Origin of the sequence: Maribacter sp. Asnod2-G09, from assembly GCF_045063795.1 — a bacterium.
In the GTDB taxonomy this organism is placed as follows: Bacteria; Bacteroidota; Bacteroidia; order Flavobacteriales; family Flavobacteriaceae; genus Maribacter.
Map to the genome: position 1 here is coordinate 180515 of NZ_JBEFOA010000002.1, position 230686 is coordinate 411200.

Here is a 230686-nt window from a genome sequence, read left to right on the forward strand (position 1 = left end):
CGAAATGAGCATGGACTATTTGTTGTGGAAGGAAAAAAGACAGTGGAAGAAGTCGTGAATTCTGACATTAAAGTGTATAAACTATTTGCAGTAGAGCCTACCGGGTTAGATGTAAGTGGTGTGCAGGTAGCTGCAATATCAAATAAAGAATTAGGACAAATAAGTAGTCTAAAGAACCCTAATGGATATCTTGGAGTATTCCATATCCCTAAACAAACAGAGAATATTTTATCTGATTGGATTTTGGTGTTAGACGGAATTCAGGATCCAGGTAATTTAGGGACGATCATTAGACTTTGCGATTGGTTCGGTATTACTGATATTGTTTGTTCTACTACTACTGTAGATTGCTATAATGCTAAAGTATTACAAGCTACTATGGGTTCGATTACCAGAGTGAACATTCAATATACTGATCTAGAGGTGTTTTTGTCTGCAACAAAATTACCTGTGTATGGTACTTTTATGGAGGGGGTAAGTGTTAACGATTCTAAGTTACCGGAAAAAGGTATAATGATTATGGGTAATGAGGGAAAAGGAGTTTCTGACGCAGTAGCAAAACTTTGCACTGATAGATTAGCGATACCGCAATTTGGCGAAGCAACTACAGAAAGCCTAAATGTAGCTTCTGCAACTGCAATTTTACTTCATGAAATTAGAAGATAGTTAGGTGTTGGTAATCGAATAATTTAATTTTTGCTAATTGCTAATTGCTAATTGCTAATTGCTAATTGCTAATTGCTAATTGCTAATTGCTAATTGCTAATTGCTAATTGCTAATTGCTAATTGCTAATTGCTAATTGCTAATTGCTAATTGCTAATTGCTACTCAAAAGTGAAGTTGATGAAAATTCCGCGCGTTTTTAAGGACTCTATGTTTCCTGTCCAAGGGCTATTAGGGTCATTATCTGGAACTAATTCGTCGGTAATGGCAAAAACACCACGAATAGAAGGGGTGAATTTGAAGTACTCTAAGTAAAAATCAATACCGAAACCAAGTTCATAGTTGTAAACCCATTTTTTCATTCTAAAAGTACCAGAACTGTTGTCGTCAAGACTTTCTTCGTTACTACCTAGGTTAAGTCCGGTAGATACGCCACCTAAAAGAAACGGTTTAAAGTTTCCGTACCTTCTAGTACTCGCTTTTAATAGTAAAGGGAAATTAATATAAGTTGATTTTACCTCTCGAATAGCATCACGCTCATCTTCAAAGCCAGGGAAACCCATTAACCTTGATCCGTAGTGTAGTCCTGGTTCAAAACGTACATCTAAGAATTCGTTAAGTCGCACTTCGCCAATTAATCCAACATTAAAACCAAAGCTTTTGCTGACCAGTATATCTTGGGCATTTTCTTTGTATTCTATTTTAAAGTCATATTGATTTAACCCAAGGAAGTAACCCCAGTTTAAGAGTTTCTTATCTTCGTTTTGTTTATTCAATATGGGGCTTTCGTTGAATTGAGCACTTGTTATATTAACAAGCAACAACGTTAGGGGTATAAAAAACCACTTCTTCATATATCCTGGTTTACGATTGTAAAACGTCAAATATAAATTGTGAGTATGCTAAAATTATTTTTTAGCCTTCTTTGCAACATATATTGATGCAACCCCAAATGTTTGAGGTTTATTCGTTACATCTATAAACCCGATTTCGCGTAAAATATTGTTGAAGTTTTCACCATGTGGAAAAACAGAAGCAGATTCGCTTAAATAGCCATAAGCAGAATCATCTTTTGAGAATAATTTTCCAATTAATGGAAGTATGTTTTTGGTATAAAATCTATAGCCTTGTTTGTACGGAGTTTTGGTAGGTACAGAAGTTTCTAAGACAACCAACGTGCCATTTGGTTTTAAAACCCGCAATATTTCGGCCATGCCGGTATTCAGAGTTTCAAAATTTCTTACTCCGAAAGAAACTGTTACGGCGTCAAAAGAATTGTCATCGAACGTTAGTTTCTCACTATCGCCAACTACCATTTCAATAGTACTATCAAGTTTTTTATCGATCACTTTTTCTTTACCGACAGCTAGCATCCCTGGAGAAATATCTAGACCTACAATTTTATTTGCGCCAGTTTTAACAAGGGCAATAGCAAGGTCGCCGGTACCAGTAGCAATATCTAGAATAGATTGTGGTTTTTCTTTTTTTAATATTTCTACAACCTTTTTACGCCATTTAATATCTATTCCAAATGATATTACGCGGTTTAGTCCGTCATAATTTTTAGAAATAGTATCGAACATTTTAGTTACCTGTTCCTTTTTTCCCAGGTTAGAATCTTTGTATGGAGTAACTTTTTGGGGCATTTTATAGCTGTTTTTTTGGCAAATATACAATATAGCTAATGCTTTATTCCTTTTTAACGATTTAGGTTGGTCATTGATGGTTAAAGAATTGAAAATAAAGAATAAACTAATTTAATTATGTAATTTTGCCCCATAATAAATGCTATAGATTTCAAGACTACTTTTAAGTATATATGATAGTTAAGAGAAGAAAATTAGTGCTTGATAAATAGCGGTCTAATAAAATAAATGAAGATTATAATTGCTGGTGCTGGGGAAGTAGGCTTTCATTTAGCCAAGTTACTCTCCTATGAATCACAGGATATTACCTTAATCGATTCTAAAAAAGAAAGTCTTGCTTACGCAGATAATCATTTAGATATACGAGTTTTAAAAGGCGATGCAACTTCTATTGCGGTATTAAACGATGCTCAGGTAAAAGATTCAGATTTGGTTATTGCGGTAACTTCTTCGGAAACTACGAACTTAACACTTTGCATGCTTGCTAAGCAGTTAGGTTGTAAGCGAACTATTGCCAGAATATCGAATACCGAGTTTATTAAGAATAAAGATTTACTGAGATTTTCAGATTTAGGTATCGATGAGTTGATATCTCCAGAAGCTTTGGCAGCAACTGAAATTCAGATGCTTTTAAATAAATCGGCGTTTAATGATACTTATGAGTTTGAAGATGGAGAGTTGATCATGGTAGGTGTGTCATTACTTAAGTCGGCACCATTTGTAGGTAAGCAAGTAAAAGAAGCTGCAAAGATTTTTCCAGAATTACACTTCATGCCAATTGCATTACAGCGAACAGGTACGCAGTATACTGTAATACCTAGAGGTGATACTGTGTTTAAAGAAGGTGATCAAGTTTATTTTATCACTGTAAAAAAAGGTGTAGATGAACTTTATAAATTAACCGGAAAGAAAAAAGCAGAAATCAAGAATGTAATGATTCTTGGAGGAAGTAAAGTTGGTTACAAGACAGCTAGGGATCTGTGTGCCAACAAATTCAACGTAAAGTTGATAGAAAAAAATAAAGAGAAAGCTTTTGATTTAGCAGATGAGTTGCCAAATGCACTTGTAATTAATGGTGATGGTAGAAATGTTGAATTGTTAGATGAAGAGAGTTTAGAATCTATGGATGCCTTTATTGCGGTTACCGGAAATTCTGAAACGAATATTATGTCATGCTTGGTGGCAAAATCAAAGTATATAAAAAAGACGATAGCGTTAGTTGAGAATATGGATTATTTTCAGCTTTCTCATTCTATCGGTATTGATACTTTAATCAATAAAAAACTATTAGCAGCTAATAACATTTTTAGACACATACGTAAAGGAGAAGTAGTTGCCTTAATGCGTTTGAATAATTTAAATGCTGAGATTTTAGAGTTTATAGTGAAAAAGAATTCAAAAGTAACCGGAGCAACAATTAGGGAGCTAGATTTTCCGAAAGCAGCTACTATTGGCGGTGTTGTTAGAGATGGTGTAGGGCATATTGCACTTGGTGGATTTAAAATTCAAGAAGGAGATCGAGTTGTAGTTTGTTGTTTGCCGAACGAGATTCAAAAAATAGAACGAATGTTCCTGTAAGATGCGGCTTAATTTAAGAATCATAATTCATATAATGGGGCTTCTGTTGCTTTGCAATGGAGGCTTTATGCTTTTGGCTGCTGTTGTCAGTGGTGTATATCAAGACGGGGCTACTTTAAGTATAGCGTTGGCATCTATAAGCACTATGTTTGTAGGTGTTTTTATGATGTACTATACCAGAGGTCATAAAAAAGAAGTGAAGCAGAAAGAAGGCTATATTATTGTAACCTTCGGGTGGATAGTGATGTCTATTTCTGGTATGCTTCCTTATTTATTTTCAGGGGCAATACCAACAGTAACAAATGCTTTTTTTGAAACTATATCAGGTTACACAACTACAGGGGCTTCAATTATGGATGACATTGAAGCAATGCCAGAAGGTATTTTGTTTTGGAGAAGTTTAACCCACTGGATTGGTGGTATGGGTATTATCGTATTGGCGATTGCCATATTGCCTTTGTTGGGAATAGGAGGTATGCAGTTGTTTTCTGCGGAAGCACCAGGACCTACAGGAGATAAATTACACCCAAGAATTACAGATACGGCAAAACGCTTGTGGCTAATTTATTTCGGCTATACGGTAGCAGAAACCATTTTGCTTCAAGTAGCAGGAATGTCATTTTTTGATGCAATAAATCACGCTATGGCAACGCTATCTACTGGTGGTTTTTCTACAAAAAATGCAAGTGTAGCGCATTGGAATGATCAACCTGTTATTCAATATATCATCATATTCTTTATGTTTCTGGCAGGTAGTAATTTTGTATTGAGTTATTTCGCTTTTAAAGGAAAAGTTCAGAAAGTAATACAAGATGAAGAGTTTAAGTACTACGCCGGTTTTACCATTGTCTTTACCATAATAGTAGCCTTAGTAGTATATTATCAAGCAAATATTACAGATTTTACTCCTGGGTATCCTATGGTTTTAGGTAAGGCGGAAAGTGCATTCAGGCATTCGTTATTTCAAATAATTTCTGTGATTACAACAACAGGTTTTGTAAGTGCAGATTTTACACAGTGGACACCTTTCTTGACTGTGTTTTTCTTCGGATTATTTTTCTTAGGAGGTTCGGCAGGATCAACGGCAGGTGGTATAAAAGTAATGCGTCACTTGTTGATTATAAAGAATGGTGTATTAGAGTTTAAAAGAACATTGCATACTAATGCCATCATACCTGTACGATATAACAATAAGACTGTAAAAGAGAAAATAGTTTATAATATAATCGGATTCTTTGTGCTATACATGCTGCTCTTTATTATTGGGGCATTAGTGCTGGGCTTTTTGGGGTTAGATTTTGAATCTGCCATAGGTGGCGCAGCGTCATCTTTAGGTAATGTTGGTCCGGCTTTGGGGAGTTTAAATCCTGTAAGCAATTTCAATAGTTTACCTGATTTGGCAAAGTGGTGGTGCGGATTTTTAATGTTGGCAGGTAGGTTAGAACTTTTTACCGTTCTAATATTATTGACCCCATATTTTTGGAAAAGAACTTAAGTTTAGTAAAACTATAAAGCATAAAAAAGTCCCTTCGTTTGAAGGGACTTTTTATTTTTTATGAATAGCTGAGGTTTATTTCAGCGCTTCTTTTATTCTTGATATTGCTTCTTTGATTTCTTTTACCGACGCGGCATAAGAAATACGTATGCAATTGCCGTTTCCAAAAGCATCACCAGTAACGGTTGCAACATTGGCAGCTTCTAAAATATACATGGAGAAATCTGAAGCATTATTGATAGTTGTGCCATTGAATGTTTTACCAAAATAAGCGGTTACATCTGGGTATACATAAAAAGCACCTTCAGGTTCGTTGCATTTAAAACCTTCAATTTCGTTTAGTAGACCTAAAATAAGTTTACGTCTTTCCTTAAATTCATCTACCATGTATTTAATACGGTCTGGCGATTCTTCTAAAGCAGTAATTACAGCACGCTGAGCAATACAATTTGCGCCACTGGTAACTTGACCTTGTAACTTATTTGTTGCACGAGCAATGTAAGCAGGTGCACCAATATAGCCAATACGCCATCCAGTCATCGCAAATGCTTTTGCAACTCCGTTTACAGTAACGGTACGATCAAACATATCTTCAAATTCTGCCATTGAAGCATGTGCAGTAACTCCGTAATTGATGTGTTCGTATATTTCATCACTAACCACGATAATTTGCGGGTGATTTTTTAAAACATCTGCAAGAGCGCGTAATTCCTTTTTGCTATAAATAGATCCACTTGGGTTACAAGGAGAACTATACCATAACATTTTTGTTTTAGGTGTAATTGCAGCTTCTAACTGTTCAGGTGTCATTTTAAAATCGTTCTCTAAAGAAGTAGGTACTTCTACAGGTACGCCATCTGCCAGCTTTACAATATCACTATAACTAACCCAGTATGGGCAAGGTAAAATAACTTCATCACCTGGGTTTAAGACAACCTGCGCAACGTTATATAAAGATTGTTTAGCACCTGTTGAAACAACAATTTGTGGTAGTTCGTATGAAAGGTTGTTATCTCTTTTGAATTTAGTGATAATAGCCTTTTTTAGATCAACGTAACCATCTACGGGTGAGTAAGAGTTGTAGTCATCATTGATCGCTTGTATAGCTGCCTCTTTGATGTAATCAGGAGTATTAAAATCTGGTTCGCCTAAGCTTAAACCGATAATATCTTTGCCTTCTGCTCTTAATTCACGGGCCTTAGCGGCCATTTCCAAAGTAGCTGACGGTGTAACGCTGTTAATTCTGTCCGAAAGTTGATTGCTCATGGTTGCTCTTAATTTCTAGTATTGTAATGTAGGCTCTTTGCCTAATTCTTTTAAATGTTTAAAGTGCGAAATTATAGCTTTTCTAGTAGTTTTATACTCGTGATATGGTAAATTAAATTCCTGTGCCGTTTGTTTCACAATTTTCGAAATATTTGTGTAATGTACGTGACTTATGTTCGGGAATATATGGTGTTCAACTTGGTGATTTAATCCACCTGTAAACCAATTTACAATCTTGTTTTTGGTACCGAAGTTTACGGTTGTGAACAATTGGTGAATTGCCCATGTATTTTTCATAGTACCGGATTCATCAGGTAAAGGCGTGTCTGCATCATCGACAATATGTGCCAATTGAAATACAACACTTAATATAACTCCTGCAACATAGTGCATTAAAAAGAAACCGATCAAGATTTTCCACCATGCGATATCTAAAATCAACATAGGTAAAACAATCCATATAGTAATGTAAAGTAATTTTGTAATAATAAGGGTGCTCCAGTTCATAGTGGCGCTTGGTAGTTTGCCGTAAGATAATTTACGCTTCATGTACCTGTACATTTGCTGAAAATCGGTCGTAATCGCCCAGTTGAATGTTAATAGACCGTAAAGTAAAACGGAATAGAAATGTTGAAACTTGTGGTGTTTTTTCCATTCTGCATGTTTCGAGAAACGTAGAATTCTACCCGCTTCCATATCTTCATCATGCTCATGAATATTGGTGTATGTATGGTGAAGTACATTGTGTTGTACCTGCCAGTTGTATACATTGCCTGCAAGAATGTAGATGCTACTTCCCATTAATTTGTTCACCCATTTTTTATTAGAGTATGCGCCATGGTTGCCATCATGCATAACGTTCATGCCAACACCTGCCATACCAATACCCATAACGATGGTTAAGAGAATGTTGGCCCAGTTAGGTAAACCTAACGTTAGTATTAAAAAATATGGGGCAAGAAAGAGAGCGAACATAACTACAGTTTTTAAGTGTAATTTCCAGTTGCCTGTTTTCTTTAATTTATTTGTTTTAAAATAATCGTTAACTCTGCTGTTCAAAGTTTTAAAAAACTTCGCAGAATCTGTTCTTGGAAAACGAATGGTATTTTGTTCCATAATTCAGTAATCTTTTACTTAATATTTTGTAATTGAATCTATAATAGTTTGATAGCTTAATTAAAAGCTAAATCTTTGCATCAGTGAAAATACTAATATTATCTATTTACAAATATACGCATGACTGTTGAAATCATATTTGAAAATTTTCCCAATTTAACTGAAAATCAGAAACAGGAGTTTAGAAAATTAGAGGAATTGTATAAAGATTGGAATCAAAAAATTAATGTGGTGTCTCGAAAAGATATAGATGAACTCTATCTTAGGCATGTTTTGCATTCACTAGGTATCGCAAAATTCATACAATTTAAAGATGGCGCTTCAATACTTGATGTTGGAACAGGTGGTGGTTTTCCTGGTATACCATTGGCTATTTTGTTTCCTGAAGTACATTTTACGTTAGTGGACTCTATTGGTAAAAAAATAAAAGTAGTAAATGAGGTTGTTGAAGGTTTACAACTAACTAATGTAACTACCATAAACGCTAGGGTTGAAGAGATACCGGGTAAATTCGATTTTATCGTCAGTAGGGCAGTGGCAGCGATGCCAACTTTTGTACACTGGATAAAAGGAAAAATCAAAAAGGAATCTCAACACCCTATTCGCAATGGAATATTGTATTTGAAAGGTGGTGATTTAAACGAGGAATTGAAAGACTATAGAACGGCTGAAATTTATAATTTGACCGATTATTTTAAAGAAGATTTCTTTGAGACAAAGAAAATGGTCTATTTGCCGTTAAAGTATAAAGGGTAAGCGTAAAGTTTTACAGAAGAAAAGAACTGTAATAAGCCTTCTTGTATTTACGAGCAAACTCTTTTAAATAATTCCAAGAATGGATCTGAATGCATGTCATGTGTAATCTAATACTATCGATAGTCATAAGCAATTGATTTTTAGTGAGGTACAAATTTCGGAAAATTACCCTGAGTTTACAATTAATTAACGTTAAATTTACATTGATATTGTATTGAAGTGATGTTAATGTTTCTTAAATAGCAAAAAAAACGCCCATCAACTATTTGTCGATGGGCGTTTTAGTATTTGTAAAAATGATTATTCACTCCATGGTGGTACAACTCCGTTTGTTCTTGCATAAGCAATAAGTTGACCTTTATGTTCGCCGTTGTGTTCCATAATGGCTAGTAATCCGCCTAGTTTATTAGATTTCATAAAACCAAAATCAACTTCTTCGTTTAAAGATCCATCTTCAACATTGGTAATATTTTCTAGAACGAATTCGTTAGATTTTTTAAGAGCTGCAATGATGTTCTCTTTACCTGTAATTTTACCTAAGTTCATTACATCTACATCTTCTGGTGGAGCAAATCCTAATTTAGAGGCTAAAAAGTAATTGCCACCTGCAACGTGTAAAAGGGCTTCGCCAACAGAGCTGATACCTTCTGCTGGTCTCCAGTCATATTTTTCTTCAGGAAATGCTTCGGCAAGTTGTATCACTTGAGACTGGTTTCCGGTTAAAACGGCTTTAATTGTGTTCTGTGTTAATTCTTCTTGTGCGTAAGAAAAGCATCCTGTAAATAAGAATGCTGCGAGTAGTAACTTTTTCATAATTAGTGTATTAAGGTTGTTAAAAGTAAAATGCAATACCTGTAATGTAAGCTAAAAGAAGCGCTATGTCAAAAAAAAAAGGCTGAATTTACATTCAGCCTTTAAAGTTATTTTCATCCTAAAAACGGATACCTGTAATCAACAGGAGTAACAAAAGTCTCTTTTATTAATCTTGGAGAAACCCAGCGTAAAAGGTTTTGAGCTGATCCAGCCTTATCGTTTGTTCCAGAAGCTCTTGCTCCACCGAAAGGTTGTTGACCAACTACAGCACCTGTAGGTTTGTCGTTAATATAGAAGTTACCTGCACAGTTTTGTAATGCTTTGGTAGCTTCGTCAATAGCATATCTATCTTGTGAAAGTACAGCGCCAGTAAGTGCGTACTCAGAAGTGCCATCAATTAATTGTAATGTTTCGCTCCAATCTTTATCGTCGTAAACGTAAATAGTAACTACTGGTCCGAATAATTCAGTTTCCATAGTAGTGTATTTAGGGTCTGTGGTTAATATAACCGTTGGCTCGATAAAGTAGCCTTTAGATTTGTCAAAAGATCCACCAGCATATACTTCAGCATTTTTATCTTCTTTTGCTTGGGTAATATATTTCGCCAATTTGTCAAAGGAACCTTCGTGAATTACTGCAGTAATGAAATTGCTCATATCTTCAGGAGATCCAGGCTCGTTAAAAGAAGCTATATCAGCTTTAACATATTCTAAAATCTCTTTAGAAGTAGATTTTGGTAAATATACTCTTGAAGCAGCGCTACATTTTTGACCTTGAAATTCGAATGCCCCTCTTGAAATAGCAGTAGCTACTTGTTTAGGGTTAGCAGTTGGGTGTGCTAGAATAAAATCTTTACCACCAGTTTCACCAACTATTTTCGGGTATGTTTTATAGGTGTGAATATTATTTCCTATTTGCTTCCAAAGTTCTTTGAATACGTGCGTAGAACCTGTAAAGTGAATACCAGCAAAATCTGGGCTAGCCAATACTGTTTCGGTAATCATTACTGGGTCGCCATAAACAACATTGATAACTCCGTCAGGCAAACCGGCTTCTTTGAAAATATCTACAATAACTTTAGCAGAGAAAACCTGAGAGTCACTCGGTTTCCAAACAACAACGTTACCCATCATAGCTGCACTTGCAGGTAAGTTACCGGCAATAGCAGTAAAGTTGAAAGGGGTAATTGCGTAAATGAATCCTTCTAAAGGGCGATATTCTACTCTGTTCCAAATACCTTCGGCAGAATCTGGTTGCTCTGCATAAATTTGAGACATGTACTCTACGTTAAAACGTAAAAAGTCAATTAACTCGCAGGCAGCATCTATTTCTGCTTGGTGAATATTTTTAGATTGTGCGATCATGGTTGCCGCATTAATCTTAGCACGGTAAGGGCCGGCAATTAACTCTGCGGCTTTCAAGAAAATAGCTGCACGTTGCTCCCAAGTTAAGTTGGCCCATGCATCTCTAGATGATAAACAGTTATCGATCGCAGATTGAACGTTTTCCTTATTGGCAGTATGATAAGTACCTACAATGTGTTTGTGATCGTGTGGTGGCGACATTGGCTTGGTGTTGCCTGTGCGTACCTCTTCTGAACCAATATACATTGGTACATCAACCGTGTTGTTGAAATATGCTTTGTATTGTTCCAAAACTGCTTCTCTTTCTGGAGATCCAGGAGCATAGCTTTTAATTGGTTCATTAAATGCTGTAGGAACTTGAAAAAATCCTTTACCCATTGTTAATTTTTTTAAATTAAAAAGTTGAACAAAGGTACTAAAAGGGTGGTGGACTAAAAACTATAAAAAGACTTTAGTTAAGGGCGAAAGGTGCGCTAAATTTAAAAGTAGGAATGTAAACTCTAAACTTTTCGGCATTACTCATGATTACCATATTGTAATGACCTTTCATTGCGCCTATTGGCGAAGTTAAAAGACAGCCTGAATTGTAGGTGTGAGATTCCCCTGGCTGAATTACTGGTTTTTTACCAATAACACCTTCACCGTCTAGGGTTTCCATTTCGTTTAAAGAATCATATATTTTCCAATGACGAGAAGTTAACTGAACAACATCTTTACTCTGGTTCTCAATGGTAATAGTATACCCAAAAGCATAATGCATTTTATAGTTTTTAAAGAACGTGCCTTCAAAAGTTGTTTGAACCGAAATTTTAATGCCTTTAGTTACCTGTGTTATCATCATATTTAATATGTAAATACGCTTGCTGCGATTAATATGGTTATCGCTATACTCCCTAAGATAAAAAATAATGTATTTAGGAAAAAATATTTTATAACCGTTTTAACTCTTCCTTGCTGATAGAAATTTCGCATTGCTTTGTAAAGGTAAATAGCGAATATTAAAATAAACAATCCTTCGCTACTAATATTGAACACCGCGTTGATCAAATTGCTAACAATGAGCAAGATAAATAATAATGACTGATTGTGGAAACTAAAGATTAAATGATCGGTATAAGTGTATTTTTTTCTGATATAGACCATCCAAATGAAAATAGAAAAGAATGGAAGAAAGAAAAATGTGGTGAAAGGCAGTTTTGAAATTAAAGAATTTACGAACGTTCCGGGTCGTTTTTCAATATCAACCAAACTGCTGGCTAAGTTAAATGCCATTTCATTTTCTTTGTTTTCTGGTATTTCAAATTTAGTTAAGCCTTGTTCAAAATAATAAATGGTATCGTGCTTAATAATGGTGTTGAAGAAGTCAATTTTACCAAGAAAGCGCCGCGTTAGATCCTCAGTATTAATTTCTTTAAAATAAGACTTAGGATTTACTAAAATAGTAGAGTCTTTATCGCTCATTTGATTTTTGAAAAAGCTATTTATTTTAAGCGAATCCATTTGAATTAGGGCAAGCTGCCGTTCTTCTTCATTTTCAAATTCAATTTTATCAAATTCTGTTTGAAGGTCAATAATCGGTTCTCTTGTTTCGTAGCCAAATTTATTAAAAGACTCAAATTCGCTGCTAAAGCTGATAATTAGAAAATAAATAATAGATAAACTCAGTAGAAAGCGAAAAGGGTTGGTGTAAGACAGGCGTTTGCCACGAATATATTCTCGTGTTATTTTACCTGGTCTTAAGAGTAAGGCGGTTAAAGTTTTCCATAACTTAGAATCGTATGAGAAATAATTCGCAAGAAACTCTTCAAAAAAATCAAAAAGTGTGAGTTTTTTGGTACTATTGGCTTGAGAGCAATTAGGGCAATATTTATCACTTAAATCTAGAGGGTGCCCACAATTTAGACAATCTACGCCTCTATATTTTAGTTTGAATCTGCCTGATGGTTGAACGGCTGGTTTGTTCTCCATAAATCAATGAAAAACGTAAATATACAGTTAGTTGGTGATATTTCTAGAATTGGCAGAACCAATACCTATAATACTATCGTACATGTCGCCAAAGTTGCGGTAGTATACAAGTACTAGGTAATTGTTTTCGGTAAAATGGAAGTTGCCGCCAACCTCATTTAATTTAATTTTTTCGCCACCTTTAACCGCGTACTTGTAATTATAAAAACCCTGTTTCATTTTTAAGGTAGCTTCTAGCATACCGTTCTTTTCGTTGTAAACCATTTTGTTTTGGTCTGTGAGGGCGTAGTTATTGAATTTGCCGAAAATATAAACATCATCTAAGGCAATGTATTCGGTGTATGGTAAACTGAAATAAACGTTGGTGTACTCAGCTTCTTTAGAGGCATTGTCGCCTTGTAAAGTTCGAACGACAAAATCTCCATTTATATCAGGAAAATAGGTATATGGTTTGTCGTTTCTAAAATCATCAGCGAATAAATAATGATTATAAAGGTCTGTAAGATCAATGCTAGAAATTTGTGAACTTGGTGCCCTAAGGTCGCTAGTGTCGAACAATAGAAATTCATTACCACCATAAAAGGCGGTTTCTTGATCATATTTGTATACTAATTCGCTACCTAAAGTATATTGTGGGGCTATGTTGGTGATAGCGGTCGGCCAATAATGATTTTGAAGAATGGCAACTTTTACTTCTTTCTTCGGGTTTATAAGACGTAACGAACCAGAGGTAATGCTAAATTGAACGACTTGCTTTTCGTTGATATAATTAAAATCTCTAGAACGTTTAATAGCAGTAGAAACAGCAACAATGTCTTTGTATACTACAAATCTTCTTGAGAATTGTAGGTCGTTGTTGCTATTGTAAATTTCGATAAGATAATTGCCGCTAACTTTTAATCGAACATTATCGTTTGGTATGGTAAGTTGATAATTAGAATATGATTGTAGCGTACTATAACTGTTTTCGTAATCAGTAATTCTTTGATTATCGACACCGTCTAAGTATTGAGATTTTAATAAAGAAGAGGGTGTCCAATCGTAATCGCAATGAATTACCTTATAGTAGTAATCTTGTTCATTGGCTAAAATATCATCGAATTCTAGGTATAAAGGTTCTCCTATTTTGATAACGGGAAATTGATCTTCGGTGGGGCCTTTAAAAACTATAGATTTTATGTTCTCAGGCGGATTAAACTCTTCTTGAACTTGAGCAGCTAAATTTTGTAAAAATAATAGACAAATAAAGTGTTTGAAGAAAATGCGCATTATACCCCGTTTTTTTAAGTAAAGGTAAACAAAAAGGGTGCCTAAAAAATATACCTCGTTCTATTGTCTAATTTATGGGGCAATAATTATGAAAACGAAGTTTTTGTACTTAAATTTGCTCAAATTTTGATAACCTAAAGGTCTATACGCACATGTCAAAAGACATTCGAATTAAAAAAGGGCTCAACATTAATCTGGTGGGAACCGCAGAACAGACTACTTCAAAAGCTGTTTTAAGTAATGTTTACGCTATACAGTTAAGTGATTTTCACGAAATTACCCCAAAAATGATGGTAAAGCAAGGCGCCGAAGTAAAAGCGGGAGAGCCTTTGTTTTATAACAAAAACATGGAAAGCATGCTTTTTGTTTCGCCAGTAAGCGGTGAGCTTATTGAGATTGAAAGAGGGGATAGAAGACGTATTTTGACCTTAAAGATATTAGCAGACAAAACACAAGAGGCATTTTCGGGTGCTGCTTTAGATGTAAACAATACATCGAAAGAAGAGTTGAAAGCTGTTCTGTTGAAAAGTGGCTGTTGGCCATTTATTAAGCAGAGACCTTATGATGTAGTCGCTAATCCTGATACTACACCTAAATCTATTTTTATTTCTGGGTATTCAAGTGGGCCTTTACAGGCAGATTTGGATTATGTGTTACAGGGTAAGGAAAAAGAATTACAATCTGCAATTACTGCATTAACTAAATTAACGCCAGGTAAGGTTCATGTATCTGTAGGGTCTAGTAAATCACCATTGTCTTCAATGACGGGGGTAGAGTTGCACAATGTTACTGGTCCGCATCCTTCAGGTTTGGTAGGTACGCAAATCAATAAATTAGATCCTATTAATAAAGGTGAATTGGTTTGGACGGTTACTCCGCAAGATTTAATCATTATAGGTGAATATTTATTGACAGGTAAGTTCAATGCAGAGCGTGTTATAGCGCTTGCAGGTTCTTCTGTTAAAGCGCCTAAATATTATTCAACTAAAATAGGAGCTGAGATTTCTACGTTCTTGTATGCTAGTGGTGTAAATGAAGAAAATTTTAGAGTTATAAACGGTGACGTGCTTACAGGTTCTAAAAGTAGACCAGACGGTTACCTTGGGTATTATAATAATACAGTAACGGTTATTCCAGAAGGAGATGATTATGAATTGTTTGGATGGAACAAACCAGTTTTTAATAAAATTTCGGCTACAAGGGCATTAACGTTCTCTTGGATGCAGCCAAACAAAAAATATGATTTGGATACCAATACTAACGGAGAGCACAGGGCTTTCGTGGTAACGGGGCATTATGAAAAAGTTTTTCCGATGGATATTTTTCCAATGCAATTGTTAAAAGCTTGTATGGTAAAAGACTTGGATGAAATGGAGCAATTAGGTTTGTACGAGGTAGCTCCAGAAGATTTTTCGTTAACTGAGTTTATATGTATTTCTAAGCAACCACACCAGAAGATTATTCGTGAGGGGTTAGATTTATTGCAAAAAGAAATAGGATAAGAAATGAGTTTAAAAAGCAAATTACACGAACTTAAACTGAAGTATCAGGGTAAGAAAATGGCTCCTGCCTTTAATGCCTTTCATACTTTTTTGTTTTCGCCAGATGAGACTACTCATGCAGGTGGTACACACGTAAAATCGGCAGATGATTTAAAGCGAACAATGAACACGGTAATAATGGCACTGGTACCAGTGTTAATATTTTCTATGTTCAACGCAGGTTACCAACACTATTCTGCAATAAACGGATTTCCGGCAGATTTTTCTTTAATGAATGATTTCCTTACTTGGGACAATTTTTGGATTGGTATAATTAAGGTATTGCCATTAGTAGTTGTTTCTTATGGTGTTGGACTTATAGTAGAATTTATTTTTGCTGTTATAAAAGGTCACGAAGTAGAGGAAGGATATTTGGTTACCGGTATGTTAGTGCCGTTAATAGTTCCTATTGATACTCCGCTTTGGATGTTATCCGTTGCGGTAGTATTTGGTGTAGTGATAGGTAAAGAAGTATTTGGAGGAACGGGAATGAATATTCTTAATCCGGCATTAACAATTAGAGCATTCTTGTTCTTTGCTTATCCAACATGGATGAGTGGTGATAAGGTTTGGGTTTACGGAGCACGTGAACGTTCAGAAGAAATTTTAGCTGGCGCAAACGTTGATGCGATATCAGGTGAAACTATATTAGGGTATTTAGCTCAGAATAAGGGAGCTGAAATGACATATTCTGTTTCAGATATGTTCTTTGGTTTTATACCAGGTTCTGTGGGTGAAACATCGGCATTTCTAATTCTATTAGGAGGTTTGTTCCTGATTTTCACAAAAATTGCTAGCTGGAGAATAATGCTAAGCGCTGTTATAGGTTCACTGGTAATGGGCTTAATATTCAATCAGGTAGTAGATTTTGGTTGGGTAGGCGAATCAAGTAAGTTTTATGGTTTAATGAGTTTCGATTTCTGGAAACATTTAATCGTTGGTGGTTTGGCATTCGGTATTGTCTATATGGCTACTGATCCAGTTACTGGTTCACAAACAAATAAAGGGAAGTGGTATTATGGTTTCTTTATAGGATTTATTTCTGTAATGATTCGTGTGTTCAACCCTGCATACCCAGAAGGTGTTTTCTTGGCTATCCTTTTAATGAATGTATTTGCACCAACAATTGATCATTATGTTGTAAGGGGTAATATTAAAAGAAGAATGAACAGATTAAAAAATGCAACTATCTATCCAAAAGATTCAGATGGTAAGGCAGAAGAACTTAAAGCTGAAACAGTTTAATTATGGCACAAAAAACAGATAGTAACGTTTATACAGTAGTTTTTGCTGCTGTTATGGTTGTGGTAGTTGGGTCAATACTTGCATTTTTGGCTTCAGCATTACGCCCTAACATTAAAGAAAATGAGCGTTTTGAAAAACAGCAGAACATTCTTTATGCCATGGGTGTAAATGAAAATGGAGATGATGCTGGTAGTGTAAACTTTATACCTACAGATGTAGTAGAAGATGAGTTTTCAAGTTATATCAAAGAGCAATTGGTTATTCAAGGTGATAAGATTACTGAAGATAACGAAGCATATTTGATTGACTTAAAAAAGCAATTGGCTAATATTAAAAAAGGAGAGCCTTATAAATTGCCAGTTTTTATCGGTGAGAAAGATGGTAAGAAATTTTATATCATTCCTATGTACGGTAAAGGTCTTTGGGATGCTATTTGGGGTTTCATTGCCTTAGATGATACCATGACAGTACAAGGTGTATATTTTGATCATAAAGGTGAAACTCCTGGTTTAGGTGCTAACATTAAAATGCGTTATTTCATGGACGATTTTACTGGAGAGACTATTCTAAATGGTACTCAATATGCAGGTATAGCTGTTGCTAAAGGTAACAACGATCCTTTGAACAAAACAAAAGACGATAATGAAGTAGATGCCTTAGCCGGTGCTACTATTACGGGTAACGGTGTTTCTGCTATGATTAAGGAAACCGTTAAATTATATAAACCTTATTTAGAAACAATTAGAGCAAAGTAATATGGCACTACTATCAAAAAAAGATGCAAATCTTATTACGGATCCACTTGCAGACAATAACCCTATTACTATACAGGTATTAGGTATTTGTTCGGCATTGGCAATTACAGCAGAGCTAAAGGCGTCTTTGGTAATGGCTATTTCTGTAATGTTCGTATTAGGTGCAGGTAACGTAGTTATCTCATTGATGAGAAATATCATTCCGTCGAAAATTAGAATTATTGTTCAGTTAATTGTAGTTGCTACATTAGTAATTATTGTGGATCAAGTTCTTAAAGCATATGCATATGAGTTAAGTAAAACCTTAGCTGTATTCGTAGGTCTTATTATTACCAACTGTATAATTATGGGTCGTTTTGAGGCTTTTGCTTTGGCAAACGGACCATGGCGTTCATTTTTGGATGGTATAGGTAACTCTTTAGGTTACGGTGTTATTCTAATTATCGTTGGTTTCTTTAGAGAGTTATTGGGTTCAGGAACTTTATTTGGTTACCCTGTATTGGGAGATCCAATAATGAAAACAGGATTATATGCTACAGGGTATGAGAATAACGGATTCATGATTATTCCTCCAGCGGCATTAATTGTGGTTGGTATAATTATTTGGGTGCAACGTTCAAGAAATCCTGCGCTAGTAGAAGAGAATTAAACAGACATTTAAGTAGAAATTATGTTAGAACATGTAGAATTATTTTTTAAGTCCATCTTTATCGATAACATGGTGTTTGCCGTGTTCTTGGGGATGTGTTCTTATTTAGCGGTATCCAAAAAAGTGGCTACTGCGGTTGGTTTAGGTGCTGCTGTTATATTCGTATTAGCGGTTACTGTACCGATGAACTGGTTGTTAGATAAGTATTTATTACAAGACGGAGCCTTAGTTTGGTTAGGTCCTGAGTATGCAGATTACAACCTTAGCTTTTTATCTTTTATTCTATTCATTGCGACTATTGCTACAATGGTACAATTGGTAGAGATTGTAGTTGAGAAATTCTCACCTTCTTTGTATAACTCATTGGGTATATTTTTACCATTGATTGCAGTAAACTGTGCAATTCTTGGTGGATCTTTATTCATGCAAGCAAGAGAAATTGAAACATTGGGCTTAGCATTCAATTATGGTGTTAGTTCTGGTATTGGATGGTTCTTGGCAATTTTAGCGATTGCAGCTATTCGTGAGAAAATTAGATATAGTAATGTTCCTGCTCCTTTAAGAGGATTAGGTATTACGTTTATTATCACTGGTCTTATGGGTATTGGCTTTCAGAGTTTTGGTGGTATGTTAACTGGTGGCGGTGATGATGCTGAAGAAGCAAATGAGCAAGTTATTCAGTCTGTTAAGCCAGAGATGGTAACACCTATAGAGGAAGAAGTAGTAGTAGAAAAGAACGAAGAAATTGACGAAAAGGTAATTTCTTATAACGACGTAAATAAATAAACATGATTTTAGCTGCAAGTACAGGCGGAACTATTCTAATAACTGTTGTCGCATTTCTAATACTGTTGATGGCATTAGTAGCATTGCTTCTGTTTACGAAACAAAAACTATCTCCATCTGGTCCTGTGACCATTACAATTAACGGAGAAAAGAAAATTGAAGTTTCTTCAGGTGGATCATTATTGTCAACCTTAGGTAACCAAAAAGTATTTTTACCTTCTGCCTGTGGTGGTGGTGGAACATGTATTCAATGTGAATGTCACGTACTTTCTGGTGGTGGTGAAGCATTACCTACAGAAACTCCGCATTTCTCTAAAAAAGAATTAAACCATGGTGCACGTTTAGCTTGTCAAGTTAAGGTGAAACAAGACATGGAAATTACCATTCCAGAAGAGGTATTCGGTATTAAGAAATGGCCTGCAAAAGTGGTACGTAATTATAACGTAGCATCTTTTATTAAAGAATTTGTAGTTGAGATACCTGAGGATATGGGCTACAAAGCTGGGGGTTATATTCAGATTGAAATTCCTGAGTGTGAGGTTAAGTATGCTGATATTGATATTACAGCTCACCCTGAGGAACATGAGACTCCAGATAAATTCCAAGCAGAATGGGATAAATTCAACCTTTGGCCTTTAACAATGAAGAATCCAGAAACGGTTGAAAGAGCGTATTCAATGGCTTCTTTCCCTGCTGAAGGAAGAGAGATTATGTTGAATGTACGTATCGCTACTCCGCCATGGGATCGTGCTAAAAATGGTTGGATGGATGTTAACCCTGGAGTTGCTTCTTCTTACATTTTTAATTTGAAGCCAGGTGATGATTGTACTATTTCTGGACCTTACGGTGAATTCTTCATCAATGAGTCAGATTCAGAAATGTTATACGTAGGTGGTGGTGCAGGTATGGCACCAATGCGTTCTCACTTATATCACCTATTCAAAACATTAAGAACAAATAGAAAAGTATCATACTGGTACGGTGGTCGTTCTAAAAGAGAATTATTCTATTTAGATCACTTTTATAAATTGGAAGAAGAGTTTCCGAATTTCAAATTTTACTTAGCATTATCTGAACCACAAGAAGAGGATAATTGGAAGGTAAAAGAGAATATTGATGCTCCTGGTGATGGTTTCGTAGGTTTTATTCACAATTGTGTAATTGATAACTACTTAAGCCTTCATGAGTCTCCTGAAGATATTGAACTTTATTTCTGTGGACCTCCATTGATGAACAAAGCTGTTCAGAAAATGGGTGAAGACTTCGGTATCCCAGATGAACATATACGTTTTGATGATTTTGGTGGATAAGCCTAAAGTCTTTTAAATAATAAAAACTAACCGATATGTAATGTATCGGTTTTTTTATAAAACATAGTTTAGTATGCATGTATTAACAGAACAAGAACTTCATAATTTGGCAATGAATATTGTTGGCAAGCAATTAGAAGATGAAGGGTTTGAATTTTTAGCCGTAAACAGTGAGTTGCGAAAGAATCCGCAGTTTGTATGTACAAAAGAAAAGAAGATGCGCTTTGTTGTTGTAAAGGCGATTGAATATCCTGGTGACCCAAAGGATATGGATTTCTTTATGTCTGACCTTACTAAAATGAAAGAACATGCTATTAAGTTTGAAGCAACTACTTTTTATGCTGGTGTAGGTTTGGTTAACGCTACTGATCACAATTTACCTGTGTATTTAGATGAAGAGTATATTGTTGATTATGATGGTTTAGTAGAGTTATGAAGAACTATATTTTAATATTGGTCGCCGTAATAGGGTTGTTTCAATCTTGTAAGAAGAATAATGACACTAAATTTCGAAATGAAAATGTAGGTGGTGCTTTAGGTACATCTTATAGTATAATTTCTATCTCTAGCGAGAAATTAGATTTGCAAAAAGATATTGATTCCGTATTCGCAGTAATTAATCACTCGCTTTCCACTTATATTCCGGAGTCTGATATTTCTAGAATTAATAAAGGAGATAGTACTGTTGTTGTTGATAAGATGTTTCAAGAAGTATTTGAGTTATCTAAGTCAATACACGAAGAAACTAATGGCTTTTTTGATCCAACGGTAGGTACGCTTGTGAATGCATGGGGTTTCGGTCCTGAACGTCAAATTTCGATGGACAGTCTTAAAATTGATAGCTTATTGAGTTTTGTTGGATTGGATAAGATTACTTTGAATGATAGCAATCATATCGTTAAAACTAAGGCTAATATCTACTTGGATTTTAACGCTATTGCTAAAGGATATGCTATTGACAGACTTGCAGCCATGTTAGATGCTAAGGGTGTAGAGAACTATTTAATTGAAGTAGGAGGTGAGTTAGTAGCCAAAGGAAAAAATACAATTAAAGATAAACTTTGGGTAGTTGGCATTGATGATCCCGAAATGGAGATAAATAGAGCTACCAAAATATTAATTCATTTAAACGATAGGGCGTTAGCTTCTTCGGGTAATTATCGAAAGTTTAGAATAGATGAAGAAACCGGTAAAAAGTTTGTGCATACTGTAAATCCTAAAACCGGTTATACCCAAGTATCTAATACACTTGCCGTAACTATATTGGCAGATAACTGTGCTACTGCAGATGCTTATGCAACAGCATTAATGGCAATGAATATAGAGGATGCTTTTGAGCTCGTTGAAGAAAATAAAAGACTAGAGGCTTATATTATTTATCTAGATGAGAATGGAGAGACAAAAGAGTTTTCGACTAAAGGATTTAAAGCGCTTGTAGTGAAATAACTATTTTTTTACGAACGGAATTATCTCGCCAGGTGCTAAGCGATACCTGTTGATATTTTCTTGGCTCATGAGCTTGGTAAAATCTATTTCTTCTACGGTAAAACCTATCCCTCTTAATTTATCAAAGTAATCTCTTCCGTAAATTCGAACGTGGTCATATTGACCAAATATTTTAGCACGTTCAACTTTGTCGGTTATAGTATCGTCTTCGAAAGTTTCTTCTCTGCTCAAATCTTGCGGAATTTGAAAAATACCCCAACCACCAGGTTTTAGAATTCTATATAACTCAGACATTGCTTTCGTGTCATCTGGTATATGTTCTAGTACATGATTGCATAGAATTACATCGAACATATTATCTTCAAACGGAAGGTTGCAGATATCTGCCTTAACGTCTGCTAAAGGAGAATTTAAATCTGTAGTAACATAATTTAGATTCTTAAGTTTTCTAAATCTTTTATAGAAAGCTTGTTCAGGGGCAAAATGCAAAACATGTAACGGAGCAGTGAAAAAGTCGGTCTCCTCTTTTAAAAATAACCACAGTAGGCGATGGCGCTCTAATGATAGGGTGGAAGGTGAAAGCACGTTCTCACGTGGTTTTTCATATCCGTAAGGTAAAAAGCTACGAAAAGTATTGCCGTCAATAGGATCTTCATAGGTGTTGCCACGATAGTAAGCCTTAAAAAAAGGCTTTACTATATAGCTCAAAGAAATTAATACAGGCCTTGGAACAAGGTTAAGAAAAAATTTGAAAATTTTCTTCATCCTTATTTTCTAACTTTTTACGGTAGATTTTGTGAACTCATCTTCTTCATCACTTACAATACCTAAAGCTTCATAAATATATTTGAAGGTAGAAAGTAATTCAGGTTTTCCGTTGACTATGGCAACATCATGTTCAAAATGAGCGCTTGGTTTACCATCAGCAGTAAGTATTGTCCAGCCGTCTTTGAGTTGTTTGATATTCTTTGTGCCCATATTGGTCATTGGTTCGATAGCAACCGTCATGCCTTCAACAAATTTCTTGCCTCTACCACGTCTGCCGTAATTAGGCATTTCAGGCCCTTCATGCATCTTTTTACCAAGACCGTGACCAACCAATTCACGAACTACACCATAACCATGGTCTTCTGTAAATTTTTGAATCGCATACCCCACATCACCAACACGATTACCAACTTTAAATTCTCGAATACCAACGTATAACGATTTTTTGGTAACCTCTAACAGTTTCTTGATTTCTGGGCTAACCTCTCCCACTTCAAAAGTATAAGCATGGTCACCGTAAAATTCATTTTTCAAAGCACCGCAGTCAATCGAAATAATATCCCCTTCAACTAAAGGGGTATTATTTGGAATACCATGCACTACTTGAGCATTTGGACTCATGCATAATGAGTTCGGAAAATCGTAAAGACCTAAGAAACCAGGTACTGCACCATGGTCACGAATAAAAGTCTCGGCCATAGCGTCTAATTGAAGAGTAGTAACTCCTGGTTTTACCTCAGAGGCTATCATTCCTAAAGTTTTAGAAACAATAAGCGCACTTTCGCGCATTAACTCAATCTCTTCGGCTGTTTTTAATTTAATCATAAAATAAAATACTTTCGGTTGTACCTAAATTTATACCAATGAATTTTGGGTCATAAATTTCGATTTTTCTACACCCATCATTTTTAAGATGGTAGGTGCGATATCTCCTAATACACCATCTTTGATATGGTGAATATCTTTGTCTACTAAAATTAGTGGAACAGGGTTAGTGGTATGTGCAGTATTAGGGCTACCATCTTCATTTACCATAGTTTCACAATTACCGTGATCGGCAATAACAATTACAGAGTAATCTTTTTCGATAGCTGCTGTAATAACATCTTTTGTACATTCATCTACCGTTTCACAAGCTTTAACTGCAGCTTCCATAACACCAGTATGACCTACCATGTCAGGGTTGGCAAAGTTTAAGCAAATAAAATCAACATCTCCTTTTTTAATTTCAGGTATGATTTTATCCCTAATTTCATAAGCACTCATCTCTGGTTGAAGGTCATATGTAGCCACTTTTGGGGACGGACATAAAATACGCGATTCGCCATCAAAAGGAACTTCTCTACCACCATTGAAAAAGAAAGTAACGTGTGGGTACTTTTCGGTTTCTGCAATACGTATTTGCTTTTTACCTGCGTTAGCTAATACCTCGCCTAAAGTTTCAACGATATTATCTTTATTATAGACCACATGAACCTTTTCATAAGATTCATCATAATTAGTAAGCGTAACATAGTATAAGTTAAGCTTGTGCATGTTTTGCTCATGCATATCTATCTGACTTAAAACCTGAGTTAATTCTCGACCACGATCAGTTCTAAAGTTGAAAAATATAACGACATCATCTTCTTTTACAGAAGCAACAGGGGTACCATCTGTACTGGTCATTACGATAGGTTTTATAAACTCATCGGTAATGTCATTGTCATAGCTTTTTTGAATGGTTTTCCCAATGTCAGTCGATTTTTCACCTTCTGCATTTACAATAACATCATAAGCTTCTTTAACTCGCTCCCATCGCTTGTCACGATCCATAGCGTAATACCTACCAATAACGGTAGCCAGTTTCGTGTTTTTGTCAGCGCCAAAATGAACGATATCTTCTAAAAAACCTTTTCCACTTTTTGGATCTACATCCCTACCATCGGTAAAAGCATGTAAATACATATTTTCAACTCCAGATTCTTTACCGGCGGCAATAAGTCCTTTAATATGATTGGTATGACTGTGTACGCCACCATCACTTAAAAGCCCTAAAAAATGAACATCTTTATTATTCTTTTTTGCGTATTCGAAAGCACTTTTTAAAACCGGCTCAGAGCTTAAGGTATTTTCTTTAACTGCCTTATTGATTTTAGCCAAATCTTGATAAACAATACGGCCAGCCCCTAAATTCATATGACCTACTTCGCTATTACCCATTTGACCTTCAGGTAGGCCAACGTTCATACCATCTGTAAGAAGATTAGAATTAGCATATTTGGTATATAAACTATCTATAAAAGGAGTATTGGCTTTATCTACTGCAGATACAGATGGGTCAGGAGATTTACCCCATCCATCTAATATCATTAAGATTACTTTTTTGTTCATCTTCATAAGGTTTTAGGAGTACAAAAATACTATGTTCTGCCAAGTTAAGCTACTAGATTACCGACCTTTTTCATTTTGGTGGTGTATCGCAACATATTTTCAGTTTGGGTGAAGATTTGTTTGTTAAAGTTTCGTTATAACAATGTTAAAGGATGAAACAATTAATGATAACTGGCGTCTTTTAAATGTACACTATTGTACTCATCAATTAAAAATCAATCATCATGAAAAAAGTAATCCTTACATTATCTATGGTAGCTCTTACCATAGGAACAACTGTTTTAGCTGCTGAAAATGAAACTTTAGCACCAACGAATAACATTGACCTTGTGTCAAGAGTAGATATTAGCTCTTTTTGTAAAGCTGTTATACAGGGCGATTTAGAGACTGTAAAACGGTTGATCGATTTAGGCGAAGATGTAAATCAGAAATCTTTAGGTATGACGCCTGCCATGTTTGCCGCTCGTTATAATAAAGTAGCCGTGTTGGAAATGCTTATTGATAACGGAGCCGATCTTAAAATGCAGAGTAGCCAAGGGCATACAGCAAAACGTTATGCCGAATTATCTAATGCAACAGAGGCTCTCGAATTAATAGAAACTGCTGTAAGCAGTTAAGTCCATTTTAAACCATTTCTACTTGTAAATTTAAATCCCTATGATCCAATTTTGAAATAAATTGGATCATAGGGATTTCTTAGTATCTGTTAATTGTTAAATATTTACTATATCTTTCTTAAAGTTACGTTATTAATATAATTATATACCTAATTTTAAGTTATTAATAATAATATTAATCAAAACCACGTAAATATTATGAAAAAATCAATCTCAATTTTGTTGTTCGTTAGTGTGTTTACATTAACAGGAGTTTATGCAAATAATAGTGACTATATCAATTTAAACGAAGCAATAGCTGTTTCTGTAAATGACGAAATTAGTTCGCTATGTAAAGCTGTTATAAAAGGTGATGTAGATCAAGTAAGAAGTTTATTGGCTTTAGGTGAAAAGTCTAATGAGAAGTCTTTAGGTTTAACACCGGCAATGTATGCTGCTAGATATAATAAAGCAGAAGTACTTAAAGTTTTATTATTAAATGGCGCAAACCTTAACATTAAAAGCGATCAAGGTTATACGGCAAAAGATTATGCGAAAATGTCTAATGCTAAAGATGTGTTAGATGTAATTAAGCAAGATTCATAGTTTTATCTTTATGAAAATAAAAAGGGCTCATTGAAATTTCAATGAGCCCTTTTTTAATTCTACGTTATTCTACTTCAAATAGTGTTCAGGTAAAAGAGTAAAACGCGTTAAAAATCAAATCCATTTGCTGCTCTCACAACAAAAGCATACAGTGCCGAAAATATCATTAGGGCACAAAATACTGAGTAGACCTTTAAAAATGTAACCAAAACTATTGGTTTACAGTTCTCAAACGCCTGCACGTATAAGTTTTTGAAATGTGTAATTGTTCCCATTATAGTGTTCTTCTATGATTAAATCATAGCTATAAAGGCAATTCATAAATGGCAAAATAAGCTTGGGACTTCCTCAAATCTACAAAAATATTAGCACTGAGTATTGTCCTCTAGATGAAGTGTACAAAAAAACCGATTAACCTTGGTTTTTGTATTTGTCTATGGCTTCTCTGATTTTTTCTATCCTATTTTCAGGGTCAGGGTGGGTGCTTTGAAATTCAGGAGTACGATCTGGACCGCCAGCGGCTTTCAAAATTTCCATCACCTTAATCATTTCATAAGGATCATAACCAGATTGAATCATAAATAGAACTCCTAGTTCATCACTTTCCAATTCATCGCCACGACCATTCTTTAGCAGTGTATTCTGACCAATGCTCCCTAAAATACTACCCATATCGCCAGCACCAACGGTAGCACCCATAGTTGCTGTCTGCCATGTTTGGCTATCGGCTATTCTTTCAGCAGAATGTCTACCGATTACATGACCAATTTCATGACCTAAAACACCGGCTAATTGTGCTTCATTAAGTTGAGAGAATAGGGCGTAAGTAATAAAACACTGCCCGCCAGGTAAAGCAAAGGCATTTATGGTTTGGTCATCTGCCAATAAATGAAAATCATATTGGTACGGAGTCTCTTTTGCAATACTATTCTGAACCAGTTTATTACCGACAGATTCAACAAAAGCCTGTAAACTTTGGTCAGGGTAAAGACCGCCATGTTGTTGTGCCATTTCTGGGGCGCTCTGTAAACCAATAGCTATTTCTTGTTCAGAAGACATGGTAATATGTTGGGATCGACCGGTATAAGGGTTTTCTTCAGTGTTGCTACATTTTTGTATAAATGCAAAGGCAACAATAGCCAAACCGATAAATATTCTAATTTTCCAACTTCCTCTTCTCATGGTAATGTGTTATAGTACAGGCTCTAATGTACGAAATGCTTATAATAAGTTTCTATTGATATCTAATATATTATTTTGAATGTATGATTTTAAAAAGTTCATAGTAAAATGTTCTGCCCCATAATAATCTTCTCTAATTATAATTGAAGCGACATTTTTACTTCTAAATTGTTCAAGCATCGGTATCGATAATGGAGCGTAACTATAATGCCATGGCTCGTATTTAAAACCTCTTCTTTTTGCTTCGTCAGTATACACTAAGAAAAATCCGTAGGTCTCAGAATTTTCATCCATCCATTTTTTAAAGTCAACATAAGGTCCTTCACCTTCATACTTGTGTGGTACCAAAACATCACCATCTACTTTTCTATACCCGTCGACAACATCAATATCTGTACCCCAATGATGTCTACTTGTACCAGGTATGGTAGAGTATTCTATAATTTTGTCAATAGCATCTGTAGGGTTCATGCCATCATCGTCGGTATATTTTAAAAATTTACGTTCAAAAATTGCCTCTTGCCTATCATAACTTCTAAAGCTTGAAACAATTTTTAAATCGATACCATCTTTATATGCGGCCTTCTTCATTTCGAGAAAAGCATCATGAGCTTCTTTTCGAAGGTTGATGTCTTTACCGTATAACTTGATATCTTCTTTACCCATGAGTTCTAAAATACCGTACTCGGTTTCTTCTTGTATAAAGAAATTAGGTGCAAGGGCAAGAGCTAAAGCTGCCGAACTACTTCTATTGATAAATGTTCTTCTCTGCATAATTGTATGTTGTGTTATGTATTGCAAAAGATTTGCCAAACTATACCAAAAGAGAAAAACTTTTGAAAGTTGTAAATCATGCAATCATAAAGTAAAAGTAATGAATCTTAATCTTAATAGAATTAATGATTAATTTTCTTCGTAGGTCGTAAGGTATAAGTACCCTTGATGTTTATAGTTTAAATCTTTCAGGTTTACAATATAGAAATAGATACCTGAGGGCAGACCAGTATTTCTAGAAACTACCCCATTTACATTAGATATACCTGTAAACTCCTCACTATAATTATCTAAAGAGAATACCAGCCTTCCATATCTATTATAGATTTGTAAAGTATTATTAGGTGAATTTTCAATGCCTTCAATCTCTAAAAAGTCATTGATGCCATCACCGTTAGGGGTCATGTAATAATTATCTAAAGTAATGTTATCTAGTGTTTCAATAATGTCAGCATTACCGCCAATAGTAATGATCTCATAATCACTAGGTATAAACTCTTCAGAAGTTACCGAACCATAAGCAAAATTACCATCAACATTTGTATTGCCTAAATCGACCCAAATTTTATCATCTACACTCCAGCCTACAACTCTAATATTTTCAATGACTTCTCCGAACAAATAAGCATTACTCTCTTCGTCCCAAGTTAAAGTCACTTTTGAAGGTATGGTACTTTCTAAATGCCAAAACTCATATTCGCTAATAGATAGGGCTTCGTTCTCTTTAATAAATGTGCTAAAACTTGTACTAAATACACTCGGAGTATTAGGATCTTCATAGTAATAAGCAGATTTCGCATAATCGTTAGAACCGATTGATTCAATGGTTAAAGGACGTATTTTATCAAAGTGCCCTATAGGAAACGTAAATTCAGACTTCTTGCTTATGCCAGTGTAACCATCAGCCTTTGTAAAATTTGCCTCCCCTGTATAAAATGAATTATTTATAAAATTGATGTTTACTTCGGATGCTACTCTTGATGTAACTATATCACCAGCAATAAAGTTTGCGTTATTTTGAATGCCGACCGTATTATCAATATAAAGGTCATTATCTACTGCAACCTCAAAATCATAAAATACCGGATTAGATCCACCAGATATTGTTAAAGCTTTGTCGAAAGAATAAAAACCTACTAAACCTTTGTTCTGATTAAAAGCTCCGTTATTAATTACATCCATATGAAAACCAACCAAACCATCATCATGAATTTGAATATTACCATAATTATGCACAGCATCTTGCGCTACAATGGTATGTTGTAGTAGTAAGAAGCCAAGTATGATTTTAAATATTTTCATGATTTAATAGGTCATTGATATATTAGAAATTGATGCATCTACACCGTGATACGAAGAATCAAAATACAAAGGGTTAGTTGCTTTTTTAGATGAAGAGTATATAACAATGTCATTCTTCAAATAGGTTACATTACCTAGGCAATCAATATTTATAGTTAACCTATCTCCGGCAGAATAACCACTTACGTAACCTAAACTAGCTCCGTTTTCACGAATCTGAATATTACTGTTAGTTACCATATACATGGCATAATCTAAATTAGTATACGATGCGCTACTAGATGGTGTCGTACTTAAGCCGATCATAACATATTTGTTAGATTGATCTGCAACCCAGTCTAAATGCCCGCCTTTGGTAGCACTGATGCCATTGGTTGTTGAATACCCTTGAGCGTTCCAACCTGCAGTGGCAGTTTTTTTAAGCTGCATACCATTATAGGTCATTGACCCTGTTAATATCATATCTGCAATAGCAATACCACTAGTTGTCAATGTTGAAGATGCCTGAAGAACAAAACCTCCGGTTAAAGTACTTGCACCTGCATTATTTGTTACTGAGATATCATAATTGCCATAACTTGAACCTGATGTGACATTTGCAGTTATTTGAGAAGAACTGTTAATAACTACTGAATTTACGGTTTGTCCTGTAATGGCAACTGTCGATGCGCCATCAAAGTAGGCACCTTGAATAATTACATTTCTTGTTTCATTTAATCCGAATTGAGAGCAATTTCCTGTACCCGCATCAGAATTTGAAACGATAGGGGAGTTGCCAGGTACCGTGGGTAAAAAGTTTACATCTGGATCAACACCATTAGAAAAGGTAAAAGACCCATCAGGGTTTGTTGTGAACGTAGGTTTGATCGAAGAAACAATATAGGGATCTGCCGATGTACCTGTACCTACTATATTGACATTTCCGTCAGATATTATTTTTGTTTCATTGCCCTCTGGGGTAAGCTTTTGCCATGCACTACCTGTAAACTGATACAGAAAACTGTCATCAGAATTGTAGATTAACGATCCTTCATGCGGACTAACAATTGCATTTATTTCAGCTAAAGTAGCTGAATGAATTGCTACAAGATCACCTGCAGTAGGTGCTTGCGAATAGCAAAAGCTAATGCTTGAAATTAGTATTAAAGTAAATAGTTTCTTTATCATTTGAAAGCTTCAAAAATTACTACTATGCCATCAGCAAAACTATCGGTGTTTAAACTGAATCCGTCGGTATTAAAACTGGTCACCGTTGCTGAGGTTACCCCTAAATTATCTCCATTCTGGTTTGCGTAACGTAAGCCTATGCTATGGGAACTAGAGGCATATCTAGAAATGTCGTTTATAGAGTTACCGCTACCACCATTGAAAATTACTTGTTCTGTAATGGTACCGTTATCATCTCTGGCAAATCCTTTCATGCTACCATAGGCATTTGGTAGACCTGTTTCATTATTTCTGGTTTCGTTATCTGCATTAATATCAAAATCTTCAATATTAGCGTATGCCACAAACGAAACTGATGAAGGTTGAAAAGGAATTCCGGCTACGGAAACGGCACCTGCACCTGAAATTCTAAACGTGCCAGTATACATTTCTTTTGGTCCCATTTGGTTCCATGAGGTCCCATCAAAAACATAAACTTGATTTGTATCTGTATTAAAGACCAAAGCACCTTGTGCTGCATCGGTTGTTGCATTAATATCACTGGTAGTTCCAGTAGTTAAACCAACAAGTAGTCCGCTTTCTAATTGAGCGTTAACTAGAATACTAGTAAAAAGCATCACAAAAATTAATATGTTAAGTCTTGTGTTCATTATTAAAGGTCTAAAATGGTAAACATAAATTCAGAATCGAAACGACTTCTATCAGTACCACCATTATCATTATCACCAATAATCACCTCAAAGCTAGTTGCGGTTTGGTTAGAGTAGGAGATACCAGGGTCGTCGTTACCAGCACCATTTCTGCCAGGTTGCGATAATTGTATAATGTAATCTGCATCAGATACAGAACCTGCAGGTAAAGTAACTCGGTAGTAACCAACACTAATTCTAGTAACAGTAACTCCAGCTGTTGCCTTAGTTATTGAACCAGTTGAGCTGATTTTACCAATAGCTTTTACAGGGTTGTAATTATCTACCCATTCTGTGCCTGTTGCGGTAGCGCTAAGCACTTGCCCGGCAGTACCGGCAGAATCATTCTCATCTAATACCGCACCTTCTAATTCTAAAGTTTCGTTTACAATTACAGAAGTTTTATTTGATGTTTCTTCAACTTTTAAAGCTTCTAAACCACCCACGACCAGACCTATTTCATCTGCCGCAGGACTGTAAGTACCTGTGTCAGAATCATCAGAAAATCTATATGAAGGAAGGGTTAAAGTACCGTCAGAGTTATTTAATCCACTAGTTCTTGTAGCCCCATTAACGGTTAGTTTATTTGTGCCGGCCAATGGATTTCCTATACTTAACCTATTGTTAGTTGCGTCCCAGAATAATTGACTGTTATTTTCAGTTGGGGTACCGTCTGCTCCTGCAAAGAAAACAGAACCTGTAGTACCTGTATGTGATAAGTCCGAAAGCGGTACATCTAAGTCTCCGTTAGAATCTGATATTCTTAAGTAGTCTGTGCCGGCAACATCAACAGTAGAAAAACTAGTGTTGGTTTCATTGGTTACACTACCATCAATCTCTGTGAAAACATTAGTAATCGTATATGGTAAAGAGCTAGAACCATCCCCTAATATTTCAATGCCAGTACCTGCTGTAATTTCAGTTTCAGTTCCATCTGCATATAAAGAAGATAAATTTGCTACCTGAGTTGTAGGGTCATCTTCAATTTTTAATAATAGTTCAAATGTAGAACCATTAAAAGCGAACATTTCAACTGTTTGATCATCCGTAGAAACAGTACTCAAATCAACTTGGTTCGTACCCGTTGCAGGATTCGTTAAGGTAAGAATGTTGGTAGCACTCAAGCTCAGATCCGAAAGTTCGTTCGTTTCATCTTTATCCAGATCAAGAGCTTCAGAAGCAGTGATAGCATCTGAAAGTTCAGTATCCGTAGCGAAAGTATTTCCTAAGTCGATTGTTTTATCGGCTTCCCCGTCATCTTCATTGGAAACTGCAATTGTAGTTCCCGTAAGAGAGAAAGTATCTATTTTTTGATCATCCGTAGAAACAGTACTCAAATCAACTTGGTTCGTACCCGTTGCAGGATTCGTTAAGGTAAGAATGTTGGTAGCACTCAAGCTCAGATCCGAAAGTTCGTTCGTTTCATCTTTATCCAGATCAAGAGCTTCAGAAGCGGTAATGGCATCTGAAAGTTCAGTATCCGTAGCGAAAGTATTTCCTAGATCAACACCCGTTGCACCGGCAGCAGGATTGGTCAATGTTACGGTTGTACCTGCGATTGCGATATCAGAAAGTTCGTTTGTTGCAGAAACATCTTCGTCGGCAAGAATGTGATCGTCAATTTTTGTATCCACGGCTGCGATAGCGTTATCGGCATCCACTTCGTTCTGGTCAACATCCGCTCTTATTGCAGTGTCGTCATATGCAAGTCCGCTAATATTAGTACTAACATCCCCACCTGCATCCGTAACTGTTAAGTTTGTTCCGTCAAAAGAGATTCCTGTATTGAAATCATCTGTAGCATCTGTGTCTAAATTTGCAGGTAGGTCACTTAAATCGTTGAAACTTCCTGAGAAATCATCCGCAGCATTTTGATCAAATGCTGATAAATCAACAGTTGTTGTATTTGGGTCATTAGATAAGGTAAGTACCCCCGAGGTATAATCTAAAGTCTGAATTTCGTTTTGGTCATCTGCATCTGCATCGTCTACATTGATTGCAATTGCATTACCATTGTCAATACTAATATTCCCAGGTGTATTGTCGGTTTGTAAATTTTGATTGTCAGTACTAACGATAGAGATAATTGTATCTATTCCGTTTTCGTTGGTATAAGTGTATGTGCCATCGCCATTGTCTGCAAGTGTAGATATGGTTTGTGATGCCCCATTAAAGGTTACGTTATTTCCGTTTCCGTCAGAAAGTGTAATGGTGCCATCGCCATTATCTACAAAAGAAAATGATGATGAAGAATTACCATCGCAAAGGTTGGTCCACATCAATCCGTTATAATAATGCACGCATTGTGTGTCGGTATTATAGACCACTGCACCGTTTAGCGGAGTAATTGCTTGCATTTGTGCCGTAGTAAGTCTGGTAAGTACAAAAGCTTTGTCTGTACTTTCTAGCTCGACAATGGAAGCGGAATCTATGGTGTTAGGATTCTGACCTATTTTCACCTGTGCATTTGCACAGAATGAAATGAAAACGAAGAATAATAGAAATTTAATTTTTGTAGACATCTAAATATTGGGGAATATGTTAACATCTGTAAAAATAAAACCGTCTATGTAGGAAAAATATAATATGTTGTGAACCTAGGGGAATATGTTGGGAAACCCTATAAACCTTTGATTACAACGTTGAAATATGCGTTTAATCTGAGTATTAAAGAATATAAATATGTAAGAAGTTGATTTTAAGGTAAGATATTTCTTTCAAGATGATTAATGCGGAAACAAATAAATAGCTGAATTGTCTATCTAGTCAAGTATAAGAAACCTTGATAATTTAAATCGTCTTCAGGAATGTAAATGGTATAAAAATAAACACCTGTAGGTAGACCTTCCGCTTCTCCAAATGGTACATTGTCTAGATTAGAGAATCCTACAAAATCATTTAAGTAATCTGTCTTTTCGAATACTTTTAGTCCGTAGCGATCGTAGATTTGAAGAAAGTTACTGTCGTATTCTTCTAATTCTTCAATGTAAAAATTGTCATTAATACCATCGCCATTTACAGAAACAAAGAAATTATCTATAAAAAGCACATCTCTAGATAACGGTTCGAACGGACTTTCAGACGAGCCCAGTGTTATAACTTCGTAATCGTCTGGGGTAAAAGATTCTGTAGTTACAAACCCTTCGGTTAAAGTACCTACAGGAACACTACCGATTAAATTCACCCAACTTTGAGAGGCTTTGCTCCACCCAACAGGTATCACTTCATCAACGTTATCGGTTAAACTTTCTATGCTACTACGTATATTCCAACTTAGGGTTACGGTAGAAGGTATAGAACCTTCTAATCTCCAGAATTCAAATGTATTTACCGATTCAACATCTAGGGCAGTTGTTGCCGTGTTATAACTATCTAAAGGAGTTGGTGCATTATTCGGATTTTCAAAATAATAGGCACATTTAGCAAATAAGTTTACGCTTTCAGAATTTATGATCAATGGTCTTAAATACTGCACATCACCAACTGGGAAACCAAAATTTTGTTGATTGGTAATTGCTGCATACCCATCAACTTTACTAAAGTCATTTTCGCCACTGTAGAATGAATTATCTACGAAATTGTAGAAAATATCTGGTTGCGCTGTAGGGGTGAGGATGCTACCAAAAATAAAATTGGTGTTATTGGTATTATCCATACCAAGGTTCAGCTGCATATTGTTCTCTAAAGCAATTTCCATATCATAGAACTGCGGAGTAACATTGCCCGAAACGGTCAATAGCTCAGATCCATAAAAACCTGCCAAACCAAGATTATTATCTAATGGCGATTCATTAATAAGGTTGGTATGAAAACCAATTTGCCCACCTTCATGAATACGTAAGTTGCCGTTATTGTATAATGCTGTTTGGGCAGAAATAGTTGCCGCAAATAGAAAGAAAAGTATGTGTATGTATTTTTTCATTAGTCGTTCTGCTTTTCTAATAACATGATTTTAATCTCTGCCATTTGAGCTTTTAAAGCCTCTAATTCTGTACTCATGTTAGTATTGGCACTTTGTAATTCTTTAATTTTCTTTTCTTGCTCAATGGTGTGCAAAAATAGTTCTTCTATTTTTTCTAGGTTTACTCTAGAAGATTCACTCACATTCCAAAAACCTTGCTCTTTTACTGCTTGTGCAGATTGTATACCTGGCAAGTGATTGTTTTCTTTTACAAACGCTTCTATTTCAGCTAAATCATTAAACTCATAGTTAGGGTTTAAAATGGAACTTCCTAAAAAGTATTTTTGGAAAACGTAGTCTGGCACTATATTAATTGCTGTAGCGAAAATCTCTCCTTCTGCTCTAATATCTCCAGCAACGTGTAGTTTTGAGGTTGGTGCAATTAAACCTATTCCGACATTTCCATTGTCTATAATTCTTAAGGCTTCGTTTCCTCCAGTTGAAAATGCTAGTTCATCCTCATTTGGTTGAAACATACCATCATTTTTAGTTACGCTGTTAAATCGATAGGTAGGTAAATCTTCTGATCCACCATTGGCAGGTCCTGAAAAAGATCCCGCTCTAATTTGATTAGCAACTTGGAGTTGAGCAGTTGGTGTTGATACGCCGATACCCATTCTACTTCCATCCCAATTTAAATCATCATTGTTTTCTGCTATTCCTCCAACACCATCTGAAAATAATATTGATCCTGTATTTGCTGGGTTAGTTAGGTCTTGCCATTCTACGTTTGTTCCGTTAGTAGCAAGAAATTGACCTGTGGTTGCACTAGGTTCTATTTTTTCTGGTGTAACAGCTTCTGCCGCAAGTTCAGCTGTATTGATTCCTAATGCGGATACGTCCAAAGTTAATGGGTCGGCATTAGTCCCTGTCCCAGTAAGTAAAAGAGTTGCGTCAGCTACAGCTGAAACTTCGTTTCCGACAATTCCATCAATTTCTGTAACTGTAGCGGTAATATCAGCCTCTAAAATATAAACCCAATCAGTCCCATCCCATTGTAGAAGTTGCCCAGCTGCCGTTCCATCTGCCATTTTAGGTAATGTTACTGCACCTGCGGCAAGTTCAGCTGTATCGATTCCCAATGCGGATACGTCCAAAGTTAATGGGTCTGCATTAGTTCCTGTTCCCGTAAGTTCAAGAGTTGCGTCAGCTACAGCAGAAACTTCGTTACCGACAATTCCATCAATTTCTGTAACTGTTGCTGTGATATCTGCTTCTTGAATATATACCCATTCAGTCCCGTCCCATTGAAGAAGTTGTCCGGCTGCCGTTCCATCTGCCAATTTAGGCAAAGTCACCGCTCCAGCTGCAAGTTCGTCTGTGTCAATTCCAAGTGCAGCAACGTCTAATGTCAAAGGGTCTGCTGATGTTCCTGTTCCTGAAAGTTCTAGAGTTGCATCCGTTGCAGCTGTAACCTCGTTTCCGATAATTCCATCAATTTCTGTTATTCCTGCAAGTTCATCAAGTGCAGCTTGCGTAGTGGTTGCTGTTAGACCTGAAGCAGTGCCATCGTAAGGTACTTCGCTAGCATCTTGTTCATCAGTATCCACAAGTCCGTTATCAACTAATTCATCAATAGCAGCCTGTGTTGTAGTGGCTGTCAAGCCAGAAGTTGTATTATCGTAGTCAACTTCGCTAGCATCTTGGTCGGTACCACCACCACCACCAGTAGGGAAATCTGCCCATTCGACAACTCCGGCAACAGTTGTGATTAAAACTTGGTCTTCCGTCAATACGCCAGTTGCAGGTTCAATTTTTATAGGCGTTACTGCTTCATCTTCAATGGCGAATTGACCAATATTATTCATGGTAACATCACCACCTACGGCAACAGGTGTTGGCTCGCTTGCGGCGTTACCAACGAAAATGAATCCATCGTCTAAACTTAGATTTCCTTCTGGTATATCTACAAAGCCACCATCGGTTAACGAAATACGGTTTCCTACTATAGATAATTGTTGCTCATCTGTATCGACTGTTCCGGCGGGTATGTCTACCCATGCCACGACCCCAGTTGTACTTGTTGTTAAAATTTGTGTATTTGCTGGTGCAGCATCAGACGGTGCAATATCCACAGGCAATATGGTGCCGTTTAAAATATCTGCCGTTCTAACAGCATTATTTGCTATTTTTCCGGTTGTGACAGAATTGTTAGCTAATTCTGCAGTGTCTATGCCACCTACTTCAACATCAATTGTATATGGGTTGGCGTTTGTGCCATCGCCATTACGAACAAGAGTAGCGTCCGTAACATCTAAAATTTCATTTCCAACAATACCATCAACCTCTACTGCCGCCGCAGGTAATGATATTGTATTACCATTACTTAATGCAATTTCGTTTGTGGCAGGGTCAATACTTAAGGTTTGAAAATAAGTAGATAAATCAATTGTATTCGGGTCATTCTCAATACTAAGAATATTATTTGTAAGATCTAATTGCTGATCATCAGAACCTATTAAGGCACCTAAGCTAATAGTAGAAACTCCGGCAATGGTAGATCTAGCAATTGTTAGTGTAGTATCTAATTTATTGAACGTTAGATCGAAAAGTCCGTCAGAGTCTTCCCATTGTACAATTCCGTTTTCATCTGTAGTCAATACTTGACCTGGTACAAAATTTGCCATATCTGCCGGTGCAATACTGGCATCTCTAATTTCTTCTGATCCAACTGAGTTTTGTCTCAATTCACTAGAACCTACAGATTCGGCTGCTAGTTTGTCTTGGGTAATTGAATTATCTTGAATATCATCTGGTCCTATACCACCATCAATAATATTATCGCCCAAAATACTGTTCTTGGCAACTTCTAAATTAATATTTCCTACAGCTTCGGTAATTTCAATAGTACTTCTACCATTTATAATAGGGTCATTGGTGATAGAAAAGTTTACGGCGTCGCATAAATTAACCCATTGTGTACCGTCGAAATAATTAATACACTCGGTATCGGTATTGTAGACCATACCACCACGTTGCGGAGTAATAGCCTCCATCTCTAAAGTGGTTACACGGGTTATTACCAATACTTTAGAGGTGCTTTCAAGTTCTAAAACCGATGAAGCATCAATGTTTTGTGGGTTGTCTCCTATTTTAATTTGTGCGAATGCGGTAGGTGCTGCTAGTACTGTAAATAAAATAAAGAAAATTATTGCTTTCATACTTAGTGTCTTAAGACGAGAAAATAGTGATAAACAAAAATAGAATTATCTTCTTAATCCGCTTTATTTATAAGTTGAAATAATAGGGTAATGGGTTAAAGAACATCTAATGTCGTTGAACGGGGTAGTTTTTATATCGAATTTAGGGTTTTATTAGCCCCGGTAATTATTATCTGCTATGAAGAAATTAACAAAAATTTATTGGCGGGTTTTTTTTTATGAAGATTACAAATCTTTTCTTTATCTTTTGATAGCCCTACGCTTAGGGTATTATCAGTTTTAATAAACACTAAATGACCAAAAAAATACTTTTTTTACTCGTATTATTTACAACAATATCAGGCTTTTCGCAAGATGATACCAGACGACCTTTAAGCGGTTCGGTAATCTATATGAATATTGGTGTACCCAATGAAAATGTGATCAATGTCACTGCTGAACATGCTACGATAACCAATGATCAAGGTTTGTTTCGAATTAATGTAAAGGTGGGTGACCAAATTGCTTTTTCCGCCGTTAACTACAATATTAAAGTGGTTACGATTACCGAAGAAATTTTAGCCAACAATCGTTTGGTGGTAGAGGTCAACGAAAAAGTGACGGAGTTAGACGAGGTAGTAATTACCCCAGAACAGCAAGAACGTTTTTTAGCAGTAAAGAACCAAGAATTTAAGGAATATGAATACGAAATTGATCGTGGCACAGAGGTAGATAATATAGCCATGTCTGATTCAGAGAAAGGAATGCAAGACGGATTAAATTTTGTAAATATTTTTAGGGCCATATTTAAAGCGCAAGATGAGAAGGCTGAAGAAGGGCCTAAATTAAAAGTTAGCGAAGTACTACGTCAAGTATATGACGATTCTTTCTTCGTAGTAGATTTGCAAATACCTCAAGATAAAATAAATGAGTTCTTATTCTATTGTGATGATCAAATGCCAACGAGATCTTTGTTGAAAAAGGAAAATGAATTTCAGTTGATCGACTCTTTAGTAAATCACAGTAAGACATTTCTTAAAGATTTAAATGAGGAGTAGACTCCTACTATTTTTTCTTTTTTCTAGTGCATTCGTATTTGCACAAATAGGTGATTCTAAAAGATTAGAAGGTAGAGTGTATAGCGATGACGGTGACGTTGCCGCGACACATGTATTGAACTTAACTTCTCAAAGAGCTACTATTGCAGATGAATACGGGTATTTTTCAATACCTGTAAGTGTTTTAGATACCTTAGAATTTTCTGCTATTCAATACAAAAAGAAAATTGTAGTGGTCAGCACGGCAATTTTTGAAAGTAAGTTGATTTCCGTAGGGTTAGAAGATGCTTTGACAGAATTAGATGAAGTTACCGTAACACCATATAATCTTAGTGGTAATTTGTTGGCTGATCTGCCAACTTTAGATTTAGATCCCATAGTTACTGCATCTACTTTGGGGCTGCCCAATGCATATGTAAAAATACCGACCAAAGCAGAGAGAGAGCTTGAAGCGGCCACCGGAAACCCAATTATGAGTTTTGATCCCTTAATAAATGCAATTTCGGGCCGTACCAAAATGTTGAAGAAACGGGTAGAGCGAAATAAACTTTATGATCGTACAGAACGCGTAAGGGACTTTTATGAGGATAGTGTTTATGTAAAGCAACTATCGATACCTGAAGATAAAATAGACGATTTTCTATATTACTGCGAAGTAGATCCAAGATTTCAACAGATAGTAGATACCCATAGCGAATTAGAGATTTGGGAGTATCTGCGACAGAAAAGTTTACTATACAGAGAAAATAACGCTTTAGATTAAGCATCTTATCTTTGGCATATGGTTTGTAAAGATGCTATTAAACAATACAATATGAAACTTATTAGAACAGCATTCTTGTTGTTAATACTTCCCCTTTTTGCATTTACGGCAGCTCATAAATTTTACATCAGTGTAACCAACGTTGATTACTCAGAAAAAGATCAAGCTGTACAGATAATTACACGTGTTTTTATTGATGATATGAATGCGGTACTAAAAGAAAGGTATGAATTTGCTTCGTCATTGGGTACAGACAAAGAATCATCTGTTGATAAGGAGTATTTAGAAAGATACTTACGTACTAAATTCTTGGTAGAGATAAATGGCGAAACAGTAAAGTATGATTTCATAGGTCATAAATACGATTCAGATATGGTCATTTGTTACTTAGAAGTGCCAAATATTCCGCTTGAAACTTTAAAGCAAATTGGCATAACCAATGAGGTGCTGACAGATATATATGATGATCAGCAGAATGTGGTGCACATGAAGGTAAATGGAAAGAAAAAGAGCCATGTACTCGTAAAATCACGTATTAAAGGAATGTTAAATTTGTAACAAAGATTAAGATATCCCTATAAAAACTTTAATTTTCCCACACTAAATAACTAAGAAATGATAAGAGTAAAGTACGCATTCGCGTCTATTTTATTCCTTTTTGCCGCTGTAACTTTTGCACAAGAGGCGGTTACCAAAGAAAAGGAAGCTGGGCACACCAACCAGAGTAAGTTTAAACAATTATATGAAGAGTTCGCTACGCCAAATACCTACAGGTCGGCTTCGGGTGCTCCTGGTCCTGATTATTATCAGCAGCAGGCAGATTATGTAATGGATATTCGTTTAGATGATAAAGATGCCAAAATATTCGGTACAGAAACCATTACGTATACTAATAATTCGCCAGATGATTTAGAGTACTTATGGGTGCAGTTAGATCAGAATGTTAGAACAAAAGATTCAAAAGCAGCCTTAAAGAATGGAAGCGGAGTTTCTCTTGGCGATTCACCTGAGAAATTTGTTGGTAATTACATGACTGAGTCTTTTGATGGTGGTTTTAATATCGATTACGTAAAAGATAATTCAGGTAAAGCATTACCATTTACAGTGAATTTCACGATGATGCGTGTAGATTTACCTACGCCGCTTAAAAGTGGAGATAAGTATTCTTTTGATATAAAGTGGAATTATAACATACCTGATCATACAGTAAATAGAGCTAGATCTGGATATGAGTTTTTTGAAGAAGACGGAAACAGAGCGTATGTAATAGCGCAGTTTTTTCCAAGAATGGCAGTTTATAATGATGTAGAAGGATGGCAGAACCACCAGTTTTGGGGTAATGGCGAATTTGCATTGCCATTTGGTGACTATGAAGTGAATATTACGGTACCTGCAGATCATATCTTAGACGGTACAGGTGTACTTCAGAACAGAAAAGAAGTATATACTAAAGCAATGATGAGTCGTTATGAGCAGGCGAAAAAGTCGTATGACAAACCTGTTATCATTGTAACGCAGGCAGAAGCTGAAGCAGCTGAAAAAGGATTTTCAGAGAAAACAAAAACATGGAAGCTTAAGGCGGAAAATGTTCGTGATTTCGGTTTTGCAACATCTAGAAAGTTCATTTGGGACATGCAAGCCGTTAAATTAGGTAACAGAGATATCATGGCTGTATCTATGTACCCTAAAGAAGGTAACCCATTATGGGAAGAGTATTCTACTAAAGCGGTTGCACATACTTTAAAGTCTTACTCGTCGCATACTTTTGACTACCCTTACCCTAAAGCAATATCTGTACATGCTAAGCAGCAAGGTATGGAGTACCCAATGATCTGTTGGAACTATGGTAGACCAAATAAAGATGGTAGCTACTCTGACAGAACTAAATACGGAATGATCAGTGTAATTATTCATGAAGTAGGTCATAACTTTTTTCCAATGATCGTAAACTCAGACGAACGTCAGTGGGGATGGATGGATGAAGGTTTAGATACTTTTATGCAGTTTATGGCAGAACAAGAATTCGGTGAAGCATACCCAACTGCAATAGCACCAAATGATAAGTACCCATCTAGAAGAGGTGATCCTGCGAAGATCGTACCTTACATGAGCGGAGATCAAAGTACAATTTCTCCAATTATGTCTAATCCAGAAAATGTATTTCAATTAGGTCCCAATGCATATGGTAAACCGGCAACAGCTTTAAATATTTTGAGAGAAACAGTAATGGGGCGTGAGTTGTTTGACCATGCTTTTAAAACGTATTCTCACCGTTGGAAGTTTAAGCACCCAACCCCAGAAGATTTCTTTAGAACAATGGAAGATGCTTCTGCTGTAGATTTAGATTGGTACTGGAGAGGTTGGTTCTATACTACTGATTATGTAGATATGGCCGTAAAGGATATCAAGAAATATTATGTTAGCGACAAGCCTAATAAAAAAATGAAAGCTTATTTGGCTGAACGTGGTATTCCAGAATCTAATTTAAGACCAATGGTTTACTTAGAGGAGTTCGATGATGCAAATATGGTAGCTCCTGAATTAAAGGATAATTTACCGTCAGAAACGTCTAAAACTTTAAAAGAGTTTATGATGGATAACATGACTGCAGCAGAAAGAGCAGCGGTTAAAGAGCCAAAGTATTTTTACGAAGTAACATATAACAGTCCGGGTGGTTTACCAATGCCATTGATTGTAGAATATACATATGCAGATGGTTCAGTAGAGAATGTAACCTATCCTCCAGAAATATGGAGAAAGAATAGCAAAGAGGTAAGTATGGTAATTTCATCTACTTCTGAGTTAAAAGGTGTAAACATCGATCCTAAAATGGAAACGGCAGATATTGATACTACAAACAATAGCTGGCCGAAGAAAGAGCAAGAGAGCGATTTTGATAAAATGAAGGATGGAATTAAAGGAGAATAATTAACAAAATAATTATTGAAAAAAGCCTCGTAGTTATACGGGGCTTTTTTAATTTCGATACTAAACTTGTTTATATTTGTAGTATGATTGCTATGTATTCATTATTTATTAGTGGCGCAGAAATTTTCTTCATTATGTTTATCGTAGTGATGGTTTTTGGTGCCGACAAAATTCCTGATATTGCTAAGGGGTTGGGTAAAGGTATGCGTCAACTTAAAGATGCGACCGAAGATATTAAACAAGAAATTCAAAAGAGTGCTGACAAGCAGGGTATTGATACAAGCTTTGTTACCGATATCAAAAAAGATATCGATGACATGAAAAAAGATATCAGTTCTGGCTTGGGTAATGACGTCAAGAAGCAAATTAGTGACGTTAGCAAGAACATCAATGATGTAACCGGCAGTATCAAGAGAAAGTAATCTTCTATTCTATGTTAGATAAGATTTTACAATGGGATCGAGATGCCTTTGTCTATCTTAACAGTCTTGGTATTGAGCAGTATGATATATTTTGGTCTACAGTTACCAAATTTCCACCTTGGCTTCCTTTATTCGCATTTATTATAATTTTATTCTTTGTAAAGTTTTCAAAACGAGAAGCTATAGCTATGATTTTGACTTTGTTGGTCATGGTTGTATTTGTAGGTACATTAACAGATTTAACCAAAAATGTAGTTGCCAGATTAAGACCAAACAATGACGAAGAATTAAATACGTTGATTCGAATATTAAGAAGTCCATCAGGCTTCAGTTTTTTCTCAGGTCACGCTTCATCCTCCTTTTCAGTAATAACCTTAACAGTTCTTTTTTTAAGACGGAAATTTAAATGGGTCTACCTGTTTTATATCTGGCCTATTTTATTTGCGATGAGTAGAGTATACGTAGGGGTGCATTTTCCTATAGATTTAATAGTTGGTGCCTTGGTAGGTATTGTGTCGGCTTGGTTGTTCTATAGATTATATTGGGTACTTATTTCACCCTACTTAAAGTTAAACCATCGCGTATAGGTAGTAGTACCGTTTCTAAAAGCGGATGCTCACTGAGTTTCTTGTTGTAGTCTAACAACACTTTAGTAGTAACATCTTTAGGGTCTAAGGGCTCAACCACTTTACCAGACCACAATACATTGTCGGAAAGTATTACAGAACCAGATTTGGTTTTAGGTAGTACAGCCTCTAGATATTTATCATATTGTTTTTTTTCTGCATCAATAAAAATAAGGTCGAAAGTAATATCCATTTTTGGGATAATATCTAGTGCATTGCCCGCGTGCTGAACAATTTGAGAACCATAATCACTTCGATCAAAAAAGGAACGTTGAATTTGTTCTAGCTCTGCATTGACATCTATAGTGTGTAATTGTCCATTTTTCGGTAACCCTTCTGCAAGACATAAAGCAGAATACCCAGTGTAAGTGCCAATTTCAAGAATATTGGTGGGATTCATCAATTTAGAAAGCAAGCTCAAAACACGACCTTGAAAATGCCCTGTAAGCATACGTGGTTGTATGACCTTCAAGTGCGTTTCTCGCGTAAGCTCCTGTAATAATTTAGGTTCAGCTTGTGAATTATCGGCTAAATAGCTTTCTAAAAGAGGTGATAGAAAATGCATGCGTTTCTTTTTGCAAAAATAGGGTTTTAAGCCTTAATTTAAAGGATTGAAAAGAGTACAGCGATGAATAATGAAATTACGATTAGAGAAGCGGTAAAAAGTGATATACCCGTTTTGTTGCAGCATGAGCAGGAAGTAGTGAAGGCAGAACGCCCGATGGACCCAACAATTAGAAGTAGCGGGGTTAATTATTATGATTTAGACGCATTGATGGAAAATCCTAGAGCTATTGTTATGGTTGCTTGTGACGGAGATAAAATTGTAGCGACCGGTTATGCCTTAGAAAAACCGGCTAGACCTTATCTAGATCATAAGACTTTTGCTTACTTAGGTTTTATGTACACCGATCCAGAATATAGAGGTAAGGGTATAAATGGTAAAATTGTAAGTGCTTTACAAGATTGGTGTACAAACGCAGGTTTAATTGAAATACGATTGCATGTATATGATGAAAACGATCCTGCCATAAGAGCTTACGAGAAAAAAGGATTTAAAAGGCATATGATAGAAATGCGTTTAAGAACAGAATTGTAGTACCCATTTATTGAATAGAGTCTATAGAATTATAGGCTTATGATTACTTTTATATAAAACTAGTTATGGAATTTAAAAATACGTTGGCGTTTGCACAGTCGTTAGATGCGCAAGACAACTTAAAAGCATATAGAGATGAGTTCATTTTTCCTAAAATCAAAGGGGAAGAAGTTATCTATTTTACAGGGAACTCTTTAGGTCTGCAACCAAAACGAACCAAAGCTTTCGTTGATGAGGTGATGAAAGATTGGGGAGAATTAGCTGTAGAAGGTCATTTTTATGCTGAAAAACCTTGGTGGGATTATCATGAACGATTAGCAGCACCTTTGGCAAAAGTTGTTGGTGCATTACCAGAAGAAGTATCGGTGATGAATACCTTGACCGTAAACCTTCATTTATTAATGGTTTCTTTTTACAACCCTACAAAAAATAGGTTTAAGATTCTGTGTGAAGAAAAGGCTTTTCCTAGCGATCAGTATATGTTTCAAAGTCAGGTTCGCTTTCATGGTCTTGATCCGGATGAAACGATTATTGAAATTAAAAAGCGTGATGGGGAGCATCATTGGAGAACTGAAGATATACTTGAGAAAATTGAAGAGTTAGGTGATGAGTTGGCACTTGTTTTAATAGGTGGCGTAAATTATTACAACGGTCAGGTGATGGATATGGAAACCATTACAAAAGCTGGAAAAGCCGTGGGAGCCAACGTTGGTTGGGATTTAGCTCACGCAGTAGGTAATGTTGAATTGAAACTACATGAATGGGATGCCGATTTTGCGTCTTGGTGTAGTTATAAGTACATGAATAGTGGTCCGGGGAATGCATCTGGAATTTTCGTAAATAAAAAACATTTGAATAAAAAGGATATTCAAAGGTTTGAAGGTTGGTGGGGAACGAAGAAGGAAACTCGTTTTCTTATGAAGCCAGAATTCGAACCCATGGAAAATGCAGATGCCTGGCAAATAAGTAATGTGCCTATTTTATCTGTTGCACCATATCTAGCATCATTGACCATGTTTGAAGAAGTGGGCATGCAAAAGTTGATAGAAAAAAGAAAGTTAATTGTTTCGTACTTGGAGTATATTCTACATGAAATAGATAAAGAAGTAGATAGTACTTTTGAAATTATCACTCCCGAAGATAGAGGTTGTCAGTTGTCGGTCTTCTTACACGGACAAGGAAAATCTCTGTTCAATTATTTAATGGAAAACGGAGTAGTAACTGATTGGCGAGAACCAAACGTAATTCGTTTGGCACCGGCACCTTTTTATTCTACCTATGAAGATATGTACCGTTTTGGGCAAATTTTAAAAGCAGGGGTACTTGCAAGTTAAAATTTTGTAGAATTTAGAGAATAGAAAATAGAAAATAGAAAGGTATTTTTTGAATTTTAACCAACAACCAACAACCAACAACCAACAACCAACAACCAACAACCAACAACCAACAACCAATTCTAGATGAAATCATTACGATTAATTTTAGGGAATGCTAGATACTTCGGTCCTTCTTGGGTTTTCGCTAGTATCAATATTCTATTTGGTACATGGGCAATCTATATACCTGCGGTAAAAGATGCTTTGGAAATCAGTAAATCTGAATTAGGTATAGCCATATTCTTCTTGGCATTAGGGGTATTTACCGTTTTTCCATTTGCTTCTGGTATTGTCAATAAATTTGGAGTAGGTAAGGTCACTTTTTACGGCGTAATGATGAGCTGTACTGCGGCTATGTTGCCGTTATTAGCGTCTAATTATTATGTGTTGATGGTGGCATTATTTCTTTTTGGAGCGGCAAACGGTATTACCGATATCGCTATGAATACTTTGGTAACCGAGATCGAAAAAAAAGACAAAGTAAAGTTTATGGCAGCTTCACATGGTTTTTTTAGTCTTGGCGGAGTATTGGCAGGTTTGGGTAGTTTTTTAATTGGTCCGTTATCAAATCCGGTATTACACATGTCACTTGCCGTCTTGTTGGTAGTATTGGTCAATTTGAAATTTAGGAGTCAATATTTTTCAGAAATAGCAGAGGAAATTGAAAACGAACCATTTAGCTTAGGGCTTTTAAAGCCACTATTGTTGCTAGGTCTTATTTCATTTATAGCAATGGGTAGCGAAGGAGCTATAGTGGATTGGAGCGGATTGTATCTTAAGGAAGTAGCCTTAGCTCCGGAAGCTTTATGGGGAATCGGATTTTTGGGTTTTCAAATTACCATGACTTTAGGTAGATTTTTAGGTGATGGTATCAGCGATAAAATAGGTTCGGTTAAAATAGTGACTTTGGGAGCTGTTTTTGCGATACTAGGTTATTTTTTAGTGCTTTCAGCTGACATTACTTTAAGTATTATAGGTTTCACTTTGAACGGATTGGGTTTTTCTGTAATGGTGCCTGAAGTTTTTAGAATAGGAGGGAATGTAAAAGGAATTGAATCCTCTAAAGGCATTGCATTTATAGCAGGTACGGGTTATGCGGGGTTTTTATGTGCGCCACCGATTTTGGGTTTTTTAGCGGAAAATTACAGTTTAACTAGAAGCTTTGTGGTATTGCTTGTTTGTGCATTTCTCATACTACTATTTACACTTTTGTTAAAACGAAAAACGGCTTAGTTTTTCCTAATTTTTAATATTGCTCTTGATTTTAAATTCGCTGTTGGGATCTTGTATTTTTTCAATAAAATCTAACATCTCATCAGTTAATAGCAATTGGTTTTGTGCATTCCAGTAACTCTGGTCGTAAGGGTAGTTTATTTTAAATAAATCTTTTGAGGTACTCACATTTTTCTTTACCTCAAAATCGCCTTCATTATCTGAAGTAGTTAGAATAAAAGAAACATCGTAGTATGAGGTATATGAATTTTGCTCATCGGTCAATTCAACCTTGACGTCATATTTTGCTGACGATATGTAGTATTTATTAGTGTTCAATGATTTATTAAGTGACATTTCTTTTTTTACTGAGACAGTTCTGTATCTAGTTTTACCATCTTCCTTGTATGGATTGTTCTTAAAATCAATTTCCATTAAAATTCGCTCTATGGCGTGGTCTTCATTGTTAATTATATAGTAACCAACAACTTTTTCATTGTCAAACTCAGGCTTGGTGTGAAAACTTAGATTTATTTTTTTGCCATTGTTAAAAGTTGATTCGGTCAAATCAAAAGCATCTCCTGTTGCATTCATCGGAGTGAAGTTCATGAATAGTTGGTAAAAAGTTTCGAAGATGAAATACACTTGTTTTTCATCTTTTACAAGACCAACTTTACGCATATTAGTCAACTCTACTTTAAAGTCTTTTTTATCGGGATCTATCTCTTTAGTGTATAGAAGTGTTCTCCTTTCCAACTTTCCTTGTAAGTCTTGAATACGGGTAATTTCACCATTATACCGTAGTACGCCTCTTAACAAAAATTTCTCTTTATAAGGATAAATAGGGTAGTTTGATCTCACAGAATCCCCAACCTTTTGCCATAGCGTTTTTTCGTTAGTAACGGTGACTTCGTTTAATTCTAATACACTTTTGTTGAGGTAGATGGTGTCCTTTACTTTTTGAGAAGTGGTTATAAGTTTATCATAGCCAACTCTGTAAACGATAATAGAATCTGAGCTAGAAGAGAACTGAAACCTTCCATCAGCATTGGTCATCGTATGGTTTTTACTATTGTAAATACCAACAAATTCTAATGGAGAATTGTCGGCACGATCCAATACAATAGCACTAGTGCTATTTTGGGCATAGCTAAAAAAAGAAAAAAGGAGTATTGTGAAAAGTGGAAATTTCATAATTGGTTAGTTGTTTGTGAACAATATCAAACTCCGTACCAATTTACCCGACATCAGCTCTTGTATGAAAAGAGGGAAATGAACATTCTAATCTTGGGCTTTATCTTAATTCTTGAGATTACTACTAACTTTGAAATCGTTTTGTGGGTCTTGTACTTTTTCAATGAAGGCTGTCATTTCATCAGTTAGTAGCAATTGATTTTGTACATCCCAATAGTTAGGATTGTACGGGTAGTCTAATTTAAAAAGGTCTTTGGTAACATTTGCATTCTTAGTAACTTGAAATTTTCCAAAATTATCTGAGGTCATTAATACAAGATTTAGGCTGTGATTTGCCTGATATGATTTCTCTTTATCTGTAATTATAACATTAAAATCTATACTTCCAGAAGTAACATGGTAAAGGTTTTTGTTTCTATCTTTTTTAAAAAAAACGTGCTGTTTTGTATAGTTGGTTCTGTAAAGTGCAGATTTATTAGTATTAAAATGCCCTAATTTATTTAAGATTTCACACTTAAATTCTGTGATTGCCAGATTGTTAGTTTCTAAAATATAATATCCTGTAATTTCTGTTGAGTCAGAGAGTTTAGAAAACTCGACTTTTATATTTTCACCATTATTAAATTCGTTTTCAGAAATATCATATTTAGATTCGGTTATTTTAATATCAGTAAGCGAGTTGTAAATTGATTTCAATGACGGAAAAATTAGATAGATATCTTTGGCATCATTTTTTAGACCTAATTTTCTCATATTGGTCAATTCGACAAGAAAGTCTTTTTTTGATTCTTTGGTAGAATCATCCTTAAACATGTTTTTGATAGATAGTTTGCCGGTTATATCTTCAATTCTATGCATCTCGCCATTATACTTATTTATTGCGCGGAGCATAAATTTCTCTTTATAGGGTTCAGAGCTGTAGTTTGAGTTCAGCGATTCATATACTTCTTGTAGAATTGATTTTTGATTTGTAACCACTACCTCATCTAATTCTAAAATGCTCTTTTCTAGAAATATCGTGTCTTTTAAGTGGTTAAAACTAGCTTTGATTGTTTGATACCCAGGTCTGTAAATAACAACAGAATCTATAGTTGAGGTAAACTGAAAACGCCCATCAGCATTCGTCATTGTATGATCTTTACTATTGTAAATACCGACAAATTCTAAAGGAGAATTGTCCGCACTATCCAAAACAATAGCGCTGGTGCTGTATTGGGCATAGCCAAAAAAAGAAAAAAGGAGTAATGTGAATAGGGAGAGTTTCATAATTGGTTAGTCGTTTGTGAATAATATCAAACTCCGTACCGAATTATTTCACCTCTACACCTGTAAAGAAAAGAGAGAAATCAGCATCTGGTCTTTTATGCATCATGCTAATGTTCAATCCATTTAGCATTTTATAGTTTTCCCAAGTTGTAGTCATATTAGGTTCTGACTGATTTTCTTTTCGGTATACCCATTCTTTGATGATAAAATCATCACCAAAATAATAATCGTAGGCATCACCGGGCGTATAACCGCCATCGTTTGAATATACCGTGGTCAATTTATGCATGGTAGCTTTACTGATCGGAGCTTCTACACCTTCGGTATGTTTATAAGTAAAACTTTTTTGATCCCATACCAATTGGTAAGGAGCTAGTAGCCAGAATTTATCATTCACAAATCCGCCATCGGTTGCCATCATAGTACTATCTACTGCTTTTCTGTTATAGGTAATAGTATCTTGTCTGGTCATCATGGTAACTTCGTTAGACGATGTTTTCCATAGCCAAGTACGTTCAAAGTGCTCATCTTCACGGTCTACATTAAAGGTAAATTTGATACTTTGTACATCTTTCCAGTTTCCAAATCCGTTTGCATTTGCGATTTTTTCAAGAACTGTCAATTGCGTATCTTCGGCAACAGCAATTTTAGGCTTTTTTTGGTCGGTTTTACATGCTGTAAAAACACTTGATATAAGAATGGAAAGAATAATTATTTTTTTCATTTTCAGCAGATTTTCAAGTAAATATATCAATTACAGTATCTTTAACCTACTTTTATTTTTTGTAAACCATCTATCAAAGTGACATTTCTTAAAAAGCTATGTTTTATTATTATTGGAAACCAATTCAATGAGAAAACGGTTTCTAGTGGTAAAAACGAAGAATATACCGATTTAGAGTTAGTAGAACGCATTGTTGCTAACAATGACTCTATGCTCTTTGGTGTGCTCTATGATAGGTACTCGAAATTGGTTTACAATAAGTGTTTGGGTTTTGCTAAGTCTAATAAAGAGGCAGAAGACTTGACCCAAGATATTTTTCTAATGCTTTATGTAAAATTGGGTTCGTTTAAAGGAAATTCAAAATTTTCTACCTGGTTATATTCGTTTACCTATAATTTCTGTGTTAATTATGTAAATAGAAATAAGGAGAGAAAAATAAATGATAATTCAGTTAAGTTTGAAACACATGAAGATGTACCGGTAGAGGTAACAGATAATTTGTTACTAGAAATGCAAGTCGATAAACTTAAGAAAGCCTTGGAGCTTATAGCACCTGAAGATAAATCGATATTGTTATTGAAATATCAAGATGGAGCATCAATAAAAGAACTAGAAGATATATTAGAACTTAAAGCAAGCGCTATTAAGATGAGACTGAAAAGGGCAAAAGCCAAGGTTACTGAAATGTATAAAACCCTAAATTAATGTTAGAACAGAACCAAAATCCATTTAAGAATTTAGACGGGGACCTAAAAGACGTTCCGCCAGAACTACGTAAAAAAGTTATGGACGACGTTGCTACGGCTAAATTGATTATGGAGTTATCGGGACTGTTTACAGGTAGTTTTGCCTCGATAATAGAAGGTATGTTACAGACGAAATCTAAAAGCAAATAAAATTAAAGTAGAATAAGTTATATGGATACAGTTGATAAGTGGAAAGACCTCACCTTCCAATCGTTAAGTAATATTTTCAAAGATATTGCCTCTGCATTACCGGGAATTTTCGGAGCATTCATCGTTATTATTTTTGGTTGGATCATCATTAAGGTGGTCACTTTTGTTTTAAAACGAATATTTAAAGCAATCAAATTAGATAAAGCTTCTGAAAAAATTAATGAAGCAAAATTATTTGGAGATGCCGATATAAAAATAGATTTACCAAAAATCATTGTCACTTTTATCAAGGTATTATTGTGGTTAGTATTTATAATTGTTGCCTCAGATATTATGGGCTTAACCATTATATCGACCGAAATTGCAAACCTATTAAGATACTTGCCAATATTATTGTCGGCAATGATCATTTTTATGATTGGGCTGTTTTTAGCAAAAACCATAAAAGAAACTATTGTAAAAGTATTTGATTCGATTGGTCTTAGTGGTGGTAAACTTTTAGGTAATGTTTTATTCTATCTAATTATCATATTTGTAAGTATTACTGCATTGAACCAAGCAGGTATAGATACACAGATTATCACTAATAACTTTACAATTGTACTAGGTGCATTCTTATTGGCAATCGCATTGGCATTGGGCTTAGGGTCTAGAGAGATTGTAGGTGACCTATTAAGAACATTCTACTCAAGAAAGATTTATGAGGTAGGGGATAAGGTTAAAATAGGAGATTTACAGGGTACAGTAATCGGTATTGATAATATTTCAATGATACTGAAAACGAAATCTGGTAAGGTTGTTATTCCTATTAAAAAGGTAGTAGAGAAAACAGTTACGGTAGAAGAACAATCCTAATCGAAAATTAACGTTTTTCATTTATAAAGAACAGATATGGTAATAATTCAAAATGTTATTGCTACGTATGTTTATGAATTAATTCATTAATTTTGTTAGAGATAAATAAACTTAAAATATGAGTGCTAAAAAAGGAAAAATTCAGGAAGCCATAGATGAGAAAATGCTGGAGGAAAGAAAAGTCTTTCTTTGGGGTATGGTTGATGACGATTCTGCAAAACATGTAATTGACAGGTTGTTATATCTAGATATGCAGAGCGATAAAGAAATTCAATTATATATTAATAGTCCGGGTGGTTATGTTACTTCTGGTTTTGCAATGTATGATACTATAAAAGCATTAAAGAGTCCGGTTTCAACTATCTGTACAGGTTTGGCGGCATCAATGGGTTCTATCTTATTATCAGTAGGTAAAAAGGGAAGAAGATTTATTCAGCCACATGCACAGGTAATGATTCACCAACCAAGTGGTGGTGCAAGAGGTCAAGCTTCTAATATTGAAATACAAGCTAGAGAAATTATAAAGACCAAAGAGTTAAGTGCACAAATTTTAGCAGATAACTGTGGTCAAGATTTTGATAAGGTTTTGAAGGATTTCGATAGAGATTATTGGATGAATGCAGAAGAGTCTATTAAATATGGTATCGTTGACGGTATTATGGAATAGGTTACAGCAGCTATAAAAATTAAAAAGTCCTTTACCAGATTGGTAAAGGACTTTTTTTTGGTTGGTAATTAACTTTTGGAAAACAAAATGTTATCCGGTCTTATCTTAAAGCGATAAGGTTGTTGTTGAATTTATGAGGTATTCTTAAAAAATTATTTAGATGCCAATACACCTTTTTTGATTTGCATAATCGGGAATTCTGTTCTTCTGTTTAGCTCTAATTCTTCAGCAGTACAATCTTCTTTGCTAGTACATTTATTAATAGGTACACGTTTACCAAAGCCTTTGTAAGAAACAATTCTATCTTGTGATACGCCGTTTTCAATAAGGTACTCATACGTAGACTTCGCCCTTCTTTCAGAAAGGTCATCATTGTATTCGTGACTACCTACGGGGTCGGTATGTGCTTCTAGCTTAATAATCATATCTGGGTAGGTGTTATTCATAACACGAACTACTTTATCTAATTCTCTCGCAGCATCTGGTCTTATATCACTTTTATTAAAATCGAAATATATTTTATTAAGTCCCGCTAATAATTTTAAATCCATAACAGGTTCAAGAACAATATCTTGCCTCATTATTTTTTGAGCCTTTGGTGTTTTTGACGTGTTGAAGTAAACGTTTTTATGAGGGTGGGTTTTTCTAACCGCCTCTATCATATAATTTGTTTTTCTATTAACGGGGAATCTATAGTACCCATTTTCATCTGTAGTGGTCTGTGCAACCATTGTATTGGTAACTTGATCAAATAATTTAATTTGAACACTATCAAGCATTTGGTTGTTTACGCCATCTACCACATAACCTTCAACATCTAATGCAGGTGTAAATTTAAATTTATAGATGTCATCACTACCTACTCCACCTTCTCGGTTAGAACTTACGTAGCCGTCTAGTCCGTTTGGTAAACCATAATACGCAAAATCGTCACTAGAACTATTGATAGGCGTACCTAAATTTATAATGTCAATAACCTCATCTTCTTCATTAGAAATGGTTGAGAAAACGTCTAATTGACCAAACCCAACATGACCATCAGAACTAAAGAATAGTTTTCCTTCTTCGTTTATAAAAGGGAACATTTCATTGCCTTCCGTGTTTACAATAGGTCCGGCATTAATAGGTTCTTGTACACCACCACGTTCATGAATTTCAGCATAGTATATATCGGTGCCACCATAACCACCAGGTCTATCCGATGCAAAATAAATGCGTGTTCTCGCAAGATTTACAGACGGATGCCCGGTGGAATAATAGTCACTATTAACCCTAAGGTTACTATTTTCTTCCCATTTGTTATCAACTAGTTTAGCCGTGTATATTTTTAAATTTATTTCATTAGATACTCCGTACCCAGCTTTCTTGTCATAGAAGTTATTTCGAGTAAAATACATGATAGTATCATTCTTATAATCCGTAGAAAATGCTACAGAACTTTCATGATATTTTGTATTGATATTTCCTTTTACGCGTTTAGGTTCAGAGAGTGGATTATCCTCTTGAACTACAAAAAGATCTAACCAAGGCTCATCGTTCCAGCCATAACTTTCACCTGTTACAGCATCTCTTCTTGAAGAACCAAAATACAAGTTGCCCATAAATCGATACACACCAAAATCGCTGTCGGTAGAATTGAAGGCGACCGGTTCAACTTCGTAACGTTGTCTACTGTTGAATACAACAGAAGCTAGGTTACCGTCTTGTAAAAATCGCTTAACACGAGAATCGTTCTTATTGTATTTTTTATATTTTTTCAACCAAATTTCAGACTCCTCCATATCGCCATTGGCGTATAAAGCCATGGCATATTTAAAATAGTAATCTGTAGGTAGGGTGGCATTATTTATTACAGCGCTAAAATGAGGAATAGATTTTTTATAGTCGCGTATTAGTAAATAACATTCTGCTAATTGCTGATGTGCATATTCTGCGTTGAAATCTGTTTCTACCATTCGTTCATACTCAGGTATCGCTAAAGAGTATGAGAATTTACTGAAATAGTAATCAGCCTTTTTTTGTGATGCTACCTGTGCAATAGATAATTGAACTACTAGTAAAAGCAGCATTATTACTACAATATTTTTATAATTTTTCATCTTATCGATTTTAAATTATTAGAAATATCTAGGTGACTTAACAGGCCCTAACACCTTTTTGAAAAGTTCATAGATTAAAATAACTTCGTGTGTACCACCAGTGTAAGGTCTTACTGCTGAGGTAGGTAAATCATAAGCGTAACCAACTCTAAAATCTCTAGACACTTGGTAGTCCATCATAGCACCAAAGTTCGATGCATCGTTTACACGGTAAGAAGTACCGATCCAAAATTTTTCATTGAATAAAAAGTTAATGGTAAAATCATACGTTGCCGGGGCACCGTTGGTGAATTTTGTAATAACGGTAGGCTTGAATTTTGTGGTTTCAGAAAGGTCGAATACCATACCACCAATTGCGTAGTAACTATTACGCTCTATAGCTTCAAACTCACCATCGTTTAAATCTGTATTTAATATTCTAGGTGATGAAACACCAGCATACCATCTATTTGAACCGATATAAAAACCAGCACCAAAGTTTGGATTTATGTTATTGAAATTAGCATTAAAGAACTGATCATTAGGATCAGGATTTTCTAAGTTATAGCTAGTGAAACCACCTTTAAGTCCAAAGCGCATATTAACTTTTTGGTTAACAGGAACGGTATAAGAGAAATCTCCGTAGAAATAATTTGTACTTTCAAAACCTAACTTATCATTGATATATGATACACCAATACCTACACGCTCATTTTTCATAGGAGAATGTATTGATAGGGTACTAGTTCTTGGATTACCTTCTAAACCTGCCCATTGATTTCTATGCAAAATTGTTGCGTTTAACGTTTCTCTACTACCGGCATATGCTGGGTTAACAGAAATCGTATTATACATATACTGCGTAAACTGGGGCAACTGCTGTGCGCTTACAAAGGCACCTGTTAAAAGTAGAATGGCTAAAAGTAGATTAGCTTTTTTCATGGTTGTGTTTGGGTTTAGCTTTAAAGGCTATATGTTAATGTATAAGTAGGTTATCTTATTGGTTACAAATTTAATAGCTGTTGTCAAGTATTTAAAAAATAACGGCTGACACCCCAGATTATTCGTTCTGAAACAGCATTTTCGTTCAATTGATATATTTATCGGACAAACTAAATTAAGTGTGTAAAAGGCTTGTTTGTAGTGATTTATATTGGGTTGTTAATCGGTAAAATAAAAAATACCTCATCATTTTAAAGATGAGGTATTATGAATTATATTTCTAAATTTTAATTAGTACCTAGGTAGATATAGCCATTAAATGGTTCTAGAATTGTACCGGTATTTGTATCGGTAGCATTAATAATGTAGTAGTACGTACCGGTCGGTAACATTCCAGATTGTCCGAAAGAACCATCAGGAGATTCACCGCCCCAGTCATTTTGATAATCTTTAACCTCGGCAACTTTAGTACCCCAACGGTTAAATATCATAACATCAAAACTAAAGGCACAATACTCTACACCTTTGATTTCAAAGAAATCATTTACACCATCTCCGTTAGCGGTAACTGCCTTAGAGATTTCTATATCACCTTTACCACATGGCACACATTCTGTGTCAACGATAACGGTAAAGTCAACATAGTACTTACATGTACCTTCAGTAGAACTATAGGCAATTTTGTATTCACCAGGTTTGTGTGCCATAGGATCAAAATAATTTTGCTCCAATACTACATCGCCCTCTAGAATCATGAATGTACCATTACGGTCGAAATCTGCCGGTAGGTAATTCAATAAGTCAATTGGTTCTTCTTCAATACAAACGTTTATAGTAATTTCTTGCAATTGTGGTTGCAGCACAAAAACGATTTGTTCGAAAGAAGCAGTGTTGCCACAAGAATCAGTTACGTGCCAGTTTCTAATAATCATGTAATCATCAGAATCATCGGCTTGTTGCGTTTCTTCATTGTAAACAACATCAAAATTACCACAGCCACCCGTAAATACCATTTCTGGTGCATCAGGAATATCGTCACCACATATAATGGTAACTTCTTCTTCGTACGGCTGACTCATAATTGGTCCAGTAGGTTCTACAGTAATTACCTGCGTGTGTTCAACCATGTTACCTGCGCAATCAGTAGCTGTCCAAGTTCTGGTAACTGTATACCCTAGAGCACAGTTTTCATCATTTGTAATCGTTTCTTCAAACGTTACGTCAATATTAGGCTCACAAGAATCTGTAGCCGTTAGTGTAGCTGCATCTGGTACCATACCACATTCAACCGTCATATCTTGAGGTAGCGTTTCATTGAAAGTTGGTGCAACCGTATCTTCAATAGTAATTACTTGTGTATGTGTACGAACATTACCAACACAATCGGTAATCGTCCATGTTCTAGTAATCGTATATTCCGTAGCACATTCGTCATCTTGACCAGCAATTAGTTCTTCATAAACAACAGTAATGGCACAAGTGCTATCAGAGGTTATTACAAAAGCATCAGGAATTGCATCACAAGCTTCAATAGTTTCATCGGTTGGCCAACCTTCATCACCATCATTATCAATAATAGTAACCGTGGCAATATTATCTGATAATATACCTAAAATCGGATTCGAGATATTTTCAAGAATTACACTGAAAGTTTCAGGGTCTTCAATGATGATATCATCAATAATAGGAATTGTTATAGTCTGTGTATTCGGGTTTGTTCCACCAAATGTCAATGTCTGCGTATTACGAGGAACTCCTGTATAATCCATTCCATCAACAGTAGAACCATCAACGGTATAGAACTCAACCGTAAATTCATCTTGAACATCTGCATTCAGTACTACGTTAATAGTTACCGTACCAGCGTCTTCATTTACCTCTATCGAAGTAGTATCGAACTCAACACCGTAAAGTAATGGGTCGGCATCGTTATCAATGATATTCACTGTAGCCGTATCATTGGCAAGAATACCAACAATAGGAGAGGAGATATCTTCAAGAATAACCTGGAAGTTTTCTGTAGCTTCAATTAACGTATCATCTATAATAGGAATTACGATGGTCTGTGTATTTGAATTTGTACCGCCAAATGTCAATGTCTGTGTATCTTGAGGAACACCAGTATAATCGCTACCAACTATGGTTGTGCCATCAACAGTATAATATTCAACCGTAAACTCATCTTGTACGTCTGCATTAAGCACTACATCAAGAGAAACTGTACCTGCATCTTCATTTACATCAATTGAAGTAATATCAAAGGCAACTCCATATAGTGATGGATCTACATCGTTGTCAATTATGTTAACTGTAGCCGTATCATTGGCAAGAATACCAACAATAGGAGAAGAGATATCTTCAAGAATTACTTGGAAGTCTTCTGTAAATTCAATCAACGTATCATCAATAATAGGAATTATGATGGTCTGTGTATTTGAATTTGTACCACCAAACGTCAAGGTCTGCGTATCTTGAGGAACACCTGTATAATCGCTACCATCTAAGGTAGTACCATCTACAGTGTAGTATTCTACCGTAAACTCATCTTGAACATCTGCATTAAGAACGACATCAAGAGAAACCGTACCTGCATCTTCGTTTACATCAATTGAAGTAATATCAAAAGCAACCCCATAAAGCGATGGGTCAGCATCATTATCAATGATATTAACTGTAGCCGTATCATTGGCAAGTATACCAACTATCGGAGTGGATATATTCTCTAATATTACTTGGAAATCTTCTGTAGATTCAATCAACGTATCATCAATAATAGGAATTACGATGGTCTGTGTATTTGAATTTGTACCACCAAATGTTAATGTCTGAGTATTTTGAGGAACACCCGTGTAGTCACTACCATCTAAAGTAGTACCATCTACAGTGTAGTATTCTACCGTAAACTCATCTTGAACATCGGCATTAAGTACAACATCAAGAGAAACTGTACCGTCACCTTCATTTACATCAATTGAAGTAATATCAAAGGCAACTCCATAAAGAGATGGGTCACTATCATTATCAGTGATATTAATAACACCTTGATCATCATTGATTGTAATTAACGGAGTAGATAAGTTTGAAAGGTCTATAAATAGACTTTCAGTTAACTCTATTAATGTATCATCTATAATACTAATTGTAATAGCATGAGTTTCTCCGTCAGTACCAGCAAATGTCAATTGACCAGAACTAGTAGTGTAATCACCAGGTTCAATAGCAGAGTCATTAGTAGTTGTATAATCTAATGTGAATCCGCCTTGCACGTTTCCGGTAAGTAATACATTAATTGTAGCTGTACCTGCAGCTTCGTCTATAGTGATATTATCATTGTCAAATGATATACCAGTAACTCCTGGTATGTTATCATTATCCGTGATATTGATATTACCTTGGTTATCATTGATGGCGATTAAAGTTGTAGATAGGTTTGAAAGGTCTACAAACAATCTTTCAGTTGCTTCAATGATGTTATCATCAATAATTGTTACGATTACAGGTTGAATTTCTCCATCAGTACCTGAGAAGGTTAACTGTCCTGCATCGGTAGTATAATCACCAGGTTCAACAGCTGTATCATTATTGGTAGTGTAATCAAGCGTGAATCCGCCCTCAACATTACCGGTCAATACTACATTTATAGTAGCTGTACCTGCAGCTTCATCAATAGTGATGTCATCATTCTCAAATGAAATACCAGTAACTCCAGGTATATTGTCATTATCCGTAATATTGATATTCCCTTGGTTATCGTTAATACCGATTAAAGAAGTAGAAAGGTTAGATAAATTCACCAACAACGCTTCTGTTACTTCAATAATATTATCATCTATAATAGTAACTATAATAGGTTGTAATTCGCCATCGGTACCGGCAAAGGTCAATTGACCAGAATTACTAGTATAATCGCCAGGTTGAATTGCAGTACCATCTGCCGTAGCATAATCAATAGTAAATCCGCCAGGTACATTACCTGTTAATTGTACATTAATTGTAGCTGTGCCAGCAGCTTCATCTACCGTGATATTATCATTTTCAAATGCAATACCTGTGGTACCTGGTATATTATCATTATCAGTAATACTAATATTTCCTTGGGTTTCATTAATAGCTATAACAGTAGTAGACAAATTAGATAAGTCTACAAATAACCTTTCCGTTGTTTCAATTAAGCTATCATCAATTATACTAACGGTAATAGGGTGTATTTCACCATCAGTACCTGCAAATGTTAACTGACCTGCACTAGTAGTATAATCACCAGGTTGGGCAGCAGTATCGTCATTGGTCGTATAATCTAAAGTGAATCCGCCTTGAACGTTACCGGTCAATACTACATTTATAGTGGCAGTACCAGCAGCTTCATCTATTATGATATTATCATTTTCAAATGAGATACCTGTACCGATCACATTATCATTATCTGTAATGTTGATATTCCCTTGGTTGTCATTAATCGCAATTAAGGTCGTAGATAAATTAGAAAGGTCTACAAACAATCTTTCGGTCGCTTCAATGATATTGTCGTCGATGATGGTTATAGTTACCGGTTGAATTTCACCATCTGTACCAGCAAAGGTTAACTGTCCTGCATCAGAAGTGTAATCACCTGGTTCTACAGCCGTATCATTATTAGAGGTGTAATCTAAAGTGAATCCGCCTTGAACGTTACCTGTCAACAATACATTGATAGTTGCAGTACCTGCAGCTTCATCTACTGTGATATCATCATTTTGGAAAGAGATACCAGTTGTACCCGGTATATTGTCATTATCCGTAATGTTGATATTCCCTTGGTTGTCATTTATAATAATTAAAGAAGTCGATAAATTAGAAAGGTCAACTAATAACCTTTCAGTGGCTTCAATGATATTATCATCAATAATAGGAACAACTATAGGTTGAATTTCGCCGTCATTACCATTGAATGTTAATTGCCCGTTGGTAGGGGTATAATCGCCTGGTTGAATAGCAGTGTCATTATTAGTGGTATAGTCTAAAGTGAATCCGCCAGGAACATTACCAGTTAATTGCACATTTATTGTTGCTGTACCCGCAGCCTCATCTATAGTAATATCATCATTTTCAAACGCAATACCAGTAGTACCAGGTATATAATCGTTATCTGTGATTTTGACGTTAGCTTGGTTGTCGGTAATAGTAATTAATGTAGTCGATAAGTTAGAAAGGTTAACGAATAAACGCTCTAATGTCTCAATGACACTATCATCGATAATTGTTACCGTAATAGGTTGTAATTCACCATCGGTGCCTGCAAAAGTCAATTGACCTGAACTGGTCGTATAATCATCTGGTTCAAGCGCAGTATCATCGCCAGTAGTATAATCTACAGTAAAGCCTCCGCCTACATTTCCAGTTAATAAAACATTGACAGTAACTGTACCGGCAGCTTCATCAACTGTAATATCATCATTTTGAAAAGCTAAACCTGTACCGGCAATATTATCATTGTCAGTAATATTGATATTACCTTGACTATCGTTAATAGCAATTAAAGTTGTAGAAAGGTTAGAAAGATCAACAAATAACCTTTCAGTAGCCTCAATAACAGTATCATCGATTATGGATACGGTAACAGGGTGTATTTCACCATCAGTACCTGCAAAAGTTAACTGACCAGATGTTGCCGTATAATCTTCAGGTTGAACAGCCGTATCATTATTAGTGATATAGTCTAAAGTAAATCCGCCTTGAACATTACCTGTAAGTAAAACATTAATCGTTGCTGTACCAGCATCTTCGTTGATAGTAATATCATCATTTTCAAACGAGATACCTGTTGTGCCTGGTATATTGTCATTATCGATAATGTTGATGTTACCTTGGTTATCGTTAATTGTAATTAATGATGTAGAAAGGTTAGAAAGGTCAACCAATAATCTCTCGGTAGCCTCAATAATATCATCATCAATAATAGTTACCGTAATAGGTTGAACTTCACCATCAGTACCTGCAAAAGTCAATTGACCAGCAATGCTAGTGTAATCGCCCGGTTGAATGGCAGAATCGTCTGCAGTAGCGTAATCTAAAGTGAATCCGCCTTGTACATTACCAGTTAAAAGAACATTTATAGTAGCAGTACCATCGGCTTCATTAATGGTAATATCATCATTTTGGAATGAAATACCAGTTCCGGCAAGGCTATCGTTATCTGTAATATTGATAACACCTTGATCATCATTGATCGCAATTAATGTAGTAGAAAGATTAGAAAGATCAATAAACAAACCTTCTGTAACTTCTATGATACCATCGTCATTAATAGCAACGGTAATTGGTTGTAATTCGCCATCTGTACCTACGAAAGTTAATTGTCCGCTATTTGTGCTATAATCACCTGGTTGTGTAGCGGTATCATCATTAGTTGTGAAATCTAACGTGAAGCCACCTTGAACATTACCGGTAAGTAAAACATTAATAGTTGCAGTACCTGCAGCTTCATCTACTGTGATGTTGTCGTTCTGGAAAGATATACCAGTTGTACCAGGTATATTGTCGTCATCATTGATAGTACCGGTCGCTGTATTTGTCGGTTGTTCATCAAGGAAGCCAACATTAATATTCGATTGTATGTTAGATAATGTGATTGTAAAATCTTCTGATGGTTCTATAAAACTGTCATCAATTATTGGAACATCTATATTTACAGAATTTGTAGTGCTGTTGAATGTCACCGTACCTGTAAAAGAAGTGTAATCGTCAGGTTCAATAGCAGTGCCGTTAGCAGTTACATAATCAACAGTAACCGTTTCACCCGGAGCAATAGTACCAGTGAAGGTAGCCACAAATCTAGCATAGGTATCCGTACCTTCGGTAACAATAACATTGTCATCTGCAAAGGAGATACCAGTACTGCCAGGAACATTATCATTATCGGTTATACTTACAATACCTTGGTCATCATTAATGGTCGGTGTATTTGTGCCACTTGTAAGCTGAACAAAGAATTGTTCTGTAGTTTCTATGATACTATCATCATTGATTGTAATGGTGACCTGACGTACCTCATTGTTCGTACCTGCAAAGGAAACAACAGTATTTAAGACCGAAACATAATCACCTGGTTGTAGTGCAGTATCATCTGCGGTAGCATAGTTTAAGGTGAATCCACCAGAAACGGTACCTGTATGTGTAATTTCAAGAACAGCAGTACCGGCATCTTCATTAACGGTAACGTCAGAAATTTGAATTCCGATCGGGTTACCACTTTCACTTACGTAAATGTATTGTGTATGACTTGTAGAATTGCCAGCACAGTCATTGGTAGCCCAAGTTCTTATAATTGTATAATCGGTACTTGTATTGTCACCATCATACGTTTCTGTAAAATTAACCGTAGAATTAGAATCACAGTTGTCATTAGCGGAAAGTACTGGAGCTACAGGAATATTGTCATGAGCAGCATAAGAATCTTGTGGCAAAGACTCGTTGAAAGTCGGAGCCTCTTTATCTTCTATTGTAATAACTTGAGTGAAAGTATCACTAACTCTACCACAAGCATCGGTAAATGTCCAAGTATTGGTATACGTACCTTCCGTTGGGCATGCACCAGATTGTACAAAGTTACCAGCAGTTTTATCTAATGTAAAATTACAAGATGCCGTTGCCGGTATTAAAGAATTAGCATTGTTCAGCGCGGCAATATTATCACAAGCAACAGTTCTGTCCAATGCATTTGGTGCTGTAGACCAATTTACTTGTGCAGGCTGTTGTACATCAATAATCGTTGGTGTATGCGTACCAATACCACAAGAATCTGTAGAAGAAGAACTATTTGTAGTAATTGGGTCTCCATTAGTAACGCCACTATAAGTAGCATTTGCCTGTAATTCAAAACTAGCTGTACAAGCAGTCTCTAAAAAGTGGCATGCCTCAATAATTTCAATATTGAAATCAAGATCATAATTATCACCCATATCGGTGAAACCATTTTGAGCTGTAAAAGTTAAGGTTCTTGTTGTTGGGTCGTAAGAATGTGTTACACCTGCTGGTAATGTGCCTACACTCTCAAAATCAGCTTCAATTGGTAATACGGTAGTAATCACCAAATCTTGAATATCATCATTACCTGTGTTGGTAACGTTTAATGTTAAAGGTACTGTATCACCTGCATTGAAAGGTCCGGTTGCGTTTGTATTTAAACTTAAGGCACCTAAACTTGGTAGATAAACATCTACACTTAAGCCCATTAAATATAGACCATACGATTCTTGATCCGTAGTAATTTTAAATCGGGCAAAAGTCTGATCATTTTCTATATATCTATTAGCTGTATTTGCTAAAGGAAAAACGGTAGCATCAAATCCTAAAGTGTTTGTACTAGCGGCATTTCTATTTACATAATTTAGACCATCAATAGTAATTCGGCTATTAAAGAAATTGTCTTCGTCTCTTAATGTAGTCGATAATTTAGACCAGTTATTTGAAGTATCATAAATTAATAATTGATCACCGGTAAGGTCACGGTCACCTTCTAAGGCGCCTAACATTACATTAGCATTTATATTTCCATTCGGAATGGTTTCAAAACCACTAAAGTTAAATTCTGTTTCACCTGCACCATCAGAAGCAAAAGTGTGAACGTAACCATCAAATAATGTGATGTTTTTAGGGTCAAGAGAAACATTTTCATATACAAATACAATTTGCCATCCACCAGAAGTACCGGTAACATTTGCAATACCATGCGAACGTAAGTCCATTTCAGTAGCTTTTACATTACCTACTTGGTACGAACCGAAAGGAGTAGAAAGTGCATTTATATCATCTGTAATATCTTTGATACAAACGTATGGGTCATTTTGAAAATGATCATTACGACCTCTATAAATAACCTCATCGGCAGAAACTGTTGTGTAAGAAGATTGACCAGGCAGCATTAATTTTACCTGATTGTAATTCCAAGATGGTTCAATTGCGCTACCACCAGTTGTACCATCATATTCCTTATCTGCAGCAGCCCAGTATAGGTATGCTTTCTTAATATTTAAACAGCTTAAAGTTGGCTCAGGATTAGCTAAGTTGGCATTGGTAGAGTTAAATGTTGTTGGATCAGAATCGATATCAACAAAAACATTATCATTAAAATCGTGGTTACCAGCTTCACCATTATAATTACCAGTTGCATTTCTTGAAAGAACATTATTGGCAATCATGGTGAAATCACCATTAATACTACCAGAATAACGAATTTCAAAATCTTTTTTAAGGTTGGTGTCGTTTACAAATATGTTGACTACCGCTTCATCTTCAGAACCGTTAGAATCCACTATCTTATATCTAAAAGTATCGTTACCGTTAAAAGACGGACTAGGTAGATATTCAAAATAATCATCTGTAGCATCACCAGGTGTGCCATTATCCATTAGAGTAACGGTACCGTTAATTGGATTGTTTACTATTTGTAATGGATTAGTTGAAGCCGGTCCATCAAATCCGTAATCATCATTATCAAGAACAGTAATGTCTGCAGAAGCTTGATTTTGGAAAACAACAAAAGAATCGTTAACAGCAGTAGGTAAATGATCTATATCTGTTATAGTACCTATAGCTGTTGGGGCAGATGCCGTAATTAAGTTTGGTGAAATTGAAGTAATCGTTATTCTTAAAGATTCATCACCTTCAATCAGTGCATCTTGAATAATATTTACAGGAACCTGAATAACTTGTGACGTAGCACCTGAAAAGTTAAGCGTACCAGTTTGTGAAGCAACAGAGTAGTCACTACCAGCTGTGGTCGTATTATCGGTTATATCGTATGTTGCTGTAAAGCCACCACTAACAGGTTTACCGGTATAGGTAACATCGAAATTTGCAGTAGTATTAAATTCATCTTCTGTAAAACCGGTAACGGCAATAGTACCTGTATCATCATTTGTAATACTACCGATTGCATCTGCATCTGTAATGCTAATTTTAGTTGAAGATGGATTGGAGATTGTGATACTTAAATCTTCATTATTCTCTATAAAATCATCACCTACTATATTAATTTGAACTGAGCCTACTTCGTTGTTAACACCTGTAAAGGTTAAGGAGCCAGACGTGGCAGGAGCTGTAGTCAATGTGTAATCAACGCCAGTTGTCGTAGTAATATCAGCAATATCGTATGCCAGGGTAAAACCACCATTTAATCTATCTCCAGTATAGGTGACATCAAAATTTATACTGTTTGTTTGTTCTACAATACTAAAACCGGTTACTGAAAGAGAACCACCATCATCATCGGTAATTACTCCTCTAGCTTGGTTGTTCAATAAATTAACTCCTACATTAGAACGAATAGCAACTAAGTTTACAAAGAAGTCTTCTTCATTTTCAATTACATTGTCACTTATGATCGGTACAACAATATTTTGAGTTTTTGTAGTATTGGTAAAAGTTAACGTTTGTATGGTAGCATTAGGGTTGAAATCTGTTGCATTGTTAGCAGAACCATTATTTACAAAATAATCTACTTCAACGGTTTCACCAGTATCTACATCACCATTAAATTCAACTACAAAAGTTGCATTAACATTATCGGTTGGGTCTCCTTCGGCAACCGTAACTGTTGCGTTTTGAAAATCTATCCCGCTAGTGGCGGTATTGTCATTGTCAGTAATAGTACCAGTGCCTGTAGGATCCACAATATTAATTAATATTGTAGACAAGTTTGAAAGCTGAATGTTTAAATCTTCGGTAGCTTCAATAAAAGAATCTTCTGAAATTGTTACTGTAATTGTCTGTTGGTCATTATTTGTAGCGCCAGTAGGGAAACTTAACTGTCCTGTTGTGAGCGTAGTACTATAATCTTTACCAGCAGTAGCTGTACCGTCTGTAATATTATAATCAACCGTAAAACCAGTTTGAATATCGTTACCATTATAAGTGATAACGAAATTTGTGCTTCCTGCAGATTCGCTAACAGAAAAATCAGCAGCACTTAAACCTGTAGTAGCTGTTTTAACATCATTATCGGTAATGGTACCAATTGCATTGGCATCGACCAAATTGATTAGTGTTGTTGATAAATTCGTTAATTGAAAATTGATGGTTTCATCAGATTCAATAATAGTATCGTCATTGATATTGATACTTACATTTTGCACATCGCCATTTGAGGTTCCGGCAGGGAAAGTTAGCTGACCGATTAGGTCAGGATTACCGCTGAAATCTGAACCGTCAGTAGCTGTAGCACCAGTTATAGTATAATCTACTGTGAAAGCATTTTGTAATTCGCTACCGTTATAGGTTACTACGAAATTAGTGGTGCCAGTATTTTCATCTACAATGATATCAGCAACTGTTAAACCTGTAGTGGCTGTTTTTGTATCATTGTCTAAGATAGTACCCACTGCATTTGGGTCAACCAAATTGATAAGTGAAGTAGAAAGATTAGTTAATTCAATATTCAAGTCTTCATCACCTTCAATAATAAGGTCATCAATAATTGTAACATTTACAAACTGTGTTGCTCCATCTGTAGTACCGTTTGGAAATGAAACTTGTCCGGTTAAAGAAGCACTATAATCCGTACCTGAAATAGCAGAACCATTTGTTATAGTATAGTCTGCAGTAAATCCGGTTTTAACGTTACCACCATTGTAGGTTACTACGAAATTAGCTGATGCAGTAGATTCGTTAAAATTGATATCTGCTATAGATAAACCTGTAGTTGGGGTAGTGTCGTTATCTGTAATTGTACCAGTAGCATCTGCATCTATAATAGCTAAAAGACTGTTAGAGATATTCGATATTTGTATTGTTAAGCTCTCATCGCCCTCAATAACGGTATCATCTGTAATCGCTAATAATAAAGGTTGCGTATCTCCATCGGCAGTACCGGCAGGGAAAGTAACTTGACCTGTTAGGTTTACATTATAATCTGAACTAGAAGTTGTACTTACATCGGTAATTACATAATCAACTGTAAATGCATTTTGAACAGTTGGGCCGGTATAGGTCAAAACAAAATCTACCGTACCCACATTTTCATTCACTGTAAAATCAGCTATAGAAACTCCGTCACCAGCAGATGGTGTATTTATATTGGTAATTGTACCCGTAGCTGTATCTGTAATGTTACCAGTATTAGTGGATCCGTTAGTCATACCTAAAGTAAAGGTTTCATCACCCTCAATTAAAGCATCGTCAATGGCTGGTATTAAAATATTGGTATTTAAGGTATTACTAGGAATCGAAAAATTAGTTAATGCCGTATAATCTGTAGCTAGAGTAGTAATATTTGTATAGGATAAATCAAATGTTACCACCTCATTTACTGCGTGAGAAAGGGTAACTGCAAAATCTAGGTCAGTGCCTTCGGCAGTACTATCATCGGCAATTGCTATCGTAGGTCTAATAAATAAATCAGCGGCGTTAGAATAGGTATATGGCGTACATAAGTTTTGACTGTCAAAAGCACTAAAACGATACTGATTACCACTTTCTGTACTAGTAATCGTAGTTAATGTCAAAGCTGTAGTAGTAGCTCCTGAATAAACTCCGCCATTTGAAATCGGATTCCAGCTAACACCATTATCAGCACTAACTTCCCATTGATAGGTAAGAGCCGTTCCATTAATTGCAGTTGTGTAGGTAACCGTATCACCTAGGTTAGCAACTCTATCGGTAGGTTGCAAGGTTATGCTTACCGTTTGAAAAGCTGTTGTTACTTTGCTATCAGTACCCGTATAGCCACCTTGACCAATTACACGCCCAGTAGAAGCGTCAACTGTTCCATCGGCAACCGATAGAGGAGAAGTACCTAAATAATCATCATCATCAGGATCTGTATGTCCTGCTTCCACAGCATCTGGGCAACCATCATTGTCAGAATCAGAATCTAAACTATCTATAATTGAGTCACCATCCGCATCTCCCGAACCTTCATTAATATCGGTAATACCATCATTATCATCATCTTCATCAACTAAATCGTTAACTCCGTCAAAATCGGTATCTAAATCATCATCTGTAATAGTAACAATACCTTCACCAGCAACAAAAACAATATTTTGTGGCACGTAATTGGTCATTGTATTGGGGTCTGGATTGTATGAAGGCACAACCGTGAAGAACTCGGTAGATTCGATTATAGCATCATCGATTACCCTAAAGTTTCGTGGAAAGTTTTGACCATTTGATCCATTAAAATTTATAAAACCATCGGTTTGGTCATAATCTGAAGATTCCAATGCGGAGTTATCCGAAGTGTCGTAATTTATTCTAAAATTATCTTGAACCTCTCCATTTAATGTAAATACAATTCTAGCATTACCAACAGATTCTAGTTCTGTAGTATTACTTAAATTAATTGTAGCGACGTCATTATCATGAATACGTAATGCAGATCGTTCTGCATTGATACTAACTCTAGATGGCGCAGAACCATATTTGGTAGCTTCTGCCGCGTTTCTAGACTTAACTCCGTTAAATTCTTCAGAAGGTTCAGCAATAGTATTGTCAATAGTTGGTATAGGAATAATTATTTCTGAACCAGCTACTGAACCTGCAGGAAAAGTAACTGTAGTAGTAATGGAGTTAAAATCAGAACCATCAGTTGCCGGGCTCGATGAGCTAGGGTTAGTTTCTACAGAAAAATCAACACTATAAGCATCTTCAATACCAACGTATTGTTGACCGCCAGAATTGGTGCCGTTAGATAATGATAAACTATATTGTATTTCTTCACCTTCTGTAATGTCATAATTTCCACCGGTAACATATGCAATATCAGTATCTGTAATAGTACCGATACCATTGGCATCAGAGAAAGTATACGTACTTGAAGGATCGCTTAACGTTAATGTGAATTCTTGTTGTGTAACCTCTACCCAATCATCGTTTAATGCAGCAACAGTAAATGTATCTGTAGTGTTTAATAGAAAACTTAAGGTAACTGAAGTAGGTCCGTTGTAATCTGCTGCGGTTGTAGTACCATTATTTGCGTATGCAATATCAAAAGTATAGTTGCCTGTTAGCGGAGTACTAGAGGTGACTGTAAAAGTCATATTAGACCCTTCGTTCGCACTTGCGTCAGAAACTGAAAAGGTCTGTGCCATTACATCTGCAGAACCAAAAAAGAACCACATGACAAATAACAATATTGTCGATTTTATGAAAGTAGTATTCTTCATTATAGATTCTTTGTATTAGTTGGTAAAGTAGATTGAGTTGTAACCATTTTAGAGGTATTAGAAAGGTCAACCTGATGAGCACTTTTATAGTTCTTCACCATATGATCAAAATTGTATACTCCGGAATAAATAAACGAAGATGCCTGCCATCCAAATTCAGGATATGCAGAAGTTAAATTTCTGTAAAGGGTGATGATGTTGTTAGAAGTGTCAATTGACTTCATAATAATGGTTAAGTTTAATTCTTAATATTAATCCTTAACCTTATCAAAAATGATTGCAAGTTGTATGCAAAACATTATTGGCTAGCAGGTTAAGAAAAGTTTTTAGAACAGATTTGGGATCTAATTCTGATACAAAATTAGCACCTAACTGTTTAAAAACTAAATTTTATAGTCCACACGGTGTCATTCGTCGATGAATATACGTTGGCAAAATAACGTTGATACCTTATGAATATTTAATTCTTGTTGTGAAGCATTGTTATTCTGTGGTAATTAGTTTGTAATCTGTTTCTTTCATTTATTGATAAATATTTTTTTGTTTAATCATTTATTAATTTTAATACATTGATAATCAATGAGTTAAAATTAATTTTTATTATATAATAGCCTAAAGTTTAAACAAAAGGTGTTTTCTACACTTAATGTATAATTGTTGTAGACTGTTAAAATTGTTGTGAAAGAAGCGGTTTAAATCACTTAAAGTAGCGAGATGTATTTTATCGATAAAATCAATGTATTCAACTGATTAGCGATAATTATAAAGTCGCAAATGAAGATTTAAAAGTGTATTTTTTTAATGAATTTGAACTAAATAAAAACACCTTTTCATAGTTATGAAAAGGTGTTTTCTTTATATAGGCGCTCTCGCGGAATGTTCTAAATATTTACGTTTCAAAAGTATAATTTAGACTATTTTGAGGTGTAAATTTTACTTTAAATAACCATTAAATTGTGTCTAGATTTTCAATAATATGAGCAGCTCTTTCTTGAATTTCTGCAAGCTTGTTCCCATCCATTTTATTTAAAAGCGCCATCATCATATTCATACGTTGGTTGTCTTTAAAATGTTCTCTTTTTTCAGATAGAAAATTCCAATATAGCGAGTTAAAAGGGCACGCTTTTTCACCAATTTTCTTGGTATGGCTATAGTGGCAATTACCGCAATAATTACTCATTTTGTTGATGTAATTAGCGCTGCTTACATAAGGTTTTGTTGCTACGATACCGTCATCGGCAAACTGGCTCATACCTCTAGTATTGGTAATTTCAACCCATTCTATGGCGTCTATATAAACCCCTAAATACCACTTATCTACTTCATCTGGGTCTATTTGAGTCAATAAAGAAAAATTACCGATAACCATAAGTCTTTGAATATGATGTGCATAAGAAGCATCTAAGCTTTGACCGATTGCTTTTTTTAGGCAATTCATTTTTGTATTACCTGACCAGAAGAAATCTGGTAATTTATTGGTATTGTTTAATGTGTTCAGTTCTTTGTATTCGGGCATTTCTTTCCAATAAATACCTCTCATATACTCTCTCCAACCTAAAATTTGCCGTATAAAACCTTCTACCTGAGATATATTTATATTGGTAGTTTTATCGTAAAAATGATTTAAAACAGCATCTATAACTTCTTTAGGCGATAGTATTTTGGCATTCATTGCGAAAGATAATCTAGAATGAAAAAGAAACTTCTCGTCATCATGCATTGCATCTTGATAATCTCCAAAATGTGGTAAAAGTTGTTTACAGAAGTAATCTAACGTGCTTAAGCATTCTTCTCTCGTTACCGGCCAAGCAAAAGATTCTGAATCTATTTTACCAATTGTTTGCACATTCGCATTCTTGAGGAGTTCAATAATTTCTTCTACATTTTTAATGAACTCTTTTTCTTTGGGTATAGGTGGCTGACCCTTCCATTTATTTCTATTGCTTTGATCGTAATTCCATTTTCCTCCTTCCGGTTGATCATTTTGAACCATTATGTCGTGCTTTTTACGCATCATTCTATAAAAGCTTTCCATGACCATTTGCTTTTTACCGGTATAGAAATCTTTTAGCTCATATCTGGTCGTATAAAAATGTTCGCTATCGTAATAATCATGAGCGATATCTAAAGAATTACAAATTTGTTGCAGCTGTTGGTCAAGCCTATATTCGTCTGGCAGTTGATACTCGAATTTTTCGGCATTAGTTTCGGCTATTGTATTTGAAATAATTTGCTCTAAATTTTGAGGATTGTTTTTATCATCTAGTTGGTAATACATAAAATTATGCCCTTTTGCAGAAAGGTCTTCTTTAAAACTTCGCATTGCGAGAAAGAAGGCGGTCACTTTTTGAATATGATGTTTTACATAATCGGTCTCTTGCTTCATTTCAGCCATCACATAAGTGATGTCATCATTTACCGAAGAAAACCATGAATGATTTTGATTTAATTGGTCACCTAAAATTAAGCGTACTATTTTCATTTTCTTGTTTGTTATTTCGTGTTAGGTTAGAATAAGGTCTCTTGTAACCATAGCCTTTGATATTTACCTGCAGCGTCATACCTTTCAGCTTGACCTTTAATATTGAATTTTCTGTTTCTGGGATCATTACCGACTCCGCTAGCGTACATCCAATTTCCCCAATTGCTGTGTACATCATAATCTATTAGCATACTTTCAAAATAAGCGGCACCAATTCGCCAATCTTGTTCTAGTTCTTTAGACCAAAAGCTAGCCACATTTTGTCTACCTCTATTGCTCATCCATCCGGTTTCTGATAGTTCTTTCATGTTAGCATTTATAAAGGGTTCTTTAGTTAAACCATTGATCCAAGTGTGTTTATCTTTTTCATTGGTTCTCGGATCATAAGTAGTATTTAGAATTCCCCCTAACTTAAAAATTGCATCACGGTGTTTTAGTGAAACATATTTAAAATAATCCCTCCAAATCAATTCAAAAATTAACCAATACGTATCTTGGTTTTTAATGATTTCACGCTCAAATTTTTTCACTTCCCAGTAAATTGTTCTTGGCGAGATGCTACCATTTGCTAACCAAGCAGATAATTTAGAACTGTAGTCGATACCAATTAATCCGTTTCTCGTTTTTTTATAAAAACTTAATTTTTTGGTTTCCCAAAAGTAATTTTGAACTCTCTTGAGCGCCTCTAATTCACCGCCTTCAAAAGGAAAAGCAGAATTAGTATGTGTAGAGAAATTTGTGAAGCCGAGTTCTTTTAATGTGGGAATTTCAGTATCAGTACCCACTAAGTTTTCATCAGATAGATTAGTCGGTAGTTCGGCAATAGGTCTTACTTTGCAAATAGCTTCACACTTTTTTCTGAAGTTTGTAAAAACATCGGGTATAGAGGTAAACTCATCAAAAGGGATATCATCTGGGTGATATAAAAATTGATCATATACTTCATTGAATTTGATATTAGAAGGTATTTTTTTCTTTACGTCATTCAATATCACAAGCTCATCTCTTGTCCATTCTTTTTGCAAGAAAATAGTATCGATTTTATGCTTCTCTATTAGATTAGGTAAGTAATCTACAGAATTACCGAGGTAAACAAAAAGCGGAATATTCAGTTTTTCAAGTTCTTGTTTTAATTGCTTTACAGTTTCTAGCAGAAATTTTGCTCTGTATTTTGCTGTTCTTTTGAATCCGAATTCATCAGTTTCAAAGAATAAAGATTCAAAACAGTAAAAGCCGATAACCTTATTGCCTTTCATAGCTTCTACCAGAGAAGAATTATCACGAACACCTAGGTCGTTTCTAAACCAGATTAAATTATTCATGAATTTCGGTTTTAAGTTTATTACGTCTACATTTTTCTCCGCAGTACTTTACATCGTCCCAATTGCGTGCCCATTTCTTGCGCCATGAAAAAGGTTTATTACAGGTAGCGCAAATTTTAGTTTCTAGATTTACTTTTTTATGCGCCACTATAGTATATGTTTACTGGGTTCGTCTGGTTTTGCATAAGCGAATCGTGCTAAAAGCTGCGGTAGGGCATAAGCATCTAAACCATTGATGGCAACAGTATTTGCTTTATCTAACTGCAACCAACCGTCATCGTGTAAAATAGCATCTGGCATGTAGACATGTTCAATAGCACCAATTATTAATAGACAACCATTCTCTTTAATTTCATATTCGTTCACATAGCTACAACCTAATTTAATTGCACTCTCTTTTACGTACGGAGCCTGAAAATCATCTAAATAAGATTCGGTTAAATCGGTTTTTGCAAACTCTGAAATATCTTCATCATAGCTAGCTGCAGTATGGTGTGCATCATTAATAATAGCTTCGTTAACCTGGTTGACCGTGAAGAATCCGCTTTCTTTAAAGTTGGCATAGGTGTTTCTTTTCACTGTTAATGGTCTTAGAATAAACCCAAGCATAGGTGGCGTACTACCAATATGAACTACAGAATTGAAAATCGCCAAATTACTAATACCGCTACCAGATTTAGAACCAAGTAGGTTCGCAGATTTATAACCGGTGCAACTATTAATTAAATGCGCTCTATATCTACTAGGCATTTTACCTAGGTCTTCTTTACTAAAATGTTCCAAATTATATATTTTGTTTAACAAAAATAATTAAAAATTAAACAGATATGAGCTCAATAAAGAAAATGATTAGTTTAGTTTATCTCTTTATACAAGAAATGAAGGCATAATTTCATATTTTTAACATTCAATTAATGTTGGCTTAAAGCCTAAAACATGACCCAAGAAAAAAAGAACATTGCCATTATTGGCTCAGGCCTAGTAGGATCTTTGCTTGCCATTTACCTGAAAAGATACGGACATCAAATTACGGTATTCGATAGAAGACCAGATATTAGAAATATAGAATTTTCTGGTCGATCCATAAATCTTGCTATGAGCAATAGGGGGTGGAACGCTTTGAGGGCAGTTGGCATAGAAGACGAGATTAAAGAAATTGCCATACCCTTAGATAAAAGGGCGATGCATGTGATAGGGAAGGAGCAATATTTTCAAAAGTACGGTAAAGACGGTGAGGCTATTTGGTCTATTTCACGTGGTGTACTAAACAGGCGAATGATTGATTTGGCAGAGGAGAACGGAGTAGAATTTCGTTTCGAAGAAAAAGTTTGGGATATAGATTTGCCAGGCGCCAAAGTATTTACGGGGGAAAGTGAAAAAGGGGAGTGGATAGAATATCCGTTCGATTTAGTATTTGGTTGCGACGGAGCATTTTCGCGCGTTCGTCATAAAATGCAACGACGTAGTAGATTTGATTATTCTCAGCGTTTTATCGATGTTGGGTATAAAGAATTGACCATACCGGCAAATGCAGATGGTTCTCATAAATTAGATAAGAATTCTTTTCATATATGGCCACGTGGTAAATTTATGTTTATCGCTATGCCAAATTTAGATGGCAGTTTTACCTGTACATTATTTATGCCCTTTGAAGGTGATGTTTCATTTGAAAATATAAAGACCAAAAAAGAAGCGGTACATTTTTTCAATACCTATTTCCCGAATGTTATGGATGATATAGAGAATCTTACAGAAGATTTCTTTAAGAACCCAACGAGCGCCATGGTAACGATGAAATGCTATCCTTGGACATATTGGGACAAAGTAGCCCTTGTAGGCGACTCAGCGCATGCCGTAGTGCCATTTTACGGACAAGGAATGAACGCTGGCTTCGAAGATATTTTTGTGTTAGATGAAATTATAAAGGAATTCGGAGATGATTGGGGACGCATTTTTTCTACCTATCAAGAAAAACGCAAACCGAATGCAGATGCTATTGCAGAATTAAGCTATCGTAATTTTGTGGAGATGAGCAGTAAAACTGCCGACACTAATTTCTTACTTCAGAAAAAAATAGAAAAGCATTTTTCGGCAAAGCATCCAGAAAAATGGATTCCCGCTTACAGTAGAGTAACATTCTCAAATAGACCCTATGCAGAAGCACTAGCAGAAGGCGATGCACAAGAAGATATTATGCGAGAAGTTATGAAACTACCAAATATAGCAGAGAAATGGGATAGCGAAGAAGTTGAAAAACTAATGCTAAAGCTAATAGGGTAATTACTTATTATACCTCATTTCACTTTTGCGCATTGGCATACTATCTATTAAGTCAAGCAATTTTTTTAGGTTAAATGGGTATGTGGTTTTAGATTTAATTCCGCCATCCTTTCCTATTAAAATATAACCATCGTATGTTTCTGGCAGTATGTCTGATTTTTTTATTTCTTTAGATTTTCTATCAACGCTATATAATAGATTGTCTTTATAAACGAAAACAAGAAGAGCTCTTTCAGAAAATTTAGAAGCATTATTATCGATAATTTCTAAGGAAGATTTTACATCGGTAGTATTAGTATCGTTTTCATAAAGAATTACAATTCTATTTTTCCATTTGTAGTCCGATAAATCTTGAGCTTCCATATTAAAACTATGCATCATAATAAAAATGAAAATGATTTTTAGAGATTTCATAGTAATGAATGTAAACAAAAAAAGCCATCTTTTAAAGATGGCTTTTTTAATATATGTGTCCCGTCCTGAAATAAGTTGACACAAAATCGACTTATTTATGAAACATTCAATTACTACGGTAAACAAGCGTACCCAACGCGATTATAATCTGGGCTTTAAACTAAGTGTTGTCCAACAGGTCGAAAAAGGCGAGATGACTTATAAGCAGGCGCAAAAGGCTTATGGCATTCAAGGTAGAAGTACCGTTTTGGTTTGGCTGAGAAAACATGGTACATTAGATTGGAGTAAACCAATACGCCGTCAAATGCCGAAATCAAAAGAAACGCCTGCCCAAAAAATCAAACGCTTGGAGAGAGAGTTTTCTGATGAAAAACTGAGGAACAAAATTCTCAACACCATAATCGATATCTCCGATAAACAATATGGAACCGCTATCAGAAAAAAGCATTCGCCCAATCAATCCAGCGCATCCGACAAGAACAACGATTAAGTTTATCTCGTTGTTGTCGATTGTTTGGGATAAGTAGACAAGGGGTCTACCAAGCAGAAAAGCGTATCATAAAAAGAGAACGGGAGTTTATGCAAGTAAGGAACTTGGTCGAGGGTGTTCGCAAGGATATGCCCAGGCTCGGAACACGAAAGCTGTATTACCTGCTAAAGGACGAATTCGCAAAGCACAATTTAAAAATAGGAAGAGATGCCCTGTTTGGATATTTACGCTCGGAATCGATGCTGATAAGACCAAGAAAGAATTACACCAAAACAACAAACTCTAACCATTGGCTTAGAAAACATCCTAATCTGATGAAAGAAACCGAAGTTTCCGGACCGGAAGAGTTCTTCGTCAGTGACATTACATACATTAAAAGCAGGGAACGGACACATTTCCTATCCTTGGTAACGGATGCCTATAGCAGAAAAATAATGGGATATCACCTTAGTGATGATATGAGTGCGGAGAATGTGGTAAAGGCGGTAAGAATGGCGAACAACAATAGATTAACAAGCAAATATCTAATTCATCATTCCGATAGGGGATTGCAGTATTGCTCCGCCATATACCAAAAAGAACTAAGGCTAAGTAATATGACCCCATCAATGACTGATGGGTATGATTGCTACCAAAATGCATTGGCAGAACGAATGAACGGAATATTGAAAGGGGAATTCTTAATCTATAAATGTAATAGTGGCAAGGAATTAAAAAAGCTAATAGTAGAATCAATAAGAACGTATAATAACAAAAGACCACACTTGAGCCTAAAATATAAAACACCTAACTTTATACACAACAAAAAACCAGAGAAGCTAGCTTCTCTGGTTTAATATTAATTATTTAAAAACTGTCAACCTATTTTAGGACGACTCAATGTAAGATGTTTGCTATTATAATTTAGCGAACATTTTTTGCATTTTTTCGCTTTCTTCTTCAGCTAACGTTGGGTCAACTAAAATACGACCACTATGCTCATCTGTAATTATCTTCTTTCTTGAAGCAATTTCAACTTGAACCTGAGGTGGAATAGTAAAGAAAGAACCACCAGAAGCACCTCTTTCAATTGGCACAACAGCTAAACCATTCTTAACATTGTTACGAATACGTGCATATGCCTTTACCAAACGCTCTTCAATTTTATCTTGAAATTTGATAGACTCTTCTAATAGCGCTTTTTCTTCTTTCTCAGTTTCCGCAAGAATAGCGTTCAATTCGCTTTTCTTATGCTTAAGGTGAGCTTCACGTTCAGATAAACGTTCTTTAGTTTCAGAAATAACCGCTTTCTTCTGATCAATTTGAGCTTTGAATTCTTTAATGTTCTTTTCAGCTAATTGAATTTCCAATTCTTGAAACTCCAATTCTTTACTGATAGAATTAAATTCTCTACTGTTACGAACATTCTTTTGTTGTTCGCCGTATTTTTTAATTAAAGTCTTTGCTTCTTCAATAAGGTTCTTCTTAGCACCGATTTCGAAATTGATATTCTCTAAATCAGATTTAAGTTTATCCATTCTCGTTTTTAGGCCAAGGACTTCATCTTCCAAATCTTCTACTTCTAAAGGAAGTTCTCCTCGAACATTCCTTATTTCATCAACCCTAGAATCAATTAATTGCAAATCATATAATGCTCTTAACTTTGCTTCTACAGATGAATCTTCTTTTTTTGCCATATTAAAAATAATTGATGGGATTTGTTATACTTTCCGATAAATGGATTGCAAAATTAGGAATTTTTTTCGTAAGATAATCAACTAAAAGGTTTTTTGTAAACTGCTCAGTTTCAAAGTGTCCTATATCTGCCAAAACTATTTGGTTTTCAGCCTCATAAAATTGATGGTATTTAAGGTCTGCGGTAACAAATACGTCTGCTCCGGCTGCTTTTGCTGCGCCAATGGCAAATGAACCACTGCCACCAAGTACGGCCACTTTTTTAACCGGTTTATTTAAAAAATTAGAATGTCGTACCAATTTAGCATTCATTTTAAGCTTTAAATGGTTCAAAAACGCTATTTCTGAAAGCTCTTTATCCATTTCACCCACCATACCCATACCAATATATTGGTTGGTATTTTCTATAGTTTGTATGTCATAAGCGACTTCTTCATATGGGTGAGAAGACAATAAAGCATTAACTACAGCAGATTCTTCGTTCTTACCAAATACACAGGTAAGCATTGTTTCATTTTCTGTATGTGTAGCGCCAATACTTCCCTTTGTAGGGTTCGCGTCTGCATTCGCTTTATAGGTGCCATTACCTTCAACAGTAAAACTACAATCAGAATAATCGCCAATATCACCTGCGCCAGCAGTAAAAAGTGCATTTTTTACTTCTTCTAGATTATCATTAGGAATATAGGTGGTTAGTTTTTTAATCGTATTTTTTTGAGGAATCAATATCTTGGTGTTCGATAAACCTAAAGCCTCACAGATTTTAGCATTAACACCATGTCGAGCATTGTCAAGAGCCGTATGGTTAGAATATATGGCAATATCATTTTTAATCGCTTTGATAACCACGCGTTCCACATAATTTTTACCGGTAATTTTTTTTAGTCCCCCGAAAATAATAGGATGAAAACTTACAATTAAATTACATTTTTTAGCAATGGCTTCATCGACAACATTTTCTAAAGTATCTAGAGTAACAAGTACTCCGCTGACTTCTGCAGAAGCGTTACCAACTAACAATCCTACGTTGTCAAAATCTTCGGCATAGCTTAAAGGAGCGAAGTCCTCTAATATTTTGGTGATGTCTTTTACAGTCATTTTATTGAAAAATAAGATATCCAAAGATAAATTATTATAATTTCGTTCTGATGCAGGTATTACGAAAACTTCTTTTTCCTATTTCATTGGTCTACGGCTTTATTGTGTTTCTTAGAAATCGCCTGTATGATACGGGTGTTTTTTCTTCAAAATCGTTTTCGACAAAAACAATTTGTGTTGGTAATTTAAGTGTAGGCGGAACAGGAAAAACACCTATGATAGAGTTACTCGTACGTTCTCTTGGTGAAGAATTTCAAGTAGCAATTCTGAGTAGAGGTTACAAAAGAAAATCGCAAGGATTCTTACTTTCTACTGAAGAAACGAGTGTAGAAGATTTGGGTGATGAGCCTTTTCAACTAAAAACTAAATTCCCTGAAATTACTGTAGCAGTTGATGCTGATAGAAGAAATGGTATAAGTCAACTTGAAAATATAATTAAGCCCGATGTAATTCTATTAGACGATGCTTTTCAGCATAGAAAAGTAAAGCCAGATTTTTCTATTCTATTAACCGCATATGATAATTTGTATGTGAATGATTGGTATTTACCAACGGGTAATTTGCGAGATTCTAAAAGAGAGGCAAGTCGTGCAAATGTGATAGTAGTAACTAAATGTCCGGCAGATATATCTCAGCAAGACAGAGCTTCAATAGCGGCAAAAATAAATATTGCATCTGATCAAAAGCTATTGTTCAGTTATTTGACGTATAATGCTGATTTAAAAGGAACTGAGGTGACTTTAAATTCGTTAAAAGGGAAAAATGTAACATTGGTAACGGGTATTGCTAATCCTGCGCCATTAGCGAAATATTTACATTCAGTCGGACTCACTTTTGAGCACTTAAAATATAGCGACCACCATTTCTTTTCTGATCAAGAGATTGCGATATTAAGAGAAAAAGAGTGTATTCTAACTACAGAGAAAGACTATGTGCGTTTACAATCTAAACTACCTAAGTTGCATTATATTGAAGTTAAGCATGAGTTTTTAGAAGATGGTAAAGCTATTTTAGAAGCAGCATTAAATCAGTTTATGACAAAGACTTCTTAGGTCTTTTGTCAAAAATATTCTCCCCTATCTTTTGGTAAAAAACTTCAGGCTTAAATGGTTTGGTGACTACGTCGTCACAACCTGCGGCATAGAAACTCTCTAAACTATCATCTAATGAAATAGCTGTTAAGGCAATTATAGGAGTGTCTTGATTGAATTTTCTAATTTGAATGGTCGCTTCTTCACCACTAATACCGGGCATATGAATATCCATAAGTATGGCATCATATACATTCTCTTGAGCGGCTGTAACTGCTTCATGACCGTTATTGGCAATGTCACTGGTCATATCTCTTTTAGAAAGCATTTTTTTGGTGATAACCTGGTTTATTTTGTTATCCTCAACAATTAGTAAATGCAGCCCTTTAAAATCATAATCTTTAGGTGTTATCTCAAACGGAATATCTTCAGTTGTACTGTCAATGCTCTTCATCTTAATTTCGAAGAAGAAAGAACTTCCCTCATCTAATGCACTCTCAAGCTCAATTTTACTTTCAAATAAGCTAAGTAGACTTTTTACAATAGTAAGACCTAAACCGGTACCACCATACTCACGGTTAATCTGAATAGAGCCTTGTTCAAATCCTTCGAAAATACTTTTTTGCTTCTCTTTTGAGATACCAATACCATTATCTTTAACTTCAAAATAGATGGTAATATCATCTTCGACTTTGTTTAATAATTTGGCAATAACCTTTACCTCACCACCTTTGGTAAATTTGATAGAATTACCAATCAAATTCATGAAAACTTGAGAGAGTTTTAGTGGGTCGCTCAGTAAATTATTTGGTATTTCAGAATCGTATTCTAAAACTAAGTTTGTCTTATTTGCCTTTGCACTTTGTCCTAAAGAATTAATTACTTCATTAATCACCTTATTAAGGTTGAACTCCATGTTTAGGGGTTCTAATTTGTTCGCATCAATTTTGTTGATGTGTAGTATGTCATTAATAAAATTAAGTAAATAATCTCCAGAAAATTTTAGCGCCTTTAAGTGTTCTTTTTGATGCTCTTCTGGGTTTTCTTCTAATAGAAGATGGGTTAAGCCAGTAACAGCATACAGCGGAGTTCTAAGTTCGTGACTCACTGTAGAAAGGAAATTCGTTTTCGCTTCCATTGCTTGTACGGCGCCATCACGAGCAATTTGCAATTCTTTGTTTTTAGTCTGTAAAAGGTCGTTGGTTTTTAACTTTATCTGGTTATTCCTATACAGTGTAACTGCCAATAATGAAATAATAATTAAAAATGCAGAAGTTAAGATTGCAGTAAGTTCTGACCTGTTTTGAGACTCGGTAAGCTCTTCTATTTTTTTCTCTTGGCGTGCAATCTCTTCAGTCTTGTAGTCATCCCTAATCTTATCGGCTGTTTTGGCCTCAATTATATTTTTATCAATATTGAAAATCGAATCTTTTAATTGTACCAGATTTTGTGTGTTTACAAGAGACTTTTGGTATAAACCAAGTCTTTCGTATACAGAAGATAATAAGGTATTCGAATTTTTAATGTCTTCTAAAAAACCGTTGGCAGTAGCAAGGGTTAATGCATTTTCACCGTTTTTAGCAGCCTCAGATAAATTATCGATTTTCAGATTTAACTCTGCAAGCGTTAGATATGCTTGGGTGGTAAGATATTCTTTTTCGTAAAGATCGGTATTTACAATAAGGGAGTTCAAATTCTTAGAGGCACTATCATATTTCTCTAAACTGAGATATACCTTTGCTTCGGTTAATAACAGATTGTTATAAAAATTACGATCGTTATTTAATTGTTTAGCTTCATTTAGCATAAATAATGCTTGAAAATTTCTATTACTTCTGAGTAAAAGAATAGCTTCAATATATTTGTGCATACCATCACCATAAGGGTATGCAATATCTTTTAATAGAACACTTGCGCGATCCCAGTAAAATTCGGTATCCCCCTCTTTATCAATCTTTAAGTAGAGTAGTGCTAATTCGTGTAAACTATCGATAAGACCCTTAATATCTTCACCTTTTTCAGCTTCATTTGCAGCTGTATTTAGTGTTTCGAGCGCAAGATCGATTTTATCTTGATTCTTGAATTTTCTTGCTTGATCGAAATAAGGTTGTATATCTGTTTTTTGAATTTGATCTTGTGAGAATAGGGCGGTGGTAGTCGCCAAAATTACAATGGGGACTAGTAAAATTTTAAGTGCTTTATTTAAAAATAAAATCTTCAAATATAATTTTTAGTACTAATAAAATTAATTAAATCTATGATTCTGCTGCTATATCCGGTTTCGTTATCGTACCAGCCGATAATTTTGACCATTTTTCCTATTACGGAAGTCATCAAAGAATCAAACGTACAAGAATAACAACTATTGTTTATATCAATAGAAACTATTGGATCACTGGTGTAGTGTACAATATTTTTAAACTGATTTTTTGAAGCTTTCTCAAATGTAGAATTTATTTCTTCAATACTTGTAGTGCGTTTTACATTCAAGGTAATATCGGTCAATGAACCATTAGGTACCGGTACCCTAATGCCACAACCCCCAATGGTATCTGCTAATTCTGGGAATATTTTGGTCAACGCTTTTGCTGCACCAGTGGTTGTTGGTACTATAGACTGTGATGCCGCACGAGCTCTCCTTAGGTCTCTATGTGGTTGATCGTGTAAACTTTGGTCTGTGGTGTAAGAATGTATCGTTGTTATATATGCCTGTTCAATTCCGCACAAATCATTGATAATTTTTATCATTGGCGCAGCATTGTTGGTGGTGCAAGACGCATTAGATATAATATCATCAGATTTTGTTAATGTATTTTCATTAATACCAAAGACAATCATTTTAATATCATCTTCGGTTGGTGGCACTGATAAAATAACTTTTTTAGCACCATTTTTAATATGAAAAGCTAACGTTTCTCTGTCCTTGAATTTACCTGTACATTCTACAACCAAATCAACAGCCGTAGATGACCAGTTTATTTTAGACGGGTGAGATTCGTTAAAAAGTGCTATCGCTTTATCATTAACAATAATATGCTTTTCGTTATGAGAGATATTAAGCGGCGAAGTACCGTGAATACTATCGTATTTTAATAAATGCGAAAGTGTACGGGTGTCTGCCAAATCATTAATGGCAACCACATTTAAATTTTCATGAGTTTGCATAAGCCGAAATAGGGTTCTTCCTATTCTTCCAAAACCATTAATGCCTATGTTCAGTTTTTGCATTATTTACCGATAAGTGTGTTCAGTTAATACAAATAGTTCTCATTAAATGAGAACTATTAATTTTCCTTAGAATAGTTACTAAGAATTATGTTCTTAAGGATTTATAGAATATGCTTGTGTGCTTTGTAAGAAGATCTTACTAAGGCACCGCTTTCAACATGTCTAAATCCCATTTCAAGACCTATATCTTCATATTTCTTAAATTGCTCAGGAGTAATAAATTCCTTAACAGGAAGATGTTTTTTAGATGGTTGCAGGTACTGACCTATAGTAACAACATCAACATCTGCATTACGCAAATCTGCCAATGTGGTAATAACTTCATCTTCGTGTTCACCAAGACCTAGCATAATACCAGATTTAGTTCTATTGATACCTTGCTTTTTTAAGTAGTTAAGCGCTTCAAGACTACGTTCGTATTTTGCTTGTATACGTACTTCTCTAGTAAGTCTTTTAACAGTTTCCATATTATGTGAAACAACTTCAGGAGAAACGGCAACAATTCTATCTAAATGCTTTTCTATACCTTGAAAATCAGGAATTAGAGTTTCTAAAGTTGTAGTAGGATTCATTCTGCGTATCGCCTTCACGGTTTCTGCCCAAATGATAGAACCCATGTCTTTAAGGTCATCTCTGTCAACAGATGTAATTACAGCGTGCTTAATACCCATAATTTTTATAGATCTAGCAACCTTTTCAGGTTCTGCCCAATCTACATTTTCAGGTCTACCGGTTTTAACACCACAGAATCCGCATGATCTGGTACAAACATTACCTAATATCATAAAAGTTGCGGTACCTTCTCCCCAGCATTCACCCATGTTAGGGCAGCTACCACTAGTGCAAATAGTGTGTAAGTCATACTTATCTACCAAACCTCTAAGCTGAGTGTATTTCTTACCCGTAGGTAATTTTACTCTAAGCCATTTCGGTTTACCTTTTGGTGGGGCAACATTTTCTTTTAAAACTGTAGACATGCTCTAAATTTTATACAAATATACGAACTAAAAAAGTGAGGGTAAAGCAGAATTGCCTAATGCACAAATGAGTTCTAAATTATGAGAAATTTCTTAATGAACTGTAGTTTACTTTCTTTCTTTAATAATTTCTGAAAGTAATTTTTTAGCCCTTAGAAGTTTTACTTTGACACTGTTTATGGGCTCGTTCAAATGAGCGGCAATATCAGCATAACTTAACTCATTAAAATACCTAAGATTGATAACGGCTTGGTAATGAGGTTTCAGTTTTTTAATATCTCTAAGTAAATCGGCTAAATTTTGTTCTTGAATCAGTTGGTCTTCCATAGAAGGAGAGGCATCTAAAGCACTCGTTATAACTTCAGAATTACTTCTAGAATCTAATAAACTCTTTTTTCGCTTTCTAACTAAATCGATATGTATGTTTTTTGAAATGGCAATTAACCAAGTTTTAAAAACATATGAATCGTTATAGGTTTTTATTTTATCGAAAGCTTTAGAAAAAGTTTGAATGGTGATATCTTCAGAATCATTTTCGTTTTCGGTGCGCTTTAATTGAAAGCCGTAAACATCGTTCCAGAACATATCTAACAAGCGACTAAAGGCAATTTGCTTGCCTTCTTTCGCTTTGCGTATTGTTTCTTCTAAAGTGTCTGTTTTATTCAAAAACTGATTTTGGTATGCGTAATGTTAAGATAAGAAATTTTGATTACTCGGTAATCATATCCTTTTTACAATCTTGTTCACTTGGCATTTTGCCACACATACCGCAAGCTTGACCATCTTGATTCAAAAAAGGACTTTGACTTGCGCAAGTTCCTGCAAACTCTCCGTCTTTTTTAGACCATATTTTAATTGCGATACCCGCAAATGCCAATGCTAACAACCCAATGGTTAATAATGCTAGTTTCATATGCTAAATTTTAAACAAAGATAAAAAATAAAGCCCCAAAAATGGGGCTTTAAGAATACTTTATGTGTGAAAGCTTAGTAAGCTATGTTCGCAACTATGTTTTCTACGTTAGGTGCATGGTTACCACCTTTTTGCTCAATTGTAATATAACCAACAGCATTTTCAGCATATGGTAATGCTAGTAGCTTTTGTTGATCACCGGCTTCTTCAATAATACCTAGATTAATCATTTTACCGTTAACCTCTGCCCACATTTGAAAACACTGGCTTTCAGGTATATGAGGTAATTTGCTTACGTTAATATATGATAACTTCTTAACAGGGTTTATGTAAGCAACAGCCTTTAAGTCTTTTGCTTTCTGATTACCCTTAACGTTATATTTTTTAGTTTGAGGATTGTTTAGAACGATAAACTGGTTACGTACATCTTCTAACTGCTCTTTCATGTTTTCTTCAAGCAATTTTATCTTATTGCTAACAACACTGTTCTCTTCTTGCAAACTCTGGTTTTGATTCCAGAAGAAAGTAGAGATACCGATAAACATTATAGCTGTAATACTTGCAGCAATGGCATAACTATAGAATCTTTTTCTGCCCTTACGCTCAGCTTTAATTCTTGAATTAATTTTATCTTTTAAACCTTGTGGGGCTTCAATTGCGTGAAGCTTGGCGAAAATTTCAAGATTATCCTGTAATTCACTATATGTTTCCCTTACCTCTGGGTACATAGCAATATAGCGCTCTACCTGAAGGCTTTCCAAATCAGTAGTTGTTCCCAATAGGTACTTTTCTAATAAATCAGAATCAAGGAATATTCTTATTTTGTCTTTCATAATACGAAATTTAATAACATGGCAACTACGGCAGGACCATAGATTTTACCTAATTCGCGTAATCCAATTTTAAGTCTAGATTTAATAGTTCCTAAAGGAATATCCAACTCATCACTTGCTTCTTGTTGGGTCATACCTTGAAAGAAAAGAGCTTCTAGAACAATTTGATATTTATCTTCAATTTTGTCTAGATGTTCTCTTACATCCATTAACTCAGGTCTTGTACTTTCTACGCCTAAAGTATATACGTCAGAAACGTCTATTTGGATTTCTTTATCAGATTTTGTGTTGACACTTCTTAATTTGTCAATAGCGGTATTTCTCGTAATTCTAAAAAGCCATGTAAAAAGCTTTGCTTTTTTAGGATCGTATGAATCTGCTTTTTTCCAAATCTTCACAAAAGATTCTTGAACTACATCTTGAGCCAAATCGGGATCACGCACAACCTTGTTTGCCACACCTAGTAGGGTGTCGGCATAATTATCGTACAAGAGAGAAATCGCTTTTTCGTTTCTTTCTTGTAATAATTCAACAATATGATTTTCTAATAGAGTGCTCATAATTTAAAAGATGTGCATATTTTTTTAAGATGGACATCCAAATGCTAAGATTGAACCGTATATGATTAAACGCTAAATTATAAAATTGATTGTTAACGATGCGTTTTATGAAAATATATATTGAATAAGTGGTCGGCTGGTAACTGCCCACTTTGTTTTGGTTGGTTTGGTTTGGTAATAACCCTTGTAATTTTTTACAGGGGTTATTTTATTAAATTAACCTCAGGACTTATCTCTATATTGAATTTCGTTTTAACGGCATCAATAATTTTTGCTGCTAAATCTAGAATATCTTTTCCGGTTGCATTGTCATAGTTTACAAGTACTAAAGCTTGATTTTTATGAACTCCTGCATCACCAAAACGTTTTCCTTTAAATCCGCATTGCTCAATTAACCAACCTGCCGGAATTTTATATAACTCATCAGTTATCTTATAAAAAGGAGCATCAGGATTCTTTAAGGCAAAATCTTCAAAAATTTCTTTTTCAACTATTGGGTTTTTAAAAAAACTACCACTATTACCTAATACTTTCGGGTCAGGTAATTTTTGCTGTCTAATAGCGATCACGGCATTAGAAATATCTTTAATTGTCGGGTTTGCTATCGACTCTTTTTCTAATTGCCCTTCAATTGCACCGTAACCAGAATTAATTTTGTGTTCTGTTTTGGTAAATGAAAAAGTGACCGATGTGATAACGAATTGGTCTTTTCCTTCATTCTTAAAAAACGAATCTCGGTAACCGAATTTACATTCTTCTTTAGTTAACGTGACCAACTGCTGGTCTTCAATTCTTATAACTTCACAGCTAACAAAGCAATCTTTCAATTCAACACCATAGGCACCAATATTTTGTATAGGCGCAGTACCGGTATTACCAGGTATTAAAGACATATTCTCTAATCCCCCAAAATTATGATCAAGTGTCCACATGACTAGCTCGTGCCAATTCTCACCTGCCATAACCTTTACTTGTACGTTATCGGTAGATTCTGATATAATTTTTTTTCCTTTTAAAGCTACATGAATAAACAACGCTTCAATACGATCCGAAAGCAACATATTGCTACCACCACCAATTACAATTTTTCTATCATAATCTTGGTTGCTCAACACATCTTGTAATTCTTCGACAGAGCTCACTTCAACAAAGAATCTTGCTATAGCATCAATACCGAAAGTATTGTAGTTTTTTAGAGAAAAGTGTTCATGTACAATCATTAGCCCTTGTAGCTTTTAAGCGCTTCTTTTAAAATAAAAACAGCTCTTTTTAAACTTTCTTGGTCAAGAACATAGGCAATTCTAATTTGGTTCTTACCTAAACCCTCAGTGGCATAAAATCCTGCTGCAGGCGCTACCATAACTGTTTCGTTATCTATGTTGAAATCTTCTAACAACCACTGTGCAAAGTGATCGGCATCTTTAATAGGTAGTTCCGCTATACAGTAAAATGCGCCTTGAGGTCTTGCTATTTTAATACCTTCAATCTTTTTTAACTCCGCAATAAGTATATTTCTTCTTGCAACATATTCTGTTTTTACTTCGGCAAAATAGCTATCTGGGGTATCTAAAGCTGCCTCACTTGCTATTTGTGCATAGGTAGGTGGCGATAGTCTTGCCTGTGCAAATTTCATTGCCGTGGCTATAAATTCTTTATTTTTAGAAACCAAGTAGCCAATACGTGCGCCACACATGCTATATCTTTTAGAAACCGAATCAATAACAATGGCGTGATCCGCTAAACCTTCTTCTTTTAATATTGAAGCATGAGTTTTATTATCATAGGTAAATTCTCTATAAACTTCATCTGCAACTAGGTAGATATTGTGCTTTTTAACTAATGCAGCTAATTTTTGAATTTCTTCTTTACTATATAAATATCCCGTTGGGTTGCCAGGGTTGCATATTAATATAGCTTTAGTTCTAGGTGTAATTAATTTTTCAAAATCTTCTATTGGTGGAAGAGCAAAATTATCTTCAATTTTTGAAACTACAGGAACAACTGTTACACCACAGGCAGTGGCAAACCCATTATAGTTGGCGTAAAATGGTTCAGGAATTATAATTTCGTCATCGGTGTCTGCAATGGTATTCATTGCAAAAGACAAAGCTTCAGAGCCACCGGTAGTAACGATAATATCTGTTGCACTTACAGGTATATCATTTTTAAGATAATACTTTGCAATTTTTGTTCGAAACTCCTCAGAGCCCTCGGTACGACTGTATTCTAATACATTAATGTTATTATTTTTTACAGCGTCTAAAGCTTGTTGGGGCGTTTTTATATCTGGTTGCCCAATGTTCAAATGAATGACATTAATTCCTCTTTTTTTTGCACTTTCAGCAAACGGAACTAACTTTCTTATGGGCGATTGAGGCATGGTAAGCCCCTTGTTTGAAACAGATGGCATATAAATTGAATTTTACACAAAAGTGATAAATGATTATGGTTCTTACAAAGTAATTAGGCTTTTATTTGGTTTTACTTATCGTGTTAAAATTAGGTGCTGTATCAAATTATTATGTATCTTAAAAAGGGTTAACTAATTCATACAGATTATGTTACGAAAATATACCGTTCTTTTATTTCTTTTGTCATGTTGTTTTTCCTTTTCAGGAATAGCACAAACCTATCAATTACCTGCAGGAAAGAAATTTCATAAAGTCAAGTTTGAGCTCATTAATAACCTAATGGTCATACCTATTGATGTTAATGGAACGGAGTTGTCCTTCGTATTAGATTCTGGTGTTGGTACACCTATATTATTCAATTTAGCTGACCAAGATTCTATTCAGTTAAATAACGTTACAGAAATTACAATTAATGGGTTAGGTGATGGCGACCCTATTAACGCATTAAAATCAACCGGAAATTTTGTTCAGTTGGGCAATGTTAAGAATGTCTCACAAAACATTTATGTTGTAATGGATGCTGGTATAAACTTTTCGCCAAGTTTAGGTATTCCGGTGCATGGTATAATTGGTTATGACTTATTTCGCGATTTTGTTGTTGATATAAATTATGTAAAGCAAACCATCAAATTTCATGACCCAGAGCTATATAAATATAAAAAGTCAAAGAAGACTAGGGTTGTAGATATGTCGGTCATTAGAAAGAAGGCATATTTAGATGCTTTTGTGATGATTGGTAAGAATGAGGAGATACCTGTAAAAATGTTATTGGATACCGGTAGTAGCGATGCGGTTTGGCTATTTGAAGATGAAAGAATTCAATTACCCGAAAAGCATTATCAAGATTTTTTAGGAAAAGGTCTTGCTGGTGATATTTTTGGCAAGCGAACAAAAATCAGTCATTTAAAGATTGCAGATTTTGTATTGAGTGATGCCAAGGCGGCTTTCCCAGATATGGAGACTTTTACAACTATTTCAGATTTTGGAGGTAGAAACGGAAGCTTGGGTGGTGAGGTTATAAAACGTTTTAATGTAGTATTCGATTATAGAAATGAAAAATTGATAATGACCAAGAATGCCAATTTCGGCAAACTGTTTCAATATAATATTAGCGGAATTGATTTGCAACATGCAGGTATGCGTTATGTGTCAGAACGAATTACCGATTCGAATGGTGTGGTAAATAGTGAAGCCAAAACATATGGCGATGTGCAAATTATACTTCAGGGTGCTACAAGATTAAGCTTGGTGCCAGAGATAATCGTTTCGGGTATACGTCAGGGGAGTCCGGCACATTCGGCAGGCTTGCGAGAAGGCGATGTTATTTTGGCAGTGAACGGCAAACGCATCCACAGGTATAAATTACAAGAGATTATGCATATGCTAAATTTCAAAAAAGATAAACGAGTGAAGGTCTTAGTAGAGCGATATGATAACGATCTGCTTTTTAGTTTTGTTCTAAAGCCTTTGTTTGATGAACAATAGCGCATAAAAAAAGCCCAACTTCTCAGTTGGGCTTTTTGTTTTCTAAAAAGTTCTTTTATTTGGTACCAGTAGTAGCTTGAACTTCTCCTTTGATTTTTAAAACCTTAGTAGGAGTGTCAGCGTTAGATATTACCGTAATTGCTTTACGGATAGGACCAACTCTATTGGTATCATATTTTACCTGAATCTCACCTGTTTTACCTGGTAAAATTGGGTCTTCTGGTTTTTTTGGAATGGTACAACCACAACTAGAACTTACTTTACTCACGATAAGTGGCGCAGTTCCTGTGTTTGTAAATTCAAAAACTCTTACTCCGTCAGATCCTTTCGCGATTTCGCCGTAATCAACAGTTTCAGATTTAAACTCTATTTTGGCAGCAGCATCTTGTGCTGTTAAGCTAAATCCTAGTAAGCCTACAAATAATACAAGTACTATTTTTTTCATCATTTCTAATTTTGGGTGGATGTCAAAATTAAATCTTTTCAGATCAACCTCAAAATCCTTTTGTTATACTCTAACGTTACTTATTTTTGTTTCGTATTTATGTTTAGGTAAAATTCAGCTGAAATGACCGTTAGAATGTCAATTCGGCTTTATTTTTAATGACCTATTTTATTATTATTCAAAAACTGTTCCAAAAAATGGAAATTCCTTCAAAATATAATCCGCAGTCCACAGAATCTCATTGGTATGATTACTGGATGAAAAACGGTTACTTTCATTCTGTACCAGATGACAGAGAACCTTATAGTATTGTAATACCACCGCCAAACGTAACGGGTATATTACACATGGGGCACATGCTGAATAATACCATACAAGATGTGTTGATCAGACGAGCTCGTCTTTTAGGCAAAAATGCATGTTGGGTGCCTGGTACAGACCATGCCTCTATTGCTACAGAAGCGAAAGTTGTAGCTAAATTAAAAGAACAAGGCATTAATAAAAACGATCTTACAAGAGATGAGTTTTTAAAACATGCTTGGGATTGGACAAATGAATATGGCGGGATTATTCTTGAGCAATTAAAGAAATTAGGTTGTTCTTGCGATTGGGACCGTACTGCGTTCACTATGGATCAAGAACGCTATGATAGCGTTATCAAGGTATTTATAGATCTTTATAATAAAGGCTTGATTTATCGTGGGTATAGAATGGTGAATTGGGATCCAGAAGCTCAAACAACTTTGTCAGATGAAGAGGTTGTCTATGAAGAAAAACAAGGATTGTTGTATTATCTATCCTATGCTATTGAGGGTTCTGACGAAAAAGTAACGATTGCAACCACAAGACCAGAAACAATATTAGGTGATACTGCTATATGTATTAACCCGAATGATGAACGATTCACACATCTAAAAGGCAAAAAGGTAATTGTTCCTATTTGTAATAGAGTAATACCGATAATTGAAGATGACTATGTTGATATTGAATTTGGTACAGGGTGTTTAAAAGTAACGCCTGCACATGATATCAACGATAAGGCACTTGGTGAAAAACACAATTTAGAAACTATCGATATTTTCAATGACGATGCGACCTTAAATAGTTTTGGTTTGCATTATGAGGGTAAAGATCGTTTTGTTGTAAGAAAAGAAATTTCTAAAGAATTAGAAAGTTTAGGTATTCTGGTTAAGACCGAGACTCACATTAATAAAGTAGGTACTTCAGAAAGAACCAAGGCTGTTATTGAACCTAAATTGTCAGATCAGTGGTTCCTTAAAATGGAAGATTTGGCAAAACCGGCTTTAGAAGCAGTGATGGAGAGTGGTGATGTTAAACTTCATCCGAAGAAATTTGAAAACACATACCGTCATTGGATGGAGAATGTTCGCGATTGGAATATTTCTAGACAATTATGGTGGGGTCAGCAAATACCAGCTTTCTACTTTGGTGACGGTCAAGAAGATTTTGTTGTAGCGGCTAATGTAGCAGATGCATTAAAACTTGCTAAAGAAAAATCTGGTAAGTCAGATTTAAAGGAAAGTGATTTACGACAAGATGCCGATGTTTTAGATACTTGGTTTTCATCGTGGTTGTGGCCAATGAGTGTATTTGGCGGTATTCTAGAGCCAGATAATGAAGAGATAAACTATTACTACCCAACAAACGATTTAGTAACTGGTCCAGATATTTTATTTTTCTGGGTAGCAAGAATGATTGTTGCCGGATATGAATTTAGAGGCGAGAAACCTTTTGAAAATGTTTACTTCACCGGATTGGTGAGAGACAAGCAACGTAGAAAAATGTCAAAGTCGTTAGGTAATTCGCCTGATGCTTTAAAGTTAATCGAAGATTACGGTGCAGACGGAGTTCGTGTAGGAATGTTGATGTCTGCAGCTGCAGGTAACGATTTAATGTTCGATGAAGATCTCTGTCAGCAGGGAAAAAACTTTGCCAATAAGATCTGGAACGGCTTTAGACTGGTTCAAGGTTGGGAAATTGCAGATATTCCACAACCAGAAGCTTCTAAGCTTGGTTTAGAGTGGTACGAGTCTAAGCTGAATAAGACCTTGATAGAAATTGAAGATCATTTTAGTAAATTCCGTATTTCTGATGCTTTAATGTCAATCTATAAATTGGTTTGGGACGATTATAGCTCTTCGTTGTTAGAGATAATTAAACCTGCCTACCAACAGCCAATAGATAGAACCACTTATGATAAGGTGATTCAATTATTTGAACAGAACTTGAAGTTGTTGCACCCATTTATGCCATTTTTGACAGAAGAAGTTTGGCAGCATATTGCAAAAAGAGACAAGAGTGAGGCATTGGTGATAGCCAAATGGCCTAACGTAGGTAAAATTGATGAAGAGTTAATAGCCCAGTTCGATTTTGCCGCTGAGGTAATTGCAGGAGTAAGAACCATTAGAAAAAACAAGAATATTCCGATGAAAGAATCGTTGGAGTTATCAGTTCTAAATTCTGAGGAAGCAAGTAGCCGTTGGGATGTTGTTATTTCGAAACTGACCAATATATCTGAAATCAGTTATGTAAAAGAGCAGTTAGAAGGTGCATTAACGTTCCGTGTAAAAAGTAACGAATACTTTGTGCCAATGGAAGGTGCGATTGATGTTGAAGCTGAAATTGTTAAGATTAATGAAGAATTGAAATATACTAAAGGCTTTTTAATCTCGGTTCAGAAGAAACTTTCTAATGAGCGATTTGTAAACAATGCACCTGAGAAGGTAATTGCAATAGAGCGCCAAAAGTTGGCAGATGCTGAAGCTAAAATTGAAACTTTAGAAAAGAGTTTAGCAAGTTTAAGCTAGTACTTTAATTGTATAAATTAGTAAAGCCTCATTCCTATTTAATTGGGAATGAGGCTTTTTCTATTGTTAAAAGTATTTAGGCAGTCATGTTGTTTTCGTACTTTTAAATAGAACAAAAAAAGCTAGAAAATGAAACCACTAAAAAAAGAAGATATTAAGCAAGAGGTATTTGACCTTTATGACGCTTATGCACATAATAAATTAGAACGCCGTGACTTTGTGCAGAAATTGTCAATGTACGCTGTAGGCGGTCTAACAGTGCCTTCATTAATGAGTTTTTTGATGCCCGATTACGAGAATACCTTCTTAGTAGATAAAAATAATCCAGATTTAGATTCCGATTTTATTACTTATGATTCTTCTAAAGGCGGCGGTGAAATCAATGCATTACTATCCAAGCCAAAATCGGCAGACGGTAAATTGCCAGGTATCGTAGTGGTTCATGAAAATAGGGGATTGAATCCGTATGTAGAAGATACAGCGAGAAGAGCAGCTTTGGCAGGTTTTGTAACCATTGCTCCAGATGCATTGAGTCCGCTTGGTGGTTATCCGGGTAATGACGATGAAGGTCGTGCGATGCAGAAAACGCGAGATAGAGATGAAATGTTAGAAGATTTTATAGCCGCATTTGAATATTTAAAAAATCATGAAAGCTGCAATGGTAAAATAGGAGTTGTAGGTTTTTGTTTCGGTGGATGGATTTCTAACATGATGGCAGTAAAAGTACCAGATTTGGCAGCTGCTGTACCTTTTTATGGTGGTCAGCCAACAGAAGGAATAGAAAATATAAATGCACCTTTGATGTTGCAGTATGCAGGTTTAGACGAACGTGTAAACGCCGGATGGCCAGCTTACGAAAAGGCATTGAATGAATTAGGTAGAGAGAATGTTGCTTATTTCTATGATAATGTAAATCATGGGTTTCATAATACATCTACACCAAGATATGATGAGCCTGCAGCAGAACTGGCGTGGTCACGTACTATTGAATTTTTTAAAGAAAAGTTAGTATAAATTGCTGATTATAAGTGTTTTTAATTGCTCGAGTACTGATTATCACGCTGATTTTGAGCTAGTAATCAATTGATTTGAGTTAAGCAAACAGAGGTAATCCCTTTAAATTTGTCATATAAACAATCTAAAAAAAACACATTATGAGAAGTCTATTATGGTTAGTAGCAGTTATTTGTATAATTATATGGTTATTGGGAATGTTAGGTATTGTTCCTGGTCTTGCAACAGGTAGTTTAGTACATATACTATTGGTGATTGCAGTTATTGTTATTCTTTACAATATCATATCAGGTAAGAAAGTCTTATAAGTCAGATTTAAGAAACCATATTTATCAAAAAATATAGGAACCCTTGAGTAATTTCAAGGGTTTTTTTATGCTTTAATAGTATCTTTAATACCATGATCAGACCTTATGTACTTGCCGAAACAAACTGGGAACATTTAAAAGATGAACAAATAGAATTGGCAGTTTTGCCTTGGGGTGCTACAGAGGCTCATAATTATCATTTGCCATACGGTACAGATAATTATCAAGCGCAAAGTATGGTTGAAACAGCTGCTAAAATAGCATGGAGCAAAGGTAAGAAGGTGATTGTTCTACCAACCATTCCTTATGGTGTAAACACAGGTCAGAGTGACATTTATTTAGATATGAATCTGAATCCGTCAACGCAATTGGCTATTCTTAAAGATTTGGTGACAGTGTTAAATAGGCAAGGCATTAAAAAGCTACTACTTTTCAATGGTCATGGTGGTAATAACTTTAAACCTATTGTAAGAGAGTTGGGCTTGCTGTTTCCTGATATGTTTATAAGCTTTTGCTTTTTTCCGCCAATGCTAGATAAGTCTAAATATTTTAAAGAAGAAGGTGACCATGCCGATGAAATGGAAACGAGCTTGATGCTTTATTTGAGACCTGATTTAGTTCAACCAAAAGAGAAATGGGGTAGTGGTAGTGCTAAGTCATTCAAAATAGAAGCATTTAATGAAGGTTGGGCTTGGGCAGAAAGAAAGTGGTCTAAAGTAAGTAGCGATACTGGTATAGGTAATCCGGAGTTTGCAACTTCAGCCAAAGGAGAGCGTTTTTTTTATGACGTTTGCCAAAAACTAAATGATTTGTTTTGTTCTCTTAGCGACGCTGACTTAAAAGATTTATATCATTAATTTTTAATGGCTACTAATTTATTTGAAGATGATGCTAGAGTGGCTTTTCTTCTTAGATTAATATCTAAATCAATTTTCAAAGATATTAAAGCGCTTAAAATAATGATGTTTTTGAAAATGTACTGCCCTGCTAGGGTAAATACTAATTCGCCTTTACCAAAAATTTCTTCAGGTAATAAGAATAATGGGCTAAAAGTAAAAATTATATGAATTATTGCAATACCAATAAATAGTCTAGGTTTCCAATTTGCTATAAGGAAGATGCCTATCAAAGTTTCTCCTATTGCTAATGAAATCAAGCCAATCTGTGAGGGTAAAATTCCCAAGGTTAGAATACTAATTGTATTAGTGGCTAAATCTTCTGCCGGACTCAAGTGTGGAATAAATTTTATAAAGCCAAAAATTAGATACACAACACCGATAGAAATGCGAAGAATATTGGTCTTTATCTTTTCTAATTTTTTCATTGCTTGTTGGTCAATTGTTTACTAATTATTTTCAACCATATAATGACAACGTCAACTAATGCTTAGATAATCGATAATTATAATTTTAGCTCTTTGGTTGCTAGTTCAATATACGATTGCATCGCTTTTTTCTTGCTCATGTTTTTGGCTTGAAACAATGCATTGGCTTTAAAGGCATTGATTAAAGGAGTTTTGCTACCAGGATTGTCAAAATTTGCGTTGGCTATTTTGTAATAAGCATATAACTTTAGAAGTATGTCAGCCGGTATCGGTTCGGTAAAATTATTGACCAAAACAACGGTTTCCTCAAATTCAATACGTAATTTCTTCATTCTCGTTTGGGTCAATATAAGTAGCTATACAGGTCTCTGCGCCTTTAACCTTCTGGTTTAGCTTTACATTTATCTGACAATCTAAAGGTAAAAATAAATCAACTCTAGAACCAAATTTTATAAATCCTGCATCATCACCTTGTTGTACACTTTCCCCTTTTTCTGCATAATTAACAATACGTCTCGCTAATGCACCTGCTATTTGTCGATATAATATTTCTCCAAATTTTGGTGTCTTTATTACTACCGTAGTTCTTTCGTTTTCTTCACTAGATTTAGGGTGCCATGCAACTAGAAATTTACCTGGGTGATATTTAGAAAAGGTAATACTACCAGTAACTGGATATCTTGTTACGTGAACATTGACCGGAGACATAAAAATAGAAACCTGTCTTCTCTTCTCTTTAAAGAATTCTTTTTCAAATACTTCTTCGATAACAACAACCTTGCCATCTACAGGAGACAGAATTTCGTTGAAATCTTTTGCTGCCACTCTTTTAGGGTTTCTAAAAAACTGAAGAATGATTATCAATATCACTAAGCCTAGTAACTGAATAGCTAGTTTCAACCATGCTATATCAATGAAGTAATGAGCTAAGAGTACGCTGATCCCAACTAAACAAAAAGAAAACAATATAATTTTTTGTCCCTCCTTATGAAACATAACTAAATATATTTAAAGTTAAATATGCAAATGGTGCTGCAAAGACCAAACTATCTAAGCGGTCTAACATGCCACCATGACCTGGTAATATAGCGCCACTGTCTTTAACACCGGCTGCTCTTTTTAATTTCGATTCTATTAAATCGCCCAAGCTACCGGCAACCACAATAACAGTAGCAAGTATCATCCATTGAATTGGGCTAATCAAAGCTTCAAAAGTAGCCATCAAATATGCGGCTATAAGTGCAAATATAAAGCCTCCTAAGGTACCTTCAATGGTTTTCTTAGGAGAAACTGAAGGAAATAATTTAGTTCTGCCTATGCTTTTACCTACCAAATACGCAAAAGAATCATTTACCCATATTAGAATAAAGATGCCCATGATTAATAATTTGGCAAAGGCGTCATTCTTGTAAGGTATCATTGTTAGAAAGATACATCCGCCGCCGATATAAAATAGTCCGACTATAAACTTCATCGGAGTATTGAATTTTATCGGTTTCTTAGTAAACAGGTTGATTAAAAGGTAGATGTCAACAACTATGGTAATCACCATTAAAATATTGATGAGTTGTTGGTCTTTTACCAGATAAATAAAAGCCCACCATAATGCCAAATACGCAGCAAAAATGTGATAACCTTTTAAATGAACCAATTTTTTATACTCGTATAAACAAGCCAAGCCAAAGGTCATAAATAAAAAATCGAAAGCATCAGAACTTAAAAAGACTGCTGACAATAATAATATAATGTAGACAGCCCCCGTTAGTGACCTTCTTAAAATTTCTTTCATACTATAAATCTTCCAGAAGTAAAAGATAAAGATTTTTAGTACTACTACCATATGTTAGAAAATCATCTGAATTTTCTGCGGTAGCTTTAAAGTGTTTTAATGTAGTGATATTGGCCGGTATTTTTTGACCATATTTTTTCTTGATGGTCTTTAGACCCTCACCTATAGACTCTACCAGTTGGCTGGTTGTAGCGAAAACTACAACGTTGCTTGGTAGTTCATTTACTTTTTTCTCGTGTAGTTGATTAGAACATACAAGAATACTTCCATTTTGAGCGATAAGATGCTCGCAAGTGGTAAAAAAAACTTCACTATTACGAGCTTTATCTGTAAAAGTGATCGGTTCTTTTGAAAATTTTTGGGCTAGCCTTTCATTGAGAACAAAGAAAGGCTCACTCTCCCAATTATTTTCTGTAACAATATTTTGTATTGCTCTTGAAACTTCTACATCAGAATCGCAATAAATAAACTTACCCCCATTTTGCTTAAAATGGATCGTAAATTTTTCATCAACGGGAATATTTAAATCAGGCATGTGGTCGCCACGCGTTTCAGCAGTTTCTTTCGAAACTTTCTTCTTGCCACCACCAAATAAAATATCTAAAAACCCCATTTACGTTGTTGAAATAATTGCTAAACTAAAGTACAGCAATTTTATTTATTCTCTGTAATTTCTTCCTCTTCCGTTTTTGAATCTGAATCTGAATCAGTGTCAGAATCCTTTAACTTTTCAAGATTTTTTTTATTTTCTAAGGCTAGAATATCTTTTTCAAAATTTCTTACACCAAATATTTTTTCTAAATCTTCTTTAAAGATAACTTCTTTCTCTAATAATCGTTCGGCCAAAGTCGTTAATTTGTCCTTATTATCTGTAAGTACTTTAATTGCTCTTTGGTACTGCTCTTCTATTATTTTAGATATTTCGGCATCTATTTTTCGAGCGGTATCTTCACTATATGGTTTTGAGAAACCGTAAGAATCTTGTCCGGCAGAATCATAATAGGTAATGTTTCCTATTTCATCATTAAGACCATAGATAGTTACCATGGCTCTAGCTTGCTTAGTTACTTTCTCTAAATCACTTAATGCACCAGTAGATATTTTATTGAAAATAACTTTTTCAGCAGCTCTACCACCCATTGTTGCGCACATTTCGTCCAACATTTGTTCTGGTCTAACTATTAAGCGCTCTTCTGGTAAATACCAAGCGGCACCTAGTGACTGTCCTCTAGGTACTATTGTCACTTTAACTAATGGAGCAGCATGTTCTAACATCCAACTTGTAGTTGCGTGACCAGCTTCATGATAAGCTATAGTTTCTTTCTCACCAGGAGTAATGATTTTATTTTTCTTTTCTAGACCACCAACGATTCTATCTACGGCATCTAAGAAATCTTGTTTAGTAACCGCTTTTTTCTCATTACGAGCTGCAATTAATGCTGCTTCGTTACAAACATTTGCAATATCTGCACCAGAGAAACCGGGTGTTTGTCTTGCTAAGAAATCTAAATCTAAAGTTTCAGCAGTTTTAATAGGTCTTAAGTGAACTTCGAAAATTTCTTTACGCTCACGAATATCTGGAAGGTCAACATAAATTTGTCTGTCAAATCTACCAGCACGCATTAAAGCTTTATCCAATACATCTGCACGGTTGGTTGCTGCAAGTACAATAACATTTGTATTTGTACCGAAACCATCCATTTCAGTTAATAATTGGTTCAATGTATTTTCACGCTCATCGTTAGAACCAGTAAAATTATTTTTACCTCTAGCTCTACCGATAGCATCAATTTCATCAATGAAAATAATAGCTGGCGATTTGTCTTTCGCTTGTTTAAAAAGGTCACGTACTCTAGAAGCACCAACACCTACGAACATTTCAACGAAATCTGAACCTGATAGAGAAAAGAAAGGCACTTTAGCTTCACCAGCAACGGCTTTTGCCAATAGAGTTTTACCTGTTCCAGGAGGGCCAACTAATAATGCACCTTTAGGAATTTTACCACCTAATGAAGTGTATTTGTCTGGATTTCTTAAGAAATCTACAATCTCTTCAACTTCTTCTTTTGCACCTTCTAGACCGGCAACATCTTTAAAAGATGTTCTAGTATCTGTTTTTTCGTCAAATAATTTGGCTTTAGATTTACCGATATTAAATATTTGACCTCCAGCGCCGCCGCCGCCGCCGCCAGACATTCTACGCATTAAATATATCCATATACCAATGATTAGAACAAATGGCAATAAGGATAGTAAGAAATCTAAAATGGCTGTAGATTCTTTACCAAATTCAATAATCGTATCTAAATTATTTTCTTTTTTGATTTCAGTTATTTCATTTTGAAATATTTGAAGATCACCATAGTCTAAAGTATACTGTGGTAAATTACCTGAAGATGGTAGAAATGATTTTTCATTCAAATCTTTATGAACATCTTTAGCAATAGCTTCATCTTTTAAAAAGACTTTTGCTTGATTGGTATTCGTAATAATTAGAATCTTCTTTACATCACCATTTCTTAAGTACTGTTGTAATTCTGAAGTAGTCGTTTTATTGGTACTAGCTAAATCATCACTATTGAATAATTGAAATCCAATTAGTAATACTGCTACTAATCCATAAATCCACCAAGAGCTAAACTTTGGTTTTTTCGGATTTGTTTTGTTTTCTTTTGCCATTTTAATTTTTTATTAGTTTACGCTACTTTCTATGGTTGTGAATTTTGCATCTCCCCATAAACCTTCTATGTCATAAAAATCTCGTACTTGCTTTTGGAATACATGAACAACTACATTAACGTAGTCCATTAATACCCATTCGGCATTGTCTTCGCCTTCTACGTGCCAAGGTTTATCTTGAATCGCTTTACTTACTGTTTTTTGGATTGAACCTACAATTGCATTTACATGCGTATTTGAAGTACCGTTACAAACGATGAAGTAATCACAAACGGTATTCTCAATTTCTCTTAAATCTAGTAGGTTAATGTTATGACCTTTTACTTCGTCAATTCCCTGAATTATTAATGCAATTAACTCATCTTGGCTAGTTTTACTTTCCTGCATTCAAAAATTTTAGTTTTTACAAAGTTATTATTTTTTTGTTCTTTTATGACTAGTTTTTAACAATAGATTATAGAATCACAATAAGAACAGTAAATGCAAATAATCAAACTTGATGCCACGCAATCTACAAACACCTATTTAAAGGAGTTGTCATTTGAAAAAGAATTGGAAGATTTTACTGTAATTACTACTAGAGATCAAACCTCTGGTAGAGGTCAAATGAATGCAAAATGGGAGTCTGAGCCAGGTAAAAACCTAGCATTCAGTATATTGAAGAATAATATAGATGTATCTATTAATGATGTTTTTTTGGTAAGTGTTTGTGTGTCTCTTGCGATTATAGATGGTTTAAAACCTTTAGGAATACCTAATTTGAGTATAAAATGGCCTAACGACATTCTGTCAGGTACTAATAAAATAGGGGGTATTCTTATCGAAAATATTTTATCAGGTTCTAAAATAAAACGAAGTATAGTTGGTTTTGGCTTGAATGTGAATCAAGAAGTGTTCGAAAAAGCTCCAAATGCGTCTTCTTTAAAAAATATTATGGGTACCGATTTTGATCTTGATTCGGTATTCTATTCTTTAATAGAACAATTGCATAGCTATTTAAATAAGCCAATACAATCTCTAGAGAATGAATTGTACGCTCAATATCATTCTCAATTATTTAAAATAGGAGAGAAGAGTACTTTTAAGAACCAACATGATACACTATTTACAGGAACAATAGCGAAAGTCTCTAGTAGCGGTAAGCTTATAGTGAAACATGAAAATGGTGATTATCAAGAGTACGGGTTAAAAGAAATACAACTGTTGTATTAAACTGCACCCAAGTTTGTAGATAATGTATTTATGAAATTCGTGATAGGTTTTTTTATCATCATCGCCATCATAGCATTGAATTCACCTTTAAAACTTAAAACGACCTCACTTTTACCGCTTTCTATTTCAATAATATCTGCAGTTAAGGTAAAAGGTAGTTTTTCACTGGCAGCACCTAAAATAATTTGACTGAAAGGTGTCTGTTCTTTTTTCTCTAAAACAATTTCTGGCATTCCTTTTAAAGCAAAAAGAAATCTATTCTCGTTCAAAACTTCAAATTTGTCAATATTCTCTGGCATTAACTGTCTAAAATTAGGCAGGTCATTCAAAAAGTTGAAAGTATCTTCTGTACTTTTAGATACTTGTGTCTTTGGTGTTTCTATTAACATAACTATTTATTTGTCCATTTTGAAGGATCTTTCCTCCATTCCATTAATGTAATTAACTGCTCTTCTTTTACGTAACCGGTATCAGATGCTTGTTCAATAAGATATTCGTAGCTACTTAAAGTATGCAGCTCGGTATTTTTTTCTTTAAAGTTGTTTGCGGCAGTTTCAAAACCGTAAGTGAAAACGGCTAACATACCTTTTACTTTCGCATCTACCGCTCTTAAAGCATCTACCGCGTTTAAACTGCTTTTGCCAGTACTAATCAAATCTTCTATGACAACAACTGTTTGGTGTGCTTCTAAATGACCTTCTATCTGATTTTGACGCCCATGAGATTTAGGCTCAGGCCTTACATATACGAAAGGTAAATTAAGTTTATCGGCTACTAAAGCTCCTATTCCTATTGCGCCGGTAGCAACCCCAACGATGCAATCTGGCTTGCCATAAAGTTGTTCTACTTGCTTTGCCATTTCATCGCGAATGTAGTTTCTGATGATAGGATAAGAGAGTAGAATTCTATTGTCGCAATATATTGGAGATTTCCAACCCGAAGCCCATGTAAAAGGATTTTCGGGTTTCAATTTTATTGCATTAATTTGCAAGAGAAGCTCTGCTGTTTTTTTTGCAGTGTTTTTGTCTAAAACCATGACGCAAATGTATAAAGTTTTTGTTAATGAATTGCCTTTGATTTTGACAAATAAACTCTCAGAAACTAGAAATGGGGAGTATTTTTCGTTAAATCATGAATCTATAGAAGAGGCAATAAGTTCATTGAGGAAGGGGAAGTTGAAAGAAGCGTTCATTTATCACCCTAACCACGATGAAATTTTAAAGAAGTTTACTAAAGAAATTCCTTTGGTCATTGCTGGCGGTGGCGTGGTTAAAAATAAGAAAGGAAAAGTACTTTTTATTTATAGAAACGATAAATGGGATTTACCAAAAGGAAAGTTAGATAAAGGTGAATCAATAGAAGAATGTGCCATTCGTGAGGTTGAAGAAGAAACTGGCGTAAGGAATCTTGTTATTGATAATTATATAAGAACTACATATCACATATTTAAACGTAACGGAGTCAATAAACTGAAGCAGGTATATTGGTATGCTATGAGCACCGATTTTGAAGGTAAATTAAAACCTGAAAAAAAGGAAGGAATATTTAAAGTGAAGTGGAAAGGACCTGATAAAATTCAAAAGGCTCTTGAGAATTCTTACGTAAATATTAAAATTTTGTTTGGTGAAGATTAGGTTTTACTTCTTTATTCTATACACCGGATATTGTAAATGTGCCTTTTCATAAAGATCACTTTGTTTAAAGAGCCAGTTTAATTGCTTGTACCAGTTTTCATTGAAATCTGAATCAAGCATTTTTTTATCCTCAAACTTGGCTTTTAAAAAGGAATCATTTTCTAACATTTTTAATGCAGTATCTTCAAACACATAAGGTGAGAATCCTTCTTTTTGCTGTAGAATCGTGTCAAAGAAATTCCAGTTAAAAAAGGAGTCAACTGCAGCGGGTTCTAATGTTTCTAATAGATATCTGAAACCTGGTTGATTAGTCGGAATTATTATGTCTCCTGCATGAAACGTTATACTGCTATATGTTGTGTTTACGGTAGTGCTGTAATGCGGGTAGTGACCCTCATAGGGCGATGTATAAGTATTGTATTCATTTATTTTATAAGACTCTACGGCAATTGTAGAATCTTTTTGAAGCGTGGAGTATGTAATCTTATTTAAATCTAATTTTTCAATCACATTTTGCCATTGTCTACCTAAAATATATGCATCAGGTATTTTAACGGAATCTGATGGGGTATAATAATCTTGATAAGCGACTTCGGTTTCGATCGGCATATCTCGGTTGTACTTTAGTCTTTTTAAACCGGTAACGGCACTGATTATAGTATCTGCCTTAAAGCCTTTAAAAATATAATTAGAAACTTTGGTGGTATCGATTGTCCAAGCTGTGGGGTAATATTCCTTTTTGTCATAAGAGGCTAAAGCGGCATCGCGTATATTTCTGATCTTACCGCCATCTTTTTCAGTTATGGAAATCATTTTTCGCATCAATTCATAAGTACCTGCTACACGCTTGTCGTATGGTTTTAACATATGTGTCTCGACCATCATACCTACAGTATTGAACAGTGTAGTATACCCGGTAGAATATCTTGGGTGGTCTATAAATTGTTGAAATCCCTTTTCTGGAGGAGTATTAAATACATTGACATACGGAGTAATATCCCAATTCGATTTCGCTAAAGAATCTTGTAATTGAGGCATCAATGAATCATGAATGTATTCACCTAATTTTCCGCCTAATTTATTATGTTGGGTAAATAGGTGTGTCAGAGTATATTGGTAATCGGCACCATTGCTAACATGGTTGTCTATAAATACATCAGGATTGATGAGATGAAATATTTCGGCAAAAGTAGCAGCGTTTTTGGTATCGGTTTTAATAAAATCTCTATTGAGATCATAATTTTTGGCATTACCTCTAAATCCGTATTCCAAGGGTCCGTTTTGGTTAGCTCTAGAAGTACTATTTCTGTTTAATGCACCACCAACGTTGTAAACAGGTATGGTGGCTATAATCGTCTCTTTAGGTGTTTCGATTTCATTGCTTGCCAAATCGCGAAAAAGTAACATAGTAGCATCAATACCGTCACTTTCACCTGGGTGAATACCGTTGTTAATTAACATCATGGTATTGTTCTCGCCTAATTTTTTAAAATCAAAATCACCTTTTGAACTATAGGTAACCACATGTAATGGTTTACCGCTATCAGTTGTGCCAATGGTCTGTATGTTTATTGTAGAGAATTCTTGAGATAATTTTAGATAAAAATCTATGACCTGGTCATAAGTCGCAGTTTCAGTCTTGTTCGAAGTTTCGAAAGGAGTGGGGAAATCGGTTTTGGTATCTTCAACTTTACTTTCGCATGAGAAAAATAGAAGAGCCAACAAGATGAGTGATAAATTTTTCATGTACAAACAATTAAAGAGGTGATTAGTGCCAATAATTGATTGTAAAAATAGCAATTACTTTGTTGCTTAAGCCAGTTGAGTAATTTCTGTTATTTTATTTCTGTTGATTGGTTTTTGATTGAAAGTAATTAAATGGTGGCTTTTATTTTTAAAAAACTCCCATTGTTTATAATCGCGTGGGTCGATTGATGATGTTACAATGTTAATTCTAATTTTTTCGGTAATTGGTAGCTCGAGAAAGGCTTTTAGAAATTCCCATCCATCCATAATAGGCATATTAATGTCTAAAAAGATAATTTGTGGTATTTGCTGGTTATTATTAAAAAAAGCTGTCATTGCGTCTAATGCAATTTTACCATTGGCGTATGATTCAATTGTATTACATTCAACACTTGAAGCTATTAATTTACGTAAACCGAAGACTGTTATAGTGTCATCGTCAATAATAGTGATATCACTAATTTTTTTCATTAAAGAAAATTTTAAATTCTGTTCCTTTTCCAACTTTGCTCGTTACTTCTATCTTACCGTTCATGGCATCTATTTGATTTTTAGTAAGGTATAGACCGATACCTCGAGCATCTTTATGGTCGTGAAAGGTTTTATACATACCAAAAAGTTTTTCGCCATATTTCTTCATATCTATCCCTAGGCCATTATCTGCAATGGTTAAAATAGCATAACCTCCTTTTTTCTCTGCGCTTAAAGTTACGAGAGCTTCTCTATCTGGATGCTTGTATTTTATGGCGTTTGTGATAAAGTTCGTTAATATGCTATCTAAATATGCTGGCACCGATTTTATGTTGAAATTAGCCGGAATATTGTTTTCAATTTTACCACTGTTACTTGAAATAAAAGCAGATAGATTGTTACATGCGTCAAGTACTTTATTATTTAGATTTATTTCTTTGATTTCAATATTTGTATTGGTGTTTATTGAAACTACTTCATTTAAATTATCTAAGGTGTCTAACAAATTGTTCGAAGCTGTGGTAAGCATAGTAACGATACTTTTCTTTTCTTCCTCATCTTTTTCGGTTTCTAAAAAGTTTAAAAGCATTGAAAAATTTGCAGAGTGAGAACGTAAATTATGCGACACAATATGTGCAAAGTTTAAAAGCTTTTTGTTTTGTACCGATGCAATATTTATAATATTTCTAAGCTCTTTTTCTTTTTCTTTTAATTTAGAAATATCTAGGCTAATACCCACAAGTCCATAAGCTATGCCCTTATTATTTAACAAGGGTATTTTAGAACTTAAAAAAGAAGTTTGTTTGCCATCTATCGTGGTTTTAACTGTCTCTTTTCCAATTACAGGTTTAAGAGTATTCATTACTTTTAAATCTTCTTCTCTAGACTTTTCTGCAGCGTCATACGGGTAGAGTTCAAAATCGCTCTTTCCTATAATTTGTTTTGGATCGTTAACCCCTAAGTATTCACATTCTGCTTTATTGATTAAAATTTTTCTAGACTCGGTATCTTTGATATAGACATTTACAGGTAAATTGTCGATTAATGTTCTTAATAATTTTTCGTTGTCAATAGTTTTAATATCAGCTTCTACTTGTTCATGTATGTCTTGAAAAGTACCAATTAAACCTACTACTTTACCTTTATTATATATAGGTTTTCCTCCGGCCATAACCCACTTTTCTTTACCAGTTGCGGTTATAATCTGAAGTTTTAAATTACTCCAAGATTTACCTCTTTCTTGTGCTTCAAAGAGTGCCATAGATATTGCATTTCTACTATGACCTTCTTTATAATAATAAAGTGCAGTTTCAATATTGGGATTAAAATCTGGTGATACCTCGTGAATAGCTTTTGTGGTAGAACACCAGAATAGCTGGTTGTCTTCCATATTATATTCCCATCTACCAATTTTGGTAATTTCTGCTTGTTGCTGTAATAGTAAATCTTTCTTATTGAGCTCTAATTCATTGTTAACTGCATCGGTAATATTATTTAATTGAATAATAGCCCCTACAATATTCTCATTAGTGTCATACCAAGGTGCATTTATCCATTCGAACCAAAGTTCATTATTATTGGTATCTATGGTTTTATGAATACCCATAGGCTGAGGATCGCCTTTAAAACAATTTTCTAGTACCATTTTCCATTTTTCACTTAAATTCGGAAAAACCGCAAATAAGCTTCTAGAGTTACTACACTCATCATTTTCATTAAAAATACTCGTCCACTTGTCAGATGTCTGAACAATGTTATAATTAGTGTCTACGAAAGCCGTTGGTGTTGGCAATTGTCTAATTAGGTACGAGGTATTAGATACCTGGGGAACTTTTATCATACCGATGTAATTTCTTACGAATGTAGTGGGATTGCTTTGATTCAGTTTATAATTGTTGTGAATGTTATCATTTACGTTGTAAAACAATCAATAAACTATTAATTCAATTAATTTTTACTTTTTGTTGAAATGAAACTTAAAAGTAGTTCCTTCGTTAGGCTTACTATCTACAGTTATAAATCCGTTCATAGCTTCCATTTGGTTTTTAGTAATGTATAGACCAATACCTCTAGAATCTTTATTTCTATGAAAGGTTTTATAAAGTCCAAATAACTGATCACCATATTTGTCTAAATCGATACCCAGCCCGTTATCTTCAACACTTAAAATAGTGTAGTTTTTATTTTCTTCGATACTTAATATGATGATAGGTTTTTTATCATCGCACCTGTATTTAATAGAGTTCGTAATACAATTGGTTAAAATACTATTTAAATAGGCTGGTAACGCCTTTACTTGACTTGTCTCTGGTATTTCATTAATAATTTTACCATTTGTTTCTTTTAACAAGCCAGCAACATTCTGCTCAACTACAAATAGGCTTTCATTTAAAGAAAGTAATTTTTTCTCTTCATTAATGCTAGACTTTACAGCTACAATCTCTCGAAGTCCTTTTATGGTTTCAGATAGGTTATCTGAAGCGCTGAACAACATGTTCATGTATTTGTTACGCTGATTTTTACCAGTCTCATCATTTAAAAAATTAAGTAAAAGAGAAAAGTTAGTTGCATGCGTTTTCAGGTTATGAGATACCATGTGAGCAAAATTTAATAATTGCTCATTTTTCTCTCTTGCCGATGCAATAGTATTTTTTAGGTTCTTCTCTAATTTTGTTTGTGAGGTTATATTTTCAAAGGTGCATAATATACTTTTTATTCCAGAAGTACCTTCGACTAAAGTACCGGTCATCTTTATATTGATGTTATGTTTCTTTTGATTAGTATAGGTGAACTTAACTGGTTTAAAAGAGCCATGTTCTTCTAATTGAGTTTTAAGTTCAGCACTTTTACTTACGATATTGTCCTTAATAAAGTTTTTAAAATTATGACCTATAAAATGTTCTTTGTTAAAAGAGGTAAGTTTTGCGAATTGTTCATTCACATCTAACAAGTTGCCATTTGTAAAATCTATAATTGCAAGTCCAAAAGGTACTTTTTCAAATAAAGGATATTCAATTAATATATTGTCATTAACCTCAGTTTTTGGTTTGGTTTCATTTTGTATATGCTGAATTGTACCAATTATTCTTGTGCACTTACCATTTTTAAATTTTGGTCTACCGATGGTATTGACACTGATTATGGTGCCATCTTTTCTTTTAAGTTGCGCTTTTTCATTCCAGGGTATGCCTGAGTTTATAGCTTCGTAAACAACCTTTGTGATAACTTCTCTAGATTCTTCAGTATAATAACTTATTGCGTCTTCTAAATTGGGTTTGTATTTTGTAGGTAGACCATAAATTTTATTCACAACGGGAGTCCAATGTAGTTCTTCTTTCTCTACATCGAATTCCCAACTACCAATTTTGGCAACAGAAATTTTTTGATTTAGAATACGTTTGGTCTTATTAAGTTCAATTTCAATCTCTTGAGTTTTTGAAATTGGTTCTACCTTGATAATAACACCTATAATGTTGCCATAACCATCTTTCCAAGGGTTTAGATGCCAAATAGAATCTTTAGAAGAATACTGACAGTCTTTAGCATTATATTTAAACTTAATATCTCTTAATCCCTCTAAGCTATATTTAAGTCTAGATTTTAAATCTTGAGATAATTCAGGAAAAAGATCAAGAAAGAACTTTCCTTCAATATCATTCAAATCCAATTCAAAATTTGCTTGCCATCTAGGTGAAGCATTGATCAGTTTAAAATCTGTATCAATGATGACTATAGATGACGGAATCTGATTTATCCAATCTAAAGAAAAAGATGAATTATTTTGTGATTTAAACATAGGTGTGTTGAATTTTCCTACTAATTTATAGGAATATTCCAACTACGTAAGCTTAATTGTTGTGTTTTTGTAAAAAGTTGTTGTTGAAAGGCTGATTGTTGTTGTGTGGCCGATGAACTACATCTATTTTCTTACAGAATCGGGTACTAACCCTGTATAATCACCACCATTGCGTATTACGTCTCTTACAATAGATGAGCTTATGTATGATTTGCCCGATGAGGTCAATAAAAACACGGTTTCTATTTCAGATAACTTACGATTTGTGTGGGCAATTGCTTTTTCAAATTCAAAATCTCCAGGATTACGCAATCCCCTTAAAATAAAATTAGCGTCTTCTTTCTTACAAAAGTCAACTGTTAGTCCTACATATGATTTTACAGATATAGAAGGCACATCTTTAAAAGCTTCTTCTATAAATGATATACGTTGCTCAAGACTGAACATATATTTTTTGTCAGCATTTTTACCAATTGCAATTATTATTTCGTCGAACAAGGTGATGCCACGCATAATAATATCATGATGCCCTAATGTTAAAGGATCAAAAGAACCAGGAAAAATTGCACGTCTCATAGGTGGGTTTTACGTTTTAAATATAGTTAAATTAAGCTAATGCCTCGGTAATTGCATACTCAAATAACATACCTAGCTCAATACCAGCTTCTTTAGCTTGCTGTGGTAAAATACTTTCTGTGGTTAAACCGGGTGTAGTGTTCATCTCTAATAAGAAAGGTTCGTTACCGATAAATATAAATTCACTTCTAGAAAAGCCCGTCATTTTTAGCACATCATATATTCTTTTAGCAGCGATAGTTGCTTTTTCTAATTGTTCAGCGTTTATTCTTGCGGGAGTAATCTCTTGCGATTTACCCTCATATTTAGCTTGGTAGTCAAAGAAGTCATTTTCAGAAACAATTTCTGTAATAGGGAAAACTGTGGTTTTTCCATTTAGTTTTAGAACACCGACAGATACTTCGGTACCATCAAGAAAACCTTCAATAATAATTTCGTCATCTTCTTTATAGGCAGTTTCTATAGCACCTTTTAATTCTTCAGCTTTATAAACTTTAGTGATACCGAAACTACTACCAGACTTATTAGCCTTTACAAAACAAGGCAGCTTTACCTTATCTATGATTTCTGTTTCATTTATTTCATCACCTAAGTTTAGGTAATAAGAAGGTGCAGCTTTAATTCCGTAAGGTTTTAATACACTTAGTAAATCTCTTTTGTTGAATGTTAGCGCTGCTTGATAAAAATCGCAAGAAGTGTGTTTTATCCCTAATAATTCAAAATATGCCTGCATAAGGCCGTCTTCACCAGGCGAACCATGTATGGCATTAAAAACACAATCAAATGTTATAGAGTTGTTGTTTAGAGGGATAGAGAAATCATTTCTGTCAATAGGGGTTTCGTTACCAGCATCATCTACATAGACCCATTTATTCTTAAAAATATGTATTCTGTAAAGATTAAATTTTTCTTTGTTCAGGTAATCATAGACCACATTACCACTTTTAAGCGATATTTTATATTCACTAGAATACCCGCCCATTATAATTGCTATATTTTTTTTCATTTGTATGGTCTATTAAGAATGTGAAAGCAAAGATGAAGTATTGAAATAAAATAAAAAAGAAAACGAACAGCATTCATGCAAATTGAATTAATTTTTAAGGTAAGATGTAAGTATAAACCGAAGCAGCTAAAAGGTATGTGGGCATTTACTATATTTGTCGGGTCAAATAATATGTATGAAGAATTTTTTCAATTTTTTAAAAAGTAAGACATTTTTAATTCAGCTTGGTCTTGCTGTATTGGTATTGATTATTGTGATTTTTTTCACATTAAGATACCTGAATAGTACTACCAACCATGGTGAGTTTGTAGAAGTACCAGACTTTTCAAAAAAATCTGTTATGGATATGAGAAAATCTATAGAAGAAGCTGGGTTGAGATATGAAGTGCTTGATTCGGCAAATTACAATCCAGATTACCCTAGGTTTTCGATCATTGAGCAAAACCCTACAGCAGGTTCAAAAGTAAAGGAGAATAGAAAAATATATTTTACCGTTAATCCGTCAGGATATAAAAAAGTAACCGTTCCTAAAATTATTCAAGTAACCAAGCGTAACGCATCTTCTATGTTGAAGGCCGTTGGCTTAGATGTACAAAGGGTAACCTATGTAGATGAATTGGGTAAGGATATGGTATACCAAATAAAATTTAAAGGCAAGTATATTAAGCCTGGCGATAAGCTGCCTAAAACTTCTAAAATAGAGTTGATTTGTGGTAATGGTAGTATTACAGAAAGAGCGGTAATTAAATCGGAATCTGAAGATTAGATGCAGGAGAATATTGAGCAGCCAGAGAATGAAGATGGAGAGCTTTTTGAGCACCATAGGGTAGTAGCGTCAAAAGGGCAAGAGCCATTACGTGTAGATAAATTTTTAATGAATTTCATTGAAAATGCTACAAGAAATAAAATTCAACAATCGGCAAAAGGCGGTCATGTTTGGGTCAATGATGAGATTGTAAAATCGAATTATAAGGTCAAGGCAGGTGATGAGGTAAAGGTGTTATTTGAACATCCGCCACATGAGTTTCTTTTGGTGCCAGAAGATATTCCGTTAGATATTGTCTATGAAGATGATGTTCTAATGGTGGTGAATAAACCAGCAGGTATGGTGGTTCACCCAGGGCACGGTAATTATTCGGGTACATTAATAAATGCCTTAATTTTTCATGCCGATAATTTACCGGCAAATAGTAACGAGAGACCAGGTTTGGTGCATCGTATAGATAAAGATACCTCTGGTTTGTTAGTTGTAGCAAAGACCGAAGCTGCGATGACGCATTTGGCAAAACAATTTTTTGATAAAACTTCTGAACGAGAGTATGTAGCTTTAGTTTGGGGTAATATAGAAGAAGATGAAGGTACTGTAGTTGGTCATGTAGGTAGAAACCCTAAAAACCGTCTACAGATGCATGTATTTCCTGAAGGGGAAGAAGGTAAAGCAGCCGTTACCCACTTTAAGGTATTAGAAAGATTAGGCTATGTTACACTTGTGTCATGTAAATTAGAGACCGGTAGAACACACCAAATTCGTGTGCATATGAAGTACATAGGCCATACGTTATTTAATGATGAACGTTATGGTGGCGAGAAAATTTTAAAAGGAACAACCTTTACAAAATACAAACAATTTGTAGAGAACACTTTTAAATTATTACCTAGGCAAGCATTACATGCAAAGACATTAGGTTTTGTACACCCAGTAACCGGTGAGCATATGAGTTTCGATTCAGAAGTGCCAGAAGATATGACCAGTGCTATTGAGAAATGGCGTGGTTACACTAAAAACAGCACAGAATAAGTTTCTTCGATACCGCTATTTAAACTCTTTTTTATCTTTTGTAGGTCTTCCTATTTATCCTGTTTATTTTTGGGCATCTAAAATTGCACTATGAAAATTGTTATTTCTCCGGCTAAGTCATTGAATTACGAGAGTGAGCTACCGATGGCAAAATTTACTTCTCCAGAATTTATAGAAGATGCTGAAAAGCTTAATAAAATTCTGAAGAAAAAGAAGCCTGCAGCACTTTCAGAACTGATGTCTATTTCAGATAATTTAGCACAGTTGAACTGGCAGCGTAATCAAGATTTTACGACACCGTTTACACCAGAGAATTCTAGACCTGCAATTTATGCCTTTAGTGGTGATGTGTATACAGGCTTAGATGCTTATACCTTATCTGAGGAGAAAATGGATAAGTTGCAACAAACGCTAAGAATATTATCTGGGCAATACGGAATGCTAAAACCTTTAGATTTAATGCAGCCTTACCGTTTAGAAATGGGTACTTCGTTAAAAATTGGTAGAAAGAAGAACTTATATGAATATTGGGGCACTAGGCTTACCGATCATTTAAATGATGAAATTACCGAAGGTGAGTTGCTTGTTAATTTGGCAAGTAACGAATATTATAGTGCATTACAACCAAAGCATATTAAAGCAGAAATTATCACTCCTATTTTTAAAGATTGGAAAAATGATAAATTGAAGATTATTAGCTTTTTTGCAAAGAAAGCAAGAGGTGCTATGGTGAGGTATATTTTAGACTCAGAAGCCAAAACACTTACCGATATAAAAGGATTTAATCTAGATGATTATGAATTTAGTCAAGAGCATACCTTAAAAGAAAATCAACCAGTCTTTATTAGATAAAATATAATCTACTCTTTTTCGTTCTTAGCTATATAAAATACGTCTATGAAAAGGGTTCTATTGCTTTCTGTAATTTGTGTTGTTGTATTGTTCTCTTGTACAGATAGAGATGACGAGTTTAACATGGTTAATATCCGTATTCTAAATAGTACAGAACTTTTGTTTACAGAAGTTCGAGTAGCGCAGAAAGATACTGTTTATGAAAATATAGAAGCTGGTAAATTTTCTGAATATATGGAATTTGAAACTGGCTATGCCAATACCACAATATCAATTCTTACAGATTCCACAAGTTTAAATTACACTCCTACAGAAGTATCTTCAGACTCACTACCACTAGGCTTTTATACCTATGAGATTACTTTAGATGAAGAAAACCAAGTTGGGTTGACCTTTAGAATAGATGATTAAGCTTATTTCTTTTTATTAATCTTTATTTTTTCTTCAATAGTAGGTCTCTTTTTAATTTTACGTGGTCGTCTTGCGCCGTAAGAATTATTAGATATTTTTCCTTTTTTCGATTTTTTATCTCCTTTTCCCATAACTCCTTTTATTAGGTTTCTTTTAAAGTTAGTAATTTAGAAATCATTTGTCTGTATAATAGACTCATGAAAATAAATCACTAATGCAATACGTATTTAAGCATACGCACCCTTACGAACCATTTATTGACCTTACTACCGAAAAACTAATTGTTGGTACTTTACCACCGCCACGTTTTACGACAGGGGAGTTGAAAAAAGGTGATGTTGATTTTTGTTATGGCAGTAGCGACGGACAATTATGGCCTATTCTAAATGAAATTTTTGATTTAGAACTAGTATTTGAAACTACTTTAGAAGCAATAGAACAACGAAAAGCATTTTTGAGAGGCAGAAAAATCGGAGTATGTGATATAGTAGCATCCGCAGAACGAACGAAAGTCGATGCTTCAGATATTGGTATGCAAAATATTGAATTAAGAGATGTATTGAGTTATTTAGAAAAGTATACCAAAGTACATACGCTTTTATTTACAGGAGGAAACAGTAAAAATGGTCCGGAATATTTTTTTAGGAAGCATTTAAAGGAGTATTCGGTGTCGTTAGTCAAAATATCTGATGAGGTGCCTAGAATTCATGAATTTACACATCCCATCACCAATAAAACTATTAAGACAATTTCATTAATTGCACCTTCTGGGGCTGCAAATAGGGCAGTGGGTAGTCTTAACGCTTATAAAAAGATGAAGTTGCAAGATCCTGAATTTAATACGGTAGATTTTAGAGTACTACAGTATAAAGATTATTTCTGATCAAAAAGATATATTCAAAACTTCTTGAAACTAAAAAGAGTCTTGCTTTTAAAACAAGACTCTTTTACGAGAACACTATATGAAAATGAAAAATTTTTATTACTTATTTACACTGTAAAGATAGATAGCATATCACGTATTTTGGAATATTTGTTGTCAATATGCATTATTTTGTGGTATACTTCTATGAATATGATATTTCACAAAAATCATTCTCCAAATTCTCTTGGATTAGCGATATTTATAATCGAATTTTAGCAAGTTTGCCATAACGGTATGGCCCAAAGTTTTTAATATATGCAACAACAAGAAAGGTTGGCAGAGTTTAAGAAATCTGTCCAAAATAAATTTAATGTCTATAACAGTCTATTTTTAAACCTACCCTATAAGAATATTGAGAATGTGGGTATGTTGATTCCGTTATTGCTGAATCAATCTGAAAAGGGGTTGAGCGAAGGTCTTAATCCGAAAGAAATTCTAGAAAACTTTTTTGAGAACTTTGTAGAAATAAAATCAGAAAAAGAACAGTTAGACTTTATGTTCCGTATTATTCAATACGTAGAACGTCAGGTAGTACTTTATGATAGTGTAGAAGATGCAGCCTTCCCGAAATTGCAGAAACATTCTAGTTCTTTGTCATTGAAAGATTATTTTCAGTTAGTTGAGAAAAATAATTCATGGGATACTATTTGGGATAAACTGAGTAATTTCAGTGCTAGAATAGTACTGACAGCACACCCAACACAATTCTATACACCTGCGGTTTTAGATATCATTACCAACCTTAGAACATTAATTTTAGAAGATAAAATAGATGAGATCGATGTAGGCTTACAACAATTAGGACTCACATCTTTAATAAACGCTAAGAAACCTACACCTTTAGATGAGGCAAAAAATATTATTTATACATTAAGACATGTATACTATGATGCTATTGGCGATATGTATGCATATATAAAAGGTAGCGTAGGGTCAAAAGCATTTGAAAATCATGATATTGTAAAATTAGGTTTTTGGCCTGGTGGTGACCGTGATGGTAATCCGTTCGTAACAGCTGATATTACTAGAGATGTAATGAACGAACTTCGTTTAACTTTAATGAAGTGTTATTATAACGACCTTAAAGGGCTGGTTCATAAGCTTACCTTTAAAGATGTACAAGAGCCATTACAAAAACTAAGATCTAATCTTTATACCGCTATGTTCGATAGTTCTAAAGATATTGGTTATGAAGATTTAATTATACCCTTAGAAGAAATCAGATTAATACTTATTGAAAAATATCAGAGCCTTTATTTAAAAGATTTAGAGCTGTTAATTGATAAGGTGAAAATCTTTAAAGTCCACTTTGCAACGATCGATATTCGTCAAGACCATAGTATGCATACTAAGGTGATGGTTGAGGTCTTGAAAAAGAACGGATTGATCAAAGAAGACCTAAGTGAATTATCTGAAGAAAAATTGATTGATATTCTTTTACATGAAAATTTGAATTTGGTAGCAGATGATTATGAAGAAGATATTGTAAAAGATACTGTTAAGAACATACTTCAACTACAGACTATACAAGATAAGAATGGCGAAGAAGGTTGTAATAGATACATCATTAGTAATTCTGAAGATGTATTCTCTATTCTTTTCGTTTATGCACTATTTAGATGGTGTGGTTGGGCAGGTAAAGATATTACTTTTGATATCGTACCATTGTTCGAAACCATGAACGGTATGGATAATGCGCAGGCTACAATGCAGTTTTTATTCAATTTACCAGAATATAAAGCTCACGTTAAAAATAGAAACGATAAGCAAACTATAATGCTCGGTTTTTCTGATGGCACAAAAGATGGTGGTTACTTAAAAGCGAATTGGTCTATTTTAAAAACTAAAGAAGAACTTTCAGAAGTGTGTGACGAGCATGGAATAGCAGCTATTTTCTTTGACGGTAGAGGTGGACCACCAGCAAGAGGTGGTGGTAAAACACATCGTTTTTATGCAGCACAGACAAATAAAGTTGCGAATAACGAAATTCAATTGACCATTCAAGGGCAGACCATTACTAGTACCTATGGTACAAAAGAACAGTTTATTTATAACAGTGAGCAGTTATTGACAGCAGGTTTGTCAAATACAATACTTGAAAAGGAAATTGTTATATCAGATTCAGATAGAGAACTGATAGAAGAATTATCTGAAATGAGTTTTAAAAAGTATGATGACTTAAAGCATCATGATAAGTTTATGCCATATTTAGAAAATATGAGTACGCTTAAGTATTATACAAAAGCTAATATTGGTAGTAGACCAGGTAAAAGAGGTAATAAAGCTAAGTTAGAATTGTCAGATTTACGTGCCATTTCTTTTGTAGGTTCTTGGAGCCAATTAAAGCAAAACGTACCAGGCTATTATGGTATTGGTACAGCTTTAAAAAACTTAGAAGACAGCGGAAGATTTGCTGAAGCACAGAAGCTTTACAATGAAGTACCATTCTTTCAAGCTTTAATGATGAATAGTATGATGAGTCTTTCTAAATGTTATTTTGAATTGACCAGTTATATGAAAGAGAATGAGGAATACGGGACATTCTGGGAGATTTTACTGGCAGAATACCAGCTTTCTAAAACCATGCTATTGAAATTATCAGGAATGGAAATTTTAATGCAAAAAGAGGCAATTTCTAGAGAGTCTATTAAGATTAGAGAGAATATTGTTTTACCGTTATTGGTTATACAACAATATGCACTTCAAAGAATAGGTGAGGGAACGGAGTATAAAGAGTTATATGAGAAAATTGTAACACGATCTTTATATGGTAATATTAATGCTAGTAGAAACTCGGCATAATATTTTTTAGTAAAATTTAAAAAGGCTCTGTAAATTTAATTACAGAGCCTTTTTTTATTGAATTCGTTTTAAATTAATGAACCTTGCGAACCACTTTTATATTGTTTGAAATATCAAAACAGCCATTGAACTCATCAAATGTCCAGCCAGGTTCCATACCTGTTAATCCATCTTCGTATCTAATGTAATAGATAAAACAAGTTCCTTCACCGGCAGCGTTAAAATCTACAGCTTTTACATCTGCTAAAGTTGGTGGTAATCCAAGTATTTTACCAGATTCATCTGTAATTATCCAAGAGCTATTAGCTCCTGACGCATTTTCGTTGGTTAAAGTAATACCAGTAACGAAATCAGCCGTATCATCGACAATAAATTCAAACGGACCGCCAGTTATCATTCCTGCTTCTGGCTTAGTTCTTACTACCGTCAACGGATTAGATAAAGCAAAATTCCCTGTAACGTTATTTGCATTCATATCTACCTCAAGTCCTGTAATTTCACCTTCGTAACGTGCATACCATATTAGGCAAGTTCCTGCTCCTGCTCCATCAAAATTAACACCTTCTACAGCATCAAGAGTAGGAGGTAGACCTAATATTTTTCCTTGGTCATCGGTAATTACCCAAGTGTTTTGAGTACCCGAAGCATTAGAATTATCTACTGTAATACCATAAACATTGTCTACTTTACCGTCAACACAAAAGCTAAACGGACCACCTTCTAAGCTACCTGCGTTTACGCCCTGTACTCTTTGAACTTCAATAGGGTTAGACAAATCAAAGCATCCATTTAAGTCTGCGGCATTATTACCCATGGTAGCACCTTCTAAACCATCTTCATATCTCAAATACCAGATTAAACAAGTACCAACACCGGCAGCATCAAAGTTTACACCTTTAACAGCATCTAATGTTGGTGGAAGTCCAAGGATATTTAAATCTTCATCGGTAATAACCCATGTACTATTTGTTCCTGAAGCTTCAGAGGCATCTAACATAATATCAGTTACATGGTCAGCTTCACCATCAACATACAATTTATATGGTCCACCAGTTAAAACGCCTGCTTCTGTTTTGCTTCTAACTACTTCAATTGAATTAGATAAATTAAAATTACCCTGTAGGTCATTTGCGTTCATATCAACCGCTAGTCCACTCAATTCCCCTTCATATCGCAAATACCAAATTAAACATGTACCGGCACCGGCGCCATCAAAATTCACTCCTTCTACTGCATCAAGAGTAGGTGGTAATCCAAGTATTTTTCCTTGATCATCAGTAATTACCCAGCTGCTATTACTTCCATTGGATTCTGAGCTATCTAAAGTAATTCCATAAACATTGTCTACTTCACCGTCAACACAAAAATTAAAAGGTCCGCCAGAAATTGTTCCTGCATTTGCGGCATCTAAGCGAGTAACTTGAATAGCGTTAGATAAGCTAAAGCAACCTTCAAGTTCACCAGCGTTCATACCAGCTTCAGCACCAAGTAAACCATCTTCATATCGTAAATACCAGATAAGACAAACTCCGGCTCCAGCCATGTCAAAATCAACTTCTTTAACAGCATCTAATGTAGGCGGTAATCCAAGAATATTCAATTGATCATCAGTAATTACAAAAGTGCTATTGCTACCTAGGGCATCATCGTTATTTAAAGAAATATCGGTAACGAAATCGGCCGTGCCATCTACGGTGAATTCATAAGGTCCGCCAGAAAGTACACCTGCTATAGTTTCATTTCTTTGCACCTCGATGGAATTCGATAAATCAAAAGAGCCTTCAAAACCATTGGTGTTCAAACCCATTTCTAGTCCGGTAAGCCCTTCTTCATAACGTAGATACCAAATAAAGCAAGTGCCCGCTCCTGCGGCGTCAAAATCGACTCCGTATACAGCATCTAAAGTTGGTGGAAGACCAAGAATGTTATTTTGGTCATCAGTAATTACCCATGTACTCATGCTACCTGCAGCGCTTTCGCTGTTTAGGGCAATGCTATTTACCATATCAGGTATGCCGTCAACACAAAAAGTAAAGGGTCCGCCAGCAATGTCACCCGATGCAGGTATGATTACATTAGAGACAGCATTATCGTCATCTGAGCAACTTGCCATAACTAGCAAGAGCATTAAAATTGATAAAAAGTTGTAATTTTTCATATGTTCTGTTTTTTTGGTTACAGGCAAATGAATAAAATTCATATAACAATGTAATCACAAGAATATCAACTTATTGTGATAACTCTTGTGATACTTTCGTGATATTTGTGGAGAATTCTCTATTTTGAAAGGTGTCGCGGTAATGTGTTGACTATTAGTAAGATGTTTGCTTTTGTGGCTAATCCTTCTAAAAAATGGCAAGTAGTGATTTATACCCTTGCCAGCTGCAAGTGCCATCGCTAGTTGTAAAAGTTTCGTAATCATTACTGATACGATAAGTATCTATGGTTGTGCAACCACCTAATGGAATTTCTCTCAGTTGAAGTTCAAAATGAATAAGCTCATTAACATCGGATGGAGATAGAATTTTTCTTTTGTTATTTAAGCTTGCAGTTAAAATACCTTCTTTGTTTAAAACGGTAATCGTTTGGCGCTTGCCATGAAAACAACCAATAGAAGTAATTTGAATGGTATAATGTTCGCCGTGTTGTAACATTTCAACCATTGTCGGCATTCGCTCTGATGAGTAAGTATTGTAAGCAGTTACTATAGAATGGTCTACTTTAAAACTTGTAGTTAATATGAAAATAGAAAATAGGAATAACCAAAGTTGCTTTTTAAATATCATAATAGTCTTAATTCAATTATTATGCCGATAATTTTGCTGGTTGAGGGCAGAAGAATCGGCATTTATATAAAAGACTGTAAATAATTTCCAATGTAGCAGAATATTACATTTTAGAACTTAATAGCGCATAAAATGTTTCGATACCATAAGCAATTTGTCCAATTTTTAAATTCTCGTTGGGGCTATGTTGATTATTATCTGCGTTGACCATTGGTACAATAAATGCCGGAATTTTCAATTCATTGATAAACGGAGAAATTGGAACCGTACCACCCATGATTCTTATTTGAACAGGTTTTTCTCCGAATTTAGTTTCCATAGTTTTTACAATGCTATTCCCAAACGGATTATTCAAATCTGTACGAAAAGCATCTGTAACCGTACCTTCTTTAATGGTAACTATTTTGTCATATTTTAGTCTGTCATCCATAGTAGGTTCGGTACTCATTACATGAAAGCCTTGATTTTTAATATGCTCTTTTACTAATTTTTTAAGTCTGGTACCATCAGATTCTGGTACTAGCCTTAAGTCTAATTCTGCAGTGGCTGTAGCCGGTAAAATAGTTCTCGCTTGATCACCGATCCATCCAGAACCTAATCCGCGAATATTCAAAGAAGGATATTGTAAAGCTTCTTGGTAAAAGCTACCTACTTTTTCAGGAGTAGAAATCGCTAAATTTTTATTGATCTCTTCGATATTATCTGGTACACTTTTTAATATTTCTAATGTAGCTTCATCCAAAGTTATTCCGTCATAATATCCTTTTATTAAAACACGACCATCAGCATCTTTCATAGTAGCTAAAAGTTGTGCTAATTGAAAACCAGGGTTAGGAGCGTAATTACCGTAGTGCCCACTGTGCTGAGGTTTTATTGGTCCGTGAGTAGTGATTGACAACGTAGTGATACCTCTACAACCATAAACAACGGTCGGTTTACCAGAAACATGCACCGGACCATCATTGATGACTAAGAAGTCAGCTTTAAGTAAATCTTTGTAAGTACGCACAGCTTGCGGTAAGGGTGCACTACTTTTTTCTTCCTCGCTATCTAAAATGACCTTTACGTTATAAGGTATTTCAATATTGTCTTTTTTAAGAGCATCAATGGCATTTAAGAACATAACAATAGGTCCTTTATCATCAGATGTTGATCGTCCAAAAAGTCGCCAGTCATAATTAATATCATCTTCTAAATCTGAAAATACTTCCTTTTTCCAGCCATCATCGGTTTTAGATTTCAGTACTACTTTGTAAGGATCAGGTTGGTCCCATTTTTTAGCATCAACAGATTGACCATCTAAATGCATGTAAAATAAGATGGTAGGTTTATTGTCATCCATTGGTAGGGCAGCAAAGAAAAGTGGTAAACCTTCTGTCTCTAAAATGGTGCTATTAAAACCTCTTTCAGTGAATTTTTTTCTAAGCCAAAAAAGGTTAGAATCTATATCATCTGCGTTTAAGGCATCATTTGGTATGGCAACAAATTCTCTTAATTCTACAATAGCATTGGCAACTTTAGATTTTATTAAAATAGAGTCCTGGGAGTAGCCAGAGTAAAGAGATAAGAATAGTAGAAACGTAAATAATTTTTTCATGTTTGTTCTCGTGAATATATTCTTTAAATGTAAGCAAAATGCGGGGATTTGAGCTCTATTTAGATAGTGGTAGTTGTTAAGGTTTTCTATATAAAAATCAAACAACTTAAAAGTTACAATTATTACTTGGGTGCTATTTATGTTAGCTAGGCTAGGTCAGCTGGTTAAGTATATTTTAAGGAGAAGATAAGAAGATAAAAAGGTTGCCCGTTTTGGGCAACCTTTTTTATTATTTCAAATACTAAGACTTATTTTATTTGCGGGCTTGTGAGCTGAATACTTTTATAATAATAACACGGATTAAAAGTATAAACGGAAATCCATGTAACACAACATCAAACCAATCCATGAAGACCATTCCCTTTGCTCCGCCAAAAATCCATTTTAGTTTACCCCAAATATGAGGTTCAGGAAAAAATGGTGCTAAACCTAAGGTAAGGCATAGTAGAATAATTAGTTTCCAGTTGTTTATGAACTCTTTCAAATTAACGTATTAGTTTTGTGAACTCAGCGGTTTTATCAATCCCATTAGCGGTCAAATGCTTAATGAACGCTGAACCAATAATTGCGCCTTTGGTGGTTTTAGTAGCTTGTTGAAATGTTTCTTCATCTTTTATACCGAAACCTACTATTTGCGGGTTCTTTAAATTCATTGCGGCAATACGTTCAAAATAACTTTCTTGTTCTTGACCAAAGCCCGATTTTGAACCAGTTACACTAGCAGAACTCACCATATAGATGAATCCGTTAGAAGCATTGTCAATTTGCCGAATACGTACATCACTAGTTTGTGGTGTAATTAGAAAAACATTTATGAGTCCGTATTTCTTAAAAATAGCCTCATACTCATCCTGATACACATCAAGCGGAAGATCAGGTAAAATGAGTCCGTCAATACCGATTTCTTGGCATTTTTTACAGAAAGCCTCAACTCCATATTGCAACATCGGGTTAAAATATCCCATGATAATTAAAGGAATAGCAACCGTTTTACGAATATCTTTAATTTGATTAAAAAGTATTTCGGTAGTCATTCCATTTTTCAATGCAGCAGTAGAGCTTTCTTGAATTGTTGGTCCGTCAGCAAGAGGGTCACTAAATGGTAATCCTATTTCAATCATATCTACACCGTTCTTTTCCAAATCTTGAATGATTTGAACCGTATCGTTCAATGCAGGGTAACCAGCCGTAAAATATATAGAAAGAAGCTTTTTATCTTCTTGTAATCTTGTTGTAATTCTATTGCTCATAATAGTATTATGCTAGCTTAAAATAATCAATATATGTATTCAAATCTTTATCTCCACGACCAGAAAGACTGATAACGACGACATCATCTTTCTTGAATTTTTTATGTTCAAAAATTGCAAATGCGTGTCCCGTTTCAATAGCAGGTATAATACCTTCTAATTGCGATAATTCTAAACCTGCCGCCATAGCCTCGTCATCGGTAGCCGAATAAAATTCAGCACGTCCAGATTTGTAAAGATGCGAATGCATAGGTCCGACGCCAGGATAATCTAATCCTGCAGAAATGGAGTACGGTTCGGTAATTTGACCGTCAGAAGTTTGCATCAACATGGTTTTACAACCATGAATAATACCTACTTTACCAAGTGCAGATGTTGCGGCACTTTCGCCAGAATTTACTCCTTTACCAGCAGCTTCAACGGCAATAATGCCAACTTCAGGTTGGTCTAAGAAATGATAATAAGTACCAGCGGCATTACTACCACCACCAATACAAGCCACCACATAATCCGGGTTTTCTCGCCCTTCATGTTCTTTTAGTTGCCATTTTATCTCTTCGGAAATTACAGACTGAAAGCGAGTAACCATATCAGGGTAAGGGTGCGGACCAATTGCAGAACCAATAATGTAATGTGTATCTACAGGATTATTAATCCAATCTCTAATAGCCTCGTTTGTGGCATCTTTTAATGTTCTACTACCAGATTTTGCCGGTCTTACTTCTGCGCCAAGCATTTTCATACGGGCAACATTAGGAGCTTGACGGGCAATATCAATTTCACCCATGTAAACGATACATTCCATACCCATTAAAGCACAAACGGTAGCGGTAGCAACACCATGTTGACCAGCACCAGTTTCGGCGATAATTCTAGTTTTACCCAATTTTTGGGCCATAAGAATTTGACCGATAGTATTATTGATCTTGTGGGCACCAGTATGGTTTAAGTCTTCTCTTTTTAAATAAATTTTACAACCGTGCTTTTCAGAAAGACGTTTAGCAAAATATAGGGGAGAAGGTCTACCAACATAATCTTTTAAAAGCTGATTGAACTCTTTTTGAAAAGAATCTTCATACATCAGTTTTATATAGTTTTGTCGTAGTTCCTCAACGTTTGGGTACAACATTTCGGGTATAAAGGCACCACCAAATTCACCGTAGTATCCTTTTTCGTCAGCACTAAAGCCCCCTATGCCCCCAAAGGGGGAATTTTTTTTGTCTTCCTTTTGCATCTTTTATTATAGATCTAAGTAATTTGTTTATTGGGTAAATTAAAATGTAATAAACGCTTTACTTTATACTTAATACTTTTTTAAACTCACTTAATTCTTCAATATTTTTTAAACCTGGTTCTATTTCAAAGCTGCTATTTACATCAATGGCAAAGCAGTATTTAGACTCAGGTGTTTTCATAAACTCATTAATCTTATCCAGATTATTTAGACCAATACCTCCACTTAAAAAATAAGGTTTGGTAGAGGGGTAATTTTTTAAAACAGACCAGTCGAATGTATATCCATTACCACCAGGTAATTTTCCTTTAGTATCAAAAAGGTAATAGTCGCACACATTTTCATACGGCGTCAAAACATCAAAGTCGAATTCCTCTTTAATGGAGAATACTTTTATAATGTCGACTTTATGATTCAATTTCTTTAATTCAGCTGCAATTTTAGTACAATAATCTGGAGTTTCATGCCCGTGCAATTGCAGTCCTTGTAATTGATATTTCTGAACTGTATTAATGATATAATCTAACTCTGCATCAACAAAAACGCCCACTTTATTAATCGTATGCGGAAGTTCGGGGATCTCACCTTCAAAAAATCTAGAAGAGGGTTCCCAGAAAATAAAGCCCAAATAGTCTGGTCGCAATTGCGCAACTTTAGTCGTATTCAGTTTCATTCCACAAATTTTCAGTTTCATTAGTTTTTCAAGCTTTTGATGAATTGAATGGCACTTTTCCCAGGGTTATCTGTCTTCATAAAATTCTCACCAATTAAAAAACCTTCATAACCATAAGGTTTTAATTCTTTGATGGCATCAATAGAACTAATTCCGCTTTCAGAGACTTTTACAAAATCATCTGGTATCAATTTTGATAAAGATTTACTAGTATCTAAACTAACTTCAAAAGTCTTTAGATTTCTATTGTTTACACCTAGCATATCTAGACTGGGCATAATAGATTTATGAAGTTCTTCTTCGTTATGGACTTCTAACAAAACATCTAAACCTAAGCTTTTAGCCAGTTCAGAATAGGTCTTAATTTCTTGCTTTGTTAGAATTGCTGCGATAAGTAAAATAACATCTGCACCATATGCTTTGGCTTCGATTATTTGATATTCGCTAATGATAAATTCTTTACGTAGTAATGGAAGATTAACCGATGCGCGTGCTAAAATTAAATCTTCGATAGCACCACCAAAATATTTAATATCTGTAAGTACGCTCATTCCGCAAACTCCAGCATTCTCATAACCTTTGGCAACTTGACCAATATTAGCATTTTGATTAATACTTTCTTTGGACGGAGACCTACGTTTAAATTCAGTTATAATACCCGTATCACTATTTTTAAGTGCTTGAGTTAAAGAGTTGGTTTTTCTCTCGAAAAGTACAGAAGTCTCATATTGAGAAACCGGAATAATCGATTTTTTCAATTCAACTTCTTTGCGTTTATCGGCTACTATTTTATCTAGAATATTAGCCCCACCTGACCTCCCTAAAGGGGAGGAACTTGATTTTGCTTTATTTATTTTTTCAGAACTCATTTTTGTCCTTTTTAGTTTTTTTAATATTCCCCCTTTGGGGGCTAGGGGGCACTTATTTTTAATTTTTACTCAACTCTTGTATCTTCTTCAAAGCAGCTAACCCGTGTCCGCCTAACAAAGACTCCTTGGCTTTTTCAAAACCTTCTAAAGGTGTTAGGTTATTTACTGTCGCAATTGCAATACCAGCATTAGCACACACAACATTGTTTTGTGGCTCGGTACCTCTGCCTTGTAAAACATTAAGGAAAATTTGGGCAGAAGTATCAATAGAATCTCCACCTACAATATCACTTTGCTTAATTTGTTTCACACCAAAATCAGATGGTTTTAGCATGCTTTCAGTATAGTTAGAAATAGTTTTAGTGCTTCCGGTTAAAGAAATTTCATCATAACCATCTAAAGCATGTAGAACAGTAAAATTCTTATCGGTTTTCTGATAGAGGTATCCGTACATACGGGCAAGCTCTAAGTTGAAAACACCAACCATTTGATTCTTAGGAAAAGCAGGATTCACCATAGGGCCTAACATGTTAAAGAACGTTTTTACCCCTAAATCTTTACGAATAGGAGCCACATTTTTCATGGCTGGGTGAAATAGGGGAGCGTGCAATACACAAATACCTGCTTCATCGATACATTTTTCTAGGAAGCCAGCGTCGTTACTGAATTTTATCCCTAGAAATTCCATCACATTACTACTACCACATTTAGAAGATACTCCGTAATTACCATGCTTAGTAACTTTTACTCCTGCACCTGCTGTAACAAAAGAGGCAAGAGTAGAAATATTAAAAGTATCTTTTCCATCACCACCAGTACCGCAAAGATCAATAGGGTTATAGGCAGATAAATCTACTGCCAAACATAAATCTAACAATGCATCTCTAAATCCTTCAAGTTCTTCAATAGTAATACTACGCATCATATATACTGTTAAAAAAGCAGCAATCTGACTTGTGTTGTAATCACCTTTCGCAATATTTACCAAAATGCGTTTCGCATCTTCTTTGGAAAGTATTTCGTGATTTATAAGTTTATTAAGTGTCTCTTTCATTCTCTTAGTTGTATTAAGTAAAATCTTAATGCTTATTATATGGTAATTAAGCTTAAGCCTTCAACCAATTTTCTAACATCTTTTTTCCTTCTGGAGTAAGCACGGATTCTGGGTGAAATTGTACCGCGCGAACATCATAAGTTTTATGACGTAGCGACATGATTTGTCCGTTTTCATCTAAAGAAGTAGCTTCTAAAACTTCTGGCAAATCAGGATTTACCACCCAAGAATGGTATCTACCTACTTCAATCTCTTGAGGTATGCCTTCAAAAATCACATCCTTCTTTATGATTTTTATTTTAGTGGCAATACCGTGATACACTTCATCTAAATTAATTAGCGAGCCACCAAAAACTTCAGCAATAGCCTGTTGCCCCAAACAAACACCAAATATACTTTTGGTAGGTGCGTATTTTTCGATTATTTGTTTTAATAATCCCGCTTCATCAGGAATACCAGGACCTGGAGAAAGTACAATTTTATCAAAAGCATCAACCTCTTCTAGCGAAAGTTGGTCATTACGTTTTACAATAACCTCACAACCTAATTCCTCTAAATAATGCACTAGGTTATAAGTGAAACTATCGTAATTATCTATAACTAAAACGGTAGCCCCACCTAGCCTCCCCAAAGGGGAGGAATTTTGTTGCTCTTCAATTTTTATATTTTTACTCATAATATCATTTTAAAGCCCCTCCTTTGGAGGGGTTGGGGAGGCTTTTTATATTTCTTCAGCTATTTCTAATGCCTTGGTCAAAGCCCCTAGTTTGTTATATGTTTCTTGTAGTTCGCTTTCTGGGTTTGATGCAGCTACCAATCCGGCGCCAGCCTGATAATGTAGTTTATGATTTTTACTTAAAAATGTTCTGATCATGATGGCATGGTTGAAGTTTCCTGAGAAATCCATGAAACCTATAGCGCCACCATAATACCCACGACTCGTTTTTTCATATTTTTCAATAAGTTGCATTGCCATATGTTTTGGCGCGCCACTTAATGTACCGGCAGGAAAAGTATCAGCTACTACTTTCATGGTAGGTATATCGCTTTTCTTCATTCCGGTAACCTTTGAAACTAAGTGAATTACATGAGAGAAAAACTGTACTTCTCTATAGTTTTCTACCTGTACTACGCTACCATTTCTACTAAGGTCGTTACGTGCAAGATCGACTAACATTACATGCTCACTATTTTCTTTATCGTCTGTCTTTAACTCTTTAGCAAGTTGTGCATCTTGTTCATCGTTTCCGGTTCTTTTAAAAGTACCAGCAATGGGGTGAATTTCTGCTTTACCATCGCTAACAATCAGTTGTGCTTCTGGTGAACTACCAAATATCTTAAAATCTCCATAATCGAAATAGAACAAATATGGTGAAGGATTTACAGAACGTAACGCTCTATAAACATTAAACTCATCACCTTTAAAACCTTGAGAAAAACGACGGCTCAATACCAACTGAAAAACATCGCCACGTTGACAGTGCTTTTTTGCTAAATCTACATGTTCTCTATATTCTGCATCTTCTAGGTTAGATTCTCTATCACCTTCTATTTTAAAATTATATGTAGCAAAATTTCTAATACTTAAAAGCTGTTCCAATTCTGGAATATTATTCTCTGTGTTATAACAGTGCGCAAATAAGTAGGCTTCATTCTTATAATGATTTATAGCAATGATATTTTGATACACGGCATAGTAAATATCTGGTATATGAATCGAGTCATCTTTAACCGATATATCTACATCTTCAAAATACCGAACGGCATCGTAAGCCATATAACCGAACAGACCATTATTTATAAATTTAAAGTCGTTAGTATCTGCCTTGAACGTTTTGCTAAACGTATCAATAATTTCAACAACATTAGTATCTTCCGTAATTTGAGTCTCTTCAACAGCACCATCGGGAAACTGCTTCGTAATAATTTCATTCTCCACTTTAATAGATGCAATTGGGTTGCAGCAGATGTACGAAAAGCTATTGTTATTCGCGTGATAGTCACTACTCTCTAATAAAATACTATTAGGAAAGCGGTCTCTTATTTTCAAATAAACGCTTACCGGCGTCATGGTATCGGCAAGAATTTTTTTATGATATGTCTTAAATTGATAGGTCATAGGTACTTTTATAAAATAAAGAAGGCTTGTCGTGATGACAAGCCTTTATATAGTTTTACTACAATGATGCTTTGCTCACGATGTTTTTCGTAAGTTGTTCCACCACCAAGTATTTGCGATTAAATTTTTCATTGAGCATCAAATATAAAAAGGAAATTTAAACTATCAAACTTTACCTAGTCAAAAATAAAAATCCCTTTGAAATTTATCAAAGGGATTTTAAATTGTTGTAATTCGATTGTTTTAAAACGATTATAGTGCTAAGTCTACTACCAAATCAAAATCATCATAGATTGCCTTATCGCCAAGGTTGTCAAAAAAGCTTCCTGAACCATATTTAATATCAAATTTAGTTCTATCAACTTTTACAGTAGCAGTAGCTTTATTTTCAAACATAGAAACTACTAAGGTTACTGGCTTGGTGATACCTTTAATAGTTAAATCTCCGGTAACAGTGTATGAGTTGTCGTTCATAGCTTTAACAGAGGTGAAAACCAATTTAGAAGTTGGGTTGCTTTCAACGCCAAAGAAATCAGCAGACTGTAAGTGACCTTCTAATTTTTCTTTTCCTTGTCCTGCTTCTAAATCACTAACGGTAATTGAAGTCATGTCAACAACAAATTCACCGCCAGTTAATTTTTTTCCACTCATTTCTAAATGTCCAGATTTTAGGTTGATGCTACCATTGTGTGCTCCGGTAACTTTGTAACCTTTCCAAGTAACGGTACTCTCGCTTACGTTAATTTCTTTTTTCTCTCCGTCAATTGGAGTAGAGGCTGTAGCGCTAAATCCGAAAACGGCTACAAATGCTAAACTTAATAATGATTTTTTCATGTTTCTAATTTTAAATGATTGTGTTTAATTTATATATGTGTAATAATTTGTTCTTTAGAATATCGAACCTTAGCGTGATTTTGGGTGTCATCTTCAGCGGATCTATAGCCAACAGCTAAAACTACTGCCGCATTTAAGCCTTTGTCGGTAAGACCTAAAATTTCATTGTACTGTGCTTTGTCGAAACCTTCCATTGGGCAGGTGTCGATTTCCATTTCGGCGGCTATAGTCATTAAATTACCTAATACGATATAAGCTTGGTTAGATGTCCAAGTGTTCTTGTAAGCATCAGGTAGATCTAACAGCGTAGATTTCATAGTTTGCGAAAACCCTTCAAGATCTTCTTTAGATAGTCCTCTAATTTTCATGATGTTATTAATGTAATCATCAATCATAGTATCACCAAAAGTAGGCTTATTGGCTAAAACAATAACATATGATGCATCTGTTATTTGAGATTGGTCATATGAGGCAGCTCTTAACTTTGTTCTGGTATCTGCATCTTCAATTACATAAATTTCATAAGGCTGTAAACCGTAAGAAGAAGCTGTTAGTCTTGCAGCGTCTAATAAGGTTTCTAAATTCTCTTTACTCACTTTTTTAGAGCTATCGAATTTTTTTGTGGCATAACGCCAGTTTAATTTTTCTAATATTGAATTCATTGGTAAAACTTAAAATTTATTTAATAGTTCATTGAGTTCATGTAATTCGGCTTCGGCAAAGTTTTTAAGTATGCTCTTCTCTGCTTCAAAAAGTATTCCATCAATTTCAGTTAGTATATTTAAACCACCTTCGGTGATTACTATTTCAACCTTTCTTCTGTTTTTTAAGCAAACAGTTCTATTGACAAAACCCTTTAAAATTAATTTATCGACCAAACGAGTAGTGTTACTCATTTTAGTAACCATGCGCTCATTTATAGTAGAAAGATTAGCAAGTTTACCGTTCTGACCTCTTAAAATTCTTAAAACATTAAACTGTTGAATTGAAATGTCAAAAGGTTTAAGTACCGATGCTATTTCTTCGTCAATTTTATTTGCAACCAATGCCATATGTATTAATGTCCGTTTTGGCAACGGCATGCTTTGATTTGTTTTAATAACTTCTTCTACATTCATGTCGATACAATAATTGTATATACAAATGTAGATCTATTTTTATGTTTTCAATGACTGAGTTAATTAAATATTTGTTAAAAACATATAAGAGAATCAGATAAATAAAAATCGATTATTTTTACGGTATATAATTTATACTATGGCAGATTTATCACAACAAGATTGGGAGGCGCAATTAGAAAAAGATTCGAATGCAGTAATTCTCGATGTAAGAACAGAAGAAGAAGTAGAAGAAGGTATAATTCCGAATTCTATAAATATTGATATTTATAAAGGTCAAGAGTTTGTTGAAGCACTAGAGAAACTTGACAAGACAAAAAATTATTATGTGTATTGCAGGTCTGGCGCAAGAAGCGGGCAGGCATGTACGATAATGAATAGCTTAGGTTTTGACAATGCATTTAACCTTCAAGGTGGGTTTATGAATTGGGAAGGAGAGACAGCATAATTTTATTTCTTTCAGAAAATAGACCCGCTTAACGGCGGGTTTTTTATTTTTATAAAATGAAGGAAGATTTGCTTCATTTTATTTGGAAGTATAGAAAGTATCCTGTTAATGGACTCATATCTACATCTGGTGAAGCTGTGCGTGTGGTTAAGACAGGTATGCATAATCATTTAAGTGGACCAGATTTCTTCAATGCTCAAATAGCGTTAAATGGGCAATTGTGGGCTGGTAATGTAGAGATTCATATAAAATCTTCAGACTGGTACGCGCATCATCATCAAGATGATACTAATTATGACAATGTAATTTTGCATGTTGTTTGGCAAGATGATATCGCCGTATATAGAAAAGACGGGAGTGAAATACCTACTTTATCTTTAAAAGAATATATACCCTTAGCGTTGCTAAATAATTATCAAAACCTTTTTGATAGTAAGAATTACAAATTCATTAATTGTGAAAACGAGTTTAATAAGGTAGATGAATTTATAAAGAACTATTGGTTGGATCGTTTGTTTGTAGAACGGTTAGAGCAGAAATCTGTCTTTATTAAAGAGTTATTAGATTATACGAATAATGACTGGGAGCAAGTCTTGTTCTTAATGCTTTTAAAAACTTTTGGATCAAAAATAAATAGAGATGCATTTGTTGAAATCGGTAAATCAATTGATTTTTCTATAATTAGAAAATTAAATGATAAGCCACTTCAAATGGAAAGCTTGTTTTTAGGGCAGGCAAATTTACTTAGCGCGGCTATTGAAGGCGATACGTATTATAGTGAGTTAATAAAGGAGTATCAGTTTTTACAACATAAGTTTAATTTGACTCCGGCATACAAGTCTCCAGAGTTTTTTAGGTTGAGACCACCAAATTTCCCTACCATTAGATTAGCTCAATTAAGCGCTATTTATTCTAAAAACAATAATTTATTTCATGTGTTGATAGAAAATGATGCCCCTAATTTTTCTGAAGTTTTAAAATCGGGAACAAGTGACTATTGGGAAACCCATTTTAATTTTGGTAAAATTTCAAAAAAGAGCAAAAAGGGAATATCAAATTCATTTTTAGACCTTTTAATGATAAATACTATAATTCCGTTGAAGTTTGCGTACAGCCGATATAAAGGTGGTTTAGAGAACGAGAAGTTTCTAAAAATGATGTCAGAAATTAAAAAAGAAGAAAACAGTATTATAGCTAACTTTGGTAAATTGGGAACAGCTATTAAAAGTGCAAAAGATTCTCAAACATATCTACAGCTGTATACAAATTATTGCGCAAAAGACAAATGTTTAGATTGTGTTGTAGGAGCTTCTTTAATGAATATAAAAGTCTAATTTTATACCCCATGAACGTATTCTATAAATTACTGCACTATTTTCAAAAGCGAGGGTATGAGGTTTGTGGTAGAATTGCCGAACGATTAGGTATACGTGCTAGAGTAGTAAGAACATCGTTTATTTATCTCACTTTTGTAACTGTAGGCTTCGGGTTCGCGCTTTACTTATTTTTGGCTTTCTGGCTAAGAATAAAAGATTTGATTTATACGAAACGAAATTCTGTTTTTGATTTGTAATATATGATGCAATTATTTCGGTCTAAAATTTATTTGGCATTGGCGTTAATGCTAATGGTTTTGACTTTTGGTGTGCTCGGTTATAGAATTGTTGCCGACTATTCTTGGGTCGATGCTTTTTATATGACCATAATTACCGTAACCACTGTAGGTTTTTCAGAGGTTAGGCCAATGGGACCTGAAGGTAAGATATTTACAATAATTCTTATTGTTACAAGTGTCTTTATAGTTGGTTTCGCTATATCAATCGTTACCGAATACCTACTCTCAAGAAATTCAGTAGAACTGCTAAAAAAGAAAAAAATGAAGAATGCCATCGCAAATTTAAATCAGCATGTAATCGTTTGTGGCTTTGGTCGAAATGGTATGCAGGCAGCAGAGCGGCTAAAAGCATATAAAAGACCATTTGTGGTTATAGAAAAAGATAAGGAGGTAATAGAGCGATATGAAGACGATGTTTTATTTATAGAAGGTGATGCAAATGATGATGATGTGTTATTGGAAGCTGGTATTGAGAGGTCTAAGTATTTAATCGCCACCTTGCCAGATGATGCTGCAAATTTGTTTGTCGTTTTGTCTGCTAGACAAATGAAAAAAAATCTTTTTATCATTAGTAGGGCGTCATTAGTCAATTCTCAGAAAAAATTAATCTTGGCAGGTGCGAATAAAGTTATTATGCCAGATAAAATTGGAGGTGATCATATGGCATCTTTGGTAGTTATGCCAGACCTTATCACATTTATGGATAAGCTTTCTATGGAGGGGGAGCATACGACCAATTTAGAAGAAGTGGCTATTGAAGATTTTGCCAATCAGATAGACTGTAATTCGTTGAGAGATTTAGATTTACGAAGAAAAACAGGGTGTACGATTATAGGTTATATTTCCCCTGATGGTGACTATACCATAAACCCAGAAGCAGATATGAAACTACAGCCTAAAAGTAAGGTCATAGTATTAGGCAGACCTGAACAAATAAAGAAATTGAACGAAATGTTCAATATCGAATAATGATCTTTCTGTCGTTTATATTTGATTGCATCCATTATTTTTAGGATATTGCTAGACTAACTAACTAATTCAAAATAAATTTTAAACTTATGAAGTATAAACTTCTAACCCTGTTTACCTTTTTATTTCCCTTTTTAATTTTTTCTCAAGAAGTAGGATTAGATCAACAAATAGATCAAGCCTTCAAGCCTATTTCAGATTTCTTCTCAGCAGTTATTTTCTTCAATGTTTGGCACGATCCAGATATACCGTTTGTATTGGTGTTATTAGTAGGTAGTGCTTTATTTTTCACTATATATTTTGGTTTTCCTAATATTAGGTTTTTTGGTAAAGCCATTAATACTGTTCGAGGTAAATATGAGGATATTGAAAAACATGGAGCACAAAATTTGTACGGTGAAGATGGTATAGCTCAAGGTCAAGATTTATCAAATGTTGATATTGAAGACCATCTTGTAAGCATGGAAAATGACCTTGCGGTAAGTGGTGATATCATTGATACTATTAGAGATGAAAGTTCAGATGGTGAGGTAAGTCACTTTCAGGCGTTGGCAACAGCGGTTTCGGGTACGGTAGGTAATGGTAACATAGCAGGTGTTGCATTGGCAATTGCACTTGGTGGACCAGGAGCTACTTTTTGGATGATTGTTTGTGGTCTTCTTGGTATGTCAACAAAATTTGTTGAATGTACCTTAGGGGTTCAGTATAGAGATGTAGGTGAAGATGGTACTGTTTATGGCGGTCCTATGTACTACATAAGTAAAGGTCTTAAAGAAAGAGGTTTTAAAACCCTAGGTAAAGTTGCAGCTGTAATTTTTGCGATTTTTTGTATTGGAGGTTCTTTTGGCGGTGGTAACGCAGCTCAGTCTAACCAAGCGACAATTGTTATAAAAGAACTTTTTAACTGGCAAAGTACTGCAGCCGGCGCAATAGTAGGTCTTGTGTTGGCTATTCTTGTTGGTGTAATTATTATTGGAGGTATAAAGCGTATTGCTCAAGTAACTGAAAAAGTGGTTCCATTTATGGCGATAATGTATGTTGTTGCTTGTTTATATATTATTTTAAGTAACTATACATTGGTTGATGACGCTATAGCCTTAATTGTAGATGAAGCATTTAAGCCAACTGCAATAGGGGTAGGTAGTCTTATTGGTGTATTGTTGGTAGGTTTTAAGAGAGCGGCATTTTCAAATGAAGCTGGTGCAGGTTCTGCTTCAATTGCGCACTCTGCCGTAAGAACCAAGTATTCTGCTTCTGAAGGTTTGGTAGCATTATTAGAGCCGTTTATTGATACAGTAGTTATCTGTTCAATGACAGCAATAGTTATTATAATCTTTAATTTTGGTGGCGCATTCACTTATGGTGGTGATGGTTCTGGTTCTGTGTTAATTGATGGTGTGCCTTACGAAGGTGCAGGTATTACTGCTGTAGCTTTTGCTGAATATATTCCTTATTCAAATGTATTTTTAACTATCGCTGTTGTGTTATTTGCAGTGTCTACAATGATATCTTGGTCTTATTATGGCTTACAGTCTTGGAAATATTTATTCGGAAGAGGTAAAACTGCTGATATCGTTTATAAGTTGTTGTTTCTTACGTTTATTGTTATTGGAGCAGCCGCAAGTATGAAATCTATTTGGGATTTCTCAGATGCAATGATATTTGCAATGGTATTCCCTAATATGGTAGGTCTGTTCTTCTTGTTCCCAGTTGTGAAAAAGCAATTGACTAGATACTTAGATGCTATCAAACTAAAATATGATGCTATAGATAATTAAGTTTTAATATGACTTCATTTAAATCCCACTTCAAGTTCAATAAACAAGAACGAAGTGGGATTTTCTTTTTATTATTTTTTATAATTAGTGTTCAGTTGGGGTATTATCTGTATCAATCTAATACAGAAAATCAATCTTCACCATTAAAGCATGATGCGGTTGTACAAGCTGAAATAGATTCCTTAAAAGCTATTGGTCTTAAAAAGGATACAATTCGTGTGTATCCATTTAATCCGAATTTCATTACCGATTTTAAGGGCTATACACTTGGTATGTCGGTTGAAGAAATAGATAGATTACATGACTTTAGAAAGAAAGATGAGTTTGTTAATTCTGCACTAGAATTTCAAAATGTCACAAAAGTTTCCGACTCGTTACTTAACACAATCTCTCCATATTTTAAGTTTCCAGAGTGGACTCAAAATAGAAAAAGTAAAACTTCCAACGCATCAACCTCTAGTTCTAAGGCTAAGAAAGTTATTTGGAAAGATTTGAATACAGCCACGGCAGAAGATTTAAAAAATATTAGTGGAATAGGGGAGAAGTTATCAGCTAGAATAATAAAATTTAGAGACCGCTTGGGTGGTTTTTTAATTGATGACCAATTATATGATGTTTATGGTCTTGAGGCAGATGTCGTTGAAAGAGCTTTAAAGCAGTTTAAAGTGATAACGAAGCCAGATATTGCAAAAATAAATGTAAATACCGCAACGGCAGAAGAATTGTCTAAATTGATATATCTGCAAAAACACGTCGCTGAGAGCATAGTAAATTATCGTAATCTCAACGGAAGTATCAATTCTTTGAACGAATTAGTAAAAATTGAGGAATTTCCGGCAGAGCGTATTAATAGAATTGCTTTATATTTGTCATTATAAAAAAAACGCTATGCAAAGTATGTACTTCACAGAAGAACATCAATTATTTAGGAACAGCCTAAAAGATTTTTTACAGAAAGAAGTAGTTCCCCATATAGATAAATGGGAAGAAACCGGAACAATAGAAAGGTTCATTTGGAAGAAATTCGGTGATATGGGTTATTTCGGTCTTTTAACTCCTGAAGAAGATGGTGGTCTTGGTCTTGATCTTTTTTATACTATTATTTTTTTAGAAGAATTACAAAAGATAAATTCTGGCGGTTTTGCAGCTGCAATGTGGGCTCATGCATATTTGGCAATGACACATTTAAATAAAGAAGCGGGGTCTTTCTTAAAGGAGAAGTACTTACGGCCTAGTGTAGACGGTGATAAAATTGGTTGTCTTTGTATATCAGAACCTTTTGGAGGTAGCGATGTTGCTGCGATGAGAACCACTGCTGTAAAGCAAGGTGATCATTATGTGTTAAACGGTTCAAAAACATTTATTACTAACGGTGTTTATGCTGATTATATGATTGTAGCGGCAAAGACAAGTCCGGAATTAGGTAATAAGGGCATCAGTATTTTCGCGGTAGATAGAAATAGTGCAGGGGTGACTGCAAATAAATTGAATAAACTAGGTTGGAGAGCATCAGATACTGCTGAGTTGGCATTTGATAATGTGAAAATTCCTGCAGAGAATCTAATGGGTGATGAAAACATGGGCTTTTCTTATATAATGGAGCATTTTTCATTAGAACGATTGATAATGGGTGTTAATGCCCATGCAAGGTCAGAACATGTTTTAGACTATGCTTTAAATTATATGTCAGAAAGAGAGGCTTTTGGTAAGTCTATCAATCAATTTCAAGCATTAAGGCACAGAGTCGTAGATCTTCACGCAGATATAGACATGTGTAAAGAATATAATTACTCTGTAGCTTATCGTTTAGATAAGGGGCAGTATGTGGTTAAAGAGGCGACGATATCTAAATTGAAATCTACCAAGGTTGCAGACGAGGTTGCTTACGAATGTTTGCAGTTTTTAGGTGGCTACGGTTATATTGAAGATTACCCGATGGCACGTAACTTTAGAGATAGCAGATTAGGACCTATTGGTGGTGGAACATCAGAAATATTAAGAGAAATAATTTCTAAAATTATTATTGATAAGAAAGAATATAAGCCGGCTACAGTGTAGCTGGCTAAATTAAAATTTTAAAAATCAGTTTAAAGGTTGCCTGTTTCAATATAGTTCTTATATTTGCAGCCTTAATCACAAAAGAGAGGAGGTTTAGCCCATGTTAATAATACCAGTAAAAGAAGGAGAAAACATCGATAGAGCTTTAAAGCGTTTCAAACGTAAGTTCGATAAGACAGGTACAATGAGACAGTTACGTAAGCGTCAACAGTTCAATAAGCCGTCGGTTGTTCGAAGAGCACAGATACAAAAAGCAGAATATATTCAAGGTCTTAGAGATCAAGAAGAAGTTTAGACTTTTTAATAGAGAATAGAAAATCCCGCAATTTGCGGGATTTTTTTTGCTCAAATCTCAACAGACCTAAAACTTTGATACCTTTAGAATATGTTTTTAACAGAGTTTGTTTCTTATTTAGCTTTAGAGAAAAATTATTCTACGCATACTATAAAGGCGTACGAGAATGATATTCTTGAATTTAGTGGTTTCTGCTTATCTAATTATGAAATCGGTGATATTGATATTGTAGAATATAACATTGTTCGATTTTGGATTGTTGATTTATCAGAAAGAAAAATCAATAATAGATCTATTAATAGAAAAATATCTTCGTTAAAAGCTTATTTCAAATTTCTGCAAAAAATTGAGATAACTGACGTTAATCCGTTGAGTAAGCATAGGGCATTGAAGACTGCGAAGAAAGTTGAAATACCTTTTTCTGAAGTAGAGATGGAAAATGTGCTATCGCAAATAGAATATACAGAAGATTTTGAGGGTGTAAGAGATGAGTTGTTAATACATGTTCTTTATGTTACGGGTATGCGCAGGGCAGAGGTTATTGCTTTGAAATTGACAGATGTAGATTTTGAAACAATGACAATAAAAGTCTTGGGTAAGCGCAATAAAGAAAGGATTATACCTATGCTAGCAGAAACCAGAGAAAAATTTATAGAATATTTGTTAGATCGTAAAAGACTTAATGAGGTGATCGACGATAAATTTATGTTCTTGACGAAATCAGGCAATAAATTGTATGAAACTCTTGTTTATAGATTAATAAAAAAGTACTTTAGAGAGGTGTCCTCAAAGGTGAAGACGAGTCCGCATATTCTTAGGCATACCTTTGCAACGCATCTTTTGAATAAAGGTGCAGATTTAAATGCTGTTAAAGAGTTGTTAGGTCATTCTAGTTTGGCATCTACTCAGGTGTATACACATAACAGTATTGCAGAGTTGAAAAAAGTTCATGCAAAGGCGCACCCTAGGGGCAACAAATAATTATTGTATAATCAGGCTAAATTCTTAAAGCCATAAATTTTCTGACTATGAAAGTAAATACGCAATCGGTAAATTTTAATGCAGATGATAAGTTGATTAATTTCCTTCAAAATAGACTTGATAAGGTGGAAACCTTTTATTCTAAGGTAATTAGCTCAGATGTTTTTATGAAAGTGGAGAATACTAGTGCTAAAGAAAATAAAATAGTTGAAATTAAGATTACGGTTCCTAAAGATAAATTTGTGGTTAAAAAACAATGTAAATCATTTGAAGAGGCTGTAGACTCTGCATGTAGTACGCTGGAACGTAGGCTAATAAAGCAAAAAGAGAAAATAAGATTACAAGCTTGATGAAAATTTTTTAAAATTTGTTTTGAATAAACAAAAAACTAGTATACATTTGCAGTCCGTTAGAAATAGCGGGCTTTTTTATGACAGAAATAGTTGTGAAATAAGCCGATGTAGCTCAGCTGGCTAGAGCAGCTGATTTGTAATCAGCAGGTCGTGGGTTCGAGTCCCTCCATCGGCTCTTAAGTTCTTTAAAATATTAGTTTGAGGGGAGATACTCAAGCGGCCAACGAGGGCAGACTGTAAATCTGCTGACTACGTCTTCGCAGGTTCGAATCCTGCTCTCCCCACAAAACTATTTTTTAAAGAATTTTATTGAAATATTGTAATATTATAAGCGGGAGTAGCTCAGTTGGTAGAGCGTCAGCCTTCCAAGCTGAATGTCGCCGGTTCGAACCCGGTCTCCCGCTCTATAAATTTGACAGTAATGTCATCCCTGCGAAGGCAGGAATCTATCTTTTGGGTGGGTTCAACACTTTACGCCGGTGTAGCTCAGGGGTAGAGCGTTTCCTTGGTAAGGAAGAGGTCACGAGTTCAATTCTCGTCATTGGCTCAATTAAGGTATAAATTTGTACACTAATATAAACTAAGAATAAAATACATTAAACATGGCAAAGGAAACTTTCGATCGTTCCAAACCGCACTTAAATATAGGTACTATTGGACACGTGGATCACGGTAAAACTACATTGACTGCTGCTATTACTACTGTTTTGGCAAATGCAGGTCTTTCTGAATTGAGAAGTTTCGATTCTATCGATAACGCTCCTGAGGAAAAAGAAAGAGGTATTACAATTAACACTTCACACGTAGAGTACTCTACAGCTAATCGTCACTATGCACACGTTGACTGTCCTGGTCACGCGGATTATGTGAAGAACATGGTTACTGGTGCTGCTCAAATGGATGGTGCTATATTAGTTGTTGCTGCTACAGATGGTCCTATGCCACAAACTCGTGAGCATATCTTATTAGGTCGTCAGGTAGGTATTCCAAGAATGGTTGTATTCATGAATAAAGTGGATATGGTTGATGATGAGGAATTAATCGAGCTTGTTGAAATGGAAGTAAGAGAATTACTTTCTTTTTATGAGTATGATGGTGATAATGGACCTGTAATCGCTGGTTCTGCATTAGGTGCATTGAACGGTGAGCAAAAATGGGTTGATACAGTTATGGAATTGATGGCTGCTGTTGATGAGTGGATCGAACTTCCAAAGAGAGATGTTGAAAAAGATTTCTTAATGCCTGTTGAAGATGTATTTACAATTACTGGTCGTGGTACTGTTGCAACTGGTCGTATTGAAACTGGTGTTGCAAATACAGGTGATCCAGTTGAGATTATCGGTATGGGAGCTGAGAAATTGACTTCTACTGTTACTGGTGTTGAAATGTTCCGTAAGATATTAGATAGAGGTGAAGCTGGTGATAACGTAGGTATCTTGTTAAGAGGTGTTGAAAAGTCACAAATTAGCCGTGGAATGGTAATCTGTAAGCCAGGTTCTGTTAAGCCACATGCTAAATTTGAAGCTGAGGTTTATGTATTGAAAAAAGAAGAAGGTGGTCGTCACACACCATTCCATAATAACTATCGTCCACAGTTCTATGTAAGAACTACAGATGTAACTGGTAACATTGCACTTCCTTCAGGAGTTGAAATGGTAATGCCAGGTGATAACCTTACAATTACAGTAGAGCTTATTCAGCCTATTGCTTTGAGTATCGGTCTACGTTTCGCTATCCGTGAAGGTGGTAGAACAGTAGGTGCTGGTCAGGTAACTAAGATTATAGATTAAGTTTTAATCTAAAAGAGTATTGTGTATAAGGGTGTCCTGCTCAAGCGGGACACCTTTACATGCAAATAATAGAATTGGTGATTTAAAAATTACCATTCATACGGGTGTAGCTCAGTTGGTAGAGCACTGGTCTCCAAAACCAGGTGTCGGGAGTTCGAGTCTCTCCTCCCGTGCCACAATAGAATTTGGAATATAGGTATCCTATTTGTTGAAATTGTAAAAAGAATTTAAATGTTCACATATATAAAAGAATCCGTTGAAGAGTTAAGGAATAATGTTACTCTTCCGTCACGTGCAGAATCATCTAACTTGATGGTTATTGTAGCTGTGTTTTCTATCCTTTTTGCTTTGGCAACTTGGGGAGTAGATACGGTCTTTAGTAAAGTGATTAAATCTTATTTCAACTTCGTTTTAAACTAGATAGGACTATGTCAGAAGTATTGGATAAAAAATGGTACGTTGTAAGAGCTGTCAGTGGTCAAGAGAATAAGATCAAAGGATACATTGAAAGTGAAGTAGAGCGTCATGGTTTCTCTGACTATTTAGAAGATGTTCTTGTTCCTACTGAAAAGGTTATTCAGATTAGAAATGGCAAGAAGATAAATAAAGAAAGAGTTTATTTTCCTGGTTATATCATGATCAAAGCCAATTTAGGTGGAGAAATGGTGCATATTATTAGGTCTATAACTAATGTTATAGGTTTTTTAGGGGAAACTAAAGGAGGGGATCCTGTTCCTTTAAGGAAGAATGAAGTAAATAGAATGCTTGGTAAGGTAGATGAGCTAGCTGTTAATACAGATAGTGTTGCTATCCCATTTGTATTTGGTGAGACGGTAAAAGTAATTGATGGTCCTTTTAATGGCTTCAATGGTACTGTTGAGAAGATAAATGAAGAAAAACGTAAGCTTGAGGTAATGGTTAAGATTTTCGGAAGAAAAACACCATTAGAGCTTAGTTACATGCAAGTAGAGAAAGTATAAGTATTAGATTAAGTGTTACATACATATAATTAAAGTAGTGTTGCTTCCGTAAACACACTTTCAATTTAATTTTAAACAATGGCAAAAGAAATAGGTAAAGTAGTTAAACTACAAGTTAAGGGAGGTGCAGCGAATCCATCGCCACCGGTTGGACCTGCCTTAGGAGCTGCTGGTGTTAACATTATGGAATTCTGTAAGCAGTTTAATGCTCGTACACAGGATAAACCAGGTAAGATATTACCAGTTGTTATCACCGTTTACAAGGATAAGTCTTTCGACTTCGTTGTAAAAACTCCACCGGCGGCAATTCAGCTATTGGAAGCGGCTAAGATTAAAAAAGGATCTGGCGAACCTAACAGAGTAAAATTAGGTAGTGTTACCTGGGACCAAATCAAGGCAATCGCCGAAGATAAAATGGTTGACCTTAACGCATTTACAGTAGAATCCGCTATGAGTATGATAGCTGGTACTGCACGTTCTATGGGTATGAAGGTAGCGGGAAAGAAACCTTTTTAAAATCTTAAAAGTAATTAAATGGCAAAGTTAACTAAGAAGCAAAAAGAAGCGCATTCTAAAATAGAGAAAGATAAATTATACTCTGTTACTGAAGCTTCAGCTTTAATTAAAGAGATAACCAATACAAAATTCGACGCATCTGTAGATTTAGCGGTTCGTTTGGGTGTAGATCCAAGAAAAGCTAATCAAATGGTTCGTGGTGTGGTAACATTACCTCACGGAACTGGTAAAGATGTTAAGGTTTTGGCTTTGGTAACACCAGACAAAGAAGCAGAGGCTCAAGAAGCAGGTGCTGATTATGTTGGGTTAGATGAGTATTTGGAGAAAATAAAAGGCGGTTGGACAGATGTTGATGTTATCATCACTATGCCAAGTGTTATGGGTAAATTAGGTCCTTTAGGTCGAGTATTAGGACCAAGAGGTTTAATGCCGAATCCAAAAACAGGAACTGTAACTATGGATGTAGCAAAAGCTGTATCTGAAGTAAAGGCAGGTAAAATAGATTTTAAAGTTGATAAAACTGGTATCGTACATGCTGCGATAGGTAAGGCTTCTTTTTCTGCTGATAAAATAGCGGATAATGCTAATGAGTTGTTAGATACTTTGAATAAGATGAAGCCAACTGCGGCAAAAGGTGTTTATATGAAATCAATTTTCATGTCTAGCACAATGAGCCCTAGTTTGCAATTAGATCCAAAGTCAGTTTAACGGCTGGTAGTTAAAAATTAAAAGTATGACAAGAGAAGAAAAAGCAACGGTTATAAAAGATTTGACTACGCAGTTGGCAGATAGCACCACAATTTATGTGGCTGATATTTCAGGTTTAGACGCAGGTACAACTTCTGATTTAAGAAGAGCTTGTTTCAAAGCTAATATTAGACTAGCTGTAGTTAAGAATACATTGCTTGCAAAAGCGATGGAAGCTTCAGAGAAAGAATTTGGTGAATTACCAGAGACATTAAAAGGGAATACATCTCTTATGTTTTCTGATGTTGCCAATGCCCCTGCAAAATTGATAAAGAATTTTAGAAAAAAATCTAAAAAACCTTTATTGAAGGGAGCTTTTGTAGAAGAAGCAATTTACATAGGTGATGAAAACTTGGATGCTTTAGTTAGCATTAAGTCTAAAGAAGAAATGATTGGCGAAATTATTGGATTGTTACAATCTCCTGCCAAGAATGTTATTTCTGGTCTTAAATCTGGTGGTGGAAAAATCGCTGGAATCCTTAAAACATTATCTGAAAGATAAGTACGCACAATAAACTAAGTATATTTTAAAAATTTTATTAAACGATAGAAAATGGCAGATTTAAAAGATTTCGCAGAACAATTAGTTAACTTAACAGTTAAAGAAGTAAACGAGTTAGCTGATATATTAAAAGATGAATACGGTATTGAGCCTGCAGCAGCAGCAGTAGCGGTAGCTGCCGGTGGTGGTGGTGAAGCTGGTGAAGCAGCAGAAGAAAAAACTGAATTTGATGTAATTTTGAAAGCAGCAGGTGCTTCTAAATTAGCAGTTGTTAAATTGGTTAAAGAATTAACTGGTTTAGGTTTGAAAGATGCGAAAGATATCGTTGATAGCGCACCAAAAGCTGTTAAAGAGGCAGTTACTAAAGATGAGGCTGAAGGTATCAAAAAATCATTGGAAGAAGCTGGAGCAGAAGTTGAGCTTAAATAATAGCAACAACCATATTACTTTTGGTTTAGGTCTTTGCGCTTTTTGCGTTTAGACCTAAGCCATTTTATAGAATTAGGTATATTAAGAGGTATACTACTCATTTAGTACTCACGATCAAAACACTGTCCGTAGATGTTCACAAATAATACTGAAAGAATAAGCTTCGCTTCCGCAAGAAACACACCGGATTACCCGGATTTCTTAGATATTCAGATTAAATCTTTCCAAGACTTTTTTCAACTAGAGACTAAATCAGATGAAAGAGGTAATGAAGGTCTTTATAATACCTTCATGGAAAACTTTCCAATCACTGATACTAGAAATCAGTTTGTATTGGAATTTTTAGATTATTTCATAGATCCACCAAGATATTCTATTCAAGAATGTATCGAACGTGGTCTTACTTACAGCGTTCCTTTAAAAGCACGTTTAAAATTGTATTGTACGGATCCTGAGCATGAGGATTTCGAAACAATTGTACAAGATGTGTATTTAGGTACGATTCCTTACATGACTCCAAGTGGTACTTTCGTTATCAATGGTGCAGAAAGGGTTGTTGTTTCTCAGTTACACCGTTCTCCTGGTGTATTCTTTGGACAGTCTTTCCATGCGAATGGAACAAAATTATATTCTGCAAGAGTAATACCTTTTAAAGGTTCTTGGATAGAATTTGCTACCGATATTAATGGCGTTATGTATGCTTATATCGATAGAAAGAAAAAATTACCGGTTACTACTTTGTTTAGAGCTATTGGCTTTGAGCGTGATAAAGATATATTAGAGATTTTCGACCTATCGGAAGAAGTAAAGGTTTCTAATGCCGGACTTAAAAAAGTACTTGGTCGTAAGTTAGCGGCTAGAGTTTTGAATACATGGCATGAAGATTTCGTTGATGAGGATACTGGTGAAGTAGTATCTATTGAGCGTAATGAAATTGTTCTAGATCGTGATACTATTTTAGAGAAAGAACATATTGCGGAGATTATTGATGCAGATGTAAAGACTGTTCTTTTACATAAAGAAAATAATGCGCAATCTGATTACGCAATTATTCATAATACATTACAAAAAGATCCAACGAACTCTGAAAAAGAAGCCGTTGAACATATCTATCGTCAATTACGTAATGCTGAGCCGCCAGATGAGGAAACAGCACGTGGTATTATTGATAAATTATTCTTTTCTGATCAACGTTACAACTTAGGTGAAGTTGGTCGTTATAGAATGAATAAGAAATTACAGTTGGATATTGGTATGGACAAGCAAGTCTTGACTAAAATTGATATCATTACTATAATAAAATATTTAATTGAGTTAATTAACTCAAAAGCAGAGATTGATGATATTGACCACTTGTCTAACCGTCGTGTTAGAACTGTAGGTGAACAATTATCTTCTCAGTTTGGTGTTGGTCTTGCACGTATGGCAAGAACAATTCGTGAGCGTATGAACGTTCGTGATAACGAAGTATTTACACCTATAGATTTGATTAATGCGAAGACATTGTCTTCTGTTATTAATTCTTTCTTTGGTACGAATCAGTTATCTCAGTTTATGGATCAAACGAATCCACTAGCAGAGATTACGCACAAGAGAAGACTATCGGCATTAGGTCCAGGTGGTTTATCTAGAGAGCGTGCTGGTTTCGAAGTGCGTGATGTTCACTATACACATTACGGTCGTTTATGTCCTATTGAAACTCCAGAAGGTCCGAACATTGGTTTAATATCTTCATTATCTGTGTTTGCGAAAGTAAACCCAATGGGCTTCTTAGAGACACCATATAGAAAAGTTACAGATTCTGTTGTCGATTATAAGAACTTTACTTATTTAAGTGCAGAGGAAGAAGAAGGAATGAAGATTGCGCAAGCGAACATTCCTATGAAAGAAGACGGTACAATTGATGCTGAAAAGGTTATTGCAAGAGAAGAAGGTGATTTCCCTGTTGTGGATCCATCAGAAATTCAATATACCGATGTTGCTCCTAATCAAATTGCATCTATTTCTGCATCTTTAATTCCTTTCTTGGAACATGATGATGCGAACAGGGCTTTGATGGGATCAAACATGATGCGTCAGGCAGTTCCTTTATTGAAACCACAATCACCGATTGTTGGTACAGGTTTAGAGCGTCAAGTTGCTTCAGATTCTAGAGTATTGATTAATGCAGAAGGTGACGGAGTTATAGAGTATGTAGATGCTCAGAAAGTTACTATCAAATATGATAGAACTGATAATGAAAGATTAATCAGCTTTGAAGAAGATAGTAAAACCTATTTCTTAGTTAAGTTTAGAAAAACTAACCAAGGTACGAACATTAACCTAAAACCTATTGTACAAAAAGGTGATAGAGTTAAGAAAGGACAAGTTCTTTGTGAAGGTTATGCAACCGAAAAAGGAGAGTTGGCACTAGGTAGAAACTTAGTAGTAGCTTTTATGCCTTGGAAAGGGTATAACTTTGAGGATGCAATTGTAATTTCTGAAAAAGTTGTTCGTGAAGATATATTTACATCTATACATGTTGATGAATATTCTTTAGATGTTAGAGATACTAAATTAGGAGCTGAAGAGCTTACACATGATATACCAAACGTTTCTGAAGAGGCTACAAAAGACCTTGATGAAAATGGTATGATTAGAATTGGTGCAGAGGTTAAGCCTGGTGATATTCTAATAGGTAAGATTACTCCAAAAGGGGAATCGGATCCAACTCCTGAAGAAAAATTATTACGTGCTATTTTTGGTGACAAAGCTGGTGATGTAAAAGATGCTTCGTTAAAGGCGTCACCTTCTTTAAGAGGTGTTGTTATTGATAAGAAATTATTCTCTAGATCAGTAAAAGATAAGAGAAAACGTTCAGAAGATAAAGAAGAGCTTTCTAAATTAGAATTAGAATACGAAGTAAAATTCCAAGAATTGAAAGATGTTCTTGTTGAGAAATTATTTACGATAGTTAATGGTAAAACTTCTCAAGGTGTTCTTAATGATTTAGGTGAAGAAGTATTGCCTAAGGGTAAGAAGTATACAATGAAGATGTTAAATTCTGTTGATGATTTCGCTCACTTAGTAGGTGGAAGCTGGACTACAGATAACGATACTAATTCATTAGTAGCAGATTTGCTTCATAACTATAAAATTAAACTTAACGATTTACAAGGTAACTTGAGAAGAGATAAGTTTACAATATCTGTTGGTGATGAATTGCCAGCTGGTATTATGAAGTTGGCTAAAGTTTATATTGCTAAGAAGCGTAAGCTGAAAGTTGGTGATAAGATGGCAGGTAGGCACGGTAACAAAGGTATTGTATCTAGAATAGTACGTCATGAAGACATGCCGTTCTTAGAAGATGGAACTCCTGTTGATATCGTTCTTAATCCATTGGGTGTACCTTCTCGTATGAACATTGGTCAAATTTATGAAACCGTATTAGGTTGGGCAGGTCTTAAGCTTGGTAGAAAGTATGCAACGCCAATTTTTGATGGTGCTACGTTAGATCAAATTAATGCTTACACTGACGAAGCGGGTATTCCAAGATTTGGACATACATACTTATATGATGGTGGTACTGGACAACGTTTTGATCAACCTGCAACAGTAGGTGTAATCTATATGTTGAAACTTGGACACATGGTAGATGATAAGATGCATGCACGTTCTATAGGACCATACTCATTAATTACACAACAACCATTGGGTGGTAAAGCTCAATTTGGTGGTCAGCGTTTTGGAGAGATGGAAGTATGGGCACTTGAAGCATATGGTGCGTCGGCAACTTTACGTGAGATTTTAACGGTTAAATCTGATGATGTTATCGGAAGAGCTAAAACCTATGAATCTATCGTTAAAGGTGAAACTATGCCTGAGCCTGGTTTACCAGAATCTTTCAACGTTTTAATGCACGAACTTAAGGGATTAGGTTTGGATATTAGACTTGAGGAATAGTTCAATATTTTATATTGAAGAACTATTAAGTAAAACAAATTAAAACATTATCAGCACGCTATTATGGCTAGAATAAAAGATAATAACCCAGTAAAAAGGTTCGATAAAATTTCAATAGGATTAGCTTCGCCAGAATCTATTTTGGCAGAGTCTAGAGGTGAAGTTTTAAAGCCTGAAACAATTAACTATAGAACTCACAAACCAGAACGCGATGGTTTGTTCTGTGAGCGTATTTTCGGTCCTGTAAAGGATTACGAGTGTGCTTGTGGTAAATATAAGCGTATACGTTACCGTGGTATCGTATGTGACCGTTGTGGTGTAGAGGTTACTGAGAAAAAAGTACGTAGAGACCGTGTAGGTCATATTAACTTGGTAGTGCCAGTTGCTCATATTTGGTATTTCCGATCTTTACCGAACAAAATAGGATACTTATTAGGTTTGCCATCCAAGAAATTGGATATGATTATTTACTACGAGCGTTATGTAGTAATTCAACCAGGTATTGCTAAAGGTCCTGAAGGTGAAGAAATTCAAAAAATGGATTTCTTAACTGAAGAAGAGTATTTAAATATTATTGATACTATTCCTCAAGAGAATCAATATTTAGAAGATTCTGACCCTAACAAGTTTATAGCTAAAATGGGAGCAGAGTGTTTGATTGATTTATTAGGTAGAATAGATCTTAAAGAACTTTCTTTCGAGTTAAGACATAAGGCAAATACAGAAACGTCTAAGCAACGTAAAACTGAAGCTTTAAAACGTTTACAGGTTGTAGAGGCATTAAGAGAATCTCAAGAGAATAGAGAAAACGAGCCAGAATGGATGATTATGAAAGTAATTCCGGTTATACCGCCAGAATTGCGTCCATTAGTTCCATTAGATGGTGGTCGTTTTGCGACTTCAGATTTAAATGATCTTTATAGAAGGGTAATTATTCGTAATAACCGTCTTAAAAGATTAGTAGAGATAAAAGCACCAGAGGTAATTTTACGTAATGAAAAGCGTATGCTTCAGGAAGCTGTTGATTCTTTGTTTGATAACACAAGAAAGGCATCTGCTGTAAAAACTGAATCTAATAGACCATTAAAGTCTCTTTCAGATTCATTAAAAGGTAAGCAAGGTCGTTTCCGTCAAAACTTACTTGGTAAGCGTGTTGATTATTCTGCGCGTTCGGTAATTGTTGTTGGACCAGAATTGAACTTGTTCGAATGTGGGCTTCCAAAAGATATGGCAGCTGAATTATACAAACCTTTTGTTATCAGAAAACTGATAGAAAGAGGTATTGTAAAAACAGTGAAGTCCGCTAAGAAAATTATAGACAAAAAAGAGCCTGTAGTTTGGGATATTTTAGAGAATGTATTGAAAGGTCACCCGGTATTATTAAACAGGGCTCCTACATTACACCGTTTAGGTATACAAGCATTCCAGCCTAAATTAATAGAAGGTAAAGCGATTCGTCTTCACCCATTAGCATGTACTGCATTTAATGCGGATTTTGATGGGGATCAAATGGCGGTTCATTTACCATTAGGACCAGAGGCAATTTTAGAAGCACAATTATTAATGCTTGCTTCTCAAAACATATTAAACCCTGCGAACGGTTCACCAATTACGGTTCCATCACAGGATATGGTCTTGGGTCTATATTATATGACCAAAGAGCGTAAATCAACACCAGAAGTTCCAATTATTGGTGAAGGTTTAACTTTTTATTCAGCAGAAGAGGTAGAGATTGCTTTCAATGAAGGCATGGTTAACCTGAATGCAGGAATAAAAGTTAGAGCAAAAGATTTCAATGAAGAAGGTGAGTTGGTTTATAAAATCATACCTACAACTGTTGGTCGTGTATTATTTAATAATCACGTGCCAGAAGCGGCAGGTTATATTAACCAAGTTCTTAATAAGAAAGCATTAAGAAATATTATTGGAGATATTTTAGCGGTAACAAGTGTACCAGTTACAGCTGCGTTCTTGGATAAGATTAAGACTATGGGTTATGAATTCGCTTTTAAAGGTGGATTGTCCTTTAGTTTAGGGGATATTATTATTCCTGCTGAAAAAATGGACATGATTGGTGAAGCCAATGTTCAAGTTGACGGTATTATGGCCAATTATAACATGGGTCTTATAACCAACAACGAGAGATATAATCAAGTTATTGATGTTTGGACATCTACTAACGCTCAGTTAACAGAGTTGGCTATGAAACGTATCCGTGAGGATCAGCAAGGTTTCAACTCGGTGTATATGATGCTTGATTCTGGTGCAAGGGGTTCTAAGGAGCAAATTCGTCAGTTAACAGGTATGCGTGGTTTGATGGCTAAACCTAAAAAATCTACTGCCGGTGGTGGTGAAATTATTGAAAACCCGATTCTTTCTAACTTTAAAGAAGGTCTTTCAATTCTTGAATACTTTATTTCTACTCACGGTGCTCGTAAGGGTCTTGCCGATACCGCTTTGAAAACTGCAGATGCTGGTTATTTAACTAGAAGACTAGTTGATGTTTCTCAAGATGTTATTATTAACACTGAAGATTGTGAGACTTTAAGAGGTGTAGAAGTTCAGGCGCTTAAGAAGAATGAAGAGATTGTTGAAACTTTAGGTGAAAGAATTTTAGGTCGTGTTTCATTGCATGATGTGTATAACCCAATGACAGAAGAATTAATTCTTCAGGCAGGTCAGCAAATTATGGAAGCTGATGTGAAGAGAGTTGAAGCTTCTCCGGTTGAGAAAATCGAAGTTCGCTCGGCACTTACATGTGAGGCTGATAAAGGAATTTGTGCTAAATGTTATGGTAGAAACCTTTCTACTAATAAGATGGTTCAAAGAGGTGAGGCTGTTGGTGTTGTTGCTGCTCAATCAATTGGGGAGCCAGGTACACAGCTTACACTTAGAACATTCCACGTAGGTGGTATTGCAGGTAACATTTCTGAAGATAACAAGCTAGAAGTAAGATTCTCTGGTGTTGCTGAGATTGAAGATTTAAGAACAGTAACTGGAGAAGGTTCAGACGGTAAACCTGCTGAAATTGTAATCTCTAGAACTAGTGAAATAAAAGTAGTAGATGCTAAAACAGGTATTACTTTAAGCACAAGTAATATTCCTTACGGTTCTCAATTATTTATTGAAAATGGAGCTAAGGTTGCTAAAGGTGATGTTATTTGTTCTTGGGATCCATATAACGGTGTTATCGTTTCAGAATTCCCAGGTAAGATAGCTTATGAGAATATTGAGCAAGGTGTAACTTATCAAGTTGAAATTGATGAGCAAACCGGTTTCCAAGAGAAAGTAATCTCTGAGTCTAGAAACAAGAAGTTGATTCCAACATTATTGATTCAAGATGCTAAAGGTGAAACATTACGTTCGTATAACCTACCTGTAGGTTCTCACATTATGGTAGATGATGGCGATAAGATTAAAGAAGGTAAAATTTTGGTTAAGATTCCACGTAAATCTGCAAAAGCGGGTGATATTACTGGTGGTCTTCCAAGAGTTACTGAATTGTTCGAAGCAAGAAATCCATCAAACCCAGCTGTTGTATCTGAAATAGACGGTGTTGTTTCTTTTGGTAAGATTAAAAGAGGTAATAGAGAAATCATCATTGAATCTAAATTAGGTGAAGTGAAGAAATATCTTGTAAAACTTTCTAATCAAATCTTAGTTCAGGAAAATGATTATGTAAGAGCTGGTATGCCGTTGTCAGATGGTTCAATTACTCCAGAAGATATCTTGTCAATTAAAGGTCCTTCTGCGGTACAGCAGTACTTAGTAAACGAAGTTCAAGAAGTTTATAGACTTCAGGGTGTGAAGATTAACGATAAGCACTTCGAAGTAGTTGTTAGACAAATGATGCGTAAAGTAAGAATTCAAGATCCAGGTGATACTATCTTCTTAGAGAATCAATTGATTCATAAAGATGATTTCATTAAGGAGAATGATGAAATCTTTGGTAAGAAAGTAGTAATGGAAGCAGGTGATTCTGATAACCTTAAGCCGGGTCAAATTGTAACTCCAAGAGAGTTGAGAGATGAAAATTCTTTATTGAGACGTGGTGACAAGACATTGGTTGAAGCAAGAGATGCTGTATCGGCAACTGCGACTCCAATTCTACAAGGTATTACTAGAGCTTCGTTACAGACGAAATCATTTATCTCTGCTGCATCGTTCCAAGAAACGACTAAAGTATTGAATGAAGCTGCTGTAAGTGGTAAGATTGATACATTAGAAGGTCTTAAGGAAAATGTAATCGTTGGTCATAAGATTCCGGCTGGTACGGGTATGAGGGACTACGATAGCATTATTGTTGGATCGAAAGAAGAGTATGATGAAATAATGGCCAGAAAAGAGGCATTAAGATTCTAAATTTATAGTAACCCTCAAATTTTATTTGGGGGTTATTTTTTTAATAAAACTATAATATGAGTGACAATAAGAATCCGAATCAAAAACAAATTAATATTGAATTGGATGAGAAGATGGCAGAAGGTATTTATTCTAATCTAGCCATTATTAATCATTCAGTTTCTGAATTTGTAGTTGATTTCATTAGTATGATGCCTGGAGCCCCAAAGGCAAAGGTGAAGAGTAGAATTATACTTACTCCGCAGCATGCTAAGAAATTTTTAAAAGCATTGAATGATAATGTACAACGGTTTGAAAAAGCTAATGGTACTATAAAGGATTATGAACAACCTTTGATACCAATGAATTTTGGTCCGACTGGAGAAGCATAAAAAAAGCCCAACTTTTAAAGTTGGGCTTTTTTTTATTCAAATTCAGAAGTAAAATGAAATTTTACCGATGGATATTTTTGCTGTGTCATTTGCAAAGAAAATTGAGAGTCTGCTAGAAAAACTAGCTGTCCTTTTTTATCCTTTGCTAAGAATTTTTGCTTTACGCGTTCAAATTCTTTGAATTCATCTGTTTTTCTATTTTTAGTACCTACCCAGCAGGCTTTATGTACATTAAAGTTTTCGTAACTACATTTTGCTCCATATTCATGCTCAAGCCTATACTGTATAACCTCAAACTGCAAAGCTCCTACAGTTCCAATAATTTTTCTTCCATTTAGTTCTAAGGTGAATAATTGGGCGACACCTTCATCCATTAACTGGTCAATGCCTTTATTAAGTTGTTTAGACTTCATAGGGTCAGCATTGTTGATATATCTAAAGTGTTCAGGAGAAAAGCTAGGAATACCCTTGTAGTGCAAACTTTCTCCTTCAGTTAATGTATCTCCTATTTTAAAATTGCCTGTATCATGTAGCCCTACAATGTCGCCAGGAAAGGAGATATCTACTATTTCTTTCTTTTCGGCAAAAAATGCATTCGGACTAGAGAATTTTAAGTTTTTACCATTTCTTACATGTAAATATGGTTTGTTGCGTTCAAAAGTACCAGAGACGATTTTTATAAATGCAAGACGGTCTCTGTGCTTGGGATCCATGTTGGCATGAATTTTAAAAACAAACCCGGTCATTTCTTTTTCGTTAGCTGCTACAAGGCGTTCTTCAGCATTCTTTGAACGTGGAGTAGGGGCAATTTGAATAAAGCAATCTAAAAGCTCTCTAACTCCGAAGTTATTTAATGCAGAACCAAAAAATACAGGTTGCTGTTCTCCTTTCAAATATAGCTCTTTGTCAAAGCTAGGGTATACACCCCAGACCAATTCTAGATTTTCACGTAATTCAGTAGCGGCTTTGCTTCCAATAATTTTATCTAACTCAGGATTGGTAACATCATCAAATGCTATTGTCTCTTCAATGTTCTTTTTGCTATCGCCACTGAATAAGTTAATATTCTTTTCGAAAATATTGTAGATACCTTTAAAGTCGTATCCCATACCAATAGGGAAACTTAACGGAGTTACAGAAAGACCTAATTTTTGTTCTAATTCGTCAAGTAGGTCAAAAGCATCTTGACCTTCCCTATCCATTTTATTTATAAACACCAATATTGGTATTTTACGCATTCGACAAACTTCAACCAGTTTAACTGTTTGTTCCTCAACACCTTTTGCAACGTCGATTACAACAATAACACTATCTACTGCAGTTAATGTTCTGAAAGTATCTTCAGCGAAATCTTTATGACCAGGCGTATCAAGTATATTGATTTTTTTACCCTTGTAGTTAAAAGCAAGAACAGAAGTGGCAACCGAAATACCTCTTTGTCTTTCGATTTCCATGAAATCACTGGTTGCTGTTTTTTTAATCTTATTATTCTTTACAGCTCCTGCTTCTTGTATCGCACCACCAAAAAGTAATAATTTTTCAGTTAATGTAGTTTTACCTGCATCTGGGTGAGAAATTATTCCGAAAGTTCTTCTGCGTTCTATTTCTTGCTTAAAGGTCATATACAAAATTTGTGCAAAAGTAATATAAATTCAATTCTTAACATTTAGGTTATAGTTATGATAATTCTAAAAATATTAATATTTATAAGTATTTGATTAATTGAGTATTAGGTTTTTAATGCATAATATTTTTAATAGTCTATGATCTTTTATTAGGAATTCATCGTAAATAAAATTAAAATGTTAAATATTCTTAATTAAAAAGACTGCTTTTTTTGTCGATTACCCATTTAATTCCTTGGTTAATCGAAAAAGAATTTGAGTTCATTCAATTATGATATATCTTAGCATCGTTAAATAAGACAGCCCCACTTTCTTATAACGAACATTTGAAAAATCCTACCTAATGCCATGGTGATTAGTAAAACACTAACACTTATGGGTAAAATTACTTTGACATTACGTAACTTATTATCGTTAAAAGCATTAGGAATTTTAACAGTACTATTGTTGACGTCATCTTTTTCTAACATTTACAAATTAGAATCCAATTTATCGACTCTGTATACTATTGATACAGATGGAGATGGTGTATTAGATTCAATTGATATCGATGATGATGGGGATGGTATCATAGATATAAATGAAGATAAAAATTTAGATGGAGATCACAATCATACCACTAATCCTACAGATACGGATTGCGACGGTGTTCCCGATTATTTAGATATAGATTCAGATAATGATGGTATTCTTGATAATTTGGAAGCTCCAAATTTTCATAAATATAAGCCGGCATCTGGAATAGATTCAGACGGTAATGGTTTAGATGATATTTACGAAAAATACCCTGGTAGCGGAGAAGGTGTAAAAGTTGATGATAGGGATGGTGATGGTAAACCCAATCATCTTGATATAGATACCGACAATGATGGTATACCTGATAACGTAGAGGCACAGACAACCGCTGGTTATATTCCTCCAAACCTAGATAGTAGTGCGACTTATGCCTTGAATAATGGTATTAATAGTGCATATATTGGTGGTTTAACACCAGTGAATACCGATGGTACACCTCCTCCAAACAAACCAGATTATCAAGATTTTGATAGCGATGATGATCTTGTTCTTGATAGTAACGAGGGTAACGATTTTAACTTTGACGGAATACCTGACCAAATATTGACAGGTATTGATACCGATGGTGATGGATTGGACGATGGTTATGAAGGTTCAGATGTAAACGACGGTTTCGATGTCAACGATGAGATTAACGACCCAGCCAACGATTTACCTGATACCGATGGTACCGAGGATGTGAATTATAGAGATTTCGATGATGACGGAGACGGTATTGATACACCGGACGAGGATGCTAACAACGATGGTGACCCTACAAACGATGATACAGATAATGATGGTACTCCCGACTATCTTGATGTGGATAATACACTTGGTCCTGATACGGATGGCGATGGTGTTCCAGACAGTGCTGATCTTGATGATGACAATGATGGAATATTGGATACGGTAGAAGATCCAAATTTAGATGGAGACAATAATCCATTGACAGATCCATTAGATTCGGATAATGACGGAAAGCCAAATCATTTGGATATAGATAGTGACAACGACGGAATTCCAGATAACGTAGAGGCTCAGACAACTGACGGATATATTGCACCAAACGATGACGACGCAGCTACGTATACATCTAACGATGGTGTCAACAGTGCATATCCAGAAGGAATTACACCTGTTAATACGGATAATACCGATAATGAAGATTATATTGATTTGGACAGTGATAATGATTCTGTTCCAGATAACAACGAGGGTAATGATTTCAACTTTGACGGAATCCCTGATCAGACCTATACAGGTATCGATACCGATGGTGATGGATTGGACGATGGTTATGAAGGTTCAGATGTAAACGACGGTTTCGATGTCAACGATGAGATTAACAATCCAGCTAGCGATTTACCTGATACCGATGGTACGGAAGATGTAAACTATAGGGATTTGGACGATGATGGTGATGGTATTGATACACCTGACGAGGATGCCAACAACGATGGTGACCCTACCAATGACGATAGTGATAATGATGGTATACCGGATTATTTAGATCCAGACAGTAATCCTGGTCCTGATACTGATGGCGATGGCGTAGCCGATAGTGCTGATCTTGATGATGATAACGATGGTATATTGGACAGTGTTGAAGATCCTAATTTGGATGGAGACAATGATCCGTTAACTAATCCATTGGATAGCGATGAAGATGGTATGCCGAACCATTTGGATATCGATAGTGACAACGATGGAATTCCAGATAATGTAGAGGCACAGACTACTGATGGTTATATAGCACCTAACGAGGACGATGAAGCTACATATGGATCAAATGATGGTGTCAACAGTGCTTATCCAGATGGGCTTACTCCTGTTAATACGGATGGTGCCGATGATGTAGACTACCTTGATTTGGACAGTGATAATGATTCTGTTCCAGATAACAACGAGGGTAATGATTTCAACTTTGACGGAATCCCTGATCAGACCTATACAGGTATCGATACCGATGGTGATGGATTGGACGATGGTTATGAAGGTTCAGATGTAAACGACGGTTTCGATGTCAACGATGAGATTAACAATCCAGCTAGCGATTTACCTGATACCGATGGTACGGAAGATGTAAACTATAGGGATTTGGACGATGATGGTGATGGTATTGATACACCTGACGAGGATGCCAACAACGATGGTGACCCTACCAATGACGATAGTGATAATGATGGTATACCGGATTATTTAGATCCAGACAGTAATCCTGGTCCTGATACTGATGGCGATGGCGTAGCCGATAGTGCTGATCTTGATGATGATAACGATGGTATATTGGACAGTGTTGAAGATCCTAATTTGGATGGAGACAATGATCCGTTAACTAATCCATTGGATAGCGATGAAGATGGTATGCCGAACCATTTGGATATCGATAGTGACAACGACGGAATTCCAGATAATGTAGAGGCACAGACTACTGATGGTTATATAGCACCTAACGAGGACGATGAAGCTACATATGCTTCTAATGATGGTGTCAACAGTGCTTATCCGGATGGGCTTACTCCTGTTAATACGGATGGTGCCGATGATGTAGACTACCTTGATTTGGACAGTGATAATGATTCTGTACCTGATAATAACGAGGGTAATGATTTTAACTTTGACGGAATCCCTGATCAGACCTATACAGGTATCGATACAGATGGTGACGGACTTGATGATGGTTATGAAGGTTCAGATGTAAACGACGGCTTCGATGTCAACGATGAGATTAACGACCCAGCCAATGATCTACCTGATACCGATGGTACGGAAGATGTAAACTATAGGGATTTGGACGATGATGGTGATGGTATTGATACACCGGACGAGGATGCCAACAACGATGGTGACCCTACCAATGACGATACTGATAATGATGGTATACCGGATTATTTAGATCCTGATATAGTACCAATGGAAGATTTAGATGCTATTGATGATATAGTATCTACACCGATAGATACTCCAATTGAAATAGATATTTTAGATAATGATTTTGGTATTCCTAGCGATGGTACGTTAACCGTAACTGATTCATCAAACGGTACTGTTGAAATTAATGATGGAGGAACTCCAGATGATATTTCAGATGATACTATTACGTATACGCCAAACGATGGTTTTGAAGGAACGGAAACTATCGAGTATACGGTTTGTGATGCTGAAGGTAACTGTGATACGGCTACGGTAACTATTACTGTTGGTGAGCCGGTAGCTCTAGATGTTGTAGATGATTCTGTGTCTACACCGATAGATACTCCCATCGAAATAGATATTTTAGATAATGATTTTGGTATTCCTAGCGATGGTACGTTAACCGTAACTGATTCATCAAACGGTACTGTTGAAATTAATGATGGAGGAACTCCAGATGATATTTCAGATGATACTATTACGTATACGCCAAACGATGGTTTTGAAGGAACGGAAACTATCGAGTATACGGTTTGTGATGCTGAAGGTAACTGTGATACGGCTACGGTAACTATTACTGTTGGTGAGCCGGTAGCTCTAGATGTTGTAGATGATTCTGTGTCTACACCGATAGATACTCCCATCGAAATAGATATTTTAGATAATGATTTTGGTATTCCTAGCGATGGTACGTTAACCGTAACTGATTCATCAAACGGTACTGTTGAAATTAATGATGGAGGAACTCCAGATGATATTTCAGATGATACTATTACGTATACGCCAAACGATGGTTTTGAAGGAACGGAAACTATCGAGTATACGGTTTGTGATGCTGAAGGTAACTGTGATACGGCTACGGTAACTATTACTGTTGGTGAGCCGGTAGCTCTAGATGTTGTAGATGATTCTGTGTCTACACCGATAGATACTCCCATCGAAATAGATATTTTAGATAATGATTTTGGTATTCCTAGCGATGGTACGTTGACCGTAACTGATTCATCAAACGGTACTATTGAAATTAATGATGGAGGAACTCCAGATGATATTTCAGATGATACAATTACATATACTCCAAATGATGGTTTCGAAGGAACGGAAACTATCGAGTATACGGTTTGTGATGCTGAAGGTAACTGTGACACGGCTACGGTAACAATTACAGTAGGCGAGCCGATTGCTCTAGATGTTGTAGATGATTCTGTGTCTACACCGGTAGATACTCCTATCGAAATAGATATTTTAGACAATGATTTTGGTATTCCTAGCGATGGTACGTTGACCGTAACTGATCCATCAAACGGTACTATTGAAATTAATGATGGAGGAACTCCTGATGATATTTCAGATGATACTATTACGTATACGCCAAACGATGGTTTTGAAGGAAGTGATACCATTGAGTATACGGTGTGTGATGTTTTGGGTAATTGTGATACGGCAACTGTTGAGATATTAGTTGTTGACAATAATCCTACAGAAACAGATGACGATGCTATAGAAGTGAATCAAATGGTAACTCCAAATGGTGACGGTAGAAATGAATTTTTATTCATTAGAGGTGTAGATAAAATTCGCAGCAGTACTTTAAAGATTTTTAATAGATGGGGTGTTGCGGTCTATGAAGGTGAAAATTATAATAATCAAAATAATGTATTTGATGGTAGATCAAGAGGTAGGTCTACGTTAAGTACAGATGATTATCTTCCAGCCGGAATATATTTCTATATATTTGATTATACTACCTTTGAAGGAGAAAGCAAAGTAGATAGTGAATATCTTTATATTAGTAGATAATAGTTTATAAAATATGAATATTAAAAATAAGTTTTTAATCCTGTTCGGAGGTTTGTTGCTAATGTTTAGTAGTGCCGTTGCCCAGCAAGATGCGCAGTATACTCAGTATATGTTCAATACAATGAGCGTTAACCCTGCATACGCAGGCTCTAGAGGTCAGTTAAGTATAACAGGCTTATATCGTTCGCAATGGGTAGGTTTGGAAGGAGCGCCAAAGACACAAACATTAAATATTCAATCTCCTATTAGAAATAGTAAGCTTGGTTATGGTGTATCGATTGTAAATGATGAGATAGGAAACGGCGTTGTTCAAGAAACTTACTTCGATGCTGTTATTTCTTATACAATAGATGTATCGGCAGAGGGTAAATTGTCCTTCGGATTAAAAGCAGGGGGTAACTTGTTAAATTTAGATTTTAACCAGCTCCGTAATTTTGATTCGGAACCTGTAGATTCTGAAAATATTGAAAATAGATTTTCACCAAATGTTGGTGTTGGTCTTTATTATCATTCTAATGCCTTTTATGCTGGACTTTCCGCGCCAAACTTGTTTCAAACGGAACATTTTGATAATTCTCAAAGAGATGCTAACAGTGTTCAGTTTTTGTCTAAAGAAAGAATTAATTTTTATTTAATAACAGGATACGTTTTTGATTTAAATGGAAATTTAAAATTTAAACCTGCTTTACTTACAAAAGTGGTTGGTGGAGCGCCACTACAGGTTGATTTTTCTGCAAACTTTATGTTCAATGAGAAATTTACTTTTGGTGCAGCATACAGATGGGATGCCGCAGTAAGTGCAATGGCTGGCTTTCAAATTTCAGATCAATTAATGATTGGTCTAGCATATGATAGAGAAACAACGGATTTAGGAGGTACTCAGTTTAACGACGGATCATTTGAAGTTCTCTTAAGATATGAATTGGTAAAATCATTTCAAAGATTGGTTTCACCTCGTTTTTTCTAAATGGCAAACTTATATATGAAACATAATTTAAAATTTATTTTAGTATTCTTGATGTTCTTCCACGGATTAACTGAAGCTCAAGAACGACTAATTCAAAAAGGAAATGAGAACTTCGATTCGTATTCTTTTAGTCCGGCAATAGATATTTATAAAAAGGTCTTAGATAAGGGTTATGTATCTGCAGATTTACTTAGAAAATTGGGTAATTCATACTATTATAATGCCGATTACAAAGAAGCTGCTGAGACGTACAAACAACTCGTAACAGATTATTCGGCAGAAGTTACTGCAGAAGACTATTTTAAGTATGCTCAGTCGCTTAAAACTTTAGGCGATTACAATGCTTCGAGTGATGTCATGAATAAATTTATGGAAATCACCAAAAGTGATGGTCGGGCTACTGCATTTAATGAAGACCGAGATTTTATGTCAGAAATTGAGGAAAATTCTAGTAGATATAATTTAGGTCCTTTCGAATATAATTCACCATATTCAGATTTCGCTCCTTCATTTTATAAAGAGGGATTAATATTTTCTTCTGATAGAGATACAGGTAATTTTGCTAGATATCGTCATACTTGGAATGCAAAAGATTTTTTAGATTTATATGAAGTAAATGCAGATAGTTCATCTATAGATCATGTAAAAAAATTAGGCGAAAATGTAAATACTCGCTATCACGAATCTACTTCTGTAGTTACGAAAGATGGTCAGACAATGTATTTTACACGAAATAACTCTGTAAAAAGGAAAACCGTAAAAGATGATAAAGGCATTGTTAGGTTAAAAGTTTTAAGAGCTGTATTAACAGTTGAGGGTATTTGGGGAGAAGTTGAAGAGCTACCTTTTAATAGTGACTCTTATTCTGTTGCAAACCCTGCTTTGAGTCCTGATGAAAAAACGCTATATTTTGTCTCAGATATGCCTGGTACGTTAGGAGAATCAGATTTATTTATGGTTTCTATTAATGAAGATCGTTCATTTGGTACACCTCAAAATTTAGGTTCAAATATCAATACAGAAGCAAGGGAGACTTTTCCTTACATTACAAGCGAAGAGGTATTGTATTTTTCCTCAGATGGACATCCGGGTCTAGGTGGTTTAGATGTTTTTGCAACTAAAATAAAAAGACAAGATTTCTCAGGTAAGGTTTTAAATATAGGAAAACCTGTAAATAGTAATAGTGATGATTTTACTTTTATTTTCGATGAGGAGTTAAGAACTGGCTATGTTGCCTCAAATCGTGAAGGGGGAATGGGTTATGATGATATTTATAGTTTTACAGAAACAAGACCTTTAGAATTTGACTGTATTCAAAAAATTAACGGTACAGTAAGAGATAAAATTTCTAATGAAGTTTTAGTTGGAGCAACTATTAAGGTTATCGACGAGAATAACGAAGAGGTATTAGCTACGATTACAGATTCTGATGGAAACTATAATTTGGAATTAGATTGTAATAAAGGAAATTTTGTCAGAGCTTTGATGGAACGTTATGTACCTTTTGAAGAGTATATTGGCGTATCTGATGGGAAACCAAAAATTATTGATTTTTATCTTGAAAGAGATAATGTTACCGCTGGGTTTGGTGATGATTTAGCGAAACTTCTTCAGTTAAGCACTATATATTTCGATTTTGATAAATATGATATTAAAAAGGTTTCAGAAGTAGAGATTGAAAAGGTAATTGCTGCTATGGAGAAATACCCAAGTTTGAAATTAAAGGTTAATTCTCATACAGATAGTAGAGGACCTGCAGCTTACAATCTTTGGTTATCTCAAAAACGAGCTGAGTCAACTGTAAATTATATGATTAAAAAAGGCATATCTAAAGACAGATTGGTAAGTGAAGGTTTTGGCGAGACTAAATTACTAAATGAGTGTTCAGATGGTGTTAAATGTTCGGCAACTAAACATGATATTAATAGAAGATCAGAGTTTATTATTTTAGAATAACAAAATAATAATTACACATTAAAAAGCGACCAAGTAATTGGTCGCTTTTTAATGTGTTACGACTTTTTATAAGTATTAAATTTATATTTTAACTGTCTATTGATAGCTCTTTTGAGATTATATAAAATGTACTGTTATCGATAAACTACAGCTTAATTTTTATCGTATATTTTAATTTAATTAAATCAATGACAGCACTATTAACCTTATTCACTTGCTATTAGCTTCACTTCACAACAAATTTTAGGCACACCTTAATTACATAGTTATTTTTACTGATGATATTGATTATTGATTTTTCGACAACTCAATATCCCCATTGAATTAATTATGAGATTAAAGCATATTTATTATTTACTGTTTATATTATATGGCACAAGTTTCTATGCGCAAGAAACTTATCGTGACAATTTTAGTAATGTATCTTATTCAAATAACAACGGTATTGCTAACTTTTCTACCAATTGGTTAGAGACCGGAGATTCGGATAATGGACCTAACAGTCAATACATTCGAATCAGTAGTAATCGATTAGAATTTTATTACATATGGTCAGAGACCATACGTAGATCTGCCAATTTAAATGGAGCAAGCATTGCTAATTTAAGTTTTACATGGCAAACATCTAGTCTTAGTAATAGGTTTTTAGCAATTCAAGTCTCGAATAATGGTGGAGCTTCTTATAATACAATTGGGACTATAACTGGAAATAACAATTCAGGAACTTTTAGTCAAGATATCTCTGGGTATATTTCAGCGACAACCACAGTGAGGTTTGTGAAAGCAGGAAACAATTGGAATAATAATGATTATGCATTTATCGATAATTTTCAAATTTCAGCAACTTTTCCTGCACCAATACCAGTAATTGAAGTAGATGATGTAACTGTAGATGAAGATGGCGGTAATGCCACTTTTACGGTACGGCATACGGGTACAAATGCTACAACTCCTTTTACGGTAAATTATCAAACGGTAAATGGTTCTGCTTTTGATGGAAGTGATTATACGTCTACTTCAGGTATTTTAAATTTTAACGGAACAACGGGAGATTCGGAAACTGTAACAGTTCCTATTTTGAATGATGGGACAATAGAGAATCCTGAAAACTTCACGTTAGAATTTACGCTGGTATCCGATCCTCAGGTAGATATTACTGATACGGCAACAGGTACGATAATAGATGACGATGCCCTTATTATGACAGATGGTGGTAGTGCTACTACCTGTAGTGATACATTCTTTGATCCAGGCGGACTTTCTAATTACGGTAATAATCAAGATGTAACTTATACAATATGTCCTGATACTGCAGATACCTATTTAAATGTCAATTTTACAAGTTTTGAAATTGTTTCTGGTGACTTGTTATATATTTATGATGGTAATTCTACTGGAGCAGCATTAATAGGTCAATATGATAGTGCCAATGTACCTACTTCAATAAATTCATCAGCAGCTTCTGGTTGTTTAACATTTAGATTTGTTTCTAATGGCAGTAATACTGGTGCTGGTTGGGAGGCAGAAATAAATTGTTTTCCAGATGGTCCTATTATTGTAATAGAAGATATCACTATAGATGAAGATGTTGGTAATGCCGTTTTTACAGTTAGGTCCACTAGGGCAGCTCACGGCAGAAATATATTCTTTTTCGGTTTTGTTGAAGCGCCTTTTACGGTAGATTTTGAAACTGTAGATGGTTTAGCACTTGCTGGTAGTGATTATACCACAACAGCAGGAACATTGACTTTTACAGGAGAACTTAATAACGTTCAAACGATTTCAGTACCCATAGCAAATGATGGAGTGCCTGAATTTGCAGAAGATTTCGATATTGTGTTTACAGGTGCAACTGCTCAATACGCTGTTGTAAATTATAACGATACTGGAAAGGGGACTATTAACTCTCAAATTTTAGCGAATGACCCTTTAAGCCTTTTTCAAGAATTTGATGGGTATTATGACTATTCTACCACGGGTGGTACAATGCGTACAAGTCCTAATGGCGGTAATCCATGTGCTGTTACTACATCATCTTCCAATAGTTTAGTTTCTCCTGTTCCTGGAACAGCTACCGTAGAAAGAGCATACCTTTATTGGTCACATTCTAGTACGGTACGTGATGCAGATGTAACTTTTGAAGGTCAAAGTGTTTCCGCTAATTTTTTATATCAAACTTCATTGGGTAACAGAAACTTTTTTGGATATGTAAGTGATGTAACTTCTATAGTTCAAGGAGTAACCAATTTGTCTAGTAATGTTTTTGATTTTAGCGGGCTTACTATAAATAATACTGGAGAATATTGTAGTACGAGTACGGTTTTAGGAGGTTGGGCATTAATGGTATTTTACGAAGATCGTTCTTTACCTGCTGTAAATATTAACTTATATCAAGGTTTTGATGGACTTAGTAATGATGGAAATTCATTTACTTTAGATTCATTTTATGCTATCTCTGGTACTGGAGCAAAAGCTTCGTTCTTATCATGGGAAGGTGATCCAGATCTTAATGGTTCAAGTTCAGGCTCAACGAATCCTGAAGAACTATCTATTACCAATCAACGTAATCAGAATTTTGTACTGACAGGAGATGGAGGTCAAACAGGTAATAACTCTTATAATTCTACAATTTATGATAATACAGTAGCTCCAGTTTATAATAATGCTAGTACATACGGTTTAGATTTAGATACGTATGATATGTCGACTTTTATTCAACCTGCAGATAGTGAAGTAACAGCTAATGTGGATGTAGGTCAAGATTTTGTTATTTCGGCGGCTGTGATATTAAAAGTACCATCTAACCTGATTGCCGGTCGTGTATTTGAAGATGTCAACTATCCTGGCGGGGCAGGAAGAGATCAGTTAGTTTCTGGAGGTATAGGTATTTCAGGTGCTGTTGTAGAGCTTTTTGAAGCTTCAGGAACATTCATCCAAAGAAAAAATACAGAGGCTAACGGCAATTATTCATTTGGTGGTATGGCAGATGGCGATTATTTTATCAAAGTAGTTAGCTCTACGATACGATCAACTAGAGATAATGGTGCTGGTTGTTCGTCATGTTATCCAGTTCAGACATATAGAACAGAAACTAATTCAGGTAGTATTCTTGATATTACAAATGAAGTAGGTGGAGCGGATCCGACTAGAACACAAGATGTATCGCTAGGTGTAATAAATAACGCTCAAAGTATTTCAAATGTAGAGGTGCAGGGTAATGGTGTCGTTGGTATAAACTTCGGATTCAATTTTAATACAATTGTCAATACGAATGATTATGGGCAAGGTTCTTTGGCTCAATTCATTGTTAATTCAAATACTATTGGAGAAGTAGGATTAGATATAGAAGCAAATTCAATTTTTGATCCAGTTGCAGGTTACGATACTTCGATATTTATGATTCCACCTACAGGAGACATTTTAGGCAGAACAGCTGATGCAAATTTTGCCAACGGCTATTTTGATATTGAAATTTCAAAAAACGTTCCACTTTCTGTAATAACAGGTACGAACACTAGTATAGATGGTAGAACTCAAACGGCATATTCTGGAGATACAAATACTGGTCTAGTTGGTTCAGGCGGTAATGCTGTAGGTATTTCTAGTACAATATTACCAACTTATGAAAGACCCGAAATTCAGGTTCACCGCGAAGATGGCGATGTATTCATAAATGAAGGCGATAATGTAGTAATAAGAAATTTAGCTATTTTTTCAGATAAGTCTTCAGCTATAGTTGCAGAAGATGGTTCATTAGAGGTAACTCAAAATTTAATTGGTGTAAATGCTCTAGGTAATAACTCGGGAGATATAGATGTCGGAGTTGAAAATAAAGATGGGCAAATTAACGTTAACGGAAATTATCTTGCAACAATTTTAGAATCAGCGGTATTAGTAGATGGTGGTAGTTCAAGTTTAATTCAGAATAATCATTTTGTAAATAATGGTAGCTCACCATGTGATGATGCTATTTTATTGGAGGATGGTTCAGGTATAGTCATTCGACAAAATTTAATTGAAGCATCTGCTTCTACAGCAATTGATGCTGAGGATAAAGTGAGTGGTGTTATAATAACAGAGAATTCATTGACAACTTCAGGTCAAGATGGAGGCAATTGTCAAGGAAATCCTCAACAAATGGCAATTAAAATAGAAAGTGATGGTTCATCTATTTCTAATAATGTTATTTATCAAAATGGTGGAGCAGGTATTGCAATTGTTGATGGTACTTCAAATTTAATTAGTCAAAACTCCATTTATGCAAATGGAACGGTAACACCAAGTTTGGGTATCGATTTAGATATGGACGGTGTAACATTAAATGATACTTCAGATTCAGATTCTGGTCCGAATAATTTAGAAAATTTTCCTGCTATTAATTCAGCATTTATTTCAGGTACCAACTTGGTTGTTACCGGTTGGGCATCACCTGGTACAATTGTAGAAGTATTCTTTACAGATGTAAATGAAGGTACAGCTACCTTAGGCGACAATCAATTAGGTCTTACGCAAGACTATGGAGAAGGTCAAACTTATATAGGCACAGCAATAGAGGGTAGTGGCGATGATCAAGATGCTACTACTAGTTCTTATGCAGATGTTGATGGTAATGCCGATAACACTAATAAATATAAATTTATTTTTCCGCTACCTTCAGGTACTGCAGTTGGCGATTTAATAACAACAACTGGTACAAGAAGTAACTCAACTTCTGAGTTCTCACCAGAAATTATCATTCGGGCTTATACGGTAATTACCAACAGAAATATTACATATCGTATAAAAAGTAATTAAAATTCGAAAGTAAATTCTTACAAAAAATCTTTGTAAACCCTGTGTTTTATTGGGGTTAACAGCTCAGGCAACAGTTTATCAATTGTTTACCTTGTTGTGAAGACCATTGGCAACATTAATTTTTTGACTTCACCTTATTAGCTGAATTTTATAATATCAAATCATGCTAAATACTTCCCCCATATTGGCAGTGTAAATATTTTTCAATGGGGGTTTCTCTCTTCAAGAGGATAAAATTGCGCTATTTAGGCTTAGTTACTTTAGTCTTTTTCTCGAATATAGCTTTACAAGCACAAACGACTTTTACTGAAAGTGCAGCTTCTTATGGTCTCGATTTGGGTCAACCTAAAGATGGTGGTCACGCATGGTCAGATTTTGATAATGATGGTGATCTCGATGTTCTCGTACTAGAAAATAACAATAGCCAAAATGTAAAAAGTTTTTTAATGCGCAATAATGGTAACAATACGTTTACCAATGTACAACCTATTTTAGTGCCTGGTATGTTGGGTGATTGGGCAGAGCGGCAGGCGGTTTGGGGCGATATTAATAATGATAGTAGACCAGATTTTATAATCAATTCTTCGGGTAATAATAATGCTAGAAAAGCAATTCAAATATTCATTCAAAATACAGATGGTACTTTTGGTAATGGTATTGGCGGATCTGCGCCTATAACTATAGGTAGGTCTGGTGCTACTATAGTAGTACCAGGTGTAAATTCTGAAGGTGTTGGTTTTTTTGATTTTGAAGGAGATGGTGATTTAGATATCTTTTTTGATAATCATGATATGGGTATAGAATTATTGAGAAATAATTTTATTGATCATACTACGCATACAGTTTCAAATCCTGCTCCAAATGTATTGTTTACACATATTACCACAGGTAATGGTAGTGGTGTTACACAGTTCGGCTTAAATCAGTTTGCGACAGATGGTGATTATGGTACCGCTGCCGATGTAAATGATGATGGTTGGGTCGATATATTTATGCGTAAGCGAGATGAAAATGATTTTTTCTTAAATCAAGGTGGTAATTTTTCTAATGGTGCAGATTTAGGTCAGGCAGCAAATAACAATAAAGGTGGTAACGGACTTTGGGATTTGGATAATGATGGTGATTTAGATGCTGTATGGACGGAAAATGGTCAAACTCAAATTCATAGAAATGATGGTGGCGGAATATTTACCGCTTTAGGTGCCGGCTCTTTTCCGGGTTTACCACAACCTGGTAATTTAAACAATGGCAGTTCAGGCGCTAGAATAGATGCTCTAGCAGGCGGAGATATAGATAATGATGGTGATATAGATATTATTCTGGTAGGTAATAGCAGAAGTTATTTATATATCAATCAATTGAACAGTCCTACACCAGCTCCGGGGGTAATAGGTAGTGGTTCGGCAATGAACTTTTCACTAGACGCTCAGCAATTTAATTCAGGTAGAGATGGTGAGGGTACTACCATGGTAGATGTTGATGATGATGGTGATTTAGATATTTATATCAATATAAATAATAATAGCAATCAACTATATATTAATAATTTACCAGCGGCAAATAGAAATAACCACCTACTTATAGATGTTACTGAAGATAGGGGTGCCAATGGCTCTACAGGAGGTTTCTTGGGTAGGGTAGCAATTGGTACAAATGTTTTAATTAGAGACTGCTCTGGTAATATTGTTAGTGGTTTGAGACAGGTAAATGGAGTATATGGTCATGGTACACAACAGCCAGAAGAAGTACATTTCGGTTTACCCTTGGGAGAAGGCGAGACTTACATTATAGAAGTGCATTATCCAAATTTTTATGATTCTTCTGATCCAAACGGCTACTCAAGATTAATTGCTACTGCCATTGCACAACCTAGTACAATTGCAGGTACAAACCATTATACGTTAACCACTACTGATGCCGAATTAATAGAAAATCCGAATGCACCTATAGCAGCAGATGATGAGGTACAGGTCGCTTACGGAAATTCTGTTTCTGTGCAAGTTCAATTATTTACAAACGATTCTGAACCAGATGGTGAAAATTTCTCTATAGAAAATGTCACACAACCTTCAGTAGGTTCGGTAGTAGTTTATGATGCAGAGAACGGACTCGTAACATATACATATAGCGGTGCAACTCCTTTTCCGGGTGAGACTACTTTTGACTACACTATTACCGATTCAACAGATTCACTTTGTCCTTCTTTAGGTAAGAGCGATACTGCAACGGTTAGAATTTTTGAACCATGTACAGACCCAACAGGAATAGATACCGATGGCGATGGTATAAACGATGTATGTGACCTTGATAATGATAATGATGGTATTTTAGATGTTGATGAATGTGATGAAGCAATCTCTCTAGTTACAAATGGTAATTTTACTGATTGGATATTTAGTTCAGGATGGACTGGCTCAGGACAAAATTGGAACAAAAATGCTAATCGGGCTTATTATGCCCAATGGAATGGTGCAGGTACGGCAACTTTTTATCAAACAATTAATGTATCTCCAAATATTTTAAATACCATAATTTTTGATGTTGGTGCTTTTGCAGATTATTCGGGAGAATCAACTCTTGAAGTAAAGATAGACGGAGTAGTATATTTTACAGAAACAGCTACACAGATAGTGGTAACTAATGGAGGTAATGCCGTAGATGGTAATGAGACCTTAAATATGTCATCTAGAAGTTTCTCTTTTACACCAACTTCAAACACGGTTACTTTAAGTTTTGATGGGTCTTCACCGGTAAATAATCACGATCTATTATTTGTGGATAACGTAATGTTAAATACCGGTTGCGGAGATTTAGATGGAGACGGTACTGAAGATATTTTTGATTTGGACAGTGATGGTGATGGATGTTTTGATGCCTTGGAAGGAAATGATAGCTTAGATTTTTCAGATTTAAACGGAAATGGCAGTATTTCGGGAGCTGTTGATGCCAATGGTGTACATACCGCTGTAAGTGGAGGGCAAGGAAAAGGTAGTGCAAGAGATTATACGGTTACCTCAGACTTGTGTGATGATGATGGAGATGGCGTGAATAATGCAAATGACAAATGTCCATATTTTGATGATGCAATAGATAGCGATAATGATGGTGTGCCAGATGGTTGCGATGTAGATGATGATAATGATGGCGTATCAGATTGCGAAGAATCCATAGATAATGTCACCAACGAATTTGCTTGGACTTTGAATAATCCATCCGGAAATCTGCAAATGGATACAAATTATGATACAAAAATTAATGATTGGGTATTAAGTGACACTAATACATTGATTATGAACGGATCTAATTTTTCAATATCCGGCAGTAATATAAGAATAGAATCTTTTACCTCGCAAACTAAAGAAGAAGCAGTTCAAAAAGGAGATTATGTTGAGGTATCATTTACAACTACTTCAGATGTTGCATCGTTGCGGTTAAATGAAATTCGCTCTGGCTGGTATAGACCTAATCAGGGTGATTCTTACTATTCTGCCACAGCTTTTACAAAAGTAGGTTCAAATGTTTGGACCACTTTATCAACCGATGTTTTACATACCGATAACGGTAGTTCTTATGCATCTTTTCAACATTTAGGTGCCAATGCGGTTTATCTAGATGCGATTACCACGTATTCATTTCGTTTTTATGTGTATGGTCAAATAAATGATTCATCGCAAATATATTCTATAATAGACGATATTGCTTTTGGTGTTACGGCATGTAGAACTGGTAATTTAGATGGCGATGCTTTACCGAATCATCTTGACGATGATAGTGATGGCGATGGTTGTAATGATGCAGATGAAGCATATGCAAACACCTCTGCAGATTCTGATAATAATGGCATATATGGTTCCGGAACTCCAAATGTAAATCTAGACGGTTCTGTAACTGCGGCTTCTTATCCTACACCAGCAGATGGTGATGGTAATGGCGATTATGATTTTTTACAAGTTACGGCAACTCCAGTTGTTACTGATCAACCACAAAATCAAACTGTATATATAGGAGAAGATGCAATTTTTATTTCAACTGTTAATAATGCAGATACCTATAAATGGCAAGTGAGTATAGACGGTTTAAATTATACTAATCTGGAAAATAACTCAGAGTATTCAGGCACTGAAACTTCAACTCTGACGGTTTTGAATGTATCAAAACTAAAAGAAGGATATTCATATAGATTACTCGCTTCTAATTCCAGTAATATATGCGCGGAAATAGTTTCAAATGCAGCTTTACTTTTTGTAAAAGCTAGAACCGTAATTACAAATAGGCGAATTACATATCGTATAAAGGCAAATTAAAAACAACTATTTATATACATAAAATCTTGAAATAAGTATGTTAAATATTATTTATATGTAGGAATATACTTATAAATAATAATAAGTTTTCAACTAATAGTAAATGCTTTTTTTCTCTAAAATTTTACATATTTTGAAATTTTATAGTGACAAAAACTGCCCTAATAACAGTCCATCTTCGACGAACAACCACCCATTTTATTAAAAAAGAAACATACCTAAACCTCATATTTATGATGGTATATGGTGTTAATAATGCATTACACAACAATTATTTTAGGGTGCACTGCTTATAATCAATATTTGTGCATTGTGAATACCATAGATCCATCTTGTCGAATTTAATGTCGAGTAAATTTTTGGAAAGCACATTTTGAAAATCCTATATGACCAACGAATTATTGAAGGTGGAATTGAATATTAAAAGTATGAAGAGTCAAGCTAATAAAACCCTAGGTAATACCATAAAATTTATAATGGTGTTATTTACTTTACTAATATCAGGTATCTCTATGGCACAAACAACTGTGACTCTAGAAGATCAATGTAATTGCGAAGTATTGCAGGGTACCGATGTATCAGCGCCAGGGGTTACAACTCCAGCAGGTGCAGATTTAGGAGATCTGTATGTAAATACAGATACAGGAACTATTTACTATTGGAATGGAACCACTTGGGAGTTAACGTCTACGGATGATAACACTACCAATGCTTCGTTAACAGAAGATGGAGTAAACCTAATTTTGACCGATAGTGATTTAAGTACGGTATCTATTCGTTTAGCTGATATAGCTGATGTAGTTGATACAAATACTACGAATGTAACTTTTACAGTAAATAGTGTAAATGGTACATTGGATATTATAGATTCTGAGGGGGCTATTGTATCTGTTCCTTTAGCGGATATAGCTGCGTTGGTAAATACCGATAATCAAGAGGGTACGGAAGTATTTTTAACTACGCCATTAGATGTAGATGGCGATAGGATTAATGAAACAACAGTAGAAGAGGCAATAGCAGATTTAGCAGCAAATAATGCTTTGGATTTAGACATTGATCCTACCAATGAACTAACTACAAGTGGTGCAGGTGCTCCAACGGCGGCTCCGGTAAATGATAATCCGGGAGTAACTTATTTAGATACTGCAACAAATGAGTTGTATGTATATGATGGTTCAAACTGGACAATGGTTACTGATAATCAAATTGCAGGTGAAGTTGAGGTTACCCCTGCAGGAAACATCACCGCAAATGATGTACAATCTGCATTAGAAGAATTAGACGGTATTATTACATCTAGTGAACTTACTACAACAGTTGTAGAAGGGACAGGAATAGACGTTACACCTTTAGAAACAGGAAATAATACGGAATATACTATAACCGTAGATCCTACTGATATAATTGGTGACGGAAGTATTATATCAACTGATATCGATGTTACAGGAGGAGCAAATTCAACATTAAATGATGTAACTCTTACTATTGCGGATGACGCAATTACTAATGTGAAGATGGGAGATAATGCGATCACCACTACAGAAATTTTAGATGGTACGATAGTAGCTGCCGATATAGCAAATGATGCAGTAAATGCAGCGACAATAAATGCGGATGTAGCAGGAACGGGATTAGTTCAGAATGCAACAACAGGTGCATTAGAAGTAGATGGAACAGCTGCCGATATAGCAAATGATGCAGTAAATGCAGCGACAATAAATGCGGATGTAGCAGGAACGGGATTAGTTCAGAATGCAACAACAGGTGCATTAGAAGTAGATGGAACAGCAATCACAGGTGATGGCGATATTACCTCTGGAGATTTAACTGTAGGTGGAGACACCAATGCGTTATTAGGAGATGTTACCTTGGAGATAACAGCTGGCGCAGTAGGCAATACGGAATTAGCTGCCGATGCAGTTACCACGGATAAAATAGCGGCAGGTGCAGTTGAAACTTCAGACTTAGCAAATGATGCAGTTGCATTGGAAAAGTTAGCAAATGGTACTGCTACTGGTCAAGTAATGCAGTGGGACGGAACTGATTGGATTCTAATAGATTTAGGTTCGGTAACAGTAACAGAAAATGACGGAATAATTGGTAACGAAGTAGTTGGTTCTTCAAATGGAACATTGACTTTATCTGGAGCAGGTTCTACAGGTGACCCATTAAGGTTGGCAGTTTCAGATGATGGAATTACAACGAATGAGATAGCTCCGGGAGCAGTAGAAACTACAGATTTGTCAGATGATGCAGTTACCTTAGGTAAATTGGCAGCTGGCGGCAATATGGGTGATTTAATACAATGGAATGGAACAGACTGGGAGTATATAGCTCCAAGTTCTTTAATTCCAGCAACAACAGTTTCTAACACAAGTACCGTAAATACATTGACTACAACGGTAGACGGTGTTACGGGAACGGGAGTTGATATTATTAATAGTAATTCATTAACATTAAATGGTAGTAATGAATTAGTAAGTACGGTAAATGGTGAGGCATCTGGAATAATAGATTTAAGCTCATACGTAAATACAGATTCACAAACGATAAGTAGTGTAGTTTTAAGTCCGAATGAAACAGTAAGAGTAGATTTGGTTGATGGTGGTAATACTACCATTGACATACGCGATGCGGATAGCGATCCGAACAATGAGGATCAGACGGTATCTGCAGGGACAGGAATAAGTGTAAACCAGGTAGGAGATGATTTTGCGGTAACCAATACGGCGCCTGACCAGACGGTAGCAATAGCAGATGGTGGCAATGGAAATGTAACAGTAGGCGGAACATACCCGAACTTTACGATCGATGTACCAGATGCAACCGTTGATACAGATGACCAGAACTTAACAAGTGCAGTAGTAACTGCAAATGAGAGCGTTGAGATTCAGATTAACGACGGTACAAATACAACGATAGACATTCGTGATGCCGATTCAAATGCATCGAACGAACTTCAGACAATAAGTAGGTCTGGAACCAATGTAATATTATCTAATGGTGGTGGTACAGTTTCGATTGCAGATAATGATAACAATTCGAATAACGAAATACAGACAATAACGTCAACAGATGGTTCTGTAACAGTGACTCCAACTGGTATTAATTATAACTTATCTGTACCAACAGCAAACGGTGCAGAAACGATTGTAGAAGCTGCGCCAGACACTGATATTAGTGTTACTGGTTCAGGTACATCAGCTGATCCCTATTTGATTGCCAATACAAGACCTGATATTTTCTATCCGCCTTCTATAGAGGTAGATGTGGCAACAACAGGTACTGATAGAAAAATAGATTTACATGCAGAATACTTATCTCAATATGGTACGCCTTCAGTAGTTAGTACAGGAGCACCAGCAGCTATACCAACGTATGCTAATACTGAATTATATTACTACGTTACTTATTTTGATGATTCTGTTTTTGCTAACGTAAGAGTTGATGCCTTAGGTGAAATGACTTATGATGTTATTGCTGCACCAACGGATTATAATACATTGATTAATGTAGTATTCGTAGCCAAATAATTAGCTTAATTAAGCATAGATCCCAAATCGATTTGAAAAAAACGCATATATATAAAACCATATTTCTCAGTATCGTTACAACGATACTGGGGGTGTTGGTATCTAACGCCCAGTTCTTACTGCAGGCACCTACGGATAGTGATCAAAATAACTTTCGTTGGTATGAAGCTTCAGATACGGCAACCGTACTTGGTACAGATTCTTTTTACGAAGTAACCCAACCGGGTATTTACTTTGCAACCTATGACGGTACCTTATGTGGCTCTAATGCAACAGGGTATTTTATTGTAACAGATTGTAATAATCCAGACAATGAAGTAACTATGGATATTACTTCTAACGTACCAAGCACAGCTTCGGTAAGTTGGAGTCCGCCATTACCAGGTGATCAATTAAGTCCCATGGTCATTGCTACCGATGCAGTGGTAAAATATACTGCACTGGTAACAAAAGCAGGTAATACGTTTAGTCTACCAAATTTTACGGTGGTGTGTTTGCCTGAAGCAGCAGATTTAGAAGATGATTTAGTAACTACAGATGAAGAAGTACCAGTAATTATAGATATTTATGGTAATGATGCCGATTTACCGGATGTAGGTGCTTTAACAACTACAGATCCTGCAAATGGCTCGGTAACTATTGATGATGGTGGTACGCCGAACAATCCTATGGACGATATAGTAACCTATACTCCAGATGTAGATTTCAATGGTACTGACACTTTTGATTATACCATTTGTAATGCTTACGGAGATTGTAGTACGGCAACGGTAACTATAGAAGTATTACCAATTTTAGATACTAATGATGATTCTATAGCAATTGATATCAATGCAATCACCGCAATAGATACATGGCAATTAAATGATAACGATTTACCTACAGATGGTACATTTAGCGTAACGCAACCAACTAATGGTTCTGTAACTGTTGATGATAATGGTACACCTAATGACCCATCGGATGATATACCGACATATTTCCCGAATAATAATTATTTAGGAACAGATGCATTTGATTATACGGTTTGTGATACAGCGGGTAATTGTAGTACATCAACCATAACAATTCTTATTAACCCATTGGGTGTTGATATGGATAGTGATGATGATGGTATCGTTGATAGTTTTGAAGATTTAAATTTAGATGGGGATAATGACCCTTCTACTGATCCAACAGATTCTGATGGTGACGGCTTCCCAGATTATTTAGATATTGATGCTGACGGAGATGGTATACCAGATAATGTTGAAGCTCAAGCGACGGCGGATTATATTCCACCTTCTGGGATCGATGCGAATACCAACGGTTTAGATGATGCGTATGAAGCTAATGGTTTAACTGGATTATTCCCTGTGGATACAGACGGAGATAACCTACCTGATTATTTAGATGAGGATAGTGATAACGATAATGTACTAGATGCTATTGAAGCTCATGATTATGATCACGATGGTATTGCTGATGTTGTTAGTATTGGTTCAGATAAAGATAATGACGGTCTAGATGATGGCTATGAAGGTGCAATTTCGGTTGATACGGATGTCAACGATGAAATTGATGATCCTTACGCACAATTGCCAAATACAGATAGTGATGAAGAATCTGATTATAGAGATACCGATGATGACGATGATGGTATACAAACAAGAGATGAAGACATCAACCTTAACGGAAATTATGCTGATGATGATTCTGACGATGATGGTATACCGAACTACTTAGATTCAGATTTAGGTCAGCTAGAAGAAGAAATTGAAGTTTTCAACGTTATTACACCTAACGGTGATGGCATTCATGATGTTCTAAGAATAGACGGTCTACAGAATTACCCTAACAATACATTGAAAATCTATAACAGATGGGGTGTAGCGGTATATATGACGAAGGCATATGATACAGAGGGTAACGTATTTGACGGAACGTCTGAAGGTCGAGTAACCGTTGATATGGACAGTAAACTACCAGTAGGTACATATTTCTATATTCTAGAATATGAAATGCCGAACGGAGATTCAGAAACCCTGTCTGGTTACATATATATAAATAGATAATAAGAATGTTGAACACCTATATAACCATACTTAAAAAGAATTTTCTAAAACGAGCTGTCGCAATGGTGGCAATTTGTTTTGGAGTATTTTCTTATGGGCAACAAGATGCACAGTATACACAGTACATGTATAATACTATAAGTGTAAACCCTGCATACGCGGGTTCTAGAGGGCATATTAGTATGGGTGCCTTGCATCGTTCTCAATGGGTAGGTTTAGATGGTGCGCCAACTACGCAAACTATAAATGTGCATTCACCCATTGGGTATAGAGGTGTAGGTCTAGGCTTGTCGATAGTTAATGACGAAATTGGTCCCACTTCAGAAACAAATTTTGATATTGATTTCTCATATACGGTATGGACATCTACCGAGGGTAGATTAAGTTTTGGGTTGAAAGCCAGCGCTAATTTATTAGATGTTAGGTTTTCAGAATTAAACCAGTATACAACAGATCCAACCTTACAACAAGATATCGATAATAGACTTTCACCTAATATTGGAGCTGGTGTTTATTATCATACCGAAAGATTCTATGCAGGCTTATCGGTACCTCGAATTTTAGAAACATCACATTTTCAAGAAACCAACCTTTCTACGGCTAAAGAACAAATGAACCTTTATTTAATAACTGGTTATGTTTGGGATTTGAACGAGTCAGTGAAATTCAAACCGGCATTATTGACAAAGGTGGTACAAGGTGCCCCGTTACAGGTAGATTTATCGGCAAACTTTATGTTTAACGAAAAGTTTATTTTAGGAGCTGCCTACAGATGGGATGCCGCATTTAGTGGTATGGCAGGTTTCAATGTATCTAATAAGTTCTTAATTGGTTTAGCTTATGATAAGGAAACTACAGACCTTGGTAATACTGCTTTCAATGATGGATCATTTGAAATAATTTTCAGATACGATTTCATTATGACCAAGAACAACTTAAAATCTCCTCGTTTCTTCTAGATTTTTCTTTTTATATATTCATCGTTACGTAAAATACCTAAAACGCCTTATTTTTACCTAATGAAGGAAGAACAGGTAATTCTCGTAAACGAAAATAACGAGCAAATAGGCACTATGGCTAAGATGGAAGCCCATGAAAAGGCAGTTTTACATAGGGCATTTTCGGTGTTTATTACAAATAACAACGGTGAAATTATGCTGCAACAACGAGCGGCATCTAAATATCATTCGCCATTATTATGGACAAACACCTGTTGTAGTCATCAGCGTGTAGGTGAAACTAATATTGAAGCAGGTAAACGTAGACTTCAAGAAGAAATGGGATTTCAAGCAGAATTAAAAGAATTATTTTCCTTCATTTATAAGGCTCCTTTCGATAATGGTTTAACCGAACATGAACTAGATCATGTAATGATAGGTAGTTATGTGGCTGAACCAAACATTAATCCTGAAGAGGTAGAGGCGTGGAAATGGATGTCTCCTGAAGCTATAAAAGAAGATATCGCTAATAATCCTAAAGAATACACAGCTTGGTTTAAGATTATCTTTGATAAATTTTACGAACACTTATTTAAAATGCCAGCGAAATAATGAAAGTAAAAGTAAGTAGAAAGGCACATTTTAATGCAGCCCATCGTTTATATAGAAAAGATTGGGATGACAGCAAAAACACCGAAATTTTCGGAAAATGTAACAACCCAAATTTCCACGGTCACAATTATGAGCTTGTTGTAAGCGTTACAGGAGAGATAGATTCCGAAACCGGCTTTGTAATGGATATGAAGGTGTTAAAAGATCTGGTCAAAGTAGAGATTGAAGACTATTTAGACCATAAAAATTTAAATATTGAGGTAGAAGAGTTTAAAGTTTTAAACCCAACAGCCGAAAATATTTCAGTAATAATTTGGCAGAAGTTAAGACCACATATTCAAAAATCACACGATTTAGAAGTGGTGCTTTATGAAACGCCTAGAAATTTTGTAACGTTCTCTGGATAATTCAAACATCAAAATGTAAGAAAAATCCTTAATTATCGTTATAAACCTGAATTAATTGACCAACAAAATAAGATATACAATGATACATCCTTTGAAATTTAGACCAATTTTAAAAGAAAGACTTTGGGGTGGTACTAAGCTTAAAGAAGTTTTTGGTAAGCCTATAGAGAGCGATATTACTGGCGAAAGTTGGGAGTTGTCTACCGTTAAAGGTGATATCTCTGTTGTTGCCAATGGCAGCTTAGCAGGTAAGTCACTTCAAGATCTTATAGACTCGAATGCAGAAGAGCTTTTGGGTAAAAGTGTTGTAGAACGCTTCGGAAAAGAATTTCCGATTCTTATAAAGTTTATCGATGCCAAACAAGATTTGTCTATTCAACTGCACCCAAATGATGCCTTGGCAAAAGAGCGTCATGATTCTTTTGGTAAGACTGAGATGTGGTATATTATGGATGCAGATCCTAAAGCAGAACTAATTGTTGGCTTTAACAAAGATGTTAGCAAAGAAGAATATGCTGAAAGTATTGATAATGATACCTTGCTTGATCTTCTTAATTATGAGGAAGTTAAAGAAGGAGATACTTTCTTCATTAATACAGGTAAAATTCATGCTATTGGAGCAGGGGTAATGTTGGCAGAAATTCAACAAACATCTGACGTAACGTATCGCGTTTTCGATTTTAATAGAAAAGATAAAGATGGTAACCTTCGTGAATTACATACAGAACTAGCTTTAGATGCTGTAGATTATGAAAAGAAAGATGATTTCAAAGTTTCTTACGGTCATGAAAAGAATGAGGTAAATACAATGGTAGATTGCCCATACTTTAAAACCAACTTCATTGAGCTAACAGAGAATTTAGATTTAGACACTACACAAAGAGATTCATTTACCATATTTATGTGTGTTGGTGGCGAAGCTAAAATCAGCACTGCTGAAGGCGAAGTTTCAATAAAAAGTGGCGAAACGGCATTATTGCCAGCTTCTACACAGAAGATTTCTTTACAATCTAGTGGTGCTAAACTATTAGAAGTTACTATTTAAGGTCTAATTAACTGTACGGCAGTTCAAAAATTGTATTTTTGCAAAAAAATAATTAGAGATGGCAAGTATTAAAAATTTAAAGAAAGATATTAATAATGTTCTTGGTGACATTATAGAAGGTGTTTATATAGTTGAGGCTACTAATGGTACTACGCATTCAAAAGAAGGTTCTGCCATTATAGATGAGGCAATTTCATCTTTTGATGAGTTGGTTGCTAAAATCAACCAAAATGATGTTGAGAACAAGAAAGCACATTTCAAAGAAGTAAGAAAAGATTTGGAAACTAAAGCAACTAAATTGGTAGATGACCTTAACAAGTTGGTATAGTTTACCTCTTCCTGAAAATAAAAAAGCATCCTAAAATATTAGGATGCTTTTTTATTTGGTACATATGGAGTTGTACTTATTTCTTTAAAAGTGTAGCTAGCTCTTTACCATATTTTGATTCTGCAACCTCTGGCGATAGCACTTGGTAAATAGAATCTAAGTATTTGACATTGGCATCAGGTATTTCTTTTAATGCGATGTACGGCGCTACAAACGACGATTTGTTATTTAGCGCAAAGTTAATTGCGAATGCATATCCTCTTTGTGTATTTCTATTGCTGATATTCGCTAAAGAATCTATACTTAACTGGCTTAATTCGCCATCTGGTTGGGCAGCATTCATCATAATTTCAACATTTCTTTTATTGATACCGCTCATGGTCTGTTTGTATTCTTTCAGCTTTTCTTGAGAATCAGAACCTGTAATTTTTGCTGTAGTATCAAATGTATTCCAATCTGTATTTATCGTAATGGTACCTGGTTCAGCAAAGAATGTAATACGGTCATTAATATCGTTGTTATCCTTTTTATCTAGGTATAAATAGAATATTTCGGGACTCATTAATTTGGTCTTAAAAGAAAAGTTTCCATCTCCGTTTATAGCAACCGAATCAACCGTGATTAGAACCGAGTCAGGTACATGTTGTAAATAAAGAGTCCCTTTTTTAAGACCTTTTATTTTACCATTTACAATCATTGTCTCTTCTGGGTTATCGCCACATGAGCTTAATGCCAATAGTGCGGTAATAACGAATAGTATTTTCTTCATTCTTATTATTTAGGGCGCAAATATCTATAAAATTTGATAATAAAGAACGCCAACCTTTATTTTGTTATTAAATATGAATGTCTATAGTGAGGAGGCAACCTCCATTAAATAGGCACAAAGTAATGCACCACCGGTACCTACAACATACCCTAAAACTGCAAGCAAAACACCTACAGAAGTTAATGACGGGTGAAATTCAGCTGCAACTACAGGTGCAGATGCGGCACCGCCAACATTCGCTTGACTGCCTACCGCTAAAAAGAAATAGGGAGCTCTTATGAGTTTTGCGACTAATATCATTAATCCGGCATGAATGGCAATCCAAATAAAACCAACAGCGATTAATCCTGGATTTTCAAGCACTTTGTTTAAATCCATTTTCATACCGATGGTAGCTACCAATATATAAATAAACACGCTACCAATTTTACTGGCCCCTGCACCTTCGTAATTTTTTGCTTTGGTAAATGAAAGCGCTATTCCTAAACCGGTGGCAATAACCACCATCCAAAAGAAAGCAGAGCCTAAGAACGAAAGAAAACTTTTTTGGTCGCTTACAGATTCAAAATTATTGGTAAGAAAGGAACTGATATTGTCTCCGAAAAAATGAGCTACACCAACAGCTGTAAAGGCTAACGATAGCATGATTATGTAATCGTTTAGAGTAGGTACACGAGTAATTTTCTCTGTAAACTCCGTCACTTTTATTTTCAAGGTTTCAATAGCAGAAGTATCCGCCTTTAACCATTTGTCAATCTGTTTGGTCTTACCAACACCTAAAAGAACAATAGCCATCCACACATTGGCAACCACAATATCGATCAATACCATTCCGCCATATTTTTCAGGATTGTATTGAAAAATTTCTAACATCGCAGCTTGATTGGCACCACCACCGATCCAACTACCTGCGATAGTGGATAACCCCCTCCAAATGGCATCAAAATCATTTCCACCAACAGTATCCGGAGAGAAAATAGAAACGATAAGAATAGCAATTGGTCCCCCGATAATGATACCTGCGCTACCCGTTAAAAACATAATAATGGCTTTAGAGCCTAAATTGGAAATTGCTTTTATATCTATACTTAACGTCATAAGAACAAGTGCTGCTGGTAGTAAATACCTACTTGCCATAAAATATAAATTTGAAATTTCATCAGAGACAATACCCGTACTGGTCAATATCGCTGGTAACAGGTAACACATCAGTACTGCTGGTACAATAGAGTAGAATTTACTCCAAAATCCTGTTTTTAAACTTGAGGTGTAAAAGATGAAACCTAGGCAAAGTGCCAATAATCCGAATACTACGGTATCGTTTGTAATTAAGGGTTGTGCAAAAAGATATAGCATAAATAGTATGGTAAGTTGCTAGTTTCAAATATAGTTAATTAACCAAGTTATTGGCTATGTAATGTGCTACTCCGTCTGCTGTATTCTCTAATGTAATATAATTAGAAATCGCTTTAACTTCATCTCTAGCGTTAGCTACGGCAACACCGCAACCTACATTTTCAAGCATTTCAATATCATTATAGTTATCACCAAAGGCAATGATATCTGTTAGTGCTTCATGCTGATCCATGAGTAGTTTAATTGCAGAAAGCTTCGATACAGATTTTGGGGCAATTTCGATAAGGGTATCATTAGAACGATACAGATTAAGAGCTTCTCCGAGTTTTTCTTGTAGAATTGGCATCAATATATCTGCACTTGTTTTTGTGCACATCAACATGATTTTGTGAGCACCGATTTTACGCTCTTTCCAATTTTGTAATGTTTGCTTGGTATCTTGAAATACAGGGTTAGATTTTGTGTATTTGATTTCTTTTTCTACTCGTAAAGAGGTTTTAGGTACATACCATTCATTACTATAGTATAGTCCTAAATCAGCTTCTAGTTCCGCACTTAACTCGTAAATCGTCTTTAAAATATCAATAGGGATAAATACCGAATTAAGTTCTTTATTATCTGATAAAACCAACGCCCCATTATAGCAAATGATGGGTTGGTCTGTAATACCTAGGTCTTCTTGTATATACCACATGGCACTGGGCATTCTGGCAGAAACAAGTATGATTTTGGTTTCATTTTTGATTTTACGTATTTGTTCGATAGCATTTAGCGAAACATCACTTTTTGTTGAAAGTAGCGTGCCATCTAAATCTGAACACAAAATTTTATACTTCATATTAGATATTTAACCAGTAGGTAAGTTTAAGATTGATCGATCTATATTTTGGTTCGAAAGAGTTGACAAAGTAATTATCGTTATAAACGATAAACAGGTCAGACAAAGGAGCAAAACGCCATTGTAGTCTAGAATTAAAACCTAAATTATCTCTTTGATTACTATACTGAACCAGCGTTGACCAAAAAATAGATTTACTAAAAGTAACGTCTATTTTAGGACTAATAAGCCAAATATCGGTACTTGAATACGGTTCTGGTAGCGATATTTTGTCATAGTTCATTGCTAACGATAAAAATACCTTTGGTTGAAACCTCAAGTACATTTCTGCACCTACCGAGAATCTATCACCATTGAAAAAGCTACCCATGGTAGGTGATATAGAATATGCAAATCGCTTTCTGCTATCAGATTGATATTCTAATGAAACATAGTTGTAATGATAGCCAACTTCATTGGGTAGGGGAATAGCATCGTCTAAATCGGTTGGGTCAAATTCATCAAAAAGATAGGTATATGAATGCGTATAAGAAACATTAATTTCTGATTGGTCGTTAAATTTCGATTCCCAAGCACCCATTAAATCATAATCTGTATGAAGAAAATCATTTTCGGGGCTCCACGTCATAACCGGGAAGAACTGAAAACTATGGCTTTGCAAGGCGCTATCTTCTGGCCAGAAAACACGTTCGATCATTGTTGCCGATTTAAAAATATCTGTTCTACGAATAAAGCCAAGGTCAGACCTGAAATCTTCACCAATATAGACTACATCTTCAAAAAAGTTCCAGTTTCTTGAATTATACTGCATAAATGCACCCGAAGAAAGATTTGCTTTCCCGGCATTGTGGGCAAAAGATTTATGTAAGTAGAATTTACCGTTCCAGATGTTATTATCTGAAATTAAATTATAATCTATACCTACAACCCTATTATAGCGGTCATCAGGATCTTGAAATTCATAATCTTCAAATGATTGTCTATTGATAAAGAACATACCAATGTTAGAACGCCCGAATACATTTTGTTGTAATGCCAACATTGTATTATTATTGGAGGCTATCTTTTCATCTATATCTTCAGCAGTCTGTAGATTTAGAAAGCCTAGTCTAAGTCCTTTATTTACTTTACCACTTAAACGAACACCACCAATAATTTTATTTTCGATAGAATTGTCAGCGGTATCTTTGGCGATACCTATTCGTCTAGAGAAAAACGGATTTGCATCTCGACCACCACCAAAACTGCCAAATAAATCGCTGTTATCAATAAAGAATTGCCTCTTTTCAGGTAATGAAACTTCAAAACGCGTTAGGTTGGTTACCTGATTATCAACTTCAACTTGCGAGAAATCTGGATTTACCGTAACATCTAAATTCATGCTATTGCCAATGGCAATTTTGGCATCGCCACCGACATTAACTTTCGTGTTGCCCTCGTTTAGCTCAAAGTCTTTTTGGGAACCTAGATTTACGTATGGAATTATAGCTAGTGGAGTACGATATTTACCTAAAGGTTTTTCAAAAATCATATCACCCATAAAGGTGAGTCCGTATATATTTTGATTTTGCGGAATATTCATCCAAGTACTATTCTCGTTAGATTGGGTATCGAATCTATAGCTATTGAAACGCCATTTGGTTTCCCCTTCTTTAAATTTGAAGGCAGTTAAGGGGATGACCATTTCTGCAGTGTAGTATCCATCATAAATTTTAGAATCTCCGCGCCACTTTACATCCCATGAAATGGTAAATCCGTTTAAATTTAGTCCGCCACCAGAAACTAGACCTTCACGACGAACTCCATATGGGTTAATACCAAAAAGGAAGGCATTGTTACCATCGTTGAACGTATCAAAAAGCAAAGTGATATTGTCACTATTACCAGCTCTAAAATCTCGTTTTAAAGATTGAATGGAATAATCGTTACCAGCAGTATATACAGTAATACCTACATAAAGATTGATGTTATCATACATCATCTTTATATCGGTCTGTTTTTTTGACTGTACCGTGTCTAAGGGGAAATATTGCCAAAACTCGTTTGCTTGGTCAGCAGTTTCCCAGCTTGGCTCATCAAGAATTCCGTCAGGGGTAATTTTATCACTTGTTTCTTTTACTACAAATGATTTATCTGAAATTTGCGCATGTAAAGAATAGCAAAAAAGTATAAGTACGAGGGTACCTAATTGTTTGGTCATTTTGGTCATAGTTTGGTAGATGACCAAATTTAAGATTTTGTTTTGTTAAAAAAATGCCAAACTCATTTTGGTTTATTTGATTTGGGTTCTCTTTTTGCCTCTTTTAAAGCTTTCATTAAGATCCACTCTATTTGCCCATTGGTACTACGAAACTCATCTGCAGCCCATTTTTCAATAGCCTGCAGCATTTCTTCGTTGACACGTAGTGCAAAAGGTTTTTTCTTACTCATCTAATAACAAAAATATGAATTGTAGCCCTAGTCTAATGGTTTAAGGTGCCAGTATTTACAATAGGTGAAACATCTTTATCTGAACATAGAACGACCATTAGGTTGCTGACCATTGCAGATTTTCTTTCGTCATCTAAAGCTACCAAATTCTTTTTACTCAACTCTTCTAAAGCCATTTCTACCATACTTACTGCACCTTCAACTATTTTATGTCTTGCAGCAACAATGGCTGTAGCCTGTTGTCTTCGCAGCATGGCATTTGCTATTTCTTGCGCATATGCTAAATACCCAATACGAGCTTCCAAGACCTCTATACCTGCCATAGAAAGGCGCTCTTGCAGTTCTTTCTCTAACGCTTCACTAACTTCATTAACACTTGACCTCAGTGTAATATCTTCATCAAGTCCTTCATCTGCAAAATTGTCATAAGGGTACATACTTGCAAGCTTTCGAACGGCGGCATCGGTCTGTACACGTACAAAATTTTGATAATCATCAACATCGAAAGCAGCTTTGTAGGTATTGGTAACACGCCAAACAAGAATGGTACTGATCATAACTGGGTTACCCAGTTTATCATTGACCTTTAATCGTTCGCTATCAAAATTACTAGCTCTTAATGAAATTCTTTTTTTAGTGTATAAAGGATTCGCCCAAAACAGGCCATTCTCTTTAATTGTACCTACATATTTACCAAATAGAAGTAAAACTCTTGAGCTATTCGGATTCACCAATACAAACCCTGCACACATAAATAATGCGGCAAAAATCATAAAGGCACCAACATAGATTCTAAGAAGTGCAATACCCCCAACTAATAGTACTAAGACTACAAAAAGCATTATATAGCCATTTTGTGCTTTGTGAATTTTCTCTATTTTCATAATTTATGATATTAAAATGATATCATAAATATATCAAATTAAATAATACAAATTACGATCGAGGTAAAATTTGAATGAAAAATCGATTATCCATTAAATTTTTTGTTCTTCTTTTTATTCGGATTTTTAAAGAGACGTTTGAAGAAACCGTCACGCTTAACAGGGTCGCAGTCCAGCGCCTCTAATACGGAAGCAGAAGGTTTCGGAAAATTAGTTTTGGTGTAGATATCAAAATCTTTGTCTTTGTTCAATTCTTGCATCCATAATGCGAATAGGGGTAGAGCGGCATTTGCACCTTGCCCAATACTTGTATTGCTGAATCCGATTTCATGTTGGTCTAAACCAACCCAAGTAATATGTACTAGTTTCGGCGTCAAGGCAACAAACCAAGCATCTTTATTATTTTGGGTAGTACCGGTTTTACCCGCAATGTCATTTTTGAGTCCGTATGTATTTCGAAGTCTAGCTGCCGTTCCAGAATTGACAGTAGATTTCATCATTTCAATCATTATTTGACTAGTTTCTGTAGAAAAAGCGGCTTTTTCGTTTAATTCGGACTTAAATTCCACTAAAACGGAGTCTTTGTGGTTAGATATGCTTTTGATTAAAATCGGTTGAATATGCTTTCCATTATTCGCATAACTGGTATACGCTTGTGCCAAATCGATGATTTTGATTTCACCTGTACCTAGAGCTATAGAAGCTTCATTGGGTAATTTATCTTCTATACCCATGCTTTTTGCCATATCTAAAACATTGCCAATACCAGTTTGTTCCAATACTTTTACAGCAATGGTATTGATAGAATTACTCAGCCCTTCTTCCATAGAATAGTTGAGGTACGCTTCATCTTTATTGCCAGAATTAGAAGGTGACCAACCTTTTAGATTATCATATTCAATTTCTTCGGCAGAGAAATAGGTACATGGCGAAACACCTTGTTCCACAGCAGTTGTGTACACAATGGGTTTGAATGTAGAACCGACTTGGCGTTTGCTTTGCGAAATATGATTATACTTATATTGTTCAAAATTGATACCGCCAATCCATACCAAGATATCACCATTAGTAGGATCTACAGCTAAAGAACCCGTATTTAAGAATTTGGTATAATGCTGAATACTATCCATAGTACTGGCGGTAATTTCTTTATCACCGTCCCATGAATTGAAAATCCTCGATTGTTTGTCATTAGATAAGCTATCTATGATTTTTGCATGCGACAAGCCCGATTTCTGTAATCTTTTATACATGGGTGTCCGCTTGGCTATTTTTTCCATCAACTTTTTGTCTTTTAGCCATGGTGCATTAGATCCATAACTTTTTTCAAAACTATGTTGCAGTTTGGTCATGTGTGTTACCATGGCTTCTTCAGCCAATTTTTGCATTTTATAGTTTAGGGTAGTGTAAATTTTTAATCCCGATGTATAGATATTATAATCGGTATCATCCTTTTGCTCGGCAATCCAGCGAAGCATTTCTTTACGAACTTCTTCCCTGAAGTAAGGCGCAATTCCGGCATTGTAGTCAAATTCTCTGTAGTCTAGATTAAGGCTTTCTTGAGAATAATTAGCGACCTGTTCTTCTGAGATAAAATCATTGTTATACATGGCACGCAATACCAAATTACGTCTGCCCAAGCTTTTTTCAGGGAATATTCTTGGGTTATAGCCATAAGTAGCTTTTAGCATACCTACCAAAGTAGCAGCTTGGGTGGCGGTTATATCTTTAGTTCTAGCGTTGAAAAATTTAAGAGCGGCACTTTCAATACCAAAGGTGTTATCACCAAAAGAAACGGTATTTAGATAATTGGTAATAATCTCGTTTTTCGTAAAAATCTTCTCTAGCCTTTTGGCGATGATCATTTCTTTCACCTTATCGACTACAATATTGGTTTTATTTCGCTCTTTTCTAGGGTAGAGATTTTTAGCTAACTGTTGCGTAAGCGTACTACCACCACCAGAAGAGTTGTCGCCCAAAAGAACTGTTTTGAAACCGACTCTAATTAAACTTCTAATGTCAACACCAGAGTGTTCGTAAAAACGCTCATCTTCAATTGCAATTAATGCGTGAATCAAATCTTCTGGAAAATCGGTAAAAGCAACAGGTTGCCTGTCGTACAAATAATATTTACCGATTAATACACTATCTGCCGAATAAACTTCAGAAGCCATTTGGTATTGAAAATTAGAAAGCTCTTTTTTAGAAGGAATTTTACCCCATAAGCCTAAGTTGACACTACCTATAAATATGATAAATAGCGCAAAAAGACCTAGTATACCTAAGCCGATTATTTTACGAATACCTAATTTTCGTTTAGATGGTTTTCTCCTCTTCTTCTTCATGTACGCAAGTTCAGATATAAATTTAATCTTACCAAGTTTTAACAATGCCTTAAAGTTCGATGTACTATTTTTGGATAAAATTTTAGTGATGAAGAATTGTATTATTTTATTGTTTTTGGTAACGAATTTCACCTTTGCAAATGATATGTATTGGTCCAAAACCGGGCATAGAGTTGTTGGTGAAGTAGCTGAGCAGCATTTGAGTAAAAAGGCAAAACGTGCCATTGAAAGTTTGTTAAACGGAGAGAGTTTAGCTGCCGTAGCCAATTTTGGCGATGAAATAAAATCTGACCGTGCCTATCGCAAATTCAGTGCGTGGCATTATGTAAATATTCCTTTTGGTAAGACATATGCAGAAATTGAGAAGAACGAATATGGCGATTTGGTACAAGGGGTCAATACCTGTTTAGAAATTATAAAAGACGAAAAGAGTAGCAAAGAGGATAAAGCTTTCTATTTAAAATTTCTAGTTCATTTAATTGGAGATTTACACCAACCTATGCATGTTGGTAGATCCGAGGATAAAGGTGGTAATGATATACAGTTACAATGGTTTGGTAGTGGTACCAACTTACATAGGGTTTGGGATTCTAATATGATCAACGAAAACGGAATGAGTTTTACAGAACTCGCTACTGAATACCCTGAAATGTCTAAAGAGCAAATTAAATTTCTACAAAGCGGAAGTTTGCTTGATTGGGTAGAAGAATCTCATCTATTGGCAGAGAAAGTTTATGCATCCGTAGAGCCTGGCGAAAAATTAAGCTACCGATACAGTTATGATTGGTGGGATACTGCTGCCGATCAATTACAAAAAGGCGGAGTTCGCCTTGCTGCAGTGTTGAACGAGGCATTTAAATAATTATCGTTTAGATATTTTATTTCCAGTAATGTTGCGTTGTCTAGAACATCTAAATCGGTCCATTTCATCGGATCTTAATTTAGCATGCTTTGTGGCGCGACCTTGAACACGTTTGCGCCACATTCTAAAACTACTTGGTTTCATTTCGCGACGCATGACTTCGATAGTCTCTTGTTCGCTAATACCAAATTGAAAAGTAATGGCTTCAAATGGCGTACGGTCTTCCCATGCCATCTCAATAATGCGATCTAATTCTCTTTCTGTAAATTCTTTAATCATAGCCGTATAAAGATAATACATGATCATAAATAGAGAAGAACACGTATCCGTTTTTTTTATAACTCAAAAAGAATAGAGCAAAAAAAGAAAGCTTCTAAATGGGAGTTGAATATACCATCTAGAAGCTTTAAAATTTGATTACTATATATAAGGTATAAAAGTTACACCAAAACATTCTTTAACTCGTTCCTGTACTCTGACGGATTTTGCCCGGTAAATGCTTTGAACGATTTATTAAAGTGAGAGAAGTTATTAAATCCGCATTCAAAACAAACCTCTGTTATACTCATTGGTTTTTCTGCCAAAAGTTTAGAGGCGTGTACTAAACGATATTCGTTAACGAATTGTATGTACGTTTTATTCGTAATTTTTTTAAAGTACCTACAGAAAGATGGTATGGTCATACTCACCATAGAAGATATCTCTTCTAGCGTAAGTTCTTCTCTAAAATTATTTTTAACGTGATTGAATACAATATTAATACGGTCATTATCTTTTACATCGGTAGTAAATGAAAATCCTTCCGCATTCAATAATCGCATATCTTCTGAATTTCCTAATTCATTCAATATATTAAGGATAGAAAGTAGCCTTTGAAAATCGGTTTGATATTCTAAAACCTCCATTTTGTCTCCTATTTTTCGTTTTGTCTTACCAGAAAAGGCAATTCCGCCACTAGCGCTATTAAACAAGCTCGCTATTTTCTTCATTTCAGGAAGGTCAAAGAAATCTGGTCCTAAGAAATCTAACTTCATTTGAACAACTGTTTCACTAGTATTACCGGTAAGGGCATCTGTAAAGCCGCAATGAGGTAGATTACTACCTATTAATATAAGGTCACCGTTCGTATAATATGATACATGACTACCAATTTGTCTTTTACCAGAGCCACCGTTAACATATACCAACTCAAGTTCTGGGTGGTAATGCCAAAGATTATTTTTATTCAATTTATGTTCATCAAACTTCTGATAAGTAAAAGAATGACCGAAATCTGGTTTGATAGCTTCGAATGTAGGTTTTTGTTTTACCATGATATTAGGGGATTATTCTATAAAATTAAACCTTCTAATTTGTATGTTCTTTGCAAAATTAACTAAAATATGTGGAATCTTAACCATAGGGTAATAATCGATATGTGTAGTGGTTAAAATAGCACACAAATAGGGAAAATATGATGTAGTGAGAGCTTTATAACGGCTGTATGTTTGTAGTGTAAATTATCATTAACCCTTAAATAATTTATATTATGAAAAACCTAGTAAAATTCACAACAGTTGTTGCCTTTATGTTAGCTACAGTAGCAGGCATGGCAAGAGAGCCAAAATTAAACCTATTATCTGCGGGTAAAGCCAAGAGTGTGGTTTTAACAATGGATGCATCTATTAATGGTGTACAGGTTAAGTTAATGGATTCTGATTTAAATGTTATTTATTCAGAAAAAATGACCGAAGGTCAGTTTAGCAAGAAATTAAATCTTAAAGATTTGGTAGACGGAGTATACTACTTATCTGCCGATGATAATATGACAGCATATTCATATACAATCGTTTTAGATAACGATAATGTGAAAATCGTAGAATCTGATGAAGAAATCAAGCCTTTCTTTAGAAAGACTGATAATATGATCTTCATGAACTATTTAAACTTAGATAGAGCAGATATGTCTATCAAGATTTACGATACAGAAAGTAGAACAGTATTTACACAAGAGGTTGCAGATGAGTTGATTGTTGAGAAAGCATTCAATTTCACAGATGCTTTTCCAGGAACTTACACGGTAACCGTTAAGTCTGCAGGTAAAACATATACTGAAGAGTTTGTTGTTAATTAAGTTGATTTAAGTTGATTTAAGAAGGGGACGGGAGCGTCCCCTTTTTTTTTGCTATAATTTTAAGTACATAAAAGCCCAATACATTAAAGCAAATTGTATTGGCAATCTCAGTAAAAGTGCCCACTTTGGTAATCCTGCACTTGCCTTTTCGCTAGACAACATATAAAAGTGCACCAATAAGAATACGGCTAGCATAGCAATAATACCATAAATGGAAAGGTTTTTTGTCTCTTTAAAAAAAAGTCCAATACCTAATAAAATCTCACCCACACCACTTAGTAGAACCAAAGGTTTGTGAAAAGGAAGGTATCGAGGCATAATTCTAAGATATACCTTAGGTTTAATGAAATGCATAATGCCCGCAAAAATGTAGATTGCGCCCATTAGATATAAATGCCACGGATAAATCATAAGTATTCTTTTATCTAATTACGCTTTGGTATTCGCCGAGATCCAATTCATTATTTTTTCTTCAAGCAACGCTAATGGTACACAACCAACTTCTAGCACCTTTTCGTGAAAAACTTTAATATCAAAATCTTTACCTAGACTAGCTTCAGCTTTAGCACGAAGTTCCATGATTTTCAGTTGACCAATTTTATAGGATAATGCCTGACCAGGATTAGCCATATATCTTTCAATTTCTGCGGTAATACCAGCTTCAGATTCTGCTTCATTATCTAAAGAATACTGAATTGCTTTTTCTCTAGACCAACCTTTTGAATGTAAACCGGTGTCTACCACCAAACGAACGGCACGGTGCATTTCAGCTCCCAGCATTCCGAAATATTGATATGGATCTGTGTATAGACCTAATTCTTTACCTAAAGACTCTGTGTACAAAGCCCAACCTTCGCCATAGGCACTATACCATAGTGTCTTTCTGAATTCTGGTAAATCTTCATTTTCTTGAGTAAGCGAAACTTGAAAATGGTGACCAGGTATTGCTTCGTGCAAGAATAAATCTTCATCAGAATATGTGTTGTACGAAGTTACATCTGGTATGGGAACATAAAATATACCAGGTCTTGTACCGTCTAAAGAACCAGGGTTATATTCTGCACTAGCGGAAGCCTCTCTAAAAGCCTCTGTGCGTCTTACCTCAAAAGGAGTTTTTGGCTGCTTACTGAATAACGCATTTACCTTAGGCATCATTCTTTTATGAATTGCGTTGAAATTATCAACAACCTCTTGTGGATCCTTAAAAGGCATCAATTCTTTTTTGTCGCGTACTTCGGTAAAGAATGCTTTTAAGTCCCCTTTGAATCCGACCTCTTTTTTAACAGCTTCCATTTCAGCACTAATTCTAGCCACTTCTTTTAATCCTATTTCATGGATCTCTGCAGCCGTCATATTTGTTGTGGTATACAATTTAATTTGATGAGCATAGTATGCATCGCCATCTGGTATGCCTTGTATGCCGCTAGTTTCTCTACCTGCATTTAAATATTCGGTAGCCATAAAATCATGCAATTCTTTATATGCCGGAATAATTTTATTGGTAATAACAGCTGTATAAACTTCAGTTAATCTTTGCTTATCAGAGTCAGAAAAATCAGTAGGGAAGTTTTTAATCGGACTGTAAAATAAGTTGTCTTCAAGTTCAGTATCGGCAACACTAGCCAGTTGAGGTAATACTTTTTTGATTAAAGATTTCGGTAATACATTTTTAGCCTGAATACCCGCTTCCATTTTAGATTTAGCGGAGTGTAACCACACTTCATAATCTTCTAAACGTTTGCTCCAATTTATATAATCATCGGTCGTCTTAAAAGGTTGTGCGCTTGTGCCACCAGCTAATTGCCCCATCATTAAATTCATCGACCACATTTGATCTATCGGCGTATACTGCTCAAATGCGAGTCCCTCTAAATTGACTTCGCATTCCCATTTAAAAATAGCTTTAGACATGAGCTCACTTTCAGAAAGTTGGGCATTGTCAAATTTCTCCGCTTTTTCTAAATAAGTTTGGTAATAGTTGACCAGTTCTTTCTTGTAGCTATCAGAAAGGAAATTTGGTAAAGTATCATTGTATCTATTATCACCTTGAAAAGTAGCGTTTAATGGATTCAATTTTAATCCGTCATCATAATAATGAGCCAATAAGGTTATAAATCCAATATTATGTACCGTGGGGTTGGTAGAAATTTCGCCGTTCGTTCTTAGTTGCGCTTGCGTATGTAGCCCAATAGTTAGGGCAAGTAGTATAACTAATTTTTTCATTGAATTGAATATTAAAATATTATAGGTATTTCTTGAACCTGTCCTTTTTATATTGCGGTACAGCTTCGTTGGTCATGAATAGTTCCAGCAAATCTTTTGATTTTTCTTTTGCGAACATCAATTCATAAAATTGTTGGGAGGTAAATGTATTTTCAGATTGTTCCACTAATATCATTTCATCACCGGCAGCTACAAGACCTTCTTCTAGTATTTTTACGTAGGTACCTGGATGATTATGGGTAATAAATTCTTTAAGTATTTTTTGCGTTCCAAAACGGATGCCTAGTTTATAGCAAGGCTCACGTGGCTGAGAAACTTGTACCAGCGCTTTGCCTAATTTATAAATATCGCCGACACGAATTTTAGATTCATCAAGACCTTCTACGGTTAGGTTTTCACCAAACATACCCCAATCCCATTCTAAATCTGGGTAAAGATTCTTCCAATAATCATAATAGTCGGCAGAGAAAAGATAGCATGCTTTGTTGGTGCCACCATGGTGAACACGGTCTATTACAGTGTCATCTTTAACATCATTTTTAGTTAGAAATAAACTTTTAGAAGTTGGGTATTTGAAGATACCGGTTTGCTCTTTGGCGCCGTTCCATTCAAAAGTTACTGCATCTCCTATGTTCGTTGAAATCACCTTCATGTGGTGAAGATAAAAAAAGCACTAGTATTTATAATCAAAGGTTTACCTAAAGTTGACCAAACTGTTACTAAATTGGTTGAAAACAGCTTGTGTAAATGATTAACTGTAGATTTTTGTACTTCATATTTGCTAATTTCTAAATATAGTAATTAGAGTATTTGTATTAATGGGTTGTCAAAGTGTCTTTTAATATGATAGTATTTTGGGCGTTTTGTGATGAGCTATTTTCTGGGAAGTACCAAAATGGGATGGTGGCTAATACTTTCTCAACGGTCTTAGATTTTGCGATCATTGGATTCTCTTTAGTAGGACCTGTTATGGTTAAAATGTGTTTTCCCTCATCTAACTTTTTAATATTTAAATAGGTTTCAAAGCCTAATCTTTCTTTAGTATTTGAGCTTATTATAAAATCACTTTGGTATTGATTTGAATCTATTTTAATAGTGTAAATTTCATTTACTGTTTTAAGATATTCTTTTAAATTTAATGAATCTTTTATTCCAGCAGCATCATTCATTCCTCTTTTAAAATCAATGGTTAATGAAGATTGAAAACCTCTTTTGTCGTCTTCAGGTTTTAGGTTGTTGTTTTTGTCAAATATAAAATCTTCTATTTCTTCATTATATATTAAGAAAAGAGGTAGGTATTTAGTTTCTATAATTTTTGAAGGTATTGAGGCTGTGTTAATAAATTTCCCTTCTTCGATTGATAAATTATCATAGTGCTCACTTAATATCTGAAATTCAGAAGAATCATTTGTAGAATTCACATAATTCGAATTTCTATATTGTAACGAAGAAACAGTAACTATTATAAGATATACAGGGAGTATTATAAAACTTAAGCGTTTGCCTAATTTGTTATCTAAAAAATTATATGCTAAAGGTCGATATAAAAAGGATAACGTTAGTTTGCTGAATACCCAGTATATTGGAAAATATATTGTTGATGTCCATTTTTTCTTTTTCAAAAATCCTTGACCTAAAAAGTCAATAAAAACTACTAACGATGAAAGAATAAAAGGTATAACTAGTGCTATAATTAGAGTTCGTATTGCCCATTTTGGAAGAAAAGTAAGAAGTTCGAAACTTTGAGTAATTAAAACGAAACTAAATGTTACGGTAAAGAATCCGATAACATAAAATATCATTAAAAATGAAGCTGCAAAAATGATACTACAATAGGTTTCGAGATTGGCAATATATTGATCAAAAGACCCAACCTTTCTTTTTAAATAGGATGTAAATTTTTCCGAATAATTAAGAGTTTTATAATTAATATCACCAGATACATATCTTAAGCCTATGGCACCTATCCATAGCCCTCTTAATAGGACATGTACGACCAAGTTAAAAGTAAATATTTGACAGCATATAAGAATAACAGCCCATAGTATTCCAAATTGATCCGATTCTGTAACAGAGCTTGCTGCGGCTTTTAATTCTAAAGGTTCATTTGCAGCAAACAAACCATAAATAGCAAAACCAGAGATAATTAATTCTAATTGCCAACTTTCTTGTTGTAACTTATCAAGTAGCTTTTTGAAATTGACGCTGCGGTAGTTGGTGCTCATTTAATTCTAAGTTTCTATGCTGAAAGATAACAACATTTAACAAAAAAGCCACTACAAAAAATGTAGTGGCTTTTCTTAAGATTATAGGAAATGGAAATTACTTCACCATCTCGTAGCTACGCTTAATGAAATCTGTTAAAGCTTTACCTTTAAGTAAGCCTTTAGATAACTTAGCCAAGTCAAGTGATTGATTGATCAATCGCTCCTTTTTCTTCGCTGTCTTTGTGTTTAGAAACTCACTAACCAGTGGGTGATTCGTATTAACGATTAGGTTGTACATGTCTGGCATAGAACCCATACCAAACATACCACCGCCACCGCCAGTCTGTTGCATTTCTTTCATACGGCGCATAAACTCAGGCTCTGTAATAGTGAACGGAGAAGAATCGCTATCCATAGCTTCTAATTGAACTGTAAAGCTTTTATCGGTAATAGCTTCTTCCAATTCTTTCTTCAAGGTCTCTTTTTCTTCTTCAGATAATTTAGAGATTTGAGTTTCTTCCTTTTGAATCAATTTGTCAATATGATCGGCATCTACACGAGCAAAAGAAATATTCTCTTTAGAGCTTTCTAGCTTCTGCATTAAGTGACCGATGATTGGCGAATCTAATAACAATACTTCGTAACCTTTAGCCTTTGCAGTTTCAATATAACTGTGTTGTGCTTCTTTGTCAGATGCGTAAAGAATAACTGTTTTTCCGTCTTTGTCTGTCTGTGTATCTTTTATTTTCTCTTGCAACTCTTCAAACGTAAAGTAAGAACCATCTACGGTTGGGTAAAGTGCAAACTTATCTGCTTTATCAAAGAACTTATCTTCAGAAAGCATTCCGTATTCAATAACGATTTTAATATCGTTCCATTTTGCTTCAAACTCGGCACGATCATTTTTGAACAGCGAGTTCATTTTATCAGCCACCTTTCTAGTGATGTAAGAAGATATTTTCTTCACTGCACCATCAGCCTGTAAATACGAACGAGATACGTTTAGCGGAATATCTGGAGAATCTATAACACCGCGTAACATGGTCAAGAATTCAGGAACGATACCTTCAACGTTATCAGTAACGAATACCTGGTTTTGGTATAGTTGAATTCTATCTTTCTGCTGATTTAAATCGTTAGAAAGTTTTGGGAAATATAAAATACCCGTAAGGTTAAAAGGATAATCTACATTTAAATGAATATGAAACAAAGGCTCCTCAAATTGCATTGGGTAAAGCTCTCTGTAAAAACTCTTATAGTCTTCTGGCTTTAAATCTGCAGGCTGCTTTGTCCATGCTGGGTTAGGGTTGTTAATGATATTGTCAACCTCTTGCGTTGGCGCAGGATCTTCTTCTTTTGCACCTTCAGGTTTTGGTAAAGTTTCAGTCTTCATTCCAAATTTGATCGGAATAGGCATGAACTTATTATACTTTGTTAAAAGCTCGTTTATTTTACCAACTTCTAAAAACTCGGTAGAATCATCTGCGATATGAAGAATGATTTCCGTACCACGCGTTTCTTTTTCTGCTGGTTCCATGATAAATTCTGGAGATCCGTCACATGACCAATGAACCGCTGGCTCATCTTTAAAACTCTTGGTGATAATCTCTACTTTATGGGCAACCATAAATGCAGAATAGAATCCAAGTCCAAAATGACCAATAATTCCTGAATCTTTAGCAGAGTCTTCATACTTGTTCAAGAACTCTTCAGCACCAGAGAAAGCTACCTCATTAATGTATTTCTTTACTTCTTCTTCTGTCATACCAAGACCTTGGTCAATGATATGTAGTTTTTTGCCTTCTTTGTCTGCTTTAACCTCTATAATAGGGTTGCCATATTCAACCTTTGCCTCGCCAATTGTGGTCAAGTGCTTCATTTTTAAGGTTGCATCTGTTGCATTTGAAATTAATTCTCTTAGAAAAATTTCGTGATCACTGTACAAGAACTTCTTGATCAGTGGAAAAATGTTGTCTACGGACACATTAATTTTACCTGTTGCCATTTTTTATATTTTTTATGCCACAGTCAGTGTGGCCATTGTTAATAATGATTGTTCGTTGCTATTGGTCAAAAAAAATACCATAATAGCTTATTGTGACAAACTGACAGTTTACTGCCTATAAAAGTTTAACATATATTTTTGTTTATGAAATATTGAAAAACGTTAAACATAATGTATATTTGTATTGTGGTTATGAAAAAGTGCTATGAAAAAGAATTTTAAGCATAATCACATGTTGATTATTTATTGGTTAGGTTGTTTTGAAAACGTGCTATTTTTAAATAGCACGTTTTTGCTAAATAAAAGCTAATGTTTCATGAAAACTTCTAACTATGAAATCTGCATCGTACCTTATATAAAAATAATTTGATATGCCTGCAAAAGCCAAAAAAGTAACAAAAGAGACGATTATAACAATGTTTATGGACTACGTTTTAGAAAACGAGAAGTTACCTAAAACAGTCTACAAATTTTGTAAAGTAAATGCTATTGAAGAATCAGATTTTTATCTTCATTTTGGATCAATAGATGCCATCAAGAAAGGTATTTGGAAAACATTTTACACCAACACAGTTAGTGTAATAGAGAAAAATAAAGAGTATCAGGATTTTACAAATAGAGAAAAGATGCTTACGTTTTTCTATACCTTCTTTGAAGTATTGACATTGAATAGAAGCTATATTTTATTTATAATGGATAGTGCTTCTGGCCCGTTCAAAAATATGGAGCAGTTAAAAGGACTAAGAAAAAATATTAAGGAATTTTCTAAAGGCTTGATTGCAGATGGAAATGCAGACAAGAATTTAAAAATTACGAAACACAACCCGCAATTGTTTTCAGAAGGGGCATGGTTACAGACCATGTTTTTAATGAATTTTTGGAAATCGGATGATTCTGCCGCATTTGAAAAAACAGATGTTGCTATTGAAAAATCTGTAAACACCATTTTTGATGTTTTCGATAATACGCCATTAGAGAATATTCTTGACTTTGGGAAATTTCTTTACAAGGAAACCTTTGCCTAATCTAAATCATACGATTTGAAAACACTTGATAAAATACCTACCGGAAAAATAGAGCGTGCAAGTAAGCTGGTGAAAACCGGAGCTAAGATTGGTGGTAATTATGCCAAGTATTTGGGTAAGAAAATCATAAATCCGGACACGACTAAAGACGAGTTGAACGAAGATAATGCCGCAGATATATATGACGGATTAAAATCGTTGAAGGGTAGTGCGCTTAAGGTTGCACAGATGTTGAGCATGGAGAAAAATTTACTGCCTAATGCTTATGTAGAAAAGTTTTCACTCTCACAATTTTCAGTTCCCCCTTTATCGGCACCATTAGTTAGAAAGACTTTTAAAAAGTATTTGGATAAATACCCAGAGGAAGTTTTTGATACATTCGATAAAGATTCTATAAACGCCGCTAGTATAGGTCAGGTACATAAAGCAACTAAGGATGGTAAAAATTTAGCGGTAAAAATTCAGTACCCAGGTGTAGCACAAAGTATAAGCAGCGATTTGGCGATTGTAAAGCCTATTGCTATTCGTATGTTCAATCTTCAAGGCAAAGATTCAGATAAATATTTCAAGGAAGTTGAAAATAAACTTGTAGAAGAGACAGATTATATTTTAGAAGTAGCGCAAAGTAAAGAGATTACCGAAGCATGTTCAGTAATACCGAATATTAATTTCCCAAAATATTATACAGAACTGTCTAGTTCACGTATAATTACAATGGATTGGATGACCGGTAAACACTTGAGTGAATTTACAAAAACTGATTTTTCTCAGGCAACAGGAGATAAGTTAGGTCAGGCATTGTGGGATTTCTATATGTTTCAAATTCACGGATTAAGAAAAGTACATGCCGATCCGCACCCCGGTAATTTTTTGGTGAATGATAATGAAGAGCTTATTGCAATTGATTTTGGTTGCATTAAGGAAGTGCCAGATTCTTTCTATGTGCCGTATTTTGAACTGGCAAGACCAGAGGTGATATCAAATGATGAAAAGTTTACAGAAAAGCTATACGAGCTTGAAATACTGATGCCTAATGATACCCCAGAAGAAATATTATTTTTTAAATCGATATTTCATCAATTGTTAAGTTTGTTCACATCCCCTTTTCATAAAGATGATTTTGATTTTGGCGATGAGGTATTTTGGGGTGAAATTGCAGCATTAGGAGAACAATTCTCTTCTGATAAGCAAATTAGAAAAATGAATGGAAATAGAGGTTCAAAGCACTTTTTGTATATGAACCGTACCTTCTTTGGTCTTTACAATCTTCTTCATGATTTAAAGGCAAATATTAAAGTAAACGACTACCAGAAATATTTGAGTTTGTAATTTCACGCTCCTTCGTAATAATAGATGATTGTTATATTTTCAAAAAAATTTCTTAATAGTTGTTTATATTGCAACACTAATTCAACCTGAACTTTATCAGGATTAAAATATTACTATGTATAATTCAAAAATAATTGGCTTAGGTCATTATGTACCTGATAACGTAGTGACAAACGATGATTTGTCAAAGGTGATGGAAACGAATGATGCCTGGATCCAAGAACGTACCGGTATAAAAGAAAGAAGACATGTAGTTAAAGGTGATGGCGACACCACCACAACTATGGGTGTAAAAGCAGCGAAAATTGCCATTGAAAGAGCTGGCATTGATAAAGACGATATTGATTTTATCGTTTTTGCTACTTTGAGTCCAGATTATTATTTCCCTGGTCCTGGTGTATTGGTGCAAAGAGATTTAGGTATTAAAACCGTTGGTGCGTTAGATGTACGTAACCAATGTTCTGGGTTTGTTTATGCTGTATCTATTGCAGATCAGTATATAAAAACGGGTATGTATAAAAATGTACTTGTAATAGGTTCGGAGCTACATTCTCATGGGTTGGATATGACTACTAGAGGTAGGGGAGTATCTGTAATTTTTGGTGATGGTGCCGGTGCGGCAGTATTAACTAGAGAAGAAGATACTACAAAGGGTATCTTATCTACGCATTTACATTCAGAAGGTCAGCATGCAGAAGAACTTTCTTTAATTGCACCTGGTATGGGTAATAGATGGGTAACCGATATCATAGAAGATAACGATCCTAACGATGAATCTTACTATCCGCATATGAACGGTCAATTTGTATTTAAAAATGCAGTTGTTCGTTTCAGTGAGGTTATTGTAGAAGGTTTGGAGAAAAATAAATTGAATGCGACCGATATTGATTTATTGGTGCCGCATCAAGCTAATTTGAGAATATCTCAATTTATACAAAAGAAATTTCAGTTAAGTGATGACCAGGTTTTCAATAATATTATGAAATATGGTAATACTACAGCTGCATCTATTCCGATAGCGCTTACAGAGGCATGGGAAGAAGGTAAAGTAAAAAGTGGAGACTTAGTAGTTTTAGCTGCATTTGGTAGTGGTTTTACCTGGGGCAGTGTCATCATTAGATGGTAATAATAAAGCACCCATAGTTTTAGCTATGGGTGCTATATAGCTTTACTCAATAAGAAAAAACCAACCAATCTTCTTTATTGAATATCCCTATATAAAGTAATAGACGCCATTAAGGTTCTATTGTTACTAGAAATAGGTAATTATCTCATTTTCAATATAATTTAGGGTATATAACAAGTTTAGAAAAGCTTTAAAAAGAAGAAACCCGAACATTCCAAAATGAATTGGAAGCCGGGTTTCAAATGCTGATAGGCTATACTAAACACTAACCATTAACTATAAACATATAGCGTTACCAACAATTTTTTTATACTCGTAGAGTATCTAACTTTACTAATAGACGAAATATTGTCCGATTAGTTACAGTTTATATAATTTTTAACATTATTTTATCATGAAAAAGACCCTAGTATTCGGAGCCTCCTTAAAACCAAATCGATATAGCAATTTAGCGATACATAGACTGGTTGATTCGGGGGTTGAAACCTTGGCTTATGGATTAAGAGAAGGTGAGGTTTCAGGAGTCAATATCAGCAATAATTTAGACAAAATTAGTGATATTCATACAATTACCCTATATATAAATCCAAAAAGACAAGAAGAATATTATAATAGTATAATTTCTTTGGGACCAAAAAGAGTAATTTTTAATCCTGGTACAGAAAATCCGGAATTGTATAAACTGCTGGAAAATAGCAATATAGAGGTTGATGTTGCTTGTACTTTAGTGCTTTTAAGTACGGGTCAATATTAAGTAATACTGTTAGTATCGGCTTTGGTATTTTTTTTGCGAATGAGCCATAATCCTACAAAGGTTAGCAGACCATTCAACGGTAAAAGCTCATATCCGAAGATATAACCACCAAAATAGTCACTAGGCAACTTCGCCAAAATGAGAATTATCGATACGCAAACTAGCGCAACGATCCATACATATTTATCTTTTACTTGATGTTTTGTGAAAATTCCGAAAGAGAATAAACCAAGTAGTGGTCCGTAGGTATATGAGGCTACGGTTAATAATCCGTCAATTACATTTTTATCCAATATATATTTAAAAGAGATGACTACGAGAATTAACAGAACGCTCATACCAATGTGTGTAATTCTACGTGTCTTTTTTGCTACATGTTCAGATTTCTTTTCGGTATTAAGAAAATCGATACAAAAGGATGTTGTTAATGATGTAAGGGCGCTGTCTGCGCTACTGTAAGCAGCTGCAATTAAACCGAGCATAAACGTAACTGCAACTGTTATACCTAAGCCGCTGTTTAATGCTATCTCTGGAAATAATAGATCAGACTTCGGCGATCCGTCCATAAGTGGTAGCGCTATATTATGTGCGTCTGCATAAATAAATAGCAATGCACCAAGGAGCATGAATATAAAAGTAACTACGACTAGTACAATGCTGAAGCTGACCATATTTTTTTGAGCTTCACCTAAATTTCTACATGTCAGGTTTTTTTGCATCATATCTTGATCAAGTCCCGTCATGCAAATGGTAATGAACATTCCGCCTAAAAATGATTTTACCAAATGGTTTTTAGAAGAAAGGTCGTCAGTGAAAAAGGTCTTGCTGTACTGTCCTAATTCCGGGGAGTTTAGAAACTCCATGAAAGTCCAGTCCATCTTTTCCAATATAAAATAAATGGATAACCCAACAGATACCAACATAAACAAAGTTTGCAAGGTATCGGTCCAAACAATTGTTTTTATTCCGCCTTTAAAAGTATAAATCCAAATTAGTAATATGGATAGAATAACTGTAATTTCAAAAGGAACGTTCCAAGCATCAAACACGAATTGTTGCAGAACTATAGCTACTAGAAATAAACGAAAAGCAGCGCCAAGAACTCTTGAGATGAAAAATGAAATAGCGCCCACTTTATAACTTACAAAGCCAAATCTATCATCTAAATACTGATAAATAGAGGTTACATTCTGCTTGTAATAAATAGGGAGTAATACAAATGCGGTAACCATATACCCCAGAAAGTACCCAAAAACAACCTGCATGTAACTGAATTCAGATGCCTTTACCCAGCCTGGTACAGAAATGAAGGTTACTCCAGATAAAGAGGCACCCACCATACCAAATGCAACTAAATACCATGGTGACTGTTTACCTGCCTTAAAAAAATCTTCATTAGAATCATTTTTGCCGGTGAAATATGAAATAATCAACAGCAAAACAAAGTAACCAGAGATTAAAAGTAAAATATGAGAGGCGTTCATGGTGTAAAATTTGCGGCAAATTACAAAAAGTTAAAGGAGCTTGTGAGATAACTTAAAATCTTGGAGCTTAATTTGAGAATACTTTAATTAAGAACTGATAAAGTTGGTTTACATTTTATTACCTATTTAATTTTGATACCTTTTCGAATATCAAATTCTAAATAAAATTAATTATGAATAAGGGGCATCTTTTGAAAAATAAAATCTTTTTAGGTTTACTGATTTTCGGTTTGCTATTAAGTAATGTGTTAAAGGGGCAAGAGAGTGTAGTTGCGGACAAGAAAATTGATAAGGCAGTCGGTAAGCTTCTGAAAGATAAAAAAATAAAAAATGCTTTTGAGGTAATAGATGCTATTGAGAATGAAACAGAACGTGATTTGATTACGTTAACAGAAATTCCGGCTCCACCTTTTATGGAAGCTGAGAGGGCAGAAGCATTTAAGGAAATGTTTATGGAAGCAGGTTTAGATGAAGTTTCAATAGATGAAGTAGGTAATGTAATAGCAATAAGAAAAGGAACAGTTGGTGGTAAAGTAATTGTCTTAGATGCTCATTTAGATACCGTTTTTCCTGAAGGGACTAATGTAAAAGTAGTAAAGAAAGGAGATACCTTGGTTGCACCTGGCGTTGGAGATGATACAAGAGGTTTAGCAATGTTACTAGCTATTTTTAAAGCTATGAAGAAAGCAGATGTCAGTACTGAGGCTGATGTTTGGTTCGTTGGTTCTGTTGGTGAAGAAGGATTAGGAGATTTACGTGGAGTTAAGCATTTGTTCAGAGAAGGAGCTCAAAAAATTGATTCATGGATATCTATAGATGGTGGTACTGTTGGCAGAGTTAATAATGCAGGGTTAGGTTCTGTAAGGTATAAAGCGCTGTTTAAAGGAAAAGGAGGACATTCATGGGGTGCATTCGGATTGGCAAATCCGCATCATGCGCTTGGTTTTGCAATAAAAGAGTTTACAGTAAATGCTAAAGCATTTACTGATGAAGGAGCGAAGACAAGTTTTAATATAGGTAGAATAGGAGGTGGAACATCGGTTAATTCTATTCCTTTTGAATCTTGGATGGAAGTTGATATGCGATCTGTTGATAGTGGTCGATTAAAAGAAGTTGAAGCCATTTTTAAAGAATCTATGGAAACTGCTTTAAAGGCATATAAGAATACAGGTATTGATGATGAAATATCATTAGAGCTTATAAAAATTGGCGATAGACCATCAGGCGAGCTTTCATTAGACACTCCTTTAGTGCAGCGTGCCATAAGTGCTACCAATTTATTTGGTTATAAGCCAAGTCTTACTAGGGGTTCTACAAATAGTAATATTCCTATTTCTATGGGTATACCGGCAATCACCATTGGTAGAGGTGGTATTGGCGGTGGTGCACATTCACTTCATGAATGGTGGCTTAATGAAAATGGTGCAGAAGCTATTAAATTGGCAATGTTGCTTACTGTTATTGAAGCTGGTTACGTAAAATAGCGATTGTTTATAAAATCTTTCTGGTATTTTTCAAATGTTAAATAATTTTATGAAAACCGTAAGAGTTGATTTTCAAGTTTAGTTGTAAATTTATACCGACAAAAACTTATGGATTTCTCATCTAAATTATTGGAAAACGCAGTGTATGAAGTTTCGCAATTACCAGGTATTGGTAAGCGTACTGCATTACGTTTGGTATTACACTTATTAAAGCAGCCAGAGCAACGTACAGAAAATCTCTCTTCGTCTTTGGTAGATTTAAGAGGTAAAATACAGTTTTGTGAAAATTGCCATAATATTTCAGATACTACAATGTGCGAAATATGTGCCAACCCTAAAAGAGATAGTGCATTAGTTTGTGTTGTTGAAGATATTAGAGATGTCATGGCAATTGAAAATACAGGTCAATTTAGAGGAAAGTACCATGTTCTAGGCGGTAAAATATCGCCGATGGAAGGCATTGGTCCGCAGAATTTGAAAATCGGTACTCTAGTAGATAAAGTTAGAAAAGGCGTAATAAAGGAGTTGATTTTTGCGTTGAGTTCTACCATGGAAGGGGATACGACCAATTTTTATATCTTCAGACAGATAGAAGGGTTAGATGTAAAAACCTCTACAATAGCTAGGGGAATTGCTGTTGGAGATGAATTAGAATATGCAGATGAGGTTACTTTAGGAAGAAGTATTTTGAATAGAGTACCGTTTGAAGGCTCTTTGAGGCAAGATTAGTTCTTGAATTTCATGTAAATGTCAATAAAAAGGTATTTATTTTATTATTTTTGCAAAAAATATAAACAAAACAAGCTTTAAATTATCGATATGTCAAAATTTGAATTGAAACTACCACGTATGGGAGAGAGTGTTGCAGAAGCAACATTAACGTCATGGTTAAAAGAGGTAGGTGATACGATTGAAATGGACGAAGCCATTTTTGAAATTGCTACAGATAAGGTTGATAGTGAGGTGCCGAGTGAGGTTGATGGCGTTTTAATTGAAAAATGCTTTAATGTAGATGATATTGTCAGAGTAGGGCAAACAGTAGCAATTATTCAGATTAGTGGTGATGTAGATGTAGCTGATGTTTCGAATACATCTAATGTAGTTGAGGAACCAGAACCGGTACTTGAAGAAATGGTTGCTGTAGCAGAATCGGCTGTGGCACATGCAAGAGCAGAAACTTCAACTGTTCAATTAAATGGAAGCTCTGATCGTTTCTATTCTCCATTAGTTAAAAATATAGCAAAAGAAGAAGGTATTTCTTTTGAAGTGCTTGAAACCATATCAGGTACAGGAAAAGATGGTAGAGTTACTAAAGATGATATTTTAAGCTACGTTAAAACCGGAGCAAGTAAGTCTGCTCAGCAAGTTGCCGCTCCAGAAAGAGTAGTGGTTCAAGATAAGGTAGAAGCGCCACAACCAGTTGCAGCTCCTGTAAAAGTGGCTGCTCCAGAACCTTCGGTAGCTGCAAATTCAACACCGCCAGTTTCTAAAGCAAATACACCGGCACCAGAAAAACCTAAAATGCAGGTTTCTCGTGGCGATGAGGTAATACCAATGACGAGAATGGGCAAGTTGATTGCCAAGCATATGAACGATAGTATTTCGACATCTGCGCACGTTCAAAGTTTTATAGAAGTCGATGTAACCAATATTGTTACGTGGCGTAATAAGATAAAAGATGCATTCTTTAAAAGTGAAGGTGAGAAATTTACGTTCACACCAATTTTTATGGAGGCTGTAGCAAAGGCGTTAAAGAAATATCCGATGATGAATATTTCTGTAGATGGCGATACTGTTATTAAAAAGAAAAATATTAATATAGGTATGGCTGCTGCTTTGCCAGATGGTAACTTAATAGTTCCTGTTATAAAGAATGCAGACCAATTGAACCTTACGGGTATTGCTAAGGTTGTAAACGACTTGGCAAATCGTTCTAGAAACAACGCCTTAAAACCAGATGAGGTACAAGGTGGTACGTATACCGTAACCAATGTTGGTACCTTTGGTAGTGTATTTGGAACTCCAATAATCAATCAGCCGCAAGTAGGTATTCTAGCACTTGGTGCAATTAGAAAAATTCCTTCGGTAATTGAAACATCAGAAGGTGATGTAATCGCTATTCGTAGTAAAATGTACTTATCTCACAGTTATGATCACAGGGTTGTAAACGGTGCATTAGGTAGTATGTTCGCAAAAGCTGTTGCAGACTATCTAGAAGGTTGGGACGTTAACAGAGAAGTTTAGATTTATAAAACTTAAATATTTAAAAGTCCAACAATACGCTTTGTATTGTTGGACTTTTTTTTTGTGTATTGTATTGTTTTATAGAGGTTTAAAAAGTGTGCTTTATATAAATTGGTATGCTAGTTGTGTTAAGGTTTGTGAAGATATTTTAGTTTTTGTATTTCACAGTAAAAAATAATCAAGGGTAATTTTATGTGTCTAAAAAACGAAAGGGTATCTTTGTTAAAAGTTGAACACTTATGGAATTAAAGCTTACCAGACCTATTTGCTTCTTTGATTTAGAGACAACTGGGATCAATGTGGCAAAAGATCGTATTGTAGAAATAGCGATATTAAAAGTTTACCCTAACGGTAATAAAGAGAGTAAAACATGGTTGGTTAATCCTGAAATGGTAATACCAGAAGAGGTAATTGCCGTTCATGGTATTACTAATGAAAAGGTTGCCAATAAACCAACATTCAAAGAACTTTCAAAAGAAATTTATAAGATTATAAAGGATAGTGATTTGGGTGGATTCAATTCTGACCGATTCGATATTCCTTTATTGGCAGAAGAGCTATTGCGTGCAGATATCGATTTCGATATGAAAAATACGGTATCTGTAGATGTGCAGACCATTTTTCATAAGATGGAAAAACGTACGTTAGAAGCAGCTTATAAATTCTATTGTGATAAAGATCTTTTAGATGCTCATAGTGCAGCGGCAGATACTAATGCAACTTACGAAGTGTTGCTTTCTCAATTAGATAGGTATCCTGATCTTGAAAATAATATCAAAAAACTATCTGAATTCTCTAGAAGAAAGCAATCTGTAGATTTCGCAGGTTTTATTGCGATGGATGAAGAAGGGGAAGAAGTTTTCTCTTTTGGTAAGCATAAAGGCAAAAAAGTACATGCCGTTTTAGAAAAAGAACCAGGGTATTTCGGTTGGATGCTAAATGCTGATTTTCCATTGTACACAAAAAAGATTCTTACTCAAATAAAACTGAGCAAACTCAATAATAAATTAGGTTAAAAATGCGCATTTTTTTAGTAGTATTTCTTTTACTAATGGGTATAGGTCATGCCCAAGAAGTTTTGGTAGAAGGTCATGTATATGATGATAAAACAAAAACTGCGGTACCATATGCCAACATAAGTTTTTTAAAAACTTTAAAAGGAACATCAAGTGATGAAGAAGGGTATTTCTATATAGATGTACCTGAATCATATTTAGAGCGCGATGTGCATATTTCGGCATTAGGTTTTAAAGACACTATAATGTCTGCCAGGGTTATTTCTGAAAAGAAGAAAATATATATGAAAGAAGAAACTTTCGAGCTTGAAGAAGTGGTGGTTTCTCAAAGTTTAGGAGATTCTCAGGTGCTTAATCCTGTGAGTTCGTATAGTATTAAAAGCGGATTTTCTTCTGCTGAGACCCCTTGGGTACTGGCATTGTATTTTCCTAATATAGGCGCAGCTAAAAAATATATAGAGAAAATAACTATTCATGTACAGCAGAATAGCAAGTTCAAAAGAGCTTCGTCAAAATTTAGACTTCGAGTATATGATGTAGATAAGAAGACCCGTAAGCCAGATCACGATTTAATTCGCAAGAGTATCATTTTAGAGAGTTCTAAAAACGAAGATTACGTATCTATAGATCTTTCAAGTATGGGTATTAGAATGCCAGATGAGGGTGTTTATATTGGTTTAGAATGGATTTTCTTACCTTATAACTGGTATACAAATACGTATAAGCATGCCATTACAAATAAAAAGGTTGTCGAAGATCGCTTTGCACCTACCTTCGCTGCCGTATATCAAAAGAACCAAAATTTTAAGACGATGGTTTATGGTATGGGCGAATGGACAGATTTTGCTATAAAAGCGCCGGGTAATAATGAAAATTTAATACCAGCGATCAGTCTTAAGTTGTCAAAGAAAAAATAAGGTAATATGAAGATTATATGTATCGGCAGAAATTATACTGCACATATCGATGAGCTTAAGAACGAAAGACCAGAAGAGCCTGTAGTTTTTATAAAACCAGATTCATCAGTATTACCAAAACAGCAAGATTTTTATATTCCTGAGTTTTCAAATGATGTGCATTATGAAGTTGAGGTTTTGGTAAAAATCAAAAAAGTAGGTAAACATATTAGTAAAGAGTTCGCACCTACCTATTATGATGAAATAGGTTTAGGTATAGATTTTACGGCACGAGATTTACAGTCAAAATTAAAAGAAAAGGGACTTCCTTGGGAAAAAGCTAAAGGATTTGATGGTGCTGCCGTGATAGGAGAGTGGCTTCCAAAAACTGATTTTAAAGACATTAATAACCTTAATTTTAAGTTGTTAAAGAACGACGAAATTGTTCAAAAAGGCAATACTAGTTTTATGCTTTGGAAGATAGATGAAATAATTGCTTATGTTTCAACGTTCTTTATGTTGAAAAAAGGAGACATTATTTTTACTGGAACACCTGCCGGTGTTGGGAAAATAAGTCCAAATGACTATCTTACGGGTAGTTTGGAAGACAAAGAGCTTTTTACCTTAAAAATTAAGTGATGATTTATAACCTGGATAAGATTAACGAGATGGCAGAGGGGGATCAGGATTTTATAAATTCTGTTATAGCTGTTTTTTTGGAAGAAGTACCTGAAGATTTAGAAGCTTTAGAAATAGCCCTTCAAGAGAAAAACCATGATCAAGTATATAAACTTGCGCATAAAATAAAACCAAACGTAGATTTGCTCGGAATGGAACAGACACGTGCCATTGCTTTAGAGTTAGAAACCTTAGGTAAGCAAGAAGCTAATATGGCAGAAATTGAAAAGAGATTTCCGATACTAAAGACCGATATTAATCAGGTTGTGGCAGAATTAAAAATAGACTTCCAGTTATAATGCTTGCTGAAATTATTACCATTGGCGATGAAATCCTCATCGGTCAAGTCATTGATACCAACTCCGCATTTATAGGTAAAGAACTGAATAAAATAGGTATTTCAGTTTATCAGATTACCTCTATACAAGATGAACGCACGCATTTACTGAAAGCTTTTAAAGATGCTTCTGAACGCGTAGATGTAGTTATTATTACGGGCGGTCTAGGTCCTACAAAAGATGATATTACCAAACATACCTTATGTGAGTTCTTTAATGATGAGCTTGTAGAGAATGCTGAAGTATTGGCACATGTAGAAGAGTTGTTTGCGAAATATATAAGTAATACTCCGATATCAGATATTAATAGAATGCAAGCCTTGGTGCCAAGTAGGGCAGAAGTCTTACATAATGCAAATGGTACGGCGCCTGGTATGTTGATCAGGGAAAATGAAGTGACATTTATTTCAATGCCTGGTGTGCCTTTTGAAATGAAGCACCTAGTGACGGAGTCTGTGATTCCTAAATTGGCAGCTTATTATAAAAGACCTCATATTATCCATAGAACAATAGTTACTTATGGTATGGGAGAAAGTGCTATCGCCAAGCGTATTGAAGATTGGGAAGATAATCTGCCTTCTAACATAAAATTAGCCTATTTGCCGAATTTGGGTAAGGTGAGGTTGCGATTGTCTGGTAAAGCGGCTGATTATGATGAATTGGTGGCTGCAATGGATGCGGAATTTGATAAATTATATCCGCTAATCAACGACATTGTATTCGGGCTCGAAGATGATGAGAGTTTAGAAGAGATTGTAGCTAAATTATTGACCGCTAAAAATTTGACTTTGTCTACGGCAGAGAGTTTTACGGGAGGTAAGATCGCAGAGAAAATTACATCTATTCCTGGTGCGTCTAATTATTTTAAGGGTGCGGTGGTCAGTTATGCTACCGAGGCTAAAATAAATGTGTTAAACGTGCCTAAAGAATTAGTTGATAAACATTCTGTGGTTAGTGCAGAAGTTGCAACTGCAATGGCGAAAGGAGCAAAAGAATTGATGAAAACCGATTTTGCAATAGCCACAACAGGTAATGCAGGACCTACTAAAGGAGATTCAAATGCAGAGGTTGGAACGGTTTTTATTGCGATCGATGGACCGAAGTCGAAATTAGTACAAGAATTTCAAATGGGAAGCACCCGCGAGAGGGTTGTGGAAAAGTCTGTAAATAAGGCTTTTGAGCTTCTTCAAAAAGAAATTTTAAAAATGTGATCTTTATTGTTGTTGGAACGATAAAAAAGATATAAATTTGCACCCTGTTTAAAAGAAAAAGTCAGCACGATGTCAAAAGTATGTGAAATTACGGGGAAGAAGGCGATGTTTGGAAACAATGTTTCGTTTTCAATTAATAAAACGAGAAGAAGATTTGATGTAAATCTATCTAAAAAGCGTTTCTACATTCCTGAAGAAGACCGTTGGATTACTATTAAAGTTTCTACAAGAGCTTTAAAGAGTATCAATAAAAAAGGAATATCTGCTGTTTTGAAAGAAGCAAAAGCAAAAGGATTCGTTATTAAGTAATCTGGAAAATAGAGCATTAAGATGGCAAAGAAAGGTAATAGAATACAAGTTATATTAGAGTGCACAGAGCATAAAGAATCTGGTCAACCAGGTACTTCAAGATATATCACAACAAAAAATAAGAAGAACACTCCTGAGAGATTGGAAATTAAAAAATTCAATCCTATTCTTAAGAGAATGACCCTTCATAAAGAAATTAAATAGATTCTTTCTTTAAGAAGAATCACTAAAAACATAAGACATGGCTAAGAAGACCGTAGCAAGTTTACAGACAAGTTCTAAAAGATTGACAAAAGCTATAAAAATGGTTAAGTCACCAAAATCAGGTGCTTACGTTTTTGTAGAACAAGTTATGCCACCAGAATTGGTAGATGCTTGGATTGCCAAGAAATAAGAAATATAACTTTTAGTAGTTATTGAGCCCCTTTCATACGAAAGGGGCTTTTTAATTTTTTATATTTGACTAACCATAGGATGAACAATGAGCTTATTTAAAAAAATATTTTCTTCTCAGAAAAAAGAAACCTTAGATAAAGGTTTAGAAAAAACTAAAACCAGCTTCTTTTCGAAGTTAGGTAAAGCGGTTGCTGGTAAGTCTAAAGTAGACGATGACGTTTTAGATAATCTTGAAGAAGTATTGGTTTCTTCAGATGTTGGCGTAGATACTACTTTAAAGATTATACAAAGAATAGAGGCAAGAGTTGCTCGCGATAAATATGTGGGTACCGATGAGCTCAATATTATTTTAAGAGCTGAAATCGCAGGTCTGCTTTCAGAGACTAACGATGGTGACACTGGCGATATTCAAATACCAAAAGATAAAAAACCATACGTAATAATGGTAGTTGGTGTAAATGGTGTTGGTAAAACAACTACCATTGGTAAGTTAGCTTATCGTTTTAAGAATCAAGGTTTAAAAGTAGTTCTTGGAGCAGCCGATACATTTAGAGCAGCTGCAATAGATCAATTACAAGTATGGGCTGATCGTGTAGATGTGCCTATAGTAAAACAACAAATGGGTAGTGATCCTGCTTCTGTTGCCTTTGATACTTTAAGTTCTGCCGTTACCCAAGATGCCGATGTGGTAATCATTGATACAGCTGGTAGATTGCATAACAAGGTGAACTTAATGAATGAGTTGACCAAAGTAAAACGCGTTATGCAGAAAGTAGTTGCCGATACTCCGCATGAAGTATTGTTAGTACTAGATGGTTCTACTGGGCAAAATGCATTTGAGCAAGCAAAACAATTTACGAAAGCTACAGAAGTTACGGCTTTGGCAATTACAAAATTAGATGGTACCGCAAAAGGCGGTGTGGTTATAGGTATATCTGATCAATTTAAAATACCGGTAAAGTATATTGGTATAGGTGAGGGTATTGAAGATTTACAGGCATTTAATAAGCACGAGTTCGTAGATTCATTCTTTAAAATTTAAAATTGCGATACACCTGGTTCATACTTCCTCTTTTATTATGTAATCTGAGTTGGGGGCAAATGAACCACCCAAAAGCTAGTCCGTTTTCTAAGATTGAGCAAGAAGTCGGACTCTCAAAAATTACCATAGAATACTCAAGACCATCTGCAAAGGGTAGGGTTTTGTTTGGTTATCAACCAAATGGGGAATCTGGTTTAGTACCTTATGGTCGTATTTGGCGTGTAGGAGCTAATGAGTCTACAAAAATTACTTTTAGTACAGATGTTGTTATTGCGGGTCAAAAGCTTTTTAAGGGCACTTATGCCTTGTATGCTTTTCCTGAGGAAGAAGAGTGGAAAATAGTTTTTCATAATAATACTACACATTGGGGAGATGGCAGGGCAAATTATAATGCAGAAGAAGATGCATTACGTATTCATGTTGTTCCAATTCAAACACAAGATTTTCAAGAAACTTTTTTAATTTCATTTGATGATATTGATCACAACGGAGTTATTATGAATTGGAATTGGGGAAATACAGAAGTTTCAATCCCTATTCAGTTTGAAACGGAATCTATTTTTCAAGATCAGATTAATGCTCAATTATTAAATACTCCTACTGCACAAACCTATTACGAAATAGCACGTTATTATCAAGAACAAAGATTAAAACCTAAAGAAGCCCTCGGTTATGTCGATAGGGCCATTAGCATGGGTGGAGATACGTACTACTTTCATAGAGTACGTTCTTTGATTTTGGCAGATTTAAAAAATTATAAAGCGGCAATAATAGCATCTAATATTTCTATCGAACTAGCCGAGAAGGAAGGTAAAGATGAATTTGTTCGCTTAAACCAAAATGATATCCGCAGGTGGAAAACTCTTCAATCAACATATAAATAAAAGTATGAAAAAGCATTTTTTATTATTAGTCATCATTTTGTTGAGTGCTTGTAAAAGCGAGCAAGAAGCTAAGAAAGAGGAAGTAATTCTTTGGAAGCCGTATAACGATTCTATTGAAGTTGCATCGAACTCAGATCACGAAAATGGTCGTATGCAATACAAGTTGATACAATCTAAGGTGTTAGATAAAAATGAAGTGTTTCGACCGCTATATGAGGAAGTTTCTAAGCTAACAGAGTCAGCATATAAAGAGATGCTTCCTATGATTTTGGAGCAAGATATTTTTGTTATTCGCAAGCACATTAAAGAAGGTAGGCTTACATATGAAAATTTGGTATTGTTTTATTTATATCGCATCTATAAGTATGAACTGGAAAATACTACTACTTTAAATACGGTAATTGCTTTAAATAAAGATATAGTAGAACAGGCAAGAGAGTTGGATAGTTTAAATGAAAAGGGAATAGCGGCTCAAACACAACATCCAATTTATGGTATGCCTATTTTGTTAAAAGACAACATTAATACCAAAGGCATGAAAACCACTGCTGGTTCAATTGCGCTAATGGATAATGAAGTAGATGATTCATTTATAGTTCAGCAATTGAAAAAGAACGGAGCCTTAATTTTAGGGAAGGTCAATTTAAGTGAATGGGCTTATTTTTTATGTACAGGTTGCCCAGTTGGGTATAGTGCATATGGTGGGCAAACTCTAAATCCGTATGGGCGAAGGGTCTTTGAAACAGGCGGTTCCAGTTCTGGTAGTGGTACGGCGGTTGCTGCAAATTATGCTGTTGCTGCAGTAGGCACAGAAACTTCTGGCTCTATTTTATCACCTAGTAGTCAGAATTCTGTCGTGGGTTTAAAACCATCGATAGGCTTGTTGAGTAGGTCGGGCATTGTGCCAATTTCAAGCACTTTAGATACCCCAGGCCCAATGACCAAAAATGTAAAGGATAATGCCATTTTGTTATCTGCCATGTTAGGTTTTGATGAGTTTGATGCGGCTTCTGTTGAAGATAATTTTCCAGGAATATTATCTGCAGGCTTGCATCCAGAACCTTTTTCTGGCATGAGATTGGGTGCAATAAAAGAGCTGATGGAGACCGATAGTATTTACAAGCGGACAATTAAAGATTTAAAAGAGGCAGGGGCAACCATAATAGAGTTTACACCACCAGAAGTTGCTATGAATGGTTTTTTAAGTATACTTAATATTGATATGAGAAACGATTTAAAGTCATATTTAAAGAATGAAACTAATCCTGAATTTGTAAAAATTAGTTCTATTGCAGATGCAGTTTCTTTTAATATTGCAGATTCGCTGGTTAGAATTCCCTACGGGCAAGCATTATTTGAAGGAATATTATCAGATACTACCACAACTGCCGAGCTAGAAGAAATTAAATCTAATCTTGAAAGAAATGGACGCACATTCTTCGATACAGCGATGGATGAGTACAAACTAGATGCTGTGTTATCTATTAATAATTATCACGCCGGTTATGCTGCGGTTGCCAAATACCCTGCTCTTACAATACCTATGGGATATAAAGCATCTGGTGAGCCAATAAGTTTGACATTTATAGGAAAACAGTTTTCAGAGGCACATTTATTAAGAATAGGTAAATCATATGAAGGTAATTTTCATAATCGAGTGATGCCTAAAGACTATCAAAACTAAATTTGATTACTTGAAAATGAAAAGACGGAGCTTTTTCAAAAAGACTTTTCGGTGGGTAGCTGGTTTAGGTTTGGTAACAGGTTTGTACAGTTGGCAAATAGAACCTTTTTGGATGCAGTTTGTTCATATAAATATGCCTTTAAAAAACTTACCAGATTCACTCGTCGGTAAAACGGTAATGCAAATAAGTGATGTACATATTGGTAATTCTTTTGATTATCAATACATCATAGATTCATTTAAAGAAGCTCAAGAATTGAATCCTGATTTTGTAGTGTATACAGGCGACTATGTTACCTATGAAGACCATGAGCAAATAAGCCAATTGCAAGAGGTGTTCAAATTTGTGGTTAAAGGATCTTTGGGTACTATTGGAATTTTAGGAAATCATGACTACGGAATCGATTTTGTAGAAGATGATGTCGCACAAAAAATCACGAATAGTCTAGAAGATGTAGGGGTGACCATGTTGCGAAATGATGCCGTGGAAATTAACGGACTCAATTTTTTAGGGATGGATGACTTTTGGGGAAGTAATTTTTATCCTGAAGAAGCTACTGCAAAATATAATCCTGAGAAAGCAAATATCACCCTATGTCACAATCCGGATGTATGCGATTTGCCTGTCTGGAATAATTTTAAAGGATGGATACTCTCTGGTCATACCCATGGCGGACAAGTAAAACCGCCTTTTCTACCTGCATTAATATTACCGGTAAAAAATAAAAATTACGATGCAGGTATCAAAGATTTAAAAGATGGTAGAACGCTCTATATTAATAGCGCTCTGGGTTGTCTGCGGCAAGTACGCTTCAATGTAAGACCAGAAATTACGGTGTTTGAGCTTGCGAAAGAAGTTTAAATAGCTTTGGACTAATCAATGGATTGAATCACAGTATCTGCAGCCAATCTAGATTTTCCTATTCTATTTGGTTGTGTATTATCATGTTCATCACGGTAGCCTATTGCCACTGAAAATAAAACTTTGTGGTCTTTAATATTAAGTATGTTCTTATATTTTGCAACGTCGATACCTTCCATAGGAGTGGAGTCTATTTCCATAGTAGCACAAGCGGCCAAAAAGAATCCTAACGTAATATAAACTTGATGAGATAACCAGTTAACCGTTTTCTCTTTTGATTGCGTTTTTATGTATTGCTTGTAAAACTTAATAGAGTTTTCAAGTAAATTTTCTTCAACACGTTTTTCAAACTCATCAAGATTATCCATTACACTAAAAACGACCAAATGGCTGGCATTTTTTATTTTAGGGGCATTAGAATATGAAGCATAAGCTAAGTCATTTTTTACCTGTACATTAGAAACGAATGTAAATAACCAAGGTTGGCTATTTATAGAAGACGGACTTAGTTTTAAAATATCCTTTAAATCTTCAATATCTGCATTTGAGATTTTTCTAGAAACATCATATTTTTGGGTAGTGTATCTTTTCTCAGCAATACTTCTAAAATCCATTTTACAATTTTATACAAAAGTAAGAATACTTATTTGCTAAGTGCAGACTACCAATATAAGTTATGGTTAAATAGATAGAAAAACTACTCGATTATAGCATTGATCAGTTCCCATATTTCATTATCGAAATTAGAAGGACCTAAAAGTTCTTCGTTACTGGCACCACCTAATCGTACAACTACCAAATCTAAGCTTGGCACCATATATAGTTTTTGGTCATTTAATCCTAAACCAGCATACATATCTGCAGGGGCATTAGGTATTAAGCTGCCCGTAAACTCTTCGACAGTACTTGGTAGTCTAAAACTACTTTTACCATTTAACCAATACAGGTATCCGTAAGAAAGGTTTAAATCTTGAGAACTATTTGTCATCGCATTAAAATAACTCTGATCAGATAGAATCGAGGTTCCGTCCCAATTACCTTGATTTAAGTTTAAAATTCCGAAACGTGCCATACTTCTCGCAGAACTAAAGAATACATTATTATAGCCGACTTTAATGAATAAGCCTTGCATGCCAATTGGTTCTTTGATTTTTTTAGAAAAATAAGAATTAAAATCAGTATCGGTCGCGTTGGCAATGACATCATCTAATAACGTATAAGGTGCATTATGGTAATACCAAAATGTACTAGGGTCATTTAAATATGTTAGGCATTCAAGATCGGTGCAAAAAATATCATCGACTGTGTAATCTAGACCGGTAGTCATGGTCAATTGATTTTTTATGGTGATATTCAATTCTTGTTCTAGAGGCATGCTTGACCAGCCCTCACCTAAATAAGTAGACGTAGAATCTGTAATTTTAAGATATTCCTCTTCTTGAGCAATACCTGTAAGCATTGCCGTTAAATTTTTTCCGGCAGAATTCCATGCATGATTATCATCAGACTTAAAATCGCCAAAGTATTTTTCGATCACTATTCGACCATCTTTCAGAATAATAAAAGCGTCGGTGTTATTATTTTCTAAAAAGAAATATAAGTTGCTTACTTGATCCTCGTTCCAACCTAATGTTTCCATAGATATGGTTTCCCACTCGTTGGCTCTCGAAATTGGAGGAAAATAAGTTTCTGTCGGTATTGGTGCCACCTCGGGTGGTATGCCACTTTTGCCAGTTTCTGAAGTAGGTTCAGAATCACTTGAGCACGAAGCTAAAATAATTGATAGGACAAGTAGCCTGAAATATTGGGAGAATTTCATGGTTAATTTAAGATTTGGGTATTGATAAACTGCAATCAAATAAAGATTACAAGTAAATTTGTTCATATCTAACGTTTTTAAATAGCCAAATCGTATTTTTGCACCCCAATTTAAATTATGAGGACAAAAACCCTTAAGAAGAACAAAATCAACGTAGTAACACTAGGTTGTTCAAAGAATGTTTATGATTCTGAAGTACTCATGGGCCAGTTAAAGGCAAACGACAAAGAAGTTGTACATGAAGAAGAAGGAAACATAGTTGTAATTAACACCTGTGGCTTTATTGCCAATGCGAAAGAAGAAAGTGTTAATACCATTTTAGAATATGTTCAAAAGAAAGAAGATGGCGCTGTAGATAAAGTTTTTGTTACTGGTTGCTTGAGTGAGCGATACAAGCCAGATTTGCAGAAAGAGATTCCGAATGTGGACGAATATTTTGGTACCAGTGAGTTACCAGGTTTATTGAAAGCACTAGGGGCAGATTATAAACACGAGTTAATTGGTGAGCGTTTAACGACTACACCTAAAAACTACGCGTATTTAAAAATCGCTGAAGGTTGTGATAGACCTTGTTCGTTTTGTGCAATTCCGCTAATGCGAGGAAAGCATAAAAGTACACCGATTGAAGATTTGGTGACCGAAGCTGAAAAGTTAGCAGCCAAAGGTGTAAAAGAACTTATTTTAATTGCTCAAGATTTAACCTATTACGGATTAGATTTATATAAGAAAAGAAATCTTGCCGAGCTTTTAGAAGCATTGGTAAAGGTTGAAGGAATAGAATGGATACGTTTACATTATGCATTTCCGGCCGGTTTTCCGATGGATGTGTTAGATGTAATGAATAGAGAACCAAAGGTTTGTAACTATTTAGATATTCCGTTACAGCACATATCTGACCGTATTTTAAAAAGTATGCGTCGTGGTACCACAGAAGCTAAAACAACCAAGTTGTTAAAGGAGTTTAGAGCTGCAGTACCAGAAATGACCATTAGAACCACTTTGATTGTTGGTTATCCTGGTGAAACTGAAGAAGATTTTGAGATTCTTAAAAACTGGGTAGTTGCCATGCGTTTTGAGCGTTTAGGTTGCTTTACGTATAGTCATGAAGAAAACACACATGCGTTTTCATTAGAAGACGATGTGCCAGAAGAGGTTAAACAAGAGCGTGCTAATATCATCATGGAAATTCAATCTCAAATTTCTTGGGAATTGAACCAGAAGAAAGTAGGGGAGACTTTTCGTTGTATTATAGATCGTAAAGAAGGTAACTACTTTATTGGAAGAACAGAATTTGATTCTCCTGATGTTGATAATGAGGTTTTAATAGATGCAGCTAAGCATTATGTGAAGCAAGGTGAGTTTGTAAATATTAAGATTACAGAAGCGGCGGACTTTGACCTTTACGGTGAACCTGTTGTATCATCTAATTAAATAGAAATCCTGCTTTAAAACCGCCCCAATTGGCAGAGTTACCAGAGGTGAATTCTTTGGTAATCGTTGTTCGGGTATATTCTAAATACAGTTTTCTGTATTTGAGTATGAGTCCGTAGTCGATTTGTGCGGTTAACCTTTCTATATTTTTTGAAGAAATGGTATAGGGATTGTCATTGGTGAAAATGCCGCCTTGCAAGGTGGCATCAAAACCAACGACATGTACTGTTGGCTGTACAAAAGCATAAAATTTAAACTTCGAAAGTGTACTGTTTCTAGAGAACGGATGATCTAATAGTCCGATAGTAGAATTAAATCCGCCTGATGCATTTGTAAATAAGGTCCCTAGTTGTAGCGAAGTTATTGCTTGTATATTTCCTAAATTTTTATAATTGAATATTTGTTTCTCATAGCCAATTTTATAGTTCAACACTAAATCGTTCTGAATTTGATTGTCCCATCCACCGGGAGTTTTGTTTTCGATAAGTTTATGAATTGCTGTTTGCATTTCTCTGCCAAATGCACCCGGGCCAATTAATCCCAGGCTTAACGATTGAGATAATCTTGATTTAGTTATAGTATCTGTTGCAACAGCAAAACTTTTAAGGTAGAGAGCAGCTGCAAAGGGTCTATCATCAATTTGTATGTCAGAACTTACAAAATCACTGGGCGTGTAGCCAATATGCTCTAATGTCAACCCATAAGTGAAGTACATAGCTTTTGGCTTAATGAAAATATAATTTACTGGGTTCTTGGCTAAGCCATTATTCGCGTATTCAAAACTGTAACCTTGCGTGTAATTTTTGTCTGATGCAGCGAAGAAATCATTGTCATAATTGAGCCTAAAATAGTTCGAGGTGCCCATATCTCTAAAGGAAGCAAGGTTGTCTATTTTTTGACTTGAAAGTATCGTAGGCAGTAATAGTAAAACTAAAATGTAATTTTTCATCACATTACTTACGATGAAATATTGTGAAGGTTTTACTAGTTTGGTATAATATAAATTCAACGACTTTTACATCATATCATAATTTAAATAACAAGAGTTTAGTTGTTGATTCCCAGATCAGAAAGAGTTTACTGAAAACTAACTTAAAGGATTTAATTTATAGGTTGTATTGAACTAATGGTTTTTCATAATAAGTTGATTTTGAAACTTTTCGTTTCCGTCAGCGCACGAAACTAAAGTGTGTAAATTAGTTTTGATTATTCTTTTTCAAAAGCTAAACTTCTTAAACCTAAGTGCCTTTTTTTTGGTAAACTCATAAGTTGGTATTAAGTGTAGGTTAGGTTGAATATTTACTTTATGTTATAAATATCTTTGTCCATTTGATTTCTTAATTCCAAGATTGATATGCTGTTTTTAGCGGTTTCTCCTTCATTTAAATGAAAGAAATCCACAAACCTTATTTTTTTGATTGAGTTAAACTCACCTAGAATATTGTCCAAATAAATCCATGCTATAGTTTTGTACTTCTCTTCATCTAATTTCATATTCCTTACAAAAACCTTGATGTCCATTTTATTGGATTCATGGTTGTAATTAGCTAAAATTTCAATATCCGAGCTTGGGAATTTTAGTCCGTCATACTCAAAGTCTGAAAACTTATCTTTTGGCTGTCTAAATTTTTCAATAATCCAATTCTCTAATTCAGGTTTGGATGTATAAAGTTTTTCTGTTGGTAGAATACCTTTTGGATTACCGTCAGGAGTGATTACCAAAACATATTTTCCGTTGGCATATTTTGTTATTTCGGGAAAAAGTAAGTCTTAGTAACTTTGTGTTTTTTTCGTAAGTCTATTGTATGGTCTATAATCGGATAAATCTGAATCAATAAAATCTTCAAACTCTTTCTTATTTTTTACAAAGTAATTCCAAAATTTTTCTTCTTTAGAAATTTGCTTTTGCTTTTTTAAAAAATCAAACATAAAATTTTGCTTTCAACTTAAAATCAATACTTAGGTAAACACGTTTTATATAAAGTCTTAAATACTTCTAAAGCTCCTTCTTCATCATCCCAATGGTGAAATAGCCTAACAAAGCGATTACTACGCCAATAATAACCCACAACCACCATTTATTTTCGAAAAGGGGATCGATTGTCTTAATTTCTGGTTTTGGAATTTCAACGACGCTACCAAAATCTAGGGTTGTAATATTCTCAGGTAAAGAAACTGTGGTTTTAGTTATATCATAATTCGGGAAACTAGCATACGGCTTGCCGTAAACTAAAAAATAGGTAGCTGGTTCTGTAAAACGGGTGGTCAACGTATGCACATAACCTTTAAGTTTTGCAGCAGATATTTTTAAAGGCTGATTATCATTATTTAAGATGATAACTCGGAGTTTTTGTGCTAGCGTACCAGGTAATTGAAAACTATTATCTTCCATTGAAGAAAGAGTCTTTGTAGCTAAGGGGCTGTAATTATGATAATATCCTTTTTCGGTCTTTACACTATCAACTAAGTACTGAATAGAAATTGACCTGTAGTAATCTATTTTATCGTCAACCGTTAGCTCTAGTAAATTTAGAGGTACACGATTTTTTAAATCGATATCTATAATGTTCTTCTTATCCTCTTGAGAAACTTTAAAAGACTGTACATCGTAATCGCGATACTTTGCAGGTTTTATAGCCTTTTTTGAAATATTTACTGATGCTAGGTCTGGTTTTTCTTTACTCTTTATCAATACTCTATAATATCTAAAACTAGCGTCAGGAAACTTCAATGTGGTAAACGAATAATTTGTCTGGTCATTATTAATAGACAAAATGCGATAGTCTTCTAGAATAGTAAACCATTGTTTTTGATGTTGACTGCCTTCAAGGGTAATTTCCCAATTAAAATTAGAATCTTCTATGTTTAGTGAAATCTCATTTATCGTTTCTTTCTGAGGTAGCTCATAAGTGTAGAAATAACCTTTAGAATTATTGACACTATTTAATAAGTTGAAAGATATTTCTGAATTTGCATTTTCAGCTTTAGATACCTTGTGAAGGTATGGTGCTTCAATAGTATCTGTAGCGGTAACCCCATAAACACGAATATCGCTCATGTCGGTATTTACATCTTCAAATACGTTGTTTGGTACTTCAATAGTATGCCATTGACTATCGATACCTTTCAGCACTATTTTTTTAGAATAAGAATCCATCTGTCCGAAACAAATTGAAATCGTCAGAAAGGCAAGTATTGTTAGAAGACTATTGTTTAGTTTCATCTGTAATAATGTGTTTGTATTTGTTGTAAAGAAATGAAATAATCAATAATAAGACACCCAATGATACAAATACGATTGTCTTAGAAATGGTATTCAATGATGAAATATCATAGAAGAACAACTTAATTAATGTAATGGAGAATAGTATAATAGCACCGATACGCAGGTATTTTTTCTTTTTCCAAATACCTAGGGCTATGAGTAATAGCGCATACACACCCCAAAGAATACTAAGTCCTAATTTATAAGATTGTTCAGACCCAGAAATATCCATCCAATTTAACAATTCGCTACTTGTCACCCATATAATTGCCGTATGCATTAGAATTTCGAACGGAATTTTATAATTGAATTTTAAATACTCTTGTTGTGCTAATTTGTAAATGGCGAGTAATAGAAATGCAAGAAATGCAAATGAAATATAGCGCATGTAAATATTATATGCTCCTACATTATAAAATTCTGAAAGCTGCTGCGAAAGATAGTTTTCACGTAGTTCGCTTAAGGTGTAAAGTCCGTTTGTAAGGAACAATAAAGTTGCTAAAAGCGCAACGCCTAGGGCAACTATTCCTAAAACCTTGTTTTTAATTTTTATAATATTTATAAAGCTTAAAACGCTAATGAAAAACATGGTATACAGTGTTAGCCAAATATCTTCAAGATCTTTAAGGTTATAATTATATTCAGGGTATTCGCCAGAAGTACTCGATATATCTATTTTGGATAACTGAAAGGCATTGTTCCAATACTGTTCAATTTCAAGATAGAAGGCAAAGTAGAGAGTGCTTACTAATAAAGCAGGAATACCAAATGTCATTATCTGTTGAACTATTGACGGTTTTTCAGTGCTGAATTTTGTTTGAATCCAATTCATGAATCCGAAGACAGCAACGCAAAGTATCGAAGTCAAAAACGTTGTGTTTAATAATAGGCTCCATTCATCTGTGGTATTCATATAAGAGTACCTTGCTGCCCAGTCCATTGTTAAGCTTAAGAATGCTAGAGCAATCAAAATATAGGAAAGGTATTCATAGAACTTGACTTTTTTGGTGCGCCCAATCCAAAATAATAGTGCGGCTTCAAAAGCCCAAAATAATGTTACCCAATTTCCATCTAATTGTACAGGCACGGCTATGGTAATAAAGGTAAGTACAAACCCAGATGTCAAAAAGAATAGCTTTCGATCAGCTAATTTTCTTTTGAAGATAATTACTGTTATCACAAAATGAATAAGTGCATTCAATAGGGTGAATAAACCTAAATAAAACTCTCCGCCTTCATAATCATAAAGCCAGGCAATACCAAAGCCGTAAAATATGAACGAATTTAGCATGATCAGAATAATATCTGCAACTTGAAATTTTTCAGATTTTATTAATTTAAACGCTAAAAAAGTAGCGTAGAACAATGTGAAGAATAGCGCTAAAAAACCAAAACCAATAGAGAAATCTTCATCGTAGCTAGAGAATGCATACCAAGACCCATAAATAAGCCAGGTGAATGCAAAGGCTACGTAGTAAAGTGCTTTCCAATATTTTTTAAACGAAATAACTAAGAGACCGATATTAATTAAGGCAATATAACTAAATAGTGCAGTAACATTGCCAGAATCGTTACTCAGTAGAAAAGGTACGGCGTAAGCCCCTACTAGACCAATATGAGCAATAATCTGCTTGTTGTAACTTATTGCGGCTACGACTCCGAAAACAGTAAATAGCAGCATAATACCAAATGCTACCATCTGTGGGAATAACCCGTAAAGGTCATAAGCGATATAGGTTAAGAAATAGAGAATAGCTAAGGCACCACTTACTAGAACAGCGCTATAGCTCACGTATTTTGCTTTTAGCTTAAATCCGAATCCTAATAAGCCAATACCTACCAAATACCCAAGTATAATTCTGGTTAGTGGACTAATTAAGTTATTTTCAATAGAATACTTTGCACCGATTCCAACACCGATTACCGTAATAAGTATCCCAATTTTATTGATAAGGTTTTCGCCAATAAATTTCTCAAGATTAGATTTACCTTTTGGTAATTTTATTTTCTTTTCAGAAATTGTTTTAGGCTCTTCTTGTACAGAAGCAAATTCTATTGGAGTAGGAGTAGGAGTAGGAGTTTCAATTTCTACGGCTCTTTCGATTATTGCAGCTTCTTTTTCAATATTTACTTCTTGAGGTTTGGTTGTTTGTTCGGTAGTTTCTTCGTTGAATTTTATCGCCTGAGTATTTCTAAGAATTTGAATATCTCTGCGAATTTCATTTACCTCAATATTAAAGTCTTGCTGCTTTTTTAAAAGCAGTTCTAACTTTTGCATGAGGTTATTTATTTGATCTTGGTTGTTTGGCATTGATGGTGGTTTTTAACCTAAAAGGTTAGGGTCTTCTAATTTAAACGCAAAAGATGTGAATATGTTGGGGAAAGGTTGGTATAGCAATAAAATAAAATATCCCTGAAACGATTCTTGCCGTTTCAGGGATATCTAAATAATACAATTTTAATCTATAATCGAGATTTAAATGCTTAGCGGTTTTGTACCGAGGTTATTTACTTTTCAAAATATAGATAAACATACATTGCCATTCCGAATTCGGTAGTATCAGTAGATACCAAACGCCAGCCATTTTTAGCATATTCGTTTAGTTTTTCTTGAATCGCTTTATTTGATGATTTCGCCAAATGATTTCTGTCAAAAGTTAGTTTTGAATAGAAAATTAGCGTCTCGACTTTATATTCTTTCATGCTGTTTTCTAGTTAACCATAAATAAAGCGTTAGCGAAAAATAGTTTTCCATTTTCCCAAAAACCTCTAAATAATGGGTTGTCTACCATGTAGATAACTTGACCGCGACCCATTTCTTCGGTTCCGAAAATTAAGGTTTCAGCAATTTTTTTCTTTGCTTCGCTACCAGCGAATCCAGATACGGGTATATTGTTGCCTTCGCTTAAATACACTGCACTGCCATTTTCTAAATAGTCATATGATCGTGACCCAAGTTTAAGGGTGAAATAAGTATCGCTGTAACCATATGCCAACGGATTTGTATTATCAACCGTTGCTTTAAAAATAGCACCTGTAATGGCGGATTTGATTTGTTCTCTTTCTGAAATTTCAAAAGATTCTATTCTATTTGAAGAGTCTTTTTTAATTTCTTTTTCTTTAATGGCGAAGTCTTTATCAGAAGCTGTTATACCGTCAATTGCACCACCCATGGCAATTAGTTTTCCACCTTGCTTTACCCAATCTTTAATTTTTTCTTTAATGTTTGTAGATAGAAAGCTATTGTATCCCCATCCGTCAGGTAAAATTAAAATATCATATTTGGCAAGATCTACACGTGCAAAATAATCTTCGTCTAACACAGAAATAGGGTAGTCTAATTGTTGTTCAAAAAAGTTCCATATTTCTCCAAATCGAAGGGTAGAGGTGGGCTCACCAGAAAGTACGGCAATATTCAAATTCTGAATAACATCAACATAACCTGAACCAAAATCTTTACCACTTTCTACAAAGCCAGTATTGGTAGAAATTAGTTCTTTAGAATGGTTGGCAGATGCAGTGGTCAAAATTTCATTGAAATTTTTCAATTGCTTATTATCGCTTTTTGTAATAATCAATGTACCACGCTCATGAGAAATACCATCTAAAGTAAAAGGTTTGTGAGCATAACGAACGCGTATTTTATTACGTAATAATTCAGCCAAAAATTGAGCGTCTTTCATGCTATTCCAGTCCGCCAAATACGCATACTTATTTGCATCCATATTTTTAAGCTCAGGCTTTTTAGGTGCAGTAGAAGAACCACTAAAATTACTTTCACTGGCAATAGCATCTAATCCGTAAGCATAAGGTAAAGACCATGCAGTAATGTCATAAGTAACAGAATCGCTTAGTTTAGCCATAGGCTCGAAAAGAACTTTTACCAAAGTACTTTTCGGCTGATTTGATGAAATCACCAAACTTTGGTCGGTACTTTTTAATGATCCTGTCTTGCCTGTTGTATAGCTATAACCTTTAACCGTACTGTTGGTACCGGCTTGGTATTTTATTTCATGCTTGTCTAACAAACTAGCTAAAAGTTCTAATTTATCTGGGTTACCATTCAATACATAACTCTTGTATTTGAAATTTTTATTCAGGTAAAACTTCTTAAACTCGTCATTTAATTTAGATACATTTTTTGACGCCACTTCTACGGTAGACAAACCAGTAGTTAGATGATGAGAAATTCTATCTTTTAAGGTAAGTGTATCTCCAATACTGGTAGTAATACCAAGACCACCACGACCTCCGCCGCCTTGTTCATAAGTCATACCAATACCACCATTATAAGTAGGGTAGGTGTCACCATAACTTGGGTATAGTAAGTCGAATACTTCTTTTGTAAAATAAAACCATCCGTTTTCATCGAAATATTTAGCGTGGTTTTTACCAATAGTTTCTTGAAATTCTCTTTGAAAATCTGTAATCACTTCATGAAAAGGTTCGGCTGCTGGTGCAAAATAATACGGGTTGTTGACACCTTGCTCATGAAAATCTACATGCACATGAGGCAACCATTTATTAAACTGCTTTAAACGTTGCTGACTTTCTACTTGTGTAAGCCACGCCCAATCTCTATTAAGG

The 230686-nt window shown here is 35.1% G+C and carries 198 protein-coding genes and 5 tRNA genes (2 of these 203 cut by a window edge); 102 read left to right on the top strand and 101 right to left on the bottom strand.

Features of this window, described 5'->3' with window-relative positions:
* On the top strand, positions 1 to 666 hold the 3' portion of the coding sequence (locus ACJJVT_RS00800; RefSeq protein WP_405395646.1) for a TrmH family RNA methyltransferase. It extends 54 nt beyond the left edge of the window; the window shows 666 of its 720 coding nt (coding positions 55–720); its start codon lies off the left edge, out of view; the stop codon is at positions 664 to 666.
* A 159-nt stretch (positions 667 to 825) separates the two neighbouring features.
* On the opposite strand, the gene ACJJVT_RS00805 is transcribed toward ACJJVT_RS00800, so the two are convergent.
* Positions 826 to 1518, bottom strand: coding sequence for a porin family protein (locus ACJJVT_RS00805; protein WP_405395648.1), 693 nt, complete (start codon positions 1516 to 1518; stop codon positions 826 to 828).
* A gap of 54 nt (positions 1519 to 1572) precedes the next feature.
* Positions 1573 to 2310, bottom strand: a complete 738-nt coding sequence (ubiE, locus tag ACJJVT_RS00810; RefSeq protein WP_405395650.1) for a bifunctional demethylmenaquinone methyltransferase/2-methoxy-6-polyprenyl-1,4-benzoquinol methylase UbiE — start codon at positions 2308 to 2310, stop codon at positions 1573 to 1575.
* A gap of 228 nt (positions 2311 to 2538) precedes the next feature.
* Here ubiE and trkA point away from each other — a divergent pair, with 228 nt between their 5' ends.
* Positions 2539 to 3888 carry a Trk system potassium transporter TrkA gene (gene trkA, locus ACJJVT_RS00815; RefSeq protein WP_073247406.1) on the top strand — a complete coding sequence of 450 codons (1350 nt, stop codon included), beginning with the start codon at positions 2539 to 2541 and terminating at the stop codon, positions 3886 to 3888.
* Position 3889: 1 nt separating this feature from the next.
* Positions 3890 to 5383 carry a TrkH family potassium uptake protein gene (locus tag ACJJVT_RS00820; protein ID WP_405395653.1) on the top strand — a complete coding sequence of 498 codons (1494 nt, stop codon included), beginning with the start codon at positions 3890 to 3892 and terminating at the stop codon, positions 5381 to 5383.
* A 75-nt stretch (positions 5384 to 5458) separates the two neighbouring features.
* On the opposite strand, the gene ACJJVT_RS00825 is transcribed toward ACJJVT_RS00820, so the two are convergent.
* Positions 5459 to 6649 (bottom strand): pyridoxal phosphate-dependent aminotransferase, encoded by a 1191-nt coding sequence (locus ACJJVT_RS00825; protein ID WP_405395655.1) that lies wholly within the window; start codon positions 6647 to 6649, stop codon positions 5459 to 5461.
* 15 nt (positions 6650 to 6664) lie between these two features.
* Complete coding sequence (locus ACJJVT_RS00830; RefSeq protein ID WP_405395658.1) at positions 6665 to 7765, bottom strand: fatty acid desaturase family protein; 1101 nt, start codon at positions 7763 to 7765, stop codon at positions 6665 to 6667.
* A 120-nt stretch (positions 7766 to 7885) separates the two neighbouring features.
* Between ACJJVT_RS00830 and rsmG the strand changes: the two genes are divergently transcribed.
* Positions 7886 to 8521 (top strand): 16S rRNA (guanine(527)-N(7))-methyltransferase RsmG, encoded by a 636-nt coding sequence (gene rsmG, locus ACJJVT_RS00835; protein ID WP_405395659.1) that lies wholly within the window; start codon positions 7886 to 7888, stop codon positions 8519 to 8521.
* Positions 8522 to 8821: 300 nt separating this feature from the next.
* Here rsmG and ACJJVT_RS00840 read toward each other — a convergent pair whose 3' ends face one another.
* The 5 genes from ACJJVT_RS00840 to ACJJVT_RS00860 form a co-directional block, all read right to left on the bottom strand.
* Positions 8822 to 9334: a DinB family protein gene (locus ACJJVT_RS00840; RefSeq protein ID WP_405395661.1), complete on the bottom strand. Its 513-nt coding sequence runs from the start codon at positions 9332 to 9334 to the stop codon at positions 8822 to 8824.
* A gap of 113 nt (positions 9335 to 9447) precedes the next feature.
* Complete coding sequence (pruA, locus tag ACJJVT_RS00845) at positions 9448 to 11076, bottom strand: L-glutamate gamma-semialdehyde dehydrogenase (protein WP_405395662.1); 1629 nt, start codon at positions 11074 to 11076, stop codon at positions 9448 to 9450.
* Between the two features lie 73 nt (positions 11077 to 11149).
* The gene (gene apaG / locus ACJJVT_RS00850; RefSeq protein ID WP_073247456.1) at positions 11150 to 11536 is read right to left on the bottom strand and encodes a Co2+/Mg2+ efflux protein ApaG; all 387 of its coding nucleotides are present in this window, start codon (positions 11534 to 11536) and stop codon (positions 11150 to 11152) included.
* Positions 11537 to 11541: 5 nt separating this feature from the next.
* On the bottom strand, positions 11542 to 12666 hold the full coding sequence (locus ACJJVT_RS00855; RefSeq protein ID WP_405395664.1) for a DUF3667 domain-containing protein: 1125 nt from the start codon (positions 12664 to 12666) through the stop codon (positions 11542 to 11544).
* Positions 12667 to 12693: 27 nt separating this feature from the next.
* A complete protein-coding gene (locus ACJJVT_RS00860; RefSeq protein WP_405395666.1) occupies positions 12694 to 13935 on the bottom strand; it encodes a DUF5103 domain-containing protein in 1242 nt (413 codons plus the stop codon).
* 152 nt (positions 13936 to 14087) lie between these two features.
* Between ACJJVT_RS00860 and ACJJVT_RS00865 the strand changes: the two genes are divergently transcribed.
* The 8 genes from ACJJVT_RS00865 to ACJJVT_RS00900 all read left to right on the top strand — a co-directional run bounded on the left by ACJJVT_RS00865 (position 14088) and on the right by ACJJVT_RS00900 (position 21667).
* Entirely contained in the window at positions 14088 to 15437 is a 1350-nt protein-coding gene (locus ACJJVT_RS00865; protein WP_405395669.1) for a Na(+)-translocating NADH-quinone reductase subunit A, read from the top strand.
* A gap of 3 nt (positions 15438 to 15440) precedes the next feature.
* On the top strand, positions 15441 to 16721 hold the full coding sequence (locus tag ACJJVT_RS00870; protein ID WP_299801264.1) for an NADH:ubiquinone reductase (Na(+)-transporting) subunit B: 1281 nt from the start codon (positions 15441 to 15443) through the stop codon (positions 16719 to 16721).
* 2 nt (positions 16722 to 16723) lie between these two features.
* The gene (locus ACJJVT_RS00875; protein WP_405395671.1) at positions 16724 to 17476 is read left to right on the top strand and encodes a Na(+)-translocating NADH-quinone reductase subunit C; all 753 of its coding nucleotides are present in this window, start codon (positions 16724 to 16726) and stop codon (positions 17474 to 17476) included.
* A 1-nt stretch (position 17477) separates the two neighbouring features.
* On the top strand, positions 17478 to 18125 hold the full coding sequence (locus ACJJVT_RS00880; protein ID WP_405395673.1) for an NADH:ubiquinone reductase (Na(+)-transporting) subunit D: 648 nt from the start codon (positions 17478 to 17480) through the stop codon (positions 18123 to 18125).
* 21 nt (positions 18126 to 18146) lie between these two features.
* Entirely contained in the window at positions 18147 to 18911 is a 765-nt protein-coding gene (gene nqrE / locus ACJJVT_RS00885) for an NADH:ubiquinone reductase (Na(+)-transporting) subunit E (protein WP_405395675.1), read from the top strand.
* A 2-nt stretch (positions 18912 to 18913) separates the two neighbouring features.
* Complete coding sequence (nqrF, locus tag ACJJVT_RS00890; RefSeq protein WP_405395676.1) at positions 18914 to 20221, top strand: NADH:ubiquinone reductase (Na(+)-transporting) subunit F; 1308 nt, start codon at positions 18914 to 18916, stop codon at positions 20219 to 20221.
* A 73-nt stretch (positions 20222 to 20294) separates the two neighbouring features.
* Positions 20295 to 20657 carry a Na(+)-translocating NADH-quinone reductase subunit F gene (locus tag ACJJVT_RS00895; RefSeq protein WP_303600849.1) on the top strand — a complete coding sequence of 121 codons (363 nt, stop codon included), beginning with the start codon at positions 20295 to 20297 and terminating at the stop codon, positions 20655 to 20657.
* Positions 20654 to 21667 carry an FAD:protein FMN transferase gene (locus ACJJVT_RS00900; protein ID WP_405395679.1) on the top strand — a complete coding sequence of 338 codons (1014 nt, stop codon included), beginning with the start codon at positions 20654 to 20656 and terminating at the stop codon, positions 21665 to 21667. Before ACJJVT_RS00895 ends, ACJJVT_RS00900 begins: the two co-directional genes overlap by 4 nt.
* Here ACJJVT_RS00900 and ACJJVT_RS00905 read toward each other — a convergent pair whose 3' ends face one another.
* The 3 genes from ACJJVT_RS00905 to gpmI are packed head-to-tail and all read right to left on the bottom strand — an operon-like array spanning position 21668 to position 24808.
* On the bottom strand, positions 21668 to 22432 hold the full coding sequence (locus ACJJVT_RS00905) for a class I SAM-dependent methyltransferase (protein ID WP_133688733.1): 765 nt from the start codon (positions 22430 to 22432) through the stop codon (positions 21668 to 21670).
* 9 nt (positions 22433 to 22441) lie between these two features.
* Complete coding sequence (map, locus tag ACJJVT_RS00910; protein WP_405395681.1) at positions 22442 to 23260, bottom strand: type I methionyl aminopeptidase; 819 nt, start codon at positions 23258 to 23260, stop codon at positions 22442 to 22444.
* 30 nt (positions 23261 to 23290) lie between these two features.
* Entirely contained in the window at positions 23291 to 24808 is a 1518-nt protein-coding gene (gene gpmI / locus ACJJVT_RS00915) for a 2,3-bisphosphoglycerate-independent phosphoglycerate mutase (protein ID WP_405395684.1), read from the bottom strand.
* A 224-nt stretch (positions 24809 to 25032) separates the two neighbouring features.
* Here gpmI and ACJJVT_RS00920 point away from each other — a divergent pair, with 224 nt between their 5' ends.
* Together ACJJVT_RS00920 and ACJJVT_RS00925 are read left to right on the top strand one after the other, a co-directional pair.
* Positions 25033 to 25425 carry an ankyrin repeat domain-containing protein gene (locus ACJJVT_RS00920; RefSeq protein WP_405395686.1) on the top strand — a complete coding sequence of 131 codons (393 nt, stop codon included), beginning with the start codon at positions 25033 to 25035 and terminating at the stop codon, positions 25423 to 25425.
* Positions 25426 to 25623: 198 nt separating this feature from the next.
* A complete protein-coding gene (locus ACJJVT_RS00925; protein WP_405395689.1) occupies positions 25624 to 26010 on the top strand; it encodes an ankyrin repeat domain-containing protein in 387 nt (128 codons plus the stop codon).
* 107 nt (positions 26011 to 26117) lie between these two features.
* Here the strand turns inward: ACJJVT_RS00925 and ACJJVT_RS00930 are convergent, their stop codons facing one another.
* The 9 genes from ACJJVT_RS00930 to ACJJVT_RS00970 all read right to left on the bottom strand — a co-directional run bounded on the left by ACJJVT_RS00930 (position 26118) and on the right by ACJJVT_RS00970 (position 38246).
* Positions 26118 to 26285 carry a DUF6747 family protein gene (locus tag ACJJVT_RS00930; RefSeq protein ID WP_363323252.1) on the bottom strand — a complete coding sequence of 56 codons (168 nt, stop codon included), beginning with the start codon at positions 26283 to 26285 and terminating at the stop codon, positions 26118 to 26120.
* 136 nt (positions 26286 to 26421) lie between these two features.
* Positions 26422 to 27192, bottom strand: a complete 771-nt coding sequence (locus tag ACJJVT_RS00935) for a M48 family metalloprotease (RefSeq protein ID WP_405395690.1) — start codon at positions 27190 to 27192, stop codon at positions 26422 to 26424.
* 39 nt (positions 27193 to 27231) lie between these two features.
* Complete coding sequence (locus ACJJVT_RS00940) at positions 27232 to 27966, bottom strand: M15 family metallopeptidase (RefSeq protein ID WP_405395692.1); 735 nt, start codon at positions 27964 to 27966, stop codon at positions 27232 to 27234.
* 129 nt (positions 27967 to 28095) lie between these two features.
* On the bottom strand, positions 28096 to 29268 hold the full coding sequence (locus tag ACJJVT_RS00945; RefSeq protein WP_405395693.1) for a gliding motility-associated C-terminal domain-containing protein: 1173 nt from the start codon (positions 29266 to 29268) through the stop codon (positions 28096 to 28098).
* A gap of 3 nt (positions 29269 to 29271) precedes the next feature.
* Positions 29272 to 30435 carry a hypothetical protein gene (locus ACJJVT_RS00950; protein WP_405395694.1) on the bottom strand — a complete coding sequence of 388 codons (1164 nt, stop codon included), beginning with the start codon at positions 30433 to 30435 and terminating at the stop codon, positions 29272 to 29274.
* Positions 30432 to 31085: a hypothetical protein gene (locus tag ACJJVT_RS00955; protein WP_405395696.1), complete on the bottom strand. Its 654-nt coding sequence runs from the start codon at positions 31083 to 31085 to the stop codon at positions 30432 to 30434. The genes ACJJVT_RS00950 and ACJJVT_RS00955 overlap by 4 nt, the downstream gene beginning before the upstream one ends.
* Positions 31086 to 31087: 2 nt before the next feature.
* On the bottom strand, positions 31088 to 33646 hold the full coding sequence (locus tag ACJJVT_RS00960; RefSeq protein WP_405395698.1) for a beta strand repeat-containing protein: 2559 nt from the start codon (positions 33644 to 33646) through the stop codon (positions 31088 to 31090).
* Positions 33647 to 33882: 236 nt separating this feature from the next.
* Positions 33883 to 35046: a gliding motility-associated C-terminal domain-containing protein gene (locus ACJJVT_RS00965; RefSeq protein WP_405395700.1), complete on the bottom strand. Its 1164-nt coding sequence runs from the start codon at positions 35044 to 35046 to the stop codon at positions 33883 to 33885.
* Positions 35046 to 38246: a hypothetical protein gene (locus ACJJVT_RS00970; protein ID WP_405395702.1), complete on the bottom strand. Its 3201-nt coding sequence runs from the start codon at positions 38244 to 38246 to the stop codon at positions 35046 to 35048. Before ACJJVT_RS00970 ends, ACJJVT_RS00965 begins: the two co-directional genes overlap by 1 nt.
* A gap of 293 nt (positions 38247 to 38539) precedes the next feature.
* Between ACJJVT_RS00970 and ACJJVT_RS00975 the strand changes: the two genes are divergently transcribed.
* The 6 genes from ACJJVT_RS00975 (at position 38540) to ACJJVT_RS01000 (ending at position 43983) form a co-directional block, all read left to right on the top strand.
* Positions 38540 to 39283 (top strand): hypothetical protein, encoded by a 744-nt coding sequence (locus tag ACJJVT_RS00975; protein WP_405395704.1) that lies wholly within the window; start codon positions 38540 to 38542, stop codon positions 39281 to 39283.
* Positions 39273 to 40046 carry a hypothetical protein gene (locus ACJJVT_RS00980; RefSeq protein WP_405395706.1) on the top strand — a complete coding sequence of 258 codons (774 nt, stop codon included), beginning with the start codon at positions 39273 to 39275 and terminating at the stop codon, positions 40044 to 40046. Before ACJJVT_RS00975 ends, ACJJVT_RS00980 begins: the two co-directional genes overlap by 11 nt.
* 51 nt (positions 40047 to 40097) lie before the next feature.
* The gene (locus ACJJVT_RS00985) at positions 40098 to 40604 is read left to right on the top strand and encodes a DUF6702 family protein (protein ID WP_405395707.1); all 507 of its coding nucleotides are present in this window, start codon (positions 40098 to 40100) and stop codon (positions 40602 to 40604) included.
* 57 nt (positions 40605 to 40661) lie between these two features.
* Entirely contained in the window at positions 40662 to 42974 is a 2313-nt protein-coding gene (locus ACJJVT_RS00990) for a M1 family metallopeptidase (RefSeq protein WP_405395709.1), read from the top strand.
* A 92-nt stretch (positions 42975 to 43066) separates the two neighbouring features.
* Entirely contained in the window at positions 43067 to 43396 is a 330-nt protein-coding gene (locus ACJJVT_RS00995; protein ID WP_231500576.1) for a twin-arginine translocase TatA/TatE family subunit, read from the top strand.
* 11 nt (positions 43397 to 43407) lie between these two features.
* Positions 43408 to 43983 (top strand): phosphatase PAP2 family protein, encoded by a 576-nt coding sequence (locus ACJJVT_RS01000; protein ID WP_299801340.1) that lies wholly within the window; start codon positions 43408 to 43410, stop codon positions 43981 to 43983.
* On the opposite strand, the gene ACJJVT_RS01005 is transcribed toward ACJJVT_RS01000, so the two are convergent.
* Complete coding sequence (locus ACJJVT_RS01005) at positions 43946 to 44587, bottom strand: O-methyltransferase (RefSeq protein ID WP_405395712.1); 642 nt, start codon at positions 44585 to 44587, stop codon at positions 43946 to 43948. The two genes, ACJJVT_RS01000 and ACJJVT_RS01005, sit on opposite strands and share 38 nt — an antisense overlap.
* 63 nt (positions 44588 to 44650) lie before the next feature.
* On the opposite strand from ACJJVT_RS01005, the gene ACJJVT_RS01010 reads away from it, so the two are divergent.
* The 3 genes from ACJJVT_RS01010 to ACJJVT_RS01020 all read left to right on the top strand — a co-directional run bounded on the left by ACJJVT_RS01010 (position 44651) and on the right by ACJJVT_RS01020 (position 47730).
* The gene (locus ACJJVT_RS01010) at positions 44651 to 45121 is read left to right on the top strand and encodes a GNAT family N-acetyltransferase (RefSeq protein WP_405395715.1); all 471 of its coding nucleotides are present in this window, start codon (positions 44651 to 44653) and stop codon (positions 45119 to 45121) included.
* 65 nt (positions 45122 to 45186) lie between these two features.
* A complete protein-coding gene (kynU, locus tag ACJJVT_RS01015; protein WP_405395717.1) occupies positions 45187 to 46455 on the top strand; it encodes a kynureninase in 1269 nt (422 codons plus the stop codon).
* 126 nt (positions 46456 to 46581) lie between these two features.
* The gene (locus ACJJVT_RS01020) at positions 46582 to 47730 is read left to right on the top strand and encodes an MFS transporter (protein ID WP_405395719.1); all 1149 of its coding nucleotides are present in this window, start codon (positions 46582 to 46584) and stop codon (positions 47728 to 47730) included.
* 6 nt (positions 47731 to 47736) lie between these two features.
* On the opposite strand, the gene ACJJVT_RS01025 is transcribed toward ACJJVT_RS01020, so the two are convergent.
* The 3 genes from ACJJVT_RS01025 to ACJJVT_RS01035 all read right to left on the bottom strand — a co-directional run bounded on the left by ACJJVT_RS01025 (position 47737) and on the right by ACJJVT_RS01035 (position 50893).
* Positions 47737 to 48903, bottom strand: a complete 1167-nt coding sequence (locus tag ACJJVT_RS01025) for a hypothetical protein (protein WP_405395720.1) — start codon at positions 48901 to 48903, stop codon at positions 47737 to 47739.
* Between the two features lie 105 nt (positions 48904 to 49008).
* Positions 49009 to 50169 (bottom strand): hypothetical protein, encoded by a 1161-nt coding sequence (locus ACJJVT_RS01030; RefSeq protein ID WP_405395723.1) that lies wholly within the window; start codon positions 50167 to 50169, stop codon positions 49009 to 49011.
* 43 nt (positions 50170 to 50212) lie between these two features.
* Complete coding sequence (locus ACJJVT_RS01035) at positions 50213 to 50893, bottom strand: hypothetical protein (protein WP_405395726.1); 681 nt, start codon at positions 50891 to 50893, stop codon at positions 50213 to 50215.
* Between the two features lie 78 nt (positions 50894 to 50971).
* On the opposite strand from ACJJVT_RS01035, the gene ACJJVT_RS01040 reads away from it, so the two are divergent.
* The 4 genes from ACJJVT_RS01040 to ACJJVT_RS01055 all read left to right on the top strand — a co-directional run bounded on the left by ACJJVT_RS01040 (position 50972) and on the right by ACJJVT_RS01055 (position 53311).
* Positions 50972 to 51598 carry an RNA polymerase sigma factor gene (locus ACJJVT_RS01040; RefSeq protein ID WP_405395727.1) on the top strand — a complete coding sequence of 209 codons (627 nt, stop codon included), beginning with the start codon at positions 50972 to 50974 and terminating at the stop codon, positions 51596 to 51598.
* Entirely contained in the window at positions 51598 to 51789 is a 192-nt protein-coding gene (locus ACJJVT_RS01045) for a hypothetical protein (RefSeq protein WP_405395730.1), read from the top strand. Before ACJJVT_RS01040 ends, ACJJVT_RS01045 begins: the two co-directional genes overlap by 1 nt.
* 21 nt (positions 51790 to 51810) lie before the next feature.
* Positions 51811 to 52644: a mechanosensitive ion channel family protein gene (locus tag ACJJVT_RS01050; RefSeq protein WP_405395731.1), complete on the top strand. Its 834-nt coding sequence runs from the start codon at positions 51811 to 51813 to the stop codon at positions 52642 to 52644.
* 118 nt (positions 52645 to 52762) lie between these two features.
* The gene (locus tag ACJJVT_RS01055; RefSeq protein ID WP_073247218.1) at positions 52763 to 53311 is read left to right on the top strand and encodes a ClpP family protease; all 549 of its coding nucleotides are present in this window, start codon (positions 52763 to 52765) and stop codon (positions 53309 to 53311) included.
* 152 nt (positions 53312 to 53463) lie between these two features.
* Here ACJJVT_RS01055 and ACJJVT_RS01060 read toward each other — a convergent pair whose 3' ends face one another.
* The 8 genes from ACJJVT_RS01060 to ACJJVT_RS01095 form a co-directional block, all read right to left on the bottom strand.
* Positions 53464 to 55410 carry an OmpA family protein gene (locus ACJJVT_RS01060; RefSeq protein ID WP_405395733.1) on the bottom strand — a complete coding sequence of 649 codons (1947 nt, stop codon included), beginning with the start codon at positions 55408 to 55410 and terminating at the stop codon, positions 53464 to 53466.
* Between the two features lie 18 nt (positions 55411 to 55428).
* Entirely contained in the window at positions 55429 to 56331 is a 903-nt protein-coding gene (locus tag ACJJVT_RS01065) for a type IX secretion system membrane protein PorP/SprF (RefSeq protein WP_405395734.1), read from the bottom strand.
* 287 nt (positions 56332 to 56618) lie between these two features.
* Positions 56619 to 70472, bottom strand: coding sequence for a Calx-beta domain-containing protein (locus ACJJVT_RS01070; RefSeq protein WP_405395735.1), 13854 nt, complete (start codon positions 70470 to 70472; stop codon positions 56619 to 56621).
* Positions 70472 to 70696 (bottom strand): hypothetical protein, encoded by a 225-nt coding sequence (locus tag ACJJVT_RS01075; protein WP_405395737.1) that lies wholly within the window; start codon positions 70694 to 70696, stop codon positions 70472 to 70474. The genes ACJJVT_RS01070 and ACJJVT_RS01075 overlap by 1 nt, the downstream gene beginning before the upstream one ends.
* Positions 70697 to 71421: 725 nt before the next feature.
* Positions 71422 to 72954, bottom strand: a complete 1533-nt coding sequence (locus ACJJVT_RS01080) for a cryptochrome/photolyase family protein (protein ID WP_405395738.1) — start codon at positions 72952 to 72954, stop codon at positions 71422 to 71424.
* A 26-nt stretch (positions 72955 to 72980) separates the two neighbouring features.
* Positions 72981 to 74276: a DASH family cryptochrome gene (locus ACJJVT_RS01085; protein WP_405395741.1), complete on the bottom strand. Its 1296-nt coding sequence runs from the start codon at positions 74274 to 74276 to the stop codon at positions 72981 to 72983.
* Positions 74269 to 74424: a DUF2256 domain-containing protein gene (locus tag ACJJVT_RS01090; protein ID WP_299325835.1), complete on the bottom strand. Its 156-nt coding sequence runs from the start codon at positions 74422 to 74424 to the stop codon at positions 74269 to 74271. Before ACJJVT_RS01090 ends, ACJJVT_RS01085 begins: the two co-directional genes overlap by 8 nt.
* A complete protein-coding gene (locus ACJJVT_RS01095; protein WP_405395743.1) occupies positions 74424 to 75059 on the bottom strand; it encodes a flavin reductase family protein in 636 nt (211 codons plus the stop codon). The genes ACJJVT_RS01090 and ACJJVT_RS01095 overlap by 1 nt, the downstream gene beginning before the upstream one ends.
* Before the next feature lie 153 nt (positions 75060 to 75212).
* Here ACJJVT_RS01095 and ACJJVT_RS01100 point away from each other — a divergent pair, with 153 nt between their 5' ends.
* Entirely contained in the window at positions 75213 to 76556 is a 1344-nt protein-coding gene (locus ACJJVT_RS01100; RefSeq protein WP_405395746.1) for an FAD-dependent oxidoreductase, read from the top strand.
* On the opposite strand, the gene ACJJVT_RS01105 is transcribed toward ACJJVT_RS01100, so the two are convergent.
* Entirely contained in the window at positions 76557 to 76970 is a 414-nt protein-coding gene (locus ACJJVT_RS01105) for a DUF4174 domain-containing protein (RefSeq protein WP_405395748.1), read from the bottom strand. It lies immediately after the preceding gene.
* Positions 76971 to 77067: 97 nt separating this feature from the next.
* On the opposite strand from ACJJVT_RS01105, the gene ACJJVT_RS01110 reads away from it, so the two are divergent.
* Positions 77068 to 78296, top strand: a protein-coding gene (locus ACJJVT_RS01110) for an IS3 family transposase (protein WP_405395749.1) whose coding sequence is annotated in 2 segments (ribosomal slippage) — positions 77068 to 77416 and positions 77416 to 78296 — 1230 coding nt in all. Because the reading frame shifts where the segments join, the coding sequence is not laid out codon by codon here.
* Between the two features lie 60 nt (positions 78297 to 78356).
* Here the strand turns inward: ACJJVT_RS01110 and ACJJVT_RS01115 are convergent.
* Positions 78357 to 79136: a zinc ribbon domain-containing protein gene (locus ACJJVT_RS01115; RefSeq protein WP_073247240.1), complete on the bottom strand. Its 780-nt coding sequence runs from the start codon at positions 79134 to 79136 to the stop codon at positions 78357 to 78359.
* A 1-nt stretch (position 79137) separates the two neighbouring features.
* On the bottom strand, positions 79138 to 80232 hold the full coding sequence (locus ACJJVT_RS01120) for a Nif3-like dinuclear metal center hexameric protein (RefSeq protein ID WP_405395751.1): 1095 nt from the start codon (positions 80230 to 80232) through the stop codon (positions 79138 to 79140).
* A gap of 50 nt (positions 80233 to 80282) precedes the next feature.
* Here ACJJVT_RS01120 and lpxK point away from each other — a divergent pair, with 50 nt between their 5' ends.
* On the top strand, positions 80283 to 81284 hold the full coding sequence (gene lpxK / locus ACJJVT_RS01125) for a tetraacyldisaccharide 4'-kinase (protein WP_405395752.1): 1002 nt from the start codon (positions 80283 to 80285) through the stop codon (positions 81282 to 81284).
* Here the strand turns inward: lpxK and ACJJVT_RS01130 are convergent.
* The 9 genes from ACJJVT_RS01130 to ACJJVT_RS01170 form a co-directional block, all read right to left on the bottom strand.
* The gene (locus ACJJVT_RS01130) at positions 81265 to 83484 is read right to left on the bottom strand and encodes an ATP-binding protein (protein ID WP_405395753.1); all 2220 of its coding nucleotides are present in this window, start codon (positions 83482 to 83484) and stop codon (positions 81265 to 81267) included. The genes lpxK and ACJJVT_RS01130 overlap by 20 nt on opposite strands.
* A complete protein-coding gene (gene gap, locus ACJJVT_RS01135; RefSeq protein ID WP_405395754.1) occupies positions 83481 to 84491 on the bottom strand; it encodes a type I glyceraldehyde-3-phosphate dehydrogenase in 1011 nt (336 codons plus the stop codon). The genes ACJJVT_RS01130 and gap overlap by 4 nt, the downstream gene beginning before the upstream one ends.
* A gap of 101 nt (positions 84492 to 84592) precedes the next feature.
* Positions 84593 to 85468, bottom strand: a complete 876-nt coding sequence (gene lipA, locus ACJJVT_RS01140) for a lipoyl synthase (RefSeq protein ID WP_036156039.1) — start codon at positions 85466 to 85468, stop codon at positions 84593 to 84595.
* Between the two features lie 108 nt (positions 85469 to 85576).
* A complete protein-coding gene (locus ACJJVT_RS01145) occupies positions 85577 to 86134 on the bottom strand; it encodes an RNA polymerase sigma factor (RefSeq protein ID WP_133688771.1) in 558 nt (185 codons plus the stop codon).
* A gap of 43 nt (positions 86135 to 86177) precedes the next feature.
* Complete coding sequence (locus ACJJVT_RS01150) at positions 86178 to 86381, bottom strand: membrane or secreted protein (RefSeq protein ID WP_133688772.1); 204 nt, start codon at positions 86379 to 86381, stop codon at positions 86178 to 86180.
* 74 nt (positions 86382 to 86455) lie between these two features.
* Positions 86456 to 87214 carry an anti-sigma factor domain-containing protein gene (locus ACJJVT_RS01155; protein WP_133688773.1) on the bottom strand — a complete coding sequence of 253 codons (759 nt, stop codon included), beginning with the start codon at positions 87212 to 87214 and terminating at the stop codon, positions 86456 to 86458.
* Entirely contained in the window at positions 87211 to 87774 is a 564-nt protein-coding gene (locus ACJJVT_RS01160) for an RNA polymerase sigma factor (RefSeq protein WP_036156031.1), read from the bottom strand. The genes ACJJVT_RS01155 and ACJJVT_RS01160 overlap by 4 nt, the downstream gene beginning before the upstream one ends.
* A 203-nt stretch (positions 87775 to 87977) precedes the next feature.
* Complete coding sequence (gene murB, locus ACJJVT_RS01165; protein WP_405395757.1) at positions 87978 to 88994, bottom strand: UDP-N-acetylmuramate dehydrogenase; 1017 nt, start codon at positions 88992 to 88994, stop codon at positions 87978 to 87980.
* A complete protein-coding gene (locus tag ACJJVT_RS01170; RefSeq protein WP_405395760.1) occupies positions 88994 to 90184 on the bottom strand; it encodes a pyridoxal phosphate-dependent aminotransferase in 1191 nt (396 codons plus the stop codon). The genes murB and ACJJVT_RS01170 overlap by 1 nt, the downstream gene beginning before the upstream one ends.
* Positions 90185 to 90332: 148 nt before the next feature.
* Between ACJJVT_RS01170 and ACJJVT_RS01175 the strand changes: the two genes are divergently transcribed.
* Entirely contained in the window at positions 90333 to 91670 is a 1338-nt protein-coding gene (locus ACJJVT_RS01175; protein ID WP_405395762.1) for an aspartyl protease family protein, read from the top strand.
* A gap of 55 nt (positions 91671 to 91725) precedes the next feature.
* Here the strand turns inward: ACJJVT_RS01175 and ACJJVT_RS01180 are convergent, their stop codons facing one another.
* Positions 91726 to 92118, bottom strand: coding sequence for a DUF1573 domain-containing protein (locus ACJJVT_RS01180; protein ID WP_084135100.1), 393 nt, complete (start codon positions 92116 to 92118; stop codon positions 91726 to 91728).
* A gap of 194 nt (positions 92119 to 92312) precedes the next feature.
* On the opposite strand from ACJJVT_RS01180, the gene ACJJVT_RS01185 reads away from it, so the two are divergent.
* The 4 genes from ACJJVT_RS01185 to ACJJVT_RS01200 all read left to right on the top strand — a co-directional run bounded on the left by ACJJVT_RS01185 (position 92313) and on the right by ACJJVT_RS01200 (position 97122).
* A complete protein-coding gene (locus ACJJVT_RS01185) occupies positions 92313 to 94943 on the top strand; it encodes a valine--tRNA ligase (RefSeq protein WP_405395765.1) in 2631 nt (876 codons plus the stop codon).
* A 129-nt stretch (positions 94944 to 95072) separates the two neighbouring features.
* Positions 95073 to 95957: a dienelactone hydrolase family protein gene (locus ACJJVT_RS01190; protein WP_405395768.1), complete on the top strand. Its 885-nt coding sequence runs from the start codon at positions 95073 to 95075 to the stop codon at positions 95955 to 95957.
* Between the two features lie 140 nt (positions 95958 to 96097).
* Positions 96098 to 96265 (top strand): lmo0937 family membrane protein, encoded by a 168-nt coding sequence (locus ACJJVT_RS01195; RefSeq protein WP_027067903.1) that lies wholly within the window; start codon positions 96098 to 96100, stop codon positions 96263 to 96265.
* Positions 96266 to 96357: 92 nt separating this feature from the next.
* Positions 96358 to 97122, top strand: a complete 765-nt coding sequence (locus ACJJVT_RS01200) for a creatininase family protein (protein ID WP_405395770.1) — start codon at positions 96358 to 96360, stop codon at positions 97120 to 97122.
* Here ACJJVT_RS01200 and ACJJVT_RS01205 read toward each other — a convergent pair.
* The 7 genes from ACJJVT_RS01205 to rsfS all read right to left on the bottom strand — a co-directional run bounded on the left by ACJJVT_RS01205 (position 97119) and on the right by rsfS (position 102444).
* Complete coding sequence (locus ACJJVT_RS01205) at positions 97119 to 97589, bottom strand: doxx family protein (RefSeq protein ID WP_405395773.1); 471 nt, start codon at positions 97587 to 97589, stop codon at positions 97119 to 97121. The two genes, ACJJVT_RS01200 and ACJJVT_RS01205, sit on opposite strands and share 4 nt — an antisense overlap.
* 77 nt (positions 97590 to 97666) lie before the next feature.
* Positions 97667 to 97921, bottom strand: coding sequence for an acyl-CoA-binding protein (locus tag ACJJVT_RS01210; protein WP_405395776.1), 255 nt, complete (start codon positions 97919 to 97921; stop codon positions 97667 to 97669).
* Positions 97902 to 98585 carry a phosphatidylserine decarboxylase family protein gene (locus ACJJVT_RS01215; RefSeq protein ID WP_405395777.1) on the bottom strand — a complete coding sequence of 228 codons (684 nt, stop codon included), beginning with the start codon at positions 98583 to 98585 and terminating at the stop codon, positions 97902 to 97904. Before ACJJVT_RS01215 ends, ACJJVT_RS01210 begins: the two co-directional genes overlap by 20 nt.
* Positions 98575 to 99378, bottom strand: coding sequence for a phosphatidate cytidylyltransferase (locus ACJJVT_RS01220; protein ID WP_324025687.1), 804 nt, complete (start codon positions 99376 to 99378; stop codon positions 98575 to 98577). Before ACJJVT_RS01220 ends, ACJJVT_RS01215 begins: the two co-directional genes overlap by 11 nt.
* A 1-nt stretch (position 99379) precedes the next feature.
* Positions 99380 to 99991, bottom strand: coding sequence for an LUD domain-containing protein (locus tag ACJJVT_RS01225; protein WP_405395779.1), 612 nt, complete (start codon positions 99989 to 99991; stop codon positions 99380 to 99382).
* Between the two features lie 41 nt (positions 99992 to 100032).
* A complete protein-coding gene (gene ftsH, locus ACJJVT_RS01230; protein WP_405395782.1) occupies positions 100033 to 102057 on the bottom strand; it encodes an ATP-dependent zinc metalloprotease FtsH in 2025 nt (674 codons plus the stop codon).
* A gap of 12 nt (positions 102058 to 102069) precedes the next feature.
* The gene (gene rsfS, locus ACJJVT_RS01235) at positions 102070 to 102444 is read right to left on the bottom strand and encodes a ribosome silencing factor (protein ID WP_405395784.1); all 375 of its coding nucleotides are present in this window, start codon (positions 102442 to 102444) and stop codon (positions 102070 to 102072) included.
* Positions 102445 to 102537: 93 nt separating this feature from the next.
* Between rsfS and ACJJVT_RS01240 the strand changes: the two genes are divergently transcribed.
* On the top strand, positions 102538 to 103269 hold the full coding sequence (locus tag ACJJVT_RS01240) for a biotin--[acetyl-CoA-carboxylase] ligase (protein WP_405395785.1): 732 nt from the start codon (positions 102538 to 102540) through the stop codon (positions 103267 to 103269).
* Here the strand turns inward: ACJJVT_RS01240 and ACJJVT_RS01245 are convergent.
* Positions 103266 to 103658, bottom strand: coding sequence for an SRPBCC family protein (locus ACJJVT_RS01245; RefSeq protein ID WP_405395786.1), 393 nt, complete (start codon positions 103656 to 103658; stop codon positions 103266 to 103268). The two genes, ACJJVT_RS01240 and ACJJVT_RS01245, sit on opposite strands and share 4 nt — an antisense overlap.
* Positions 103659 to 103660: 2 nt before the next feature.
* A complete protein-coding gene (gene pyrE, locus ACJJVT_RS01250; protein WP_405395787.1) occupies positions 103661 to 104305 on the bottom strand; it encodes an orotate phosphoribosyltransferase in 645 nt (214 codons plus the stop codon).
* A gap of 7 nt (positions 104306 to 104312) precedes the next feature.
* Between pyrE and ACJJVT_RS01255 the strand changes: the two genes are divergently transcribed.
* A complete protein-coding gene (locus ACJJVT_RS01255) occupies positions 104313 to 104903 on the top strand; it encodes an NUDIX hydrolase (RefSeq protein ID WP_405395788.1) in 591 nt (196 codons plus the stop codon).
* A 3-nt stretch (positions 104904 to 104906) separates the two neighbouring features.
* On the opposite strand, the gene ACJJVT_RS01260 is transcribed toward ACJJVT_RS01255, so the two are convergent.
* From ACJJVT_RS01260 to ACJJVT_RS01285, 6 genes are all read right to left on the bottom strand, one after another.
* On the bottom strand, positions 104907 to 106649 hold the full coding sequence (locus ACJJVT_RS01260; protein ID WP_405395790.1) for a M14 family metallopeptidase: 1743 nt from the start codon (positions 106647 to 106649) through the stop codon (positions 104907 to 104909).
* 66 nt (positions 106650 to 106715) lie between these two features.
* Positions 106716 to 107120: a two-component system response regulator gene (locus tag ACJJVT_RS01265; protein ID WP_405395792.1), complete on the bottom strand. Its 405-nt coding sequence runs from the start codon at positions 107118 to 107120 to the stop codon at positions 106716 to 106718.
* On the bottom strand, positions 107107 to 108960 hold the full coding sequence (locus ACJJVT_RS01270; protein WP_405395794.1) for a PAS domain S-box protein: 1854 nt from the start codon (positions 108958 to 108960) through the stop codon (positions 107107 to 107109). The genes ACJJVT_RS01265 and ACJJVT_RS01270 overlap by 14 nt, the downstream gene beginning before the upstream one ends.
* Before the next feature lie 114 nt (positions 108961 to 109074).
* On the bottom strand, positions 109075 to 110916 hold the full coding sequence (locus tag ACJJVT_RS01275; protein ID WP_405395795.1) for a PAS domain S-box protein: 1842 nt from the start codon (positions 110914 to 110916) through the stop codon (positions 109075 to 109077).
* 123 nt (positions 110917 to 111039) lie between these two features.
* The gene (coaD, locus tag ACJJVT_RS01280; RefSeq protein WP_324025698.1) at positions 111040 to 111492 is read right to left on the bottom strand and encodes a pantetheine-phosphate adenylyltransferase; all 453 of its coding nucleotides are present in this window, start codon (positions 111490 to 111492) and stop codon (positions 111040 to 111042) included.
* A gap of 31 nt (positions 111493 to 111523) precedes the next feature.
* The gene (locus ACJJVT_RS01285) at positions 111524 to 112498 is read right to left on the bottom strand and encodes a D-alanine--D-alanine ligase (RefSeq protein ID WP_405395797.1); all 975 of its coding nucleotides are present in this window, start codon (positions 112496 to 112498) and stop codon (positions 111524 to 111526) included.
* A gap of 175 nt (positions 112499 to 112673) precedes the next feature.
* Here ACJJVT_RS01285 and ACJJVT_RS01290 point away from each other — a divergent pair, with 175 nt between their 5' ends.
* The 4 genes from ACJJVT_RS01290 to ACJJVT_RS01305 all read left to right on the top strand — a co-directional run bounded on the left by ACJJVT_RS01290 (position 112674) and on the right by ACJJVT_RS01305 (position 115559).
* On the top strand, positions 112674 to 113264 hold the full coding sequence (locus tag ACJJVT_RS01290) for a PASTA domain-containing protein (protein ID WP_405395799.1): 591 nt from the start codon (positions 112674 to 112676) through the stop codon (positions 113262 to 113264).
* Positions 113265 to 114296 carry an RluA family pseudouridine synthase gene (locus ACJJVT_RS01295; protein ID WP_405395801.1) on the top strand — a complete coding sequence of 344 codons (1032 nt, stop codon included), beginning with the start codon at positions 113265 to 113267 and terminating at the stop codon, positions 114294 to 114296. It begins immediately after the preceding gene.
* Positions 114297 to 114386: 90 nt separating this feature from the next.
* Positions 114387 to 115148 carry a peroxide stress protein YaaA gene (yaaA, locus tag ACJJVT_RS01300; protein ID WP_405395803.1) on the top strand — a complete coding sequence of 254 codons (762 nt, stop codon included), beginning with the start codon at positions 114387 to 114389 and terminating at the stop codon, positions 115146 to 115148.
* Positions 115149 to 115193: 45 nt separating this feature from the next.
* A complete protein-coding gene (locus ACJJVT_RS01305) occupies positions 115194 to 115559 on the top strand; it encodes a hypothetical protein (RefSeq protein ID WP_405395805.1) in 366 nt (121 codons plus the stop codon).
* A gap of 2 nt (positions 115560 to 115561) precedes the next feature.
* On the opposite strand, the gene ACJJVT_RS01310 is transcribed toward ACJJVT_RS01305, so the two are convergent.
* The gene (locus ACJJVT_RS01310) at positions 115562 to 115690 is read right to left on the bottom strand and encodes a 30S ribosomal protein THX (protein ID WP_081819477.1); all 129 of its coding nucleotides are present in this window, start codon (positions 115688 to 115690) and stop codon (positions 115562 to 115564) included.
* An 83-nt stretch (positions 115691 to 115773) separates the two neighbouring features.
* Here ACJJVT_RS01310 and ACJJVT_RS01315 point away from each other — a divergent pair, with 83 nt between their 5' ends.
* A complete protein-coding gene (locus ACJJVT_RS01315; RefSeq protein WP_405395808.1) occupies positions 115774 to 116442 on the top strand; it encodes a uracil-DNA glycosylase family protein in 669 nt (222 codons plus the stop codon).
* A 297-nt stretch (positions 116443 to 116739) separates the two neighbouring features.
* Entirely contained in the window at positions 116740 to 119286 is a 2547-nt protein-coding gene (locus ACJJVT_RS01320; protein WP_405395810.1) for a phosphoenolpyruvate carboxylase, read from the top strand.
* A gap of 73 nt (positions 119287 to 119359) precedes the next feature.
* On the opposite strand, the gene ACJJVT_RS01325 is transcribed toward ACJJVT_RS01320, so the two are convergent.
* From ACJJVT_RS01325 to ACJJVT_RS01390, 14 genes are all read right to left on the bottom strand, one after another.
* Complete coding sequence (locus ACJJVT_RS01325) at positions 119360 to 121444, bottom strand: hypothetical protein (RefSeq protein ID WP_405395812.1); 2085 nt, start codon at positions 121442 to 121444, stop codon at positions 119360 to 119362.
* 187 nt (positions 121445 to 121631) lie between these two features.
* Entirely contained in the window at positions 121632 to 122072 is a 441-nt protein-coding gene (locus ACJJVT_RS01330) for a hypothetical protein (RefSeq protein WP_405395814.1), read from the bottom strand.
* 103 nt (positions 122073 to 122175) lie between these two features.
* The gene (locus ACJJVT_RS01335; RefSeq protein ID WP_405395817.1) at positions 122176 to 123669 is read right to left on the bottom strand and encodes a M20/M25/M40 family metallo-hydrolase; all 1494 of its coding nucleotides are present in this window, start codon (positions 123667 to 123669) and stop codon (positions 122176 to 122178) included.
* Between the two features lie 253 nt (positions 123670 to 123922).
* On the bottom strand, positions 123923 to 124153 hold the full coding sequence (locus ACJJVT_RS01340; protein WP_405395819.1) for a hypothetical protein: 231 nt from the start codon (positions 124151 to 124153) through the stop codon (positions 123923 to 123925).
* Position 124154: 1 nt separating this feature from the next.
* Positions 124155 to 124919 (bottom strand): tryptophan synthase subunit alpha, encoded by a 765-nt coding sequence (gene trpA / locus ACJJVT_RS01345; protein ID WP_405395821.1) that lies wholly within the window; start codon positions 124917 to 124919, stop codon positions 124155 to 124157.
* A 7-nt stretch (positions 124920 to 124926) separates the two neighbouring features.
* A complete protein-coding gene (gene trpB / locus ACJJVT_RS01350; RefSeq protein ID WP_405395823.1) occupies positions 124927 to 126153 on the bottom strand; it encodes a tryptophan synthase subunit beta in 1227 nt (408 codons plus the stop codon).
* 58 nt (positions 126154 to 126211) lie between these two features.
* Positions 126212 to 126847 carry a phosphoribosylanthranilate isomerase gene (locus ACJJVT_RS01355; protein WP_405395825.1) on the bottom strand — a complete coding sequence of 212 codons (636 nt, stop codon included), beginning with the start codon at positions 126845 to 126847 and terminating at the stop codon, positions 126212 to 126214.
* A complete protein-coding gene (gene trpC / locus ACJJVT_RS01360; protein WP_405395827.1) occupies positions 126847 to 127695 on the bottom strand; it encodes an indole-3-glycerol phosphate synthase TrpC in 849 nt (282 codons plus the stop codon). The genes ACJJVT_RS01355 and trpC overlap by 1 nt, the downstream gene beginning before the upstream one ends.
* A gap of 58 nt (positions 127696 to 127753) precedes the next feature.
* Complete coding sequence (gene trpD / locus ACJJVT_RS01365) at positions 127754 to 128749, bottom strand: anthranilate phosphoribosyltransferase (RefSeq protein WP_405395829.1); 996 nt, start codon at positions 128747 to 128749, stop codon at positions 127754 to 127756.
* A gap of 52 nt (positions 128750 to 128801) precedes the next feature.
* Positions 128802 to 129425 (bottom strand): anthranilate synthase component II, encoded by a 624-nt coding sequence (locus tag ACJJVT_RS01370; protein ID WP_405395830.1) that lies wholly within the window; start codon positions 129423 to 129425, stop codon positions 128802 to 128804.
* Positions 129426 to 129470: 45 nt separating this feature from the next.
* Positions 129471 to 130868 carry an anthranilate synthase component I family protein gene (locus tag ACJJVT_RS01375; RefSeq protein ID WP_405395832.1) on the bottom strand — a complete coding sequence of 466 codons (1398 nt, stop codon included), beginning with the start codon at positions 130866 to 130868 and terminating at the stop codon, positions 129471 to 129473.
* A gap of 252 nt (positions 130869 to 131120) precedes the next feature.
* Positions 131121 to 131702, bottom strand: a complete 582-nt coding sequence (locus ACJJVT_RS01380) for a YceI family protein (protein WP_405395835.1) — start codon at positions 131700 to 131702, stop codon at positions 131121 to 131123.
* A gap of 29 nt (positions 131703 to 131731) precedes the next feature.
* On the bottom strand, positions 131732 to 132364 hold the full coding sequence (locus ACJJVT_RS01385) for an NAD(P)H-dependent oxidoreductase (RefSeq protein ID WP_405395837.1): 633 nt from the start codon (positions 132362 to 132364) through the stop codon (positions 131732 to 131734).
* 9 nt (positions 132365 to 132373) lie between these two features.
* On the bottom strand, positions 132374 to 132820 hold the full coding sequence (locus ACJJVT_RS01390; protein ID WP_405395839.1) for a MarR family winged helix-turn-helix transcriptional regulator: 447 nt from the start codon (positions 132818 to 132820) through the stop codon (positions 132374 to 132376).
* 139 nt (positions 132821 to 132959) lie between these two features.
* Between ACJJVT_RS01390 and ACJJVT_RS01395 the strand changes: the two genes are divergently transcribed.
* The 25 genes from ACJJVT_RS01395 (at position 132960) to ACJJVT_RS01515 (ending at position 154956) form a co-directional block, all read left to right on the top strand.
* On the top strand, positions 132960 to 133268 hold the full coding sequence (locus ACJJVT_RS01395) for a rhodanese-like domain-containing protein (protein ID WP_405395840.1): 309 nt from the start codon (positions 132960 to 132962) through the stop codon (positions 133266 to 133268).
* A 56-nt stretch (positions 133269 to 133324) separates the two neighbouring features.
* Positions 133325 to 134602, top strand: coding sequence for a DUF2851 family protein (locus ACJJVT_RS01400; RefSeq protein WP_405395841.1), 1278 nt, complete (start codon positions 133325 to 133327; stop codon positions 134600 to 134602).
* A gap of 11 nt (positions 134603 to 134613) precedes the next feature.
* Positions 134614 to 134841 carry a PspC domain-containing protein gene (locus tag ACJJVT_RS01405; protein ID WP_073247339.1) on the top strand — a complete coding sequence of 76 codons (228 nt, stop codon included), beginning with the start codon at positions 134614 to 134616 and terminating at the stop codon, positions 134839 to 134841.
* 3 nt (positions 134842 to 134844) lie between these two features.
* A complete protein-coding gene (locus ACJJVT_RS01410; protein ID WP_405395842.1) occupies positions 134845 to 135852 on the top strand; it encodes a potassium channel family protein in 1008 nt (335 codons plus the stop codon).
* Between the two features lie 89 nt (positions 135853 to 135941).
* Complete coding sequence (locus ACJJVT_RS01415) at positions 135942 to 137630, top strand: amino acid carrier protein (protein WP_405395843.1); 1689 nt, start codon at positions 135942 to 135944, stop codon at positions 137628 to 137630.
* Positions 137631 to 137638: 8 nt separating this feature from the next.
* Entirely contained in the window at positions 137639 to 138508 is an 870-nt protein-coding gene (locus ACJJVT_RS01420) for a ComEA family DNA-binding protein (protein WP_405395844.1), read from the top strand.
* 10 nt (positions 138509 to 138518) lie between these two features.
* The gene (locus ACJJVT_RS01425) at positions 138519 to 139688 is read left to right on the top strand and encodes an acyl-CoA dehydrogenase family protein (protein ID WP_405395845.1); all 1170 of its coding nucleotides are present in this window, start codon (positions 138519 to 138521) and stop codon (positions 139686 to 139688) included.
* 100 nt (positions 139689 to 139788) lie between these two features.
* Positions 139789 to 139983 carry a 30S ribosomal protein S21 gene (gene rpsU, locus ACJJVT_RS01430; protein WP_036155953.1) on the top strand — a complete coding sequence of 65 codons (195 nt, stop codon included), beginning with the start codon at positions 139789 to 139791 and terminating at the stop codon, positions 139981 to 139983.
* Between the two features lie 90 nt (positions 139984 to 140073).
* On the top strand, positions 140074 to 140964 hold the full coding sequence (locus ACJJVT_RS01435; protein ID WP_405395846.1) for a tyrosine-type recombinase/integrase: 891 nt from the start codon (positions 140074 to 140076) through the stop codon (positions 140962 to 140964).
* Between the two features lie 47 nt (positions 140965 to 141011).
* Positions 141012 to 141314 carry a ribosome hibernation-promoting factor, HPF/YfiA family gene (gene hpf / locus ACJJVT_RS01440; protein WP_405395847.1) on the top strand — a complete coding sequence of 101 codons (303 nt, stop codon included), beginning with the start codon at positions 141012 to 141014 and terminating at the stop codon, positions 141312 to 141314.
* A 104-nt stretch (positions 141315 to 141418) separates the two neighbouring features.
* Positions 141419 to 141492, top strand: a tRNA-Thr gene (locus ACJJVT_RS01445).
* Between the two features lie 27 nt (positions 141493 to 141519).
* Positions 141520 to 141601: transfer RNA gene (locus ACJJVT_RS01450), tRNA-Tyr, on the top strand.
* Between the two features lie 47 nt (positions 141602 to 141648).
* Positions 141649 to 141721 (top strand) — tRNA-Gly (locus ACJJVT_RS01455).
* Between the two features lie 71 nt (positions 141722 to 141792).
* A tRNA-Thr gene (locus ACJJVT_RS01460) sits at positions 141793 to 141864 on the top strand.
* A gap of 55 nt (positions 141865 to 141919) precedes the next feature.
* The gene (tuf, locus tag ACJJVT_RS01465; protein ID WP_299801151.1) at positions 141920 to 143107 is read left to right on the top strand and encodes an elongation factor Tu; all 1188 of its coding nucleotides are present in this window, start codon (positions 141920 to 141922) and stop codon (positions 143105 to 143107) included.
* Positions 143108 to 143207: 100 nt separating this feature from the next.
* Positions 143208 to 143283 (top strand) — tRNA-Trp (locus ACJJVT_RS01470).
* Between the two features lie 55 nt (positions 143284 to 143338).
* Positions 143339 to 143527 carry a preprotein translocase subunit SecE gene (secE, locus tag ACJJVT_RS01475; protein ID WP_036155945.1) on the top strand — a complete coding sequence of 63 codons (189 nt, stop codon included), beginning with the start codon at positions 143339 to 143341 and terminating at the stop codon, positions 143525 to 143527.
* A gap of 8 nt (positions 143528 to 143535) precedes the next feature.
* Positions 143536 to 144087: a transcription termination/antitermination protein NusG gene (gene nusG / locus ACJJVT_RS01480; protein WP_073247351.1), complete on the top strand. Its 552-nt coding sequence runs from the start codon at positions 143536 to 143538 to the stop codon at positions 144085 to 144087.
* A 78-nt stretch (positions 144088 to 144165) separates the two neighbouring features.
* Complete coding sequence (rplK, locus tag ACJJVT_RS01485) at positions 144166 to 144603, top strand: 50S ribosomal protein L11 (protein ID WP_027067854.1); 438 nt, start codon at positions 144166 to 144168, stop codon at positions 144601 to 144603.
* 18 nt (positions 144604 to 144621) lie between these two features.
* Entirely contained in the window at positions 144622 to 145311 is a 690-nt protein-coding gene (gene rplA, locus ACJJVT_RS01490) for a 50S ribosomal protein L1 (protein WP_303600442.1), read from the top strand.
* A 25-nt stretch (positions 145312 to 145336) separates the two neighbouring features.
* Positions 145337 to 145852 (top strand): 50S ribosomal protein L10, encoded by a 516-nt coding sequence (rplJ, locus tag ACJJVT_RS01495; RefSeq protein ID WP_073247354.1) that lies wholly within the window; start codon positions 145337 to 145339, stop codon positions 145850 to 145852.
* A 51-nt stretch (positions 145853 to 145903) separates the two neighbouring features.
* Positions 145904 to 146281, top strand: a complete 378-nt coding sequence (rplL, locus tag ACJJVT_RS01500) for a 50S ribosomal protein L7/L12 (RefSeq protein WP_036155937.1) — start codon at positions 145904 to 145906, stop codon at positions 146279 to 146281.
* A gap of 132 nt (positions 146282 to 146413) precedes the next feature.
* On the top strand, positions 146414 to 150223 hold the full coding sequence (gene rpoB, locus ACJJVT_RS01505) for a DNA-directed RNA polymerase subunit beta (RefSeq protein ID WP_073247359.1): 3810 nt from the start codon (positions 146414 to 146416) through the stop codon (positions 150221 to 150223).
* Between the two features lie 63 nt (positions 150224 to 150286).
* Positions 150287 to 154585 carry a DNA-directed RNA polymerase subunit beta' gene (gene rpoC, locus ACJJVT_RS01510; protein ID WP_405395852.1) on the top strand — a complete coding sequence of 1433 codons (4299 nt, stop codon included), beginning with the start codon at positions 150287 to 150289 and terminating at the stop codon, positions 154583 to 154585.
* Positions 154586 to 154641: 56 nt separating this feature from the next.
* A complete protein-coding gene (locus tag ACJJVT_RS01515) occupies positions 154642 to 154956 on the top strand; it encodes a DUF3467 domain-containing protein (RefSeq protein WP_405395853.1) in 315 nt (104 codons plus the stop codon).
* A gap of 32 nt (positions 154957 to 154988) precedes the next feature.
* Here the strand turns inward: ACJJVT_RS01515 and ACJJVT_RS01520 are convergent, their stop codons facing one another.
* Complete coding sequence (locus ACJJVT_RS01520) at positions 154989 to 156578, bottom strand: peptide chain release factor 3 (protein WP_405395855.1); 1590 nt, start codon at positions 156576 to 156578, stop codon at positions 154989 to 154991.
* A 378-nt stretch (positions 156579 to 156956) separates the two neighbouring features.
* Here ACJJVT_RS01520 and ACJJVT_RS01525 point away from each other — a divergent pair, with 378 nt between their 5' ends.
* From ACJJVT_RS01525 to ACJJVT_RS01580, 12 genes are all read left to right on the top strand, one after another.
* The gene (locus ACJJVT_RS01525; RefSeq protein ID WP_405395857.1) at positions 156957 to 161852 is read left to right on the top strand and encodes an Ig-like domain-containing protein; all 4896 of its coding nucleotides are present in this window, start codon (positions 156957 to 156959) and stop codon (positions 161850 to 161852) included.
* Positions 161853 to 161865: 13 nt separating this feature from the next.
* On the top strand, positions 161866 to 162819 hold the full coding sequence (locus tag ACJJVT_RS01530) for a type IX secretion system membrane protein PorP/SprF (RefSeq protein WP_405395858.1): 954 nt from the start codon (positions 161866 to 161868) through the stop codon (positions 162817 to 162819).
* A gap of 15 nt (positions 162820 to 162834) precedes the next feature.
* Positions 162835 to 164775, top strand: a complete 1941-nt coding sequence (locus ACJJVT_RS01535) for an OmpA family protein (RefSeq protein ID WP_405395860.1) — start codon at positions 162835 to 162837, stop codon at positions 164773 to 164775.
* Positions 164776 to 165105: 330 nt separating this feature from the next.
* The gene (locus ACJJVT_RS01540; RefSeq protein WP_405395862.1) at positions 165106 to 169569 is read left to right on the top strand and encodes a Calx-beta domain-containing protein; all 4464 of its coding nucleotides are present in this window, start codon (positions 165106 to 165108) and stop codon (positions 169567 to 169569) included.
* A gap of 206 nt (positions 169570 to 169775) precedes the next feature.
* Entirely contained in the window at positions 169776 to 173873 is a 4098-nt protein-coding gene (locus ACJJVT_RS01545) for an FG-GAP-like repeat-containing protein (protein WP_405395864.1), read from the top strand.
* A gap of 386 nt (positions 173874 to 174259) precedes the next feature.
* Positions 174260 to 177406: a beta strand repeat-containing protein gene (locus tag ACJJVT_RS01550; protein WP_405395866.1), complete on the top strand. Its 3147-nt coding sequence runs from the start codon at positions 174260 to 174262 to the stop codon at positions 177404 to 177406.
* A 32-nt stretch (positions 177407 to 177438) separates the two neighbouring features.
* Complete coding sequence (locus ACJJVT_RS01555; RefSeq protein WP_405395869.1) at positions 177439 to 179460, top strand: gliding motility-associated C-terminal domain-containing protein; 2022 nt, start codon at positions 177439 to 177441, stop codon at positions 179458 to 179460.
* Positions 179461 to 179522: 62 nt separating this feature from the next.
* Complete coding sequence (locus ACJJVT_RS01560; RefSeq protein ID WP_405396635.1) at positions 179523 to 180419, top strand: type IX secretion system membrane protein PorP/SprF; 897 nt, start codon at positions 179523 to 179525, stop codon at positions 180417 to 180419.
* Positions 180420 to 180479: 60 nt separating this feature from the next.
* Positions 180480 to 181010, top strand: coding sequence for an isopentenyl-diphosphate Delta-isomerase (gene idi, locus ACJJVT_RS01565; RefSeq protein ID WP_405395870.1), 531 nt, complete (start codon positions 180480 to 180482; stop codon positions 181008 to 181010).
* Positions 181010 to 181417 (top strand): 6-pyruvoyl trahydropterin synthase family protein, encoded by a 408-nt coding sequence (locus ACJJVT_RS01570; RefSeq protein WP_405395872.1) that lies wholly within the window; start codon positions 181010 to 181012, stop codon positions 181415 to 181417. Before idi ends, ACJJVT_RS01570 begins: the two co-directional genes overlap by 1 nt.
* Positions 181418 to 181499: 82 nt before the next feature.
* Positions 181500 to 182462: a type I phosphomannose isomerase catalytic subunit gene (locus ACJJVT_RS01575; RefSeq protein ID WP_405396637.1), complete on the top strand. Its 963-nt coding sequence runs from the start codon at positions 181500 to 181502 to the stop codon at positions 182460 to 182462.
* A 58-nt stretch (positions 182463 to 182520) separates the two neighbouring features.
* Positions 182521 to 182790 carry a hypothetical protein gene (locus ACJJVT_RS01580; protein ID WP_133673519.1) on the top strand — a complete coding sequence of 90 codons (270 nt, stop codon included), beginning with the start codon at positions 182521 to 182523 and terminating at the stop codon, positions 182788 to 182790.
* Between the two features lie 76 nt (positions 182791 to 182866).
* On the opposite strand, the gene ACJJVT_RS01585 is transcribed toward ACJJVT_RS01580, so the two are convergent.
* The 7 genes from ACJJVT_RS01585 to ACJJVT_RS01615 form a co-directional block, all read right to left on the bottom strand.
* Positions 182867 to 183559, bottom strand: a complete 693-nt coding sequence (locus ACJJVT_RS01585) for a DUF4369 domain-containing protein (RefSeq protein ID WP_405395876.1) — start codon at positions 183557 to 183559, stop codon at positions 182867 to 182869.
* Between the two features lie 81 nt (positions 183560 to 183640).
* A complete protein-coding gene (locus ACJJVT_RS01590; protein WP_405395879.1) occupies positions 183641 to 184915 on the bottom strand; it encodes a DUF819 domain-containing protein in 1275 nt (424 codons plus the stop codon).
* 34 nt (positions 184916 to 184949) lie between these two features.
* On the bottom strand, positions 184950 to 185753 hold the full coding sequence (locus ACJJVT_RS01595; RefSeq protein ID WP_405395881.1) for a Cof-type HAD-IIB family hydrolase: 804 nt from the start codon (positions 185751 to 185753) through the stop codon (positions 184950 to 184952).
* Position 185754: 1 nt separating this feature from the next.
* Positions 185755 to 187953, bottom strand: coding sequence for a DUF5916 domain-containing protein (locus ACJJVT_RS01600; RefSeq protein ID WP_405395884.1), 2199 nt, complete (start codon positions 187951 to 187953; stop codon positions 185755 to 185757).
* Between the two features lie 62 nt (positions 187954 to 188015).
* On the bottom strand, positions 188016 to 188183 hold the full coding sequence (locus ACJJVT_RS01605; RefSeq protein ID WP_073245861.1) for an Arc family DNA-binding protein: 168 nt from the start codon (positions 188181 to 188183) through the stop codon (positions 188016 to 188018).
* Between the two features lie 32 nt (positions 188184 to 188215).
* Positions 188216 to 189067 carry an SPFH domain-containing protein gene (locus ACJJVT_RS01610; RefSeq protein WP_405395887.1) on the bottom strand — a complete coding sequence of 284 codons (852 nt, stop codon included), beginning with the start codon at positions 189065 to 189067 and terminating at the stop codon, positions 188216 to 188218.
* Positions 189068 to 189153: 86 nt separating this feature from the next.
* Positions 189154 to 191412, bottom strand: coding sequence for a transglycosylase domain-containing protein (locus ACJJVT_RS01615; protein ID WP_405395889.1), 2259 nt, complete (start codon positions 191410 to 191412; stop codon positions 189154 to 189156).
* Positions 191413 to 191500: 88 nt separating this feature from the next.
* Here ACJJVT_RS01615 and ACJJVT_RS01620 point away from each other — a divergent pair, with 88 nt between their 5' ends.
* Positions 191501 to 192274 carry a S1/P1 nuclease gene (locus ACJJVT_RS01620; protein ID WP_405395891.1) on the top strand — a complete coding sequence of 258 codons (774 nt, stop codon included), beginning with the start codon at positions 191501 to 191503 and terminating at the stop codon, positions 192272 to 192274.
* Here the strand turns inward: ACJJVT_RS01620 and ACJJVT_RS01625 are convergent, their stop codons facing one another.
* Both ACJJVT_RS01625 and ACJJVT_RS01630 read right to left on the bottom strand, forming a co-directional pair.
* Positions 192275 to 192553, bottom strand: coding sequence for a TIGR03643 family protein (locus tag ACJJVT_RS01625; protein ID WP_133673511.1), 279 nt, complete (start codon positions 192551 to 192553; stop codon positions 192275 to 192277).
* A 161-nt stretch (positions 192554 to 192714) separates the two neighbouring features.
* The gene (locus ACJJVT_RS01630; protein ID WP_405395893.1) at positions 192715 to 193587 is read right to left on the bottom strand and encodes an AraC family transcriptional regulator; all 873 of its coding nucleotides are present in this window, start codon (positions 193585 to 193587) and stop codon (positions 192715 to 192717) included.
* Positions 193588 to 193802: 215 nt separating this feature from the next.
* Between ACJJVT_RS01630 and ACJJVT_RS01635 the strand changes: the two genes are divergently transcribed.
* The gene (locus tag ACJJVT_RS01635; protein ID WP_299324722.1) at positions 193803 to 194387 is read left to right on the top strand and encodes a hypothetical protein; all 585 of its coding nucleotides are present in this window, start codon (positions 193803 to 193805) and stop codon (positions 194385 to 194387) included.
* A 51-nt stretch (positions 194388 to 194438) separates the two neighbouring features.
* On the opposite strand, the gene ACJJVT_RS01640 is transcribed toward ACJJVT_RS01635, so the two are convergent.
* The 5 genes from ACJJVT_RS01640 to htpG form a co-directional block, all read right to left on the bottom strand.
* The gene (locus ACJJVT_RS01640; RefSeq protein WP_405395895.1) at positions 194439 to 194798 is read right to left on the bottom strand and encodes a MauE/DoxX family redox-associated membrane protein; all 360 of its coding nucleotides are present in this window, start codon (positions 194796 to 194798) and stop codon (positions 194439 to 194441) included.
* Positions 194799 to 194816: 18 nt separating this feature from the next.
* Complete coding sequence (locus ACJJVT_RS01645; RefSeq protein ID WP_405395897.1) at positions 194817 to 196610, bottom strand: DUF885 domain-containing protein; 1794 nt, start codon at positions 196608 to 196610, stop codon at positions 194817 to 194819.
* Positions 196611 to 196629: 19 nt separating this feature from the next.
* On the bottom strand, positions 196630 to 197262 hold the full coding sequence (locus ACJJVT_RS01650; RefSeq protein WP_405395898.1) for an MOSC domain-containing protein: 633 nt from the start codon (positions 197260 to 197262) through the stop codon (positions 196630 to 196632).
* Between the two features lie 163 nt (positions 197263 to 197425).
* Positions 197426 to 198835, bottom strand: coding sequence for a hypothetical protein (locus tag ACJJVT_RS01655; RefSeq protein WP_405395901.1), 1410 nt, complete (start codon positions 198833 to 198835; stop codon positions 197426 to 197428).
* 97 nt (positions 198836 to 198932) lie between these two features.
* Positions 198933 to 200822 carry a molecular chaperone HtpG gene (gene htpG, locus ACJJVT_RS01660; RefSeq protein ID WP_405395903.1) on the bottom strand — a complete coding sequence of 630 codons (1890 nt, stop codon included), beginning with the start codon at positions 200820 to 200822 and terminating at the stop codon, positions 198933 to 198935.
* A gap of 371 nt (positions 200823 to 201193) precedes the next feature.
* Between htpG and ACJJVT_RS01665 the strand changes: the two genes are divergently transcribed.
* The 4 genes from ACJJVT_RS01665 (at position 201194) to ACJJVT_RS01680 (ending at position 205056) form a co-directional block, all read left to right on the top strand.
* Positions 201194 to 201847 carry a TetR family transcriptional regulator C-terminal domain-containing protein gene (locus ACJJVT_RS01665; protein ID WP_405395906.1) on the top strand — a complete coding sequence of 218 codons (654 nt, stop codon included), beginning with the start codon at positions 201194 to 201196 and terminating at the stop codon, positions 201845 to 201847.
* 15 nt (positions 201848 to 201862) lie between these two features.
* Complete coding sequence (locus ACJJVT_RS01670; protein ID WP_405395907.1) at positions 201863 to 203176, top strand: ABC1 kinase family protein; 1314 nt, start codon at positions 201863 to 201865, stop codon at positions 203174 to 203176.
* Between the two features lie 115 nt (positions 203177 to 203291).
* Complete coding sequence (locus ACJJVT_RS01675; RefSeq protein ID WP_405395909.1) at positions 203292 to 204302, top strand: 3-oxoacyl-ACP synthase III family protein; 1011 nt, start codon at positions 203292 to 203294, stop codon at positions 204300 to 204302.
* A 394-nt stretch (positions 204303 to 204696) separates the two neighbouring features.
* Positions 204697 to 205056: a CoA-binding protein gene (locus tag ACJJVT_RS01680; protein ID WP_405395912.1), complete on the top strand. Its 360-nt coding sequence runs from the start codon at positions 204697 to 204699 to the stop codon at positions 205054 to 205056.
* Here ACJJVT_RS01680 and ACJJVT_RS01685 read toward each other — a convergent pair.
* Complete coding sequence (locus tag ACJJVT_RS01685; protein ID WP_405395914.1) at positions 205053 to 206540, bottom strand: sodium:solute symporter; 1488 nt, start codon at positions 206538 to 206540, stop codon at positions 205053 to 205055. The genes ACJJVT_RS01680 and ACJJVT_RS01685 overlap by 4 nt on opposite strands.
* A 173-nt stretch (positions 206541 to 206713) precedes the next feature.
* Here ACJJVT_RS01685 and ACJJVT_RS01690 point away from each other — a divergent pair, with 173 nt between their 5' ends.
* The 15 genes from ACJJVT_RS01690 (at position 206714) to ACJJVT_RS01760 (ending at position 219584) form a co-directional block, all read left to right on the top strand.
* Positions 206714 to 208024 carry a M20/M25/M40 family metallo-hydrolase gene (locus ACJJVT_RS01690; RefSeq protein ID WP_405395916.1) on the top strand — a complete coding sequence of 437 codons (1311 nt, stop codon included), beginning with the start codon at positions 206714 to 206716 and terminating at the stop codon, positions 208022 to 208024.
* Positions 208025 to 208132: 108 nt separating this feature from the next.
* Positions 208133 to 208753: a recombination mediator RecR gene (gene recR / locus ACJJVT_RS01695; protein WP_405395919.1), complete on the top strand. Its 621-nt coding sequence runs from the start codon at positions 208133 to 208135 to the stop codon at positions 208751 to 208753.
* A 90-nt stretch (positions 208754 to 208843) separates the two neighbouring features.
* Positions 208844 to 210268, top strand: a complete 1425-nt coding sequence (locus ACJJVT_RS01700; protein WP_405395922.1) for a dihydrolipoamide acetyltransferase family protein — start codon at positions 208844 to 208846, stop codon at positions 210266 to 210268.
* Between the two features lie 239 nt (positions 210269 to 210507).
* Entirely contained in the window at positions 210508 to 211284 is a 777-nt protein-coding gene (locus ACJJVT_RS01705; protein WP_405395924.1) for an exonuclease domain-containing protein, read from the top strand.
* Positions 211285 to 211286: 2 nt separating this feature from the next.
* Positions 211287 to 212201: a carboxypeptidase-like regulatory domain-containing protein gene (locus tag ACJJVT_RS01710; RefSeq protein ID WP_405395925.1), complete on the top strand. Its 915-nt coding sequence runs from the start codon at positions 211287 to 211289 to the stop codon at positions 212199 to 212201.
* Between the two features lie 6 nt (positions 212202 to 212207).
* Positions 212208 to 212819, top strand: a complete 612-nt coding sequence (locus ACJJVT_RS01715; RefSeq protein WP_405395927.1) for a fumarylacetoacetate hydrolase family protein — start codon at positions 212208 to 212210, stop codon at positions 212817 to 212819.
* A complete protein-coding gene (locus ACJJVT_RS01720; RefSeq protein WP_405395930.1) occupies positions 212819 to 213157 on the top strand; it encodes an Hpt domain-containing protein in 339 nt (112 codons plus the stop codon). The genes ACJJVT_RS01715 and ACJJVT_RS01720 overlap by 1 nt, the downstream gene beginning before the upstream one ends.
* A complete protein-coding gene (locus ACJJVT_RS01725; protein ID WP_405395932.1) occupies positions 213157 to 214407 on the top strand; it encodes a competence/damage-inducible protein A in 1251 nt (416 codons plus the stop codon). The genes ACJJVT_RS01720 and ACJJVT_RS01725 overlap by 1 nt, the downstream gene beginning before the upstream one ends.
* A gap of 69 nt (positions 214408 to 214476) precedes the next feature.
* A complete protein-coding gene (rpmB, locus tag ACJJVT_RS01730) occupies positions 214477 to 214716 on the top strand; it encodes a 50S ribosomal protein L28 (protein ID WP_027067806.1) in 240 nt (79 codons plus the stop codon).
* Positions 214717 to 214737: 21 nt separating this feature from the next.
* Positions 214738 to 214920 (top strand): 50S ribosomal protein L33, encoded by a 183-nt coding sequence (gene rpmG, locus ACJJVT_RS01735; protein ID WP_027067805.1) that lies wholly within the window; start codon positions 214738 to 214740, stop codon positions 214918 to 214920.
* Positions 214921 to 214957: 37 nt separating this feature from the next.
* Complete coding sequence (locus ACJJVT_RS01740) at positions 214958 to 215110, top strand: DUF4295 domain-containing protein (RefSeq protein ID WP_071340023.1); 153 nt, start codon at positions 214958 to 214960, stop codon at positions 215108 to 215110.
* A gap of 87 nt (positions 215111 to 215197) precedes the next feature.
* A complete protein-coding gene (ftsY, locus tag ACJJVT_RS01745) occupies positions 215198 to 216154 on the top strand; it encodes a signal recognition particle-docking protein FtsY (RefSeq protein ID WP_405395934.1) in 957 nt (318 codons plus the stop codon).
* 59 nt (positions 216155 to 216213) lie between these two features.
* On the top strand, positions 216214 to 217038 hold the full coding sequence (locus ACJJVT_RS01750) for a DUF2911 domain-containing protein (RefSeq protein ID WP_405395937.1): 825 nt from the start codon (positions 216214 to 216216) through the stop codon (positions 217036 to 217038).
* 4 nt (positions 217039 to 217042) lie between these two features.
* The gene (locus tag ACJJVT_RS01755; RefSeq protein ID WP_405395938.1) at positions 217043 to 218722 is read left to right on the top strand and encodes an amidase family protein; all 1680 of its coding nucleotides are present in this window, start codon (positions 217043 to 217045) and stop codon (positions 218720 to 218722) included.
* 16 nt (positions 218723 to 218738) lie between these two features.
* Positions 218739 to 219584: a metallophosphoesterase gene (locus ACJJVT_RS01760; protein ID WP_405395940.1), complete on the top strand. Its 846-nt coding sequence runs from the start codon at positions 218739 to 218741 to the stop codon at positions 219582 to 219584.
* Positions 219585 to 219595: 11 nt separating this feature from the next.
* Here the strand turns inward: ACJJVT_RS01760 and ACJJVT_RS01765 are convergent, their stop codons facing one another.
* Positions 219596 to 220198 (bottom strand): nitroreductase family protein, encoded by a 603-nt coding sequence (locus tag ACJJVT_RS01765; protein ID WP_405395942.1) that lies wholly within the window; start codon positions 220196 to 220198, stop codon positions 219596 to 219598.
* Between the two features lie 83 nt (positions 220199 to 220281).
* Positions 220282 to 221469 (bottom strand): serine hydrolase domain-containing protein, encoded by a 1188-nt coding sequence (locus ACJJVT_RS01770; RefSeq protein WP_405395945.1) that lies wholly within the window; start codon positions 221467 to 221469, stop codon positions 220282 to 220284.
* Positions 221470 to 221520: 51 nt separating this feature from the next.
* On the opposite strand from ACJJVT_RS01770, the gene rimO reads away from it, so the two are divergent.
* Complete coding sequence (rimO, locus tag ACJJVT_RS01775; RefSeq protein WP_405395948.1) at positions 221521 to 222834, top strand: 30S ribosomal protein S12 methylthiotransferase RimO; 1314 nt, start codon at positions 221521 to 221523, stop codon at positions 222832 to 222834.
* On the opposite strand, the gene ACJJVT_RS01780 is transcribed toward rimO, so the two are convergent.
* From ACJJVT_RS01780 to ACJJVT_RS01810, 7 genes are all read right to left on the bottom strand, one after another.
* Positions 222827 to 223783 (bottom strand): lipid A deacylase LpxR family protein, encoded by a 957-nt coding sequence (locus ACJJVT_RS01780; RefSeq protein WP_405395950.1) that lies wholly within the window; start codon positions 223781 to 223783, stop codon positions 222827 to 222829. The two genes, rimO and ACJJVT_RS01780, sit on opposite strands and share 8 nt — an antisense overlap.
* A 350-nt stretch (positions 223784 to 224133) precedes the next feature.
* Positions 224134 to 224556 (bottom strand): hypothetical protein, encoded by a 423-nt coding sequence (locus tag ACJJVT_RS01785; RefSeq protein ID WP_405395952.1) that lies wholly within the window; start codon positions 224554 to 224556, stop codon positions 224134 to 224136.
* Between the two features lie 48 nt (positions 224557 to 224604).
* Positions 224605 to 224763: a hypothetical protein gene (locus ACJJVT_RS01790; protein WP_405395953.1), complete on the bottom strand. Its 159-nt coding sequence runs from the start codon at positions 224761 to 224763 to the stop codon at positions 224605 to 224607.
* Positions 224764 to 224830: 67 nt separating this feature from the next.
* On the bottom strand, positions 224831 to 226057 hold the full coding sequence (locus ACJJVT_RS01795; RefSeq protein WP_405395954.1) for a DUF3999 family protein: 1227 nt from the start codon (positions 226055 to 226057) through the stop codon (positions 224831 to 224833).
* The gene (locus ACJJVT_RS01800) at positions 226041 to 228377 is read right to left on the bottom strand and encodes a DUF2339 domain-containing protein (protein ID WP_405395956.1); all 2337 of its coding nucleotides are present in this window, start codon (positions 228375 to 228377) and stop codon (positions 226041 to 226043) included. Before ACJJVT_RS01800 ends, ACJJVT_RS01795 begins: the two co-directional genes overlap by 17 nt.
* A gap of 230 nt (positions 228378 to 228607) precedes the next feature.
* A complete protein-coding gene (locus tag ACJJVT_RS01805; protein WP_405395958.1) occupies positions 228608 to 228802 on the bottom strand; it encodes a DUF4177 domain-containing protein in 195 nt (64 codons plus the stop codon).
* 8 nt (positions 228803 to 228810) lie between these two features.
* Positions 228811 to 230686, bottom strand: the 3' portion of a protein-coding gene (locus tag ACJJVT_RS01810; protein ID WP_405395960.1) for a M14 family metallopeptidase. It continues 578 nt past the right edge of the window; only the last 1876 of its 2454 coding nucleotides appear in the window; the start codon falls outside the window, past its right edge — the gene reads right to left on this strand; it ends in the stop codon at positions 228811 to 228813.

Excerpts from the sequence above, each read along its gene's own strand:
- tuf (WP_299801151.1), top strand. The coding sequence starts at position 141,920 with ATGGCAAAGGAAACTTTCGATCGTTCCAAACCGCACTTAAATATAGGT.
- ACJJVT_RS01540 (WP_405395862.1), top strand. The coding sequence starts at position 165,106 with ATGAGATTAAAGCATATTTATTATTTACTGTTTATATTATATGGCACA.
- ACJJVT_RS01055 (WP_073247218.1), top strand. The coding sequence starts at position 52,763 with ATGAGTGCTAAAAAAGGAAAAATTCAGGAAGCCATAGATGAGAAAATG.
- ACJJVT_RS01770 (WP_405395945.1), bottom strand. The coding sequence starts at position 221,469 with ATGAACAAATTTACTTGTAATCTTTATTTGATTGCAGTTTATCAATAC.
- ACJJVT_RS01255 (WP_405395788.1), top strand. The coding sequence starts at position 104,313 with ATGTATAAAGTTTTTGTTAATGAATTGCCTTTGATTTTGACAAATAAA.
- ACJJVT_RS01020 (WP_405395719.1), top strand. The coding sequence starts at position 46,582 with ATGAAATCATTACGATTAATTTTAGGGAATGCTAGATACTTCGGTCCT.
- ACJJVT_RS01725 (WP_405395932.1), top strand. The coding sequence starts at position 213,157 with ATGCTTGCTGAAATTATTACCATTGGCGATGAAATCCTCATCGGTCAA.
- ACJJVT_RS01240 (WP_405395785.1), top strand. The coding sequence starts at position 102,538 with ATGCAAATAATCAAACTTGATGCCACGCAATCTACAAACACCTATTTA.
- rplL (WP_036155937.1), top strand. The coding sequence starts at position 145,904 with ATGGCAGATTTAAAAGATTTCGCAGAACAATTAGTTAACTTAACAGTT.
- ACJJVT_RS01415 (WP_405395843.1), top strand. The coding sequence starts at position 135,942 with ATGAAGTATAAACTTCTAACCCTGTTTACCTTTTTATTTCCCTTTTTA.
- ACJJVT_RS01680 (WP_405395912.1), top strand. The coding sequence starts at position 204,697 with ATGAAAAAGACCCTAGTATTCGGAGCCTCCTTAAAACCAAATCGATAT.
- ACJJVT_RS01025 (WP_405395720.1), bottom strand. The coding sequence starts at position 48,903 with ATGAAATTTCCACTTTTCACAATACTCCTTTTTTCTTTTTTTAGCTAT.
- ACJJVT_RS00985 (WP_405395707.1), top strand. The coding sequence starts at position 40,098 with ATGAAACTTATTAGAACAGCATTCTTGTTGTTAATACTTCCCCTTTTT.
- trpA (WP_405395821.1), bottom strand. The coding sequence starts at position 124,919 with ATGAGCAATAGAATTACAACAAGATTACAAGAAGATAAAAAGCTTCTT.
- ACJJVT_RS01610 (WP_405395887.1), bottom strand. The coding sequence starts at position 189,067 with ATGAAAATAGAGAAAATTCACAAAGCACAAAATGGCTATATAATGCTT.
- ACJJVT_RS00825 (WP_405395655.1), bottom strand. The coding sequence starts at position 6,649 with ATGAGCAATCAACTTTCGGACAGAATTAACAGCGTTACACCGTCAGCT.
- ACJJVT_RS01160 (WP_036156031.1), bottom strand. The coding sequence starts at position 87,774 with ATGAGCACTCTATTAGAAAATCATATTGTTGAATTATTACAAGAAAGA.
- ACJJVT_RS01535 (WP_405395860.1), top strand. The coding sequence starts at position 162,835 with ATGAAACATAATTTAAAATTTATTTTAGTATTCTTGATGTTCTTCCAC.
- rsmG (WP_405395659.1), top strand. The coding sequence starts at position 7,886 with ATGACTGTTGAAATCATATTTGAAAATTTTCCCAATTTAACTGAAAAT.
- ACJJVT_RS01005 (WP_405395712.1), bottom strand. The coding sequence starts at position 44,587 with ATGCATTTTCTATCACCTCTTTTAGAAAGCTATTTAGCCGATAATTCA.
- ACJJVT_RS01630 (WP_405395893.1), bottom strand. The coding sequence starts at position 193,587 with ATGGTAAAACAAAAACCTACATTCGAAGCTATCAAACCAGATTTCGGT.
- ACJJVT_RS01330 (WP_405395814.1), bottom strand. The coding sequence starts at position 122,072 with ATGATATTTAAAAAGCAACTTTGGTTATTCCTATTTTCTATTTTCATA.
- ubiE (WP_405395650.1), bottom strand. The coding sequence starts at position 2,310 with ATGCCCCAAAAAGTTACTCCATACAAAGATTCTAACCTGGGAAAAAAG.
- ACJJVT_RS00950 (WP_405395694.1), bottom strand. The coding sequence starts at position 30,435 with ATGATAAAGAAACTATTTACTTTAATACTAATTTCAAGCATTAGCTTT.
- ACJJVT_RS01085 (WP_405395741.1), bottom strand. The coding sequence starts at position 74,276 with ATGAATAATTTAATCTGGTTTAGAAACGACCTAGGTGTTCGTGATAAT.
- pyrE (WP_405395787.1), bottom strand. The coding sequence starts at position 104,305 with ATGGTTTTAGACAAAAACACTGCAAAAAAAACAGCAGAGCTTCTCTTG.
- ACJJVT_RS01375 (WP_405395832.1), bottom strand. The coding sequence starts at position 130,868 with ATGACCTATCAATTTAAGACATATCATAAAAAAATTCTTGCCGATACC.
- ACJJVT_RS01105 (WP_405395748.1), bottom strand. The coding sequence starts at position 76,970 with ATGAAATCTCTAAAAATCATTTTCATTTTTATTATGATGCATAGTTTT.
- ACJJVT_RS01780 (WP_405395950.1), bottom strand. The coding sequence starts at position 223,783 with ATGAAAAATTACATTTTAGTTTTACTATTACTGCCTACGATACTTTCA.
- coaD (WP_324025698.1), bottom strand. The coding sequence starts at position 111,492 with ATGAGACGTGCAATTTTTCCTGGTTCTTTTGATCCTTTAACATTAGGG.
- ACJJVT_RS01615 (WP_405395889.1), bottom strand. The coding sequence starts at position 191,412 with ATGAAGAAGAAGAGGAGAAAACCATCTAAACGAAAATTAGGTATTCGT.
- ACJJVT_RS01285 (WP_405395797.1), bottom strand. The coding sequence starts at position 112,498 with ATGAAAAAAAATATAGCAATTATAATGGGCGGGTATTCTAGTGAATAT.
- ACJJVT_RS01515 (WP_405395853.1), top strand. The coding sequence starts at position 154,642 with ATGAGTGACAATAAGAATCCGAATCAAAAACAAATTAATATTGAATTG.
- ACJJVT_RS01400 (WP_405395841.1), top strand. The coding sequence starts at position 133,325 with ATGAAGGAAGATTTGCTTCATTTTATTTGGAAGTATAGAAAGTATCCT.
- gpmI (WP_405395684.1), bottom strand. The coding sequence starts at position 24,808 with ATGAACAAAAAAGTAATCTTAATGATATTAGATGGATGGGGTAAATCT.
- ACJJVT_RS00930 (WP_363323252.1), bottom strand. The coding sequence starts at position 26,285 with ATGGGAACAATTACACATTTCAAAAACTTATACGTGCAGGCGTTTGAG.
- ACJJVT_RS01410 (WP_405395842.1), top strand. The coding sequence starts at position 134,845 with ATGATGCAATTATTTCGGTCTAAAATTTATTTGGCATTGGCGTTAATG.
- ACJJVT_RS01080 (WP_405395738.1), bottom strand. The coding sequence starts at position 72,954 with ATGAAAATAGTACGCTTAATTTTAGGTGACCAATTAAATCAAAATCAT.
- ACJJVT_RS01290 (WP_405395799.1), top strand. The coding sequence starts at position 112,674 with ATGAAGAATTTTTTCAATTTTTTAAAAAGTAAGACATTTTTAATTCAG.
- ACJJVT_RS01650 (WP_405395898.1), bottom strand. The coding sequence starts at position 197,262 with ATGAAGGTGATTTCAACGAACATAGGAGATGCAGTAACTTTTGAATGG.
- ACJJVT_RS01310 (WP_081819477.1), bottom strand. The coding sequence starts at position 115,690 with ATGGGAAAAGGAGATAAAAAATCGAAAAAAGGAAAAATATCTAATAAT.
- apaG (WP_073247456.1), bottom strand. The coding sequence starts at position 11,536 with ATGATAACACAGGTAACTAAAGGCATTAAAATTTCGGTTCAAACAACT.
- ACJJVT_RS01570 (WP_405395872.1), top strand. The coding sequence starts at position 181,010 with ATGAAAGTAAAAGTAAGTAGAAAGGCACATTTTAATGCAGCCCATCGT.
- ACJJVT_RS01420 (WP_405395844.1), top strand. The coding sequence starts at position 137,639 with ATGACTTCATTTAAATCCCACTTCAAGTTCAATAAACAAGAACGAAGT.
- nqrE (WP_405395675.1), top strand. The coding sequence starts at position 18,147 with ATGTTAGAACATGTAGAATTATTTTTTAAGTCCATCTTTATCGATAAC.
- murB (WP_405395757.1), bottom strand. The coding sequence starts at position 88,994 with ATGATTGTACATGAACACTTTTCTCTAAAAAACTACAATACTTTCGGT.
- ACJJVT_RS01685 (WP_405395914.1), bottom strand. The coding sequence starts at position 206,540 with ATGAACGCCTCTCATATTTTACTTTTAATCTCTGGTTACTTTGTTTTG.
- ACJJVT_RS00990 (WP_405395709.1), top strand. The coding sequence starts at position 40,662 with ATGATAAGAGTAAAGTACGCATTCGCGTCTATTTTATTCCTTTTTGCC.
- ACJJVT_RS01755 (WP_405395938.1), top strand. The coding sequence starts at position 217,043 with ATGAAAAAGCATTTTTTATTATTAGTCATCATTTTGTTGAGTGCTTGT.
- ACJJVT_RS00945 (WP_405395693.1), bottom strand. The coding sequence starts at position 29,268 with ATGAAAATATTTAAAATCATACTTGGCTTCTTACTACTACAACATACC.
- ACJJVT_RS01155 (WP_133688773.1), bottom strand. The coding sequence starts at position 87,214 with ATGAAAGACAAAATAAGAATATTCCTTGATTCTGATTTATTAGAAAAG.
- rpoB (WP_073247359.1), top strand. The coding sequence starts at position 146,414 with ATGTTCACAAATAATACTGAAAGAATAAGCTTCGCTTCCGCAAGAAAC.
- ACJJVT_RS01045 (WP_405395730.1), top strand. The coding sequence starts at position 51,598 with ATGTTAGAACAGAACCAAAATCCATTTAAGAATTTAGACGGGGACCTA.
- ftsH (WP_405395782.1), bottom strand. The coding sequence starts at position 102,057 with ATGGCAAAAGAAAACAAAACAAATCCGAAAAAACCAAAGTTTAGCTCT.
- ACJJVT_RS01690 (WP_405395916.1), top strand. The coding sequence starts at position 206,714 with ATGAATAAGGGGCATCTTTTGAAAAATAAAATCTTTTTAGGTTTACTG.
- ACJJVT_RS01585 (WP_405395876.1), bottom strand. The coding sequence starts at position 183,559 with ATGAAGAAAATACTATTCGTTATTACCGCACTATTGGCATTAAGCTCA.
- ACJJVT_RS01720 (WP_405395930.1), top strand. The coding sequence starts at position 212,819 with ATGATTTATAACCTGGATAAGATTAACGAGATGGCAGAGGGGGATCAG.
- ACJJVT_RS01190 (WP_405395768.1), top strand. The coding sequence starts at position 95,073 with ATGAAACCACTAAAAAAAGAAGATATTAAGCAAGAGGTATTTGACCTT.
- ACJJVT_RS01260 (WP_405395790.1), bottom strand. The coding sequence starts at position 106,649 with ATGAAAAATTTATCACTCATCTTGTTGGCTCTTCTATTTTTCTCATGC.
- ACJJVT_RS01700 (WP_405395922.1), top strand. The coding sequence starts at position 208,844 with ATGTCAAAATTTGAATTGAAACTACCACGTATGGGAGAGAGTGTTGCA.
- ACJJVT_RS01180 (WP_084135100.1), bottom strand. The coding sequence starts at position 92,118 with ATGATGAAAAAAATAGTACTTGTATTATTTGTAGGCTTACTAGGATTT.
- nqrF (WP_405395676.1), top strand. The coding sequence starts at position 18,914 with ATGATTTTAGCTGCAAGTACAGGCGGAACTATTCTAATAACTGTTGTC.
- ACJJVT_RS01520 (WP_405395855.1), bottom strand. The coding sequence starts at position 156,578 with ATGACCTTTAAGCAAGAAATAGAACGCAGAAGAACTTTCGGAATAATT.
- ACJJVT_RS01215 (WP_405395777.1), bottom strand. The coding sequence starts at position 98,585 with ATGTTTCATAAGGAGGGACAAAAAATTATATTGTTTTCTTTTTGTTTA.
- ACJJVT_RS01355 (WP_405395825.1), bottom strand. The coding sequence starts at position 126,847 with ATGAAACTGAAAATTTGTGGAATGAAACTGAATACGACTAAAGTTGCG.
- ACJJVT_RS01395 (WP_405395840.1), top strand. The coding sequence starts at position 132,960 with ATGGCAGATTTATCACAACAAGATTGGGAGGCGCAATTAGAAAAAGAT.
- secE (WP_036155945.1), top strand. The coding sequence starts at position 143,339 with ATGTTCACATATATAAAAGAATCCGTTGAAGAGTTAAGGAATAATGTT.
- recR (WP_405395919.1), top strand. The coding sequence starts at position 208,133 with ATGGATTTCTCATCTAAATTATTGGAAAACGCAGTGTATGAAGTTTCG.
- ACJJVT_RS00995 (WP_231500576.1), top strand. The coding sequence starts at position 43,067 with ATGTATTCATTATTTATTAGTGGCGCAGAAATTTTCTTCATTATGTTT.
- hpf (WP_405395847.1), top strand. The coding sequence starts at position 141,012 with ATGAAAGTAAATACGCAATCGGTAAATTTTAATGCAGATGATAAGTTG.
- ACJJVT_RS01370 (WP_405395830.1), bottom strand. The coding sequence starts at position 129,425 with ATGAGTAAAAATATAAAAATTGAAGAGCAACAAAATTCCTCCCCTTTG.
- ACJJVT_RS01270 (WP_405395794.1), bottom strand. The coding sequence starts at position 108,960 with ATGATAAAAGTTCCCCAGGTATCTAATACCTCGTACCTAATTAGACAA.
- ACJJVT_RS00805 (WP_405395648.1), bottom strand. The coding sequence starts at position 1,518 with ATGAAGAAGTGGTTTTTTATACCCCTAACGTTGTTGCTTGTTAATATA.
- gap (WP_405395754.1), bottom strand. The coding sequence starts at position 84,491 with ATGCAAAAACTGAACATAGGCATTAATGGTTTTGGAAGAATAGGAAGA.
- ACJJVT_RS01545 (WP_405395864.1), top strand. The coding sequence starts at position 169,776 with ATGGGGGTTTCTCTCTTCAAGAGGATAAAATTGCGCTATTTAGGCTTA.
- ACJJVT_RS01100 (WP_405395746.1), top strand. The coding sequence starts at position 75,213 with ATGACCCAAGAAAAAAAGAACATTGCCATTATTGGCTCAGGCCTAGTA.
- ACJJVT_RS01175 (WP_405395762.1), top strand. The coding sequence starts at position 90,333 with ATGTTACGAAAATATACCGTTCTTTTATTTCTTTTGTCATGTTGTTTT.
- ACJJVT_RS01595 (WP_405395881.1), bottom strand. The coding sequence starts at position 185,753 with ATGAAGTATAAAATTTTGTGTTCAGATTTAGATGGCACGCTACTTTCA.
- ACJJVT_RS01030 (WP_405395723.1), bottom strand. The coding sequence starts at position 50,169 with ATGAAACTCTCCCTATTCACATTACTCCTTTTTTCTTTTTTTGGCTAT.
- ACJJVT_RS01640 (WP_405395895.1), bottom strand. The coding sequence starts at position 194,798 with ATGATTTATCCGTGGCATTTATATCTAATGGGCGCAATCTACATTTTT.
- nusG (WP_073247351.1), top strand. The coding sequence starts at position 143,536 with ATGTCAGAAGTATTGGATAAAAAATGGTACGTTGTAAGAGCTGTCAGT.
- ACJJVT_RS01665 (WP_405395906.1), top strand. The coding sequence starts at position 201,194 with ATGCCTGCAAAAGCCAAAAAAGTAACAAAAGAGACGATTATAACAATG.
- ACJJVT_RS01315 (WP_405395808.1), top strand. The coding sequence starts at position 115,774 with ATGCAATACGTATTTAAGCATACGCACCCTTACGAACCATTTATTGAC.
- lpxK (WP_405395752.1), top strand. The coding sequence starts at position 80,283 with ATGCAGGTATTACGAAAACTTCTTTTTCCTATTTCATTGGTCTACGGC.
- ACJJVT_RS01385 (WP_405395837.1), bottom strand. The coding sequence starts at position 132,364 with ATGAATTCAATATTAGAAAAATTAAACTGGCGTTATGCCACAAAAAAA.
- ACJJVT_RS00935 (WP_405395690.1), bottom strand. The coding sequence starts at position 27,192 with ATGAGAAGAGGAAGTTGGAAAATTAGAATATTTATCGGTTTGGCTATT.
- ACJJVT_RS01750 (WP_405395937.1), top strand. The coding sequence starts at position 216,214 with ATGAACCACCCAAAAGCTAGTCCGTTTTCTAAGATTGAGCAAGAAGTC.
- idi (WP_405395870.1), top strand. The coding sequence starts at position 180,480 with ATGAAGGAAGAACAGGTAATTCTCGTAAACGAAAATAACGAGCAAATA.
- ACJJVT_RS01405 (WP_073247339.1), top strand. The coding sequence starts at position 134,614 with ATGAACGTATTCTATAAATTACTGCACTATTTTCAAAAGCGAGGGTAT.
- ACJJVT_RS01800 (WP_405395956.1), bottom strand. The coding sequence starts at position 228,377 with ATGCAAAAGTTAGAACTGCTTTTAAAAAAGCAGCAAGACTTTAATATT.
- ACJJVT_RS01035 (WP_405395726.1), bottom strand. The coding sequence starts at position 50,893 with ATGAAAAAAATAATTATTCTTTCCATTCTTATATCAAGTGTTTTTACA.
- ftsY (WP_405395934.1), top strand. The coding sequence starts at position 215,198 with ATGAGCTTATTTAAAAAAATATTTTCTTCTCAGAAAAAAGAAACCTTA.
- ACJJVT_RS01425 (WP_405395845.1), top strand. The coding sequence starts at position 138,519 with ATGCAAAGTATGTACTTCACAGAAGAACATCAATTATTTAGGAACAGC.
- ACJJVT_RS01210 (WP_405395776.1), bottom strand. The coding sequence starts at position 97,921 with ATGAAGAAATTACGTATTGAATTTGAGGAAACCGTTGTTTTGGTCAAT.
- ACJJVT_RS01645 (WP_405395897.1), bottom strand. The coding sequence starts at position 196,610 with ATGAAAAAATTAGTTATACTACTTGCCCTAACTATTGGGCTACATACG.
- ACJJVT_RS01550 (WP_405395866.1), top strand. The coding sequence starts at position 174,260 with ATGACCAACGAATTATTGAAGGTGGAATTGAATATTAAAAGTATGAAG.
- ACJJVT_RS01655 (WP_405395901.1), bottom strand. The coding sequence starts at position 198,835 with ATGAGCACCAACTACCGCAGCGTCAATTTCAAAAAGCTACTTGATAAG.
- ACJJVT_RS01170 (WP_405395760.1), bottom strand. The coding sequence starts at position 90,184 with ATGCCATCTGTTTCAAACAAGGGGCTTACCATGCCTCAATCGCCCATA.
- rpmB (WP_027067806.1), top strand. The coding sequence starts at position 214,477 with ATGTCAAAAGTATGTGAAATTACGGGGAAGAAGGCGATGTTTGGAAAC.
- ACJJVT_RS00980 (WP_405395706.1), top strand. The coding sequence starts at position 39,273 with ATGAGGAGTAGACTCCTACTATTTTTTCTTTTTTCTAGTGCATTCGTA.
- ACJJVT_RS01390 (WP_405395839.1), bottom strand. The coding sequence starts at position 132,820 with ATGAATGTAGAAGAAGTTATTAAAACAAATCAAAGCATGCCGTTGCCA.
- ACJJVT_RS01380 (WP_405395835.1), bottom strand. The coding sequence starts at position 131,702 with ATGAAAAAATCATTATTAAGTTTAGCATTTGTAGCCGTTTTCGGATTT.
- ACJJVT_RS00855 (WP_405395664.1), bottom strand. The coding sequence starts at position 12,666 with ATGGAGAACAAACCAGCCGTTCAACCATCAGGCAGATTCAAACTAAAA.
- ACJJVT_RS01205 (WP_405395773.1), bottom strand. The coding sequence starts at position 97,589 with ATGAAAAAATTAGAAAAGATAAAGACCAATATTCTTCGCATTTCTATC.
- pruA (WP_405395662.1), bottom strand. The coding sequence starts at position 11,076 with ATGGGTAAAGGATTTTTTCAAGTTCCTACAGCATTTAATGAACCAATT.
- ACJJVT_RS01245 (WP_405395786.1), bottom strand. The coding sequence starts at position 103,658 with ATGTTAATAGAAACACCAAAGACACAAGTATCTAAAAGTACAGAAGAT.
- ACJJVT_RS01620 (WP_405395891.1), top strand. The coding sequence starts at position 191,501 with ATGAAGAATTGTATTATTTTATTGTTTTTGGTAACGAATTTCACCTTT.
- ACJJVT_RS00965 (WP_405395700.1), bottom strand. The coding sequence starts at position 35,046 with ATGAAAAAATACATACACATACTTTTCTTTCTATTTGCGGCAACTATT.
- ACJJVT_RS01580 (WP_133673519.1), top strand. The coding sequence starts at position 182,521 with ATGGCAAGTATTAAAAATTTAAAGAAAGATATTAATAATGTTCTTGGT.
- ACJJVT_RS00875 (WP_405395671.1), top strand. The coding sequence starts at position 16,724 with ATGGCACAAAAAACAGATAGTAACGTTTATACAGTAGTTTTTGCTGCT.
- ACJJVT_RS01635 (WP_299324722.1), top strand. The coding sequence starts at position 193,803 with ATGAAAAACCTAGTAAAATTCACAACAGTTGTTGCCTTTATGTTAGCT.
- ACJJVT_RS00830 (WP_405395658.1), bottom strand. The coding sequence starts at position 7,765 with ATGGAACAAAATACCATTCGTTTTCCAAGAACAGATTCTGCGAAGTTT.
- ACJJVT_RS01065 (WP_405395734.1), bottom strand. The coding sequence starts at position 56,331 with ATGAAAAAAGCTAATCTACTTTTAGCCATTCTACTTTTAACAGGTGCC.
- ACJJVT_RS01625 (WP_133673511.1), bottom strand. The coding sequence starts at position 192,553 with ATGATTAAAGAATTTACAGAAAGAGAATTAGATCGCATTATTGAGATG.
- ACJJVT_RS01295 (WP_405395801.1), top strand. The coding sequence starts at position 113,265 with ATGCAGGAGAATATTGAGCAGCCAGAGAATGAAGATGGAGAGCTTTTT.
- ACJJVT_RS01705 (WP_405395924.1), top strand. The coding sequence starts at position 210,508 with ATGGAATTAAAGCTTACCAGACCTATTTGCTTCTTTGATTTAGAGACA.
- rplK (WP_027067854.1), top strand. The coding sequence starts at position 144,166 with ATGGCAAAAGAAATAGGTAAAGTAGTTAAACTACAAGTTAAGGGAGGT.
- ACJJVT_RS01060 (WP_405395733.1), bottom strand. The coding sequence starts at position 55,410 with ATGAAAAATTATAAAAATATTGTAGTAATAATGCTGCTTTTACTAGTA.
- ACJJVT_RS01795 (WP_405395954.1), bottom strand. The coding sequence starts at position 226,057 with ATGAAACTAAACAATAGTCTTCTAACAATACTTGCCTTTCTGACGATT.
- htpG (WP_405395903.1), bottom strand. The coding sequence starts at position 200,822 with ATGGCAACAGGTAAAATTAATGTGTCCGTAGACAACATTTTTCCACTG.
- ACJJVT_RS01320 (WP_405395810.1), top strand. The coding sequence starts at position 116,740 with ATGCAACAACAAGAAAGGTTGGCAGAGTTTAAGAAATCTGTCCAAAAT.
- rpoC (WP_405395852.1), top strand. The coding sequence starts at position 150,287 with ATGGCTAGAATAAAAGATAATAACCCAGTAAAAAGGTTCGATAAAATT.
- ACJJVT_RS01600 (WP_405395884.1), bottom strand. The coding sequence starts at position 187,953 with ATGACCAAACAATTAGGTACCCTCGTACTTATACTTTTTTGCTATTCT.
- ACJJVT_RS01185 (WP_405395765.1), top strand. The coding sequence starts at position 92,313 with ATGGAAATTCCTTCAAAATATAATCCGCAGTCCACAGAATCTCATTGG.
- ACJJVT_RS01335 (WP_405395817.1), bottom strand. The coding sequence starts at position 123,669 with ATGAAAAAATTATTTACGTTTCTACTATTCTTATCTCTTTACTCTGGC.
- ACJJVT_RS01325 (WP_405395812.1), bottom strand. The coding sequence starts at position 121,444 with ATGAAAAATTACAACTTTTTATCAATTTTAATGCTCTTGCTAGTTATG.
- trpD (WP_405395829.1), bottom strand. The coding sequence starts at position 128,749 with ATGAAAGAGACACTTAATAAACTTATAAATCACGAAATACTTTCCAAA.
- rplJ (WP_073247354.1), top strand. The coding sequence starts at position 145,337 with ATGACAAGAGAAGAAAAAGCAACGGTTATAAAAGATTTGACTACGCAG.
- ACJJVT_RS00970 (WP_405395702.1), bottom strand. The coding sequence starts at position 38,246 with ATGAAAGCAATAATTTTCTTTATTTTATTTACAGTACTAGCAGCACCT.
- ACJJVT_RS00870 (WP_299801264.1), top strand. The coding sequence starts at position 15,441 with ATGAGTTTAAAAAGCAAATTACACGAACTTAAACTGAAGTATCAGGGT.
- ACJJVT_RS00960 (WP_405395698.1), bottom strand. The coding sequence starts at position 33,646 with ATGTCTACAAAAATTAAATTTCTATTATTCTTCGTTTTCATTTCATTC.
- ACJJVT_RS00865 (WP_405395669.1), top strand. The coding sequence starts at position 14,088 with ATGTCAAAAGACATTCGAATTAAAAAAGGGCTCAACATTAATCTGGTG.
- map (WP_405395681.1), bottom strand. The coding sequence starts at position 23,260 with ATGATTAAATTAAAAACAGCCGAAGAGATTGAGTTAATGCGCGAAAGT.
- ACJJVT_RS01220 (WP_324025687.1), bottom strand. The coding sequence starts at position 99,378 with ATGAAAGAAATTTTAAGAAGGTCACTAACGGGGGCTGTCTACATTATA.
- ACJJVT_RS00905 (WP_133688733.1), bottom strand. The coding sequence starts at position 22,432 with ATGAAGAAAATTTTCAAATTTTTTCTTAACCTTGTTCCAAGGCCTGTA.
- ACJJVT_RS01710 (WP_405395925.1), top strand. The coding sequence starts at position 211,287 with ATGCGCATTTTTTTAGTAGTATTTCTTTTACTAATGGGTATAGGTCAT.
- lipA (WP_036156039.1), bottom strand. The coding sequence starts at position 85,468 with ATGTCTACAGTTTTAAAAGAAAATGTTGCCCCACCAAAAGGTAAACCG.
- ACJJVT_RS01605 (WP_073245861.1), bottom strand. The coding sequence starts at position 188,183 with ATGAGTAAGAAAAAACCTTTTGCACTACGTGTCAACGAAGAAATGCTG.
- ACJJVT_RS00880 (WP_405395673.1), top strand. The coding sequence starts at position 17,478 with ATGGCACTACTATCAAAAAAAGATGCAAATCTTATTACGGATCCACTT.
- ACJJVT_RS00900 (WP_405395679.1), top strand. The coding sequence starts at position 20,654 with ATGAAGAACTATATTTTAATATTGGTCGCCGTAATAGGGTTGTTTCAA.
- rplA (WP_303600442.1), top strand. The coding sequence starts at position 144,622 with ATGGCAAAGTTAACTAAGAAGCAAAAAGAAGCGCATTCTAAAATAGAG.
- ACJJVT_RS01120 (WP_405395751.1), bottom strand. The coding sequence starts at position 80,232 with ATGACTGTAAAAGACATCACCAAAATATTAGAGGACTTCGCTCCTTTA.
- ACJJVT_RS01070 (WP_405395735.1), bottom strand. The coding sequence starts at position 70,472 with ATGAAGAATACTACTTTCATAAAATCGACAATATTGTTATTTGTCATG.
- ACJJVT_RS01305 (WP_405395805.1), top strand. The coding sequence starts at position 115,194 with ATGAAAAGGGTTCTATTGCTTTCTGTAATTTGTGTTGTTGTATTGTTC.
- ACJJVT_RS01195 (WP_027067903.1), top strand. The coding sequence starts at position 96,098 with ATGAGAAGTCTATTATGGTTAGTAGCAGTTATTTGTATAATTATATGG.
- ACJJVT_RS01075 (WP_405395737.1), bottom strand. The coding sequence starts at position 70,696 with ATGAAGTCAATTGACACTTCTAACAACATCATCACCCTTTACAGAAAT.
- rpsU (WP_036155953.1), top strand. The coding sequence starts at position 139,789 with ATGTTAATAATACCAGTAAAAGAAGGAGAAAACATCGATAGAGCTTTA.
- ACJJVT_RS00975 (WP_405395704.1), top strand. The coding sequence starts at position 38,540 with ATGACCAAAAAAATACTTTTTTTACTCGTATTATTTACAACAATATCA.
- trkA (WP_073247406.1), top strand. The coding sequence starts at position 2,539 with ATGAAGATTATAATTGCTGGTGCTGGGGAAGTAGGCTTTCATTTAGCC.
- ACJJVT_RS00925 (WP_405395689.1), top strand. The coding sequence starts at position 25,624 with ATGAAAAAATCAATCTCAATTTTGTTGTTCGTTAGTGTGTTTACATTA.
- ACJJVT_RS01265 (WP_405395792.1), bottom strand. The coding sequence starts at position 107,120 with ATGAAAAAAATTAGTGATATCACTATTATTGACGATGACACTATAACA.
- ACJJVT_RS00820 (WP_405395653.1), top strand. The coding sequence starts at position 3,890 with ATGCGGCTTAATTTAAGAATCATAATTCATATAATGGGGCTTCTGTTG.
- ACJJVT_RS01010 (WP_405395715.1), top strand. The coding sequence starts at position 44,651 with ATGAATAATGAAATTACGATTAGAGAAGCGGTAAAAAGTGATATACCC.
- ACJJVT_RS00860 (WP_405395666.1), bottom strand. The coding sequence starts at position 13,935 with ATGCGCATTTTCTTCAAACACTTTATTTGTCTATTATTTTTACAAAAT.
- ACJJVT_RS01790 (WP_405395953.1), bottom strand. The coding sequence starts at position 224,763 with ATGTTTGATTTTTTAAAAAAGCAAAAGCAAATTTCTAAAGAAGAAAAA.
- ACJJVT_RS01275 (WP_405395795.1), bottom strand. The coding sequence starts at position 110,916 with ATGTTTAAATCACAAAATAATTCATCTTTTTCTTTAGATTGGATAAAT.
- ACJJVT_RS00955 (WP_405395696.1), bottom strand. The coding sequence starts at position 31,085 with ATGAACACAAGACTTAACATATTAATTTTTGTGATGCTTTTTACTAGT.
- ACJJVT_RS01200 (WP_405395770.1), top strand. The coding sequence starts at position 96,358 with ATGATCAGACCTTATGTACTTGCCGAAACAAACTGGGAACATTTAAAA.
- trpC (WP_405395827.1), bottom strand. The coding sequence starts at position 127,695 with ATGAGTTCTGAAAAAATAAATAAAGCAAAATCAAGTTCCTCCCCTTTA.
- rimO (WP_405395948.1), top strand. The coding sequence starts at position 221,521 with ATGAGGACAAAAACCCTTAAGAAGAACAAAATCAACGTAGTAACACTA.
- ACJJVT_RS01525 (WP_405395857.1), top strand. The coding sequence starts at position 156,957 with ATGGGTAAAATTACTTTGACATTACGTAACTTATTATCGTTAAAAGCA.
- ACJJVT_RS01435 (WP_405395846.1), top strand. The coding sequence starts at position 140,074 with ATGTTTTTAACAGAGTTTGTTTCTTATTTAGCTTTAGAGAAAAATTAT.
- ACJJVT_RS00840 (WP_405395661.1), bottom strand. The coding sequence starts at position 9,334 with ATGAAAAAGTTACTACTCGCAGCATTCTTATTTACAGGATGCTTTTCT.
- ACJJVT_RS01765 (WP_405395942.1), bottom strand. The coding sequence starts at position 220,198 with ATGGATTTTAGAAGTATTGCTGAGAAAAGATACACTACCCAAAAATAT.
- ACJJVT_RS00940 (WP_405395692.1), bottom strand. The coding sequence starts at position 27,966 with ATGCAGAGAAGAACATTTATCAATAGAAGTAGTTCGGCAGCTTTAGCT.
- ACJJVT_RS01590 (WP_405395879.1), bottom strand. The coding sequence starts at position 184,915 with ATGCTATATCTTTTTGCACAACCCTTAATTACAAACGATACCGTAGTA.
- ACJJVT_RS01225 (WP_405395779.1), bottom strand. The coding sequence starts at position 99,991 with ATGGGGTTTTTAGATATTTTATTTGGTGGTGGCAAGAAGAAAGTTTCG.
- ACJJVT_RS00920 (WP_405395686.1), top strand. The coding sequence starts at position 25,033 with ATGAAAAAAGTAATCCTTACATTATCTATGGTAGCTCTTACCATAGGA.
- ACJJVT_RS01715 (WP_405395927.1), top strand. The coding sequence starts at position 212,208 with ATGAAGATTATATGTATCGGCAGAAATTATACTGCACATATCGATGAG.
- ACJJVT_RS01560 (WP_405396635.1), top strand. The coding sequence starts at position 179,523 with ATGGTGGCAATTTGTTTTGGAGTATTTTCTTATGGGCAACAAGATGCA.
- kynU (WP_405395717.1), top strand. The coding sequence starts at position 45,187 with ATGGAATTTAAAAATACGTTGGCGTTTGCACAGTCGTTAGATGCGCAA.
- rsfS (WP_405395784.1), bottom strand. The coding sequence starts at position 102,444 with ATGCAGGAAAGTAAAACTAGCCAAGATGAGTTAATTGCATTAATAATT.
- ACJJVT_RS00895 (WP_303600849.1), top strand. The coding sequence starts at position 20,295 with ATGCATGTATTAACAGAACAAGAACTTCATAATTTGGCAATGAATATT.
- ACJJVT_RS01675 (WP_405395909.1), top strand. The coding sequence starts at position 203,292 with ATGTATAATTCAAAAATAATTGGCTTAGGTCATTATGTACCTGATAAC.
- ACJJVT_RS01740 (WP_071340023.1), top strand. The coding sequence starts at position 214,958 with ATGGCTAAGAAGACCGTAGCAAGTTTACAGACAAGTTCTAAAAGATTG.
- rpmG (WP_027067805.1), top strand. The coding sequence starts at position 214,738 with ATGGCAAAGAAAGGTAATAGAATACAAGTTATATTAGAGTGCACAGAG.
- ACJJVT_RS01150 (WP_133688772.1), bottom strand. The coding sequence starts at position 86,381 with ATGAAACTAGCATTATTAACCATTGGGTTGTTAGCATTGGCATTTGCG.
- ACJJVT_RS01530 (WP_405395858.1), top strand. The coding sequence starts at position 161,866 with ATGAATATTAAAAATAAGTTTTTAATCCTGTTCGGAGGTTTGTTGCTA.
- ACJJVT_RS01115 (WP_073247240.1), bottom strand. The coding sequence starts at position 79,136 with ATGGCAAAAAAAGAAGATTCATCTGTAGAAGCAAAGTTAAGAGCATTA.
- ACJJVT_RS01050 (WP_405395731.1), top strand. The coding sequence starts at position 51,811 with ATGGATACAGTTGATAAGTGGAAAGACCTCACCTTCCAATCGTTAAGT.
- ACJJVT_RS01760 (WP_405395940.1), top strand. The coding sequence starts at position 218,739 with ATGAAAAGACGGAGCTTTTTCAAAAAGACTTTTCGGTGGGTAGCTGGT.
- ACJJVT_RS01805 (WP_405395958.1), bottom strand. The coding sequence starts at position 228,802 with ATGAAAGAATATAAAGTCGAGACGCTAATTTTCTATTCAAAACTAACT.
- ACJJVT_RS01000 (WP_299801340.1), top strand. The coding sequence starts at position 43,408 with ATGTTAGATAAGATTTTACAATGGGATCGAGATGCCTTTGTCTATCTT.
- yaaA (WP_405395803.1), top strand. The coding sequence starts at position 114,387 with ATGAAAATTGTTATTTCTCCGGCTAAGTCATTGAATTACGAGAGTGAG.
- trpB (WP_405395823.1), bottom strand. The coding sequence starts at position 126,153 with ATGCAAAAGGAAGACAAAAAAAATTCCCCCTTTGGGGGCATAGGGGGC.